This window comes from Dyadobacter sp. 22481 (assembly GCF_052044875.1).
In the GTDB taxonomy this organism is placed as follows: domain Bacteria; phylum Bacteroidota; class Bacteroidia; order Cytophagales; family Spirosomataceae; genus Dyadobacter; species Dyadobacter endophyticus.
Genome location: NZ_JBQENV010000003.1, coordinates 288,358 through 519,043 on the forward strand (window position 1 = coordinate 288,358; position 230,686 = coordinate 519,043).

Genomic DNA, 230,686 nt, shown 5'->3' on the forward strand with positions numbered 1-230,686 from the left:
GCCATTTGTTGTATTCCAATCCCGGATCATAGCCAGCAGGCCGTTTGGAACCATATTCGGCATAGTTGGGCAGGCCGAAATTCTCGATTTGTTCCGTAAACGACGCCCCATTGTGTCCCCAATAGTGCTGTGTACGGATTTCTGCATTGCCTAAAATCCGCAGATAAAATTCAAACTGCGGCTTCATCATCTCAAAATCACCGCTTTTGAGCATCGGCCAATAAACGAGCCGTTGGTTTTGCGCGGTAAAAATGCCACCTCCCCAATTTCGGTGATCGGCTGTAAAATGATATGATCTATCCACAAAAACAGGGTCATAAGTAAAGAGCCCACCGTTGAATTTGGTCGGATAGGTACCATATGCATTGCATCCGAGCATGTAGCGGAAAAGCTGATAGTTACGTCCCACCTGCCATACCGGTGAGGCGCTATCTTTCTTGCTGGCATTCAATGCAATATAACTTCGCTGCCAGTATTGCTTCCACCATTCAAGCGTTTTAACCCACGCCGTCGGTTCTGCTTTGGCAACAATTTCAAAAAGCCCCTTCTTCCAAACAGCAAAGTCCTTCTGCTGATCGGTATGCAGGTAAATATTCAGTTTAACGTTCCGGGATGGGGATTTGCTTTTCAATCCGAACCCGGTGAAAGGCGTATCGGCATACTTACCGCCCGATATTACCTTGTCGGCGACCATGCCGGGCCCCGCCATCCAGCCGCCGTAAGTCAGGTTTTTCAGCGGGTTCCAAAGCTTCGATTTGACGTCTTCCAGTTTTTGCTGACTTACAATGGCATCAAAAACCGTTGAATCGCGGTTCCGGTGGTAAAATAGCACGCCGTTGTTTTCATACCGGACGCTGTCGGGAAAAACGGCGATGCCAGGTTTTGCCCATTTATAAGAGCTGGCGCTTCGTGCATTGCCTTTCAACTCGCCGGGAACCGTCCGCCAGCTTTCATACCAGGCCTGTGCGGAAACGGGGCTGCTGCCATTGATATCAACGTGGATCACGGGTTTGAAAACATCTACCCAAACCTTGATAATGACGATCAGCTTGCCTTTTTTGCCGGTTACTTCAACATAACCCTCGTTCAATTTCAACTCCTGCTGAAAACTGCCGCCCGCTTCGAACGGACTCGGCGAAAGTCGCACACGCACGCGTCCGAGCTTTGGCACTACATTGTTTTCATCAAAAACGCCGCTGCGCGAAACATAGAACAGCAAATCGCCCTGCTCCACCCATACATTCAACCCCACATCGCCCCCGCCGCAAGGCATCGATTCGCCGGAATTTCCGCTCTGGCTCGTCCATTTCAAATTGTACTGTTCCGGCAAGAAACCCTGCGCATGCCCCCCCCAATGGCCTGCAACTATTAATAAAATCAGAAAGAACCGGCAATAGCAGCGATACATGGCGGATGGTTGAGAGGATCAAACTGGGAAGGCCAGCGTTAAAATCAGGATTGGAAAACCGTTTTCATAAAAGCGGTATTCGCGCTGAAATTACCTTTCACATCGCGCGGCCTGGCAGCGTCCCGCGAGCGCTCGATGACGAGCCAGCCTTTCCAGCCCATTTTGTCGAGCGTGGCTTTCACTTTCTTCATGTCCAGTCGTTTGTTGTTTTGCAGCCAGACGCCGTCCTCGTCGGTGCAGTGTATCTGGCAAATGCGGTTTTTACCTAAAATACGCAGCTCTTCGCAAAGATCGCGGCCTGCTTTAAGCGGATTTGAAAAATTGAAATAGATCTTAATGGACTTGGATCCGATCTCTTTCAGCAATTCCACCTCTCCTTTTGCGTCCAGTGCAGTTTCAATCCCAATCACCACACCAGCCTTTTCAGCCATTGTACCAACCGTTTTTAGCCTCTCTACGATCGCAGGCCGCAATTCCGGGTTTTTGACCAAATCTCCCTGAATACCAAGTGGTAAAAAAGCAATTTTAATACCCATCAGTTTCATGGTATTAATACAATCGCCCACCGGCGTCTCGGCGCCATCGCGTTTCGCGAACGACTGCGCATAAAAACCGGTCATGGCCAGCGAACAGATTTCGAGGTTCAACTCCTTCGCTTTGTCGAGATATTGCTGGCGCACGGCCGGGTCGGCGAGTTTGTTATCGAAAGTAGGCCGGTCACCCAGGCCGCCCATGTCCACTTCAAGGCCGTCGGCACCGATTTCGTCAGCAAGCGGTAATGCGCTTAGTTTCTGTCGTTTCAGGATCATCAGATCGATCACAGCAATTTTATAGCGTGATTTTTTCACCGGACCAGCCATGGCAGCCACCCACGGCGAGAACGGCAGCGCCGCCAGTCCGGCAGCGCATGTATTCAGGAAATTTCTTCTTTTCATTGTTTCTAAATCAAATAGGCCACTGTTCGTCTACGATCGCTTTGCCTTTCAGCTTCGACGGATCGATTTTCACGTGCTTGATGCGTTGCCTGCGCCAGGTGTACACAATGTGCACCATCCCATCGGCAGTCTGAATCACAGACGGATACGAATACTGGCTGATCGGCGAGTCTTCCAAAACCAGCACCGCCTCCCAGTTCTTACCATCTTTCGAAACAGCCACATTAAGCGGTGTCCGCGGCCCTTTTGGTTGACCGACCGGCGGTTTCACGTGATTATACACCAGCAATTGCCGGCCGTCGTTCAAAGTCACGGCATCGGTCCCGGAGTTATTGTTAGGTAAACTCGATGGCGCCACCTCCGACCACGTCTTACCACCATCTTTCGACCACGATTCGACGATCGAACGGCTCTGGCTGCGGCAAAGTATCTGCATGTCGCCGTTCGCATAGGTAAGCAGGCTCGGTTGAATGGCCTTGATCGTTTTGCCATCGTTCAGCGGCCCTACTTTCCGCCATGTTTGACCAAAATCGGGCGTTACTTCGAAATGCAGGCGCCAGCCATTCTCGCCCTCGGTGCTCGACGGGCACCACAGCTCGCCATTCGCCAGCAATACCGGCTTATTTTTCACGGGCCCCAAATAGCCTTCCCGCAATTCAACGGGTTTCGACCAGGTTTTGCCATGATCTTTGGAAGTGATCAAAAAACCTTTCCAGCCCGCCACATTTGGTCCTACCTTGTAAAAAAGCATCAGATCGCCCTTCGGAATCTGGTACAAGACCGGGTTCCAACAGGCATAGCGCAGCTTTTCGTTCACTATTCCATTGGCCACTTCGACCGGCGCCGACCATCTGTCGTTTTCCACCCTGCTTACCCAAATCCCTACGTCGGGATTTCGCTCTTTCGTACCGCCAAACCATGCTGCAACAAGCCCGTGTGGCGTTTCCGCAATGGTGGAAGCATGACTTTCCGGGAATGGAGCGGTGTCAAAAATGTTTTCATCTACCAGAATACCTTCCTTAAAATTCTGTGCGTTGGCCGACAGTACCAGAAGGGCCGCAGCACCGCCGAAGAGCCATTTTCGTAGTATTTTTCGCATGGTTTGGGTTATGTTATGGGTTAATTAAAAGCCTTGAAATCGTATCGGAAGAAGCCGCCTTTTTGCCATTTACAAAAACCTGCAAGCCGCGTCCCTTTTTATAATGGCTCCCGTCGCGGTCCCAAAGAATAGTGAGGCGCTTGCCGTGGTAATGCACGTCGTCGAGGCAAAACCACTCCCATTTATCCTGCGGTATGAGGGGATTAACTTCGATTACCTCGTCCGTACGAGGGCGCAAACCCACGAGCCCGGTGATAATCAAGTCATTAAATGTCGAGTGATTATAGTAGAGGCTGCGCTCCTGATCACCTTTGAGCCAGTAACCCGTCTTTTCGTCCAGGTATTCTCCGATATAAGGCCTGCCACGGTAATACTGCGACTCTACGTACTTTTCCAGCAAACCAAAATAGGTCGTATCGGCGACCACTTCCGGCTTGGGCGCATTGAGGCGGTTGGCAAGGCCGGTCAGCGTCTGTGCGGTGGCAAAAGGCCACACTGCGCCGTCCCACTCGCATTGGCAGCAGCCGTGCGTTCGGAACTCCGGGTGCCTCCGCTCGGCAGTTGTAAGGCCGAATGGCGCATTGAAACCCTTTTGGTCGGAAACCTGCTTCCACGCCGCATCCTGTTCATCATCAGGAATATTAAAATACCAGGGAATAAACCCGATCGCCTCGCGTACCCCGGCAAAAGGCCCCTTACCGCGCTTCTTTACCGTTTCAAAAAAGGAGCTGTCGGCATTCCACAATTTACTGCGTATCAACCGCTTCAAGGTATCCGCTTTACTTTCATAGAGCCCTGCTAATGCCTGGTCGCCCTTCAATGCGGCAATAGCCGAGAGTGCTTTGGCATTACCATACATATAGCTGTTGATCGTGGGACGCGCATTCTGCTCGCGGCGGCCTCCGCTGAGCGATTCTTCCATGCCATCTTTCACATCTGTTTGCCAGAAAAGCCCGCTTTCGGTCCGGCGATCTTTTTCCCAGGCTTTGTATTCCGAGTCGAGGTCCGGCAGCATATCGAGCAGATACGCCTTGTCTTGCGTCACTTTGTAGCGATTGTAGAGCGCATCGGCCGTCCAGCTACTGAAATTGAGCAGCTTTTTCATGCGGGAACCGTCATTGCCCCGGAACCACACATGCACATTGTCGTTCAGATAACGCTGATCGTGCAGCCAACGGCCTTCGTAAATGTGATGGCCGAGCGCGCAACTGATCATATTGTATTTATCTGCATAATTCCTGTCGACCAGAAACTCGGTAATCACAAAGCCCTGCGGCGTGTTGTGAATGTGCTTCCGGTAGGTCCACCAGCGGTAATAGTAGATCTCGCGAAAATTATCCTGCGGACAGTCGAATAGCGGGATATTGGCCTTCATCCACTCCCACGACTGCGCATTAGGGATTGCATTCACCTTATTTTCATCCTCCATCCGGTTGAAATACGCCACATGATGCCGGTAATCTTCCGCTTTCAAAACAGCCGGACCGGCTGTTTTACGCGCACAGCCCGTCAAGCCTGCCAAGATGATACTTAATATTCCAAAACCAATTTTTAGATACCTCATTACTTTTTCGAAAACCAATAGATAACCGGCCCCGCCTCTTTGGAAGACAGCGAAACCATTTTCCCTCCTTTCATTTTTTCAGGTTTACCCAAAAAAACGCCCGTTCGTGCATTGATACGATTCAATTGATAACTGCCTTTGAATTGGGTGAGGTCTGCCTCCCCTGCCCCCTCCTGATAAATGACCAGCCCTTCGCCTGGTTTGGCTAAAACATATTGCCTGTTGCCCTGCGGCTCCTCTTTCTTTTCCGGTTGCCCTTTTACATCTAGGGGCTCCATCACTGAAACCGCCTCCAAAAGCGCCTTAGGCAGGTCCGGTACCGCACTCACCGAGCCACCCGCCAGCAGCACTGCCCACGCGTTTTGCTCGGCACCGTTCGCATTATAGAGCACCGCTTTTTCCGGATATTTCTTTTTGTATTCCAAAACCGCATTATAAACCGAGCGGAATGAGACTTTACCCATTTTCTGGATGCGCGCATGCTGCCGCGGAGCGAGGCTCTTGCCGCCTTCGGGTGCATAATCGGTACCATTTTCGCGGCGGTGCCAATAGCGGATATCGATCATGTCAACCAAGGCTGCATATTTGGGATCGGCCAGGATCGCGTCCTGCACGTCTTTGGTGGTGCTTAATGCTACCAATGCGTTTTTGCCCTTTTCCCGCTCCCATTCACCGATCACATCCAGCCAGAACTGCACAAAATGCAGCGGCCCGGTATATTCGGCACTAATGAACTGGATCACACCGCTCTGATCCACGAAATTGTCCAGGCATTGCCGGATGTAGGCCCGGTGCAATGCTTTCCGCTCCGCATTGCTGACATCGTAAAACTGATCGGCGATGAAAATGCGCTTGTCGCCCGCATAAGGTGGTGGTTCGGGAAAGCCTGTCTGGTTGATGTTATTCGCAGTCCGCCACGGGAAATCCGCGTAATGCGCACCGGCTTCGAGGATATTGTGCTGGAAATAGTTTTGGTGGTACAACAAAAGTCCTTTCTGGTCGGCCAGCCTCACAAACTCGCGCAGGCGGTTCCAGTACCATTCATTATAATGCTGTAAATCGTATTTGCTCAGATCGTCCCAGGCGGCATCCTTCCCGCTTCGGGCAAATGGCTGTTCATAGAATGGGGGCCAGGTTTCGCCATCCATGCGGCGAATGCGCTCGTGATCGTCGCGGCGTCGGTCGTACCAGAGGCCATAATTATGATCCACGACGGTAATGTGCTGCTTTTGCAGCGAATCGGTCATTTCCGACAAATCATCGGTCCAACCTTTACCCACGCGGCCGGGCACATAGCGGGTAATGTGCGGTTTCGCGGCATTCACATCGTGTGGGCGTATGCTGCCCCGCCACCAGGGAACTTCGTAGCGCGCACCGGTGACGAGTTCGTTGCCTCGCACCAATCGTCCGTTGCGGATGGTCAATGCAGGGAGTGTGCTAGTGTTTTTGGGTGAGTTAAAATTGATTTCATCAATGGATTTGACCGCACCGCCAGCCACGGAGGAGACCTCCGGGGAAACGGCCACTGTCATAGGGTTGCGCTGCGCAGATTGATCGATCCAATCTGTCAATAAAACAGCGGACCGATGCGAACCTGCGACCAATGCAGCGGCCTGGTCGAGGCTGGGGCTACTGGATGCTTCCGTTTCCTTCGGCAGGAGAAAAGATCTGGCCAAAACCTGCTTTCCAAGGCGCTCTGCCAGTTGTGCATAATAGAGGCTGCGTGGCTGAATGTGCTCATTTACATTCTCCCAAAAACCATCTCCCGCAAAAGCCGCCCAAGCCCCGAATGCAAAGTTTTGCGTCCCCGGCGGTGCGAAATTCTCGATCCGAGAAGCCGAGCATTGCCAGAATACCGAATTAGCGGCCGTCCAACCGGCACCCTGACCGTCCTGGCCTCTGTTTTTAAAACTCAATGCATTCCCATCCACATTCACGATATCAAACAACACACCGGAAGCCCAGCTGTCAGTAGCCCCGCTGAAACCGTTCGATAACCGGGATTCGCATTGCACGAATGCATTCGGGCCGGGGGCAATGTAGCCGGTCGCGAAATCATGCAAACCATTTTCGGCGTAGCAACGCTGGAAAAGCGTCTGCCCGCCTTGTGTAAAAAAGGTATTCCGCCGCTGCCCGGCAATCTCCGAAACCGGCTCCAGCGACTTGCAATCCTCGACGGTAACTTTCGAAGCCGATTCATAAACCGCGACCGCCGATCCCGCCAAATGCCGGAAGGTAACCTGCCTTACCCACGCATTTTCCGAATTTTCGAAAGTAATTCCCATCCAGCGATGGTTCTCGTCTTTCAAGTTTTGGGGATCAAATGTAGATTCAATACGGATGTTTTCAATCCCAACATGACCAATACGTCCTGCCCATTGATAAGGCACTACAAAACCGCCGCCAATTTGGGCGTCCAGTGCAGTCGTAATGGGCGCATCGATGGTAACTTTCCTGCCCGAAACACCGGTTACCGTCCGGTCCCAGCTCATATCGCGCTGCCCCGGTTTCCAGCCGAGCCAGCCTGTTTCGCCACCGAATTCTTCCATTTTCAGACTTCTGATCCATTCGGCGGTAGAGGGCCGCAAAACACGAATGCGGTCACCAATTTTTAATGAGCTTGCGTTTTCAATCTCAAAACTTAGCGCACTCACCGGCACATAACGGTCAGAAACGCGCAGTTTAGGTTTAAATACCACATCATTATTCCCTAAAACCCGAATCACCGTCTCCCGCGTACGCCCATCCCCGAGCAGTACTGTTCCATGCTCTCCCATTCCGACCCCGCGAATGACCACACCTGACTTCTTCACGACAATACCAGATAAAATCCGATGCGTTCCGCGCCCGAGCAACACAGCGCCCCGCAACCCGTTCGCATCCAACGGCAAGCTGCCCACGTAGTCGATCGCCGCCTGAATGCGTGCTGTGGCGTCACCCTCTCGGGCAGGCACAGTCACGCGTATGGGGGCGTCCGGGATCGCCTGCGCTCCCGCCATGAAGCCCGCATACGAGAAATCGACAATGCGGTTGCCGAGCGAATCGGGGGCATAGGCAAGCCGGCCGTCTTCGGCCAATGTGACCGGCGAAGGCATTTTCGGCTTCTTTTGCCCAAATGCCATGGGTACCAAAAGAAAATACAATCCTGTCAGCGACAGGATCGTATCGAATTTCATCACCTTAACCAAGTATCTCAGTCTGTCCAAAGCAATACTTATTTTTGGCCCGGCGCACTTTTCAGCGAAGCCAGGGTATCATGGTTGTTTTTAGGGTTTTTCCAATCCATTTTCTTCTTCGGATCGATGCCGTTGATGAACTTCTCGATGTTGGAATACCCATCTCCGCTCATGTCCTTGCGGGCATCCGACGGGTCTTTCGGGTTCAGGCCGTATTTAACTTCCCAGTCGTTGGGCATGCCGTCGTCGTCCGAATCCGGGTAAGGCGTTCCTTTATACTCGGGGTAACCTCCTACCTGTGAAATGTCGGTGATAATGCCGTTTTTGTACGAATCGATCGGCAGGCGGCGGTGCTCAAACTGCTTCTCCGGCAATTTTACATTATCCAGCGGATTGATCTTCCCTGTACGTACCTGTGTCGTCACGCGCGCATCCACGGGATCGCGGCGCGGAAGCGTGGCGCCTGCATTCGCGATCACGTAATCGAACGACTCTTTCGCGCTCATGATCGGGAACTGCGGCATCGGAAGCGGCTCGTGCCATCTGATGTTGTCTGTGTATTTACCCGCATCGGCATGGTCTTCCACCTGTACGCCGCCATCCCAGTTGTTTTTCGTGACTTTGTCGTAGCCTTCCATGATGTTTCCATTCACATAAGCACGGCCGTAAACCTGGTATTTCAACTTGCTGCGGCCCGCTTCCGGTTTCAGGATCCGGTAACCAATCGGCGAGTCTTTCGGCGTTTCGGGACCAGGCTTGAAGTAGTTGTTCACAATATTATACATCGCGCGGTAGTCGCCGCCGTCAATGGAGCGGTGCACCCAGTTGAAGACGACATTGTTTACAAAATTGAATATACCGAACCAGCCGATCGACGGGTTACGGCCCGCATTATTGGCCCAAAGGTTACGCATGAACGTGCAGTTCTCGCCACCCAACGTACTCCCGAATGCGTGGTTCCAGGTATCGAGTGTTTCGGAAAAAATGGAGTTCTGAATGGTGATGTTAACAGTCGGCAACTTTTGTTCCTGCGCACCGGTGCTGTCGTTGTACATATGCCGGTACATCGACATATTCTCGTCCAATCCCCAGCTTGCCGACACGTGGTCGATCATGATGTTGCCGATCGGGTTACCGCCGATGGAATCGTCGCGGCGGCCAACGAATGTCTCCCCACGGCGGAAACGCATATGCCGGATCACGACATCGTGGGTATTGATCCACACGCTTTCACCCGCCACACAAACCCCATCGCCCGGCGCGGTTTGCCCCGCAATGGTAATGTACGGCGCGCGGATAATGAGCGGCGTTTTCAAACGGATAATACCCGCCACATTGAACACGATAATGCGCGCTCCGCCTTTTTCGCAGGCGTCACGCAGCGTCCCCGGACCACTGTCGGCAAGGCTTTTCACGACATAAACCTGCCCTCCACGACCACCAAAACTGAATGCACCACCGCCCTCAGCACCCGGAAACGCCGGAATGTCGGACTGCGGCAGATCCACCGGACGTGCTGCCCAGGGAATATAAGGCTTACCCTTTTTCGCCTCGGCTTCAATGGTCGGCAATGCCTTCTGCCACGCAATCTCCGACTTGCGCTCGGCCTCCGCCAGGAGCGAATCGCTCGTTTTTTTGGCGGCTGCGGAGATTTTGGGGTACTGCGCAAAGACGGCTGTGCCAAGAAGCATACCTGCTAATGCCAGTTGGAGTGAATGTTTGGGAATAGGATTCATTTGTACGTTTTAGGTCTATGGATTAGTAGATATTATCGGATGCACGTTGTCGCGGTACGGACTGTCTTCGACCGCCAGGCGGCCCCGTCCGGCGTCGAAGGGTATTGCGAAATGTCCACCTATTTCAAAGGATCAAACGTCCCCGATGGCCAGCCGATATTCTGTTCGAGCCGTGGGTTGTTGGTCAATGCCTGCTGCGGGATGGCGAAGAAATAGTACTCCGGTTTCCAGTTAACGAGGTATTTGGTATCCAGCTTTTTAGGCACGATTTCTAGGTAGTTTTTGTAAACAGAGTCGAGGTTCATACCGTCGCGGCGTGCTGCGAAATCTTCGGGAGCAGATGATTTCAGGTTAATGGTCACCCCGTTGCGGCTTTTGCCGTTCAGCAGGGTTTCAAATTTCTTCCAGCGGCGCAGGTCGTAAAAGCGCTTGCCCTCGAACGCGAGCTCCACTTGCCGCTCGTGCAAAATAGCTTCAAACATTTCCGCACGGGTCATTTTAGGGTTCAAACCATAATAACCATCCGCCCCTGGGTCGATACCGGCACGCTTGCGAAGCTCGGTCAGTTGGGTATACGCCTCGTCGAGTTTATTCACGCCGCAGGCAGCTTCCGCCAAATTGAGCATTACCTCGGCATAACGCATTTCGATCCAGTCGGTGCCGGCATTGGCCACTGCGCCTGGTGCGAGGTTCGGGTCGATGGCTTTGCGGACATAGAAACCGGTAGAAGTGGCTTTTTGCTCAACGGTTTTATTGTTTACAAAATAGGTCCACAACCGGTAGTTCGTGTTGCCGTTGATCGCCCAGGTAGCGCCATTGAATGCGATGGTCTGGTTGAAACGCGGATCGCGGTTTTTATAGAAAAGCTGTGGGTCGTAGCCGGAGCCTTTTTCATCGATATTCCTGCCATTCTTCATCGGAAATGTCTGCACGATTTCCCAGGTAGGCTGGTTGGAACCGCCCGCGGTACCGAGGTAAGATGGCCGTGTATTGTTGTCCCAGGTCATATTCTTGTTGATCTGATCACCCACCTTGTTATTGTAGCAGGTAACCCAAACCGCTTCGGGGTTATTCACCTCCTGGAACCACAGATCACTGAAACTGCTGTGGAGCTTAAAACCATTGGCAGAGAGCAGCTCGATCGCTTTTTTGTTGGCGTCATATGCCGCCTGCCAGCGCTCTGCCAGGTCGCCTGGGTTGTGTTGCGGACTGGCATAATGCAGGAGAATGCGGCCTTTGAAACCTGCTGCGGCACCGCTCGTAATGCGGCCCCAGTCGTTGGTGTTGCCCCAACGACCGGGCAGGGTGGAAATGCTGTAATCGAGGTCCTTCACGATGAGCGCAATGCTCTCGGAAGTACTGCTGCGCGGAATGGCCGCTTCTTCCTTGGCCTCCTCACCTACCCCTTCGAGCGGTTCGAGCACCATGGGCACACCACCGTAAAGCTGCACAAGGTCCCAGTAGCGGAAAGCGCGAAAGAACGTTACCTGCCCCATCAGGCGCTTCCGGGCATTCTCACTCAAACTGCCAGTCGGCAACTTGGCCAGAAACTGGTTGATTGAACGGAGCTTACCATAGTTGTTCGTCGCATTCACGCCTATCCCGAAATCCTGTACGGTATTGACCTGCACCGTGCCTTCGAAAAACCGGCTTTCACCTCCTATCTCGTCGGTACATTTCAGGAAATCGCCCGTGGGCCAAGTAGGCAGGTTCTGGTCATAAACATAATCCACGTAACCCTTTGCCAGCAGGGTGTCGTTAAAAACCTGCTCCTCGTTGAAGGCGGATAGGTCGGTTTTGTCGAGTATATTTTCACAGCTTGTCAATGCAAAGCCGAGAAATGCTGCTATTATCCAATGCTTTTTCATCGCTGTACCGATTTTTAGAGTGTAAGGTTTAATCCCAATGACCACGTGCGCATCTGCGGGTACACATTATAGGAGCCCGAAGCAGCCTTGTAGTCGTACGGGTTGAAGAAGGTGGCCGGGTTTAAGCCCACACCAATAATTTTTGCTGAACTGATTCCCAACTTTTTGGCGACATTCTGGCTTAGCTGGTACGACACATTCAGGCTGCGCATATTGAACGCAAATGCATTGCGGAACCAGAATGACGACACCATCGAGTAGGTTTCTTCCCAGTAAGGATCGGGATATTTCGCATTCGGATTTTCCGGTGTGTAATGGTCGGCCCAGAAAACGGGGCGGGATACGTCCTTCGCGGCTTTTTTGCGCGCGTCGCCATCTACGAGGCCTTGCCCGCCGAACGAACCGGCCGTTACCACATCCACCTTAAACCCTTTGAAACCGAAACCGAACGACAGACCGAACGTGTAGTGGTTATTCTCCTTTTTGGTCAGATATTCCTGGTCATCCTCGGTGATCTTGCCATCCGGTGCGGCGTAACTGCCGTCGGTCTGGCGCGGGCCGCGGATATCCTGGTAGTAAAGCATCCCCGGCTTCGGCGCGTAACCCATAATGGTATAATCCGGGTTCTTTTCAAGGAAACGGTCCACATCTTCCTGCGAACGGAACATGCCCAGGTAGCGATAGCCCTGCAAGCCGCGGTCGCTCGACCGGCCCGTGGGATCCTGCCAGCTGCCGCGGTTGGTAGTGGCCACGTCCACGAGAATATTCTTGTTGTCGCTCCACGCGAGGAATGCGCCGATGTTGTAATCGATGTTCTTGCCGATGCGGTCGCTCCAACCGGTTGCAAATTCGAGGCCGAACGAGTTCACCGTTTCAAAGTTCTCGGCCGGCATCACCGAGCCGATCGTAAGCGGTACTGACGAGGTGAGCGTCGTGAGCAAATTGTAACCATGGTCGTGGTAAGCATCGATGGTCGTCGACAGCCGGTTGTTCAGGAACGATGCGTCGATACCCACATTCTTCTTCGTCACATCGTCCCAGCGCCCGTAATAGTTGGGCAACTTTTCGAGTTTGATACCCACCGTACGGTCGCCGTTGCCGCCAAACAGCGCGCCATTTGAAGCCTGCGGCGTGTAGCGTTGCAGCCATTGCCAGGCCGCCGTGCGGTCGCCGCCCAGGAAGCCAATGGACCCGCGCAGTTTCAGGTTGTTGATGAAAGGTAATTTTTCGCGAAAAAACCGTTCTTCGGACATCACCCACCCTGCCGAAAGTTGCGGGAATGTACCCCAGCGATATTCCGGAGCAAACTTCGTGGAAGCGTCGCGGCGGAAGGACACTTCGAACAGGTAGCGGTCGGCGAAGGAGTAGTTCAGGCGGCCTACATAAGAAAGAATACCGCTTTCGTTGGCCGCATTCGGGCCAATATCTTTCGCACCAAATGCCGACATCAGGTAATCGTTGCCGCCTTCAAAGATGCCTTCCTTCATCGTGGCAATGCTTTCAGTGTAAATTTCCGATTGCTCGACCAGCGCCAGCGCACTCACCGAATGCCGTCCGAAATCACGGGCGTAACTCAGGTTGAAATTCAGCTGGTAACCGTCGGTGTAGCCAGGGTTGAAGCGCAAGCGGTCGCCGTTGTTGAGGCGGGTTGGCGCATTGGGCGTGCCGCCGTAAATGTGCTTGTTTTCTCCGAGCATCGAGAAGCCGTAAGTTTTATAATAGGTCCCAAACTGCTTGCCCCAGTCGTTGCCCAGATTCTTGTTGTACACCGTGCGGAGTTTCAGACCGCGGATGAACGGCACATTGTATTCCAGATAAGCATTGACATTCAGCACCACATTCCGGGCGCGGGTGTAGTTGTTCAGTTTTTGTGCCTCGAAGAAATGGAAGCCCGTTGCCCCCGATCCGCCCGGCAGCAATACCGGTAGGCCGTCGACGTAAGGTGGGATGAACTGCGGTGTATTAAGCAGGTTAGTCACATCCTTTTCGACATTCTCCCCGCCTTGTTTCAGGTAAAACAGCTTGTTGTCGGACAGGTTACCGCTTACGCCCAGTCCTACTTTAATATGCTTCGTCACGTTCACATCCGTGCTCGCGCGGAAATTCCATTTCTTGTAGCTGATATTATCGACATTACCATTCTGAGCGAAATAGGTTGCCCCAGCGAAGAAGGTCGCGCGCTCGGTACCGCCGCTGATATTCACCGCATGGCGGGTGTTGAACGACGGCTTCCAAGCCATATCGAACCAGTTATTGTTGTTGTTTTTGAAATATTCGAGTTCGTCGGCCGAATAATATTCCGGGTCGTTGGCTGCCAGGCCGCGGCTTCGGTTGAAGTCGTTCAGATAGGTCGCATGCTGAAAGCCGTTCATCATTTTGGATTTATAGGAAGCATCGGAAACGCCCACCGTCGTCGTGTAGCTTACGGTTGGCTTGCCTGCTTTTCCGCGTTTCGTACGCACGACCACTACCCCTAATGCCGCCCGTGCTCCGTACACCGCCGCCGCGCCATCTTTCAGGATCGAGAGATTTTCGATTTCGGAGGCATCCAGCAGCTGGAAATCCGCTTCCGAACGGATCACGTCATCGATAATATAAAGTGGGGAGTTGCTTCCGCCGTCTTTCGAGGCTTTTGTAGGGTTACGGATAACGATCGAGGCAGGCGTGCCCGGACGCGCCGTACCGCCCGAAACGTTGACTCCCGGCAGCTTGCCCACCAATGCGGAAGAGATATCGCCCACGGGCAGCTCCTCCACGTCCTTCATTCGTACCGTCGCGACCGCGCCGGTGAGGTGCGAGCGCTTCTGCTCGCCATAACCTACCACCACCACATCTTCGAGTGCTTTCACATCCGGTTCGAGCACCACCGTGAGCGAACCCCGGTTGGCCACGTCGATCGTCTGTTTCACAAACCCGACGTAGCTGATAATCACGTTAGCGCCGCTTTCCGGCACATTCAATGTAAATTTCCCCTCGACATCGGTAGCTGTTCCCGAATTGGTTCCCGAGATAAGGATCGAAACCCCTGGCATCGGTTCCTTCGAAACGCCATCGATCACAACCCCTTTCAGTACGCGGTTCTGCGCCTGCACAGCCAAAGCCGCCAGCAGCAGGGTAAAGATGAGTAGAAGTGGTTTTCTCATGTAATTGAGTCATTTAGAATATAACTATTTCAAGATATTCGCCGGTTTTCATTGATAAAGTCCAATTGAAACCACGATCAAGTCTATTTGACCCCTTCGATTCCCCCAAACATTTTACGGGATTTATTTCTGCACACGATACCGGGAACGATTGCATTGGGTAGTACAAGTTCTACTCTGCACCAAGTTAGTGTAAATTCGACACATTTTCGATTATTTGCTTTTAGTAAAAAATTGAAAAACAATCGAAGCATTTATTGCACTATTCAAATACAGTAAGCTGACACTTTTTCTCGCATTTGCATTGTTTTGAAACCGTCCGCGTGCGGCTTCTGGTACATCGATTGCTTATCAAGAATCGGTATAAATCCAAATTTCTATCCCTAATGCACAAAAAGCATCCAAGCCGTTGAATCCATCCCGGAAGCTGTGTATGTTTGAATGAGTGCTACTTAGAAGGGATATGGTGAAGCAAAAAGTTTATCGGAAACACATACAACTTACTGACTTTCAAATCAAAAGATTATACGAACTCAGTGAGTTCGACGGCATCGACCCGGCGGAGCATGCTATGCGTGCCATTGATGCCTATCTGAAAAGCAAAAAGACGGAAGTGCCTGCCAAGAGCCAGGTGCAAATCCGCACGAAGGTAAAAGACCAAAGCAACGACCCACAGATCGAAGGTGCGGTGTGGCTTTCGGGAACCGTGAACCAATACGAGTTTTCGGCGCTCATCCTTAAAACACCTGCCAAAACAGCCATGGAAAAGGGGCGTATTTCCAAACTGTCGATCTGGGACCCGGTAGTTCGAAAAACTACAAACAACTTCATTGGCGCATGTATCGTCAACTACGACCGTGGCTGGGACATCCGCCCGAGTCGTCGCGCCGAAATCTACTACCATCCCGTAAAGTCATTGCTCGACGAATTTATCGCCGCACATTAAAAAAGCACCTTACCACTAAATAAATAGCTGATTTACAAATCGCTATGACTGACCGGGTATGGCTAATTTCGCGGCATGAAAACAATCACACTCGCGAACTGGTGTCTTCTTGGCCTCTATACCGCCTTTCTCATTGGGCTGCTTTTGTTTAGCCGCTCCGGCTCGACAGACGACCGGCTGGCCACCGCGTATATCGTCTTGCTTTTTATTCCGCTGGGTATCCTGGCGGCTATCAACCTTCTTCCATTTCAATTTACCCGCATTGCAGTTCTCGTCCTATGCGTTACCCCGCCCGTAACAGCGTTGCTTATGCTGATCACGTCGCCCATCATCGGAAAATGGAAGACCGCCACCTGGGCACGCGAGAGCGCGGAATTAGCCGATGGTTCCTACTATTTCAAAGATGACCAGCGCAGGAAACTGGCGATGTCCATCGTGGCGCTCGACGCGGAACAGCTCGCCGAAGACATGAAACAACCGATACCCACCCTGAACCAGACAGCCCACGAGCAGGTCACGTTGCTAGACTTTGCGGCAATGCAGGGACTCGAAGCCGACACCGCGCGCCTGATCGCCTGTTTGGAAGTGCTTTTAAAGAATGGCGCGAAAATTGACAATGGCGACCCCGCGCATACGCCTACCCATTTCCTGGTACGCGGCTACTCCCCCGCCCTGCTGAAATGGTTCCTGGAAAACGGCGCCGACGCCAATGCGCGCACGGCCGGCAAAGGGATACCTCTTTTGTTCGATGTCGTATGCGGTGAAAACTCAGAACCAGCCAGGCTGCAAAAGGCCGAACGGGTACGGATGCTGCTGGAACATGGGGCCGATCCTAATGCGAAAATCCCTAAGGCCGACGAGCTGACGCTGGAATCGTCGATCCTGCTAACGGCGGCCGATCTGGAACTATGGATGATCTGCGATATGCTCATCGAAGCCGGGGCCGATATTCATTACCAAACCCCGGGTGGTTCAACCATCGCCAGTTCGGTGGGATACCAAATCAAAAATCACCATTCTTGGGGTAAAACACCACCCGATGATCTGATAAAGCTTGCCCAACGCCTCAATTTGCCCGTAGCGTCAGGTACGCCGCAATGAATGCGATAATTGCGGCAATAGGTCCCAAAACAAAGGCCGCCGTCATGGTCGCCTCCATCGACTTGTCGTGGGAGTTGGAAGATAATTTTGTAATCAAAAAATAACCACCCACAGCAGCGATCAGATAGGCAGCGATCGCGATAAGCAGTGACAAGAAGAAGATTTTCATGCAGAGGAAGTCTAGGTTATCCGGAACCCGGCACCTAAATTTACTAATCCACCTGCTTTCCGCACTTAAAAAATGGTACAACCGGACGACTTTTTATTTGCCGACGTTGAAAAGGTAAAACAAATACCTATCGTTCAAACCGTATTAGAGGTAATCTGTCGCTCAACAGGCATGGGTTTCGCAGCTGTGGCGCGCGTCACGGAAGACCGCTGGATCGCATGCAGCGTGCAAGACGAGATCGGGTTTGGGCTTAGCGTGGGTGAAGAACTGGAAATCGGCACCACCATCTGCAACGAAATCCGCGGCAGCGGCCAGGCCGTCGTGATCGACCATGTGGACGAAAACGAATTTTACAGCGGACACCCCACCCCCAGGATATATGGTTTTAAAAGCTATATTTCCCTACCTATCACCTTGAAAAGCGGGGCGTTTTTCGGAACACTATTTGCCATCGATCCGAAACCCAACCAGTTGCAGAACCCGCGCGTGATCGGGATGTTCCATCTTTTCGCGGAGCTGCTTGCATTTCACCTCGACAGCATCCAGCTCATGGAGCGCACCCGCGCAGCCATGCACGACCTGGCCACTCAATTGCTTGTTCCGAACGACGAAACCAGGCAGTATCGTCATATTTCGAGCCATAATTTGCAGGAACCGCTCCGGAAGCTGCGGACTTTCAGCGATATGCTGGTCAATGCTACCGACCGCTACGAGATTGAAAAGGCCAGGGAACTCGCCGTGAACATCCGCAGTAGCGCGCAACAGTTCTCGATGATGATCAAGGACTTGTCCGACTTCTCGGGACTGAAAGACAGCGACGCACTTACCAGTGTGTGCCTGGACCACGTCGTGGCAGACGTTACCACACAACTGCAGCCGCAGATCGAACGCCGGAATATCACCGTCGAAACCGACCGGCTGCCGTCGATAATGGCCGTACCCCACCAAATGGAACAGCTTTTTTTCCAACTGCTGGACAATGCCGTCAAGTTTTGCGGGCACGACGAGCCGCCACGTATCCGGATTTCCAGCCGCGAGCTGGCACTGCACGAAATAGACGATCTGCTGCCGGAGCCCCTTCAAATGGCTTACGCGGAGATCAGCGTGGAGGACAATGGTATCGGGATCGGTGATTCCCAACTCGAAAAAGTGTTCGACATATTTGCCCGTCTGCCGACCGGCTCTTTCAGACAAGGAGAAGGCGTAGGGCTGGCCTACTGCCGTAAAATCGTTCGCAACCACAAAGGCATCATCAAAGCGGAAGCTAACCCGGGAAAGGGCACGACATTTGTTATCACCCTTCCATTGTCACGTTAACTACCCGAAAAAAATGAAAATAGCGACTTATAATGTGAATGGTGTGAATGGCCGCCTGCCCGTCCTGCTCCGCTGGCTGGACGAAACCGCGCCGGATATCGTTTGTTTGCAGGAATTAAAGGCCCCGCAGGAGAAATTCCCCGAACAGGCAATCCTTGACGCCGGCTACAAGGCCATTTGGCACGGGCAAAAGAGCTGGAACGGCGTCGCCATACTTTCGCGCGGCGACCTTCCCCGCGAAATCCGCCGCGGGCTGCCCGGAGATCCGGACGACACCCACAGCCGCTACATTGAAGCCGAAATCGGCGGTTTGACCGTCGGCGGCTTGTACCTCCCGAACGGCAATCCGGCCCCGGGGCCTAAGTTTGACTACAAACTTAGCTGGTTCGACCGCCTCATCACGCACGCGGAAGGACTCCTGGCGGCAGAAAAGCCTGTGCTGCTCACCGGTGATTTCAATGTAATGCCGACTGAACTCGACGTGTACAAACCCGAAAGCTGGGTCGACGACGCGCTCTTCCGGCCCGAAACCCGTGCAGCCTTCGCGAAACTGACCGCACAGGGCTGGACCGACGCGCTCCGCACATTGCATCCCAATGAAAAGATCTACACTTTTTGGGATTACTTCCGCAATGCATTTGCACGCAATGCCGGCTTGCGCATCGACCATTTCCTGCTCAGCCCGCAACTGGCGCCAAGGCTCGTAGGCGCGGGGGTCGACAAACAGGTGCGCGGCTGGGAAAAGACCAGCGATCACGCGCCGGTCTGGATCGAACTGAAAGATTAAACCTATTCACGTATGAAGACGCTTATTTACGGGTGTATGCTTATCGACGCCGCCGCAGCGCTGTTTCTTTTCTTCTCACTTTTCAGCAGCGGACAGGATTCGGCGGGGAAGGGTATGGTATTTCTCCCGATCCTGGTACTTATAGCATGTGCCGCCGGTGCTTATTTCCTGCTCGGGGCGGGACATTCCGGCTGGGCGCTCACGATAAGCGGGTTTCCCGTGATCATCATTGCCTACCTGGCGTTCATCAGTTTTACCTAAAGAATATTAAAAGCTCCACGGGTGCGTAGATTACCACCAGTTTTGCTTTTTGAGATGATAATTCAAAGCTCTCCTATGGAAAACACAATAGCCCGGATCCTGTTCATAATGCTGGCAATCTGCCCGTATTTAGCGCATGCGCAGCAACCTAAGGTATTTAAGGTTAAAGCGGGCGAATATCCCGACAAGGTAATTCCCTATGCCGACCGGTACCAGTTCGGCCAATTCACGACAGGCAAGGCAGATTTTGTCGATGGACGCACGTCTCAGGCACGTTTCAATTACAACTATATCGGCGGGCATGTGCTTTTTGTGGATGCCAAGCTGGATACCCTGGAAATCATCGATAAGGCGATCCTGAAAAACATCACGATCGGCGATAAATCCTACCGGTTCGACAAGCGTTTCGGATACTGCGAGGTTGTCGGCACCTTCAACCGCGCCAGCCTGGGCAAACGTGAGGTACTGGCCAGGATCGGCACCGAAAAAGGCGGGCCCTACGGTATTTCCTATACAGCATCCTCCGTCACAACCTACCGCTCGTATTCCAGCGATCAGGCCGCCGCGTCCAAGAAACTCAATCCCGATGCGGCAGGCGTATTCTCCCACCGGACAGCCTATTACCTGATCGACAACAATAACCGCTTCTACATCCCCACCGCCGGAAGCCTCAAGAAGCTCTACCCTGCACACAAAAAGGCGATCGATCAATACCTGAGAACAAACCCGGCCGACTTCGGTAAGGAGCAGGATTTGATCCGGCTGCTTACTTATTGCGATACCCTGCCAAAGTAGTTTCATCGCAACGTTTCGGAGCCACTTTGTGTCACTGGGGATACAAACTTAAAACGCTTCGGATATGAGAAAGCTCCTGCCTGTAATTTCCCTCTTTCTGGTATTCAGCTGCTGGCCTCCTGGCATGGACCCAGACAAAAAAGATGGTAAGTTTCTTTCCGACGTCGTTAACCTGGAAGAGATCAATTCGGAGTATGACGATTACAATTCGGACCTCCCCAACAATCGTCACGGAGATTTGGAGCTTGTGTTTTCGTCGAGACGGGAGAAAAAAGATGTGCTGAATCTGGTGCATATGCATGCCTATATGGATTATGACAAGCACCTAGGTCTGAAAAAAGGCCGAAAGCAGACGGGAGGTTATTTTTCAGGTGACATCTATAACAGTGCACAACAACTGGTCGGCAAAGCAAACGGTAATTTCAATGTGTATGGCCCGAAGTTCCTCTCGCTCCGGGACGATTTGATTAATTATGGCACGGAGGATGACCTGTTCCTTTTCTATGCCGACGATTCCTCCGGTAAAATGGATATCAAATATACCAGGCGTGGCACTTCGGCCCCCGAGCCTGTCAGATACCTGAATTCTCCCGCGAACGACGCCTACCCTTCCTTTTCCTGGACAGGCGATCGTATCTATTTTTGTTCCGATCGCGATGGCAACTTCGATATCTACGAGGTAAAAATCCCACGCAAGGAAACAGAGAAAATTACCATTGAAAGCATTGTAGCACCGCCAAAATACGAGCTAAGAAAAGTCGAGGAACTTTCGGGCCCCTACAACGACAAATGTCCTTACATCCAGCAAGACATGATGGTATTCGTGTCCGACCGGCCCGGAGGGCAGGGAGGCGAAGATATCTACTATTCCGAATACAAAAACGGCAAATGGTCCACACCGATCAACGCAGGACCTCGGATCAATTCTTCGCATAATGAGTACCGTCCTATTCTCCCCAGCTTGCCGAATTTCAATTACCCGCTGATGCTCTTCTCCTCCAACCGCCCGGGGGGCAAAGGAGGGTACGATCTCTACATGACCGGTCTTAAACGGGACTGGTAGATCGGAGATTACCGAAGAGATTAAGCACCAAAGGCCGCCATCGCTGGATACATTCAGCGGGGCGGCCTTCAGTATTTACGGGCATGCAAGCCAGTATAGTCGAAATGTTGAAATTATTTCACAAATAAATACCACACATGTGGCAATTTCTTGTAGTAAGATTTCAATTTGCCAATAGAAGTAATTTCTCGAATTATAAAATATGTATCTTTCGCCATGAACCGGACGATATCAGTTAAGACCATCCGCTATTCTCCCGACCCTTCCATTCATCATCCTCAAAATGAGCCGATTAATACAGATTTACTAAAAAGAACTACGTTATGAAAAACCTGGAAATGATCGGCATTAGCCCGATGGAGCGACCGGATACAGGCCTGGCGCTGGCACTGTCAGAAGCAGGCGCCTTCCCGGTAATCCACCTCGGAAGGGATCAACAAATCGCTACGAAAGCGTTGAAAAAAATGGCTGCCAAAAGTAAAAAGCCCTTTGGCGTATGCTACTCCGACAACACCCTCCTGAACATCCATTTACCAGAACAAGTAACCTTAGCAATACTACCATATGGTCTGACTTTTCCTAACCCGTCATATTCTCTTCAAATCATCTATCAGGTCCTCAGCGTGGACGAAGCACGGCAGGCGAAAGCGTCAGGTGCAACAGGCCTCATCGCCAAAGGCAATGAGGGGGCTGGCCTGGTTAGCAACGACTCTTCCTTCATCCTCTTTCAACGTATAATGAAGGAGGTTAGCGGAATTCCGGTATGGGTGCAAGGCGGGATCGGCGTCCACAATGCCGCTGGGGTAACGGCTCTCGGCGGACGCGGTGTCGTACTCGACAGCCAACTGCTGCCATTTGCCGAATGCGCTGCTCCGGCTTCGCTGAAAGCCATCAGCGAAAAGCTGAACGGCAACGAAACCCGCGTAATCGACGGTTTCCGTGTGCTCGTACGGCCCAATTCGCCCCCATTGCCCGCACAACCCACACGCGAGGACCTGCAACCGCTATTACACACATCCGATCTTGACAAGGGGTACCTCCCTCTCGGGCAGGATATTGCCATCGGTACGGATCTTGTTAAACAATATAAAAAACTTTCGCGGCTCGTATTTGCCTTCAAGGAGGCCATGCACGGCCATTTGCGGCAAGCCAAACATCTTAACCCGCTCGCAGCGCACAATGCGCTCGCGCAGGCACTCGGCACACACTACCCTATTGCACAGGGCCCTATGACGCGCGTCAGCGATGTACCCGCATTTGCGGCAGCCGTCGCCGAGGCCGGCGCACTGCCTTTTGTAGCATTATCACTCCTGAAAGGCGAAAAGGCCCGCAACCTGATCCGTGAAACACGTGAGCTGGCAGGCGACAAGCCATGGGGCGTTGGTATTCTCGGCTTTGCAGACGCTGATCTGCGCGAGGAACAACTTGCCTACATCACCGAAGAGAAACCACCGGTGGTGCTCATCGCAGGCGGCCGTCCATCGCAGGCCAAACCATTGGAAAAGCTGGGTATCAAGACATTCCTTCATGTTCCGTCGGCGCCACTGCTCGATATGTTCCTGAAAGAAGGGGCCAAACGATTCATTTTCGAAGGCCGGGAATGCGGTGGCCACGTAGGGCCGCTTTCCAGCTTTGTACTTTGGGAAAAACAGATCAACCGGCTTTTGCAGGAAGAACAAACCGAGCAGCTCGAAGTGTTTTTCGCCGGGGGAATCCACGACGCGTTTTCAGCGGCGATGATTTCCGTAATAGCGGCACCATTGGCCGCCCGGGGCGTTAAAGTAGGTGTTTTGATGGGCACCGCTTATCTCTACACCCACGAGGCCGTGGCTACCGGCGCCATTCTGCCGGGTTTCCAGGCTCAGGCATTGGAACATACCGAAACGATACTGCTCGAAACCGCACCCGGGCACGAAACCCGTTGCCTGAAATCGCCTTTTGCAGCTGACTTTAATGCGGAGAAGGCGCGAATGGAAGAAGCGGGACTGGATAAAAAAGAGATCTGGGCGGAGCTCGAAAAACTGAATGTCGGCCGGCTCCGCATTGCTGCCAAGGGCATTGAGAGACAAAGTGAAAACCTGGTCGCGATTGAACCGGAAGCGCAAACGAGGCGTGGCATGTATATGATCGGCCAGGCGGCGGCGATGCTCGACAAAGTCATGACCATGCATGAGCTGCACGAAGACGTGGCGACCCAAAATTATACATACATCGAGCAGGCGTCTCTGCCAAAAGTCCCGAGAAGAAAGAAAAAAGCGTTGAATGTTGCCATCGTCGGAATGGCTTGCATTTATCCCGGTGCCCGCAATATCGAAGAATTTTGGGGCAATATCCTGGCCGGCAAAGACTGGGTGACCGAAGTCCCTGACAACCGCTGGAACAAGGAGCTATATTACGACCCTACCGTTTCCGACGGCAGCAAATCGCATTCGAAATGGGGAGGTTTTATTCCAAAAATAGATTTCGACCCCGTAGAATTCGGCATTCCGCCGCAGTCGCTGGCGGCTATTGACCCTACTCAACTGCTGAGCTTGCTCGTAGCGAAGCAGGCGCTTGAAAATGCGGGGTATGGAGCGGATACGAACCGCGACAACGTATCGGTGATCATCGGCGCGGAAGGAGGTAACGACCTTGCCAACAACTACGGCTTCCGCTCACTATACACACAGTTTTTCGGAGAAATCCCCAAGGAACTCGACGACGCATTACCCAAACTGACCGAGGATTCGTTCCCGGGCGTGCTCGCGAATGTGATCTCCGGCCGCATTACCAACCGCCTGAACCTGGGCGGTCGCAACTATACCGTCGACGCGGCCTGCGCTTCCTCGTTGGCGGCGATCGACCTGGCATGTCAGGAGCTGATTCTGGGCCGCTCCGAAATGGTCCTCGCCGGTGGCGCCGACCTGCATAACGGCATCAACGACTACCTGATGTTTTCCAGCACCCACGCACTCTCCCGCAAGGGGCGCTGCGCTACTTTCGACTCGGAGGCCGACGGTATCGCCCTGGGAGAAGGTGTGGCCATGGTGGTGCTGAAACGCGAGGAAGACGCATTGCGCGATGGTGACACCATTTACGCGGTCATCAAAGGGGTGGGTGGTTCGAGCGACGGTAAGAGCCTCGGTCTCACCGCCCCGCGAAAATCGGGACAGGTAAAGGCCCTGGAACGCGCTTACGATCAGGCGGGGATCTCCCCGGCGGAACTAGGCCTGGTGGAAGCGCACGGCACCGGCACCGTAGTAGGCGACAAAACCGAGCTCAGCGCATTGACCGAAATGATGCTGGCCTCCGGCGCATTGACCAGCCAGACGCATTTAGGCTCGGTCAAAACGCAAATAGGCCATACCAAATGCGCAGCCGGACTTGCGGGCCTCATTAAGGCTGCATTGGCCGTATACCACGGTATCAAGCCGCCGACCATTAACCTGAAAACACCAAACACTTACTATAACCCCGAAACCAGCCCTTTTGCGTTCCAGACCAAACCGGCCCTTTGGACAGACAATCGCAGGGTGGCGGGAATCAGCGCATTCGGTTTTGGGGGGACCAATTTCCACGCCGTAATCGAGAATGCGTCGGCCCAAAAGCCGCGTAAATCGGCAAAGGCGTGGCCTGCTGAAATGCTGGTATTCCGTGGGGACACGCTTGCCGAAGCGTTGCAACTTGTCGAAACTGCCCATGATATTCTGGGGAACGAATCGGTTTCGTTGCGGGATGTGGCGAATAGCTTGAATTTGTACGGCGAAAAGCCTGTGCAGCTTAGCATTGTAGCTGAAAGTAATAGCGATGCACGTGCCAAGCTGGCCCTGGCGCCAACCGGTACAGAAGCGAAAGGTATTTACTATACCAAAAACATTGCTGGCAAAGTAGCGTTTATGTTCCCCGGCCAGGGCAGCCAGCGTGCGGATATGGCGCGCGACTTGTTCGTGGCATTCCCTGCGATGCGGAAGTTGTTAAAAAAACATCCTGCCTATCAGCAGATCATCTTCCCGGATGCTGTTTTCAACGAACAATCTGCGCGCATTCAAAAGGAGAAAATCAAAGATACACGTCTTGCACAACCGCTGCTGGGTATTGTCGACCTGGCGATCGCCGAACTGTTGAAAGATTTTGGTATACAACCTGATATGGTAGCCGGCCACAGCTACGGCGAGCTGCCTGCATTGTGTTTTGCAGGTGTATTCGAAGACAGTCAGCTCGTTCCGCTCAGCGAAAAACGCGCCAAATCGATCCTGGACGCGATCGGCGACGACAAGGGTGCCATGGTAGCCGTGAATTGCCCGGAAGATGAGCTGACCCGCATTGTGTCGGAGATCAACCATATTTACCCGGTTAACCACAACTCGCCGCGTCAATGGGTGCTGGCAGGCACCACTCCCGCTATTGCAGAACTGACTGCAAAACTGACCGACCTGAAAATATCCTTCCGCCAGCTGGAAGTAGCCTGTGCGTTCCACAGCCCGCTTTTGGCAGGTTCGAAAGCACTTTATACCGAGGTGTTACGCGACGTACCGTTCAATGAACCTGCTGTTACAGTGTGGTCGAATACCAACGCGGCGCCCTATCCTGTTTCGCCGGAAGCCATTAAGGAACGCCTCGCCGACCACCTCGTGAGACCGGTGCGTTTCTCGGAAGAAGTGGGGCAAATGTATGAAAACGGCGCCCGTATTTTTATAGAAGTAGGCCCCGGGAAAGTGCTTACAGGCCTTACCAAGTCGATTATAGGTAAAGAAGAAATCTGCCTCCACACCGAAGACAAAGACCAGCCGGGCATCGTGCAACTACTGCACACCCTGGCTGGCTATGTCGCCACCGGCAGAAATATCGATTTTAACAAACTTTTCGAAGATCGCGACGCCCGGGTGCTCGATCTCGACAAGCCGGAACAATACCGCAAGAGCCTCACCACCTGGCTCGTCGACGGCCAGATGGCGCTTCCATTGCACGGAAAATTGCCCGCACACGGCGCATTGCCGGTAACCGAGCCGCTCAAACTCGCTGCATTTCAGCAGCCGACAGTTCCGATAGGTGCCACTGCGGCTGGCGCAGCAATGGCTGGCAGTACCGAGGCCGAGCGGGTTGTTCACGAATACCTGAATAGTGTGAAATACCTCATTCAGGCCCAGCGTGATGTGGTATTGGGCTACCTTGGACAATCTGTGCCGCCGTCGCGAAATATCGACGTGTACGAGCCTGCCCCGGGAGGACTTGCGGCCAATGCCCCGTCACCGTTGCCGATTGTGATTGAAAAAGCAACTCAGGCCGCGCCTGTACCAGTTACTGCCAGGCCGGTTATCGATGTGAAAGCATTGGTCATGCAGGTAATCAGTGATAAAACAGGCTACCCGCAGGAAATGCTTGGCATGGATATGGATCTTGAAGCCGACCTGAGCATCGATTCCATCAAACGCATGGAAATCATCGGCGAGTTACGCAAGCAGCTGGGCGGCTTCGAGGCTGGTCAGCAAAGTGAGGAGACGGTGATCGAACAGCTGGCGACTATCAAGACGTTGAATTTACTGGTTAACTGGATTACCGAACACCAGCAGCAAACCACGGTCGTCGTCCCCTCCACCGAAAACGTGCCGTTGAGCAAACTGTCGGTGACGCAGGACGGCATTATCGAAGAATGGTCGGAAAGCCGCATTAAATCGGTGCTTCTGGAAGCTGTGAGTGCAAAAACAGGCTATCCACAGGAAATGCTAGGCATGGATATGGACCTCGAAGCCGACCTGAGCATCGACTCCATCAAGCGGATGGAGATCATCGGTGAACTTAAAAACAATATCGACGGGCTAATTCAGATTTACCAGGAGCGCGGCGAAGAGTTGGTCGAAAAACTGGCGTCCATCAAAACGCTGAACGGATTGATCGACTGGTTGTCGGAAGCACTGACCGGCGCGCAGGATTCCATCCAGAAAGCGGAAAGCCTGAATGTCGTCCCCATTCCGAAAGCAGTATTGAACGAAAAACTATCGCGCCTCCGCTTCGGGTTAACACCCTCGGTTATTCCGGTACTCGATCCCGCGGCACTGAAAGGCAAACGGCTCGCAGTAACCGATGATGCCGGTGATGTTGCGACGTCCATTAAGTCCCTTTTCGAGCAGCATGGTGCGGAAGTGAGCATTATCTCAACCGATGAACCACTGCAAGGCTTTGATGGGCTGATCATCCTCAACATTTTCACTTCCCGCCTGAAACCGACGATCATTGAGTCGTTCTCACTGATCAAGAAGTTGGATTTCGGCAAAGTAAAATGGATTTACACGGTTTCGGACACCCAGAGCGCGCTCGATAAGGATACCGACGTGAAGCTGCTCCGGCATTTCCAGGGCTATGCCGGTCTTTTAAAAAGCCTGGATAAGGAATATGACCAAACCAAATGCCGGTTGGTGAGCTTCACCTCACAGCTTGCGGCGGATAAAATCGCGGGCATCACATTAGACGAAATCCTGCATACCGACGAGCCTTGCGAAGTGGTTTACGAAGGTAACCAGCGACAGACTGTGGAATTGATCCGCTCTGAAATCGCGACGGGCACCGATCCGGATATTCATTTGGACAAAAAATCGGTTATTCTCGCACTCGGTGGCGCACAAGGCATTACTGCCGAGCTGACCGTACGTTTCTCGAAAGATTACCCCTGCAATTATGTACTCGTAGGACGTTCTACCGACCCACGTACAAGCGCCGATCAGTCGTTTGCAGGCTTAAAAAACAAGGAAGAAATCCGTAAACGCATCATTTCCTCCGGAGCATTTAAAACCCCGGCGGAGATTGAGAAGAAAACGGAAGAAGTCCATAAAGCGAACCAGATCCTCGGTACCATTTCGGCACTCGAAGCTAATGGTTCGACGGTAACTTACCATTCCCTCGACCTGCGTGACGAAAAGGCGCTGATCGCGGTGGTGGAAGGTTTGTACAACCAATATGGCCGCATCGATGGCGTGATCCATGGCGCGGGATTGCTGGAAGACAAGCTGTTCCACCAGAAAACACCGGAATCGTTCGAGCGGGTAATGTCTACCAAAGTAACGCCATTACGCGTTTTGGCGGAGCATTTGAAGGATGATGTGCAGTTTGTGACCCTGTTTTCGAGCGTGGCCTCCGTTTACGGCAGCCGCGGGCAAACCGACTATGCCGCCGCCAACAGCGTGCTCGACAAATATGCCCGGGAGCTTCAAAAGAAAATAAAAGGCAAGGTAACGGCCATTAACTGGGGGCCCTGGAAGGGTACAGGCATGGTATCGCCTTCGCTCGAAAGGGAATACGAACGCCGTGGTATTCCGCTGATCCCGCTCTACGACGGCATGGAAACATTTGTCAATGAACTAAAATACGGCACCGAAAGTCAGGTGCTGATCATGGCCGAATAATGAGCGCGACGCATTGAACAACTTGTGACCATCATGAAAAGAAATGCAGATATTGCCATTATCGGTATGTCGGGTATTTTCCCCGGGGCTGGCGATTTAAACGCCTTCTGGGAAAATATCCGAACCGGCGTAGACGCCATTGAAACCGTTCCGGAAAATCGGATGGGCAGCCTTTTCTTCGAGAAGAACGGCGTCGCTGTGGACCGGTTTTACTGCCGTCGCGGTGGTTTTATAGACAATTATGCCGAATTCGATCCGATCCAGTTCGGCATATTACCCCTGGCCGTGGAAGGCACCGAGCCTGAACAGTTACTTGCATTAAGCCTCGCCCATCAAGCACTGGTGGATGCCCACGCATTCAGTAACGGCGCCAATTTTGCCAAAACGGGTATTATCATCGGCAAGGGAAACTACACCGGTCCGGGCGCTACCCGCGCGATCGAGATCGTGCGTACGGGGCAGCAGATCGTGGAAGTGCTGCAAAGCATTCTCCCCGATCTCAAAAGCGAAGATTTTGAAAAGATAAAAAGTGAATTTCAGCAGAAAAAAGGCCGGTTTTCGGCCGATACTGCGATGGGCCTCATTCCCAACCTCACGGCCTCGCTGGTAGCCAACCGCCTCGACCTCGGCGGTACCGCCTATACCCTCGACGCCGCCTGCGCGAGTTCGTTACTGGCGATCGACCACGCCGTGCAGGAACTCAACTCCGGCCGGGCCGATATGATGATCGCCGGCGGTGTGCACGCCTGCCAGAATGCGCCGTTTTGGAGCATATTCCACCAGCTGGGCGCATTGTCCAGGAATCAGCAGATCCGACCGTTCGACCAGCGTGCCGACGGGCTGCTTATCGGCGAAGGCTGCGGTTTTGTGGTATTAAAAAGACTTTCCGACGCGATTGCCAGCGGCGACCGCATTTATGCTGTGGTGCAGGGCGTGGGCGTATCGAGCGACGGCGCGGGCGCGAGCGTAATGAGCCCCACCGTGCACGGGCAGGTGAAAGCGATCCGCCAGGCATGGGAAATGGCCGGTATCGGCACCGACCAGATCGGCTACCTCGAAGCACACGGAACCGGCACGCCGCTGGGTGATAAAACGGAACTGGAAACGCTTGCTGCCGTATTTGGGCAAGATGGCGCCAAAGCCGGGATTGGCTCTGTGAAATCAATGATAGGACATGCGATGCCCGCTGCGGGTATTGCTGGGATTATTAAAACCGTACTCGCATTGTACCACGGCCAGCTACCTCCTACCCTGCATTGCGAAGAACCCATAGAAGCATTGGCCGATACGCGTTTTGCACCTGTGAAGCAACTTACCGACTGGCATCAGTCGGGTTTGCCGCGTTATGCGGGTGTGAATGCATTCGGATTTGGCGGGATTAATGCGCACGTTGTGCTGGAAGGTTGGGACAAATGTCCGGAAGATAGTGCAGACAATGTATTAAGTAATAGTTCAAACGTCCGAATTCGAGACGAAGTTTTACTGCTCGCTCGTCCCACGCACGAGGCACTTCTTACGGCATTAGAAACCGGCGAAAAAGAAACCGCCTCCGGCAACTACCGTGTCGCGATTTTCGAACCCACACCCGAGCGCATTGCCAAGGCCATTAAGATTGTTACTAAAAACAATATCTGGCGAAACAAACAGGACATCTGGTATACCAGCGAACCTTTGCTCACTAACGGCGGTAAAACTGCATTCCTTTTTCCCGGCCTCGACGGCCTGGCAGGAGGAGAAATCGACAGCGTGGCTGATTATTTCCAACTGCCGCGCTTTGAGGCGAGCGAAACCGGCGAGGAGCAATCGGTTTTCAATACTGCCATGAAACTGCTCGAAAAGAGCAGGATACTCGATTCCGCCATTAAAAAACTGGGCGTAAAACCCGACATGAATGCCGGCCACAGCCTTGGCGAATGGCTTGCCGGCCGCTCATCCGGACTAGCCTCCGAATCATCGGTATTACAACTTCTTACCCGGCTGAACCCGGAGCTTTTCGAAGTAAAAAATACGAAATTCCTCGCTGTTGGCTGCGGGTATGACCAGTTGAAACCGTGGCTGGAAGGCCGGGAGGATATTTATCTATCGATCGACAACTGTCCGCAGCAGGTCATTCTTTGCGGTACTATCGAGGCTGTCGAGGATTTTTCTACCATTTTACGCACCCATCAGATCTTCCATCAGCAGCTACCGTTCCAGTCCGGCTTCCACTCGCCCTTCGTGAAGGACAAGCTGGACCGGATCTTGGACGGTCTGGAAACGATGGAGTTCCAACCCACGGCCATTCCGCTCTGGTCGGCCACGACGCTAAATATTTATCCCGAATCGTTCGATGAAATCCGCTCGCTGAGCGTCGAACACCTCGTAAAACCGGTGCGCTTCCGCGAGCTGACCGACAAGCTGTACGCGGAGAATGTGCGGATGTTCATTCAGGTCGGTTCGGGCGGGCTGGTAGGCTTTGTAGATGATACTTTGAAAGGCAAGCCATACAGCGCCATTGCTTCGAATGTACCGATCCGCGGCGGTTTGCAGCAATTGCAGCGGGTAATGGCCGCATTGTTTGTGGAAGGCAAAAATATCGACCTCGCATTCATGGGCATCCAGGCACAGCAGCCCGCGCAGCGCAAGCCAATGAAGCTGCAATTGGGTTCTCCATTTGTAACAGAGCTGGATTCTTTGAAGAAAATTACATTTACCCCGCCGAAAAAGGAATTGGCGATGGACGATGTGGCCCATCCGGTGATGCAGGCACTGTCGGCGAACCTGGATGAGATCGCCTTCGTGCAGTCGGAACTTGCGGGGCTGTTCCGAAACAGACCGGCGGCCATACCCATTGCCCGGCCTGCTGACTCACAAACGGCCATTAAGCCACCCGTGCAGCGGCAGCCGCAGCTGCCGCTGCAACGGCTGCCGTTCAAAAAGCAACTCGACATTTCACTGCAAAACAGTCCATGGCTCATCGACCACTCGCTTCTCAAACAAAAGCCTGGCTGGCATTGCGTGGAGGATATGGACCCGGTGATCCCGATGACGATGATTTTCGAGCTTTTCGGCGACATCGCCCGCGAGCAGGCACCCGAAATGCGCGTACAGAAAATCTTGGGCATCAAGGTATTTCAGTGGATGAATGTGGTGGAACCGTTCCGCGAGACGGTTACCGGTGCGTGGAAAGCTCCTAACCGCGTTTACCTGGATCTGGATAAATATGCCAATGCGGAAGTACAACTTTCGGAAACGAAAGGGATACCCGAAACACAGGGGTACGACATCGGCGAATCGCTTGGCATACACATTACACCCAAGCAGATTTACCGCGAAAATATGTTCCACGGACCTGCCTACCAGGGAATCAGGGAGGTAAAAAATGTGGCTAAAAACGGCATTACCGGCCTCATTGCCGGTGGCTCGGGTAAGGGCTCGCTACTCGATAATGCAGGCCAGCTTTTCGGCCTCTGGCTTCAACTCACATTGACCAAGGACCGCATTGCATTCCCGGTGAAAATCAACGAAGTAGAGTTTTACGGCGATATGGAAGATCAGGCGGGCGTTTTCGAATGCACCTGCCGCCTCACCGAGCTTACCGACGAGTTTGCCAGCGCCGATTTTATCCTCAAACGCGATGGAAAAGTATGGTCGATCATTCGTGGCTGGCAAAACCGCCGTCTGGAAATCGACGACAAGCTCTGGAACGTCTCCATGGCTCCGTTGCAGAATGTACTGTCGGAAGAAGTGGCGCCCGGGGTGTTCCTTTTCCGCAATGCCTACCAGCGCGTTGTTTCATGGGATTTTATTCTAAAAAGATATTTCAACCAACCCGAAAAACGGCACCAGCGGGGATTAATGCCTACTAAAAAGAAGGAATGGATGATCAGCCGGGTGGCAGCCAAAGACGCCACGCGTATGCTCCTGCTGCGCGGGCGCAAGGAAGCTTACTTCCCGATCGAATTTGAAATACGGTCGGATGAGCTGGGCAAGCCGTTCCTGGATGGTGCGATGACAGGCGGAATCCACATTTCGCTGGCGCACAAGAACCTGGTAGCGGTTGCCATCGCCAGCGAAAAAGGCCCCGTTGGGATCGATATTGAAGAAATACAGCCGCGGAGCACAGGATTTACCGAGATCGTTTTTACCCCTTCCGAAATGAAACTACTCGAAGGCCGCGACGCCGATGAATGGATGACGCGCTACTGGGTAGCAAAGGAAGCATTTGGCAAAATGCTCGGCAAAGGGCTAATGGGAAACCCGAAAGGCTACCAGATCGAGGAGATTAAAGAGGATGCATTGCGCATCCGGGATACATGGATCAATACTATCAAACATTTTAATTACATCATCGGATGGACCAACTGATACAGGAAAACAAGCTGAGCAAAGAACAGATTTTCGAAACCCTCAACCAGTTCATTACCGAGGTAATCGGCGAGGAGTTTGTGGAAGAAATGGATATTACGCCTGCCAGCTCATTTACGAAAGACCTGGAGATGGACAGTATCGAGATCGTCGCATTCTCGGAAAAAGTCAAAAACCATTTCGGCCCGAACATCGATTTCACCGGCTGGCTGTCGAACATGGACCTCGACGAGATTATCCAGCTGAAACTCGAAAATATCATCAATTATATTCAGGAATGCCAATAATCGATCTACCGAATATCCGCCTCCACGTGCAGGAACTGAACCCCGCGGGCCGGGAAACGATCATCATGGTCCACGGGATGTTCAGCAACCTGGCTGTGTACTATTTCAATATCGCCCCCATGCTGGCGAAGCATTACCGCGTGGTGCTGTTCGACATGAAGGGGCACGGTATGAGCGAAAAAGTACAAACCGGCTACGACCTCACCTCGATGACCACCGACCTGCGCGACCTGATGGACGAGCTCGGCATCGAAAAGGCGCATTTGGCCGGTTACAGTTACGGTGGATTGGTAGCATTAAAAATGGCGACCCGTTTCCCGGAGCGCGTGGGTAAACTGGCGATCATCGAAGGCCCCGATCCGAGCGAACAGGAGACGCTCGCGATCATCGACACGTACAGCAAAGAGTTTCTGATCCATTACATCGAAAACTTCGCAGATACCACCCGTTTGCTGGCTGGAAAAAGGCAGTTGGAGAAGAACCACCGGATGTACGAGTTCTTGTTCAATGAAACTTCCATCCGGTCGGATATGGAGGGAGAAAAGGCATTTTTTAATGATCCTGCGGTGGCAGCAATCACGAATGACACTTTGCTGATTTATGGTGAAGAATCCAATTGCGTGCCCTCGGGCCGTACGCTGGCTTCGAGAATACCAAATTCGAGGCTGGTACTGGCCCCCGGCGATCACAACGTGCCCGTACAGCAACCGGAGGTGATTGGAAAGGAGCTGATAGAGTTCTTTGTGAGACATGACGAGATGATCGTGACTGGTGCTCCGGCGGACTGTGGCTGAAGCCACCAGTATGGCATGCACCAGTGTCCCCAGGCTGAAGCCTGGGGTTGCACTGTCGAGCGTGCTTAGATATAGTGGCGCAAGTGCGACGATAGCACAACCCTAGGCTGAAGCCTAGGGCAGAGCGCATCGCAGCCACCGAGATAGATAGATAGATAGATAGATAGATAGATAGATAGATGTCAAAATTCGCTTTTATCGTCCCGCCGCTAACAGGCCACATCAACCCGACGCTCAGCGTCGGCGCGGAGCTTCTCGCAATGGGCCATGAGGTGGCGTGGATCAGTCTGGACGAGCAGTTGCAGACAAAATTACCCGCGGGAGGCCAGCTGCTGGTGATCCGTTACGACCAGGCCGATTCCGAAAAGCAGGCCAATGCTGAATACCTCGACATTATCACCAAAAAGAATGTGTACGGCATCGAGAGCATCAAGTTCCTGTACGAAGAAGTACTCGTGCCATTGAACCGCTACATGTTCGACGGTATGATGCAGATCCTGCAAAGTTGGCAGCCCGACGTCGTCATCAACGACCACCAGGTTTTTGCTGGCGGTATGGCGGCGCATTTGCTCTATATTCCCTACGCTACATCGGTAACCGCTCCCGCAGCCGTGAAAATGATGGAAGATTTGCCCAAAATCCACGAATGGGAGGTGAAGCAGATTATCGGCCTGCAACGGGAACTGGGCATTGAAGGCGAAAAATCGCTCGCTACCTCGGAGTTGCTCACACTCGTTTTCACGTCACGCGAATTTTTCGGTGAAATGGAGCTTCCGGACCATTACCGTTTTCCCGGGCCCGTAATCGCCAATCGGGTTGCCGATATTTCTTTTGATTGGGCAAAATTAAAGAGTCAAAGCGTCCCTAAAATCCTGATTTCTATCGGTACTACATTCGATCATCAGTTCAAAAAAGACTTTTTCACGAAAGTGGTTGATGCATTTGGCGGGGAGGAAATTTTTGTGGTGGTGGTTTCAGATGACACTTTGTTCGAAACATGGCCTTCCAATTTTTTGATACAACAACGTGTGCCCCAGCTTGAATTACTGCCGCACCTCGACGGCGTCGTGTGCCATGCGGGTCACAACACCGTTTCGGAGGCATTGTCAAATGCCCTGCCGCTTGTAGTGGTGCCGATCGCTTACGACCAGTCGCACGTAGCCGGGCGCGTGGTAGCGAACGGGTGCGGCGTAAGGCTCAATTTCAACCGGTTTAAAGCTCCGCACCTTAAAAAGGCGGTCAACGATATATTAAATGATCCGGCTTACCGGATCGCGGCGCAGCGCATCCAAAGCTCTTTCGAGCGTGCGGGCGGCACCGGCACCGCGGCGAAGTGGCTAGACCAGATACCAGTCAAAGTCTTCCAGAATGTCTTCCAGAATGGCTAAATTTCTATTTGTAGTACCTCCGTTTTTCGGGCACATCAGCCCTACGCTCAGCGTGGGCGCAAGCCTGCTTGCCCATGGCCATGAAGTCGCCTGGACGGGGCTGGTCCCCCTCGCAGACAAACACATTCCCGAAGGCGGGCGCTACATGCTGCCCGAAGCGGAACTCGCGCCGCATCACGACGAGATCGAACGCATACTGAAACGCCAGGACGACGGCCCGTCACTTTCAGGGCCCGAGGTAATGAAGCTTGCATTGGAAGAGACTTACATTCCTTTTGCGAGGATTATGGTGCCTGGCGTAGCACGTGTTGTCGACGATTTCCAACCGGACGTCATCGTAAACGACTGCATTACCTTTGCCGGGGCATTAGTAGCCCATCTTAAAGGCATTCCGTGCGTGACCACCACGCCCGTACCGCCGGATGTCATGGGCGACACGGCCAACTCGGCCCCCAAAATATTCGAATGGCAGCAGAACCTCATCAAAGGCCTGCAACGCGAACTTGGCATTTACACGGACGAGTTTGTGATCCATTCGCATCAGATGAATATCGTGTTCACTTCCAAAGAGTTTGCCGGATTTCCCGAGCCGGAAGCGCATATGAAGTTTGTAGGCCCGGTTAAAGGTCGCCCGAATGAAACGCCTTTCGATTGGGAACGACTCGAAAGGGCTACTACGCCCAAGGTATTCGTATCGCTTGGCACCTTGCTGGTTGATATCAGAAAAGAGTTTTTCCTGAAACTCATCGAAGCATTCGGCAACGAGCCGATTACCATCGTGGCGGCTACCGACCCATCGGTGATCGACGAATGGCCCGAAAACTTCATTGTGCAAGGCTTTGTACCACAGGCCGATATTATTCCAAAAATGGATGCGGTGATCTGCCACGGCGGCTTCAACACGGTGAACGACTCGTTCATGAACGGCCTGCCGATGCTCATTACCCCCATTGCATACGACCATTTCCATACTGCCGCGTTGATCGAAAATGCCGGTTGCGGCATTAAGGTACGATACAAACGCCTGCGCGTTGCCGATGTAAAAAATGCGATGCGGGAACTGCTCGAAAACCCGAAATACCGAAATGCGGCCCGGCATATCCGCGACACTTTCAATGCGGCTGGCGGCAATGCGAAGGCCGTGGAACTGCTCGAAAATTTCGCGCTGGCAAACCATGTAACCGAAAATGCATAGCCGATGAAACGAAACCTACTTTTTCTGGAAAGGGTGCTTTTTGGCGATGGTAGCGAGCCTTTTCACGGGGTTTATGCACTAAAAATCAATGGGCAGCTCAACCGAGGACAACTCCGCGCGGCGCTTGCCCGTTTGCAGGAAAAGTATGCGATGCTGCGCACGGCCATTGGTATTGATGCTACGGGGCTACCTTTTTTTCACACGCCGCCTTCCCGGCCGGATATTCCACTCAGAATTGTGGAACGGGCGGATGACGACGACTGGAACCGTGAAACGGTCCGTGAGCTGGGAACATCGTTTGATATCAAAAATGGCCCGCTGCTGCGTATTACCTGGATCCGCTCGACCGAAGTTTCCGACCTCATTATGGCCTTCCACCACTGCATGTGCGACGGCGGCTCGGGCGTTGCATTGCTCAATGATCTTTTGACCTTACTCGACGCCCCTCAGGCGGAAATCGGCAAAGCACCGGCGTTTCGAAACATCCGCGACCTGATCCCGGCCGAATTATTGCACAACCGCCGCAACCGCTTCAAAGCAAAGTTTTCGGCTGCGTTGGTACATGCAGGGCTATCGCTGGGCTCATTGTTTATTTCCACCAAAAGGAAATCCGGCCCGCGTTCGGGCGGCCCGCGCACGGGTGATTACCTAGTCAACTGGAAGCTAGGTTCGGAACAGTCAAAAGCGCTTTTTAGACAGTGTAAACAGGAAGGCGTCACGGTCAATACGGCCATCGGGCTGGCATTAATGGAAGCTTTCAAAGCAATAAATGGCCCAGGCGCGCATGGCAAGGCTACCTGCCCGGTGGATATCCGCCGCTATATGCCCGAAGTGAAGCGTGATATGCTTTTTTCGTATGGGTTAGCTTTGAATATCGGCCTCAAACAAGCTTTCGGAAACAGTTTTTGGGAAAAAGCAAAAACACTGCAAATCCACGTTGCCAAGCAGATGGCCAGGCTGGACCCTTATGAGTTTACCATGATCATGGAGGCTTCGCATCGCTCCGTCCATAAGCTGCGCCGCTTTTTGACCTACGCCAAAGTGGGCAACGATTTTATGTTTTCCAATATGGGTAAACTCGATATTCCTGCCCAATTCCGGCATTTCACAGTCGAAACGATTTACAGCCCGACGGTAATAGGGCCGTTTGCGAACCCTAATACGATCATTACCACCACTTTCAAAGGCCAGATGGATTTTTCATTCGTATCAAACCAGGAATTTATGCAACGGGCAACCGCCATGCAAATCCGGGAAAAAGCAATGGAAATCCTCTTTGAAACCGTATTCATACCAGATTCCGTACGCCTATGAAAAGAAGGATGGTTTTTCTGGAAGCCTCCATGTACGCTGGCGCGGATACGCCGGTGAACGTCGTGTTTCCGGTGAAAGTCGAGGGTTTCTTTGAGGAAAGTGCCGTAAGGAATGCATTGCAGAAAATCCAACAAAAACACCCTTTCCTGCGTGTAACCGTAGAAACCGGAACCGACGGCATTCCGTCGTACGTCACGCAGGAATTGATAGAACCCATTCCATACCGCATGATTGAAAGGCAGTCGGACGACGATTGGCTGGCAGAAGCAGAAGCCGAATGGAGCACACCTTTCAATGCAAACAGTACCCCATTGGCGCGACTCGTATGGCTCCGCTCTGAGCAGGTCTCCGAACTGCTGATCGTTTGCCACCATTGCATCGGCGACGCCACCTCCATTATCACCCTCATGCGGGAACTACTCGAATGCCTCGCTGAGCCCGGCACCACGCTGCATCCCTATGCTCCTTTCTGCCCGGAAGCGCTTGTTCCTGCCGAAATGCGGCAAAGCCAACTCAACCGCCTGGCCGGAAGGTCGCTGGCCGTTGTTACCCGCCTCTTCCTTTGGGGGGTAGCCTGGATGAAGGCAGCCCAAAAAGACCGGTTTTACACGATCCGCTGGAAACTCAGCGAAACAGAAACGGCCACATTGCTCTCTGCATGCAGGAAAGAAGATATCAACCTCAATGCCGCATTAATTCTAGTCTTCATGCGTGCATTTGGGCGCGCTCGTAATGTGCGTACGAGTGGGCAAATGTTTTCGTCCGTCGATATGCGCAGGTTCTTACCCCAGATCGGCAAGGATCACCTGTTCGCGTTTCCATCCATGGCCGGATTGAAAACACCGAAAGACAGTACCGGCTTTCGTGCCCAGACAATCGCCGTGAAGGAGAGTTTGTACAAGCAATTAGCGAAAACAAACGCACCTAAGCTACTGTTTTTCAGCGAATACCTGCTGCCATTATATTCCCGGACCAGTAAATATGCCAAAGCTGGTAGAGGTGGCCACGATTTCGCATTCGCCAATATCGGCCGCATTCCGTTGAACGAAACTTACGGGCAAATCAGGGTCAGGGAAGTGTACAGCCCATTTTCACGATTTCCGATGGGGAACCCTTCGAAAGTTTCGGTATCGACATTCGGCGGCCGGATGGACTTCGCGTTTCACTCCGAAGAACAATATATAACCAGGCAGGATGGCGAATTCATTATCGGCACTGCCATGGCCCTGCTCAGAAAGCATTTATTGGAAGCTAAACCCGTTACTATCCAGGATTGAGATGAACAGACCAATGATTGTAGGAGAACGGATCATGTATGCCGATGGACTTGTACCCGTCAACTGCGTCTTTGCGGCTTCGGTTGAAGGACATTTTTCCGAACAGCAGATCACATCCGCGCTTGCAAAAATTCAAAACCGGCATCCGTTATTGCGCACAAATGTAGCGTGGAGCAGGACAAATATCCCTGTATTTGTTACCAACTCATCCATTTCGTCGATACCAATCGACATTATCGAGCGGACATCCGACGTTCATTGGGAAGAAGTAAGTCTGCTGGAATGGGAAAGGCCGTTCGACCTAACCACAGAACCGGCCGCGCGGCTGGTATGGCTCCGATCCGAAACCGTTTCCGATCTGTTGCTGGTATGCCCGCACTGCGTTTGCGATGGTTCCGGATTCGTAACGCTCATGCGCGAACTATTGCTGCTCCTCGACGATCCGGAAATGAACCTGGAACCTTATGAAGGTTTTCAATCGGTCGACGCGCTGGTTCCCGCTTCCGTCCGCGAGAGCCGGATGATACATTGGAAAGGCAAGCTGTTTTCATCGCTCGCAAGAGGCCTTTTCGCGATTTTGAATCCTAAGCCTGCGCCGCGTGAGGGAAGTTACTATCTCCTTACGCATACCCTCGACAAAGAAACGACCTCTGGGCTGATCAAAAAATGCAAGGCCGAAAAAACGACTGTCCAGGCAGCATTATGCACAGCCTTGTTGCTCGCATATCAGTCCGTTAATGGAAAAACGTCGCGCAACAAAGTCATCAGCCCCGTCGACATACGGCGTTACCTGCCGGGCGTCGGTCATGATCATCTGTTTGCATTCGCGCCCATTGTAGAGCTTTCGCTTAGCAGGAAAGGGGCGCAACACGACTTATGGCAGGAAGCACGGCACCTGAAACAGGCACTTGTTGAAAAAGCCGACAACGTCAACGCGGCGGAGATGCTATTCATTACCGAATATTTCCACAGTTCCACCAACGCATTGCTCAGGCACATGCGCTCCACAACAGGCAGCCACGACATCACCATCTCCAATATGGGTGTGCTGGACATACCTTCGCGCTACAACAATTTCATTGTCGGAGCCATTCACAGCCCCTCGGTGGGGTTTCCCTGGCGCAACCCCAATACACTGGTAGTAAGCACATTTGCAGGAAAAATGAACTTTTCCTTCTGCTCCCACGAAAGTTTCCTGCCCATGATCGACGCGGAAAAGATATGCCGGGAAGCGATGTGGATGCTTTTGGAAGACACTCGTACTGCGGCTCCGCAACAGGTGTAATAGATCTCTCTTTCATTATCCGGGTTAATTTGTAATTTTGCTAACTCACGTTCCAATGCGGCTCTGATTTAGATCATCCAAACAGATCACCGCTCGCTGAAATTCATTCATTTAAACATTACACAAAATGAAATATTCAGGCGATACCATTTCCAAACCGGTCGTGGGACGTGAAGCAGAAGCGCTGTCACAAGCTATCAAAACTGGCGGCTACCTGGCCAACGAAGAAGCCTGGGCCACTATTCACAGGATCACCGAACAGATCAAAAAGGAAAAATCAAACGCGCAGAAGTAATGCCCTATCCCAAATTCTCCGGGATAGATTTTTCACAACACGATGTCACCGAATTCAATCCAGATCGAACGGATGTTGGGATTGGTTTTCGTTGTGGTCGGGGTGAGTTTGTATCCTATATCAAAGGTCAGAAAATTCGAAATGAGCTAAAAAGCTTCACCAGCAAATGCTGGCTCGTGAGCTGTGAAGAAGGCCTTGCGGCATACATTACGTTACTGACGGATAAACTAACAATGGGGGCACCCATTCTCATCAATGAAGATGTTCGCTATACTACTTTTCCGGCCGTAAAGATTGGCTGGTTGGCAGCTGATCCTCGGGCCAAAGGTTCCGGCCGGAGGCTGATGGACTGGGCGATGAAATATGTCATATTAGAATTGGTTCCGCGGCTCGGAATCCGCTTTATGACCGTGGACGCATTATTCGACGCCGACTTGCCGGAAAAGCCGTACGATGCATCCGGATTTTATGCAAAACTGGGCTTCCGTTTTACAAACCCCGACGAGCTTCTACCTCCTGCCGATGGTTTTAGGACTATGTATTTTGACCTGATGCCACTTATTCAGCAAATCAATGCTATAAAACACTCCTAACTAGCCCTATTCCCTTTCAACAACATCCCCATTGCATCGCTCAATGACCCGGCGCGGTTTACTTCGCCGGAGTTGACGAAGAAGATTTCGTCGGCGTTTTCGATGGTGTTGAGGCGGTGGGCGATGATGACTTGCGTGGTAGATTCCGGGAGCTGTTTCAGAATATCGCCGAGCAGCTTTTCGGTAACGGTATCGATGTTGGCCGTGGCTTCGTCGAGTATCAGCAACTCGGGGCTGCGCAGGACGGCACGCATGAATGCGATGAGCTGTTTTTGACCCAAACTCGCAGTGTCACCGGTTGCGGAGACTTTTGTTTCCAGGCCGTCTTCAAACAATGCCAGTATTTCCCCCAGATTGGCGCTGCGGATCACCTCTTCCAGTTTTTCGTGGGAAAAATCCTTTAATTGATCGTTGCCGTAGAGGATATTCTCACGGATGGTGCCGGAGAAAAGGAACGGCTCCTGCAAAATAAAGCCGATCTTCCGGCTCCGTTCTTCGGGCGTATAGGTGCGGATGTCGCGCCCGTCCAGCAGCACAATGCCCTCGCGCGGGTCGTACAGGCGCGCGATGAGCGAGGCCGTGGTGGTTTTTCCGCCGCCGGTCGGGCCGATCAATGCATAGGTTTTGCCCCGTTCTAGTTTGAAATTGACCTGATGCAGGATTTCACGGCTGTCGTAACCAAACCGCACGTCGCGGAATTCCAGCAATGCGCCGTCGGTTTTACGGGTTGTTTCCGGCTCGGGCAGGAGATCGGTTTCCAATGCGAGTATCTGCGAAACGCGGTCCCAGCCCGCCATCGCAACCTGAAAACTGGCCCATAATGCCGCCAGTTGACGCAACGGATTATAAAAATTGGTCGCATACGCCAGGTAACTCACCAGCAGCCCTACACTGAACTCGCCCAGGCTGATCAGGTGAATACCGTAAGTCAGCACGACGAGCTGGGCAATATTGGAAAATAACGAATACGTAGGCAGGAAAACGTTGTTCGCCAGGCCCGCGCGAATGGCCGTGCGGTAATTTTCCAGGTTAGCCAACTGGAAACGCTGCCTGAAATAGTCGCGGCGGTTGAAAGCAATCACCACTTTGAAATTGTTCAGGCTTTCCTGTATTTCTGCACTCAGCGCACCGGTACTTTTGAGGTTTTTGGCATTGGTAGCCTTCACCCAGGGCGACAATACGATCGTAAAAAGCAGGATCACAACGGCAGGCGCCAATGCCGCCGACCCCAGTTTTACATTAATCACCATTAAGAAAATCCCCGCACCGAGCATCGTAAAAATACTCCCCACAAATTGCATCAGCGATTGCGAAAAGAACTGGTTCAGCTTATCGGTGTCGTTATTGACCCGCGAAATGAGGTCACCGGCCTTGTTCTGGTTAAAAAACGCGACCGGAAGCTGCTGCAATTTGTTAAAAATGGCATTTCTGAGGGTAAACAGCAGCCGCTGCCCCACCCCGCCCATCAGTTTGGTCTGGGTATAGGCGGTTGCAAGTCCGAGCAGATACATCACGAGCAGAATACCTCCGAAAACGAGCAGCCCATGAAACTGTTTCGTCACCACGTACCGGTCGATCGCGCGGCCTATCAGGTACGGGCCGACCAGGTTCACAGTAGTATTCAGCGCAATCGCGCCCAGTGCCAGCGCCAGGTTGCCGCGTTCGTGGGAAATCAGTTCCAGCAACTTTCTGAGCGCTTTCAGCGTCGAGGTTTTCTGCCGCTCTTCTGAAATTTTATTAAGATCGTAGTTCATAGTTGCTGGTGCTTTGTTGCGAATTGAAAATCTGCACGTATTCGGGGCTTGTCAGCATCAGCTCGTCGTGCGTGCCGCAGCCGATCAGCTCGCCTTCCATCAGTACCACAATCTGGTCATAATGCTCGACGGCCGCTATTTTCTGCGTCACGGAAATCAATGTAATGCCGGGGTAGTTCCGCTCCACATTCGCCAGGATCTTCTTTTCGGTCATACTGTCGACCCTCGCCGTAAAATCGTCGAGCAGGAGTATTTTCGGATTCATAGCCAGTGCCCGCGCAAGCATAATACGCTGCTTCTGCCCGCCAGAAAGGCTCGCACCGCGCTCCGAAACAACGGTATCCAGGCCTTCGGACAAGCTTTCGATGAATGCCGTCAGCTCTGCCGTGTCGATCGCTTTTTGCAAAGATTCGTCCGTTACCGTCGTGCTGAATGCAATGTTTTCGCGGATACTCATATTGAAAATGATACTATCCTGAAAAACAAAGCCGACCTGGCGGTGAAACGACTCGCTGTCGTAATAATCGATCGGGTGCTCGTCAAAAGTAACCCTGCCTTCCTGCGGCTGGATAAGCCCGGTGAGCAGGTACAGCAACTGCGTTTTGCCCGCGGCTGTCGGGCCGATCACGGCAATCCGCGAACCAGCATTTACCGACAGATTGATATCTTTCAATGCCGGTTTTTCACCGTAACGGACAGTTACCTCCTCCAATGCGATATTACCAAGTAACAACGCGGTAGAAGCACCTGCCTCCACCGGATCCGAAACATTCAAAACAGCCGAAATCCGCTGATAGGAAGCTGTGGCCTGGGCGATCACATTGCTCATAAAACCAATGACAAGAATTGGAAAAATAAGAATGCCGAGATAACTGTTGAATGCGGCGAAACTGCCCAGGGTCATATCGCCCTCGATCACGAAGTGTCCGCCTAACACGAGGATCGTCAGCATCGAAACGTTGGCCGTAAACGTCACCACCGGAATAAGCCCTGCAAAAAGGCTCAGGATGGCAAGCCCGAAGCCCTTCGCTTTGGTATTCGCTTCCAGGAATTTCACATATTCAAGCTGCTGGGAATTCACGACCCGTATCAATGCAGAGCCGAGGATGCTCTCGTTAATGATCTTATTAAGCCAGTCGATCACCTCCCGGCTTTGTACGAACAATGTGCGGACTTTCTTCAAAGTAAAGGCAAACATCCCCCCGATAATGGGAATGATCGCCAGGACCGTCAATGCCAGTTTCCAATTGATGCTCAGTAGCAACACACTCGCCCCGATGATGAGGAAAAGCGACGAGACGATCGCGACAATGGCCTGGGACACAAACATTTTAATCGAATCGATGTCGGCCGTAAGGTTGGTAAGCAGTTTCGCGGCAGTGGTTTGTTCGATAAATGCGTGACTTTGTTTTGAAATCTTGTCCGACAACCTTGTCCGCAAGTCGCGGGCTACTTTTTCGGAAGCGTAGGTCTGGATAATACTTTGCAGGTATGCAAATACGAATATGAAAATCACCGCGCCGGTGAACTCGACCAGCGTCACGTTCAGGTCGAAACGCCCCTGGGTGTAATCATCGATCCCGTCGGCCACCAGCTTGGGAAGCCAGAGGTTGATACCGTTGCTCAGCACTGCAAACAGCAAAAGCAGGAAGACCAACGCCTTGTATGGAGCCAGTAAGCTGAATATGCCCGGCTGTTTGGGCTTTCCGGGGTTGGCTTTTTCAGACATATGGGTTTAGATTAAATACGGCGGCAAATATAGCAAGGTATATTTTTGAATCACTGCCCGTTACCGTGGTTAAATTTTGGTTAAATTCCCGGCCGTCTAAATCCAAACCGCATCTGAATGAGACTCCTTAACCTCTTTTTACTGACATTAGCAATTACGCACTTCGCCATGGCCCAGCAGGCCAAACCGTCGCCCGGCAGGCTCCCGAACATCATCTACATCTATGCCGACGACCTCGGTTACGGCGAACTGGGCTGCTATGGGCAGCAAAAGATCCAAACGCCCAACCTCGACCGCCTTGCCAAAGAGGGTATCCGCTTCACGCAACATTACACAGGTACGCCCGTGTGTGCCCCCGCGCGTGCGATGCTCATGACGGGCAAACATGCGGGCCACTCGGCCATCCGTGGCAACTTCGAACTCGGCACGTTCCGCGACGACGAGGAACGCGGGCAAATGCCTCTTCCGGCAAACGAATTCACCGTGGCCGAACTACTCAAACAAAGAGGCTACGCCACTGCGCTTACCGGCAAATGGGGCATGGGTATGAACAACACCGAAGGCACGCCCTCCAAACAAGGTTTCGATTACTACTATGGCTACCTCGACCAGAAACAGGCCCATAACCTCTACCCTTCGCATTTATGGGAAAACGATCGCTGGGATACCCTCGCCCAACCCTGGCAGGATGTGCACCGGAAGCTGGACCCCGCCACAGCCACCGACGCCGACTTCGATTCGTTCAAAGGCAAAGAATACGCCCCGTCCAAAATGACCGAAAAGGCATTAGCATTTATCGAACGGAGCAAGAACGGCCCGTTTTTCCTGTATATGCCTTACACCATTCCCCACGTATCGCTGCAAGCGCCGGACGAGTACGTTAAAAAGTATATCGGACAGTTCGATGAGAAGCCCTATTACGGCGAAAAGGGTTACGCTTCCACCAAATATCCGCTCTCCACCTACGCCGCCATGGTCACCTTTCTGGACGACCAGGTTGGTATTATTTTGGACAAACTCAGGGACTCGGGTTTGGACGGAAATACAATCGTCATGTTCAGCAGCGATAATGGCGCCACTTTCAACGGGGGTGTGAACCCGCAATTCTTTAACAGCGTAGCCGGCTTGCGCGGCTTAAAAATGGACGTTTACGAGGGAGGTATCCGCGAACCGTTCATCGCCCGCTGGCCGGGGAAAATTAAGCCAGGCCGCGTAAGTGACCACATTTCCGCCCAGTTCGACCTTTTAGCCACGTTAGCCGAACTCACCGGCCAGGCAACGCCTCCTACGGATGGCATTTCCTTTTTACCCGAACTTTTAGGCCAAACCAACCGGCAGCAAAAGCATCCCTACCTCTATTTTGAATACCCCGAAAAAGGCGGCCAGATCGCCATCCGGATGGGAGATTGGAAAGGGGTCAAAACAGATTTAAGGAAAAATCCGGCCAACCCGTGGCAGCTCTTCAACCTCAAAACCGACCGCGGCGAAACCACCGATCTCGCAGCAAAATACCCGGATATCCTGAAAAAACTGGATGGAATCGTCAAAAAGGAACACCAGGAACCCGCTAATGCGGCCTGGCAGTTTGTACTGCCGGTGATTGCGGCGAGTGATAAATAATATGACCTACACAGAATATCGTCCGCATCTGGCACTGGCGCCCTACATCGATGCTTACTGGCAGGTAATCGGTGACAATATGCCTATGGCCGTCGAGACAATCCTGCCTGACGGTTGCTTCGATATTATCATGAATCTCGGCGACGACGAGTTGCCGAACCCGAATGGATTCTTCATGAAAAATGAACAAAGCTACCTGGTCGGGACGATGTCGCGCGCCATTGAAACGACTGTCTCTCCCCAATCGCACCTCATCGGCGTGCGTTTCAGGCCTGCCGGGTTTGCTGCATTTTACCGGTATGAGTCCATGCACGCGTTCACCGATCAAACAGCCGAGTTCGAGCATAGCATTGACGATCGGTAGTTTTGTAACATCATCAAACAAAAACTACCATGCAACAGAGACTGAGCGTAATAATGCTGGCCGCTGACGACCTTGCCACGCTTCGCAACTTCTACAACGATTACTGGATTGGAAAATCGAAGCGGCCAACAAGGATATTGTTTTTTTTAAGTTGAACGGAATTCTGCTTGGTCTTTATGGACGGAATGATCTCGCGAAATTCCATCATGCGAATCCGGAAGGAAGCGGTTTTCGGCCGTTCAACATGGCATTAATGGTCAATTCCCGTGCGGAAGTGGAGAACATTTACGATGAATTGTGCCGGAAAAGCGTGAAAATCGTGCACGAAATTGTTGAACCTCCGTTTGGCGGTTGCTACTTCCTGTTTGCCGATATTGAAGGAAATATTTGGGAAATTTCACATAACCCGTTCATCCGGGTCGACGGGTCCGGCAATGTGCTCGGCCATCAGCCAATCGATCATCTTTAAAACCCAAAAAAATGGCAAATTTCGCATATACAATCCTGTACGTCAAGGACGTAGCAGCATCGATCGAATTTTACGAAAAAGCATTCGGCTTTCAACGAAAATTCATTTCTCCCGACAATGACTATGGCGAGTTGAGCACAGGAACTACCACGCTTTCATTTGCACAAACAGCCCTTGCTAAAACCAACATCCCCGGCGGCTTCATCGAAAGCGACCCAGCCGCAAAACCGTTCGCATTCGAAATCGGGTTTACAGTCGACAACGTGGAAGAGGTGTTTCAAAAAGCACTAACCGTTGGAGCGACGCGCGTTTCAGAACCTAAAACCAAGCCTTGGGGCCAAACCGTCTCGTATGTACGCGATCCGAATGGGTTTCTCGTGGAGATTTGCACGGCGATGGAGTAAATGGCGCATGAATGGCGCGAAGCAGGAGCTTCGCACCATCACGGCTCAACGGGAAAGGGACCTTCTTCAAACGCTTCTTCGTGGTAACCTTTGCTTCCCACTTCCCGGGCCAGTTCGCTCCTGAAATCGGTACCGTCGCGCAGGCTTTGAAGCACGCGTGCAAAATCATATTCGGGCGACCAGCCCAGCTCGCTCCGCGCGCGCTCGTTCACATACACGCGATCGATTTCCGGAAACAACTTCCAGCCTTCCGCCTCAAACAACCCTTCACTTTCCGGATAGAGTGTGCGGATTACCGCCGCGGCGTCGGTATGCAGTTCCGCGAGGTGGGCCGGCGTAAATGGCGTGGTGGCCGAGATAATGTATTTGCCGAAACCGATCGCCGGAGCTTTCTCCACAGCCGCTAAATGCGCGGCAACAGCATCAGCAATGTCGACGCGGCGGTAAAGCAGCTCCAGTGCCTGCACATTGGGCGTTCCGTAAAGCTGGCGGGTTTCAGCATTGTCGTCGTCTTCGGGGAAAAAGCGGGAGGTCCGAAGGATCAGCACCGGCAAGCCGCTTTTCCGGTAGAACAGCTCGCAGAGACTTTCCGCGGCCAGTTTGGTAACACTATATATGTTTTTGGGCTGCGGGGACACGTCCTCGGTAATCCAGGCGGCCGGTTCGCCCTTCGCAGGGTTCATCGCCGCACCGAATGTGCTGGTGGTACTGGTGAAAAGAAAGGCCGAAACCCCTTGAAGCACCGCTTCTTCGAGCAGATTGAGGGTACCGGTAATGTTGGTATCCACAAAATCCTGCTTGCTGTGCGTCGCCACGTGCGGCTTGTGCAAAGTAGCGGTGTGGATGACGGTACGGATACCGCGCATCGCTGTTTTAACAAAACCCCTGTCAGCGATATCACCTACCAGGTCGGTGTAAGGTGAATGGTTGACGTCGATGCCGATGGCTTGCCGCCCCTCGGCCCGGAGGGTACGCATGAGCGCCTCGCCCAAATGCCCTGCGCTTCCTGTTACTAAAATACTCATGGCTGTTTCAATATTATTTCCGGCAAAGGTATGGCTGTCCGGTTTTGAAAAAAAGATTGATCCTGTTCAAATCATCCATTTTCGCTCGGTAGTGAATGAAATGTTAAGCCACATCTTGTAATCTCCCCGGATGCCGTCGTACAGTTCCTGCCTGATCGCGTCGAGTTGCTTCACTTGCGTATGCGCGAGTTCTTCGGGTAACAAAAAATCGATTTCGATGGTGTAGCTGCTGCCGGTTTTGATCACACGCACATATTCGTCGATGAAACCGTGCCGCTTCGAAATTGCTTCCGCTTCCTGATGTATTTTCTCCTCCACCTCGTCGTCGGGCGCGAATTGGAGGAGTTCGCGGATGTTTTTCCAAAACGTACTGACGGGAATGCGCAGGAAAAGCATGGAGATGATGATTACCATTCCTGGATCGAGGTACGGGATAAGGTAAGCCAGGGACGTTCCGCGGAGAAAATACCCCAGCGACAGCACTACCAGTACGCCCGTACTCAGCAGCGCGTCGAGCTGCCATTCGGTGGCTTCGATCCGCACATACTCCGAGCGGATTTGCAATGCCATTCTTCTGAAATACAACCAAAGTAAAAAACAGCCGATAATGGAGGCGATCAGGTAAGGCAACGCAATGTCGAGCTCGACGATCTTTCCGCCGCTGATAATATCCATGACCGAAGTCGCCAGCGAATACAAGCAGAGGAAAATGATCACCGCCGACTGCAGCGTCATCGAAAACGGCTCGAATTGCGCCCGGCCGAACGGAAGGTCGTCGTCATCGGGCTTGCGGACGAAGTTGTTCACCAGCAGCGACACACCCGACAGGCTGATCCCCACCATCGAAAAAAGGGCGTCGAAAATGATGGATTTGGAATCGCCGGCAATACCGACGACAATGGCCCAGATCGTAAATGCCGAGCCGGTAATGATCGAAAGTTTGATCAGCCGTCGCTCCCTGAGCCGTTTTTGTCTCTCATTCATAAAGCCGGGCAAACGCAGGATACCACGCGATCACCCTTAATAAGTTAGAAAGACCTTTGAAGGAAAGCAAGTTCCGGGGAGTGTGTTATCAATTTGTGAATACTTGCTAAGGCGTCCCCGCACGTCCGACACCAAACTGGTCCCCTGCGCGTACAGGTTTATCGCCTGCAAACTGAATCTCCACCATCTTCTCGCTGGCCACATTATTGTGAAATTCATCCGTCAATATGCCAATGACTTTGCGGGTTTTCACATCGATTACCTCCCCGCTCGACGGATACGCATGCCGGCCATCCAGGCTGAATGTAACCCAGCCGGGCATGTCCTGCACGGGGATCGTCGTGAGCTGCTGGTAAGGTGGTTTTGCGCTGAAAACGTGCATGCGCATATTATGGCCGTCGCAAAGCCATATTTCCTTTTCATCGGGCGTGAGGCCTATGCCGTGGCTCGGGTTGCCGTGCCGTCGCACGGGGCCGCGCTCCCATCCTTCTACTTCGATGTGCGCTATTTTCGTGCCTTTTTGAATGTCGCCCACTTCAAACCCCAATAGGCTATCGACCGTGATATAGGCCATCGATTCGTCTGCCGTAACGGTGAACGGCCGTACGTAGTTGGCAAACGGACCTACTTTCCGGGTCAGCTCATGCGCTTTGGGGTCGGCAATGTGCAGCCATGGACTGGCGATATCGCCCATGTACACGGCATCGCCCGAAGCACCGTAAATTGTATTGTGCGCCCTTTTGTGCACATTGATTTTCTTGATAATATCGCCCGTTTCACAACTCACCACATTCCAGAAACCTTTTTCCAGCGATGGCAGGTACATGGTACGGCCATCGGGCGAGATCGCCATCCGGTCGCATCCGCCTTCGAAAGCTTTTTCCCAAACTACCTTTTCCGTCGTGAGATCGATGCGTTGAAGCCCTTCGAGCGTGCTGACATAAATGCTGTTCAGCGGAAGGCTAACGGCTACTCCTTTAACGTTGGAAGGCTTTCCGTTGGGATGCAGCCCGCGAGTAGTGATTCTTTTCACGAACCGGTGACTGTTATCCATATCAAAAACCAACAACCCGTGCCCCCCGTAACCCAGGTAATCCCTGATACCGGGCGTGGCTACGTACAGGTACCGCTTAGCGCCTGCGGTTTTGCGCGCTTGCTGCGCAATACCCGCGTGGATGAAAGCTATTTGGAGAAAAATCAACCAGAGACAGATCCTTTTCATATTCAATTATAAAGTTTAGGAAGCAGAAGGCAGCTTGTAGCCATTATGATATTCTTTGGCGATCAGCTTATTGGCTTCGTCATCCGTAAACTTCCCTTTTTCCTTATCCCAATAAATCTTCTTGCCCGTACGGTAGGCAATGTTGCCCATTTGCGAGAACACGGCAATGTCCGAACCCACCTGAATAGGCGCATTTAGATCGGTCATTTGTCTCGATTTGATTACTTCAATGAAATTCTTCGCATGCAGGTCGAGGCCATTATCCACCGATTTCTGGAATGATACGGCTTCCATTCGCTTGGCTTCGGGGATTACCTCCCAGCCGTCGCGGTTCAGTACCAGGGTACCATTGTTGCCGATAAAAGCGATGCCGTGCCCGCGTGCGTACGGACCGCCGTCGATGCCCATGGCATGTTCCCACTGAATATTGAATTCGTCGAATTCGAAGACGGTCGTAAGCGTATCGGGGGTTTCCGCGCCGGAATCTTGGTTGGCAAATTTACCTCCGGCTGCCATAATGCTGTTAGGGGTAGCTGATTTCATGCCTAATAATGCATAATCGAGCAAATGCACGCCCCAATCGGTCATGAGCCCACCCGCATAATCCCAGAACCATCTGAAATTGAAATGGAAGCGATTGGGGTTGAACGGCCTGTTCTGTGCCGGTCCGAGCCACATTTTGTAATCCACACCGGCTGGCGGGTTACCGTCCGGCAGTTTGCTGATCGGGTTGACCCACGCAAAATACCCCCACACTTTCACCAGCCTGATTTTCCCAAGCTTGCCGGAATGCACAAAATCGATGGCATCGCGGAAGTGCTTCTGGCTCCGCTGCCATTGTCCCACCTGCACCACGCGGTTGTACCGTTGCTGAGCAGCCACCATCGCGCGGCATTCGGCAATGGAATTCCCGATCGGCTTCTCAACATAAATATCCTTCCCAGCCTGGCAAGCCTCCACCATCATCAGGCAATGCCAGTGATCCGGTGAGCCGATCACCACCGCATCGACATCCTTGTCGCCCAGCAACTGCCGGTAATCGCCATAAGTTTTGACCTTCGCGCCGCCTTTGGCCAATTCGGCAGCGCGCTTGTCCAGCACATTTTTATCGACGTCGCAAAGCGCCACACATTCCGTACCCGGATTTTTGAGGATAGCATTCAGATCGGCCCAGCCCATTCCGTTGACCCCGATGGCCCCGATGCGGATTTTATCGGCAGCAAAAACCGGTGCGAATGCGGAAACGGAAGAAGGTACAATGGCTGAGAGGCCGGCGCCGGCGGCTAGTGCCGAAGCGGTACCGAGAAAGTCGCGTCGTGAATGGGTCATGGGTCGGATCAGGTTGGTTGCTTTCTAAAAGTGACCAATGGTCCTATATTACCCATGATGCGGGTAAGGAACGCCGGCGACGTCAAGCGTTATGGTTTCACGCCGCCGGCAAGGGCATTAGAAGGGGTTACGGGGAGTTGTTATAATGCTGTGAATCAACCGGTCCAGCTCTTTCTCCATATCTTTCAGGCGAGCCAGGACATCGATATCACGCGTGGCAGCATAGGAATTTTGCAAATCCCTGACTTCCTTGATCCGAAGTGCAAAACTGAGGAGCGTCATGAGTTCGTTGAATTGGTGTATCAGAATATGACGGCAAAGTAAATGCGAATCCTGCGTTTGTGTAATGGGGTAATGGGATTATAATAAAAATCTAATCCTGATTGTACGAAATGTCCTTTCGGGATATTCCACTGCCTTTCCGGGCTAACCTGCTTCCAACCGGGGAAACTAATTTTGCATCATCAAAACAGTGGAGCGCAACTTCACATCACCTGTCACGAAACATCGAAAACATGAAAACGAACATCAAATGGGCAGTAGTTGCCATGTCGCTATGGGTTGCTTCATGCAGTACTGGCTATAAACATCTGAAAACTTCGAAAGAAACCGGTTTCTCAGTCCGCAACTACCAGACTTTCGACCTTCAATATACTTTCCCCGAAGGAGCGGACACGCTCGCACCGCGGTTTGCAGAGAGTAAGCAGTTGGCTACCAAAATGATCGCGGGAAATATGGCTGGGAAGGGTTTGGTTAAAAGCGATAATCCGGAACTGATGGTCAACCTGTCGGTACAATTGCAGGAAAAAACGCAGACCCGTGCCACCGACTTCCGGACCGACGGTTTGCCAAGATACATGGGCCAGCGCCGCTACTCCTGGAAGAGTGAGGAGATCGAGGTAGGAAAATACCAGGAGGGCACGCTGATCCTCGACGTCATCGACACTAAAAACGACAAGCTCGTGTGGCGCAGCGGTGTAAAGGGCATCTTACCCGACAATAACGCCAAAGCCGAAGCCGGTCTTACGGAGGCTATCAACGAGCTGATGGGGAAGCTGCAATAAGGCATTGACCAGGTAATTGAGGCCCGGACATCGGATAGGTGTTCCGGGCTATTTGCTTTTGTATATATTTATACGTCGGTTAGCCTTGTTTTCCCGGATATACATTTGCCATGCCTGCCTCAAAACCGCTTACGATCACCTATAAGAATGACGATCAATGGTTTGCCCAGGTCGGCCCGCAACTCGATGCTATTTTCGATGAAAACTCGCTCACGTTCGACAACGAGATTGGCAAAGGGGACTTTTACCGGGTGAATATCGACCAGGGCCTGCGGGTGAGGCGGGTAACTGCACGATTTCACAAGCCGGTGGTATTCAAGCGGAAAATCACGCACGACCCGGGTTATTATGTACTCGTTTCAAACCTTAGCGAGCAGTACCTCGAAACCCGCACCGGCGAACAGCAGTTCAACCTGGGTTATGGAACGGAAAACGGGCTGTATTTCAGCTCGCCCCAGCTCACGGCTTCCTACACTTTCAAACCCGGTGTGCAGTACCACCTCATTTTCATTATATTAACTTACGAAAGGATCCATAATTTCATTTCCCGCCAACCCGAGGCACAACAGCCGCTGCTCTTATCGTTTGTAGACCCCAACAGGCCGGTTTACCACGTCGAATGCCTCGATACCTATTCGCTGAACCTCCTGAAAGAGATGGACAAGCAAATGCACGACGGACGCGGCAATAACCTGCTCATTCATTCGCGGTGCCTGGAACTCTGCTATCATGTACTGCAAAAAGTGGAAGAACGGAGGTCGCGGAAATCCCAGGCGGCAGCTGTACACCCTTCGGACATACTGAAAATGAACGAAATCCGCCGGGCGCTCCTCGAAGATTATCAGCTCCCGTGCCCGCCCCTGCATGTGTCGGCGCAACGCGCGCTGATGTCGCCTACGAAGTTCAAAAACCTCTTCAAACAACTATTCGGCCACACCTACTATCAGTTTTACAAGAATGTGCGGATGCATAAGGCGAGAGAGTTGCTGTTGACTGAAAGGATGAACGTGTCGGAAGTGGGTTACCTGCTGGGCTACAACAACCTGAGCAAATTCAACAAGGCATTTAAAGATGCTTTTGCCGTGACTCCGGGAAGTGTGGCGTCGTTGACGCCCGCATTCAACCCGCATTAAGGTTTTTGATAATATAAAAAACCCGGAGCAAGCTCAGCAACTTAGCATCCGGGTCGAAATCAACAACAAAAAACCAAACCTCTGCTACGAAACTAAACGGCGTGGATAAGGCCACCAAATTTTATAATCCTGCGGTGCGAATGGGATTTCTATCGGCAAACGCGCTATATTGGTGCGATTCGCGACCTTGTACAAATATGAAGAAAATCGCATTGTTCATTGCCCTGGCGCTGGTTATTGCCGCCTGCCGCCAGACATCCGAAAAGAAAACAGAGATCGCCGTCCGCGATACCACCATCACGGTCGAAAACTCTTTTACAGAGCTTTTTATCGATACGACGGCCCTCAGCTCCTACATTACCGCACATTCGCTTGACGATAGCCTGAGTGCTAAACTCCGCAGCTTTTACAACCACCGGAATTACCAGTATGCCTGGTTTTTCCCCGATGGTGTGGCCGAGTTTGTCCCCACTTTCCAAAGTTTGCGGAACGACTACATCCATTACTCGGGCGACAGCACGCTGTACAACCCGTCGCTCGACAAGGCAATCGACTCCCTGTCACAGTTGAAAAAGATCAGCCCGGACAATGCACTGGTGGTCGATGCGGAGCTGGCGTTGACGGAACAGTTTTTCCGCTATACCGACCTCGCCTATTCCGGCGACCACAAGATCAACACGCAGGAACTCAACTGGTTCATTCCCCGCCGAAAACTCAACCCGGAGGTTTTTCTGGATTCGCTTCTGAAAAACAAGGGGCGGAACGTTACCGCTTACGAGCCGGTCAACCGGCATTATAATTTGCTGAAACAGAAAGTCCTGGAATATTATACATTAACTAAAAACGGCGAGCCGGACACCGTCGGCACCACCAGAAAATTCCGGGAGGGCGACCGCGACACCCTGCTCGTAGCTTTGAAATCCCGGCTGCATTTGCTGGGCGATATGCCCGAGCCGGACAGCACGCCTGTGTTCGACACCACGCTTACTAACGCCGTTAAGCATTTTCAGCAACGTGTCGGACAAAAACAAACAGGTGTTACAGGCCCCGCGTTTTTTAAAGAGCTGAATGTACCCGTTGCCAGCCGAATCCGCCAGATCCTTATCAATATGGAGCGTATTCGCTGGATGCCGGCCGCCCCTCCTACCGACTACATTCTCGTGAACATCCCCGAATTCACTTTACATGCTTACGAAGATGGCAAATTGTCATTCGATATGGTGGTTGTAGTGGGTTCGGAAGCCAATAGTACTGTCATTTTTTCAGGTACTTTAAATCAGATCGTATTTAGCCCCTACTGGAACGTGCCTGCCAGCATTCTTAAAAAGGAAGTTTTACCGGGAATTAAGAAGAACCCTAACTATCTGGCGCGGCACAATATGGAGTGGAATGGCGGATCGGTGCGGCAAAAACCGGGCAAGTCCAACTCGCTGGGTTTGGTCAAATTCCTCTTTCCAAACAGTTACAGCATTTATTTCCACGATACACCCAGCAAAAGCTTATTCAAGGAAAGCCAGCGGGCGTTCAGCCACGGGTGCATTCGTCTTTCAGAACCTAAAAAGCTGGCGGAATGGCTCCTGCGCCGGGATAGCACGTGGACCAGCGAGAAAATTACCGCCGCGATGCACGCAGGTAAAGAAAAATATGTGCGCCTGCGCGGCAAGAATGAAGTACCTGTTTTTATCGGCTATTTCACGTCATGGGTAGATCAGCACGGCAATTTGCAGTTCCGCAAGGATGTTTACGGGCACGACCACAGGATGGAGGAGCGGCTGTTTGGCAACACCGAAATGCCCTTGGCGCAGGCGGTCGTCCGCTGATATACCGGAGATGCATTCCGGGCGCCACATGCCGGGCACTCCATGCCGGGCACTCCATGCCGGGCACGATTTTAGTTCGGACAGTTTTGCAGAGGTTACCCGGATGTTACCGGTTGCGGATTGATATTGTGAAAAAGCCGCCTTACCTTTGCTAACATCGTTAGGTAAATCTTGTATTACCATGGGAATCCTCGAACGAAAAATTCGGCAAAAAGAAAATATGCGGACCAATATTCTGGCGGTAGCCTTGCAATTGGTCAAAGAAGAAGGCTGGCAATCCCTGTCAATCAGAAAGATAGCCGATGCCATCGAGTACAGCGTACCGGTGATCTACGATCACTTCGAAAATAAAGAAGCGATCCTCTTTGAACTTTCTATGGACGGTTTCCGGTTACTCGATAGATTGTTGGAAAAGGACAAGCGCAAATACGCGGATCCGGAAGAACGGCTAAGGGCCCACGCCGAGACTTATTGGAACTTTGCTTTTAAAAATCCCGAATACTATCAGCTCATGTACGGTTTGGGAATGCCCTGTTCAAGCCCGGGCAAGGCAAAACCAGAGTTCAACAGCTTCCGCGACCACATAGGCGAAGCGATCGAAGGAATCGTTACCGATAAAAAATCTTCGGATGAGGAAACTTGCTTTAAAATTCATGCGTTCTGGTCAGTACTCCACGGTCTGATTTCAATCGTAATGATGCGCTGCTCGGATATCGACGACTCTCAAATGAACAAAAAAGTTATGGACGACTCAGTGAACGCTTTCATTAAAAACCTGTAATTTTTTTTCTTTTGGGTTAACACCGTTAGTAATAATAACTTCACTACCTATTCACAAACAACTGATTATCACCGCAAAAATGTCCACATCCATGAAAACCGTTCAACTAAAAACAGCAAAAGGGCTAGCCGCATTTCTGCTACTAGCCGCGGGCTCCGCAGCCATATATAGCTGTGGTTCATCCACCGCCAACGCACCCGCCTCGGCACCGCCTGCGCAGGCATTGCCGGTTATCACTGTTAGCGATCACGAAGTGACCGCGCACCGTGAATTCACCGCGTCCATCCAGGGTAGCCGCGATATCGAGATCCGCCCGCAGGTGGATGGCTACCTCGATCGTATTTCCGTAGACGAAGGCGCATACGTACGCAAGGGCCAGGTGCTGTTCCATATCGACGCCCGCCCATATGCCGAACAGCTCAATACGGCAAAAGCGAGTCTCCAATCCGCGAAGGCGTCACTGGAAAGTGCCTCAATCAATGTCGAGAAGCTTACTCCGCTGGTAGCCAACAAGGTAGTATCCGACGTTCAGCTAAAAAGTGCGAAAGCGGCGTACGATGCAGCCAAAGCTAATGTAGCCCAGGCGCAGGCAGCCGTGGACGCAGCGAAGATCAACGTAGGTTACACTTCGGTAACGGCTCCGGCTGATGGTTATATCGGTATTATTCCGTTCAAAACCGGTAGCCTCGTAGGCAAGAACACCGTAGAAGCATTGACCGTTCTATCCGAAACGAAAGACATCCACGTGTACTTCTCGATGAGCGAGCTCGATTTCCTCGATTTCAAGCAGGAATTTGAAGGTAATACCATCGAACAGAAGATCAAAAACATCCCGCCGGTTGAACTCGTACTGGCCGACAACAGCATTTTCCCACAAAAAGGAAAGGTGCAAGTCGTTGAAGGACAGTTTGACAAAACCATGGGTGCGATCAACTTCCGCGCAACGTTCCCGAACGGAAACGGATTGCTGCGCTCCGGTAACACGGGCAGGATCCGCATCCCACGCCTGCTTGCGAAATCGGTACTGATCCCGCAGGAAGCCACATTCGAATTGCAGGACAAGGTGTTTGTCTACACCGTGCTCGATAGCAACAAAGTGGAAGGCCGTCCTGTGACAGTCGCCGATCGCAGCGGACGTTATTACTTGATTTCCAAAGGGTTGAAGCCAGGAGAAAAGATCGTATACGCCGGACTCGACAGGTTGCGTGACGGAATGGCCATTGCGCCGCAGAAAATGTCGATGGACAGTCTGCTGCACGCCAATCCGATCTGAGTAGCCGGGTGTAAAAGGTTTACGAATTCCACACCAATTAGCAGGGCACCATCGCATTAACCAATGCGATGGACCGCTCCCGCTTTGCCAAAACACTCGATCATGAGCCCCGTGAACGGGGACAAATTCAAACAATATGTTTCAGAAATTTATAGAAAGGCCCGTCCTTTCGACGGTAATATCCATCCTGATATTGCTCCTGGGGATCATATCGCTCACCACGCTGCCGATAACGAAATTCCCCGACATCGCGCCGCCGACGGTTCAGGTAACCGCCGTGTATCCCGGAGCGAACGCAGAAGTAGTTGCCCGCGCAGTGGCGACACCCATCGAAGAAGCCGTGAACGGGGTTGAGAACATGACCTACATGACGTCGTCGTCGAACAACGACGGTACCATGGCCCTGAACGTGTACTTCAAACAGGGTACCGACCCCGATATCGCTGCCGTAAACGTGCAGAACCGCGTTTCCAAAGCGGTAAGCCAGATTCCGCAAGAGGTTGTACAAGCCGGTATTTCCACGCAAAAGCAACAGAACTCGATCATCATGTTCGTGGCGCTTTCGAGCGAAGACAGTACTTACGACGAGACGTTCCTTTTGAACTACATTAAGATTAACCTCGTGCCTCAGTTGCAACGTATACCGGGGGTCGGTCAGGCCCAGCCATTCGGTACGCGTGACTATTCAATGCGTATCTGGCTCAAACCGGACCGCCTCGCAGCCTACGGACTTTCGCCTCAGGAAGTAACCGGCGCTATTCGCGAGCAAAGCCTTGAAGCCGCTCCGGGACGCCTCGGAGAAGCCAGTAAAGAGGTTTTTGAATATGTTTTGAAATACAAAGGGAAACTCACGCAAAACAAAGAATACGAGGATATTATCATCAAAGCCAATAGCGATGGCTCGGTGATCCGCCTCAAAGATGTGGCGCGGGTGGAGTTCGGTTCCTACACTTACTCTTCCAATGGTAAACTGAATGGCAATGCATCGTCGGGTGTGGCAGTGTTCCAAACCGCCGGTACCAACGCGAACGACATTCTGATCCAGTCGGAAAAACTGATAGAAGAATTTTCCAAAACATTGCCGAAAGGTCTGAAAACGACCATTATGTACAACTCGAAGGACTTTCTCGACGAGTCGATCAGCCAGGTACGTTCAACGCTCTTCGAGGCCTTCATCCTCGTGTTTATCGTTGTGTTCATATTCTTGCAGGATTTCCGTTCGACGCTCATTCCGGCTATCGCCGTGCCTGTGGCGATTATCGGTACATTCTTCTTCATGCAGCTTTTCGGCTTCACCATCAACTTCCTGACGCTCTTCGCATTGGTACTCGCGATCGGTATTGTGGTGGATGATGCCATTGTGGTCGTCGAGGCGGTGCACTCGAAGATGGAACGAACGAACCTGGCCGCCAAGAGCGCTACGATTGAATCCATGAACGAGATCTCCGGTGCGATCATTTCGATCACCCTCGTGATGGCGGCGGTATTCGTGCCCGTCGGGTTCATGGAAGGCCCGGCCGGTGTATTCTACCGACAGTTTGCATTTACATTAGCCATAGCCATTTTGATTTCCGCATTGAATGCATTGACGCTCAGTCCCGCACTTTGCGCATTGTTTTTGAAAAACCCACATGCAGAAGAAGGCCACGACGGGAAACGCAAAGGTTTCGGCGCACGCTTCTTTGCTGCATTCAATGCAGGGTTTGAGTCGATGACCGGCCGTTATGTGAAAAGTCTCCAATTCCTGATCCGCCGCAAATGGGTGACCATCGTCGGATTGCTGGTGATCTCAGGCACAACCCTTTGGCTGACTAAAACAACACCAACCGGCTTCATCCCGACGGAAGACCAGGGCTTCCTCCTGTACGCGCTCAACACACCTCCGGGCAGCTCGCTGGACCGTACTGCGAAGGCCATGGCACAGGTGGATAGCATTGTGAAAAAGTCCCCTATCGCCGACCAGCGCTACATTGTGGAGGGTATGAACATCATTTCCAACTCCAATGCATCGCCTTACGGTGTGGGCTTCATCCGCATGAAACCGAAGGAAGAACGCGGAGAAGTACAGGATTTCAACCAGATCGTGGGTATGATGTCGCAGCAGGTGCGGGCGGTGAACGACGCGAATGCGTTCTTCTTCACCTTCCCTACCGTGGATGGTTTCGGTAACGTCAGTGGTTTCGAGTTTATGTTGCAAGACCGTGGTAACGGTTCTTTGGAGAAACTCGGCACGACGACCAACGCATTCCTCGGAGCATTGATGCAACGTCCTGAAATCGCTTATGCATTCACAACGTTTGCTACGGGTAATCCCCAGTTTATGCTGGAAGTCGATAATGCGAAAGCGAAACAATTGAATGTGCCCGTGAATGACTTGCTGCAAACGCTGCAAATCTACTTTGGTTCAAGTTTCGTGTCGGATTTCAACCGGTTTGGAAAGTACTACCGCGTAATGGCGCAGGCCGATCCGCTGTACCGTAAAGACCCATCGTCGCTGGATGGTATTTATGTTAAAAACACCGAAGGCGAAATGGTGCCGGCCAACCAGCTGGTGAAGCTGAAACGCGTGTTCGGACCTGAAACCGTGACCCGTAACAACCTTTACAATGCTGTTATGATCAACGGAACGCCGAAACCGGGTTACAGTACCGGTGACGCGATCCGCGCCGTGCAGGAAACCGCTGAGAAGGTTTTGCCGAACAACTACAAAACCGAATGGACGGGTATGACGCGTGAAGAAATCAACTCCGGCTCGCAGATCATCCTGATCTTCGTACTCAGCCTCGTGTTTGTATACTTCCTGCTCGCGGCACAGTATGAAAGCTACATCCTGCCATTCGCGGTGATCCTGACGATTCCGCTTGGGGTATTCGGTTCCATGCTGTTCATCAACTGGATGGGCATCGAGAACAATATATATGTACAGGTTGGACTGATCATGCTCATCGGGTTGCTCGCGAAGAATGCGATCCTGATCATCGAGTACGCCGTACAGCGCCGCAATGCGGGTATGAGCATCGTAGAATCGGCATTAGAAGCTTCACGGCTCCGTCTGCGCCCGATCCTGATGACCTCCTTCGCATTCATCGTCGGTCTGTTACCGCTGATGCGCGCCACCGGCGGTTCGGCCCTTGGTAACCGCTCGATCGGTACCGGCGCGGTAGGCGGAATGCTCACGGGTGTGATCTTCGGGGTGTTCGTGATCCCGGTTCTGTACGTGATCTTCCAGTATTTGCAGGAAAAAGTCGTCAAAAAACCGGTTCAGCCGAAACTGGCCGAGGCAGAAGCGATCTAGTCCATTATTAGAATAACATCATGAAAAATATATTTAGATTAACGCAAATACCCGTTCTGATCCTGCTGGTAACCCTGCTCGCCTCTTGCAAGGTGAGCAAGGATTACCAGCGTCCGGAACTGGCACTGCCTACGGAATACCGCAATGTGCCTTATGGCGATACCGCTACCATCGCGGATATGGGTTGGAAGCAATTCTTTCCCGATACCACGCTGCAACGGCTCATCGAGCGCGGCATTGCTTACAATTATGACCTGCAAATCGCGCTGAAACGCATCGACATCGCGCAACAACAGGTGAAGCAAGCCCGATTGCTGCAACTCCCACGCCTCGACCTGCGCGTTGCGGGCACGTACAACAACCCTTCGAACAATAGTTTGAACGGGCTCAGCGCCAGCAGCTTCCTGAAATCGAGCCATATCGAGAACTACATTGCCTCGGTGGATTTGTCGTGGGAAGCCGATATCTGGGGCAAGATCCGCCGCCAGCAGCAAGCGACCATGGGCCAGTACCTGCAGACTTATGAAGCCACCAAAGCCGTACAAACGCGGCTCGTAGCCGATATTGCGAAAGGTTTTTTCAACCTGCTCATGCTGGATAAGCAGCTCGAAGTTGCCAAACACAACCTCGAACTGAGCAATAATACATTGAAACTCACTAACCTGCTGAAAGACGCCGGCGAAGTAACTTCGCTCTCCGTACAGCAATCGGAAGCGCAACGCGAGGCCATCGCATTGCTCATTCCGCAGCTCGAACAGGACATTACCATTCAGGAAAACGCATTGCAGGTACTGACCGGCCAAATGCCGAATGCGATTGACCGGAAAGTAAAACTGGCCGATTTCAAAGCGAATGACAGCCTCGCTACCGGCGTACCGGCAGCGCTCGTGAGCCGTCGGCCCGACGTGCGCGCCGCTGAAATGTCGGTGCTCATCGCGAATGCGCAGCTAGGCATAGCGCAGGCTAGCATGTACCCGTCGCTTGTCATTTCAGCCAGCGGAGGTATCGAATCGTTCAAATCGAGCAACTGGTTCAACATCCCGGGTTCGTTATTCGGTATTGCGGCCGGTACCATTGCCCGGCCGATTTTTGCCAGAAGACAATTGAAAACCAACCTGGAAGTCGCCAAAATCGAGCGTGAGCAATCGGTACTGGAATTCCGGCAATCCGTTTTGAACGCGGTGGGTGAAGTTTCCAACTCGCTGGTTCAAACAAAAAAATTGAAAGAGCAGGAAGCCATTGCGAGCAACCAGGTCAACATTTTGACGCAAGCCATTTCCAATGCACAGCTGCTTTACCAGAGCGATATGGCCAACTACCTGGAAGTGATCACTGCCCAGAGCAGTGCATTGCAGGCCGAGCTCAACCTTGCATTCATCCGCAGCCAGTCGCTCGTAGCACGCGTAGACCTCTACCGCAGCCTGGGCGGCGGCTGGAAATAGATTCCACTCAGACCTACATACACTATAGTTAGCGTCTTTGTTAAGTGTAGTAAGCACAAAAAGCCGTCAGACTCGATCCGACGGCTTTTGTATTGTATACCAAATGTTGTTCAGGGCTTTGTGAATGTCTCGGTAGTGTCGTCCACACCCATAATCACGGTCGTGGCAATATCAATGAACAATCCATGCTCCACCACACCGACAATGCGGGTTAGCTGATCGGCCAGCAGAGCGGGGTCCTGAATCAACCCAAAGTCCCCATCAATCAGCACATTCCCCTGCTCGGTAATCAATGGTTTGCCATCCACCAGCCGGATTTTGCCTGATCCATTGAGTTTCGTAATCTGGGCTAAAACATAGTTCTGCGCGTAAGGAATCACCTCTATCGGCACTGTAAACTTGCCCAGGAACTCAACTTTTTTTGTAGAATCCGTGATAATGATTTCCTGCTTCGAGAGTGATGCGACCACCTTCTCCTTTAACAGAAAGCTGCCGCCGCCTTTGATAAGCTGCAAATCGGCAGTAAACTCATCGGCGCCATCTATCGTAATATCGATCGAATCCACGTCTTCGATTTTCAGTAAAGGAATATTCAACGACTCGGCCAGTTCACGGGTCTTTTCGGAAGTGGGTACGCCTTTGATATCCAGCCCATTTTTCACCAGTTCACCGATTTCTGCAATGGCAATATAAGCGGAGCTCCCGGAGCCGAGGCCGACGATCTGGCCATTGCAGAGGTATTTGACCGCATCTTTCGCGGCTAGTGTTTTTTCGTATTTGAGATCTTTCATTTTGTGATTGTAAATACTGAGAACCAACTACTTCCTGGCCACTTAGTCCGAGAGTGTCTCCCAAATTAGCATCAGACCAAGCACTATACTAAGAATAGCCGAAAAAACGAGTTTGGGGGTGCTTATTGGGGTGTCTTTGTAATCGGCATCTTGTATTTTTTTTACCAGCCAATATACACCCATCGTCACCAAGATGATTCCTCCGACAATTTTAAGATAATGGGCCATTGTGTTTATTCCGTGACTGTTCTACTGCCCAACGCATTTGATCACCATCGCACACCCGACAACAATCAGGATTACCCCTGCCGATATCCATTGACCATTTCCAAACGTCATTTGAAAATCCTTTCGTGTCACCCTGTCAGCTATCATTAAAAAACCTCCGATAATAAGTAGAAAACCCATCGAGAAATTATACCAATCCATCGCTATTAGTGCCATACATTGCTGTTTAGGTTGCTTCCGTTCCCACACTATCTTCATTTGCAAATCTCCGGCTTTGCGCGACGGATCTTCCCAGTCTCGTCGGTGCTAACTGCTATTTCTGAATCAACCGCATCACCGTATGTGTGATTGGTAATTATGTATTGATGTTTCGGTAATAGTCGAAAGCTATCTACTGGCAGCGCAACATCTCCCCTCGTCAGTGTATAAGATGAGCTTGGTGAATCCAAATGAAAGACATTCACCCCCTCCGTTCCAGCCTTCCTGTGAAACTCCCATACTTCTCCCTTTTCAGATTCAATGAATAAATATGATATGTCTTTGCCATTACACGTTTTTATTGTTTGTGCTTCAAGGTCGTAATGGATTTGATTATCATAACAAGACATGGCTAATAGCATCATGGCTCCTACTACGCAATTTATAATCCCCTTTTGATTCATGACTCTTGTTCTTTCCTGTCTATTTTCACCTGTTTCTTGCGCATTCCTTCACACGAACGGAAAAATTCTTTCTCGCCATGATAATCATAACCGCATCGCCATTGCTAAGCATCAATTCTTCCATTCTTCAACGCCAGAAGTTTTGCATTGACTTTCTTTGCATAGTATTCCCGATCCATTTTAAAGAAAAGCTTCCACGCTTCCATTCCGCCAAGAGCGAATGCGTATACCGTATTGTCATCCAGAAAAAGGCCATATTCATACCTGGATATACCGATGGTCTCAACCTTTTTAAATCTTTCGATGCTGACGATCTGCTTTTTATACAGGTTCTTGAAATGGATATTCCCGTTTTCATACCATATGCTCCAAAAGTCACGACTGCGGTAATGAAGGAAACCAAAAACAGCTGCCTCAATCATAGCGATTGCAAGCAGGTTCGGGTTAAAATCCCAAATGAAGAATGGCACCAGGGACACAGCATTTAATCCAGTGAACACCCACAGCAAGGCCTGCATGGCACCCGCGTCATAGTTGCTAATTTTCATCTTGTCGTTCATCGCTGTTGACGGGTAAGTCGGCTTCTACTTCATAACGGTGATATCCGAATCGGCGGCGCCACCATATGTGTGGTTTGGAATTGCTAAGACGTTCAATTCCATTTTTCAGTCTTCCAGAAAACGTACGGGCGTTCGGATCCTCATTTTCTTACACGTCTCATTAAAGTCTGAAAGAACCATAGGCCCCATTACACCTTGCTCCGGCATTCGTAGCCTTTCAACGTCCGTATCAACGATATAATAGAGTGGCTTCCGCGTGCTTTTCGGCTCCAAGAAAAACTTTGGTCTCTGCTTCACCAAAATATATTTCCCGCTTAAGGCGTAACCAACAACGGTTGGCCCAACTACTCCCACATAATCCCGGTCATTGACACTGAACGAAAGCGAACGCTCCTCCGCGTCATAATCCATATCCACCAGGTAAAAATCCTGTGTTACATGCGTTGTGTCCATGCCCTCACACGCACAGGTAAGCAAACCGAGGAGAATGAACTGCAAAAACCATTTGCGCGGCAAGGTTTTTGCACAGAATCCGGCAAAGGGAGGCCCCTGGCCGGTTACGGAACATATTTTTAATAAATCACACATAACAACAGCCTTATGCCCAAATACATGCTTACTATGTCTGCGAAAAAAGATGGGGTAATTTTAACCAACTCGTACAGTTTCGAAGCAAAAACACTTTTCTCCGAAGATATGCTGATCAACGATTTTCGGGAATTTTATCCGGGTCACGAAGATATTCGTGTAATGTCCTACATCGAAATTGCGTCCGATCTTCGGATGAGGCCCATCATCGATAATTCGCCGGTCCTGAGCAAGCTAGCTTACGCATGAGGCAGTGGCCGGAAAGTGATGAATGCGGCAAAGGGACCTTTCACCATTTCCCGCGCTCGTACTGCACCGGCCAATGGACCCCTTCCTTCAGATCCCTTGCCGCTTCCAGCGGGAAGTAAGGGTTCCGCAAAATCTCCCGGGCCATGATCACCATATCAGCGTCGCCGTTTACGAGAATCGTCTCGGCCTGGGTCGAACTTGTGATCATACCGACGGTGCCAGTCAGAATACCGGTTTCCCGTTTGATACGCGAGGCAAACGGCAGCTGATAAGCCGGACCGACGGTGATCTGCTGGTGTGCCGCGAGGCCACCGGACGACACATCGATCAGGTCAATTCCTTTTTCTTTAAGTACATGCGCGAGTTGCACGGATTCATCCGGGTTCCAGCCGCCTTCGGCCCAGTCGGTGGCGGAAATGCGCGTGAATAACGGCAGATCGGCCGGCCATACCGCTTGAATCCCTTCGATAATGCGCAATAGTAACCGAATGCGGTTTTCGAAACTCCCGCCATACTCGTCGGTGCGGTGGTTGCTCAACGGCGACAAGAACTGGTGCACAAGATAACCATGCGCGGCGTGGATTTCAATCACTTTAAAACCGGCCTGCAATGCCCTTTTGGCGGCGGCGGTGAAGTCAGCAACAACTTTATCGATACCCGCAACGTCTAATGCGACCGGCTTAGGGTAAGTATCCGAGAATGGAACCGCCGACGCCGACACCGTCTGCCATCCCCCCTCGCCCTGAGGCACCTCGGCACGGCCCTTCCAGGGTACCGCAGTACTGGCCTTCCTGCCCGCGTGAGCGAGCTGCACGCCCGGCACGCATCCCTGCGCGCTGATGAACGCGGTGATCTGCGAGAGTTTTTCGATGTGCTCGTCCTTCCAGATGCCCAGGTCCTCGGAGGAAATGCGGCCTTCGGGTGATACGCCGGTGGCTTCGGTAATGATCAGTCCCGCTCCGCCTACGGCACGGCTGCCGAGGTGGACGAGATGCCAGTCGGTGGCGAAACCATCGACGGACGAGTATTGGCACATGGGGGAAACGACGATCCGGTTTTTGAACTGGACGCTTTTAATGGTAATCGGTGAAAACAGCTTTGACATGTTGGCAGAATTAGATTGGGCTAATATAGACTATCAACCCGCATTATCCTGCAAACGTGCGATATTCCTGAACAGGATTGCTTTATCCGACTCCGAATGCGCGAGTTTAATGGCCGTCTCATAATGCGTAGTAGCCTGCGTATCGTCTATACCGGCATAGAGATTGCCGAGCAACGAGTAGTAAAAATGATTATTGGTCAGGTTCAAATGCTCCGCCTCCCCGATCGCGGCTTCTTTTCCACTCACTTTAGCAAGCGCGTAAATCCGGTTCAATGCGGCGATGGGCGAATACTCGATGGCCAGCAAATGGTTGTAAAGATCCAGGATATGCGTCCACTTTTCGTGCGAATCTTCCTTATGGGTATGCCAATAGGCAATGCCGGCTTCGAGATGGTAACGGCTCAGTTTTTCACCCGTCGAAGCACGGCTCAGATAATACGTCCCGCGTTCGATGAGTTCCCGGTTCCAGAGCGATTCGTCCTGATCTTCGTAGAGCACCATTTCGCCATTCCGATTGGTACGCGCTTCGAAGCGCGACGAATGGAAGCACATCAGCGAAAGCAATGCACTCGCTTCGGGGCGGTCGGTCAATTCATTGTCTATTAAAAGGAAATTGAGGCGCATGGCTTCCGCACAAAGCTCCTTACGCAATGTAGTGTTCTGGGAAATAGAGTAATACCCTTCGGAATAGAGTAAATAAATGGTGGTCAGTACGGTTTCCAGCCGCTCGCCGATCTCGGGCACGCTGGGCTGTGTGATGCTGATCCTTCCTTCTTTCAATTTTTCCTTCGCGCGTTGGATGCGCTTGTACACGACCTCCTTGTTCAGCAAAAAAGCATCGGCGATTTCCTGCACACCAAAACCGCAAAGCAGGTTCAGCGCGAGCGCCACCTGCGACTCCGCCGGAATAAGCGGGTTACAAACCGCGAAAATCATCGCCAACTGGCTATCCGTGATATTTTTTGGCGACATATCGATATCTATTTCCGCTTCTTTGTCCGACGAATTGCGGATCTCCGACGCCACCTTTTGCTCGAATACCGTATTGCGCTTCAGATAATTCTTTGTCCGGTTTTTTGCAACGGTATACAGCCAGGCGGCAGGGTTTTCGGGCACTCCTTTGATGGCCCAGGTTTCAGCGGCAGCCAGAAATGTATCACTCGCAATGTCCTCGGCAACCTCGACGTGCTCGATCCCGAAAAGGTAGCATAGCACGGCCACCAGTTTGCGGTATTCAGTCCGGAAAAGGTGCGGCAACAGTTCTTTTTCCTCCATGATAGTAAGGTCCGGCGGGAAAGCCGGACCTCGCAAATATCAAAAAGGATCAGCAAACTGCAATCAGAGCGCCTTCCGGATTTCCACATTTCCGCCGAATTCCAGAATAGGCACAGCTTTGGCAAACTCGGCGGCCTCTTCATAATTCGCAGCCCGGATGATCACCGCCCCGCCTATCGCCTCCTTGATCTCCGCATAGGGACCATTGAGCACAGTCTTCTGGGCATTTACCACCAGGCCTTCCCCATCCCACCGCCTCTGGAGCACAATCCGGTCTTCGGAGGCCATCTTATCATACCAGGCATGCCATTTCTGGAAATGCTCCTGCAATTGCTCGGGGGACGGCTGATTTTCCCTGTTCTGAAAATCGCGTCGGAATACCAATAAGAACTCGTCCATGATTCGGTACTGTTTTTTTAAGTGGCTAAGTTGTTTGAATGCGAAATCTAATCAGTTTTGGGCAAATCAACCGAACTGGCCTACCTGGTAAGTCCCGATCGCGGCCGGGAATGCGATGTTAATGCGGTTCCAGCTGTTGATCGCCGTAACGACCATCGTCAGGTCTACGATCTCTTCTTCTGAAAACTGCGCGGCCACTTCCTTGTACACCTCGTCGGTCACATGCAGGGCATTAACGGCTTCGGCCCATGTAAATGCGGCACGTTCGCGGTCGGTATAGTAGGGTGTCTCGCGCCACGCGCTCAGGCCGTACAGGCGCTGCTCGGTTTCGCCCATGGCACGCAGCTCTTTGGAATGCATATCAAGGCAATAAGCGCATCCGTTGATCTGAGATATGCGAAAGTCGATCAGCTCTACCAACTGACGGCCAAGCGTCGATTTTTTGATATAGCCATTGATACCGAAAAGTGGCTTTACTGCATTTTGTCCTTTTTCGAAGAAATTAAGTCTGGTTTCCATTTTTGAGAAATTTTTGAGTTAAAAAACCTAATGACAACCGACTTTCCTGATCTGGACAGAACTTGGAAAAAAATTTCAAAAAAAATCTCCGATCCTCAAATGGAACCGGAGAAAGAATATTTAACGTAAATAAATAGGCTTAAAGAATAGCAATGCGCTGCTTTTGCACCATTCCGCCCTGCCTCCTGATATGAACCTGGTACATCCCCTTAGCCAGTCCTTTGATCGGGAGCTTGTCAGGAACGCTGCTGGTTTCATACACCTTTTTACCCTCGGTGCTGATAATCTGAAGCAGGACAATTCCTTTGTTATCTTCCACGTTCAGCACATCCGAAACGGGATTAGGATAAACAATCGCAGGTATCTTGCCTGCTGCGTCAAATTTAAGCGTCACAATCTGGCTGTAAGCATAGGAACCGTCGAGATCTTTCATTTTGAGACGATAATAGTTCGGTCCGTCGGCGGGTGTAAGATGAATCCATTGGTAGTCGACAAGCTTGTTGCTTTTACCCGCCGCATCCTGCTCACCAGCCTTGTACCACGTTGCAGCATCCATACTATGCTCAATTTCAAAGACAGCACTGTTGCTTTCCGCAGTCGTTGCCCATTGTAAAAGCGCGGTGCGGTCTTCGATAGTCGCTTTAAAATGAGACAGGGTTACCGGAAGCGTCGAACAACCAATTTGCACGGCAGCCTGAGTTTCACAACCAGGACCGTTTCCACTGATGGTCGCAGTGTTCGTGCTGATAAAACTACAAACCGCGGAAATCGAACACGAGGTCAATTTGATATTGTTGCTGATTGCCAGTCCACCGATTGTGAGCGCAGCAACCCTCTCGTTGGAGCCCGTCCGTCCCCCGCTGATACCTGCGCCCAGGCGGGAGATGCTGGTCAGCTCCGGGTTGCCACTGATCTGCAACCATCCTACATTCGTCAACCCCTCCAATCCCGATAAACCGGTCAGCAAGTCGTTATTCCGGATGATAAAGTTGGTTGCCGAAAGCAGATTATCCAATCCCGCCAGGCTGGTAAGGCCGCCGTTTTCTCCCACCACCAACCAGTATACGCCCCTTACATTCTCCAATCCCGATAAATCAGGCAGCAGGTCGTTGTCGGTGATATATGCCTCGCTCAAATAATTAAGGTTAGTCAGGCCATTTAAGCTGGTAAGGTTCTTATTTGAGCTTACGTGCATCTGATATGTGACGGAAGTTAACGTCTCTAATCCTGAAAAATCCGTCAACGCATCGTTTTCCCCTATGTTGATCCGGCTCACGGTGGTCAGGCTATTCAATCCGTTGAAACTGGCCAGGCTTTTGTTTGAACCTATCGCCAGAATGTCGGTGACGGTTGTTAAGGCTCCTAGTCCGGCCAGGCTGGTCAGTGAATCGTTGTTGGTAATGTAAAATGTCTTTGCATCCGTCAGACTATCCAGCCCTTCCAGATCAACAAGCCCCTTATTGTAGCGAATATGGGTAGTACCGCCAACAGATTTCAACCGCTCCAATCCTGTCAAATCAGTCAAAAGATCATTCGTGTAGATCAATAAATGCTGGGCCGCCGTCAGGTTATTCAATCCGTTCAGGCTCGAAAGGGCCGGATTATTCTGGACCGTAAGCTTTCCATTTATTATTTCGACATTTTGCAATGGGCTGAGGTCTGTAATATCCGCTCCTGTAACGGTAATATCTCCGTTAACTGTCTTACAGGTTGAGCTAAATGAATTAACCAATGCCTGTGAGTCGAGGCGCAGATTCGTAAAGTTGCAGGTTTGGGCTTTCAGCGCAGAGAAAAGCAGTGCATTAAGCAGGCAAATTTGGGCAAACTTGCATAGAGTTGTTTTCATGAGCAGTAAGATTAACGTTGAGTATGACGGCTTGAATATAATTGATTTATAGGCGAATAACTATTACCAAATAGTAAAATTTCCTGTTCTGTTTGCATCTATCGGAGTCTGTTTAGAACAAACGCAGGTACACGCACTCAAGGCCGATCTGCACGCCATTTCCGAGGCCGTGGCACATATTGTCGGACAACTGATCAGCAAAGGGAGGCGACTTGCCCACGTCTCCCCTACGCTACAAATACGGGTACTGAGTTATCGTACCACGATTATCTTCTGGAACTGCACAGCTCCTGCTTTTGTCTTGATTTGCCCCACGTAAATCCCCGGGGTGAGACGATCTACGGAAATACCTGCCCTGGTATTTTCAAAAGACCGTAACATGATCCGTCCGGCGCTGTTAACCATCGTGATCGATTCTATTTTTGCTGCTTCTGCCGGATCACAGTATAGTTTGTCGGATACGGGATTAGGGTAAAGGATACTTCGGAGCTTCTTCCCAAATAACAGGCTGATCGTCCTGCTGTATGCAAAAATACCATTCGTGTCGACCATTTTGAGGCGGTACAGGTTTGCCTGGCCATGGGGATCTTCATCCGATGGATTGTCGTCTGTGAAAGCGTACGACCTGAGCTGATCACTTTTAACGGCCGCCCATACACGTCCCAGCGTTTTCCAGTTATGGCCGTCACCACTTTTTTGAACATCAAAGTATGCCGAATTGCTTTCCATGGTTGTCGCCCAGCTCAGCAGCACCTGGTTTTCTTTCTTGACAGCTTCAAAAGTGATGATTGTAACCGGCAGCGGAGGCCCCAATTTGAAAATATAAGCAGACCCGAAGTTATCGTCTGAATAAGCCCCTACTAGGGTAAAATCTCCGCTCATCGATGTCGCAACACCAAAATTGCCACCGTGGGAGACATTTTGCATCGGCCCCCAATTATCGAGCCCTCCCAGATCTTTCTTAAAAAAATCAGCCGAACTTTGTCCGCCCACCACGGCATAATCACCGCTGATTGCCACCGAAGCGCCCCCGCCGGGCCGTTTTTGTACTTGCCCCCAATTATCAATTCCTCCCTGATCTTTCTTAAAAATATAACCTCCCTTTGTATAAGCCGCCACAATGGCATAATCGCCGTCGATCGATACAGACCAGCCAAAGGCGTCGCCGCTAGCACGGTCGGCGGCCGTGACTTTTTTCACTTGTCCCCAATTGTCAGCTCCCCCCTGATCTTTCTTAAAAATATAGGCGGATCCTGATCCATCCAAACTATTGGTTTCCAGGCTGTCTTCATCTTCAAAATTGGCTCCCACGATGGCATAGTCGCCACTTATGGAGACAGAAACGCCGAACCAATCTACGATGCCGCGTACAGAAGCCGTAATTTTTTTCACCTGCCCCCAGTTGTCCGTACCACCCTGGTCCTTTTTGAAAATATAAGCCGAGCCCGAATTGTCCAGCGTATTGGTTTCATTTACGTCGTCGTCTTCCAAATACGCACTTACAATGGCGTAATTGCCGCTCATCGATACCGAATAACCGAATCTGTCTTGTACATCACGTGTGGAAGCCGTTATTTTTTTCAGCAAACCCCAGTTATCCGGTCCTCCCTGGTCCTTTTTGAAAATATAAGCCGAGCCTGCATTGAACAAAGTATTGGTCTCCAGCGCATCGTCGTCCTCCTGGTGAGCGCCAACAATGGCATAGTCCCCACTGATTGAGACGGAAACTCCAAAGTTGTCACCGGACTCACGGACAGGTGCCGTGATCTTTTTCACCTGGACCCAGTTTCCGGCATCGTTGTAAAGGATATAAGCAGCTCCCGTAAGTGCGACCGTATCTAATCCATTTCCGTCTTCACTTTCACGATAGGATCCAACGATAGCATAATTTCCGGATATTGACACGGCAGATCCGTACTCATCGTTGGCGGTTCTTGCCGAAGAAGCGTCATTGTTTTGTGCTGTAACTTTGATCATCTGATTCCAGCTTTGACCAAAAGTATGAACTGTGCTGATCAGGAAAATGGTGTAAAAAAGGACCATTTTCAGTAAGGTTTGCAGAGGAGGTTTCATATCAGTTAAGTTTGATAGATTGAAAACTTTAACCAACAAAAACAGTATAATTATGTAACCGTTTAGCTATATGAAGTTACACAATTTCCCTCAATATTCCTATTTTAAGACAACCTTATTTCCCCCTGGCCGGACAGATTTTATGCCCCTTACCACCGCTCCTCGGCTATTTCCTTTTCGATGCGTGCATTGATATCGATTCGCGCGTCGCGGAAAATGAATACCGTCGTTCCCCATTCGCGGGCGTAGCGGTTTGTCACCGAATCTGCCGCAAAGCCCGTCGCAAATAACGGTCCGGTTTCCTTCATTTCGGCCTCCCGCTCATGCCAGCTTTTGACGCGGATGAGATGTTTGTACTTCTTTGAAAGGTCAAACCAATCCACATAATCCGCATTGAAAGTTACGGCACGGACGCCCGTTTTGGAATAGTAATTAATGGCTCCGGCCTGCCCGTAATTATCGCAAAGCACGAGCGTTGCCGCTTTGTCCGGCATCAATGTGTAGGCTGCATCCACTTTGCCCGCCAACTCGCGCCAGCCCAGCATGTCGGCAAAATCCTGGGGCAACTGGTGATCCTTGCCATCTTCCCAGCGCAGAAGTCCCAGTTTTCGATAGCGCTCCGGATTCGCGGCGATCTGTTCCGGCGTTTTGTTAGGAAATGCTACATTAAACAGCGGTATAAAAAGAGCAACGGGGATCAGAACGAACACGCCTCGCAACCAGGCCACATTCACTTTTGAACCAATATAAACCGCCCCGAAAGCAATGTAGACCGGGTAAATGCCGATCGCGTAATAACCCTTCGCGCGCAGGTATGTGAAGGCTGCCAGGGTAATGATGATGGAGAAAAAGAACAGGCGGTAGGGTGCAAATGGCTTGTAGGTTAGCAAACCATAGAGCCCTGCCGCAATGACGAATAAAGAGCCTATGAAAAACAGCAGTTGCTCTTTCAGAAAATCGGCGCGGTTGACGTTCACGAGCTGTGTTTCGGCCAGCAGTTTCATGTGGTGAAAAACCGGGAACTTGTGTTGGTATTGCCACACGAGGTTGGGTGCGATTAACAGCAATGCAAGTAATAAGGCTAGGCAAACGTGCTTGTTGAACAGCAAGTTGCGCTGCGGCGTGAGCAGTATGGCCGGAAGCAGGCCCACCGCAGCGAACGCAATATTGTATTTATTTAAAACACCTAACGCGAACACTGCCGCAAAACCGTAAAGCCAGCGATGGTCCCTCGACTGAATAAAACTGATCAGAATATAATACAGCGCCGTCCAGCACAGGACATCGATGGAATTTGGTTGAAATAACTGATTTAACCTTAACAAAACCGAGAACAATACGCAAGAGCCAGCCAGGACGCAGGCATATAGGCCTCCCCCCAACCGCTCGACTGTCCGCCAGACAACAAGCATCGTCAACGCGCCAAACAATGCCGGAAAGAACCGGACCGTCCATTCCCCATTCCCCAAAACGCCGATCAGCCAGGCAATCCAGGAGGTAACCGGCGGCACCGACATAAAACCCCACGCCAGGTGGTTGCCCTGGTCGAGGTGAAGATATTCGTCACGGTGCAGGTCGTAACCGGGGATAATGAGGAAATATTGTAACAGGAATTTCAGGGCGATAAATGCCAGAAGCAAAGCGCTTTTTGGGGTCATAGGGCTGTCAATCAATAAAGTATTGGCATGGATTTTGTCCTGAATGCAGGCAAAAATTCAAATATATATGAACACATCATCAAACTTCAACAATATACAAAAGGCAGGTGCAGCCACCAAGCGCGTGGAACGCGACGGTGCCAATAATAGCCTCTGGCAAGCCAACGTAGCGGCCGAAAGCCCAGAAGCAGCCCCGCCTCCTCAGGTATTTGATACCCTGGTCGTCGGGGCGGGGATTACCGGCCTCACCACGGCATTGTTGCTTCAAAAGGAAGGTCGCAAATGTATCGTCGCCGACGCCCACGCGCCTGGATACGGTACCACAGGAGGTACCACGGCACATATCAACACTTTTGCCGACACCACTTTCGGGGAAGTCGAAAGTGATTTCGGGCAGGAAGAGGCGCGCCAATTCGCAGGTGCCATTGCCGAATCGGTTGCGCTGATCCACAATATGGTAGAAACCTACCGGATCGATTGCGATTTTGAATGGAAGCAAGCTTATGTATATGCTGAAACCGACGAGGAAACCAAACAGCTCGACGACCTCTACGAAAGCGCTTTGCGCGCAGGCGTAGCAGCCAAACTGGCCCCGAATGCCCCTGCCCCGCTGCCATTTCAAAAAGCCGTCGTTTTCGGCAAGCAAGCACAGTTTCATCCTTTAAAATACATTCTCGGGCTCCAAAAGGCATTCACTGAGCTCGGGGGCGTGGTTGTTGAAAATATGCAGATCGACCAGATCGATTCCGATGGCGATTATCATACGGCACGTTCGGGTGAGCGGGAGATCAAAGCAAAATCCGTCGTGTATGCAACGCACATTCCGCCCGGCGGAATCAACGTGTTACATTTCCGTAACGCGCCCTACCGCAGCTACGTCATTGCGGCGACCTTGAAGGAAGATGCCTATCCCGACGCCCTGATCTACGATATGCAGGACCCGTACCATTACTTCCGCACGCACACCATCGACGGCCAGAAATACCTCATTGCCGGCGGTCACGACCATAAAACCGGCCACGGTGATCCGGTACAGGCATTTACCGACCTGATCGACTACACCAGGAAATGCTACCCGGTAGAAGAAATCGCCACGCAATGGTCGGCGCAATACTATGTTCCCGCCGACGGCCTGCCCTACATTGGCCGGTTACCGGGCGCTGAGGCGGGCATTTACGCCGCCACAGGCTTCAACGGTAACGGAATGATCCTCGGGACGGTGTCGGCCATCGTGCTCAGCGAACTAGTCTCGGAAGGTACAAGCCCCTACGAGAAACTGTTCGATCCGGGCAGGATCAAACCGGTAGCGGGCTTCACCGAATTTGTGAAGGAAAATGCGGACGTAGTCGGCCGTTTTGTAGGCGATCGTTTTGGCATCGAAGAAATCGAATCACTGGGCGATATCGCCGCGGATAGCGGCAAAATCGTCGAATATGAAGGACAAAAAGTGGGGATTTACAAAAAAGAAAGCGGCGAAGTTACCATAATCGACCCCGTGTGCACGCACGCAGGATGTATTGTGCAATGGAACGACTCAGAAAAAAGCTGGGACTGCCCATGCCATGGTGCACGGTTCAGTTGCCAGGGAGAAGTTCTTACCGGCCCGGCCCGGAAACCGCTGGAGAGAATCGAGGCAGCGCAGGTTGCACCCAAATAAAACAGTAATGGCGGCCCCGTCGAAACAGGGCCGCCATTCAGGAAAAATGCTTATCCGAAACGTGCACTACTGCGCCGTCGAAGCCAGCACTGCCTGTGCACTCATTACAACCATCAGACTACCGGATGACTTCGAAGGGTTTACAAAAATCATATACACATCATGGAGCTTGCCGTCGGCCGTCGGAAGTTTTACAGGGATATCGAGGGTCGATGGCTTGAAATCCAGCTTGTCCGTCGGTTCCAGAAATGCCGATTCACCAATTAGTTTACCTGTTGGGCTGTCGAGCCGCAGCTCCACCTTCCCACCCGAGGCATTCAGCTGCGGTTTGGGCGCCATAGCCATCACCCGGAAAGCCGATACGCCATTCAGGTCGACCTGTTTCAGGCCCATGTAAGCGCCCGACTTAGCTGGAATAGCAAGGTTATTGCCGCCATAGGACATTTTATTAACGTCGTCGTACACATCGAAACCATGTACGTCCAGGATCGAATTCCGAAGCACGAATGTCTGCTCTGAACGAAGCGCGGGCAAGCCCTTGGCGCCTTTATCCTGATATGCGGCGCGCAATACGAAAACGCCCTTACCCTTGTCGCCATTCGGTAATGTTGCTGTATAACTGCCTTTGACAGGCAACGAGGCTTTCTCCGCGGCATCGCCGGAAAGGTTCAGGATATACCTGACCATCTCCGCAGCGTCGGTGGCCGAAAGTTGCGGGTGCGCGGCCATAGCCGTTTCGCCCCAAACACCTCCTCCGCCGCTGATCACCTTCTTAGTGAGCATTTCCACCGCCGAACTGTTGCCTTTGTATTTGCGCGCAACCTCAGTATATGCCGGGCCTATCGATTTTTTGCTGATGCTATGGCAAGCTTTGCAATCGCTCGCTTCGATCAGCTTCTTACCGGCTGTCGTAGTCGCCGACGCGTCGGCGGAGCGGTGCCCCTGGGCAATGGCTACCTTATCGAAGCCTTCGGGCAGGTAATCGATATTGACCGCCACAGCATCGGCATCGATGCCGCTTCCCAGCGCACCGTCTTCTTTATCTTTCACCTTTACGTCATATTGAAATGGCTTACCCGGCACAAAAAACGACTTGTTGGCTCCCGGCATATCCAGGCTCAGCACCGGCGCTTCGTTACCGACCGTGACGTCGAGCGACTGCGTCGAAATACCGCCTTTACCGTCATTCACGGTTAAAGTAGCCTTGTAAAGGCCCGTTTTGGCGAGTGTCAGCTGCGCATCCTGGCCGTTAATGTTTTTTGTAAATCCGTTTTTAGAAGTAATTTTCCAGGAATAAGTCAATGCATCCCCGTCGGCATCGTCGGTACCGGCCGCTGTAAGTTTTAAGGCCAATGGCACGGAACCGCCTTGTTTATTGGCAGCCAATTCGATCTTCGGTTTACGGTTACCCCCATTGTATTCGATGCGGATCAGGCGGGCATCGTCGTTGGCGGAGAACCAGCCCGAGCCATATTCGAGCATATACAGGTCCCCGTTTGGTGCAAATTCCATATCCATCGGATTCGAGAATTTGTAGCTGGGCATGAAGCGCTCCATCGAAGCGTAATTACCTTCCTTATCCATAGTGACGGCCATAATCCAGCCCCGCATCCATTCATAAGCAAGCAGTTTACCATTGTAATAGGCAGGAAAAGTGCCCGGCTGAGGCGCCCCCTGCGCATTCTTGAAATCGTCCGAATAAAATACCGGCCCGGCCATTGCGTTGCGCCCACCCGCGCCCACGAGCGGGAACTCGGGCGAGGCGTCATAAGGATACCAAATGAATGCTTTTTGTGCCGGCGGCAGCACTTTCAGACCCGTATTGCTGGGAGAATTATTGGTCGGTGCTGCAACATCCCATTTCTCTCCCGATTGGCTTGCCGTGAAATCATATTTGTTGTACGCTTTGTTATCACCTACAAAATGGGGCCAGCCGAAATTGCCGGGTTTTCGGGCCTGCCCTACTTCATCATGACCGGCCGGGCCGCGGTTGGCATCGGGTTTTGCGGCATCGGGTCCCACCTCGCCCCAATATACGTAGCCGGTTCGCTGATCTACCGAAATGCGGAACGGGTTGCGGTGGCCCATTGTGTAAATTTCAGGACGTGTTTGGGGCGTTCCTTTCGGGAACAGGTTGCCTTCCGGAATGGTGTATGGAGCAGCCCCTGCCGTTCCATCGGACTGCGGTTTGATGCGAATGATCTTACCGCGCAAATCGTTGGTATTGGCCGATGATTTCTGCGCATCCCAAGCCTCGCGACCGGCGCGTTCGTCACTCGGGCTGTACCCGTTGGAGCCGTGCGGGTTGGTATTGTCGCCTGTGGAGAGGTACAAATTGCCATCCTTATCCCAGGCAATGGAACCGGCGGTGTGGCAGCATTCCTCGCGCTGCGTGGGCACATCGAGCAATATCCTGCGCGAAGCAAGGTCTAACTCGTCGCCTTTCAGCTCAAAGCGTGCGAGCACGTTCTTCGATTCGTTCGGGTCGGAATAGTAGAGGTAAATCCAGTGATTTTGTGCAAAATTCGGGTCTTTATTCAACCCCAGCAAACCATCCTCGCCCATCGACTCCTTACCCTCCTTGCTCACATATTTGGTGCTAACGGGAAGTTTGGCAATGGTTTTCAACTCTTTGGTTTTGGTATGGTAAAGCAGTACCTCACCTTTTCGCTGAATAAACAGGATGCGGCCGTCGCCCAGCACGCTCAGTTCCATTGGCTCATCCAGCTTTTCGGCCAGTATTACTTTTGAAAAACGGTTTTCTTCGGGGCGTGCTTTGGCGAAATCAACCGGCTTGGGCGTGTCGCCGCCGGTAGCGTAGCGAATGCCCGCCCAAAGGTGGTTGAGGAAAAGCGGCTCTTCAAACGTTTCGTCGGTATGCCCCATGGCGGTGTAGAACGACCGGCCACCATCGAACTCCTGGTACCAGCTCATCGGATGGAAATCCGGGTTTTTACCCCCCTTATAGCTTTTCTCATCGATTTTAAGGACGACGTTGATTTTCGGAGAAATGTTTTTGAAGCTGTAAAACTCATCGCTCCGCTCAAATTCATCGGGCATACCCTGTGTGGCCCAGTGGTTTTTCTGCGTTACGATAAACTTTCCTTTTTGCACATTATCGGGCATGGGGTGGTCGAGGAACCAGGCGCCGGCCAATGCGCCGTACCATGGCCATTCGTATTCCGTATCGCTGGCTGCGTGGATGCCCACGTAGCCGCCTCCCGCCTGAATGTAACGTTCGAAAGCGCTTTGCTGCTCCGCGTCGAGGATATCACCTGTCGTATTGAGAAATATTACCGCGTTGTATTTTTTCAGATTGCTTTCCCTGAACTGGGCGGCATCTTCCGTAAAACTGACGCCAAAGCCTTTCTCTGCCGCCATTTTGCCCAGCGCCTTTTTCCCCGCGCCGATCGACTGGTGCCTGAACGCCGCAGTCTTGCTGAAAACCAGCACCTGCATTTTGGGTGCCTGTGCCATAACATGACCTACCAGGAGCCATGCACAGCAGAGGAGCACACCCTGTATTTTTTTCTTCATCTGGTTAATCGTTTGAATTGTGACCTCCAAATGTACAGTAAAAAGCATTATTGTCTATCTTTGAGACAATAAAATTTATTCAATAAATTGTTTCAACAATGCAATAAATAGTCACATTGCCGTCATTACGCGTATGGACTTGAACAGGTCTGCAAAATGTTTCCGCCCTCCGTTTTGTGCAGGAGAACCGTTTCTGCGATATTGCCGGGTTAAAATTGAGCGACTATTTCATAGCGATTACTACATGAGGGATATACAATCACCGAGCGAACAGGATTACATTCAGCAGCTTTCCATCGACTGCGTCATTTTTGGCTACCAGGATTCGCAGCTTAGCGTTCTGGTACCCAAACTGAACTTCCGGGGTGATTTCTGGGCTTTACCGAGTGGTTTTATTTACCAGGACGAGGGGATCGACGAGGCCGCACGCCGGATACTGGAAGACCGAACGGGCATTAAGGACATTTATCTCGAACAATTCAGGGTCTTTGGTAATTCGCCGCGCTCCAACATCCGTTTCCTCGAAAGGCTTATCGAATTGAATGAGGATACCTTGGGCGACAAGCGGTTCGGCCGTAAGGAGTTCGACTGGATCACCCGGCGGTTTGTCTCGATAGGATATTATGCGCTAGTGGACCTCAACAAAGTGGTCCCACGCAAAACCGAGCTTGACGAATCCATTGACTGGTATCCGGTGCGTGCATTGCCTCCGATGATCATGGACCATCAGGAAATGGTAAACAGTGCGCTGGAAACCTTGCAGCTCAACCTCGACCAGAAGCTGATCGCATTCAACCTCCTACCCGAAACTTTCACGATGCGCGAGTTACAGGAGCTTTACGAATCGATCTTCGACCGCGCATTCGCGAGGAACAATTTTCAGAAAAAAATACTCGACCTGGACGTCCTAGAACGCCTGGAAAAGAAGTTTACCGGAGCTGCCAACAAAGCGCCGTTTCTGTACCGGTTCAGGAACGGGAATCCATAGGCGGGCATTTTATTTAGGTCTCAGGATAAAAAATTTTTATGTGCGTGTGGCTGCAAAGCCACATAGGGGTCGGCGGGGAGCCACTACAAATCATGCACCGCAGGTGAATATTTGTATCGGCAATAATAATCGACCACCCCGTGATGATGAAACCTGAGAGCACCCTGAAAGTATTAGTATTCGATCTGCACCCGATTTCCCGTAAAGGAATCCGGCTTTTGCTGGATACAATGGACCTGCGTTTGAAAGTGACCGAAGCCTCCCGCACGCGTCAGTTTTACAAATATGCGACCTCCCAACGCTACGACCTCGTACTCCTGAGTGTGAACGACGTAGAGCACTTCGACCACGAAACAATCTCCGCCATACTGCCCAAAACCGCCGTGCTCTACACCGAAGAAGGTGCTGAAAACGCGATGGACCTAATGGCCCTGGGAGCGGGAGCCTGCATATCGAAGAAATGTACCGACGTTGCGTTAAGGGAAGGTATCTTGGCCGTCCTTCAACGGCGGCGGCACGTATGCGCCACCACCCAGGCCCATGTGAATGCTGAATACTGGCGCTTCAGGGCCATCAGAAATGGCGCCGACAGCTATCGCCCGCGCGTACGCCAGCTCACTTCCCGCGAACGCGAGGTAGCGTCGCTACTGAAAACCGGTCTCAAAACCGGCGAAATCGCCGACCGCCTTCAGATCCAGCACAGCACGGTGAGCACCCTGAAAGCACGCGCGTTTCGCAAGCTTTCGGTGACCAACCTCGTGCAGGCGATCCATACACTAGACTAACCACACCAAACTCCGGCCCCGCCGGCAAGCCTCTTCGCCAATCAGCACCTTTACTATGCTTCACGTAATTTTATACGACTCTCACCCTATTATCCTGACGGGTCTCAAGGAGTTTTTCAAAAACATTGAAAACGAGTTTACGTTCTTTGAAACGAATACCATAAGCGGCCTTTCAAAACATCTTTTGCATCATAAAATCGACCTGGTGGTAGCCGGTATCAATGAAAAAACGGGCATCGACACCAGGATGATCCAGCGGCACAGCGCTATCCCGTGGGTGATCATGTACAACGATAATCTTTATAAAAAAGCATTGTCGCTTGTGCTTTCCGGTGCCGGCGCGTGCATTTCCAAAGGAAGCAGCGACCTGGAAACGGAGACCTGCCTCCGGGAGGTACTGGAATCGCGGCGGTACATTTGCGGGAGCACGCTGGAAAAGTTCGGCTACGAATTTCTGTTCGACCCGGGCAATCAGGCACAGATACGCAACTTCCTCAAATACAACCTGCAAAGAAAACCCAACAAGCTCTCTCCCCGTGAGCAGGAAGTGGCGAACCTGCTGATCAGCGGCATGAAGACTTCGGAAATTGCGACAGCATTGAGCGTCAGGCACAGCACGATCAGTACCATCAAGCGAACGGTTATGTTGAAGAAAAATGTCATAAACATTGTTGAACTGGCCTCGGTATTGTCAAATTAAATTGGCCCGCCGCCATTTTGTAATTCAGTGTGAAATGCGTTAATTTCAGTCATTACGATTGAACCGTAATCCCGAAAGGCCTCATTTCAACTATGCCGCTTTCTATACTCATTGCCGACGATCACCAACTTGTCCGAAAAGGACTTCAGATGGTCGTTAAAGAAGTCCTGGGATTCAGTACAATCGTAGAATTCGCCGAAACAGGGCGGGAAGTGATCGGGAAAATTACCGCACAGGAATTCGACCTGCTGATCACCGACCTGAACATGCCCGAAACCAACGAACTCGCACTGATCCCTGATATATTACGCATTCGACCGAAGCTGAAAATACTGGTCGTGACCATGAAGCCCGATAAGGTTTTTGCAGCCCGATTCTTACGCGAAGGCGCATTCGGGTACGTAAACAAGACAGAACCGGACGAAGTACTGGCCGAAGCGATCCATGTGGTGAGCCAGGGCCGCAGGTACATTTCCAGGTCCCAGAACGAAATTTTTTCCAACGCATTGATTGGCAACGTAACCAACACGCCTTTCGACAAGCTCTCCAAACGGGAATTCGAAGTGGCGCTTCTGCTGCTCAAAGGTTATGGTGCGCTCGAAGTAGCCAATACGCTGTCGATCAGCGCTTCCACAGCCAGCAGTTTCCGTTGTCGCGTTTTCGACAAGCTGGAAATCAAGAACCTGCTAGAATTGAACCACCTTGCGCAGACGTATCAAATTGATGCAGATTTTGAAGGAGAATAGTGAAAGTACTGCCCCGCCCCGGCTCGCTGGCGATCGAAATGCTTCCCTGAATGTAGTCGAGCATGGTATGGATCAGCAGGCTGCCGGTACCGCGGTTCCCGGCCTGTCTGTCGCGGCTCATAAACAGGGCGATCTGCTCGTCGCTCAATCCCAGGCCCGTGTCGCTGATCGAGATCAGGAGCTGGCCGTTTTCCTCCCGGCATGAAAGCCTGATCTCTCCGTCATAGGTGTTTTTGTTGGCGTTATCGATCAGGTTACGGATTACAACGGAAAGTATCTGGTAATCTGAAACACATTCGAGGCTGGTATGCACGATGGCAAGCCGGTTATGGTTTACTTTAAAAAGCTCCTTGTAAAGCGAAGCGATTTCCTCAAACAAAGCATTTACCGGAAAGAGGTTCTTATTGATTTTGAACCCCTGCTGCTGCGTGCTGATCCACATAAAAAACTGCTCGGTAAAGCCCAGGAGGTTTTGCGTGCCCATATGCAGATCGCCCAGATAGGCGTCGAGGTCGGAGGACGTGAGATGCGTATGGTTTTTCAAAAGTTTGCCGCTGATAAGGGAGATAAACCGCAGCGGCGACCGCATATCATGGAGTACCATCGTAATCACATGGTCCTTGAACCGGTTACTTTCCAGTAGTGCCATTTCCGATGTGGCAAGTTCGTCCACCGCGTTTTTCAGTTCGGAGGTTCGGGCGGAAATGATGTTTTCGAGTTCCTGGGCTTCCTTTTGCAGCTTCGTGAGCCGTCGTTTGAACAGCAGGTAACCGATCCCCACCGATAAGCAAACGCAAAACAAATAGAACCACCAGGTGGTATAGAACCATGGCTGCACGTCGATAGGCAACACAAACTGCGTCGAGCTGTCCGACATGTTTACATTGTTCCGCCGCACCAGAAGCTTGTAATCCCCGGGCGGAAGGCTGGTGATCGATATCTGGCCATTTTTCTCGACTTTATGCCAGTCGGGTTCCAGCCCGGCTACCTGGTATTCAAGATCGAGGTTTTCGGGGTTGCCAAAATACGGCGACGAAACCTGAACGGCCAGCCGTTTGAAGTCGGGTGAAAGCGTAATGCCTTTCGCATTGAGTGTAACCGGTCGGCCTTTCACCGTCAGGCTATCCGCAAAAATATCGCGGTTGGGATAATAAGGTTTAAGTTTATGGGGATAAAACCAAACCAGTCCTTTCATTGAAGGAAGTGATAAAAGACTGTCTTTCAACCACACATAAGATGGATCGCATCCTCCGTTGAACTCGTTCGTGGGAAGACCGTCGGTCCGGTCGAACCGAAAAAAATTGACCTTCTCCTGCCGCCGTTCGGCATAGGCCAGCAATTCGCTTTTCTTAACCTTAAAAAGACCGTTATTACTTGGCAACCAGAAGAAGCCGTGACCATCCTCAATAAATGAATGAATGGTTGTCAGGGCCTGGCGCGGACCCGCCGGCATACGGTAGAGTTTCTTGTTATGTAAGAGATAAAAGCCTTTTCCATAAGTGGAGATCCAGATCTTGTTGGGGGCTTCGGCATGCACCGTTCGTATCGACATGGATTCCAGCACCGACTTATCGACGCGGTTCCGCTCGTAATCGTACCATTTCAGCCCTTTCTCAGTACAAACCAGGAAATAGGCAGGGCGGATCTGCTTCGCAAAAAGGATATTCGCCTTTTGCGGAAACGCTTTGATGCCTTCGGCTTTGTCATTCACAAGTTTACCGAATCCCCTGACCGATGCAAAGAAGTACTGTCCTTCACCAGCCTCGCTCATGTGGACGATCCCATCTTCCGACGCCACAACCCGGCTGTGGCCGCTTATAATATCCAGCTTGCGAAGTTTAAAGTTCTGTTCGTAGTACAGCTGCCGGTTGTCCGGGGTGAAAAACCAGGAAGCAATGCCGGAGTCAATCGGCAATTGCCGGGGTGGCTGATCTATCGAAATCAGTGTGTTTTTCACGATCAAACGGTCATCGCCAACCTTGACCTGTGCATAAAGGCTCTGGTCGAGGACAGGGGATGGAAAAGGCGGAGCAGCAAATTGTTTTTTTTGTACCACAAACAGCCCGTCGGTGGTTGAACCGAGGTAATAGGTTTGCTGCTCCGGCGAGAAGCGGACACAACTTAAAAAAGGTACCTGAATACCTGCCAGCCCGATTTCAGAATCGAGGCGGCCATTGCGTAGAATCACTTTGTAAAGGGTCTCACCCGCGTACGCGTAAAACCCGTCGGGGCTGGGAAAGGTGACAAAATCGCCGGAAAGAAAAAGAGCATCCGAAGCCAGAGGCCCTCCAATGGACGCATAAGCAGGGATCAAACGGCCGTTTTTCCAGGCCTCGACCCGGTTTCCCGGTAAGATGCACGCCAGAAATTGCCCGGCAAACAGGGCATATTCCGGCTTCCGACCTGTATAGTCCCTGATTTCCAATGGTCCTTTCTGACTTCCTGAAAAGTAGATCAGGCTATTCTCATTTCTGAGATAAACTTCATTATTTGAAATACTCGACGAAAAGAGGAATGGCTTCTGGCCCAGGTGACGGTAAAAAGAGGCTAGTTTAAGCATCATTTCCTTCTCGTCGACCGCCACACCCTGTCGCCCTACGTGTACGGACCACGCCGGCAGCAGCACCGGCCCGGGTGCTGCATGCTGCCCCGAAACTGCTACTTTAATGTTTTGCCCCCCATACAGCCGCGCGTATAACGTGCCGCGCGCATCGGCAGTAAGGCCTTCCACCCGCGTCGACTTCATCCCCGGCAATTCGGAGGTTCCGTAAGTGACAAACCGTTGGCCGTCAAACCGCACCATCCCCATTTCCGTGGCTAGCCAGCAATAGCCCCATTCATCGAATGCAATATCTTTAACACTGTTCTGGGGAAGGCCATTGTCGGTATTGTACTGCGAAACAATGAAACGCTCCGGCTGCGCAGCTGTGGGAAAGCCATGCAGAATGAGAGAGATCAACGCGATCAGGAGGGTTCTCATAGATCAACTGTACACTATATAGGGACTATTTATCCTGAAATTACTAAAATATGCGACTTTCAAATAATTACTTCTTTCTGTGCTAGAAGTACTACGTCGTACTCCGGCTTCCATCTGCGAGGAAAAAAGTCCGCTCCCCTTGTGTAACCAAGAATTACCCTGTTTTTTGTAGAAATTTTTCTACAAAAACCGTCTACGCTCGGTACAACAAATTCATCTGCAAGTACTGACCTTTCGGACAAGAAATATTTCGACAGCCTTGTACCGCGGCATTCGCTGCGGCAGAGCGCCCCTTTATCAAATCTAACTTCAAAACAATCTCACCTTATGAAAATCAGACAATTACAGATCCATAAACTACGCGCTATCGTGGCGGTTTTCGGACTAAGCCTTTGTGCTTTCCCATTGTTTGCCCAGGTCAAGATCGGCGACAATCCGACGACCATTAACGCCAATTCCATCCTCGAAGTCGAAAGTACCAGCAAAGGATTGCTACTGCCCCGTCTTCCACTTACACAAACTACAAACCCCTCTCCACTCAATGCACACGTGGCCGGTATGACCGTTTACAACACGGCTACCGCCAACGACGTTACACCCGGTTTTTACTACAATGACGGAACAAAATGGGTTGCTACCGCCGGGGAATCGAACTATACATACACTTTTGGCGGAGGCCAGCCCGCCGGAAGCTGTAACGACGGCGAGCTGTATACGGACACGCTGGAAACCAGCCCGACCTTCGGGCAGCAGTTCATCTGTAAAGGCGGCAGTTGGGCAACCTACGTCTCTCCCAATCGTACCGCGTGGTACCTGAAAGGGACAACCAATGACGCAGGTGGCAATAAAGTCGCCTGGATTTACCGCAACGGTTATGTTGAGGCTCGTAACGCGGACGGCCTCAAACATACCCGCATTACTCCTGACGGCGGGCTCAAACTTTATCGCGACCCCAGTGCCAATGCCGGCGTGACCAACGGCTATATCGATTTCACCAATACAACCAGCGATAGCTATCCAATGCGTATCGCCATGCGCAGCGATGCTACACTGGGAGACCTGGCCTTTACGATACAGGATCATAGCGGCGTGCGTATGGCCGTTACCCAGGCGGGCCTCGTCGGGATCGGAACAGGCGTTACCGCTCCCAATTCCCGCTTGCAGGTAGCGGGCGTTACCCGTGTGATGCCCGCAGGAGCATTTACCGGAGCGATGATCCTAGGAACTTCCAGTGAGGACGGCGTTGAACTCAATCCCGCCGGTACACTCGCCGTGCAGCGCTCAGCGGTAGGCGCAAACCTCTATCTGACGAAAACAATCGGTGGCGGCGAGGCATTGAACTGGCAGATATTCAACCGTTCGGGCAATACCATCGGATCTATCAGCAGCCCGGCCAACAACGTGAACTCCGTGCAGTACAATACGACTTCCGACGTCCGCTTGAAAGAGAATATAGGTAAAACAAAATATGGCTTGTCAGATTTGATGAAGATCCGCGTAGCCGATTACAACTACAAGATCGACGAGAAGAAGAACCGCCTCACCGGCTTCCTGGCCCAGGATCTTTACAATATCTTCCCGAATGCAGTAACAGTAGGCGGTAAAAACCCTAAAACCGAACCGTGGCTGGTTGATTATGGGAAAGTAACCCCGCTGATCGTGAAGGCCGTGCAGGAGCAACAGGCGCTGATCGAACAGTTGCAGGCGCAAGTGACTGAATTGAAAGCCAGAAATGCGTCGCTTACGGCAGAACTTTCCGTAGAAACCCTTTCGCGCGAAGAAGTAGCATCACTGCGCAGCCTGCTGAAAAATGCGTCGAACATCAATACTTCCGGTACAGCCATTGGTAAATAACCCTTCCTGCAATATGAAAAAAGCAACTTATTCAGGATCATGGGTGCACCGCGTTGCATTCCTTGTGCTGATCGCCTTGTCGGGAGCAGTACAGGCCCAGCAGGGGAGTTCGGGCAACACCTATATTTTTGGAGGGGCCCAAATGACCTTCTTCGGGACGCACGATTTTATAAACGGAGGCAGCGGCGCATTGCCGGGCATTATCGGTACGGTGCGGTCCGACCCCAACGGCGTCCTTAATTTCGCGGAGGCCGCATCGCATACCGGCGCGTCCGACGCCGCCCATGTGGATGGTTATGTAAGGAAATACGGCACTTCCCAGTTTGTTTTCCCCGTAGGTGACAATGGCTTCTACGGCCCATTCGCTGCGGCTGCCGACGCTACCAACGGTGCTTACTATCATTCGGACCCTACTTCGGCCATCACCGATAACCTCGGAGGCGGTAATTATCCGGTACTTCCGGCTGGCGGCCCGTTTCCATCGGCCACATTCGAAGGTACATTGCAAGCCGTCAGTACGATCGAGTACTGGGATATCAACGGAACAAACGCCACGGCGATTACGCTCACCTGGGATGCGGGCAGTAATATTTCCAGTCTCACGAGTGCACAGCCAGACAAGCTGACCATTGCCGGCTGGAATGGCTCACAATGGGTACCGATAGCTTCCAAGGTGGATGTAAATTCGATTTTAGGCGGAACAAGCAGTCTTACGGCGGGTTCTATCACCACCACCAACACCCTTGTGCCCAACACCTATACGGCTTACACATTTGCCTCGCGTGTTACACCGCTGCCTGTTACGCTGGCCGCTTTCGATGCGAAACCGGAGGGGCAGACAGCGCTGCTGACGTGGGTTACCACGGAGGAAACCAACAGCGATCGCTTTGAGATAGAGCGCAGTATCGACGCCAGGGCCTGGACTGTGATTGGTACCGTGAAAGCAATGGGCGAAAGCATTGTACGTAAAGAATACAGCTTTACTGATGCACGACCATCAGGCGGACGGAACTTCTACCGCCTCAAGATGATCGACCGTGCGACGGGCGTGCTTGACGGTACATACGCATACAGCCGCATCAGACTAGTCGAATGGCACAATGCCGGGCAATGGGTATTTCCAAACCCTGCCAGCGGGCCTGTGTACGTCAGCAATCCGACAGGCATTACCCACGTCTTGCTGACCGACCTTTTGGGCCGCCTCCGCCAGGATATAAAAGTGGCTGCCGACGGCGAGCTGGATATCAAAAATGTACCCGGCGGCACCTATTTGCTGAAAGTGTCACGCAAAGACGGTACCGAAGCAACAAGCCGTTTCTTCCTGCGGAAATAGAGAAAACACCGGGAGGCTAACCATGTCCTCCCAGTAGTTTCTTCAAAACCAAAAAAGGTATCAAATGTGATTAAGCTGTCAATTAATTTTTATTGAATCTCGTGTTCTGCACCACGCCGTCGGCCGATTCCACTTCCACCACATACATCCCGGCGCGCAGCGGCCTGATACCTGGCACTGAAATCACTTCGGCCGGATTGGTATAGCTCCTGGAAAGCATGCATTTGCCGTTCATATCCACGAGCCGCACCATCACTTTCCCTTCCAGCGACTCGCCGAGCCTGATATTCAGCTCGTCGGCACCGGGATTTGGATAGATATTAATGCGGGATTTGGTATCGTCCGAGTCCCTGTAATTCACCGGCCTGACCGCCGACCGCTCCGACTTGCCGTCGAAATCGACCTGTTTCAAACGGTAGTAATTGATGGCCCCGGCAACCGGCGCGACGTCGTGGTACGCATAGCTTTGTTCTTTGGAAGAATCGCCCGACCCCGCCACTTTGCCGATCGCCCTGAAAGCCTTGCCGTCGGTGCTGCGCTCGATGACGAACTCCTTGTTGTTGGTCTCATCGGACGTTTTCCATTGCAGCAATGTGCCGGTATTTGATTTTTCGGCCGTGAAACCGATAAGCGTCACGGGCAGCGTCGTATTGCTGAACTCCACAATGGCGGCATCTGCGGCTGGTATGGTGATGGAAAATGTGCCTTGCACATGCGTTGCCGTTTGGCGGGCGTTCTGGGCGCCACTGAAAAGCTCCCGGGTCGAGTAATTGTCGGAACCGCTCATACCGGCTCTTTGCAGATTTATGTTAAAAGTCTTGGCCGTTCCGCCGTAGTTGAAAATAGCGAGGTAGGATTTGTTACCTGCATTTTTAACAAACAACTCATTGGCCTGATTGCCCGTATTTCCCTCGACAGGTGTAAACACAATGCCGCTTGCTGCCAGATTAAGCAGGTCTTCGTTTTGCAGGAGCGTCTGCGCTTTGGCGGTCCATGCGCCGGTAGCCGAGAAATCGTCGCCGGTTACGAGCGTGCCGGTAACAATGCCCGAGGCAAAACGGGCACGGTTTTCACCGTCGGTCTGCGTCCCGAAAACGAGGTGATCGGCGTCGAGGTGATTGTAAATGTGCTTCTGCCACCAGCCGTAGGTCGTGCTGTTCAGGGTGTAGGCGGTTTCGTTAATGTCCTTGTAAGCATCGCACGCGATCCTCCGCATATGCGCATAGCGCCCGGTGGCGAGGTTGGGCGAAATGGCCGCATAAACCAGCATTTTACCATCCAGCTGGTCGGTGAGATACTCCATTCCTTTGCGGTAAGCTTCCATCCCGGTGTGAACGGTGTTGTCGTAGTAGCTGTCGGCTTCCAACGCCGCGTGGCCCAGGAAGTCTATTTTAATCATTTCGAAACCACAGGCAATGAACTTGCCGATCACCATTTGCAGGCGGGCTTTGGTTCCCGGGTGTGTGGGGTCGAGTGCATATGCGCCGTCAAGTTCGACGGGATTCCCATTCACTTTGGTCCAGGCGTCCTGATAGTTATGGGTACTGCCTTCCATTTGTCTGGCAAATTTCCCCCAATCCACAAAAGGTGCCCAGTAAATGCCCGGTTTGAAACCCTTGCTTTTGCAGTAGTTTGCAAATTCTGCGAGTTCGGCGAAGTTGCCGTTCAGGCCGCCACCCGACATATTATCCCAATAAGAATCCAGGTCGATGTAAAGGGTATTATCGCTGTTCCGGAAATCGGGCACGCCGGTGGAGAAGAAATCCGCGACCGACTTTGCTTTGGGCAGATTAATCGAAGACTGAATGGCTCCCCAGCTATTCCAGCCAAAGGGCGTTGCACCCGTCCAGTTGAAAATGTACCGCGGCTCGGCCATTGCATTTGCCTGTCCGTACGTGTCGAAACCTGCACGCCAATCGTCACCATAGCTCACCAGAATGCGAGGGGAGCGGCAGGCTGTTTGCCCAACCGACACCCAGCCGTGGCCGCGTTTGTCGCGGGTAACGCTCTCCTGCGTCCAGCCAGCCACTACCGCCACATAGTTGGTAGCCCCCCTGCCCTCGCCCACGAGGTTAACCCCGGTTTTCCAAACAGCATGCTCCACTGAGCCGATCACAAGGCCCTTCCGGTTGGCATTGTCATAAATCGAGCCCGCTTCCGAGCTGAAAAAATTGGCATAACGGCTTTCCTTGGCATCGTAGCGGACCCAGGCATCGTTATCGAACGGCACAAACAATGCGCGACGGTCCGTATTGGAATGAATATCCACGTAGTTGGAAACGAGCGGGGCCATTTTGTAAGAATTGGAACCATTCCCTGTCAACACCAGCTCGGTAAAGAAATGCTCCTTGCCGGTGTAAGTATAAAACACCTGCTGCATGCCAATCGCCCCGCTTTTGGTCATGGTAATTACATGCTTCGTGCCGCTGCCGAACGCATCGGTAACCGGACTCGAAGAATAAGTGCGGCCCGTAAAATCGGTGCTCTGATGCACCTGATCCGAATAGGCCGTGGCGGTAGCTTCGCCGATGACCTTGTTGTTATCGAAATACACCGAGTAATATCCATTGGCAAGGTCATAATCGATCCGGCTGTTCGTCCCGAATGCAATGCTTTGGATATTAGGTACATTGATCGGCGAGAACGTGATTTTGTCAATATTCGGGCCGTAACTGTTGGGATTATCGAGCCGGATGCTGTTGCTGCCGGCACTCAGCACAATGCGCACGGTAATAGCCGCCGGTGTTGACCACCCACCCGAAGCCGGGCAGGAAATGCTGACCGGCGTTCCGCCATTGGCTGTCGCATTAATAGTTCTCGGGTCGCCGGTGCTGTAAGTGACCGTCAGATTGTAGGTTCCTGCCGCGGCTACGTTCACCGGGATCACCACGGCACCATTGCCGAGGTTACCCACCTGGCTCCCGCCCGAGCAACTTCCGCAGCCCTGGATGTCGGCGCCGTTGGAAAGCACCCCGCTTTCGGCCTCAAAACTCTGGCCGAAGGCATTGGCCTGCACGAGCGTAAGCGCTCCGAGACACAAGCCAACCAGTCTGCGGAATGCCGCGCGTCGGAACGCCGGGCGTCGAAACGCCCGGTACCGCATTGAAAATAATTTCTTCATACCTAATGATTTACAGGTTAATGTTTTTCAGAAACGGAAGTTAGTAGCCCGCATTCTGCTTCAAAGCCCCACCCGACGCCTGGATTTCGCTTTGCGGGATCGGCTGCCAGTAGTTTTTGTCATGGAACTTCCGCCCTTCCAATGCGATGATCTTTACATATTCGATCGAACCGTCGGTCTTCTTCTCAGGCCGTACGCCGTAGGCCGGCACGTTTTCGGTGATATTGGCGATTTTCCAACGGCGGACGTCGAAGAAACGGTGCTCTTCGAATGCCAGCTCCACGCGGCGCTCGTTGCGGATGCGCTCGCGCATGGCCGCCTGTGTGAGGCCGGCGGGCAAGTCGGGCATGCCCACGCGCTTACGGAGCAGGTTAATGGCGCTGTAAACCGAAGCATCCGGACCAGCAGCTTCGTTGCGGGCCTCTGCGTAGTTTAGCAGGATTTCGCCATAACGAATGTATTTCCAGGGCTGAGTGGCCGTCTGGTTAGCATTGCGGATCGGGCTTTGGTCATTAATGAATTTGTTAACATAATAGCCCGTCTTGGTGGTATTCCAGTTTTCGTTACCGTCCTTGCTATCCTGCCCGCCGGGCACAAATGTCTCCACTTTGCGCTCGCGGTAAGCAGCGCCATTATACAAAACGGTCATTGTTAAACGCGGGTCGCGGTTTTTGTAGGGGTCTTTCGGATTATAGCCCGATTTCGGGTCGGTGATTTTCGTACCGTCCATCATTTCATAATCGTCCACCAGATTCTGCAAAGGCGTATTGCCAGCCCAGCCTCCGTAGCCGTTCGGGCCGTTCACGAGTTCGAGGTTGGTATGCTCGTTGGTAGGTGAATAGAGGCGGATGAAAATGTCTTCCGAAGTATTATTGGTGATAAAAAGCTTACGGTAATCATTGTAGAGCGAGAACGCATTCTTGTCCATCACCACTTTCGCAGCGTCTGCTGCTTTCTGCCATTTCGCCGCGTCGTTCTGGTCGTTGTTATATAGCGGGCTGGCTGCGTAAAGCAGCAGCCTAGCTTTCAATGCCAACGCCGCATTCTCGGAACCACGCCCGGGGATAACCGTCGATCCGGCCAGCCCCGCAGCAGCCGCGTCCAGCTCGGCAACGGTATAGGTAAGGCTTTCTTCGATGCTTTTGCGCTGGTAGAGTTCGGTGTAATCCCGGTCTTCCAATGAATACACCTTGTCTCCGATGATCGGAATGCCTCCGAAGTTACGGATCAAGTCATGATAGCGATAGGCGCGGATAAAGCGCAGTTCGGCTTTCAAACGTTTTTTACCCGCTTCGCTCATAGGCACCTTGTCAAGGTTCGCCAGGCCGTAGTTGCATTCGCGGATACTGCGGTAGCCGCGTGTCCAGGTGTTGGAAATCCAACCGGTGCGGTCGGGAGCGGCATTGCCCTGCTGCACGAAATAGGTATCGTTATCAAAATTACAGATCGACTCGTCGGTGACGGAGCTCATCCAGGCATCCTCAAACCCACGCCCGAAACCCGGCTTGTCGCCTTCGGTCGAAAGCTGCACGCCTACGTAACGGCCTACTACATACGCATCCGCGAGCGCAGAGTCGGCGAAGATAGCCTGGTCGGAAATAATGTCGGTCGGTTTGGTATCCAGGAACGCGTCGTCGCAGGCGGTAAGGCACGCAGTGACGCCGGTCAGCAAGCTAAGTATCAGTTTATTCAATCTCATGTCTTTGTCAGTTTAGAATGTCACGTTCACGCCCACGTTGTAGATTTTCTGCTGCGGATAGAAGAATGCATTGCCATTGTCCCCTTCCGGATCGAAATCCTTCACCTTCGTGAATGTGAGCAGGTTAAATCCGTTGGTGTAGATCCGCAAACCACCCAGCCCGATCCTCGAAATGATTTTCTGCGGCACATTGTAAGCCAGTTCCACGTTTTTCAGGCGCAGGAAAGCGGTATTCTGAAACCAGAAAGTGTTTTTATAACTCCCATTCACACCCGTGCCCGTGCGCGAGTCTATGCGTGGCGAGTTGCCGTTCGTGTTGGTAGGGCTCCAAGCATCTTGGGCACGCGATTGCATCACGCTGCTGAATTCGCCCGCTTCCACCACCACATATTGCGCCACACGCGCCTGGCCTTGGAGGAGTACATTCAACGTAAGGTTTTTCCAGCCACCGCCCAAATTCACGCCATAGGTGATCTGCGGCACATTGCTGAACTGCGAACGGATGCGGTCGGCTGCGTCGATCTTGCCGTCTCCATTGTAATCTTCGTATTTGAGGTCGCCCATGCCCGCCCCCGAAACGTGCGGGTAGGCGTCGAGTTCCTGCTGAGTTTTGAACACGCCGATGGCACGATACATGAGGTCGGCATTGGGATTACCGAGGTCCGAGCCAAGCGGCATGCCGGTGGCGCGTTGGTAATCGAGCGTGTTGGGGGCTTCGTCGATGAAAATCACCTCGCTTTTGGCAAATGCAAAGTTACCGCCAATCGTGTAGTTGAAATTGTTTTTGCTACCCGTATACTGGATCTGCGTTTCCAGACCGCGGTTATGCACCTCGGCAATGTTCTCTTTCGGAATTTGCGCACTGCTGATACCCGTCAGCGCCGGAATGCTCACATTGCGGCTGGCGAGAATGTTCGTACGGTTTTCGTAAAACAGGTCAAGGTCGAAGGTAAGCTTTTTGAAAAGCGTCGAGTTGAGGCCCACATTATACTTTTTGGCCACCTCCCAGGTGATATTCGGATTGGCAAGCAGTGAATACTGAATGAGCGGCACGTTGTTGGCATTGTTGCCGGTCGAGAATGCGCCGTTGCGTACCTGGAAGTTGTCGCGGAACTGGTTGGGATTCACGCGGTCGTTGCCCAGCTCTCCATACGACGCCCTGATTTTAAGATCATTGACTGCTCCGCCGGTACGGAACCAGGGTTCTTGCGAAACCCGCCAGCCCAATGAAATGCCTGGAAAGAATCCGTAGCGGTTGCCCGGAGGAAACACGGAAGAGCCGTCGTACCGCAACTGAATTTCAGCCAGATACCGGCCCATGTAGTTGTAGTTCACCCGCCCGAACACATTCCGGCGCGATTTCCGGTAGCTGCTTCCGCTGTTGCCGAAATCCACCGGCTGCGCTCCGCCCTGGCTCAGATCAGGCAATTGCGTAGTGATAAAGTTGTTACGCGACGCGCTGAAAAACTCCTGAGTCTCGCGGCTCTGCTCATAGGCGATGAACGACGACAATCCGTGATCGCCGAAGTTTTTGGTATAATTCAACTTGATATTGCCTGTCAGCAACGCCCGGTTGGTCTGGCTTTCGTACATCTGTGCCTGCGCGGGGCCGCCCAGCACGGTGCTGTATTGCTGGGTGGTTTTGTTGTATTGATAAACGATCCAGTTGGTTTTCATCTCCTTGGTGAATGCAAAACTCTGGTCGGCGGAAAAGAAGCCATCCACCGACAAACCATCGATCGGCAACTGATAACTAGCTCTGAGAATGCCGTTCGAAACCGTGGTAGGGCTGTTGTTTGTACCGGCCAGCGTCGCCATCGCGATCGGGTTCTTACCTTGTTCCACGCCAGCGCCCAGCTTGCCATCGGGATACCTGGCAGGTAATGTGGGATAGGTTCTGTACAAAAACTCAAACACATTACTCGCACCGAAACCCGCAATGTAGCTGCGGTTCTCCCGTCGGGTCGCCAGCTGGATACCGAAGCTCAACTTGTCGTTTACATTGACATTCACATTCGAACGGACGCTGTACTGGCGGTATTTGTTCACGCCGTCGCGGTAAAGACCGTCCTGGTACAACGTCCCCGCCGACACGAAGTAGTTGATCTTCTCGGTGCCGCCCGAAACGGAGAGGTTATGCTGGTTCTGTCGTGCCACGGGCTTCATCAGCTCCTTTACCCAGTTGGTATTAGCGTAATTAATCGGATCGGAACCATTGCGAAACTTCTCGATTTCGTCGGTGCTATACCGCTGGTTCATCCCGCCCGACGGGTTGCGGTAATAGTCGATCGTATTCAGGATTCCCGCGTATGTAGGCGCATCCACGAACTTGGGCAGGCGCGTAGGTTGCACAAATCCCTGGTTGAAAGAATAATCGAACCGTGGCTTTCCCGAAACACCTTTTTTGGTAGTAATCAAAATAACCCCGTTCGCAGCCTGCGCACCGTAAATGGCCGCCGAGGCGTCTTTCAGTACAGAAATGCTTTCTATATCGTTCGGATTGAGGCGGTCGAGCCCTCCTATTGCATTGGCGATCCCGTCTATTACGATAAGCGGGTTGCTGTCGCCCGTAGTCGCCCGGCCGCGGATCAATATGCTCGAACCATCCGAACCCGGCTCGCCCGAGCGGTTGTTGGCGATCAGACCCGGCAAACGGCCGGCGAATGAGTTCGAAATGTTCGCTTGCGGGCTGCGGGTGATTTCAGAGCCCTGCACGGTCGCTACCGAACCGGTAATATTCTTTTTAGATTGTGTACCATAACCTACCACCACCACCTCTTCCAGCGACTTCGAATCTACTTTCAAAGTCACATCCACCACCGCCAGCGCGCCCAGGGTAACTTCCTGGGACAGGTAGCCGACGAACGAAAATATCAAAACAGAAGGCCCGGCACTGGATTTATCATCAGGAATGTCGAGTGCGTAGGCACCTTCCTCATTGGTAACCGTACCGCGCTGCGTGCCTTTCAGCACCACGCTCACGCCGGGGAGTTTATCGCCCTTGTCGTCGATGACGGTACCCGTAAGCCGGATGTCCGCAGCGCTCGTCGTGCCGATAGTTTGCGTTTCAACGGGAGCGAGCGGATCCTGCAAAAACGACACTTTGCGACTGCGTTTGAGGATAATCTGGCCGTCGCCGGGCTGGTATTCGATCTGCAAAGGAATGAGGAGCCGGTCGAGCACCGTCGAAAGTTTCTCATTGCTGGCGTTCAGGCTTACTTTGGTACGCACGGGGATAATGCTGCGGCTGTACGCGAAACGCACGCCGGCCAGGTTCTCCAACCGGTCCAGAGCCGTGCCCAGCGAGATATTTTCAGCCTGAATGCTCACGTTCTTAGCGAGCAGGTCCTGCGCATTGATATCCCTCGCATAACCGCCCGCTGCAATCATTCCGATCAGGAAAAGCTGTAAAATGGATAACCGCATAATATGGTATGCCGTCTTGCTTTTTAGGAAAAAATACATAAGTTTGAAATGGTTAATATGAACAATAGGAAGCCTTGCATCACCGGCCAGTGATGTTCCATCAAGGTCTTCGTTCAGGATCAGGGGTGCTTCCATCACTCCTGATTTTCTTTTTGAAGCGGGTATTATTTGGGCTGGTTGAATAGAATCATACGGCGGAAATTAGGTGTCTGTTATGTTGGCTATTGACTGGGTTCTCTGCTATTCCGAAGCGGCACATCCTTCGCCGCGGATCACGATTTCATCATTTTGCATCGCATAGCGCGCATCCACGATCTGCATCGTCATATCGAGTATTTCCGAAAGCCTGTTTTCATCGAACGTCGCTTTCACGCGGCAGTTTTCAAGGTTAGGGTTTTCGAGACGGATCTTGACGTCGAATTTATCTTCAAGCCTTTTCACTACTTCCCCCAGCTTCGCATCGGTGAAAGTAAGGGAAACGGGTTGCCACAACGGTGCTTTTCCGGCCACTTCGGGCACTTCCCCGCTGCGAAGCTCTCCCGAAGCGACTTTGAAGACCGCCTGCTGATGCGGGAGCAGCATTACCTCCCTGCCTTTGTCGGCCGTCACGGAAACTTTACCGGTCACGACGGAAACTTCATATTCTGCCTCTCCTTTGTTGGCGCGCACATTGAAACTCGTACCGAGCACTTTCACCTGCACCGATTCGCCGTGCACGAAGAACGGTCGCGACGGATCGTGGGTTACCTCAAAAAACGCCTCGCCTTCGAGCGAAACCTCTCGGGAATCTTCCTTGAAATCTTCTTTGGCGTAGGTAAGGCGCGTACCGGGGTTCAGCCACGCTTCGCTGCCGTCGGGGAAAATATGCTTGCGTACCTGACGCGTTTTGTTGACAATAGCAACCGTATTCGAGCCGAATTTGAATGCGGATTTATTTTGGGACAAAACATACCAGGTTGCAATGCCGCCGATCAACAGCACGATCGCCGCCGCATAATTCATGAACACCCGAAGGCGTCGAAGCCGCAATGGCAGCACCTGCGCTTCGCCGGGCGACGCCTCGCCGGGCGACTGCCTGCGGATTTCGTCCTGTACCTTACCCAGATGCCGGAGCTGGTCGAACGCGGCCTCGGCACCGGTTTCCTCCGATAGCGACGCGTACCATTCGTCGACCAAAAACACTTCTTCCGGCGTGCATTGCCCGTCGGTATAGCGCTTCAACAACTCGGACGAGATATCCCTTTTATTCATAAAATATGAGTAATGACCTTTTATTTCAGTTCCCTATAAACAGGACGCAAGGCAGGCAGGCATCCCTAGTGCGTTTTGAAGAAATTTTATAACAAATACTATTTGAATCCTTATTACTTTTGAACGAAGTTGAAGAATGCACCCAATGAGTAACGCTTACCGCGATAGTGACGACCTCGAATTATGGCAGCTTGCAAAGGTTTCGGACGATTCGCTGGCCTTTGCCGAGCTACACCGCAGGTATTCGTCCCGGCTTTACGCCCTCGCGGTGAGGAAAACCGGCAACATTGAAGTCTCCGAAGATCTTGTTCAGGATCTTTTTGTGCATTTATGGCTGCAACGTGCGGGCATCGCCATTGAAAAAGCATTCAATCTCTACCTTTTTTCCGCACTTAAAAACCGCATTATTTCCTATTTGCGCAAGCAGATCGCACAGCATACCGTGTCGCTGAACGACATCGACCTGGAAACGCTTTCGTCACAATCGGCCAATCTGGTGCAGGAATGGCTATCGCTGAAAGAAGTGCAGGAAATCTACTCCCGCGAGCTCGCGAACCTTCCCGAGAAGAGCAAGCACGTATTCGAAATGAGCCGTAGCGGCGTTCCCAACAAGGAAATCGCACAAATGCTTGACCTTTCCGAAAAGACCGTCGAGTTTCACATCAGCAAATGCCTGCGCGTGCTGCGGGCCAAATTCGGCTATGTGGTGAATGTGCTGGTGTGGGTGCTAATGTCATCCTGAGCGCAGTACCAACGCTTCGACCGCCCGGCACGCATTTTGCACGTATATAGGCAAACCATCCGCTTGCCATGCCTGAATTCGCCGATTGGAGAAAAATCCTCATGCACGACCATCCCTTTACTTTCCTGCTGGAAGTGGTGGTCAGGACCATCATTATGTTCGTAATCATCCTCGTTGCGCTTCGTGCTTCGGGAAAGCGGGGGATCAAACAACTGTCTGTTTTCGAGCTGGTGCTTATTATCGGCCTGGGCTCGGCGGCGGGCGATCCGATGTTTTATGAAGATGTGGGTATTTTGCCCGCGCTCGTAGTTTTCCTGGTGGTGATTACACTCTACATCATCGTCACAAGGCTTTCGGACCGCTTCGTAAAGGTTGAAAAAATTCTGGAAGGCGAGCCGCTCTACGTGATCCGCGACGGCAAATTGCTTCTGGACGCATTCCGCGACTCGGGGCTCTCGCAAGATGAATTCTTCGCCGCGCTCCGGCTGAGCCATGTGGAGCACCTCGGCCAGGTACGGACCGTGCTCATCGAAACATCCGGCGAATTCAGCATCCTCTTTTACGCCGATGACGAGGTCAGGTACGGCCTGCCCATCTTCCCCGACGAGCTTAAACGCAAGTTCGCCGGCAACAAAAACTGCGATTACATTGCCTGTGCTAAATGCGGCAGCGTGCGCAATGGCAGGGAAATCACCACGCTCCCAACCTGCCCCGAATGCGACACACACGAATGGATAGAGGCCTCGAATGCGAAACGGATTGGGTGAGGTTCGTGACGGCCGACGGTCGACCGTCACGAATCTCACCTGTATTTCGCCAGCACAGCGGCATGCAGCTTATGGCCTAGCCCGGGCGCGTCGGGTACACGGATGAAGCCATTTTCGAACCGCTCGGCGGGCGATAGCAGCTCCGCACGCCACGGGACTTCGCCATAGGCATATTCAAGAATAGAAAAGTTGGGAATTGAGGCGCAGACCTGCACGCTGGCGGCCGTGGAAACCGGGCCGCTGGGATTATGCGGCGCGATAGCGATATTCCCCGCCGTTTCCGCTAATGCCGCAATGAAACGCAGCTCCTGAATGCCTCCGCAATGCTTCACATCAGGCATGATCACATCGAGCGCACGCGTGGCGATCAGTTCCGCAAAGCCCTGGCGGCCAAAAATGGACTCGCCACCTGCCGATGGCTGTTGTGTGGCATCGGTAATGGCGCGCGTTTCGACCGGGAATTTCTGCGGATCGACGGGCTCCTCGAACCAGTATAAATGGGACTTTTCCAAACGTTTGGCCGTAGAAATGGCCAGTTCCTGGTTCAAATGGCTGTGTACGTCGATCAGCAGATCGGTATCCGGGCCAATGGTCTTCCTTACAGCCTCGATGCAGCTTATCGCATAGTCGATATCAGCTGCAATTTGGGTTTCAGTCGCGTTTTTCAAAGGCTTCATATCGTCGAAAGGTGCTAGCTTCACGGCTTTGAAACCGCTTTTCAATGCATTTTCAGCATTAGCCTCGAATGCACTGATCAGCCGGCGGCCATTGGCGTCCCGTTCATTGGTAGCCCGGTTGATATTGGCATACACCTTCAACGCATCGCGCAACTTACCGCCCAGCAACTCGTAAACAGGCACGCCGAGCGCCTTTCCTTTCAAATCCCACAAAGCATGTTCGATAGCACTGAATGCCGTGATGGCAATCTTGCCCCGCTCAAATGCCTTCTGAAAACCACGCTGCCGGTACTGCTCCACCGCGAAGGGCGATTCCCCTTTCACAAGTTGAAACAGACTGTTCAGCTCCGCCCGTAATTGCCCGCCACCATCCTTCACCGCAGCCGAAAACCCATGCGAAGCCTCGCCAAGCCCCGTAATGCCCTTGTTGGTCAGCAGCTCGATAAAATGCCAGTTCCCGCGCTGGTTCACTTTGACTTCATGAACGCGGATGTCCGTAATGAGGAGCTTCGCATCCCGCGCAGGAAAATCCGGCGCAAGCAAAGGCAGCGAAGCCATGTTTTGAAGAAACCGACGACGTAGCATCATGGTATCACCTCCTTTACAGGCCGCTTGTATCGCCCCTTCTCATCCACCGGACGGGCATCGGCGTAGTCGGGATTGACGTAGCCAGTCGCCTTTTCCTGCTTGCTCAGCTCGCCGAGCAGCTGTTTCTTTAACTTTTCGCCGCCTGCCGATTGGTACAGGTTGGTGGTCTCATTCGGATCTTTGGACAAATCGTACAGCTCCGACCAACCCTCTTCGCCCGGGTACTGGATCAGCTTGCCGGTTTCGGTGCGGATAGCCTTGATGGTGGGCGTATTGAAAGGTGTTTCGTAGAAATATTCATACAGAAATGAAGTCCGCCAGTCTTTGGCCTTCTCTTCAATGAGTGGTACCCAGCTCTTGCCCTGGAACGACGCCGGGGCCTGAATACCCGCCAGATCAAGCAAAGTCGGCGCGTTGTCGAGGTTCAGAACGATCTTATCGATCTTCTTGCCTTTGGGAAAACGGGCCGGGTAACGTACCAGCAACGGAATGCGGATCGACTCTTCATAGGCCGCGCGTTTATCGCCGAGGCCGTGCTCGCCGAAGAAAAACCCGTTGTCGCTGGAAAATATCACGACGGTGTTCTCGTCGAGTTTCAGCGAATCGAGCGTGCGCAATACACGGCCGACATTTTCATCCACGCCCTTGATCGCGCCGAAGTAGTTACGGATCTTCTGTTCGTTGTTTTCGGTCCATGACTTACCGGTGCTGGTATTCTGGGCTGCATTCTGTCCGCCGTTGCCGTTTTGACGGCGCGGGGTTTCGATCTGGCCTTTGTATGGCGAATCGAGATTTTCGGTGGCAGGTTTCGTGAGTTTTACATTCGCGAAAGTGTCCTTATGCCGTATCGGCGGCTGGAATGGGCCGTGTCCCGATTTAAATGCGAGCGTTACGAGGAATGTCTCGCCCTTATGCTGGCGGATGTAGTCAATGGCATTTGTCGTAGAAACATCGTCCACCCAGCCTGTGCTCGGCTCAGGTTTTCCGTTGATTTCGATCGGGCAATCAAAATACTGGCCCTGGCCTACGAAACTGGCCGAATATTCGAACCCAGGGCGCTTGCCGGTTTCCTTACCCATATGCCATTTCCCGAAAAAGGCGGTGCGGTAACCAGCCTTGTGCAGTTCCGTAGCATAAGTGACGGTCGTGTCGGTCAATCCTGTATGGTTATTGGCAATGCCATTCAAGTGATTATAGCGCCCGTTGAGCATCGTCGAACGGCTGGGCGAGCACAGGGAATTGATCACAAATGCACTCCTGAACCGCACACCCTCGCTGGCGAGGCGGTCGAGGTTGGGCGTCGTGAACCACGGGAACCGCGCCTTATCGCCCTGCTCTTTCTGGACCACGCTCAGTGCATCAAAACGCTGGTCGTCGGTATAGATGAGGATGATGTTGGGCCGGGCCTGACGTGGCCCGGCCACCGGTTTTTCCTGCTGCGCGACGGCGAAACTGCCTGTCAGGAGCAAGAGGTTGGTAAGAAATGTTTTCATCAGTTCTCAGGAGCAATAGGTAGTGGTAAATAATCTCTGTTTAAAATCATCCATTCCTGCAAGCGGGTTTTCAAATCCTGCTCGACCTTGGCTACTTCCGCTTTGCCCGACAGGTTGTTGGTTTCATCGGGATCGGCCTGTAAATCGTAAACTTCGAACATCTTGCGACGGTCGGCGAAGAGCAGTTTATCGTACTTCTCGTCCAGTTTGCCTTCTGCGTGCTGCTCTTTTAATTCCAGCCAGAAGGGCTGTCCCGCAAAATCGACCGGATGGTACGGAATCTGCCAGATCGCATTGTAGATCAGCTTGTATCTTTTGTTAAAAATCGTCCTGCCCAAATCGAAATTGGAAGAGTTCGTAGGCAATCCCTGTCCATGCGCACCGCGAACGGCAAAGATGTACTCGTGGCCTCCCTGCTGCGGATCGGCGAATGCGGGCGTGAGGCTTTTACCGGTGATTTCTTTCGGAATAGGTACACCTGCAACAGTGAGGAACGTAGGTGCAATATCAATGCCCGAAACAAGCGCATCGCTTACCTGCCCACCCTTGATCAACTTCGGATGGCGGATAATCAGCGGGACATGAATACCGAGGTCGTATAATGTGCCCTTGCCTCGCAGCAATGCACCGCCATTATCGCCGATGAACACAACGAGCGTATTTTCTTCCAGCCCCCGTTTTTTCAAATCCTCCAAAACACGGCCCACGTCGCTATCAAGCCGCTGAATTTCGCCGAGATACGACGCAAAGTCAGCCCGGACGCCTTTCGTATCCGGCCAATGGCCCGGTAATGTGAGGGATTGCGGATCGGGTTCAAAGTTTTTAGCATTGAAAATCCGGTGCGGGTCGCTGTAACCAACCTGCACGAAAAATGGCTTATTCTTCGGTGCCCTGTCGAGGAACTCGGTGTACTGCTGGAAAATGCTGTCACGGTTACCGGTCGCATTCAGGTAGTCGACGCGGTTTTTGAAGGTTTCCAAACCATATTTTTCCAGCACAGCCACCGTTTCGGGTACACGACGGTTGCCGTCGAGGTGGAAGTTCCGACCCAGGATACCGGTGTAATAACCGCCCTTGCGCAGCAGTTCCGGATAGGCCGTCACCGAGGCGTCCAGCGGGGCCGAGAAGCGGGTCATCTGCACATCGAGCGTGTTACGCCCGGTCATGATCGCCGCCCGCGAGAGCACGCATTGCGGCGCGGTCGTGTAAGCGCGCGTAAAGCGTATCCCCTCCTGCGCGAGCCGATCGATATTCGGCGTCTTGATCTGCGGATAGCCATAACTGCTCAGAAACGGCGCGCTATGGTCGTCGGAAACGATGAGGACAATATTGGGGGGCTGGGGCGCTTTCTTCTTCTGAGCGTGGGTAGGCCCGAATATCATGGTAAGTAGCAAAGAGGCAACGATTACTTTTTTGATCATATTTCTATTTATTTATCGAAACTTCTACATAATACGGCCCCGTCACCCCTCCCTGCCCTTCAAACCACGACTCCACGAGGTAATCCCCTTTTTTTAACCACACTTTATTGATCGGGACAACATTGCTATCTCCTTTCGCAACGGCGCTCCGCTGCACATGGCCTACCCGCACGAGGCTTCTTGTGCCTTTGGCGATGGGCGCGGTGTGAATGGAGCGAAGGTTGTAATAACCGTCCTGCGCAATGGTGATATTCCAGTAGCCCGTCGCTTTGTCGGAGAGCCAGGCGCCCATATTGGTCCCATTGGCATCCTGACGCGTGAGGATGGACACCGGTTCGTGAGGTGAGCCTACGATCACGTGTCTGGGTGTCAGATTGGAACTGTTTGAAATATCGGTAAAGACGCTGTCCAATCCTTTTTTCAATTGCCTGGCCAACGCGGGTTGCGACTGCACGAGGTTGTTTTGCTCAAAAGGATCTTTTTCCAGGTCAAACAATCCGAACGTGTCCAGGTCGTCGCCGTCCGCATTAGATGCTAAAAGTTTGTAATTGTTTTGGTAAAAAGCCGCATTGCGGTAGGGTTCCGGCCAACCGCGGTTCCAGGAGTTGTAAAAAGTGCGCGAAGCCGCCGGCTTGCCCTGAATGGTCTTTAACGCAGAGCGGCCGTCCGTTTTAATGCTGGCCGGCAAAGGTATTTTCGCGGCTTCCAGCAAAGTGGGTACCACGTCGATATGTGCCAGTAATGCATTTACATCCTTATTCTGCTCAAAAAGTCCTGCACCCGAAATCAGGAACGGCACCCGCGTACCGCCTTCCCAGGCGCTGCCTTTCAATCCGCGGAAGCCGGTATTGAAGCGCAATTGCTGATTTCCATTGTCAGTCAGGAAGATGACGATCGTGTTTTCTTCAAGACCTAGCTTTTTAAGTTCTGCGAGAATGCGGCCCACATTGTCGTCGATATTGGTCGCCATGCCGTACACTTTGCGGGCTGCTGCCTTGTCGTTGTCGGTCATTTTCGCCCACGCCTTGCCTTCCTGCCGGTCGGTTTCGGTGTCGAATGCCAGGTCCTTGTACATATCCTCATACTTTTTCGGCAATTGGAGCGGGGTATGTGGGGCATTGTAGGAGACGTAGAGAAAGAACGGCGCAGCCTTCTTTTCTTTCAGGAATTCCAAGGCCTGATCGGTGAAAACATCCGTGCAATAGCCCTGCCGCTGTACTTTCCGGTTGTTTTCCGAAAGGGTCGTATTAAAGTAGCTGCTGTCGGTGCGGATGAAGTTCTCGTAGAAATCGCCGGGCTGCCCCACGCCGCCACCGCCGTGAACGAGGCTGTACTGAAAGCCCTGGTCGGATGGGCGGAACGGATAGTTATCGCCCAAATGCCACTTACCGACAATGCCTGTTTGGTAACCGTTTCTGGAAAGAATTTCGGCCAAAGTGGTCTCCCCGGCAGCCATTATAGCCCCGCCATTGTAGGTATCGTGCACGCCCGTGCGCTGGTGATAGCGCCCCGTGAGCAGGCTCGCACGCGTGGGAGCGCATACGGGTGAGTTGTGGTAATTGGTCAATCGCGTAGAGCGCGCCGCCAGCTGATCGATATTCGGCGTTTTTACGTGCGGATTTCCCGTGAAGCCGAAATCGCCATAACCCTGGTCGTCAGTCATAATGAGGAGGATGTTGGGTGCCTGACGGCTAACGGCACGTTTCTGAGCATAGACGGCCGACCATCGACCGCCGATCGCCATTATAACCAAGATTAGGATCGTGAGCCGCTTCATTTCGCTTCCTGCTTTTTGGGATAAACCCTATCAATGGCAGCGCCTTCGTCACCCTGCTCTTTCATCCAGCCTTCGAGCTTCGTCCTGAGCCCGGCAATGCGTTGCGCATATTGCGGGTCGGCGGCCAGGTTTTTTAGCTCAAACGGATCTTTTTCAGTATCATAAAATTCCACGGCAGGCCGGTTTTGAAAGCGATCGGTAATCTTTTTGGCATTCGGGTCGGTGATATCGTCCACCCACGAAAACCACACGGTATTGCGGTCTTTGCGGTTGCGGTCCATCATGAAGCGGTTGTAATACTGCTTGTCTGGTGTGAGGTTTAGGATCAGCTTGTAACGATGGTCGCGGATGCTGCGGATCGGGTACGGATCGCCTTCCGGGATATTGTTATGGATGCCAAATGCATAATTACGCGCCTCTTTGCTTTTACCGGTAATCACCGGCAAAAAGCTCCGGCCGTCGAGACCCGCAACAGGCTTTCCGCCCGCAATGTCGATCAAAGTAGGGGTGATGTCTTCATATTGTACCAATGCCCGGGTTTCCGACGACGGTTTCACTTTTCCCGGCCATTTCACAACCATCGAGCTGCGCTGGCCGGTGTCGTACAGGTTCCATTTTGCCCCGGGGAATTGCGCACCCTGCTCGCCGAGGAAGATCAGGATCGTATTCTTGTCCTGCCCGGTTTGTTTCAGCAATGCATTGATCTCCCCTACCTGATCATCCAGCCGCCGCACTTCGGCGAGGTATTTTACAAATTGCCTGCGTGTAACGGGCGTGTCCACCCAGTTGGCTGGCAATTTCAGTTTCGCGGCATCGAATTCGGTCGTGTCGCCTACCGTCCATGGTGCGTGCGGATTAATGCTCATAACGAACAGGCAATAGGGCTTGTCGCTGGCGGTAATATACTTCTTCACGTCGTCGAGGCGGTAATCGTCGGTGGGCGCCACGCAGTTGGGTTCGAAACCTTCGACAATATCGAACGGAAAAATGCTTTTGGGCTTCGTCACATGATCCTTGCCCGTGAGCCCTACCCGGTAACCAAGGCCTGCCAGGTAATGCCCTACGCTTTTCAGGTTGTCGTACACCGGCTTATGGTTCTGAAACGAGCCGTGCCGCACCGGATACAGCCCCGTGAAAAGCGACGCGCGCGTGGGCACGCACATCGCTTCCGAGGCAATCAGGTTCTGAAATTTCAACCCGTCCTTCGCCAGAGCATCGATATGCGTTGTTTTAAGGTTTTGCCCACCATAGCAGCTCAGTTGCCGGCTATCGAGGTCGTCGGCCATGATGATGACGATGTTTGGTTTTGCGTCGGCCGGCTTTCGACGGCCGACCGCCGCTGTCGACAGCAATATGAAAACGTTGAGAATAATGCAGATTTTAAATGATTCAAGCATATGTTTTGGTGATTGTCCTTGTGATAATACCCTACCACCCCGGATTCTGCTTCCCTTGCAACTTCGGATTGTTATCGATCTCCTGCTGGGGGATCGGGAACAGGTAGTGCTTGGGTTGCGCGTTCGTTTTACCGGCGGCGTGCAAGGATTTAATAAGGTAAGAATCAGGCCCTTCTAATGGTTTATAGCGGATCAGGTCGAACCAGCGCGAGTATTCGAATACAAATTCCAGACGGCGGTCTACGCGCAGCGAATCGCGGAAACGTGCCTGCGACAACCCTGAGGTAAGATCGGCCAGGCCCGCCCGCCGGCGTACTTTGTTGTAGGAAGCATATGCCGCGGCAGTAGGTCCATTCTGCTCGTTTTCGGCCTCGGCGTGGATCAGGAGTACATCCGAGAAACGCAATATGGACACGTTCGCCGCCGATTGCGAAAGGTTACCGGCCTGTGCAGGGTCCCACCATTTGTTGAAATGCGGGTTGGGCTTCGTACCACCTGTTGCAGGATCTTTCACAGTCAGTTTATAGGTCTGCCCATTGGCCGGACTTACAATGGAAGTGATAAAACTTACGTCCCGGCGCTTGTCGTTCGCTGAATAAAGTTCGTAAATGCCGGGCAACGGCTGCTCGGCGAAGTTGCCGTTCAGACCCGGGATGCCCGTGGGCGCTTCCCGCATGGCCTGGTTGTTGCCGTGCGAATCTGCATTGGATTCGAACTGGGCCGAGAAAATATGCTCTATACCGTTTTTATGAGCGGGCAAAAAAGCATGCGCATAGTCAGCGAACAACCCGTAGCCGAACGGCCCGTCGATTACTTCTTTCGATTTCTGGATCGCATTGGGATAATCGTAGCGCGTCAGGTACACCTTCGCCAGTAACGACCGCGCCGCGCCGCCGGTAGCACGCCCGGCATCTCCCGCACTGTATTTCGCACCCGATTTGGCGAATGGCTCATTGGGCAGCCCTTCGGCATCCTTCAAATCCTGGATAATCTGCTGATAAACCTGCTCCACAGGTGTGCGCTCCACGTACAGGTCGGCCGGGCTGAGTGAAGTGGTTTCATGCAAAATCAGCGGCACATCGCCATACAGGCGCACAAGGTTGAAGTAAAACAATGCACGCAAGAACTTCGCTTCCAGCACAAGGCGGCTACGCAACGTTTCGTCCATCGCAATTTGGGGGATTTTGTCAATGGCGATGTTCGCACGGTTGACCGCGTCGTAATGCTGCTGCCAGATCTCGCGCACGCGTTGGCCCGTGGACGAATGCGAGAGCACCGATTGTGAGCGCACATCCGCATTGGTCGCGCCCGGGCCCGGCTGCACATCGTCGCTCATCATGTCCATACCTGTCGAAAAAAGGATGTGGTAGGGCGTTTGCCCACTAGAATTGAGGCGGAAATATATCGCGCTGACGCCGGCGAGGGCATCGGCCTGGGTTTTGAAAAACTGGTCGGAAGAAACGAACGATTTCGGTGATTCTTCCAGGTCCACGCAGCCGCCCAGCAATGCAGATAATGCTGCGGCCAGCAGGCTTTTTTGTATTTGATAACTGAATTTTCTCATGGTTGTTTTCCTAAAATCTTCTGATCAGAATGTGAGCGTCAAACCGCCCAGAAAGGTTTTGCTGGCAGGGTAAACCCCGTTGTCGACGCCTTGTGTGAGCGTGGCCTGCTCGTTGCGACTCACTTCGGGATCGTAGCCCGTGTATTTCGTCCAGGTTACCCAGTTTTGCGCGGTGACGTAAAAGCGCAATTGACTGATCCCTAACTTGCCCGTAATCGAAGCCGGCAGCGAATAACCCAGGCTCAGGTTTTTCAGCCGCAAGTACGACCCGTTTTCAATATAGCGGTCGGAGACGGTCACGGCCGGGTTTTCGATGGCCCGGTGGATCACATTGCTCGGGTTAGTGGGCGTCCAGCGGTCGAGCATGGTGGTGGAGCCATTAATGTAGCCTGTACCGAGTTCGAGGTTGGCCTGATTGGCATTGTATACCTTGTTGCCCGACTGCCCTTGCAGCAGCACATTCAGGTCGAAATTTTTGTAGGAGAAATTATTGGTTAATCCAAAAATAAACCTCGGCTGTGCATTGCCTACTATCACACGGTCGTAAGCCTGGGTGATGGTACCGTCGGGCGTCCCGTTCGCGCCGCTCACATCCACATACCGCTGGCTGCCGGCCTTGTCGTTCGCATTAAACTTAGGCAGGTTCGCGATATCGTCGCCGGACTGGAATATGCCGTTGGTTTTCAATACTAAAAAAGAACCTAGCGGATAGCCCACCTGCGCGATAGACACGCCAGAAATCACCGAGCTCACACCGGGGCCAAGGCTTAGCACTTTGTTACGGTTGGTAGAAAAAACAAAATCTGTCGTCCAGCCAAGTGCGCCTTCGGAATTCACGGTATTGATCGACAGCTCGATCCCCTTGTTCTCCACGCTTCCGTAATTCTGGAATGCATTGGGATAACCGCTTGTGTAAGGCAGCGGCACGTCGAGCAGCAGGTCGGTCGTTTTCTTGTAATAGGCATCCAGCGTTACATTCACGCGGTTTTTGAATAAACCCAAATCGATATCGGCATCATATTGTGCGGTTTGCTCCCAGCCGAGGTTGGGGTTGGCAATGCCGTTCGGCGCATAACCCGCCACGAGTTTCCGGCCGAACAAATAGCTGTAATACGCTTCCTGTGCGAGCGACGTGTAGGGTGCAATCTCCTGGTTGCCCGTCACACCTCCGCTCACACGAAATTTCAGGTTACTGATTTCCTGCACATTACGTATAAAATCCTCCCGACCCAGGTTCCACGAGAATGCAGCCGAAGGAAAGAAGCCCCATTTTTTGTCCTTACCAAGCCTCGAAGAGCCATCCGCCCGGGCGGTGAGCGTGAGGTTGTATTTGCTACGGAAAGTATAGTTCACCCGGCCCAGGTACGAAAGCAACGTCCATTTGAAATAATTGGACGAGGCATTCTGGAAAGTGGTACCGCCGCCGAGGTTGTGGTAGCTGAAATCGTCGCTCACGAAAGTAGCACCGCGGGCTATGGTGTTTTCGGTGGTGGATGCCTGCTGGGTGATGCCCACCACGGCATCGAGGGCGTGGTCTTCGCTGAAAGTTTTATTGTAGCTCAATGTGTTCTCGTTCAGCCAGCCGATGGTGTTCTTATTCCCGACAATGCCCTGGCCGTTAAGCCCGCTGCCTTCCTGCAAGGTAGATGGCAGGTAGCGGTTCTGTTTATTGAGCAGAATGTCGGTACCGAGCGAAACCTTGGCTTTGAGGCCGTCGGCGATCTGGTACTCGCCATAAGCGTTGCCGAAGCCGCGGAAAATGTGGGTTTCGTTCACTTGCAGGAATAGCGTTGCAATAGGGTTGGCCAGCGGGGTGTCGTAAATGCTTCTTAATGTAAAGCCGTTAGCACTGGTAGGGTCATAAACAGGCATGGTCGGCGGCATTTGCAGCAGGTTGGGCACCACGTTTTCCGGTGCTACCTGGGCCGACGACTTGCTGCCCGTAAAATTGAAACCGATCTTAAAACGCTTCGTCATATCGCGGTCGATATTGATCCGGAAAGAGTAGCGCTCGAAGTCTGTATTGTGCAATATCCCATTCTGTTTAAAATAGTTACCCGACAATGCGAAGCGGGTCTTCTCATCCCCTCCCGAAAACGAAAGGCTGTGGTTCTGGATGGACGCCTGGCGGAATGCCTCGTCCTGCCAGTCGGTACCGACGCCCGGCCTCCCCAGGCTATCGATTTCCGTCTGACTGAACGCGGGTGCCTTTTTGGAGTCGGCCATCGCGTCGTTTTTTAGTAGCGCCCATTGCTGCGCATTCAGCAACGAAAGCCTGTTCAATACTTTCTGAACGCCATAGTAGCCGTCGTAGGTGATCACATTCTTGCCCTGCTTCCCTTTTTTGGTGGTAATAATCACCACGCCGTTCGCACCGCGCGAGCCGTAAATGGCTGTGGCGGAAGCGTCTTTGAGAATGTCGATGGATTCGATATCGCTGGGGTTCAGGGTAGATAATGCGTTGATAGTGGGGCCGTTGGTAACGCCCGCATCGGCATAGCTGTTGTTGTTGTAAACCGGGAATCCGTCGATGACATACAGCGGTTCGTTCGCGCCGTTGATGGAGTTGCCGCCGCGGATCTTAATGCTCACTGAGCTTCCCGGCTGCCCCGACGATTGCGTGACCTGCACACCCGCCGCACGCCCCTGCAAGGCGCGGTCGAGCGAACTGATGGGTACACCTTTGAGATCGCCCGTAGAAATGGATGATACAGAGCCGGTTAAATCACCCTTTTTCTGCGTTCCATACCCGATCACAACCACCTGATCGAGCACATTGGCTGTTTTCAGCACCACATCAATGGGCGCGGTCGAGAGTTCATAGACTTCGACGTCCTGTTGCTGGTAGCCGGTAAGGTTAATTTGCAACGTAAAGGGAAACTCTTTGCCAGCCGGGATTTCAAATGTCCCGTCCGGGTCTGTTACGGCATATTTGGAAGTGCCTTTCTGGACGACCGTAGCTCCCGGCAGCGACTGGCCGGTATGGTCTTTCACAAGACCCTTCACGGTTTCTTGTGCGGAGGCCAGCGTGGCGGCCAGCATCAGCATTGTAAACAATAAAATTAGCTTCATGTATGACGATCAGGTGAGTAAGAAATGGGTAACGCTTATAGGTAAACGCAAGCTGCTATAACACTCCCCACAGACAGAAGCATTATAGCAGCAGGTCGAAATTGAAATACTATTGGGTGAGAATGCGGCAGTTAAAGCGGAGCGATTTCGGGCTCGTCGAGCAGCACTTCCTGGCGGGAGCGAATGCGTTCAACGAGTGAGTCATAATGCAGCAGGCCTGAAGCTTCCACTACGAGGACCCCCACAAACTCGCGCCCTCGCCCGATGATGTTCAATCGCTGGATTCTGACCCCTTTGACCGATTCTACCAATGAAGTGATATGGTGTACACTGAGCGTCTCCGGATATGTGAGTTTGAGTTGATAGGTTTTCATGCGCCTCGTATTTAGTCGTTTCTGAATTTTATCAATCTAGTAATTTTATAGATTTAATATACAAATATAATAAATCAAAAATCATAGCCTGCTTATTTCCCCAAAGATCTGATATGATACCACTAGAACCCCGGACTTAAGTCCGGGGCAATTGATCTCCCGGGCAATGGATGTCGGGAGCAATACAAGCGGCTAGTCTAGCAGCAGCTTGTTGGTCACGATCTCTGTGTTGGGTAATGGAAACACATAATTCGCCTGTGCAGGTACCACTTCGGGGGCCACTAGTCCGTTGCCGGATTTGGCGGGAAATGGTGCCAGGTTACGCAGGATATCGATCGAGCGGAGCCCTTCGCCCAGCAACTCGATTCGCCGTTCGTTGAGGATCGTCGCGACCAATGCCTGCTGCGTGCCGGTTGCCTCTTTGGGGAACTCGTAGCTCGCGTCGGAACGGTTACGGACGGCTTTGAGCAATGCAGTGGCCGTGGCGAAGTCGCCAGTGCGGGCTGCGGCTTCGGCGTAGTTCAGCAGTATTTCCGAATAGCGCAGAATGGGCAGGTAATCCAGGAATGGTGATGGCTTGGCATATTTCGTGAGAAACTGCACGCCCGAGGCCGTCCGCGCGAAGGTGCGCCGAAGGTCAGTCGTCCGCCACCCGGTATCGCCCCAGATGCCGGCCGGATTGAGGTTGTACTCCGAATTGGCATTGATCACGTAAGGGAAAGACGTCTGTCCGGTCACGTTGTCGAGCTCGGTCATCGGCACGGAAAGGATCGATTCGGTGCTGGTGTAATTGGTCGTAAAAATTTCGACGATACTGCCCAGTTGATGCTTCACGCCCGTTGCTGCCGCGAATGGCGGGGTAATGGAAACAATCTTTTTTGCTTCCTCCACCACTTTCGCATACTTTCCGCTGTTGAGATATACCCTGGTTTTGAGCGCAATGGCCGTATTGCGGTGTGCGCGGGTGGTATTGAGCAATGCGGTGCTGTAATTCAAAGGCAGGTCGGCCTCGGCATCGTCCAGGTCTTTGATGATCTGCGCGTAAACCTCGGCGACGGTACTTCTTTTGAGATCGTTGTTAGCCGTGGTGGTTTCCGCCTGCAACCGGAGCGGCAAGCCTTTCGAAGCGCCCTGATCTTCATTATAAGGTCGCGCATAGGCGGTCACGAGCGCGAAGTAGCTCAGTGCCCGCACGAATTTCGCCTCGGCTACATATTGCTTCGCCACCGCTTCGCTCACCACGCCCGGATGCTCGCCAATGCCCTTGATGAGGATATTGGCGTTGTTAATCGTCTCATAACCGCTCGCCCAGAAACCCGCAATGAAGTTGGAGCTCGCATTCAGCGTATGGTTCCAGGCCTCAAACGCAGTAAAAGTATTGCTGGTGCGGTTGATAAACTCTTCGCCCCTTACTTCGGAATAGGTATAATAGTTGCCCCCGTAAAAATTACCGCCTTTGGCCGATTTGTAAACCCCGTTGACCAGCCCCAGAACGCGTTCCGGCGTTTCAAACGCATTGGCCCCGGTGATAGAAGTTTCGGGAACCGGATTGAGCAACTTGTCGGAATCGCACGAGGGCAATAGCAATGCAAATGCGACAGAAAAGCCCCAACCTATTGATCTATGGCCTATTTGAGTGAATATTTTCATATTGATAATACCTGATAATTAGAAACTAAGATTAACCCCGAGTGTAAAAGTCCGCGCCTGCCCTACCGAGTTTTTCTCGATACCGGGCGTGGTGTTGGAATTGCCGTTCACCGACGATTCGGGATCGGTGCCGTTGTACTTCGTAAGCAGGAACAGGTTCGATCCCTGCGCGTAAATGCGCACCGGCCCTATGCCCGAATTGCCGAACGCCGAAGCAGGCAGCCGGTAACCCAGCGAGAGGTTCTGCAGACGGAGGAAATCGGCCTTTTCCGCATTGGTAGAAACCGGAAACGAAGATCCGCTCGACAGCTGGTCGTTGTAAACGAGCCTTGGAATGTCGGTCACGTCGCCGGGTTTTTGCCAGCGTTTCAGGATTTCGGTGGAGTTATTGTAAGCGCGCTGGTCGAGCAAAGTGGCACGGGTGCCGTTCATGACGTAGTTCCCCCCCGCGAATGTCAGGTTCACCGAAGCATCGAATGCACCATATTTGAATGTGTTGGAAAAACCGCCGTACCATTTCGGCAGCGCGTCGCCGATCAGGTAGTAGTCGGCACCGGTAATGGCGGCTGCTTTGGAACCGTCCAGGTACGTCCAGTTACTTTCGCCCGGGCCTACAATCTGGCTGTATTGCACCTTCTCGCCTTTGGCATTGATGAAAATCCGCCGGCCATTCTCCGGGTTCACACCCGCCGTTCGGGCACCGTACAGGCTGCCTACCGAATGCCCTACGCGGGTCACGTTTGTCGTTTCGTAAGCGACATGCGTGGTACCCACAATGTCGGTATTACCATCCGAGAGCGCCGTCACCTTGTTTTTCAACTTCGTGAAGTTGACCGACGCATTCCACGAAAATTCGCCCGAGCGAACGATATTGGCCGAAATACCGAGTTCCACGCCCCTATTGAACATCGTGCCTACGTTGCGAAGGATCGAATTGCCGGGAATGCCTTTCGATACGGCCTGTGGTGCGCTCAGGATCAGGCCGTCGACATTGTTGTCAAAATAGGTAAGGTCGATCTGGATGCGATCGTCGAACAGGCCCAGGTCGGTACCGATGTTGGTTTGCCGGCTGGTTTCCCACCCCAGGTCGGAGTTACCCGCCTGCGAGATCGCCCAGGTGGGCGAGCTTCCGTACAGACCGCCGTTGTACAATTCCAGCGAGCCGAACGCATTGCTGATATTGCCATTTCCGACCCGGCCCCAACTTGCCCGCAACTTCACCGAACTCAATACCGAGGCCAGGCTCAGGTTTTTGTAAAATGCCTCCTCCGACAACGCCCAGCCCCACGAAATGCCGCCGAAGTTTCCGTACTTTTTGTCCAAACCCAAGGCGGAATTACCATCGCGACGGAAGTTGACCGTTACAAAATACTTCTTGCCCAGGTCATAACTCACGCGTGAAAAATACGAAAGGTACGCCCGCTGGTCGAGCTCGTTGCCTGAACTGGTAATGGATCCCCAGTTGCCCTGGTAGTTTTCAAAAAACGGATCGGCCCCTTGCGAACGTGATGCGCCCCAGGCCGAATTATTGAATTTCTGCACATCATATCCCGCCAGTACCGACACCGAATGCTTGCCGAATGTGGGCGTGAACGTCAATGTATTCGTCCAGTTCCAGTTGTCGCGCAGGGCCGATACGTTCACGGCATTGCCTTTGGTGGAATAACCGTTGCCCTGCAAAGCGCTATCGAAGGTTTTGGTCTCCGTACGGAGGCGGTCGATTGCGTAGCTCGTGCGGAATTGCAGGTTTTTCAGGATTTGCGCCGTCGCGGCGAAGCTGCCGATGATGCGATCGTTGGACGACGTGTAATGGTTTTTGTCCAGCTGCGCCACCGGGTTACCCCAGTTGCTCACCACCAGGTTATTACCCATTCCGATCGTGTTCGGGCTGGCGGTGCTGATGTTGTAGGAACCATCCGGGTTGTAGGCCGGCACGTTTGGCGGCAATGCGGTAGCGAGCCGCGCCAGGCCGACCAGGAAAAAGTTCGAACCCGGCAAAGAACCGGCGTAGGGCGATGCATTGTTGGTAGTATTGTAGGAAACGCTTCCGTTCAGTTTCAGCCATCGGTTCACCTCCTGGTCAATATTGAAACGGGCCGATTTGCGGTCGAACTCATTGGCACGGAGGAAGCCGTTCTGCTTGCTGTAATTGGCTGAAAAGTAATAGCTGGTGCTTTGCGTACCGCCCGAAACGCTCAGGTTGTGGTTCTGGGAAACGCCGGTGCGGTAAATGTAATCATACCAGCGCGTGTCGACCGGCGTGCCATCGGGATTATTATTGGGAAAAAACAATGCGGAAGGTACTTTATCATTGTTTTCATTTCCTCCTAAAATCTTGGCATTCAGCACCGCCTCGTTCTTGATAGCAATGTATTGACTGGCATTCAGGAGCTCGGGAAGCCGCGTTACTTCCGATACGCCCGCCCAGGATTCGACGTTGATCCTCGGCTTACCCGTTTTGCCTCTTTTGGTAGTAATTAAAAGTACGCCCGCAGCCGCCCGTGAACCGTAAATGGATGTCGAAGCGGCGTCTTTCAGCACGTCAATCGACTCGATATCTGCCGGGTTAATATCCCCCAGCGGGTTGTTTGGCACCGCGGTGCTCGTCGAGACATTACCGGTGTTGATCGGAATACCATCCACTACCACCAGCGGGTAAGAGCTCAGTGAAATAGAGTTAACACCCCGGATACGGATCACCGGCGGGTTATTGAGCACACCGTTGGGCTGAGAAATGCTTACCCCCGCCGCGCGTCCCGCAAGTGCCTGATCGAAGCTCTGGATCGGCTGTTCCTTAATGGCTTCGCCCTTCAAGCGGACGGCCGAACCGGTGAATTCCGCCTTGCTTTGCGTGCCATACCCCACCACCACGAGCTCGCTGAGCTGGCGTGTATCGGGGCTCAGTTCCACGGCGATCTGCGTTTGTCCGCCAACAGGCTTTTCCACGGACGCATAACCGATAAAAGAGATGACCAGCGTCGCATTTTCCGGCGCAATAAGCTGGTATTTACCGTCCTGATCAGTTATCGTGCCATTGGAAGAACCCTTGACAATCACCGATACGCCCGGCAGCGGCTGGCCGGAGTCCTTGTCGCGTATCACACCGGTGACGGGCTTGTCTGCCCTCACAAAGGCTGGCGCCAATGGCCGCGAAGCATAAGTCTGCTGTGGCGTGGACAACCCGAGCAACAGTGCCGCCAGCGCGACCCTGCCTGTATTACCGTACTGCTCTATACGCAAATTTATAAAGTAAGGTTTTGTCATGTTAAAATGGGTTTTAATATGTTCTGGGAGTGAAAAAGCAATGGAACTGGCAATCAGCCTCTTGCGGGCGCTCAGCCAAATGCTGGGCGCCCGGTTAAGGTCAATGCGAGGAATGTGAATAGTAAATCGGAGAAATCCGGAATGCTAACGCGGATCAGTGATCTCCGTAACGTCTCTCGCCCGCCGAAACGGCCAGCGCCAGCTTGTTCTGCTTCGGTGGCAGCGGACAAGTCGCATAAGGAGAGAACGCACAGGGTGGGTTGATGGCTTTGTTGAAATCCAGCCAGGCCGTACCGTCTGCCTCGACGGACGAGTACAGGAACCGGCCCGAGCCGTAAGTCTCGTGTTTGTTGGTCTGGTCTGCGAAGATGATGAACAGGCTCTCGGGCTTGCCCACGGCGTCGAGGTTGTACTCCTTGCTGTCGACGGTGAAAACGAGTTTGCCAGGCGACACCTGGTCGTCGGTGCGGCCTGTGATGTCGGTAATCGACACCGTGCGGCCCTGGGTTGGTACAAAGCGCGCCTTCACCCTCCATTTTTCCTGTACGGGGTATCTTTCGATGCCCGTAAACCCTTTCAGGTACTCGCCTTCCAGGTCACGCAGGCGGATCGCGTACTTATCGCCGCGCTTAATCACAAACCACCGCAGCGGACCGTGTTTCAGCGTCACCGGCTTTCCGCCGGGGAAAATATCCAGCTCGGTCACAGGCTGATCGCCGTTAAGGATCTCCGCGTCGGGCTTTGCTTTGAGCGTGATTTTGTCATTTTGCAGCACAAACTCGCCCAGAAAGGGGCGGCTTTTGCCCTCCGGAAACAAAATATCGTTCTCTTCCGCACTGCCGAACGTGTTTTTGCCTTCCTTCAACCAAAACAGTCCGGCCAAATTCAGCCAGCCCGATTCCGCTTTCAGGCTCTCGACTCGCTTCTGGTGCCAGTCACGGATTTGCTCTTCGTAGGTATTGTCGGGTACAGCAAATGCGGACAGCACCCACGCCGCCAGCCCCAGTAGATGATAAACAGGCCTCTTCATATTCAGTTGTTAGTTAAGTGATACATAAGCTCTGCTCCGCAGACGGCTCGTCGACGGATAGGAAATCGTAAAATGGTGGTGGCTGGTGCACAAAATTAATTAAACTATTTAGTCTACCAATTTAATAGTTTAATATTTTAAGGAATTTTATTTTTAGTCAGCTGGCTGGTATTCCATACCTGCAAAAACCGCCCCTTGACCTTACAATAAGAACCGGGAACCCCCTTGCGGCATTTTTCGTAATTTCAGCTTATGAATACTAAAACGGCGTTTCCAACACTTGGCATCGATGCTTTCGACTCTTCTGCGGAGTCGGGTTACAAGCTTTTACGCCATGAGGTGGACGGTAAAAGCCGGATCGAGAAGCCGCATAAGCACGATTTCTTCATGCTTTTTGTGGTGCGAAAAGGCGGAGGCACGCATTCCATTGACTTCGTCGATTATGCCGTCGCGGAGGGCCAGGTGCATCTGCTGTTCCCCGGTCAGGTACACCGCTGGGAGCTTGACGAAGATACGTCGGGTTTCCAACTGATGGTTGGGCGACGGGCTTTTGAGACTTCTTCCAACTTCCTGCGGCTGTCGTTTATAGCTTACCGGAACCACCAGGTGATTGATTTGCCGCACGCTGTCTTCGGCGCATTGTGCTACGAGCTCGAAGCGCTTGAAGGAGAACTGGGTACGGCTGCGGTGGATTGGGAAATGGTACAACTTCGCAGCCGGGTGGCGTTACAGTTGGTGAGCCGTGAGGCCGAGCGCATTTACGAGGATATCGGCACTTACCGCGCCAACCCGATCCTTTTCAAATACCACGCATTGGTGGATACACATTTCAAAGCACACAAAACCGTGGCATTCTATGCCGATCAGCTAAATATCTCACCCAACTATCTTAACATACTCTGTAAAAGGCATTTGCATGTACCGGCCACTTTTCTGATCCACAACCGCGTGGGCCTAGAAGCGAAGCGTCTGCTGCTGGTTTCAGGGCAGTCAGCGAAAGAGATCGCATTTGATTTAGGTTTTAGCGACCTTCCTCATTTTTCCAACTTTTTCAAGGCCCAGACAGGTCTCTCGCCCCGGGCATTTCGGAATGCGTTATAAATTCTACAAGTTATAGCATAAATAGCGCATCGTTTCAAAGCGTTATCGGGGTTAATTTTGCAAAAACCTTAATCCCAGCCACATGGAATCCATTTCCCGCAAAACGTTCATTCAAAGTTCCGGTTTATTGCTGGCAAGCGAAATACTGGTCAAAAAGCCCGATGCGTTCGCTTCCGGCGCGGTGCTGCGAGCGAATAAACCCGCTAAGAAATGGACGCTGAAAAATGTGCGGCTGGAAACAGGTTTCATGTATGAAGATGGTGAGGTGATTGCCACTGAAACCGGCCTCTTCCGCGTCGAGATCGAGGACGGTAAAATCAAGGCGGTGTTACCCAATGACCCGAAAGCAGACGCTACTGATGCAAAAGGCCAGCTAATGCTGCCGGCGTTCAGGGATATGCATATCCATTTGGACAAAACTTTTTACGGAGGTCCATGGAAGGCGCGGTTGGCGAAAAACCGGTCGGTAAAGGACATGATCGTGTTCGAGCAGAAAACTTTGCCCGAACTCCTGAAAACTTCCACATACCGCGCGGAAAAAATCATCGAACTCCTGCAATCGAAAGGGACCAACTTTGCCAGAAGCCACGTAAACATCGAACCGACCTCAAAGCTGGATTCGCTAAAAAATCTGCAAAAAGCGATTGAAAATAAGAAAGATACATTCGGAACGGAGCTCGTCGCATTTCCGCAGCACGGGGTTTTCTATTCGCATTCCGAACAATTGATGAAAGAGGCTGCCGCAATGGATATCGATTTCATCGGTGGACTCGACCCTAATGCGATCGACGGAAGCGTGGAGAAACAAATCGATTTTATAGTCCAACTCGCGCTCGATCACAGCAAGGGTATAGACATTCACCTGCATGAAGGCGGGGAGCCGGGCTTGCGGACGGTCGAATACCTGACCCAAAAAGTATTGGAAAATCCGGCCCTGGCAGGCAAAACGTTCCTCAGCCACTGCTTCGTGCTGGCGCGCCTTGAAAAACCAAAACTGGAAGAAACCGCTGAAAAGCTCGCACATGCACGCGTAGGCGTAATTTCGACCGTGCCTTTTGGTAACACCATCATGCCAATCCCGACCCTTTACCGCTATGGCGTGAACGTGATGACTGGTAATGACAGCATTGTGGACCATTGGAATACATTCGGCACGGGCAGTGTGTTGCAGAAGGCCAACATGATGGCGCAGCTTTACGGGCAGTCGACCGAGCTGGACCTGTCGCGCTGCCTGAAACTCGCCACCTGCAACATCCTGCCGCTCGACGAGAAAGGAAAACAGCAATGGCCGAAGGCGGGTGACGAAGCAAGCCTGGTGCTGGTGGATGCGAGCTGCTCGGCCGAGGCTGTTGCGCGTGTTTCGCCCGTTAAGGCGCTCGTGCACCACGGGAACCTGGTTTACCGGAATTGAAAAACGGTCAGGGGCAAGTGATTATCAGCCCTTAACTTGGTGGATATTAACCACTTCATTACCTATTTTAGCACACCGGGTGCAAGATCGGGCAAGTGTATTTGAAACGATATACTTTGCAACTTCAATCCTGAATCCCAAGCTAACCGGTCATGAAACGCCACCACCTCCTGACATTTGTCCTTATTGGAATACTCCAATTCCTTACCCATGCGCGCAGCTTTGCGCAAACCAAAGAACTGTACATTCCTGCCAAAGCCATGCGGGTGCCCGACGGCAACGATTACAACAGCGAAGAAAGCGAGTTTAGTTACAAACGTATGGTGCAATCGGACAATATCGCGATCTTTTGGCATAAGGAGTTCGGGAAAGATCCGATGGCGAACCCGGACTCCACCCGGCGGTTCGATGTACAAAATGCATTACGCGAATGTGAGCGGTTTTATGATTATTACGTTAATGATCTAAAAATTGTTCAAAAAGGAAAGTCACTTACCGACCAGTACAAAATGATCCTGTACGTGATCGGCGGCACCGAACAAACGGCTTTCGGCGGTGGGGTGGAGAACAAGATCGGCATACTCTGGACACCGGCGGTGCGCATGTCGAAAGCCCCATATGGCGCCCTCGCGCACGAGCTCGGGCACGCGTTCCAGTACATGTCGCGCTCGGACGCGAAAACGGGCCCGCGCGGACCTGTGATGGAAATGTCGGCACAATACATGCTCTGGCAGGTCTATCCCGAATGGATGACTTTCGAAAACTACCACTATGTAAGCTATCTTAAAAAGACGCATTTCGCATTCCTGCATCCGCAGAACATGTACCACTCGCCTTACGTGCTGGAATACTGGTCGGAGAAGCACGGCAAGGAGTTTTTCGGCACATTATGTCGCTCCACGCAGGAGGGCGAAGACCCGGTAATGACCTACAAAAGGCTTAATAATCTCAGCCAGGAGGTATTTAATGACGAGATGTTCGAAGCAGCGAGCAAGTTCATAACGTGGGATTTGAAAAGGATTGAAAAAGTAGCGGCGCCTTATGCCAACAAACATGCTACCAAACTCACGGCAACCGAAAACGGCTGGTACCAGGTTGATTCCCTGAATGCTCCGCAAAATTATGGCTATAATGGCATCCCTCTCTCGATTCCCGCTGCCGGCAAATCGGTAACCGTCGACTTCGAGGGCATTGCAGGCGCAAAAGGTTACAGCGACGTGAAGACCGACAAGGCCGGCTGGCGCTATGGTTTTGTGGCACATACCAAAGACGGTAAGCGCGTTTACGGAAAAGTCGCACGGGAAGCGAAGGGCAAAGCTACATTCAAACTCCCCAAAGACACGCAGCATCTCTGGCTCGTCGTAAGCGGAGCGCCTGCCGAGCATTGGCCCGTTGCTTTTGGCAGGCAAGCTGCGCAGCAGAAAGAAGAGCAATGGCCGTACCGCATTAAACTGACCGGAGCGTCTCTGGCTGAAAAGTAGCTCCGTGCAACGTTGCAGGTTGTTCGATGCCGCCACTGCCGGTCATTGAGCCGGGTCGCGCTCGAATCCGCGGCGCGGATGTGCAGGACATGCAGAAGGCACCTGCCTGCTAGGCGATCAACCCCTTAATAACCTTACCATGCACGTCGGTAAGCCGGTAACGCCGGCCCTGATGCTTGAATATCAGCTTCTCATGATCGAGCCCGAAAAGGTGCAGCAATGTCGCCTGGAAATCGTGCACATGTACGCCGTCTTTCACAACATTATAGCTAAACTCGTCGGTTTCGCCATAAACCTGCCCCGTTTTAATGCCACCTCCCGTCATCCACATCGAAAAGCAGCCGGGGTGATGATCGCGGCCGTAATTGTCTGCCGTAAGCTTGCCCTGCGAAAAGCTCGTGCGACCAAATTCCCCACCCCAAACCACGAGCGTGTCTTCCAGCAGGCCCCGCTGTTTTAGATCCTTCACCAATGCAGCCGACGCCTGATCGACATCCCTGGCTTGTTTGGCAATGTTTTTGGGCAGATCACCGTGCTGGTCCCAACCCATATGATAAAGCTGGATAAACTTCACGTCGCGCTCAGCCATACGCCGGGCGAGGAGGCAATTTGCAGCGAAAGTTCCGGGCTTGCGCGCGTCCTCTCCATACATTTTGTAGATATAATCGGGTTCCCCGGAGGTATCCACCGCGTCGGGCACCGAAGTCTGCATTTTGTACGCCATTTCATACTGGCTGATCTTCGACTGAATTTCCGGATCACCCCAAAGCGTATATTGGTGCTCGTTCAGCTCTTTAATGCGGTCCAATGCGCGGCGGCGGTCTTCCTTATGCACGCCGTACGGATTTTGCAGGTAAAGCACCGGATCCTTGCCGGCCCTGAGCTGCACCCCCTGATGGTGCGATGCCAGGAAACCGTTCGCCCAGGCTGCCGTGCTCAACGGCTGATCACCGGTTACACCTTTGGAAATCAACACCATAAAGTGCGGCAGGTTCTGATTATCGGACCCAAGCCCGTAACTAAGCCAGGAACCCATCGATGGTCGGCCGCTTTGCTGTGAGCCGGTTTGTACAAACATCACCGCCGGCTCGTGATTGATCGCCTCCGTAAATACCGATTTCACAATGCATAACTCATCCACAATGCCGGCCGTGTAAGGTAAAAGCTCGCTCACCCACGCGCCCGACTGCCCGTACTGTTTGAAATCATAGATCGATTTGACCAGCGGAAAAGTCGACTGGCCGGCCACCATACCGGAATTCCGCTGCGTCGACTTGATAGACGCCGGAATTTCCTGGCCATGCCATTTGGCCAATGCAGGCTTATAATCAAATGTTTCCAGCTGCGACGGACCGCCGCTTTGGAACAAGTAAATGATCCGCTTGGCTTTCGGGGAAAAATGCGGGCCCATTACGAACGGCGACTCTGCCCCCTTGTCCTCCTGCCTGCGTGCACCGGGCGAGGTACCCGCCTGCAAAATGCTCGAAAGCGCGATGGAGCCGAAACCAAGGCCTGCCTTCGTGAGGAAATCCCGACGGTTGAGTTGCGTTAATACCTTTCTCAGATCTTCCATAACAATATCATTTGCGGGTATGCCCCTCGTCGGTGTTCATGATCGAATTGGAGACTGTCGCCAGGGCGGCGATTTCCTCCGGTCGCAACGTCGTATCCCACTGGCGCTCGCCCGTGCGCAGGTATTCGAGCGCCTGCACGGGCTGGGCGCGAAAGCGTTTGAGTTCGTCCGCGTAGAAATCGGCGAGTATCTTTTGCTCCGTACGGTCGGGTTTTCGCCCTGTTATCATTCTGAACGCAAGACCGGTTGCCTCCAATCCGCTGGTTTTGCATGCGTGTAGAACCTTCTCCGCCAATGCTCTCGCCGCTTCCACATATTGGGGGTCGTTGAGCAGCACCAACGCCTGCAAAGGCGTGCTCGTGGAGCGGCGCTTCGCGACACATTCACCACGTTCGGGCGCGTCGAAGATCAGCATCGACGGTGGTGGTGAAGTACGTTTCCAGATCGTGTACAGGCTTCTGCGGTAAAGGCCATCGCCGGGTTCCTGCTGGTATTTGTAACGCCACACCTTATCGCTCAGCTCGTCCCAGAGGCCCACCGGCTGATAAGGGTAAACGCTCTTTCCTCCAATTTTACCCACCAACAAACCACTGATAAACAATGAGTTGTCCCGTATCATCTCCGCAGTAAACCTGAACCGCGCACCTCTTGCCAGCAATGCATTACCCGGGTCTTTTTCAAGAAGCTGCGGCGTTGCTTTGGATGTTTGCCGGTAAGTTGCCGAGAGCATGATCAGCTTGTGCAGCCTTTTAATATTCCAGCCGGATTCCATAAAATCGACGGCCAGCCAGTCGAGGAGTGCGGGATGCGACGGCAGGTTGCCCTGATTGCCAAAGTCCGCCGAGGAGCGCACGAGGCCATTCCCGAAATGCATTTGCCAGATCCGGTTGACAAACACCCGCGCCGTAAGCGGATTGTTCCGGTCGAAAAGCCAGCGCGCGAGGCCCAGCCGGTTCTGCGGAAATTTTCCTTCGAAAGGCATTACCGCATCCAGCGCACCCGGCGTCACCCGCTTGCCGGGCGCATTATAGGCACCGCGTGTGAGCAGGTAGGTTGGGCGGGGTTTGGGGAGGTCGCCCATCACCATCAGTTCAGGAATACTGTTGATCAGCTTGTTCTGCTCGTCCATTCGGGCTTTCAGGCTGTCGCGCAGCATTTGTGCTTTTGCATTGAAACGGGCATTATAAAACTCCTTTACCATCAACTGTTGGTCTGCGGAAACCTGCGTTTTAAGCATTCCTGCCGCCTTTTTTGGGTTATGGTTAAATAAAACTTCAAGGGCTGTGAGCGCCGTGTCGTAAATCCTTAGCTCATCGATCCCGCCGTCCTTAAATGGAATGAGCAAGTTTCGCTGCCCAACCATAAATCCCTGAAAACCATAGGTATGAATATCTTTTTCGTATAAAATACCCTTGTAGAGGTTGTCAAAGTCGATCGCCGTTTTCGCCGCCTCCCCATTGACGTAAATTTTGGCTCCGGCCGCTTTGCTCGAACCATCGTAAGTGACGGTAACCTTCGTCCATTGCTTTACGGGCACAGGAGCGAGTGTACTTACTTGGATAGCGTTCTGCGGGTAGGAATGAGCGATAATAAACTGTAACTTATTGTCGGCCAGTCGCAATGAGTACCCTTTATAGCCGAGGCGCAGGTCTTCGCAATGGTAGAATATGCCCGCGTCGGGATAGACGGTGTTGGGGTTAATCCACAATTCAACCGAAAAAGGCTCTGTCCTTTCGTGCCAGCCGATATTGTTGCCAAGCTTGATGGAGTTGTAATCCGACACAAAATAAGCATTACCCCTTACCCCGGGTTTCAGAATGACTTCGTTGCATTGCGCCAACTGTTTTGGGTCAAGCGCATTGGGCATAACCGCCTTGCCATCGGCTGTTTTTGTAGCTTTTTCGAAAGGATACCACGCGACCAATCCCTCCCGGATCTTTTGATTGAGCAGCTTTTCGGATAATGCCCCTGTGTTAAGCCACTTTTTCAGATCGTCTTGCGAATTGTCGTTGCTAGCCGCGAGTTGGTTGGTCAGCCCCGTGATCTTTCGGTCGAAAAAGCGGAGCAATGCTTCGTTTTCCCTGCCGGTAAGCAGCAATGCAGGGCCGGGTGTCTGGTCGGGACCGTACACCGGACTGCCGGTTTCGTTCGTGCTGTTGAAAAGCCCGAACATTTTGTAATATGCTTCCTGGCTGATCGGGTCATATTTGTGGTCGTGGCAGCGGGCGCATTGTACCGAGAGGCCCATAATCCCTTGTCCCAGTGTCTGCACGCGGTCGGCATTGTATTCCACCCGGTATTCTTCAAAAACGATCCCTGCCTCGGAGCTCTTCTTGTGCAGGCGGTTGAATGCAGTAGCGAGAATGGTTTCTTTGGTTTTATCAGGTAAAAGGTCACCCGCAAGCTGCATGGTAACGAACCGGTTGTAAGGAAGGTTGCGGTTGAATGCGCTGATCACCCAGTCGCGCCAGGGCGAAAAGTCGCGGTGCTTGTCGTCGAGATAACCATCACTATCGGCGTAGCGCGAAACGTCCATCCATTCGCTGGCCATCCGCTCCCCGTAAGCAAGCGATTGCAGAAGGCGATCGATCACCCGGGAATAGGCTTCGGGCGATTTATCGGCCACGAATGCGTCTATTTCGGCCAATGTCGGCGGTAAGCCAGTAAGGTCGAAGCTCGCCCGGCGGATCAGGTCTTCGCGGTTTGCTTCCGGAGAAGGAGCCAGTTTCTCCTTTTCCAGCTTTTCGAGAATAAAATGATCGATCGGCGTCCGCGCCCACCCAGCCAGTTCCGGTTCCGGTAGCTCAGGCTTCTCGGGTTTGATGAACGACCAATGCGGTTTGTATTTCGCCCCCAGCTCGATCCACCGTGTGAGTACCGCTATTTCTCTGACAGACAATGCAAGATTAGATTCCGGCGGCGGCATTTTCATGTCCGGGTCCTGCGAAATGAGCCGCGTATAAACTTCGCTGGCTGCCAGGTCACCGGGGACGATCGCGTGGCGCTTTGGGGCTTTTTTCAGTGCTCTATAAGCGCCCTCCTCGGTATCGAGCCGGAGCCCGCCCTTCTGCTTTTTGGCATCCGGGCCATGGCAGGCGAAGCATTTGTCAGAAAGGATCGGCTTTACGTCGTAGTTGAAATCCGGTTCCGCGGGTATTTCTCTCAATGCCAGTTCCACTTCTTCCGGCTTTTCCACGCCGCAACCGGCCATGAACAGCATGCACATTCCTACCGCTGCCACAAGGTTCCCGCACTTCCAAAATGCAAATTTCTTTACCCTCGACTTCATGGATTTTCTGTCTTAAATCAATCCTCGGAAGTTAAAAGCGGGAACGCCTTATTTTTTAGTCACTTATTGCAATTAAAGTTTTTAATTTAATTTTTCCAATATCACCACAAGTCGACAATTACACATTCCAGACGCCTAATCCAGTCATTTACCGTCTTTGCAGCGCCCACACATCTCCTTTCCAAACCGGATTGGCGCCGGTGTGTTTGCCGCTGAAAATCCACATCTGATCGTGGAATACGACGCTGTTGCCGCCGCTGCGGACGCTCCAAGGAGCGTGTTCGGCGTAGCGGTACCAGTCGGTACCATTAGCGGAAAACCATACGTCGTTCAGGGCGCCTTTGTGATGGTCGGTATTGAGGTCGCGCCCCCCGAATAGCCACAGCCTGCTGTCGTACACGTGCACGCCCGCGTCGTAGCGCTTTTTCCAACCAGCTTCGGCGGTGAGTTGTGTCCAGTTTTTGCCGTCGGCGGAGCGCCAGACGTCCGCCATCCCCTGCGCACCGACCATATAAAGCGTATCGCGCATTACCACCATTTGCGGCGAGTCTCGGGGCGACCAGGGCGCCTTAGCTACTTCCCGGGTCCATTTCAGTCCGTCGGGTGACGACCATACGTCGTTTTTCATTTCGAGCGATTCGAAATCCCGCGCTATTCTGGTGGTACCTCCGAATAGCCACATTTTATTTTTGAATACGACCAGTGCCTGGCCTTTCCGGGGTTCCCATTCCGCATTCACAGCCTTTTTCCATTCTGAACCGTCCTTGGAGTTCCATATTTCGTTCGTCAGTTCCCTTTCCTGGTAGCGCATACCGCCGGTGAGCCAGAGTTTACCGGCGAAATAAACGCCGGTCAGGTAGATGCGCTCACCCCAGTCGTTCTTCGCGTGGCGCGTCCAGGAAATGCCGTCTGCCGACGACCACGATGCTTTTTGTCCTATCATCCAGAGGTTACCTCCGAATGCAACATGCGGCACGAGGCCCATGGGGAAAGTGCCTTGTTTCCACTCGTACTGGTGCGAACCGCTTCCAGCAGGGAGCATTTCCTTCCACGTGTAAACGGGTTTAAGCGGCGCGGGTCCCCGATCGCGGGTAAAGCAGGCCAGTATCGAAACCAGAAAGGTGATAATGAGCCAATTTCTAAGCGTTTTCATAGCGAGGCATTTGATGATATGTAAAGGAAATAAAATGCCTGCGCCGTGAAAAATAATGTAGACGAACCGCTGAAAATGTAGACCAGCGAAGCTGCTCCGGACCTGTGGACTACTTTTCCAGTATCCCCTTTTCGACGCTTTCGTTAATCAGCCCTTCGGCATATTCCCACAATGCCTCCGATCCTTCTTTGATGACTTTCTTTTTCTCGTACACCTTCTCATATTTCACCCCAAACTCTTTCCAGGTCCCGCCGCTATTGGAGCTGTTTTGAAGGAGCGGTTCCAGGCGGTCCATCGACCGGGCAAATTTGGCTTCGCCGGTCTGCCCTGCTTCGAATTCCTCCCAGATGGCGATCAGTTCGCTGGCCTGCTCAGTGGGTAGCATCCCGAAAATCCGGTTCGCTGCAAGCCGCTCATCATCGGTATTGGTGTGGTTCTTTTGGGTGTCGTAAATAAAGGTATCACCCGCGTCGATCTCGACAATATCGTGTATCAGCACCATTTTGACGACTTTGAGAACATCGACCGGCACATTGGAATGCCCGGCCAGGACAATGGCCATCACCGCCAGGTGCCAGCTGTGTTCGGCGTCGTTTTCATTCCTGTCGCTGTTGAAAAGCCTGGTTTTCCTTTGAATATATTTGAGTTTGTCAATCTCTTTGATAAACTCGATCTGCTGTAAAATGCTGCCTATGTCCATGACCTTGCTGATTGGTTATTTCAAAAAGTGAAATTACAAGGCATTTCCGGCTATGACAAAAAGCGCTCGGTAAGTTCGAGTGCCTCTGTGAAATGAAACAGTTGATTTTACCGGGTTATTTTTCCCGGACAAGAATGCTCAAACTACCTTCGCATGTTTCCATGACCAGGCTATCCGGGGCAGTTTGCGTCAGTTTCATTTCAGGACAGCCCCTGCACAATGCATACGAACAGATCGGGTCCAGCTCAACCGGCTTAGCAGGCTTCGGGACAAAAGCCGTTCCGTTCAGGGAATAGCTCGATGGAATGCAGCAGGGCACATATCCGTTCCCATTCAAAAGTACCCCATCATACCGGATTTCATACACATGCGAACTGGCTTGCGCTACCGGCTGCGTAACGGTCGAGTCGCCGTATATTTGCTTATATTCAACCACTCGCCATTTGCCAACGATCGAGATCACTTCAGGTGCCGGATCGCGGTTTTCCTTCTTGCATTGGACAAATACGAACAGGGCTAAGATAAAAAGTGAAAGTGTTTTCATAACGATGTGTTTTATCAGGTAGACTCTCCCGGCCCATTATCAGTTGTAACCTAAGTTTATTATTTTACAACGGAATATTACTATGCTTGAAACAGTGAACTATGTTTTATAGCCGACTTCGTCAATCTTTCTGTGCGTCGGCAGGCGGCGCCTGCGGCAGGCTATTGCACTGTTTTTGCGTGCTTTTGCTCTTTCTGGCCAGCCCATGCCGTTCGCAGGACCAGAACTGGCAGATAGCGGGCACCGTTTATGACGAGGCCGGGAAGGCGCTGCCATCGGTCACCATTTATCTTAACAATACTTCCTTAGGCACCTCGACCGACAAAGCCGGCAACTTCCGCATTAACGTTCCTGCGCGCTATAAAAAAGCGGAATTGGTCGCCTCTTTCGTTGGATATAAGCCGGAAGTAAAACTATTGCAGGCAACGCCCGACCGCACGGCGAATGTGGTCTTCAAGCTTGATCTGAACAATACCATACGCGAAGTCATCATTAAGGGAAAGCGCGACAAGCATTGGCGCCGCAAATGGAGAATCTTCAATAACGGCCTGCTGGGAGATTCCCCATTTGCCAGGCAATGCACCATTTTAAACCCCGAATCCATCACCCTCGGCCTCGATGAAGCGACCGGGCGTGTGACGGCAACGAGTACTGAGCCTGTACTCATCGAGAATTTGGCACTCGGCTATCGGATCCGTTTCCATATGAACAAATTTGAGTCAGATGGGAAGAAGACGTTCCTTTCCGGGTATAAATTCTTTGAGTCTTTACTTGCAGACAATCCTGAAAAACAGCAAAGACAACTCCGCAATCGGGATATGGCTTTTAAGGACTCCTTCCGCAATTTTTTGGTCGCACTTTCCAAAAAAAATCTGGAAGCCAACGGCATTGAAATGTTTACCATGAAAACAACAAGGGAATTCTATCTGACGAAAATCCCTTTGGAACGCGAGGTGATCAACGGCAATTTCACTCCCGTCACTGCCGACTCGGTCTGTGTGTTCGATAAAACCAGAGGCAACTTTATTTTGCATTCCAGATATCCGCTGCTTGTGTTCCAACGAAGGCTCTACAATAGCGCTTCGGTTTTCTCTGACTACCCGTTCAAATATTCCCAGATCGTCCTGCCGAATGCGTACTGCTTATTTACAGACAATGGATGGCTGGTAACGCCCAACGGCATCACTATTCACGACGCCTGGGCCCGGGAAGGCTTTGCCGAAATGCTCCCGATCGACCATCCACTCCCCGGAGACGATACGCCTCAGACACCGGTTGCCTCCATTCAAAATACAAGGCAGGTCAAAGAAACCGCAGATTTAAAACTACCCACCATTGAAAGCCAGCAAACCCTTTTGGATAAAGAGGGACTGCTACAACCTGCGGCGAAACAGGATGATGGCCTGGTCAAGCCGGATTACGTCCTGTCGGTCAGTGAAAGCGACAACTCAGGCTCCGTTTTTGACCTGCTGAAAAGGATACCAGGCCTGCGCGTAACCTTCGACGGAGCATCCAATACCTACAAGGTCCATTTTACAGAGAATAATACGAACATTAACGCGAGCGGCAGCTTTGACAATACGGTGGCGCTAATGCTCGACAAAGTCTTTTACAGCGGCGCAGAAACCGTTGTCCCCATACTCAATTCCCTGACCGTCCGCGACATCAAATCCATCTCCGCCGTCAGGTATGGAAATTCCGCAGCATTTGGAGCCAGGGGCAGCAATGGGATATTGGTTATCACCACGAATAAATAGCAAGGCATCTCCTCAATGCATACTCGCTTCAAAAATTCAAAAAGAATTCAGAATTCAAAGGTATGTTTAGCGGCAAAAGAAGTATTTAAGCCCGACTGACACCACCAAATACCGGAAGAAATGATTACTGCCACTCAGGGAGTTGGAGCAAAGAGCATACCCTATTCAAAATCAGATTTTTTAACGCGTGCTATAATTTTAGCCGCATTACTTACCGGGATCTCGACGCTGACCAGGATTACCCTGATGCTGAAAGCCGGCAACGGCGTAGATTACAGCGTCACCAATGTTCTCGGCATTTTCGGCATCGGCCTTTTCTACGATCTGATCAATTCCCTGTATTTCGTTCTCCCCGTGATGCTGCTCGGCTGGGTGACGCCCAGCAGGTTCGCGGGCAAAAGGGGATTCAAAATCATCGCCTTCATTTTGCAGTTTATCCTGGTGTTCCTGCTTTTGCTGAACGCCGTTTCCGAATGGGTCTTCTGGGACGAATTTAGCTCCCGATTCAATTTCATCGCCGTCGATTATCTGGTCTACACGCAGGAAGTGGTAGGCAACATCCGACAGTCATACCCGGTAGAGGCAATTATAAGCGTGCTGCTGGTGCTTACGGTGTTATTGACCGTGCTCGTATCCCGCATGGCCACGCGATGGACCTTTCGTCCAATGCGCTTCGGTAGGCGATCGCTGGTTCTGGGTGTGTATTTACTCGTTGTTGCAGCGGCTTTTGCGATGGTCGACAATAAGTTAAGGCAATTTAGCGGCAACGTCTACGTCAATGAGCTTGCCGGTAACGGAATGTACGAGCTATTTGCGGCCTACCGCAACAATGAATTGGATTATAACCAGTTCTACGCAAAGCTGGATGAGCAGCAAGCATCGTCGCTGATACGCTCGATGGTCCAGACACCGGAAAGCCATTTCACTGACGGCAAGCGCTTCTCAATCGAAAGGGACATTGTCAATACGGGCACCGAACTACACAAAAATATTGTATTGATCAGTGTAGAAAGCCTGAGTGCCGACTTCCTGGGAAGCTTCGGGAATACGCAGGGGATCACGCCTTTCCTCGATTCCCTCGCCGGCCAGAGCCTTCTTTTCACCAATCTTTACGCGACGGGCACCCGTACGGTCCGCGGCCTGGAAGCATTGTCGATATGCGCCCCGCCCACGCCCGGCCAATCCATCGTACGGCGGCCGCATAATGAAGATCTTTTCTCCATGGGTAGCGTGTTAGGCAGCAAAGGATATCAGGCCCGTTTCATTTATGGCGGTTACGGCTATTTCGATAATATGGGTTATTTCTTCGGCCACAACAGCTACGGGGTGATAGACCGGACGGCACTTTCGAAAAAAGAGATCGACTACGAAAACATCTGGGGGGTAGCCGATGAAAATCTTTTTGAGCTGGCCAGCCGGGAGATCAGCGCGGCGACGCAGACGGGCAAACCCGTCTTCGCGCACATCATGACGACTTCCAATCACCGTCCTTACACCTACCCGGAAGGGAGGATCGATATCCCTTCGCACACCGGGCGGGATGGCGCTGTCAAATACACCGATTACGCGATCGGTCAATTCATCCGCCTCGCGCGAAACAAGCCATGGTTCAACAACACATTATTTGTCATCGTTGCCGACCATTGTGCATCCAGTGCGGGTAAAACCGACCTTCCGGTCAACCGGTACAAGATTCCGCTGCTAATCTACTCGCCAGGGTTTGTCAAGGCAGGGACCATGCCAAGGCTTATGAGCCAGATTGACATCGGGCCTACTATTTTGGGACTTCTCAATTTTTCTTATCGCAGCAAGTTCTTTGGATATGATATTTTTAAGCTCGAACCGGGCCGGGAACGGGCATTTGTAAGCACATATCAAAGCCTTGGGTATGTCAAGAATGATTCGCTGGTTATATTGAAGCCCCAAAAAGTAACTGAAACATTCACCCCGGACTTTAAAGATGGCTCTGCGCGCCAGACTTCCCCGAACAGGCATTTAGTGGACGAGGCCGTGGCGTGGTACCAGGCTGCAAGCTTTCAGTTTAAACACGGGCTCATGAAAAGATAGTCGCCACTAATGTATGGTACATGAATGTAAATATTAATCTAAAAAATATAACTTTGGCAAAAATGTAAACTTGACACCTATTCACTGCAATGCCGGATAGCCAGCCAGTTTCGGACCAGCAATTGCTGGAAGCTTTGTGCTCCGGGCACGAATGGGCCTTTACGGCTATTTATGACCAGTATTGGTATCCGCTGTACCGGGCAGCATTTCACAAACTCGGGCAAAAGCACATTGCCGAAGAGATCGTACAGGACATTTTCACCCGCCTTTGGAACGAGCGCCGCAACCTGCGGACTACTGCATTGAATTACTATCTTTTTTCGGCCGTGCGGTTCGAGGTCATCGATTATATCCGGAAAGCCGGGCCAAGAAGCCGGTATCTTGCCTATTATCAGGCTTTTGCACGCCAGCACGAGCATTATACCGAAGATGAGGTTGCTTATAACGAGCTGCTCCACAACATTGACGAAGGTCTCAAACCCTTTCCTGAAAAGACCCGTGAGATATTCAAACTCAGCCGGATAGAGAGCTGGACGGTGGCGCAGATCGCCGAACTCATGAACTTGTCGGACAAAACGGTTGAATACCATCTGGGCAAAGCCTCCAAGGCTGTCCGTGAATATCTGAACGAAACCTTTCTCCTGTTACTCCTCAGCATCTTCTCCTGACCTTCATTTCAAATCAAGTAGCACCCAAGTTGCCCGCATTGCATTTTTAGAAGAAGTTTATCCCTAAACTTCGCATTTCTTATAAACTTTTCAAGTTATTTTAAAAACATTCAGGGACAATACCCGACTAATACGGTTTAGAGGTTGAATCAGACAAAAGGTAGTCTGAGCCAGCCAACCCCCTGAACCTGTGAATTACGACGAAATTGAAAACCTGCTTTTGAAATACCGGGCAGGAAAATGCACTCCCGCGGAAAAGGACCGCATCCATCAATGGTATGAACAGGTACAAAGCGATGTACCGCAAACCGAGCTTTCGGACACTGAAAAATCTGTGCTGAAAGCCCGGATGTGGACGGCCATTCAGCACGACAGGAACGCGCCAAAAAAGCCGATTAGATTTTTACCGCGCTTATCCGGCACAGCAGTACGCCTGTTTTCGTCGGTGGCTGCGGTACTCATTGTGTCGCTGTCGCTGTTTTATTTTTATTCGGGCAAGTCCTCTTCTGCCAGGTCCGCGAACGTTGCATTGCTACTGGAAGCCAGTCGTGAAAGCCTGGTTTCCAGGGCTAACAAAACCACCCAGCCTATGCGCATCAAACTGAGCGATAGCAGCGAAGTGACCCTTGCTCCCGGTGCCGGGCTTACCTATCCGCGCCAGTTTTCGGCCGGTAAACGGGAGGTCCAGCTTAAAGGCGACGCGTTTTTTAACATAACCAAAGACAGCCGCCGACCCTTTTTTGTGTATAGCGGAAAGCTCGTAACGCGTGTCCTCGGGACCAGTTTCTGGGTGAAAGAAGGCGGTGAAGAGCATCAGATGCAGGTTGAAGTCGTTTGCGGAAAAGTTTCTGTATTCGAAAATGAAAGCATCGGAGCAGAAGAACCAACGTCCCAAAACAAGCACCAGTTCAATAAGGGCGTGATCCTGACCCCAAACCAACGTGTGACCTATTTTGAAGAAAGCGGACACCTGATGACCAGCCTCGTCGACCAGCCTGTGTTACTCACCGCGCCCGCCGAACTAACGGCAGCGATTTACAAGAACATTGCATTGCCCGACATTTTTCAACGCATGGAAGATGCTTACGGGGTAGATATTGTGGTATCGGGGGAGGCGGTGAATGAATGTACGTTTACCGGCGATCTTACGAATATGTCGCTTTTCGACCAGCTCGACCTGATTTGCCAGTCCAACGACGGCTCTTACCAGGTTCAGGGAACGCGCATCCTGGTTTCGGCCACGGGCTGCAAGTAATTTTTGTTTAACCTAAATAGAACACTATGCGATAAACCCGTCCAAAAAGCCCAAAAAAGAAACCGGCAGAAAGCTATCCTGCCGGTCAGTACTTTCCTACTGCCGGAAATCCGCCAAGATGCGGCAGCGGGACATTCATTAGTTATAAAAAACCTTTCTAAACTATGAAAAAAAACCGATACCGAAAAAACCGGGCATCGCTTTGCTTGCTCATGAGAATTTCTTTGGCCCAGCTTATCTTTTCAATCGTCTTTTCCAGCCTCACCTACGCGGCGCACGTCAGCAAGGCGCAGGAGGTATTGGAACGGAACGTGACGCTCCACGCCGATAGGGTGGAACTGGCGAATGTGCTCGACCAGTTGGAGCAGAAAGCGAATGTAAAATTTGTGTACAGCAATAAGGCAATCCGCGCCGAGCGTCCGGTTGCGCTCCATGTCGTCAATCAGAAACTGTCGGCGGCATTACAAACACTGCTCGCACCGCTGCAAATTTCCTACCAGGTTACACCATCGGGACGCATCCTACTGAAAGCCAACAAGGAACTGCAAATCAAAAGCGCGGGGCAAGTTCCCATTCAGATGAGGGATATGCTCGCGCAGTTACTGAAAGGCAAGGTAAGCGACGAGAGCGGCGAAGGCCTCCCGGGCGTGAGCGTGCGTCTGAAAGGCACCCAGCTGGGTACATTGACGGACGCCTCCGGCAATTTCGAGCTCGAAGTGAGTAATGTGGAAGCCGTGCTGGTATTCAGCTTTGTAGGCTACAAAACGCAGGAAATCGCTGCGGGTGACCGGGCGGTAATTAATGTATCGATGGCTCCCGACTTCAAATCACTCAACGAAGTGGTGGTGATCGGGTACGGTAGTTCGCGGAAGCAGGACGTAGTCGGCTCGGTGGATATTGTATCCTCGAAAGACGCCGGCGCTACCACCGCCACTAATCCTTCGCAGTTGTTGATCGGGAAATCGGCCGGTGTGCAGGTATTGCAATCGAACGGCACGCCGGGTTCCGACGCCCAGATCCTCATCCGCGGTACCGGCTCTTTTACCGGCGTCGATCCGCTTTACGTAATCGACGGTATCCAGGGCAGCAAAACGATGTTCAACACGCTGGCGACCCAAGATATCGAAAACATCACGATCCTCAAAGACGCTTCATCCACGGCGATTTACGGTTCGGCAGCGGCCAACGGCGTCGTGATCATCACTACCAAAAAAGGAAAATCGGGCGCGCCGCGCATCAATTTCAATACCCAATGGGGCGTCGCCAAGGCATGGAAAACGCTGGATTTGCTCAATGCGTCGCAGTATATCGACCTGCTGAAAGATTTTGCGGCAACGACCAATTCCGCCTTGCCCGCGAAATTCAATACGCCGGATGTAACCACTGACCGTACCGATTGGCAGAAAGAAATATTCAGGTCCGGGCTCGTTTCGCAAAATGACCTGAACATCAGCGGCGGAGGCGAAAAAGTAGCTTACAATTTCTCGTTGGGTTATATCAAACAACAAGCTATTGTCAAGAATTTCACCAACAGCAGACTGAATGCGCGGTTTGCGCTGGACGAAACTTTGGGGCGCTTTCATTTGGGACAAAGCCTGAATATCCGCTATACCAAGGACGACGGACAGCTAGCGAGCATTTCCGACGCGGTGTATTATGCACCCTACAAGCCCATTTTTGACGCTACGGTTCCGGGCGGCTACTCCAATACCACCAATGTCGACGATTTCAGCAACGGTAACAACCCGCTTGCGGCTATTAACCTGAACCACCCTGTCAATACCGGCTTCGTGTTCTTCCCGCAGGTATTTGCCGAAGTGGATATCATCGGCGGATTGCGGTTCAGGACGCAGCTTTCGGCAGAGATCGGCGGCGGCAAGACCCGGAGCTACCAGTATGGCTACACGGGGGGTAACAACCTGACCAACCCACAACAGGCTACCCTGGGGTTCAACAACTACTCGTTTTACACGCTTGAAAACTACTTTTCCTATAATAAGGTATTTGGCAAACACAGTGTTTCTGCAACGCTCGGTAACAGCTATCTCGACCCGGGAAATTCGTCGGGCCTCAATGCGACCGGTACGAAAATCCCGAATGATGCCATTCAGAATATCAGCGTAGCGCAATCACAGGCGGTCACCGGTTCCAATTATGGCTATGCGCGCTCATCGGTTATCTCCTATTTCGCACGTTTGGGCTATACTTTCGACGACAAATACATCCTTACGGGAAGTTTCCGCCGCGACGGCGCTTCGAACTTCGGTGCCAACAACCGGTTTGGAAATTTCTACGGATTGGGCGTTGCATGGCGCTTTATCGACGAAGAGTTTATCAAGAACAACCTGAACTTCCTCAGCGATGGCAAGTTGCGGCTCGGACTTGGCAGAACGGGTAACAACACGATCCCGACCACAGGCGTGACGTCGGTACTTACTTACAGCGGTAGCCCTAATGGTAACCTGGTCTATTCACTGGGCACCAATGAAGGATTTAATCCAGGCACGACCATCAACACGTTATCCAACCCGAACATCCGCTGGGAGTCGACCGACCAGACCGACATTGGCCTCGACCTCGGGTTCCTCAGCAACCGCGTGAGCGTTACCGTTGACTGGTATAACCGCAAAAGCTCCGGCTTGCTGGTGAGTGTGCCGGTTTCCGGAAGCACGGGAGCATCGGGCAGCGGCGGGCAACCGAGCAAGTATGCCAATGCGGCCAGCGCGCAAAACAAAGGGGTGGAGTTCTCGGTAGGCTACCGCGACCAGGCACGGGGAGGTTTCCAATATAATGTAAGTGCCAATCTTGCCTACAACAAAAACATCGTCAATTCCCTTGGAAGCGAATTTGCCGCTCCTATTCAGGCAGGCGCATTCAGTAACCTTCCTACGTTCACCTACACGGCTGCCGGTTCGGCCATCGGGTCGTTCTTTGGTTATGAGGTAGCGCATGTGGCCAAAGACCAGGCGGAAATCGATGCATTGAATGCAAAAGCAGCAGAGCAGGCAGGCGATGCCACTACCAAATACCAGGCTGGCCTTTTACCCGGAGATTTTATTTTTAAAGACCTCGACGGCGATGGCAAGGTTACTTCCACCGACCAGAAAATCCTGGGTAATCCTATCCCTAAGATTGTGTACGGTTTCAACGCTGGTGCGAGCTACAAAGGCTTCGATCTGAATGTGGTCATCTCGGGTGTTTCCGGTTTGAAGATTCTGAATGCATTCAAGTTCGTGACCGATAATGAATCGACGGGGCACAATGCTTCTACCGAGATCCTGAAAAGATGGCGCCAACCCGGCGATGTGGCCGAGCTCCCGCGCGCAGGGCAGAGCGCAACGGGTGATGGTAACCTCCGCCCTTCCGACTGGTGGCTTGAAAACGGCTCCTATCTGCGCCTTCGTAACGTCACTTTGGGCTATACCCTGCCCCAGAGCCTGATCAGCGGCATCAACGGCGGCAAGGTCTTCAAAAGCATCCGGGTGTATGTGGCGGCACAAAACCTTCTGACCGTCACCAAATACAAAGGTTACGATCCTGAGGTAAGCACCCAGAACGGCGGCAGCTACATCTTCTCTCGCGGTATCGACGACCGCCAGCAGTTGCCGCAGCCGAGAACTTTGCTTTGCGGCTTGCAGCTTGGGTTTTAATGGTTAGAAGAAAACTTACTTGAAGTGAACATGAAAAAGATCATATATTTCTTCCTGGGATTGACGGCCGCCGTTCAGATCGCAGGCTGTGACGAATCCAAACTGGAACTAAAAAGCCAGAGTGCGTACGATTTCGACACTTATTTTACTTCCGCCGACGGGCTTAACCAGGCGGTGGTCGCTACTTATGCTACTTTGCTCCACAACGGGCTCTGGGCACGCGAGTACTATTTCATTTTCGACTTGCTCGGCTACGAAGCAAAGAAAACGACCAACCTGCAAGGCGACATGGCGCAGCTGGCCGACTATTCGTTCGGTACCAGTCAAACACAAATCGCCCAGCTTTGGAACAGCCTGTACCGGCTTATCCTGCGGTCCAATGTTGTTATCGACCGGGCGGGCGTCTGGAATCCCACAGCAGCGGCCGATCAGCAGGCCGCGAAGCAGTACATTGCCGAAGCACGTTTTTTGCGGTCGTATGCCTATTTCAACATTGTAAACCTATGGGGGAAAGCGCCGCTGATTACTGCTTACGACAGCACCGTGGCGAATAATTATCCTTCGCGTGCTTCGGCGGAAGCGATCTGGGCGACGATCGAAAGCGACCTAAAACTGGCGGCAGCCGACCTGCCTGTATCCTACGACGCCGCAACCGGACTCGGCAGGGCAACCAGAGGCGCAGCAGTGGCATTGCTCGGAAAATCCTATTTGTACCAGAAAAAGTGGGCCCAGGCAGAAACAACGCTCGCTCAACTGACGACAGCGCCTTTCACCTATGCGCTCGACCCGTCGTACGAGAACCTGTTCAGCTCGACAAACCAGAGCAGTCCTGAAAACATTTTCCAGATCATGAATGCCAAATGGACCGACTGGGGGATTGGTAACCAGTACTACGTTTTCGGCGGGCAGGAAACATGGGGCGGCAAAGCAACCCATTCCGACCGTGCGCAGGAATATGGTTTTAAAGACTGGTTTAATGTTTACGTGCCGACTACTACCGTCAAATCGTTTCAATATCCCAATCCTGCCACCAGCGCCAATTACGTAGACCCGCGCGCGAAGTTTACTTTTTATGGCAGCAAGGAAAGCGGCGGCGACACCCAGTATTGCCAGAAATGCGCAGGCGGCCCGATCGACTTCCCATTCAAAGCCGATGATCCTCAGGGATATTATGTCTGGAAAAAATATCAGTATTACACTGAAGTCGCCTCATACGGAGGACCGCAAAGCTCGATCAACGGGCAGGTAATCCGCTATGCCGACGTGCTGCTGATGCTTGCCGAAGCGCAAATCCAGCAGGGCAAAACCGGCGCCGACCCATTGGCATTGATCAACCAGGTACGGAAACGCTCAGGCGCGGTTGCCTACACCACGCTGGGCGCACAGGCCGACGCGCTTAAAATCCTCATGCGCGAGCGTCAGGTAGAACTTTGCGGCGAACAAAGCCGGTATTTCGACCTGATCCGTTGGGGGATTGCGAAACAGACGATCAACGCGCAGCGTGCAGCCGAGCCAGGAGACGGGAAGCAACCTTTCCAGGATAAAAACGTCTTGCTCCCGATCCCCGACGTGGAAAAGAATTACAATCCGAATGTTGCCAAAGACGTAGCGAACGCCTGGAATTAATCAGCGGACGCTTTGAATTGAATTGAAAACGGGCTGTTCCCAGGGTTTGAAACCTGGGCCAGCCCGTTTCGTCATTTTGCCCCTTTCCCCAATGCATTCCCCGCGCTAACCCGATGAAATTTTTTCGTCAAATTACTATCAATAAGTAATAGAAGTAGATTGACAAGCGAATCGCTTTATAAACATTGGGTCACAACTTCTAGGTAACAGATAACACATTTTTTTACAACAGTCCGGCAGAGCAACGCGCTTGCTTTGAAGCGACTACTATGTGCATTCTTATTTTTTTAATCATAAATCAATTTCGTAAATCTAAAACCTATCAGTTATGGCAACCTTCACAATCAATTTCACTAACAATTCGAATTCGTCGGGTGATTTTTGCGTATTCCAGCAAATTCACAACAGTCCAAACCCCGACGTTTTTCCTTTGGCATGGCGTGTAGAATTTGCGCAGCCGGGAACGCGGTTAGCCATATCATGGAATACCGATCTCTATTTTTTCTGGGCTAAAACCGGCGAATTATTGCCTGGGGTAGTTTTTAATCCCGGAGCAAATGCGCCCACCGATCTGACCCGGGGAAACCAAATAACACTCACGAAGAGGGACCGTGATTACCAATTCATCGATCAGCAGGATTCTTATCAGCAAGGGTCATTACGCATCATGTCCGATGCCAGCACGGCCATCCGTAACGCCAGCATAGGCTATGGTATGTCTGGTGTACCGCAGTTCGCCGTGCAGGCACAGCCCAATATGACTTTTCAATTTACGCCCCGTTTCGAATTCTGGGTGACGTTCGGAAATCTCACGCAAGGACAGGTATTGGATCCCGACCAGATCGATAATCCGGTAAAGATTGATTTTCCGCATGGTATTTTTTCGATGAATGCTACGCTTAATGCGAACAACGCCTGGACGATCACACAGGGCCTGGATTAAGAATGACCGATTCTTAAAAATGACCATACCTTTAAATTCCTCTATCTAAAGATCTATTCCTTTGAGAACACTTCACTTTAATCTCTCCCACCTGGAAGCCCAGGAAGGGTTGATGCTCCATGCCAATTTCCAGGATTATCCGTTGCAGGCGCATACCTCGCTTACCCGGCAGCATGCAGCACAAAACAATCCGCTTTTTCAGCACCTGCATGCCGGGCGGTTAACGCATTTTGTAACGGGTGTCGATACCCCCCCATCGCGGCCGTCGCTGATACAGATTTCGGTTCCCATGGTAATTAACGGGCAAACTATACAGCATATCATAGGCATGCAAATAGCTTTGCCGGCAGAGGGTGTGGCACGGGCCCTGAAAATGATCAGCCAAAATCCCGAACCGGAAGACCAGCTGCCTCATCCCAAACTGGCGATGATTGCCGCCAAATCGTCGGGCCTGTTGCAAGCATTGCCTTCGTTGACGAGCGCTACTGGATTGGGCCAATACGTTGACCATTTCGACACTGCCGTAGCATTGCTGTTCCAGCATCCCTCGCTCATTAACCTCAATGAATCGGAACACGGCAAGATCCCTTCGTATATTATCGAACGTGCCATTACAAGGGCCATCGGGCGGGACAACGGACTTCCCAACATCCTCGAAGAACTGGGCACAAACTGGTCGACGGAAGTACCCGTTTACGAAGAAAATGCCGACGGCTCCAAAACGCACATGCAGGACCCCGACAGCCCGGGCACTTTCCTCTATACCCCGCAAATGCACCCACGGGTGATAGCGGAGATTGAAGGTGCATTGAAGTATGCTTTAACACGCGTACAGCAGGATAACGAACTCCGGGGCCAGCAATGGAATGTCCAATACGGGATTGGCGCCGATGCCAAATCCGCGCTGGCTGTCGCACCCGGCCAGCAATTGAAGGCCAACCTGAGCAAATGGATACTTTCGAACAAAACGCCGGGCAACGGGCTTACCGTTTCTCCTAATGTGCGGATTGAACCCAGCAACCCGGAAAAAGGAAGTTATGAGGGCATGGGTTTGTGGTCCGACGATCCGAAACATGAAAAAAGGGACCCGCTCAATACAGAAATGGTGGCACTGTTGCTCGCCGAAAAGGTTTATCTTAAAATCAATACACCCGATATACCGGCACTGGCATTTGTCCCCATCAAGCTCAAACAGATGGGTAACGGTGGTCCCTATATCGGCTCGATAGACCAGGGTTTGGGGACGGGGAACGTCAAGGCAAATTTTACGCTCAACTCTTCCAAATCGGGATTAGATTATACCTTAAAGTGCACCAAACTCGACCCGAATGCCAGCGCCGAATTCGCTGTGCTGGACGGAGACACGAAAAGGGTAGTGAAGCAACTCGAATGGGTCAATACCGAGGGGTCGTCCTGGCGAAATTACATTACAGTAGATTGTACCAACCACTGGCTCCGGCATTTGGGCGCCTATGTACAGTTTATCGACATGGCCGGAAATCCGATCGCGGTAGATTCGTCGTGGCCCGAGCAGCTTCCCGGATTTTTACGCCCGGGTTTTCAAAAGGATTCGACCAAGAAATACCTCGAGATGCTCGGACCGATCAGCACGGCATTTGGCATTCCGGTATCCGACGAATCCGCTACGATGCGTTTTCCCGTTCACAAAGATGCCCATACGGTGAGGTTGCTTTTAGGAGGCCTCGGGACCGGCGAATTCGACTCGGGTGTTTGTATGCCGGGGCTGACCATGACCGTGGCGCTTGAATTGGCCCTGCCCATTTTTATGCTTACCGCCGGCGCGGCCATCACCAATTCCAAATGGGTAACCGATTTGATGAAAGACAAACGAGTACTTTTTGGTGTAATCGCATTAGGCCTCACGCTCACCGGCCTGGATACCCTCCGCACGGGCGATTCGAGCAAACCGTTGCTCCGGTTGGCTAATGCGGCCGGCCCGCTGCTGCTGAAAACGGGCCTCAAAACAGTCATCACTTCGGTTGTCGCTTCGGCCACCGCAACTAAAATGCTCCCTATCGTGGGTACTGCATTTCAGGTAATGAGCGCATGTGTGTCGCTTGCCCAGCTGGGCCAGACCATCGCGGCTGTCACGCAGGCCCCTTTTGTATATCAATGCGATATTGTGGCTTCCATGGACGTGGAGATAACACTCGTTCCCGACACTACTTTTAAATACTTCCCGCACCTGGCCGTAAGCTATAAAGTACAACTCGTGTACGATAAGAGTGCGACGACACTGGTTTACAATGGCGCCCTCAGCGGCACTGTATTGAGCGATCCAATCAATGTACGCTTCAACGACGCGCCATCAGGAGGGAATGTGAAGGTATATGTATTCTTCTACGCCCGGAACGGATGGCAGGCAGGACAGGGAGAATCGGCCTGGTATGCCGCCGAGGGCAACGATGGCACCACACTTCGCATCCGGAACGTCGAAGTAGTGAACAATATCGTGCCGTTAACTAAAAAATCCATTTACAGCCATAAGGTAAAAATTGCCATTGAAAATGATGTACACGTCTGGAAGGAAAGTCCTGCTCCAACTACCACCAGAAAAACGGCAGCGCCGGACCTGAATCACGAACTGCGTAGTTTAAGCAGCATTTCCCTGGCCCAGCGCCCGACCTCATTAGGTTACAGCTGGCAGGCAACCGGACTGAATATCGCCCGTGACACCAACCCCGACGGGCCGCCGGTTAACGATTCGCTGTACATTACCCAGAATATCTCGATCCTTCAACATCCCGAGGCCGGGTATGCGGCTACCAGGGTGGGGTTTGACTATGACCCGGGCGTTGCCTACGATATTGCCACCAAAGACGATGGTACGGGACATAATTTTATCATCACCCGTGGTAGGGATGACAATTACCATTTGCGAAAGGTGAAACTGGCCTTCGATACCGGGAAGCGCCAGCCTATCCCTCCTGAATTCAATCCCCGGGATAAGGAAAGCTGGGGCAGGTTCTCTGCCACATTGCTTCGCTATGTCGTTCACCCACAAGGCTATGTATTTGGAATCAGTGCGAACAATTCGAAGATCTACAAACTAAAACTACCGGCCAAATCTACGACCGATGATCAGGCTATTTTCGCGAGTATGGCTTCCGGATTAGGTAAACGCGACGGATTGATCGACGGGCCCGTGGCTATTGCCGTCGGAATAGACGGCGTGCTGCTGGTATTGGAAAAGAACAATAACCGCATCCAGGCATTCGACATCAACTGCAACCCTGTGGCAACCTATTTCACCAACAACGGGACCAAATCATGTTTCCTTAATCTTCCCGCCAAACCCGGTGTGGAATACCTCGATCTGTCGGTCGAGGGCAAGGGCTATTTGTATGTGCTTACCGAGGAAAACGGCGGCGGCCAGCCCAATGACTATGTTTTAACCATTTATACCCCCGATGGCCAGCAACTGGTTACCACAAGTGGCGTAGCCGCAGCAAAACTGGCACTGGGCCTCGACCGTAGCTTGTATACGCTCAATTATGAATGGATTTTCGGCAAAGGCCGGCGCACCGAACCCTCCATAAGTCTTTGGGTCCCGCCGGCACCGGAAGCCCAGTTTTAACACCAGTATTCCCTCACAAAAACCAACCATTCAAGATGAACAATCTGAACGAACCCAACGAAAGCAGTGAATCAAATGACATGGAGAATCCCGGCCAGTTCGTGGCGGCATTTTTCATGTGTGTGAAGGCCGGAGACCCGTCGAGCCGGCACCGCGACGATAAGTACATAAGGGAAACACGCATGTCTCCGGCAGGCAGGCATCTTGGATTCATCAACTGGCAGTACCTTGGCCCTGATGTTCCCTCGTTCATTACCGTACTTTACCAGAGTCCGGGATCGAGCGATTTTAATGTTCAGCTAATGGCCATGCCCATGTCGGGATACAATGACTATACCGGCGCATTGGCAGAGCAAATCTGGGAAGAGGTGGACGGTATGCGCAGAAAAACCACCCGGCATTTGTGGGGCATGTTTCCTGGCCGCAGCAGGTCAGGGCTGTCTTTTAATGTCGATATGAATGGCAACAGGGTCGATATTGGGTTACGGGGCCGCAACGGCGAACGCGCGGTAGCCAGCTCGAACGGACCGGGAGAGCACCAATCCGCTTTGTGGAAATTCAACGGCGATGAGCGTAAGCTGGACATCACGATGACCAAACTCGGTCCATTCGATTATACCCTGAACATCCCCAACAAAGAAGAAATCCTTTCCGGTGACGAGCATGCCGACGCGGATTTTTTGAATATCAAGTTCTACGACATGAACCTGAGGGGCAGTAACCTGCCACGGGCCAACTTTTCAAAAGCTTCACTGGTAAATACCAAATTCGACCTGGGCGTGCTAACGGGTTGTAATTTTTCCTGGGAACATGATTCGTACCCAATGGAGGCCCTCATGAAGAAGGTTTCATTTACGAGGGCCGATTTAACCGATGCACGGTTTGACAAGCGCCCATTGGAGGATTGTAACTTCGACAAAGCTATTCTGGTCAATACGAGTTTTAAAAGGACCTATTTTAGAAACGTCAGCATTAAAGGCGCAGATTTGGCCAAAACCGATTTTTCGGAGGTAGATTTTAATGGCATTGTCATGGATGGGACCGAGAAACTGGGCCGCACGGCAGCAACAGGTACGATCTTCCGAAAAGCGACCATTCCGTATTCAATGATTGGAAAAGACTGGCAGTACCTGGATTTAAGCGAAACCAGGTTCACCGGAACGATAGGCGCTGGAAAACTTCAGGCCACCGGCGTAAAACTGGTAGGCACGCAGCTGCCCGGGGTTAACTTCGCAGAGGCTGTTTTTATTAATGCCGACCTTTCCGGGGCAAATCTGACAGGGGCTGATCTGACAGGGGCCGATTTTACTGGAGCCAATCTCACAGGTACAATCCTAACCGATGCCAAACTCAATAATGCCATTTTTACAAGAACGACGCTGGCCTCGACGGTGTTGAACAATGCTGATTTAACAGGTGCCAGGTTTACCGAACCACCCTTGTTTGGCCGCACGGTAGATAACCGTACGCGTTTACAGCGGGCTACTGTCCCCCTATCGTTTCTGGGCGCAAATTGGAGCTTTCTTGACCTTACAAAGGCTAATTTGCTCAACAAAGAACAGCTTCCGAAAGATTTGAATGCAGCTTATGTGATCCTGGACGAAGTGAACCTGAACGGGGCCGATCTGACCGGCGCCAATCTGGATCACGCACAGCTGAAAGGGACGCAATTGCCCAACAGCATCCTGACCGGGGCCAAAATGAATAACGGCATATTGATCGGAACAATCTTTACCAACTCCTACATGTGGCAGGCCGAAATGCAGAATGCCGATATTACCAATGCCGAATTTTCGGGCGCCGAACTTTGGGGGTCGAAGGCAAACCTGACGGGCGCAACTGCGGTAAATGTATCCTTTAATCACGCCTATCTGGCCAATATGGATTTTTCCAATATCAAGGATAAGGCGTTCCAGGGTTGCAATTTTGCGGATGCCTGCCTGGTCAATGCCAAGTTTATGAATACGGTACTGGGTACTTTTAATGGTAAACAGACTTCCCTGGCCAATACGTGCCTGCAAGGTGCCCAGTTCGAAGGCGCTAATCTGACGGAAGTAAACCTCACCAACGCAGCCATTGCCGCGGCAGAAGGCACTTTCGAGGCAACCATCAAGAGCAAGACCGGCGTCCAGCGCCTAACTTTTGATCCGACTGGCATTCCTAGTGCTACCACCTCCCCAAGGACAGTTTGCCCGAGTGGGGAAAGCGGCCCCTGCAATGCACAAAAATGGACGCCCAAAAGTCCAAGCCCAAGGCCAAATTCCTGGAGTTACAAGGGATTTCAGAAAAAAATCGAAGAGTAGTTTTTTGGAGGGATAGCCAATGGGGGGATGCGTATCAGCGTCCCCCTTTTTCGTTACTACCCGATCATCCGTTGCTTGTTCCCTATTATTCCGGCTTCCGCACCGACATGGTGTCGTAGCGCGTGACCGTAAAGACATCGATGGCTTTGCGGTCCGGTTTGAAAGAAGACCGATAGTTCAGGATCGTACCGGGTTTCCAATCGGTTATTTTACTTTCCTGGACGTCGGGACCCACGAGTACCGATTTGGATTTCGAATCGGTTGCTATGTATTTCAGCTCGGTATGGATGTTCACGGTGTCGGGCGTATTCCAGCTCACCTGCAATACCTTCCGGGTCGAATCGTAGGAGGCGGTACTAATGGTACGGTTGAGCAAGCCGTTTTCATAATTTGCTCCGAATGTCCTGCCATTGAACCGCAGCGGCACCGACCGGTTACCCTTGGCATCCAGTGAATACATTTCAAAATTGTACGATCCTTCCTGCAACGGATTGATCATGATCCTGACCGTATCGCCGATAAGGTCCGAGGGAACGGCGGCTTCCAGGGAATCGGCTCTATTGTTCCAGTAAAGCTTATAACCGGTCACGCGCGGATCGGCGCTGAGGACCCACAGTAGCTGCGTTCTGTTTCTACCCGATGCCACCAGCACAGTATCGCCACGCCCGGGGTAAACAATCTCCCCGCCTGCCTGGTATTTTTTGAAATCGTCCCAATCCGTACAGGATACCGACGCAAAAAGAAGCACCAGCAATCCTGTAATTTTATGTTTGATAGCCATCATAGCTCAGTTTTAAATTATTTGGTATCTCCCCAGAAGGTGAGTTCGGTAAAATGGACAAACTTGGTATCGGACCAGTTCTGGTGGATCTGCATCCGGATATAGCGCACTTTGGGTGCCGAAAGCGGGAACACAAACTCTTCCCCGGCCGACATATAAGCAATATCGTCACCGGTATTCACGCCGTAAGGGCTCCCCGACGGCTTGATCGACTCACAATCCATGAGCTTAGTCCAGCCATTGAAACTTCCGTCTGGGTTGGGTGCTTTTTCACTGCCCCACATCGTCCATTTTCGGGGGTTACCGTGTTTATAAAACCAGTCGCCCTGCCGTTGCCACAACCGGAACCGGCTCAGCTTGGCCGCCGTCCCGAGGTCGAATGTGAAATGGATCGGCATGTCGCGGTCCGAAAGCGGGATGGTGTGGAAGCCAGGTTCCGTCATCTTCTCGTCCCACAGATAGGGTATCTGCCACCCGTAACCGCTCTCTTCGTCGGTTGGCAGCACATATTCCCGGAAGCGGGTTTTATCCAGTTTCTTTTCAAAGAATGGTTTCACCTCCTTGAAAACCGTATCGGAGTAATTGTTCCAGCGGTCGCGCACATAGACCCCGAACTTCCTGCTGAGAGTATCAAATCCCCGGGCAGCAAAGGAGCCGCCTTTCATTTGCGTGTACAGGGTTTCCACCGGAATATAATCGCCATTATTATCTGCTGTAATCACCACGATCGCCAGCTTGGCCTCGGAAGCATTACTAAAAGCGACATTCACCCCGCCGAAGTCTACACCCAGTTGCAGGGAGTTGAACACAGTTTGGACGGGCGGGGCCTCCGGGGCTATTTTCACCGTGACGGGCTCCGATTTATTGTCGCTTTTATCGACGGAATACAGGGTTACCTCGTAATCACCGCCAGCGGAAAACCCTTCTACCGTCACTTTGTTGGTGTAATGCGATGCCTTCGCCTCACTCACTACACCGGTGCTTTTATTGATAGCATATTCGGCCACTACATATTGCAGGTCTTCATCTTTCGGCAGCGAATAGGTGATGGTAGCCCCGCCGGCGAAGTTGACGACCGAGGTATTCGTCACCACGCCGGGCTTCACAGCATCCGCGCCGAGGGGTTTACGGATGTCATCGGTGTCCGCACAGGAGCATAGCAATGCGAGCACCCACACGATTGAAACTAATATCGATATCTTTTTCATAGAGCGCGGTGTTTACCAGCCAGGGTTTTGAACAAGGTTCGGGTTGACAATCAGTGAGTTTTCTGAAATAGGCCAGAAATAGTCTTTGAGGCTGAAACTACTCGTATAAATCGGCTTGACCCGGTAATAGTTAACCGCCTCACGTTGGGCGATATCCCAGCCATTCACGGACCTTTGCAGGTAATTTTCCGCTACTTTCCATCTGCGCAGGTCCCAGAACCTTTTCCCTTCGAAAACCAGCTCGATCAGCCGCTCCCGCTGGATAATTTCGCGCAAGCCTTCCTTACTACTGAATTTCGAGGATTTGTTAGAGAATTTCGTCCACGACTCCACTACCCCTTTCAATCCGGCCCGGGCCCGGACCTTGTCTATCCAGCCATATACTTCGGCGGATGGTCCCTGCGATTCGTTCAATGCTTCGGCATATAGCAGGTACAGGTCCGCAAGGCGCATAATCGGGAAGGGGTAGCCCTCCACGTTGTATTGCTGTGCCGGGTCATTAATCGTGTTGTTATAATTGGCCAGTTTTTTGGGCCAGTAGCCTGTCACCGAATACAGGGAAGCCCCCTGCCTGCCACCGGTTTGACCCAGTTTTCCTTCCAGTACCCAGGTGTTGTCGTCGTCGTTTTTCCCCTGCCCGAACCAGATTCCCCCGTCAAAACCGAGATCAGCGTAGAAACGGGGCTCCCGATCGAAGTTGAGCTGTACCGTAGTATAGCCCTCCCGGATGTAATAGCGTTCGCTTTTCAATGCCTTTCGCAATGCGGTGAAACGGGTACCATATTTGTAGCTCTTGTCCTCCTCTATCGGCACTCCGTTGTTGCTGTAAAACATTTCGGCGATATGGAGCGGGGGCGCGAGCATGGAACCGATGTTTTCATTGGGAATAGTGCCGGTAAACGGACTCAGCCGGGCTTGTGACAACGACTGAAAGCCCCGGCTGCCACCACCCGTTGAATTGGAAGCACCCCATATGAGCTCGACGTTCCACTTGTCGGTGACGGCCGCTCGGATCGACATCAACCGTTGGGTAGAATCCGAAACCTTGGTGGTTACCGAACGGGGAACAAATTCGTACAGCCTGTTACCATTTGCCTCGCAGGCGGTGATCGCCTCGCGGCAGGCTTGTGCGGCCCGCTGCCATTTTTCGGGGCTGGCGGTGTTGCTGAACAGCGGCTCATTATCCTTGTTCCTGAAATTGGCATAATTCTGGTTACCATTGTAAAGCGGGCTAGCGGCCGTGGTGAGTATCTCTGCCTTGATAGCCAGCGCAATAGGCTTGGTAATCCGGCCGAGTTCCGAAAACTCATTGGGTAAAATTACCGGAAGATCCACTGCGGCTTCGTCGATCAGGCTCACGGTGTAGTTGAAAACCGAATCGACATGCTGCCGCTTTACCTTCACCTCCTCCACCGACGCCGAAATAGGAAGATTCTTTTTGATGATCGGAATCGGGCCGTACATCCGTACCAGGTAATAATGGTAATAGGCTTTCAGGAATTTCACTTCTGCCACCCATCGTTTCTTCTCAAAATCGGTGAGGTCGCGGACTTTGTCGACGTTTTCCAGAAATATATTGCATTCGCGTAGCGCCTGGAAATATTTGCTGTCCCAATAGTTGGCAATAGGTGAAACGATATTCTGCTCACCTCTTGCAATCCGGTAAAGGTTACCATTGATATTCCCCAGCACCGGGTACACGGTCGCAAATTCGTCGCCCGTCATAAAACCGGGATCGGCCCCTTCGTTACCGAATTGCGGAAGATTATTATAGCAGGTGTAGAGGTACTTTTCCGCATCTGCACGCATTTTGAATGCATTATCGATCGTCGCGACGTTATCCGGGACAATATCAAGGTATTTCCGGCAGCCCGCGGTGGTCAGCACGAGCAAGGCGGCAAGGCAAAGACTGTTGTACAGTAATTTCATAGTAGGTTGCTTAGAAATTCATATTCAAACCGATATTGAAAACCTTCTGGACCGGGTAACCCAGGCCATTCCCTCCCATTTCGGGATCCCACAGCTTGAACTTGCTGAATGTCAGCAAATTCGTCCCGTTGAAATAGATCCGAAAATTGGTCAGTTTCAGCTTTTCCAGAAAACGCCCCTTGACGGTATATCCTGCTTCCAGCGTTTTCAGGCGGATGAATGACCCGTCGCGCATGAACCAGGTGCTCCGCTGCGAATTGTTTTGGTTTTCTACGGTCGACATTCTGGGCCAAATTGCATAAATGTTACGGTTCTCTTCCGACCAGTGGCTGTCCGCAAATGCTTTCAGCAAAGCATTTTCACCGATGAGGTTGGCCGGAAAAAGCGCGTTCCCATTGTTGTCGCTGCTGTAATTGATAAAGGGAGCGGAAGCGACGGGATTGATAAAAAACGATTCCCGTCCCAGGCCTTGAAAAAAGAGCGAAAGATCAAATTGTCCGCGCCCGGCCGAAAGGCCAAACCCATAGGTAATTTCAGGTGTTTCGGGGTGGCCTATTGCCACAAAATCCGCATTGGTAATCTGCCCGTCCCGGTTAATATCCCGGTATTTGATATCCCCGGCCCCATACACCCCGAAGTTCTGGCGGGGCGAGTTCTTTACATCGTTTTCATCGATAAAGAGCCGCTCGGCAATCAATCCTCTGGGCTGATTGATCGATTGCCCTATCCTTGACAGATAACGGTCTTTATAGTCCGGCTCTTCAAAAATAGAGAACACTGTCCGGGCCATTGTCAGGTTTCCCCTTGCAACAAGCCACGCCCCGTTTTTGAAATTCTGGTTAAAATCCACCGCAAGGTCAAATCCTTTTGATTTCGCCTCTCCCACATTGGCCGACGGAATAACCGATAGCCCCATTGTGCTGGGGATAGAAGCCCTTTCCATGAGGATATTGGAACGCCGCTGTTTGTAAATCTCGGCAATGACATTCAGTTTCTGAAGAATGGAGAATTCCAATCCGAGGTTGGTCTGATGGGAGGTTTCCCAGGTAATATCCTTGTTTTCATACCGGCTGATCGACACGCCATTACGGGTAATTCCTGAATTGTACCCGAAAGACGCCCCCCTGTTCTGATTGTTCAGGTCAACCTCCGAAAGGAAAAAGAAACGCTGATCGGGCCTTCCGATGGCATCGTTACCCACTAGGCCGTACGAACTGCGTATTTTCAATTTGTTGATGAAGTGTTCCATTGGTTTCCAGAAACCCTCGTTCGATATCACCCAGGCCCCGCCGATAGTCGGGAAAAAGCCGAACTGCTTGCTCCTGTGAAAGCGCTCCGAGCCGTTATAACCGAAGTTGAATTCCGCAAAATACCGGTTATCGAACGAATAGGACAAACGCCCTGAAACACCCGTGTTCCTGCTCGGTAGCGATTGTTGCAGGGATTGTACTTGCCCCGCGCTCGAATTGTCTTTCAGGCTCTGCTGCAAGGTCGTCACCACTGTGGCATTCAGTGCGTGTACCTCGCGGAAAACCCTTGAATAATCCAGTGTACCTTGCAGGTAAAGAAAGCTTTCCAGGTTTTTCGCACCGGGTTTGTAGTTCAGGTATTCCGTGGCGGGCTCATTGAAGAACTCATTGCTGGTCTGCTGGTTAAGCCAGTTGAGCGTGTAGGTGTCCGTTTGCTTGTCGTACGAGCCGGCGTTGTAAAAATAGGGGTTGTAGGCCCTGGTAACATCGAAATACGACGACCGATTGATATTTGCCAAACCTCTCACGCTAAACCCTTTGGTAATGAAATCGAGCTTTTGGGTCAGTTCCAGCTGCGTCAGCATTTTGGACCTTGAATATTGCTTATACCCTTTCACCATATCCGCGTAAGGATTCAGGTATTGTCCGAGGTCAAAGTTCCCGAAGAGAATATGGTCAGTGGCCTCGTTGGCTTTGTCGGGTGCATAGTAGGCCGGATAGGATGTGGGACTGGTTTTCAACGCTTTCTGGTAAATGCCCGAGCCTCCGTCGATCGGGCCGTTGTAATCATCGAAATTCCCGTACAATCGCACGATCAGCTGTGTTTGCGGGCTTAGGTTGATATTGACGTTGGAGCGGACGGAGTAGCTGTTGAGCTTGACGTTATTGTTGAAATTATTCATCTTGTCCACTTTCAGCATACCATTGTCGTTGCTGAATGAGGTCGCCACGTAATACTGGGCCACTTCTCCCCCACCCGATACGCTAAGGTTCGCGCGGCGGTTCTGGGTGTACTTTTTAAAAAGCACATCGCGCCAGTCGGTCGAAGGATATACGTATGGGTTCTTGCCCTTGCCGGTATTTTCGATCTGGTTTTGCGGATATTTGATCGCCGCGAGCGGGTCGCGCGTGAGCTGGGCCTCATTATACAATTTCATGTAAGTGATCGGATCGGCCAGTTCCACATTCTGGGTCGGCATGGAAACCGAATTTTCGATCCGGAAGTTGATCTTCGCCTTCCCCGCTTTCCCCTGCTTGGTGGTCACATACACGACCCCGTTCGCACCCCGTGCCCCGTACAAGGCTGTGGCACTGGCGTCTTTCAGGATCGAAAAGCTTTCAATATCGTCGGGTTGCAGCCTGGCCAGGTCCGTTACGGTTAGTTCTACGTTGTCGACCAGTATCAGCGGTGAATTGTTGTATCCGAATGTAGTAATCCCGCGGATAAAAAACGTCGCATTGTCGACACCCGGTTCGCCGCTCCGCTGGTAGCCGATCACTCCGGAGAGACGGCCCGCGATGGCTGTCGTGAGGTTACTCGCAGGGATTTTCAGTTCGCCCGGACGGATCGTCGTCACCGCGCCCACCACCGCTTCCTTGCGCTGTTTCTGTCCGTAAGCCGTCACCACCACTTCTTCCAGCGCCTTGTTATCGACTTTAAGTACCACATTCATAATCGATTGTGCCCCTACCTGCCGCTCGTCGGAAATGTAACCCACGAAAGAGAAGATCAGGACCGCATCGTTGTCCGGAATGGCGAGGCGGTAAGTGCCGTCGGCCTCCGAGGTCGTTCCTTTTTGCGTCCCTTTCAATACGACGCTTACCCCGGGCAGTCCTTCCCCTTTTTCATCGGTAATCTTTCCGGCTATTTGCTTTTCCATGAGCGGCTCGCCCACATTAACAGGCAGCATCCCGGTTGGCCCTTTTCCTTCATCCGGCGTCCTGGAAAGGATGATCTGATTGCTCTTCACGACCTGGTAAATGATGTTTCTCGGTGAAAGCACCCGTTTCAGAAGATCTTCCAGCAATTCGTTCTTCGCTTCCAGGCTGATCTTCTCCTCGGTGGCGATCACCTGCTTTTGATAGGAGAAGGAAAGATCGCCCTGTTGTTCGATATTTTTCAGGACGGTTTTCAGTGAAGCATTCTTAACGCTTATAGATATACGTTGTTTGAGCAGCTCCTGCGAATACGTTGGAGACGCATAGCTTAGCCCGGCTGCGAACATGGCAATGAAGAGTTGTTTCATCATCATGCAAAGGAATTGAAAAACTTTTTTTTCACTCGTAAAAACGCCCATACCTGTTTTGGTTTTCATTTTTGAATAAACATCCGGGTCCGCCGGGTACGGCAAACCGTCGTCAATGGCGCATTTCTCCTCAGGTAGACAATCTGTTTTCCATAGTTGGATTAGGTTAGGTGGCGTTCGCAATGAGGCCATTGCGAAAAAAAGACATAGCTATCCGGTGCCGGATGACCGGTATGGGCAACGAAAACATGTTTTGCAATGGGTAGCGCCGGAAACGTCCGGCCGCTCTATTTATACAGGTACAGGCTCTGGAAAAAACTAACCCTTGTAACGAAATTATTTTTTGTTTTTTTATCAATTATCGAAGAAATCCACTACCTGAGCGGAAACCGGGACCTTTCCGCCATCAGAAACAACCTTTTGCATCGATCACAATCTGCGCGTCGATTTCCTTGTAGGTACCGCCTATCGTGCGGCAGATCACATCCAGGTTATCGTACAGCGATTCGTTACGGATAGAGGTCGAGATAATGCATTTGGATAATAGCTCATGGTCGCAGAGGATCTGCACGCCATATACCTTCTCCATTTCAGCAAAAACTTCGGTTGCCGGCACCTCATCGAACCGGATCTTTTTCGTCTCAGCAATCGGAGCGATCGGCAATGGTTCTTCCACCAGGTTTTTGACCAGCATTTCACTGTCGCGGTTAAACGTCCCTTTCTGATTAGGCAACAATACCAACCCGGTTGTTTCCGGATCGCCCGTCTGAATCCGGCTCTGCTTGTACACCGAAACCCGCCCGGTCCTGACATGCACGGTCACATCCTTGCTGTTCTCAAATGCCCTGATCTCGAAGCTCGTTCCCAGCACCTTCGTCACCGTCTCGTTGGCGTAAACCAGGAATGGACGGAAAGGATCTTTGGTCACATTAAAAAATGCCTCTCCGCTAAGGAAAACCTCGCGCTTCTGTTTTTGGAAATGTGTGGGATAGCTCAGTTTACTATTTTTACCTAACGTAATGACGGTTCCGTCTTCCAGGCGTACTTCCATAGCCTCATTGCCCTGGTTTTGCTTTTCAACAAGCTGGTTTTCCACTTTTGCGTGGGTAAGCAGTTCTTTGTAGGTAACCCGTTTCCGGTCTGTCCGCATGGTTTGAAAAACACCAAATGCAGCGATGAGCAACACGCAAGCCGCGATCAGGAACATTTTGAAAAGTTTCTTCCCCGGAGTTGCCGGCACGAACGGCTCCTCCCGGCTCTCTGCCGTGGATTCAATCCTTGCCCAAAGTTTCTGCTCATCTATAGAAGGTACCGCTTCCCGCTCGGCCCGGTGCAGGTCCAGCACGATTTTCGAAGCCTTTTCCAGCAGTTCTTTTTTGTCGGGATTAGCGCGGACAAATTCTTCCCACAACAATGCATCATCATCTTGCAGCACCCAGGTTATGAAAGAATCATTACTTAACAGATCCTCAATATTTAAACTTTCATCATTCATGGTCAGGGATAAATGGTACGCGCACAATTAACAGGTGCAACAATGGTTGAAAACTAACCTATCTTCCAGCATTTTTCTCAAAATCATTTACACGATCCATGCTTGCATTTCGCCCATGGGCACCAGCAGCGAGAGGATGGTCAATTCGCCGAGCCTTGTGCGCAGCACAGCATAGGCTTTATAGAGCAGGTTGCTTACGCCTTGCTTGGACAAACCCATCAGCTCCGATATTTCGTCGAGGCTCATTCCGTGGTAAAAACGCAGGTTAATGACCTCTTTTTGCCGGTCGGAAAGGCTCCCGACCGCGTGGCGCACGCGTTGCGTACGAACATCCGCGCCCTCAGAATCGATGTGCTGTTGCTCACTGGAAAGCGCCACCAGATAATCCAGGAACCCGTCGATATCTTCGGCTTGCTCAAAAATATTGTTTCTCCCATTGCGTGAAAGCCGGTTACGCAATGCGCGGAAGAGGTAAAACCGGATGTTGTCCGCATCGTTGAGATGCTCTTTTCTACGCCAAAGGTCGATGAAAAGGTCGTGTATTGCATCTTCGAGCAACTGCCTGTCGGGCGTAAGCCGGTGGCCGTAGCTGGTCAGACTCTTAACATGGCGTTGGTACAGCGACTGAAAAGCCTGCATATCCCCTTGCCTGAAACGATGCCAGATATGCAGTTCAGCACTCAAATCTGATTCAGCTCTCGTAAAAGTAGACATCCCGGTCGATCTCCGTTGGATAAATGATGTGAAGTTTTTTGACAAAGAAAAGGATTTCAATCAAACACGCTTTATTTAATTGCAAAAAATATTGAAAATATACAAAGAAAATCCATCGGGTTGTGCGCAATGGCTTTCGCCTCCACGCAACCCGATGGACATGCAAGGGGGATAGCGTACACATTGGATCCGGGGACCCGCTATTTCGTGATGATCACCTTGCTCATTTTTGTTGAACCGTCCGCGAAAACCAGCTTGATAGTGTGGAGCCCGGGTTCTGCCGTACCGATGTCAATCCCTTGCGCAGTCATCTTTTTGCTTTCCAGCAATTTAAACCCCGCCACATTGTACAAAACAACAGATTCGACGGCCGCGTAATTGTCAAGAAATAGCCTGCCGCTGGCTGGGTTAGGATAGATGCGCACTTGAAAAGTATCGCCAAAATCGACGCGCTGGATACGGCTGTATGCAAACGAGCCGTCCCTGCCCTCTACCGCGCGGTCGACCATTTTCAACCGGTAATAGTTCAGGCCCCTCCCCGGTGCCCTATCTTCAAAAATATAAGTTCTAAGCACTGTGCTTTCTCCGCTTGAAGCCTGCACTCCGATCTGGCGCCAGCCCTGACCGTCGCCGCTACGCTGAATTTCAAAGCGGTCGCTGTTGGTTTCTTCGGTCGTTGCCCACGTGAGCACCGACGACGATTCCAGCCTGCTTGCATCGAAAGAAACCAGTGTGACAGGCAAACTGACGCAGGTTACGTCGAAATTGTCGCCGGAGATAGTCCAGTTCTTACTGGTAACGAGGGACTCCCTTGCCGCAGATGCATCTGACCCATAGGTTAAACCAGTTGCCGTTAACGTCAGGCCGGCAGGGGTTGCCGCATTGGTTCCCCAGCCGATAAGGGTACTGCTGTAATGCGCGCAATCGATACCGCTGCCGGTAAACATATGGTCGATGTTTACTGCGCTGTTCAATGCCCATTTACCTAAATTTTGGTTAAATGCGGCCGCGCCATTGAACATATAATGGGCTGCGGTCACCTTGCTCATATCCCAGGCATCAAGGGATTGATTAAAGGCCGGCGCGCCGTAGAACATATATTGGGTTGTGGTTACGTTACTTACATCCCAGCCGTTAAGGGGTTGGTTGAACGCCGATGCGAATGTAAACATGCTGTTCATATCAGTAGCCGTGCTCACACTCCAGCTGTCGAGCGGTTGATCAAACGAACTGGCATAATAAAACATCCCGCCGAAATTGGCCACATTACTTACATCCCAGCTATTGAGTGGCTGATTGAAAACTGTTGCGGCAAAAAAAAGGGAGAACATATCAGTTACATTACTGACGTCCCAATTACCGAGCGGCTCGTTAAACGCCCGGGCATTGTAGAACATTTCCCTCATGTTGGTTACATGGCTTACATCCCAGTTATTGATATTGGGTGCGCTGACAAGACCGGTACAGCCTGCAAACATGGCAGACATATTCGTAACGTTGGTCAACACGGGCGCGTCTGTCGCGGAAATGGCGGATAACGTCGTGTAGTTGATGAACGCTCTTTCAAAAGTTGACCATACTGCTGTGCCCCATTGTTCTATGGCTAACACGTCTTGAAAAGAACTATTAGAAAGAATCCTATGGAAGGGTGTAGCGCCAACGGGCCTGATAGCAAGACGATAAGTACCCGGAGCTGGCATCTGCAGTCCGGTATAGTCTGTATGAACGCCAGGAATTGATCCGGAAATGCCGGCAGGAATGCTCTCATAGTAAATAGTATAGTCACCTTGTGCATCGATTATTATCCCCTTTTCAAACCCGAGTAGATCACTCGTCTTGCAAACGAAAACGAAATCGGATGGGGCAATCTGGGCACGTAAGGGTGTGTTATCAAACAATGCGAGGAAAATCAAGACAAACCGAAAGAGGCGGCCGGGGAGGGCATATTTGGTTTTAGGAAAGATCTGTATCATATAACGTCTGGTTAGCTTTTCTGTTGGCTGTTTAACGCATCGAAGATATTCGATGCCCCATATTATGACGTACTCATTAAAACTATACGACTGTCGAATAATCGCGACGGACACATATACGGCGACCGGGAGGGGGTATTGAAGACAAACATTATTTTATTTCTTTGTATTAATTGGTTACATTTTGCACGTTATCCGACCGTCTCAGCCACTTGAAATCAATCCGCCAATACGCCAAATTCATTTGGGTTCTGTTGCTTACCACCGCATGTTTGCCCGGTGGGCACGAGCTCGTTGGCATATGGCACACCGAATTGGAGACAATCCCCGGATTTCGAAGCGCGCTGGACATCCAGCTGAGTCAGGAAATCACGGGCAAATGGAGCGGGCGGTTCGAGATACCGGAACTGATGGCGGCCAGCGAGCTGCAAGCTGTCATCGTGCGGGATTCGAAGGTCGAGCTGAACCTCGGCGGCGGGGCGGCATTTAAAGGTGCGCTTTCCGGTGACAAAAAGACGATCAAAGGTGTGCTGAGCCTCCCTGGACAAAAGCCTGAAAATTTGACATTTACCAAATTTTCGCATTGGTCGGCCCAGGTACCTGCCCGGACCGGCAAAGACGGCCAGCCCGTGAAAAGCTGGAAATACCAGCCTCCAATGGCAACCGGCGATGGCTGGCGGGTAGGGCCGTTGCCTAAAACAGTGGTGGGTTCGGAACCATTGAATGAGCTGTTCGACCAAATTCTGCAAGGAAAATTCCACGGCCTCGACGCCTTTCTGGTAGCCCAGCATGGTGAGCTGGTCCTCCAAGAATACTTCTACCTGGGCGGCCGGGAGCGGCTGCACAGCATCCAGTCGGCTACCAAAAGTGTAACATCACTCCTGTTCGGCATCGCGCACGACCAGGGCCTGATCAAAAATCTGGACAAGCCATTGAAAAGCTATTTCCCACAATACGCCGACTCTACCGAAAAAAGCACCTCATCGCCGACTTTGCGGCATGCGCTGACAATGTCCGCAGCCCTGGACTGGACGGAGGACATTCCGTATTCCGACCCCAAAAATGACGCCGTGCGGATGAACCAGAGCAGCGATCTGTACAAATATGTTTTATCCAAAAAACCCGACCCGGTGGACAAGCCGGGCAGCAGGTTCGAATACAATAGCGGCCTATCGATCCTTTTGGGCGGTGTTTTATTGAATGCCACGGGAAAGCCGGCCGATACCTACGCCAGGGAAACACTTTTCAAGTCCCTGGGCATAGATCATTTCGCCTGGACTATCCTGGGCGGTAAAGTGCACACCGGCGGCGGGCTGTTCCTCCGGCCAAGGGATCTGCTGAAAATCGGACAGATGGTGCTCGACAGCGGAAAATGGAATGGCCAACAGGTTGTTTCCAAAGACTGGATCAAAGAAAGCACGGCGTTTGTCCTGCCAATTACCAAAGAGAACAAGGACTTTGGCTACGGCTACCAATGGTGGCGCGGAACGGCCAGGACCGGTGTCAACGCGTTCCCGGTCATATATGCGGCCGGTTATGGAGGGCAAATGCTGTATATCGTTCCGGATCTCGACCTGGTGGTGCTCACATTCCACCACAACCCCACCGACAACAACGGCTCCCATAGCATTACCTGGAAGAACATGGAAAGTGTTGTTATTCCTTCATTCAGGTGATCATTTGTAAACAATTCAACTCGAATCATCATGTTTCGCAATTATTTCAAGATAGCCTGGCGTAACCTTGCCGGGAACAAGACTTACTCGGTAGTTAATATCGGAGGGCTTGCGGTGGGGATGACGGTTGCCATGCTGATCGGCCTGTGGATCTATGATGAATTTTCCTACAACAAATACCATCAAAACTACGAACGGATTGCGCGGGTAATGCAGCAGCAAACCCTCGACGGTGAAATTAACACGGGCGGTAATGTCCCCGCGCCGTTGTTCAAGGAGCTCAAAACCAACTTCGGAGCAGATTTCGAACGGGTAGTGTTTACTTCCTGGGTGCAAAGGCACGCCCTGGCCTATGACGGGACCAGTTTTACAAAGCCGGGCAATTTCATGTCGGCAGGCGCGGCAGAAATGCTATCTCTGAAAATAATCGAAGGAAGCGCGTCGGGGCTAAGCGATCCCGCAACAATACTGCTCTCCGAATCGACTGCCAAAGCAATTTTCAAACATTCCAACCCGGTGGACAAGATGTTGAAGATCGATCAGAACCTGGATGTGAAGGTGGTAGGGGTTTACGAGGATATTCCTTACAGTTCCGAATTTCATGACCTGGCTTTCATAGCGCCATTCGACTTGTTTGCTTCCTCTACCGAATGGGTGAAAGGGGCATTGGAAAACAATGAATGGGAAAACAGTTCTTTTCAGATCCTGGTGCAGCTATCAGAAAACAGTGATGTAAATGCAGTTTCCGAGAAAATCCGGGACATCAAGCTCCGAAAAGTCAGCGGAGACGAGTTGAAATTCAAGCCCCAAATCCTGCTGCATCCCATGCGTCGCTGGCACTTGTATTCGGAGTGGGAGAACGGAAAAAACGTTGGAGGTCGTATTGAATTTGTGTGGCTTTTTGGCACGATCGGCGTATTTGTGCTGCTGCTGGCTTGTATCAATTTCATGAACCTGAGTACGGCGCGTTCGGGAAAACGTGCCAGGGAAGTCGGAATCCGAAAGGCGATCGGTTCCTTGCAGCGGCAATTGGTGGGCCAGTTTTTCAGTGAATCTTTCCTGGTTGTATCGTTTGCCTTCGTCCTCTCGCTGGCATTGACCCGCCTCGCTTTGCCGGCTTTCAATGAAATTGCCGACAAGCAAATACTAATTCCCTGGAACGACCCGATCTTTCTCGCGGGTGCAGCCGCTTTCGCACTTCTGACTGGCTTCGTGGCAGGCTCCTACCCTGCTTTCTATCTATCTTCATTTCAACCTATTAAGGCACTAAAAGGCAAATGGAGCTCTTCGGGAATGCGGGCGACCCTGCCGCGAAAAATTCTGGTAGTTGTTCAATTTACGGTTTCAGTCATGCTGATGATCGGGACAGTGGTTGTTTACAGGCAAATTCTTCATGCGAAAAACCGCCCTATCGGCTATACTAGGCAAGGCCTCGTGACCATGCTGGTAAACAACAAGGACATCCATGGGCATTTCGATGCGGTGCTGGACGATCTCGTCAAAACAGGAAGCGTAACCTCGATAGCAGAGTCGGCTTCCCCGCCTACCGAGGTTTTTTCGGCAAATGTAGGCTTCGACTGGAAAGGCAAAGATCCCGGCCTGCATTCCGAGTTTGCGACAATTGGTATTTCACATGGTTTTGGAAAAACAGTCGGGTGGAGCTTTATCGCCGGGCGCGATTTTACCAGAACCTTATCCTCGGACTCCGCCGGGTTTGTCGTCAACGAAGCGGCAGTGAAATTTATGGGCCTCGGAAAACGCGATTTGAACGACGCGATCGGCGAAACCGTAACCTGGGATGGAAGGCGTTTCAGGATCATTGGCGTGATCAGGGACATGCTTATGGAATCACCTTACGACCCCGTCAAAAAGTCGATATTTTTCATTCATCCCAAAGGCGGCCGGTTTGTGACGGCGAGGCTCAACCCGGGAGCTAACGCGAGTTCGGCATTGAAAAACATTGAAGCTACTTTCAAAAAGTACAGTCCCGACTCACCGTTTAGCTTTCAGTTTGCGGACCAGGAATATGCTTTGAAATTTGCAGCCGAAGAACGGATCAGCAAGCTGGCAGCCATATTTACAGGCTTGGCCATTTTCATCAGCTGCCTCGGTCTTTTCGGAATGGCCTCTTTCATAGCGGAACAGCGGACGAAAGAAATAGGGATACGCAAAGTGCTCGGCGCGTCGGTTGCCAGCTTATGGCAGTTGCTTTCGGGCGATTTTATCATTCTGGTGGCGGTTTCTTGCCTGCTAGCTACACCCATTGCATGGTATCTGATGGATCGCTGGTTGGAGAAATATGCCTATCACACCCAGATTTCCTGGTGGATTTTCATGATTGCGAGCCTGGGAACGCTCGCAATCACGCTCATTACAGTGAGTTACCAGGCTGTTCGCACCGCCTTGCTAGACCCTGTAAAGAGCTTGCGCACGGAATAGGCATGCCTGCTCTTAATGCCGATTGGCAACTTTACCTGACAAGAAACGCATTGGCTGGGTCGGTGCCGGTGAGCAGGTCTTCCCGTGACGGCTTAATGGTAACGTCGGGCAATATCCCGCGCCCGGGCGTCGGCTCGGGCTTCACGGCCGAGTAGTATCCGCCGAGCGGGATGCCCAAATCAAGCCCGGTAGAGGGCAATTTATATATAGCGAACGTTCCGCTGTTGTCGCCCTGGTAGGTCCCTCCGGATTCCTCGCCCATGAACACGCCCCGGTTCTCGTCGCGTGCCACGGCCAGAAATTCCGATGTTACCGAATAGCTCAGGCCGTCCATCAGGAACACGACCTTTCCCGTGTAAGCGCCGCGGCGTGGGTGATGTGTGCCAAAGTTCTGGTGTTTTTTGAACACCAGCCTACCCTGGGAGTCTTTTTTGATAACCAGCCTGGCCAGACCAAGAAACCGCGGCAGGTACACATGCCCGCGATCCGGAACATCTTTTTTGCGTTTTACTTTCACTTCGATGCGGTCGTAATACCGGAAATCCTTCGTTGCGATGTGGGCATAAAGATGCTTCCCGAGGGCATCGTTACCGCCTTCATTGCCCCTCACATCAATAATCAGCTGACGTACCGGCCGACTGCCGATCTCGGTAAATACCGAATCCAGAAAGTGCCTGAAATGCTTGTCGCCTTCGCTTGAATAGAAGTTCGCGATCCGGAGACGGGCCACCGTATCCGATGGAAAGTCGAGCTGATTGAAGCCGGTTAAGTAGGAGTTCTTCCGATTAAGTGCCTGCCACGCACCGAGATTAATGCCCATCATTTCAATAACCGTACTGGTTTCGGTGCCGTCCGTCAGGCCCACTGAGAATGACCCGGTACTGCCCTGGATAAAATCGGCATACCAGGCGCTGAAATACTGCTGGATCTGTGCATCGGCAGATGATTGCACGAAGCCGTCGACCATCATATGAGGGCGTAACGCACGTAAAACCGATTCGATAGATTGCCCGTTGATGTGCATTACGTACTTGCCGAGGGCCTGCGGATAGCTGGAATGCGTCACCAGCAACCTGTCGGAATTATCGAAACGCACAATCATTGGTATCAGTTTGTCCGTAAAAAAATAGAACGGGAATTCTTTCATAGGCGCAAAGAATTTGGTGTGCCCGCAGCGAAGTCGGGCCAGCACGGGATTCACCATCCTAAAAAACGACACGAAAGTTGTAGAATCGGCACCGGCGACGACGGTTTTGACGGAATCGAGCGAATGCAGAAAACGTTCACGCAGCTCAAAGCGGCCGAGGCCCGGATGAAGGGCTACCACGGCCGAGCGGATCATGGCGAGGTCTGTGAGCAATGCGGCGGAAGAAATCTTTTTCCCGGGCAGGGATTGTGCCCCGGTTGCAAAGCAGGTAACAAGTTGCAGGAGGAATGTAAGTAGTATACGGCGTTTCATTTTTCAAAATTTTACGCAAATTTGGGTCGAAACAAAGCAGGGGTCGTCTTTCCCGACAAGTTCAGACCTCTTCAATGTACACTTTTAGCACATTCTCCCGGCAATCTTGATTACAGCACTCCTTCTTTCAGGGATCATCCAGGGCGGCTTCCTCGCTTTTCTATTACTTCGGAAAACGGCCAATCAGTTGCCCAACCGAATCCTGGCAATGCTGATCCTGGTGGTCATGTTCCATCTTTTCCTGATCTGCCTGGACGTCCGGGGCCTTTTTACAACTTACCCGCATTTCAGCAGGCTGTCCTGGCTGCTGCCGCTTTTGTATGGCCCGCTCATTTGGCTGCTTACTCAAAGTATTACCGATCCGGACTTCCGCCTGCACCGCCGCCAGCTGCTTTCGCTCGTTCCTTTTTTGATATACCTGGTCATTTTAACACCCTACTTCGCGCTGCCCACGGTCGAAAAGACAGCATATTTAGCCGACGCCCGGCTTGTAGCGCAGGCGGATTTTGGCTGGATGAACACCCTTACCAATTTCATGCACGTAGGTTTTACTGCCTATGCATTGGCGGCGTTTTACCGCAACATCAGGAAACGCTCGGAGTATTTTTCAAACAGCGAGCTCATCGATATCCTCTGGCTGAAAGAATTCCTGTGGATCGTATTTTCGATCATGCTTTTTTCGGTAGTCACCTTCTACGCCCATAAGTACCGGCTGGCTTACCTGAGCGGCATTTATCCGTCCCATTTTTTACTGGTCGTCATGCTCGTGTACTGGATTGCATTCAAGCTCCTCAATGAAAAAACCTCGCTCGCTCCCGTGATCGAAGCTGCTGCCGGACAACTGCCGGCGGATCAGGCCGAACCGGCTGCCAAATATGCCAAAAGCAGTCTTACCGGACAGGTTAGCGACGACATTGCGGAGCGTCTCAAAGCGTTGATGCATTCCCAAAAGCCCTACCTGAATAATAACCTGACCCTCAGCGACCTGGCCGCACAGCTCAACATCCCGCGACATCAATTGTCGCAGGTGATCAACACGGTATTTGGTGTCAACTTTTTCGAGTTCATCAACCAGTACCGGCTGCAAGAATTCAAGAAGCAGGTACTGGACCCTTCCAACGATCACTTGTCCATTCTGGGAGTCGCCCTCGAATGCGGCTTCAATTCGAAGGCCACCTTTAATCAGGTATTTAAAAAACTGGAAGGGATCACTCCTTCCGACTTTGTGAAGCGATATAGGGAAAGTGTGGAGAAATAGGCCCGCGCATAAACGCCTGGGACGTATATTGCGGTACTGAAATCATTCACGAATGTATAGGATTTTATTAACCATTGCCCTGGCGTTGGTTTCCAGTGCTGTTTTTGCCCAACTGAGGATCGAAATTACAGAGGCTCCGGCGCTTATCTCTCCTGGCTCCTCGCTTTTTCTGGCCTCGGACCTGAACAACTGGAGTCCCGGTGACCCCAATTACAAGTTCAAGACGGACCCGACGGGCAAATACTATCTCGATATCGCCAAAGTTCCTCCGAAGTTCGGGTACAAAATCACGCAGGGAAACTGGACGATGGTGGAGGGCGATTCGGCCGGAAAGCCTGTTTCGGACCGGATTTATGACGCGTCAAAGGAGGCAGACAGGCATCTCGTACGCATTCATATACGCGGGTGGGAGAAAAAAATAGTTTATACATTCATTATCAATAGTCTCCCCAAAAACACGCCTCACGACGCACAGATTTTCATTTCCGGTAATTTTAATAACTGGGAACCGGCCAACCCGCTTTACAAAGTCTATAAGAACGTCGATGGCACATACAGGACCACCATTTACACCGACAAAGACCCGGTTGAATACAAGTTCACGCGGGGTAGCTGGGAGTCGATAGAGGGCCGGCAAAGCGGCAAAGCACTCCCCAACCGGACAATCTACCGCGATTCAAAAGTCGATCATACGTCCATCAATGTGGAAATAGACGGTTGGGAGGACCTTTCTGCTTCTTTCCATTTCTATTCGCTTTACGATCTGTTACTGCTTTTTGCCGTCTTTCAGGGCATTCTGCTGATCATCGCGATCCCTTCGATGCAAAACTATAACCGTGCGGCGAACCGGTGGCTGGTAATTACCATCGCCGTAGCCTCGCTGATGATCCTGCTGCGGACAATAGGAGGCTATCGCGAAGCTTCGCAGGCTTTTGGTAAAATATTGCTCCTGCCGGATTTCATTCTCTTTCTGTACATGCCGGCCTTTTATATTTACTTGCAAAAGCTGCTTTTCAACCATTCTGAAAAGCCGGTGAGGCAATTCGCCCTCTTTTTGCCGGTATTGCTCCAATGCTTTGTTTATTTGCCGTTCTTTTTGATCAGCGATAGGGAGCTGCATCTGCAATTCCTTGTCCGCGACGCTAAACTTTTCGGGGTGTTTCTCGGCACAGGCTTGCTTGCTTTGGGCTGGAATACCTATTTCTGGTTCCTTTTCCGCAAAACTTTCCGGTTTTACAGGGAGCAGTACCAAAGTCATTTTTCTTACGAACAAAACCTGCATTACCTGAATACCGTCATGTTCATCCAGGGGCTTTGCCTGGGGTTATGGTACTTCCTTTTTGTGATGCTCGGGCTGGGTTACTGGTTTGGGTTTAATGTCACCCAGATCGTCGAGGGCAGCGTGGACGCCATCTGGCTGGCTTTTTCAACGATTACTTATTTTGTAGGCTATTTCGCGATTCACCAGCCGGAAATCTTCAAATTATCTTCTCAACCCCAGTCGCTTTTCGAGGCGGCAACGAATGCGGCGGACGAGGAGGTCCCGGAAGGCTCGGGGAGCAGGAAGGTCGAACAAATAGAGGACATTGCCGGGCTGAAACGGCAAGTGGAGGAATTCATGGCGAAAGACAAGCCCTACACCAACCCCAAACTTAGCCTCAGCGAATTGGCAGGCAAGCTGAAAATATCTCAGCATATCCTGTCAAGAGTGATCAACGACGGGTTCGAAAAGAACTTCTTCGACTTCATTAACTCCTACCGGATAGACGATTTCAAGAAGCGGGTCGACAACCCCAGGTTCAAGAACTACACCCTGTTGAGCATTGCTTACGAAGTAGGTTTTAATTCTAAAACCGCATTCAACCGGTCCTTCAAAAAAATCACCGGACAGACGCCCCGCGACTACTACAACGCTAGCCGTCCGGAGGAATAATTGACCTTTTTCATTTTAAATTATCAGGAAAATAAGTGCCATTTTATAAAGTGGCGCTATTTTACTATTCATAAACTGCTGTATTCTAAATAATTATGCAACACAGTACCCCTAATACTTAAAAAAACGCCGGATCAGTGAAGTGGGACGACAAGGGCTCTGAAAGCAGGTAGTTTTGCCAGAAATATTTTGATAAATAATTGGATTTAGCCGGTTAGACCTATCAGGTATTAAAAAGCAATCGCTCACATTTTATCCCTTTATGATGAAACAGCTTTACCAGAAAACAGTCTGTTTTGCCCTTTTGCTACTTCTCGGGAATTTTGCATTAAGGGCCCAAAGTACCGTCACCGGAGAAGTTACCGACGAGCACGACGGCTCAGTTCTACCCGGCGTGACCGTCATTGTCAAGAACAGCGCATTAGGTACCCAAACCGATGAAAAAGGAAGGTATTCGCTATCCGGCGTTCCGGCCGGGGCCAGGCTTGTTTTTAGCTTCGTGGGAAAGCTCACGCGGGAGGTGGATCTCGGAAACGAGTCGGTGATCGACGTCGCGCTGGCCGACAACTCCAAGGAATTATCCGAGGTGGTGGTCATCGGCTACGGTACCCAGAAAAAGCAAGAGCTGACAGGCTCCATCACGAGTATTTCTGCGAAGGATTTCCAAAAAGGGAATATTCAAAGTCCCGAACAACTGATCGTTGGCAAAGTAGCAGGGGTTTCTATCACTTCGAACAACGGACAGCCGGGTTCTGGCAGTACCATCCGCATCCGGGGCGGCGCGTCGTTGAATGCGAGCAACGATCCGCTGATCGTCGTCGACGGCGTACCCCTCAGCGGCAGCAGCCTAAGCGGTGCGCCTAACCCGCTGAGCCTGATCAATCCAAATGACATCGAAACTTTCACCGTACTGAAAGATGCATCCGCGACAGCCATTTACGGGTCGCGGGCATCCAATGGCGTTATCCTTATCACCACCAAAAAAGGACAGAGCGGCACCCCTGTGATCCATTTCAGTACGCAGGCGGCCGTTTCCAAAATCATCAAAAAGGTGGAGGCGCTCAATGCCGATGAATTCAGGGCTTACGTCGAAACGAATGGAACGGACGAACAAAAAGCATTGCTGGGTTCTTCAAAAACCGATTGGCAGGAGGAAATCTATCGTACCGGGGTGAGTACTGACAACAATCTGAGCGTTTCGGGGGCTTTAAAAAATACGCCTTACAGAATCTCGCTGGGCTACCTGCTACAAAACGGGATATTGATCACCGACAAGTTGCAGCGTCCTTCGGCTTCGATCAATGTAAGTCCGAGGCTCTTTAACAAGCATCTCAGAATCGACCTGAACCTGAAAGGCGCGCAAACCAGATCGCATTTCGCTAACCAGGGGGCCATTATCAACGCGGTCCAGTTTGACCCTACCCAGGCAATCATGGATGAGTCGAGTCCTTTTGGCGGCTACTTCGAATGGGTCACCAAAGACGATGCGGGAAAGATCACCCTCAATCCCAATGCGCCAAGGAACCCGGTGGCGCTGATCCGCCAGCAAGACAATAACGGCACCGTTACCCGCAGCTTCGGCAATGCGCAGTTTGACTACAAACTTCATTTCCTGCCCGATCTTCATGCGAACCTTAACCTGGGTTACGACATTTCGAAAGGACATGGGACAACATTTGTCCCCGAATATGCCGCACAAAACTTCACTACCAGGGGACAGAATAACCGCTATTTACAAAAGGTCGACAATAAGGTGGCCGAGTTTTACCTGGCCTATGCGAAAGATATCAGCAGCATTAAAAGCTCCGTGAGCGCGACAGCGGGCTATGGTTATTACAACAACGCGACCAAAAATTACTTCTACCCGAATTTCAGCGCCGACGGGCAGATCATCGAAGGCTCTCAACCAAAATTCGATTACGATATTCCTGAAAACACGCTGATTTCGTACTATGGCCGGCTTATCTACACCTACAACGATAAGTACATTCTGGCTGGCTCGATACGCACGGACGGTTCTTCGCGCTTTTCACCTGAAAACCGCTGGGGGGTATTCCCGTCCGTGGCGCTAACTTGGAGGCTCAACCAGGAGGAATTCACCAAATCTTTCAAGGCGCTCAGCGACCTGAAACTTCGTTTGAGCTACGGTGTCACGGGCAATCAGGATGGCATCGCCAACTATTCTTACCTGGGCATCTACTCCGTAAGTTCCAACGCGTCCCAGTACCAGTTCGGAAACACTTTTTACAACATGACCGCCCCGGCTGCCTACGATCAGAACATCAAATGGGAACAGACGGCTACGGCCAATGCCGGTTTGGATTTCGGCTTTTTCAACAACCGGCTTTCGGGGAGCGTGGATGTTTATTACAAGAAGACGAAGAATCTGCTCAATACCGTTCCGGTTCCGATTGGCTCGAATTTCAGCAACCAAATCCTGACCAACGTCGGTAATATTGAAAACAAGGGGGTGGAATTCTCCGTAAATGGCTCGCCCATTGTCAAAGACCAGCTAACCTGGAATATCGGGTTCAATGTTACCTACAATAATAACAAGATCACTAACCTCACCGCCGTCAACGACCCCGAATTCGCAGGAAATCTCGCGGGCGGAATCACGGGAGGCACCGGCCAGAGCATTCAGATCCAGTCGGTAAACTACAACACGTTCTCTTATTTTGTTTTCAAACAGGTATACGATCAGGAGGGCAAACCACTGGAAGGCGTTTACGCCGATCTGAACGGCGACGGGGCCATTGACCAGAAAGACCAGTACCGTTACAAATCGCCGTTCCCAAAGGTTATGTTTGGTTTCAATACGCAGCTGACCTATCAGAAATGGAGCCTGAGTACCATTTTGCGGGCCAACATCGGCAACTACAATTACAATAATGTGGCCTCCAACTTTGGCGTGCGGCGGAACATCCTGAATCCCAACAACATTCTGGGAAACAGCACGACCGACATTTACAATACCAACTTTTTCAACAACCGCTACCAGTCGGATTACTACGTCCAAAATGCTTCCTTCCTGAGAATGGACAATGTGGGTATCGGCTACAATGCAGGCAGGATTTTGGGCAACCGCATGAACCTGAAAATCAACGCCAGTTGCCAGAACGTGTTTGTCGTAACCCGCTACAAGGGCCTCGATCCGGAAATCAATGGCGGTATCGACTACAATTTATATCCAAGGCCGAGAACTTTCGTACTGGGCCTTAATCTGGAATTTTAATTCAAAACTCATTAGTTATGAATATCTTATACAAAACGCTGATAGCGTCCGTCATCATTGCAGGCGGAGCATCGTCCTGCACGAATGACCTGAATCTTTCACCAACCAATTCCATAACCGCCGAAATTGCCTACAAAACACCTGCCGACTACAAGCAGGTACTCGCCAAGGTATACGGCAGCTTCGCACTGGCGGGTAACAACGGTATCAACGCTTCCGACCTGGCGGGTATCGATCCGGGCCAGGCCGACTTTTTGCGGCTTTTCTGGAACGCCCAGGAGCTTACTACCGACGAAGCGGTTTGCGTGTGGAACGACCCCGGCATTCCTGATTTTCACAACCTTAACTGGACGGCCAGCAATGTGCTTTTGAGCGCACTTTATAACAGGAGCCTTTTTCACGTGACCGTCTGCAATGAATTCATCCGTGAGTCGTCGGACGAAAAATTAGCCAGCCGGAGAATCGCAGGCGGGGAGGCTGACGAGATCCGTCGGTACCGGGCCGAGGCCCGGTTTCTGAGGGCTTTCCAGTATTGGGTACTGATAGACCTTTTTGGAAACCCTCCGTTCGTAACCGAGGCGGATCCGATAGGCAAGTATATTCCGCCCCAAATCAAGCGCGCTGACTTATTTGCCTACATTGAGTCGGAATTGAAAGCTGCGGAACCTGTTTTGGCCGAACCGCGTAAAAATGAATATGGCCGTGTAGACAAGGCCGCTTCATGGGCGCTATTGGCGCGGCTTTACCTGAATGCGGAAGTTTATCTGGGCAAAGGCCAGGCGAAATACGGGGAGGCGATTACCTACTCGGATAAGGTAATTCAATCGGGTTACTCGCTGATGCCCGAATACAAACATCTGTTTCTTGGGGATAATGATCTGAACAATCCGGAAGTGCTGCTATCGATCAATTATGACGGGATCAAGACACAGAACAATGGCGGTACTACCTTCATTATCAATGCGGGGATCAATGCGGCCATGAACCCGTCGTCGTTTGGCATTCCCAATGGCGGGTGGGGAGGCAACCGCGCTACGAAAAACCTGCCATTGCGCTTTGGCGATTACAGCGGAAACAAAGATAAACGCGCGATGTTTTTTGGCCAGAAGATCGAAATGGATGATCCTGCCTTATTCACCGATGGCCTGGCGATCACCAAATTCAGGAACATCACGCGCGCCGGTGCCATCGTGCCTTCCACGGGCAACTCGTTTTCATCGGTCGATTTCCCGCTGTTCCGGCTCGCGGAAATGTACCTGACCTATGCCGAGGCCGTCAAACGCGGCGGAACGGGCGGTAGTGAGTCGACCGCACTCTCCTATTTCAACAAAGTGCGGGAGCGTGCATTCGGTAATGCGAGCGGTAATGCGACGGCTATCAGCCTCAACGATATCCTCGACGAACGAGGCCGCGAACTGTATTGGGAGGCACATCGCCGGACAGACCTTGTCCGGTATGGACTACTCACTTCCGGCAGCTATTTATGGCCATGGAAAGGCGGAGTAAAAGAAGGCAGAGGTGTTTCCGAAAGCTTCAATCTCTTCCCCATCCCGGCTACCGACCTGATCGCAAACCCTAACCTGAATCAAAACCCATGAAGAAAAATAGCATACTATCCGGTTTCCTCGCCCTGATCGCATTTACAGCGCTCTTCTCCTGCGAAAAAGACGAAATCAAGGCCATCGCCACCACCGGCTCTGTCCCTGTGTTGTCGGTAAACAACTCCGTTCTCGCATTGAGCAGCGAGCATTCTGCCAAAGAAGCCGTTGTCCTTTCGTGGACGCCTGTGGATTACGGCTTTGCCAGCGTGATCCGTTATACCATTCAGTTTGATAAAAAGGGAAGCAATTTCCAGAAACCGGTTGAAATCGATGCGGGAAATTCCCTGAAACGGGCCTTGACCACCTCGGAGATTAACGGCCTGATGATTAACAAGCTTAAACTCGTTGCCGGCCAAAAGGCAGATATAGAAGCGCGTGTGGTATCGTCCCTCGGCGCGGACGCCAAGCGGATGGATGCCATTTCAGAAACTAAGAATCTGTCCGTGACACCTTATTTTGTCGTAATAGTTTATCCGGCGATCTATGTCCCTGGCAGTCATCAGGGCTGGGCTCCCGAGAAAGCACCTAGGCTGGTTTCTGTGAAGGATGACAAAACCTTCGAGGGTTATGTGTATTTCCCGGAAGAGAGCACCGAATTCAAATTTACCAATGCGCCCAACTGGAATGAGGGCGATTATGGCAGTGGCGGCCCCGGCAAACTGGGAACTACCGGCAATCTTGTCCAGAAAGGTTCGGGTTATTACCTGCTCAAAGTAGATTTGAACAAAAGCACCTGGTCGTCGTTAAAGACCGCCTGGGGCGTTCTGGGCTCGGCTACGAAAGGAGGTTGGGATAAAGATCAGGACCTTGCTTTCGATCCAAAAGACGGGGTTTGGAAGACTGAACTGGCCCTGACGGCGGGAGAGATCAAGTTCCGGGCAAATGACGACTGGACCTTGGCGTTCGGTGACGGCAATGCCGACGGCATACCCGACACGCTCGACAATGGAAATATCCGCATCGAGGCCGCCGGGACCTACCAGATCACCCTCAATCTGAGCAATGCAGGCAACTATTCGTATTCTGTCACTAAAAAGTAGCTTCTCATTATTTCATGGATTTCACTAAAATAAAAGGGAGCTGCCTTTCCGTCTTGTCGCTTCTGACAGCGGCCGCCACCCAGGCACAAACCGGCAATCCGCCCGCTGTCTGCTATGAGATATTCGTCCGCTCGTTTGCCGATTCAAACGGGGACGGTATCGGCGATATCAATGGGATCACCTCAAAACTGGATTATCTGAAAGAACTGGGTGTGGACGCCCTCTGGCTGACGCCTCTCTGCAAATCGCCGACCTATCATAAATACGATGTGATGGATTACCGGCAGATCGATCCGGAGTTTGGTACGATGGATGATTTCAAAAGGCTGCTATCGGAGGCCCACAAGCGGAAGATCCGCATTATCAAGGACCTGGTGGTAAACCATACCAGCGATCGGCATCCGTGGTTCCAACAGGCCCGAAGCGGAAAACAGAATCCTTACCGCGATTACTATGTCTGGCTGGATCAAAAGACCATCGACTCCCTCGGCATTGCCACCCGCGAGAAATCGGGGGATTCCTGGGAGGTAAACCCCTGGCATGCATTAAAAGAAGGAGGCGCCGAAAAGTATTATGGGCTCTTTTGGAGCGGTATGCCGGATTTGAATTTCGACAACCCTAAAGTGCGTGAGGAAATCTATTCCGTAGCCGATTTCTGGCTCAAAGAAGTGGGTGTGGATGGGTTCAGGCTCGATGCGGCCAAGCACATTTACCCCGACTGGGAAGCAGAGAAAAGCCATGCATTCTGGATCGAGTTCAGAGAAAAGATCCTGCGCATGAAACCGGATGCCTATCTGGTCGGCGAAGTATGGTCGACACCGGATAAGGTGGCACCGTATTTCAAGGGGTTGCCAGCCAATTTCAATGTCGACGCCGCCCTGGCAACGCATCAGATGCTCAAAACGGGGTTAGCAAGCGACCTGATCGGGCAATTGCAGCAGACCTATCAGGCCTATGAAGCAGTGAACCCTAACTTTATAGATGCGATTTTCAACAACAACCACGACCATGTCCGCATTGGAACTACCGTTGATGGTGATATCGACCGGATGAAGCTCGCCGCCAGTCTGCTCCTGACGCTTCCGGGCGAACCGTATTTGTATTATGGAGAAGAGATAGGTATGCTCGGCAGCAAACCCGACGAACACATCCGCGAGCCTTTTTTATGGAGGAAACAGGCACAGGATCAGCAACGCACCCGCTGGATGAAACCATTCTACTCTACCGACGATAGCGTCCGCAACCTGGAAGCACAAATGCAGGACTCGACCTCCCTGTATCACCATTACAAGAGGCTTATCAGGCTCCGTCATGAACATCCGGCATTAGGGCAGGTGGCACCAGCCAACCTTCTTCACGCGGGCGTTGCCCAGGAGGGCGTTCTCGCCTTCACCCGGCCGCATGCCAGCGGCGACGTGCTCGTGATCCACAATGTAAGCGGCACGGAAAAGACCGTCGAACTGCCCGCCGGGGCACGCAACAAAGGACTATTGTTTGTTTCTTCCGGCAAAACCAGCATTACTGCTTCGAAGTTGAAAATCCCTGCCTATTCATCGGTCGTTTTGCAGTAAATTGGGCGCTTTCCTAACCCTTATCAAAATGAACAAACGCGTTCTGCTCTTTTTATTTTTTCTGGCCTGGCCCACTCCCACCCGCGCGCAGCTTCGATGGCAGCTATCTACCGGCGGCGGCATTCACGGGGCGCCGGCCGTGACCGGGTCGGCTGTGTATTTCGGAAGCGACGACAAAAACCTGTATGCCGTAGACAAAAAGACAGGCAAGCAGATCTGGAAGTTTGCAACGGCGGGGCCGATCAGGTCGACGCCTGCTGTTACAGGGAACAAAATCATTGTTAACAGCGCAGATGGGAGCGTTTACGCTCTTGACAAAGAAAAAGGCAAGCTGCAATGGGCCTTCAAAACCGGCGGTGAACTGACCTACGACCTTTGGGACTACTATTTATCTTCACCAGTCGTAAATGAAGGCATAGTATACCTGGGCAGCGGCGACAGCTCAGTGTATGCGATCGACAGCGAGTCGGGAAAAATGGTATGGCGTTTCCAGACTGGCGGTGTCGTACATGCCTCACCGGTGGTGCAAAACGGCAGGGTTTTCATCGGTAGTTATGACGGTCATTTTTATACACTGGATGCCAGGACCGGCAAGGTGGTTTGGAAATTCAAAACAATCGGCGACCCCTCATTTCCAAAAGGTGAAATCCAACGGGCTGCTTACGTGGATCAGGAAAGAGTGATCTTTGGCAGCCGCGATTTCTTCATTTATACACTAAATGCAGAAAACGGGGAGGTAGTCTGGAAAATGAAGGAAAAAGGCAGCTGGGTTATCGCCACTCCCTTGTCCGACCGGAAAAGTATTTTTGTCGGAACCTCGGACACACATCAATTCTATTCGCTGGATGTGAAAACAGGCCAGGCAAACTGGATATTGCCATTAAATATGCGTGTTTATGCCACTGCGCTATTTGTCGGCAACTCGCTGGTTTTCGGATGTTTCAACGGGAAAATCTATTTTGTAGACCCCGGGACGGGGAAGGTCAACAGTACATTTCAGACCGAGCAAAGCAAACGGAATTATTCGCAGGTTTATGATGCGACCGACCATATCCGCAAGGACTTTGATATGTATGGGGACAACTATATCAACGCCGAGAAGCAAATACTTGCGCTGGGTTCCATTCTCTCAGGGCCAACACTAGATAATGGCACCCTTTATTTCGGTGACGCCGCTGGACACTTGTATGCACTGAAAGCCGATCCTTCTGCGATAGACTAACAAACGCATTAATCTACTTAAATAATAGATCAAATGAGTTAATTTTGCGAAAAAACTGACTCATTTGTTGCGTTTGGCCTTTCGAAGCATGAAAAAACGCTACCTGACTGCTATTCTTATTCAAATTTGTGTGGGAAAGGGCCTTTTCGCGCAGTCGGACTCGCTACGCCGTGAGCTGACCGTCGATTTTGAGATCAGGCCCCGAGCCGAATACCGCGACAATTTCATGTGGACTCCCGCTGATACCCTTATGCCGGAGGTTTACACCACCCAAAGGAACAGGCTTAGCATTACTTACCAATCCAACCGGCTCAGGCTGCATGCATCGCCGCAAGAAATCCACGTCTGGGGCGAATCCGGGCAGTTTTCCCGCGTCGGTAATGTCAACTTCTTCGAACTCTATGCCGAACCGAAAGTTACCCCCAATTTTTCTGTAAGGATTGGCAGGCAAGCACTTTCACTGGACAATGGCAGGATATTTTCCGCAGCGCCCTGGGGCCAGCAAAGCCGGACGCATGAAGGGGTCAGGTTCCTGTACAAAAAGAAATTCGAGACCGATCTGACAATCGTATTCACCAGGCCCTATGCGCAGCATTTTGATCCCGCCTACTCCCCTGTCGCCTCACATACCTACAAATACCTTTTTGTACACCACCTGAAATACAAGTTCGCGAATCAGGTTTTACTGACGACGATTAATACGATCGACGTATTTCGCAGGGTGAGTGGTAACAAACAATACTATGAGCGGATCACGAATGGCGGGCGGCTGGACTACACAAGCGGGTGGTTCTACGCGACTGTCAGCGCCTACTACCAGTACGGGCAAAATGCGGCGTCGAAGGCAATACGCGCCTACTACATTCAACCTGAAATCAGCGTGAACACCGGCAGGACATTATTCAGACTGGGAGCGGAAATCCTGAGTGGCAGTAACAGTCCGACGAGTAAGGAAGTATCCGCATCATTCGTACCGCTTTACGGAGTAGCCTGGAAATTCATGGGCAACATGAATCTTTTTACCAAATTCCCAGCGGATGTGAATGAACGAGGACTTGTCAATCCGTACTTGTTTATCCTCTATCAGGCAGGCAAAAAACTTTCTCTCCGAGGCGACTCTCACCTGTTCTATTCGCAATACCCGCTGCTCAGAGATGGCAGCGAAATCGGCGGGACCTATCTGGGATTTGAGAGCGATTTGTCCTTAAACTACAAGCCTGTCAAGACGCTGGAAATCATTTATGGGTTTTCATTCGCAGTAGCCAATCAGCGCATGGAGTTGCTCAACAAGGTTCCCGATTCCGGCAAAATACCGGTATGGAGCTATCTGATGGTTTCTTTCACACCGCGTCTGCTTTCCCGTAAGTGGGTTGGGACGCGGTAATTGCGTGTTAATTCTGCCAGTAGGTTGCAAGCTTTATCCTGAAAGTTGTGCCTTCTCCCCGCCTGCTTTCAATACTAAGACCTGCCCGCAGCAGTTCGCATAAGCCTTTCACAATGGACAGGCCAATGCCTTCGCCTTTATGGGAAAACGCTGTTTGAGGGGAAGGAGTAAGGAGCATTTCCTGATGACAGCTGTCGTCCGCAGTCATGTTGACGTTTTCCATCGGGTGAAGCGATGAATCATCCGTCTGTGCAAAAAGATCGCTCTGAATGGCATTTGGCAGTCCAGGGCCGGAATCCTGTACACTAATGGTCCAACAATTGTCATTTTCCAAAGTCCATCCCACCGATACCCAGCCTGATTCGGTATGCTTCAAGGCATTCAGTACCAGATTTTGTACGATACGCTGAAGGTGAATGGGATCGGACTCGACCAGTAAGCTAGCCGGGCCTTCGCAATTTAATATAAGGCCGCGATCATTGGCCAGTGGCTGGTACCTCGACACCAGGTCCGTCAACATTTGGGCGGCATCGATGCATTTGATTTGCAGCACCTCCTGCCCTGCTTCGAGCCTGGCCAAATCCATCAGCTGCGTAACCAGTGTGCGGCAGTTCACCAGGTTGCGGCGCAATATCTCCAACAGTTCCTTGCGTTCCTGATCGGAGTTATTCACCATTTCTAAAAGCGAGGCTGCGCCCTGAAGTGCTGTGAAACTTCCCCTGAGATCATGGAAGGAGTTGCGCAACAAATCACTGCGCTGCTTCCCGATTTCATTTAATTCGGCTAGCGTTTTCTGCAATGCTTCCGCCCGGTTCAAAGCAGCCTGCCGTTGCAGATCGGCATACTGGGTGATACTGCCCGTGTTGATCTCGTTACTAAACTCTGCGAGGTGTTCATAGCTGAATGCCAGACTGGCATTCGTAGAGGGGTTGAGCTTCCAGAACGCCCTAAGCTCTCCAAGCAAAAGACGGTTCAGGTGGTGCATTTCGGCCGATAAATCGGAAAGGTCATATCCTTTCTGCCACCGATGAAGTCCATGTCCGGCTGTTAATAGCCTGAAATCCTCTCTATCTGCTTCGCCATTCAAGCGCTGCCCCAGCACGTTAAGCATTGCAGGAACCTGGTTGATAAATTGTTCCCTGCTCAGGCTCTCGGCCCCTTTCAGCGAAAAATCATTCCCACAGGCTGTACGCCAGTTGTCGAGCAGGTCATGCTGTCTTTCCGCGAGGAATAGTGTAAGGTGCCCGACGGAAGATCCGTCAGAATCATTATAAGATATCATTGTGGAACCTGGTAAATTGCCTACGTCCGGCAGGAGCGGTTTGTCCGGAAGTTGTTTCCTAATTAGGCAACCAGGCGTTTAGTGCAAGTAGGGAGGTTAAACTAAATGACGGATTTCACTCATCGCGTCAGGCTTGGAAATTGTTGCTACTTCCAAAGTCAGCAATTATTATGCCAACAAAAACCATTGCACTATGCAAAAGACCGTAGCAGGAATTTTCGTATGAAAGGTGGCATTCCATTTGTTACCTTTACAATACTCCAATTTTCCGGAGTTTGTGCATCTGAAAAGTCGTTAGATATCAGCCTTCATGGATCAAAAATCTACAATCCCCACACTATTCGAATGGGCCGGTGGAATGCCGGTTTTCGAAAGACTGACGGATTTGTTCTATCAAAAAGTACTGAAAGACCCGATCTTGGAACCGGTCTTCAAACATATGTCGCCCGAACATCAGCAGCATGTTGCGCATTTCATCGCGGAGGTTCTCGGCGGTCCCGAATGGTACAGTACTGCTGAGGGAAGCCATTTTAAAATGGTTCAAAAGCATTTGGCCAGGCACCTCACCGAGCAGCATCGTCAACGTTGGGTTTCGCTGCTTTTGGAAACAGCAGATGAAATCAATCTGCCCGACGATCCGGAGTTCCGTTCCGCTTTCGTAGCCTACATCGAATGGGGCACGCGGATTGCTGTCATCAACTCTCACAGCAACGAGCTGCAAATGAACCCCGAAGAGCCAATGCCCAAATGGGGCTGGGGCGTTCCGGGAGGTCCTTTTCTGAGATGAAAGCAGGTGCCCGTATCACTGCTTTCAAAGCATACGTAAAGGTTGCCCAGCTTACTTTTTACACTATTGGTATCGGTAAATCCTGCTTGTTATTGACTGATGGCGGGCCTCACGTTCTTAAATTTTTCAATCATACGTTGCAGCCTGGGACGGGTGTACCGTTCAACAAGATGTTGAATACCAATAGCCATATGGCGTTTCGCGCTGAATAGGCAAATAGAACGTAGCCATTGACTATCAAAACGATTACGGCCACAACGATATGCCCAACTTCGGCCACCCGGGTTCCTCGCTCGTATGCTTGAAAGTCGGAAAGGCTTTTTTTAATGGGCGTCTGCTGTTGTCTGATCTTTTCCCATCCACTTTTGATTAAAATGGCCCGATACCACTCGATGCCCAGCATCCGGTACAACGCCCCTTGTTTTTCAAAAGGATAGGAGTTAAAGTATCGTGAGTGCAAAGTCGGCCTGAGCTGAGATTCAAGTATCGTGAACCAGAACATCAGGGCGAAGTTAAATCCTAAACTAAAGGCTCCGGAGGTAATATCCATATAAAGCAGCATGAAGCTTAAAGTTGCCGTCGCCAAACAGACTAGAAGCACTATTTTGACCCATTTAAGAAGCATGAGAGAAATATCTTTTCCTGTTATTTTTTGATTAATTGGTTCTAACCGTTTCCTGGGGTTGAATCTAAGCACTAAATGGGAAATGTTCTAGCCGCGCGATTGAAATAGAACCACAAGCGTTTTATAACAATACATCAATAGCCGCCCTGAAAAACAAATTCGGTTTTTCAGGGCGGCTATTGATTGATAGGAATACTGTAAAAACTTACTGTTTAATTAATTTGATCGTAACGGTATTTTCCCTGTTTGCCATCCGAAGCAGATACAATCCGGTTGATTTGCCATTCATGCTAATCGTATGGTTCTCCTGATTTGACTTTATTCTCAAATCCTGCTGCATTAACCGGTTACCGTTGATATCGGTCAGCGTCATTTGAATCGATTGTCCACCGGCCCCGCGAATCTCGGCGACAGCCTGATCACCAATAAAGGGGTTACCCTGGATAATCACTTCAAAAGCCTTCGACTCCTTATCCGCGCTTTCCGCGGACAGTCTTCCGCCGGTAGCATATGGCTCCGTTCCATAAATAAGCGTTCCCTGGTAATACACCCCAATGTGGGCGTTTTCCGCGAAACTCCCCACTCGTTTGTAGGAATAATCATTGGTATGACTGAAAGCCGACCAGTCCGATTTAGCGATCCTATACTGGATATTGCCTGTACTGCTCGATGGATAAAAGCTACCAACGGCAGGATTCACACTTAATTCGAGATAGGTATCCGCACCGGTAACGGCCGGGGTCACCGTCACAAACTGCCCGCTGACATTCGCGGCACTAAGTTTCGCGTAATCTGTCCAATAGTTCAGGCTGGCGGCAGTTTCTCTCGTGAACCAGTAGCGGACTTTTACATCCCCGTAGTTGACAGGCATATTGCCTTCGTTATTGATTTTCAGATAGGTACTGATCGTGTTGGAATTCACACTTGAGCTCTTGTTTTCTGAATAAACTTTAAGCGCGACAACCGGCGCGACAAGGGTTGGCTCCGTGCCCCATACCAACAATCCATTCCGGTAAAGGGTCATGTGGTCATTCAAAACGTAAGCGGATGACGCCAGATAAGCATAATCGTCCGCTTCGTTCAGCGAACTGCCGTCGGTGTTCGCAAACCTCGATTTAATCTCTCCGGAATTCCCATTCGCTGCCAGCGTACCTGCCGATGCATCGAAACTGTATTCAATATAGGCATAGGCGCCGTTGCGCGGCTGGGCGAGCGCAACGTATTTCATTTTCACTTTGCCGCTGCCTAGTTGTGCATAATCGACCCACGTGTTGATACCGGCATAATTCTCGGCAGTGAACCAGTACCGGGCCGTAAGTTCGCCGTAAGCCACCGCAACGGAATCGTTATTGACAATTTTAAGATTAGGTTTGATCACATTGTTGGCAGGCTGACCGGAATCTGCATTCTGGTATTGTATTTTAAGTTGAAGAGGCGCGACCGTCAGCGTTTGATTTACAGAATCCGCCGCATAATAATGGCCATTGCCGGCTTGAACGGCTATAATGGTGGTGGTTCCTGCTCCTGTTATATGCAGCTTTCCTCCGACAACCGTGGCCACCGTCGTATCCGAACTGGTGTAGCTCACGGGCAATGTCGAAGAGGCCGTCGCCCCCGGGACGAAATCGGTATCTCCGATGACCTTTTTAGCCAAAGCATTGAAGGAAATTGTTTGATTTCGTTTGATCACCAGCACCAACGTGTCGGTAACTTCCCCCCAGGTGTTACCGGCTTCCAAAATGACGGGAAACGTGCCTGTAACGGTAGATGTACCCGAGATGATACCGGTGCAGGTGTTCAGGCTTAAACCTTCGGGCAGGCCCGTAGCGCTGAAATGATCTGGCCGGTTGGTCGCTTCGATGGTGTAACCGAATGCTGTGCCAAATACGAGGTCCCGGGTAGCCGTGGAGCTTGTAATGACCGGAGCGTTGGCTTTCAATCCCCAAAACTCGACTTCCGCGACATTGCCAAACCCATTGCCCGGCGACAGGTACCGGACGTAACGGTATGGTGTGGCATTTGAAATGATCTGTTCCGTCAATACCCCGACCGCCGGTTGAGCAGTGACCGTGAACAACGTTACCGCATTGCTGAAATCCGAAGTATTGGCCCCTTGAAAAACGCCGCCCACCATTCGTACAGGGAAATTGGCCCGTGGCGCGTAACGCACACGTGTAATCACGCTAACCCCGCCGGAACCAAGGTCGTATCCAACCCACCCGCTACCCTGCGGAGCATCGAAGTAGGTGTCCAGGTTGCCATCCACCGCGGCAGCTTTGGTGGTGGCAGCTACATTGCCAAACGAGCCTTCGGTACCTACGAGTGTACCGCCGGTTAACTTCCCTCCCAATGAAAGGCCGGAGGGAGACGTGTCGGGCCCTTCTCCTACATTATTAATGGCTGATACCTTATAGAAATAGGTATTACAATTGGTAGCGGCCGTGTCGACATAAGTCAACGTATTTACATTGGCAATCACTGTATAAGGTCCGCTAAGGGCAACGGCCCGCTTCACATTGTAACCGCTTGCGCCCACAGGAGCCGTCCAGTTTAACGTCACGCGGTTGTTTCCCGCCGTAACCGACAACGGTGCTGGTGCTGCCGGAGGTGTCGAAAGGATCATGATATTCGATATTTCCGAAGCGCTTAATGCACGGCTGTAAATCTGAAATTCATCTATTTTACCTGCTAAAAGCGGATCCGGAAATTGCGATTTGCCGATCCAGTTCTGGGTCGCATTCCCCAAACTGGAAGGTTTGAGGGTCAGATTGACGTTTCGTCCAACCTCAACACCATTTACATACAAAACCCCCACTGTACCCGACTGCGTCATAGCTATGTGCGTCCACGCGCCGGTGGCGATCACCGAGCTGGTGGTTATTTGCTGTTCGCCGGAACCCGTGGTGATTGCATAACGCAATGTCCCGTTAGCTCCGTTTTTGGCCGTCAGAAACATGTAATTTGTCGTCCCCGATCCAAAATCAAAAATACGTGCCCAGTTCGGGGAAGCGTCCAGCTTCACCCAGGTTGCAACACTGAAATCGTTCAATGAATTAACCAGGCCCGCCGGTAGCGTAACAAACCCATTGGCAGTACCATCCAGACTGACGGCATTGTTGACCACACCCGGCACCAACGTCGCGCCGGAAGCAAGCGTTCCGTTTCTCCCACTCCATGAATCGACCGCCGTAGTACCTCCGGTTTCATCGAATTTATAATAATTAGCCTTGCCAGGCACCGCACTCGACTGTGCTGAATTGGCCGACTCACCTATCGCATTTACTGCCGAAACAACATAATAATAGGTCGTGGAGCTTGTCAAGGGGGTATCCATGTAGCTGGTCGTGGAAGGACTGGCAATGGTCGTATATGGGCCTCCGCTCACTGTGGCTCTTTTTACATGGTAAGAAGCCGCACTTAAACTGGCTGTCCACGACAGGTTAATCTGGCTGGCAGACGCAGAACTAGCCGTCACGCCCACTGGAACGGGGGCCAGCGCAAGTACCGGTGTGGCATTTACCTCCGAAGAGTTGGGACTTTCACCTGCAAAGTTCGTGGCCAAAACGACATAATAGTAGCCGGTACCGTTTGAAAGCCCGGTATCGATATAATTCAGTGCGGCAAGACCTGTCGCAACCGTGGTGTAAGGCCCGCCGCTGACCGTTGCGCGTTTTAACGTATAGCTTGCGGCGCCGTTTACCGCATTCCAGTTTAACGTCACTTGCGTATTACCCGGCTGGGCAGTCAGGCCTGTCGGGCCCGGAAGTACCGTGCTGTCCCCGCCTGCCAGGGTCACGTTATCAAAAGTAGAATTGGCCAACGCGCCCGTCGCACTGCCTGAGCATGAAGCAAATCCCACGTAATAGGTATTGCCCATTGCCACCGTGCTGGTCGCGATGGTAACCCAGGTTTCACCATCTGAAGACTGATAGGCCGTGAAAGTATTGCCCGTCCGCTGTATCCTGAACCAGGCAGGGATCCACGTATAATCATTCGCACCTACCCAGCTCATATTTCCCCCCGCAGCGGCCCGTGTTCCCACACCCGCCTGCCGCCAGCCCGCATCGCCCAGCTTCATCACGACCGCTTTTGCGTCCGGAGCCAGTGATTCGCGGAACATAATGCCCGTTTTACTTAAAGTCCCGCCCACCGCCGATAGCCGGGCCGTCATGGTGAAATCGCCGGTAACTATTCCATAAGTGTAGCCAAACGAATCGGAAGTGCCGCCTATGCCCGTTCCCGAACCATTGACAATGAACGTGCTTCCGGAAACATTGGCATAACTGGCACTGCCCGCCGCACTTACCGTCCCGATATCTTGCCTCGCCCAACCGGCCGGCAAACCCGCTGCGGCCATGGGAGTGGCCGTAGTTTGAGCCGAAACACCACTCGTGCCTGACTGGTTATTGGCAGATATCACATAATAATAGGTTGTACCATTGGTCACCGTGCCGTCCGTATATTCCGGATAGGTGTTCTCTTTCCAGGAGGCAATGGAGGTGTAGGGCCCTCCGCTCGTGGTAGAACGCAGTATGTTGTATCCCTGGGTGGTGGCCTCATTTGCGGGTGTCCATTTCAGGAATACCCGGCCCACACCAGCCGTTGCACTCAGCCCTGCGGGCACAGGAGGAGCCGGCGAAGGCGGGTAAGGCGAAGCTGCTGCGGTCCGCGTGAATGCCAACGTGCCGTAACCAAAATGGTCGGCACTCCCGCGCTCAGGCCTTACCAATTGGGCCATTGACTTTACATTGGGAGCGCTTAACCCTTTGCGTACCACATAATGGTTGTAGATCATTTCCCAAACGGGACGATCATCCAGCCGGCCCATTCCATTAATCGAAACCCAAAGCTGGTTTGCATTCTGGCAATTATTGTAGGCGGTATAAGGGACCGGCAATGACAAATTGGTTCGCGCCACATATTCTGCCCCAGCCAACAAACGGCTGTTGTCATAGCCGTACAAGTCGAGCCCCTGGTTCCAGGCGATCTCACATACAGACGCCAGCATTCCTACCGCAAGCTGTGCATGTTCCTGGTCCCGTCCGCTTTCCTGCCACTGCCCGAGATTGCCCGCGTGTACATAGGGAATCGTATTCATGATGCTTCCCATCCCTGCGCCGTTTTTAAAATAATCCACGGCCTCGTCGTATTTGGCCTGATCATCGCAGAGCACCCCCATCGCCAGAATGGCGCCTATGTTACTGATGTCCCAGTTGGACCAGTAGTTGCTGATACAGGACCCATTGTGGTTTACAAGAAAATTATGGGCTACCGGATAAAAATAGGTGAGCATCATGTTTTTAAAGCGCGAAAAATCCGTCGGGGCCCATCCGGGATAAATGCGCAGCAATTCGGCCGCCATTCCAAAATCAAAAATAGGGATACCACTCAAACCGGGTATATCCGTACCGGTGGGAACCTGGTTCACCGCCGAAGACCATGCATTACAGATCCGTACCGCACATTCGGCATAGGTGGTGTCGCCGGAAATGTACCAGCGAAGCGCATTAAGGTAGGCGGCATGCGCGTCGGCATCGGCCCGCTGGCGGCTGGAACCCATATTTGCCCTTGCGGCGGGCGCGTAGGTGTTCTGTGCCTGCGGATCTGTAATGAGTTTATTCCAACTGTCGATCCAGGGATGTTCACCGGCAGCCACCTTCGTTTTCATCCGGTCCAGGTCTGCCTGCGTGTGTAAACCACCGGGGTGTGTAAACGTCTGGGCCTGCGCTGTCGATCGCGCCCCGCCCAACAACCAGATGCACATCCAAATGAAGGTAAGTAGTGTTCTTGCATGAGGTAATTTTACAGTGCTCATAGTCATACATTTAGATAGTAAAATTTAACATATTACGCTCATCTCAGTTATCGAAGGAGGTGTTGAAACGGTGATCGGTGTGACGGGATTGGCGATGAAATATCCGCCAACCCCGTCAGGAAGGTATCCTTGGTACTATAATTTTCGAAGCGAGGAAAGCAGTTATTACCAGCCGGGATTTTGAACCAGATTAGGGTTCAGCTGTAACTGGTTTGTAGGCAGCGGGATCAGGTAATTTTTCTCGGTGAATTTACGCTCATTAACCGGATCGGCGATCACGTCGCCTTCGGCCGTCAACGCCGGGGGGTTGGTCGTGTATTTGGTGGCGTATTCGGTACCAGCCCAACGAACGCCAAGGACAGGCTTGGCCAATTCGGTGTGCGCAATATACCAACGCTTCAGATCGTCCATCCGAAGGCCGTCCCCCTGCAATTCCACAGCTCGCTCGCGGCGTATTTCTTCCTGCATTTTCAATCCGTTGGCGGTAGCAAAGGCATTGCTGAGCTTCGGCATGGTGCTGTTTACGCGGCTGCGGACCAGGTTAAGGGACTTATCCAGATCCTCATCACTGATGGATCCGGTTCTTTCGTACACGGCTTCTGCATAATTGAGATACACCTCTGCCAAACGGATGACCGGGTAGTCGTATCCTTCCTGCGAGTTGGGGACTTGCCTTTCTGCCGCCCATTGCTGGTTGCTGTAACCCGTTATATCATTGCTCCATGGATCGTGGGGCAGGCGTGCATTCTTTAAATCGGTGGCACTCCAGTCCCAGTTGATATGCCAGTTCGTGGCATTTTGCCAGTACCGGTAACCGGGCACCATCATAAAGTAGCGCATCCGGTTGTCGCGGTTGGCAAATTCGGATTTCAGCGTGGCGCGACTGAACGGCAGCTTCGTTTTACCGATCGGCAAACCGTCAGCGGACAGGTACATATCTGCCATAACGCGGCTCATATCTGCCCCCAATGCTCCGAAAGAAATCTGGTTAGGGATCGTTTTGAGCAGGTTGTTCGACTCATAACGAACCGCCAGAATGTACTCCTGGTTGGCAGACTTGGTGATATTGGCAGGATTAGATTTCTGGTTTTCAAGAATAAACAAGTATTTCAGCGCTGAATCGCCCAAAGCTTGTGGCTTGAACAGCGAGTAAGCATTGCTGGTAATCACCGTATTACTATTGCTGATCGATTTATCCAGCAATGCATTGGCTCTTGTGGCATTTTGGTTCCTGAACTTCAACCACGTGCCTTCGTATAAGCACACCCTTCCCAAGAAGGCCTGTGCCGCACCTTTGCTCACACGCCCTTTATCGACGGCCGTAATATCGCTTTCCAAAGGCAGGTCCGCAATCGCTTCTTCCAGGTCCTGGATAATGAAATCGATGGTTTCGTCGCGGGTGCTGCGTGCGGCCTTCAACTCGGGAGATTCCGTGGTGAGCACATCTTTGATCAGGATTACGCCTCCGTAGGAAGTAAGCAGTTTGTCAAAGTAAACATATGCACGAAAGAATTTCGCCTCAGCCACGTAGGTCTTGATCTGATCCGGGCTTTTGAAGTCTTTTGCTTTTTCCAACATGTAATTGATGTTGTGTATCCATTTGTAGGCATCGTTATAGTTGCCGTCATTGGAAACGATCGTATTGGTGCCTCTTGCAAAAGAGCCCCGGTCGGCGCCCAGATCGGACCCGCTGTGCCCATCCCCGTTACCGTTGTTAAAGGAGCGCAAGTAGTCATAGAATTTGTTAGTCGCCAGTTTAAACTCCGTAGCCTCCTGCCAGAAGGAAACGTCCGACACACGGTCGAGCGGTTGCAGGTCCAGGGCATCCTTGCAGCCCGAGGGTACTGCAATGCATGCAGCCGTCACCAATGCAATGATCAGGTGGTTATATAGTTGCTTTTTCATATTTCAGTTTCTCGGATTAGAATGTAACGTTTACACCAAAAGTCAACAGCCGGTAGAATGGGTAGCGTTGCGCCCCGCCGTCGACTCTGTCGGTCTGTTCCGGGTCCCACTTATCCTTTACCTTGGTCAGCTCCCAGAGGTCGCTACCTGAAAAATACACCCGCAGTTTTTCAATTTTCGCCCGTCTGGTCAGTGGCTGGGGAAGCGTGTAGCCGAGCACGATATTCTTTAATCTCACATAAGCCCCGTTTTGCATGGACCAGTTTGAGATCTGATAATTGTAGCTGGCATAGTTCCCGAATCCCTTGTTGGTGGCCGTGGTCAGGATTGGTAATTCAGCGTTTGTGTTTTCGGGCGTCCAGGTTTTGCCCACCCACCAGTCGGCATGGCCTTGCCAGATCGTACCGAAGGGCGTACTCCAGTCGGAGCGACGGTAGATCTTTCGTTGTCCTACCCCTTGAAAGACCGCAGAGAAATCAAAGCCCTTCCATTCGGCACCCATATTGAAGGCAAAAACATAGCGGGGGTCGCTCCTGCCGAGATAAACTACGTCGCCATCCGCGACTGGTTTGCCGCTCGCGTCTTTTTTCCCGAGCAGGTACTGGTTGGCCCCGGCGTTGGTCAGCTTGCCGTCGCCGTTGATATCCTGGTACATATTGATTCCCCTGATCATCTGCGTAGCTCCCGGCATGTTCGTGATACTGCTTCCCGGCACGAGCCCTGCATAAGCCGCTGCTTCATCATCCGTTTGAATACGGCCAGCATATTTCAATCCGAAGTAAGAATCCAGCGCATATCCTTCGATTTTGTTTTTACCGGCAGCAACGATATTATTTCCGCCGTAATTCACGAGTTTGTTGCTATTGTCGGTAAGGGTACCGTTGATGTGGTAGGAAACGCTTCCGATCTTATCGCGCCAGCCCAGGGACATTTCCCATCCCCACACTTTCAGCTGGCCGATGTTGGCCGTCGGGGCTACGGCGCCCAGCACAGCGGCGTAGGTTTGGGGCAGCAGCATATTCTTGTTCTTTTTCCAGAAATAATCGAAACTGCCCGTCAGCCTGTGGTTGAGCAATGCAAAGTCGACACCGATATTGGAGTTGCGGATGGTTTCCCAGGTCCGGTTCAGGCTTACGAGGGTGTCCGAGGGCGCGGCGGTAACCGAGCGTGAGGTATAGCCTCCCAGGATAGCACCTGCGTTGCTGAGGTTCGTCAGCTGGATATAGTCATAAAGCCCGATCCCGGTTTGGTTTCCCACGGTACCAATGGACCCGCGCAGTTTCAGTTCATCCAAAAGCTTGACATCCTTCATGAAGTTTTCCTGGGTGATCCGCCATCCAGCCGAAACTCCCGAGTAGAATTTCCACCTGTTGGCTGCGTCGAATTTGGAAGAGCCATCATAGCGGGCATTCGCTTCGAACAGGTATTTATCCTTAAAAGAGTAATTGAAACGGCCGAATGCGGATGCGATCGCCCAGTGGTTAGCCACTTCGACGTTCGAGCGGGTGGTGTTGTCGCCCAGGCTCAGGCCAAGCGCAGGCACATCGTTGCTCGCCAGGTATCCTGTGCGGCTGGAAAAATAGTTGAATTCATCCCGTTCATAATTACCTCCTACCAACACGCTGATATTATGGCTGTTGTTCAACACCTTCTTGTATTCCAGAAAAGCATTGGTATTGAAATAGGCATCCTTTCTCAGCGAGCGCTCGTACCAGGATTGCGCCTGTGAAGGATTGGCCTGATACTGGTAGCTTTCCGTATAGTTATAGATCTCCGAAATGTATTTGTACTGGTTCTTGCCCTCCGTCGCTGCCCAGTTGTACCCGGCCTGCGCAACGAGGTTCAGATGTTTGGCGACATTGAATTCCAGTTTCGTATTCACAAACACCCGGTTGTTCAGGGTCTTATTCTCTCCGCCCAATTCGAGCAGCCAGTTCCGGGCGGGCTGCGTGCCCCATGCGTAAGGCTTGCCATTGACCGTCGCTACCGGGAATCCGGGCTGCGAACCGAAGTTGATTTCCCCCTGACGACTTGGTACGATCACGTCGTTTTTTTCGAGCGAGATATTGGTTTCCAGTTTAAAACGCGGAGAAAAAGTGTAATCGAAAGCCAGGCGGGTATTGTAGCGTTTGCTGGAATTTTCGCCCCATTTGAGCATACTGCCGTCATTGAGATAACCAAAAGACAACCGGTAGCCCAGGTTTTCATTGCGGGCAGCCAGGCTCAGGTCATGCTGGTTGGAGACAGCCCGGCCGTTTCCCCACAAAAGATCGATCGGATTGGTATCGAAGAACGTATAATCTTTAACATCCGTAAATCCGATCGTTTCACCGCCCGCAATATATTCGGGGGTATTTTTATCGATGTACCCGCTGGCAGGTCTGTTGATCCACGCCCTGGCGTACTTGGTCCAAATCCAGTTTTCGTCCGGCACTCCGCCTGTGGAGGCATTGGAGATAGCTTCCAGCAAATATTTACCATATTGGTCCCCATTCAGAAAGGAAGGCCGTAAACCCATCCTTTTTTGCGATACCGAGCCATTGTACTGGATGGTCGCTTTCCCTGACTTAGCCCTTTTGGTAGTGACCAACACCACGCCCCCTGCCGCGCGAGCGCCATAAATCGCCGCCGAGGCGTCTTTCAAAAAGGAGATATTGTCTATGTCCTGTGGGTTAATGGAGTTCAATGCGCTTGAATTGACGAGGGGAATGCCATCTACAATAATCAAAGGTTCGGAGCCATTGGAAGAAGCGGCGCCCCTGATCTGGAAATTCCAGCCCTCCTGCCCCGGCGCTGCCGAGCTGCGGGTCACGATCACACCCGGTACCTGTCCTTGCAAGGCAGCCAACGGATTCGAAACGACGCCGCGGTCCTGAAAAACTTTCGAATCGATTGAAGAAACGGCGCCGGTCAATGTTTCCTTCTTTTGCTCACCATACCCAACCACTACCACCTCTTCCAGCGCCTTATTGTCGACCAGCAGCGTTACATCGATTTTCGACCGGCCGTCTACCTGTATTTGCTGCGATGCGAACCCCACGAATGAGAATACCAAAACAGCATTATCCATGGGCACAACCAGTGAGTAATGGCCGTTGGCATCCGTAGAAGTACCGGTAGTCGTTCCCTTTATCGTGATATTGACACCCGGTAATTTCTCCCCGTTTTCGGCCTGGACCTGCCCCGAAACCGACCTTTCGGAAACCGTGGCCCGGTATTCGGACGATTGGGAAGCATCCATTTCATGCGACCCCGTTTTTAACGGTGCCGGATCAGGTTCTTTACTTAAAATGATAAAATCATCGGCAACGGAATACCCTATACGTAGCGGTACAAGCAGCCTTTCCAGCACTTCCTCCAATCTTCCGTTTTTGACCGAGATACTCACCTTTCGGTTACTCACCACACCGACCACATAGGAAAAACGGACCTTTGTGGATTTCGATATCTTGTTCAGGACGACTTTAAGCTCCATGTTTTCTGCCTCAATACTCACCTTTCGGTTAAGCATTTCCTGCGCAAGGCCAGTTCTTGCGTGGCTCATCCCTGCCAGCAACAGTATCAACACGAACGGGACGCTGATTTTCATAATTAAATAGGCACAGTGATGCCACCAAATTCTTTTTTTCATAATTTGACACGGGTTTTTGAAACTTTTAGATAAAACCTTCCCCTGACTCTTTCCTGAGAGCTTCGTTGAACGCGAGAAAATGGGGAGTTAAACATAGTCGGTGATGCTGGACACATCGCCGGCTTTTTTTAAGTAGTTTTTATTTGCATATCCAATTGATTTAGTTGAACAAGGTCTTAGTTGCAGCCTGCTCCTGAAATCACCACTTCGTTACCCGAGACGACATATTTGGCCTGTATAGTCCGGCAAATGATGTCGAGTTTGGTAAAAAAAGGCTCTTCCCTGAATGGAATAGTAATATTGCAGTTGCCGAAAGTCTCTACGTCGTAAATAATCCTGATCCCGTACGCTTTTTCCAGCGATTCGAATATTTTGGAGACGGGCAATTCTACGTAGTCGAAGCTAAGTGTTTCCTCCTGGCCCTGCAGAACGACCGGATTTTCCACCAGTTTTTTAGAAATCAAGTTCTTTTCACTGATATACTCCGCCTTCTGGTTTGGTACCAGCAAAAGGCCTTCTTTTTGATCATTTTCAGATTCCTGCATCCTGTACACGGCAACCCTGCCCGATTTCACAGCCACGGAAACATCGGCGCCGCGGGAGGAAATCTTAAAACTCGTACCCACCACACGCGTTACGAGTCCGCCGGTGTAAACCAGAAAGGGGTGTTTTTTATCCTTCGCTACTGAAAAGAAAGCGTCTCCCTTCAAATAGACATCCCGGGTGGAGTCACCCAGCAAGTGTTTCGAATAACTGATCCGGCTGCCTTTCGAGAGTGTTATCTTACTACCGTCGGGAAGCGCGACCTCATGGTCGGCATTGCGGTCGTTTGCGATTTCAACCAGCTCTGATCCGGATCCTGCCGTAAGTTTCTCGTAAGTGTAATCCTTTGTGCTGCTATTTTTCCTTGTCAGCAGCCATGCCAACCCAACGGTGAGCAACAAAACGGCAGCGATTTTATACCAAATACCAACTGCAGCATAAAAAGGTGTGCTGATTTCGTCCCGTCCATCGACGCTCGTCATGATCCGCTGGATGTTATCCGAAAGCTTTTGATCCGAAAGTTGTGACGGCAGGTGTTTCCATTCCAGGATCAGCAGCCTGGCTTGTTCCATTTCGGCCCCGGCGGCGGGATCCGAGTTCATCAGCATTTCCCAGCGCGTTCCCTGAATGGGTTCCCCCGAATGCACCCATTCCACAAACTGGTCATCCGCGAGAAAAAAATCAATATTGTAATGATTATATTTATCCATATCTAAGCACAATTAGGAATTGCTTGTACTCATATGGTAAACGTTGTGTTATTATCTCATCAAAAAATATGAATTATTTTACGGCAAAATCACAGAATCAAAGTAACTAGCTGATATTAAAAAACTTACAAATCAACAATAAAAACAGTAAAGCATTGAAACAGGCCTTCCAGTAGCTGCGAAAAAGTTTGAGCGAGAGGGACAGCAGATTATATACCGCAGGCTCCGAAATGTTTAGCACCTCGGCTATCTGGGAATTAGACAGGTTCTCAAAAAAACGCAGGTGCAGAATTTCCTGCTGGCGTTTCGTGAGCTTTAACATGACAAAGTCGATCCTGGAAAGTTGCTGCTCGGTCACTTCCACGCGGATAATCCGGGTTTCCGCATCGTCGGTTTCCTCAAAAGGGCTCTCATCCTCCTCGTCCGGAAGCTCTTGGGTCAACGACAGTCTTTTCTTCGCCCGCCATATCTGGTTCCGTAATGCGCTGAACAGATAGAGTTTCAAATTAGCGGTCGGCGTCAGGAACGCGCGGCGGTCCCACAGGCTTAAAAACAGGTCGTGAATGTCGTCACTCAGCTGGTCGTGATCCCTTTGAAACCTAAAACCATAATCGAACATAGGACGATAAAAAATACGCAAGATCTCTTCAAAGGCATCCTTGCTGCCGCCTTGAAAAGCTTTCCACAATTCTTTCTCCTGCTCAGACATCCTGTTGAAATATCCTTTAAAATTATCATCGCTGCAATCCGGGAAAGGCTCCTGGCCTGCTAAATTCAGGTGCATACCTGTCCCTAAGGCAAGAGCCTGGCCTGTGTCGTTGTGTCTCGGTTGGTTTTAGGAATAATTTTGTAAATATCAGAATTATTTTAATAATAATTGTAGCCTGTACAATTATTCTATCGGCCGGAAAGGCAGATTTGAGCTTTCATTTTCGTCAGCTCTCCCAGCAGCTTGGTTTCGCGCACCGCTTCGCTTTTGCCCAGCCCTTCGGCCATCCGCGCGATTTCCAGGTTCAAAGTATCAATCTCGGTATTCCGCTGGCGGCGAATGTCCTGCAAAGTCGAAATCAGCTGGCCGTCTGAGGCAATGCTGATTTCCAGCAAACTGTCTTCGATGTCTTTTTGAACTAGCCATATTTCTTTCTGATGTGCAATGAAAAGGCATTCCGAAATAATCCTGCGTGCGATTTGCATCGCGTGCGGGCTGCGGGAAAAGATGCCGTTGTCAACTTCCAATAAAGGGCATACAGAATTGAACACACAGTTGATGATGACCTTTTTCCAGATAATGTTCTTCAGATGCGCTTTGCTTTCGAAAATAAATTGTGGTGTGGTCAGCTGGCTTACGATCTTACCGAGGTTATCCATGCTCCCGCGTTCAATACCGACGGGACAGGCAGCGACAGGCTTGAACTGGACAGTCGCATCGTCTATCACCTGGCTGGTCACGAAAAGAACGGCTCGGTATATTTCCTGAAAATTCTGTGCGACGAAAGGCTGCTCGACACCCAGACCGTTTTGCAAAAGTACAATCGGAGAATTGCCGATCTTTTCTTTCAAATCAATGGCAAGCTGTTTGTTTGCGTAAGACTTGCTGGCCACCACAATGATCCCATCGATCGCTGAAAATGTGTTTAGAGCGGCCACGGTAACCTCGGCTTCCAACACCGTTCCATCCGGCATCCGCGCTGAAAAATGGGCTGATTTATGGCTTCCGTCGTTGAGGCTACCTCTGATAATCGTAACCCTTTTGCCGGACAGTCTAAGAAAAACTGCCAGCGCTCTGCTGATCGCACCCAAACCGACGATGTAAATGTGTTCCATATTCGAATCCATTGTTTGGTTACTATTTCTGTTCGTTACAAAATTGAAGAACGAAACGCCGCAATAACAGATGCAGTTTTGTTATTTTAAACAATAACAGTTTCTAGCAAAAAGCCTGTCAGCTCAAAAAAACTAAAAAAGCTGACTGGTCCCATTACTTGCCAGAATAATGCGAATAATATCCCGCCCGAAATCCGCGGCTTTCGCTTGTCCGAAATTTTTGATTTGGGATAATTGGGTTAATGTGCCCGGCATTTTCTGCGCCACCTGAGTTAAGACGGCATCCGACACGATCGTATATGGCTGTACGTTTCGCTGACCGGCAATACCGGCGCGCCATTCAAGCAATTTATCGAAGAGCGCCGCATCGACTTTTGGCTGCTTTTTGCCGCTCGCCACCGGCTTGGTCTCGCTTTTATCAGACCGATAATCGCTCAGCGCCTTTGCGGCCGTTGAAACCAATTCATCGAGGCTCCTGGTTTCGGACAACATCAAAAAGATTCCCGTTTTCAGCCCGATGCTATGCCTTAGCCGCGCCGCGGACAAATGGAAGTCAGGGTCCAATGCGCGCCGATCGCATTGAGCGAGCAATTCGCCTATTTCCTGCATGACTTCATTGAGTTTGAAAAAGAAATAGCCGATGGCCTTGGTCAGTCTTTCGGGCAAGGCTGGCGCGCTCCGCCCCTGAGAAGAATCCAGGAGCGCCAATAACTCTTGCCTGCGAAAGCTGGCTGAGACCTTTATCAAGTCAATATTAATCCATTTCGATACAGCGTCGGTCTTCTGCCGGACAAGCCCATCAAGCAGCTCATTTCCTCTGATAAACCCTGACACCTGTTCCCAGGACTCCGCCAGGATTGAAAAATCGAACAGATCTATCACCGCCTCCCTGAGGCTGTCATGCCGCTGCGCAGCCAGGCCCGAGCCATCGTACGCGTTAATCGAGGCATTTTGCATAAATGCTTTCACTGCGGGGGCCACCATAACACTGGCTGAACTGACCGGTTGAAGCAGCACAAGCCCATCCAGCGAGCGGCATCGGCTCAGGGCCACATACACCTGCCCGGGCGCAAATGCGGTGCGGACGTCGACCACCAGCTTGTCGAAGGTCAGGCCCTGGCTTTTATGAACGGTTACAGCCCAGGACAGTCTCAACGGCAACTGCGTGAATGTTCCCGCGCTGGATTCGCTGATTTTCCCCTCGGTCTCCGATAGCGTATATTTCACATTCTGCCAGATTTCCGCACTTACAACAAAGTCGGAGGCATCATCGATAAATGTGACATGAACACGCCCGTTGTCGATCCGCGAGACCCGCGCGGCCCGCCCGTTGTAGTATTGCTTTTTACCAGAGCTATCGTTTTTAATAAACATCACATGAGCTCCTTCTTTTAGAACCAGTTCCTTCTCGGCCGGATACGCCTCGGAAGGGAAATCGGCGGAGATAGTCGCGCTGAACAGATGCTCGGGAGCCTGCAACGCGTCGAGCCGCTGCTGGTTGATCTCCTTGACCTTATTGTTATGAGTGGAAAGTGTAACATATTCCGAGAGCTCAGAATCCGGCTGGGAAATGTACCGTGCATTAAGTGCAGAAAGCGTCGCTTCCGTTACCTCACCATTTCTGACATTGTTGAGGATGTCGATAAACACGGGATCGCTTTGACGGTAAACGCGCGACAGCTCAAAGGTCAGGAAGCCCGACGAGCCCCAAACCAGACTATCAAAGAAATACGGGCTTTTATAGAAGCGGCTTAGCAAATCCCAGTCGTTGTTGGCAACTGGCGGCAACTGGTAAGGATCGCCGATCATCAGCAACTGCACTCCTCCGAAGGGCCTTGCCGATGCCCTCGTAAGCCTGAGAAGGGCGTCTATGTAGTCCAGCGTGTCGGCGCGCACCATACTTATCTCATCGATGATCAACAGCTGCATTCGCCGGAGCATTTTCTCTTTCTCCGGGTTCACAGACCGTATGGCTGGCTGTGGCTGGCTCTTTCCGCGTACACCAGGCGTTAACGGGCCCAGCGGAACCTGGAAAAAAGAATGTATCGTAACGCCTCCCGCATTAATGGCCGCCACGGCCGTCGGGGCGACGACGACCATTTCTTTGGCCAGGTTCAGACGGATATGTTGCAAAAAAGTTGTCTTACCTGTTCCCGCTCTTCCTGTCAGAAAGATAGGTTTATCGGTCAGTGTCAGGTAATCGAGGATAGTTTGATGATGAATGTCGAGTTGCATGCCGGTTTTTTACTGCAAATTAACCTGAATCCGAAGTCCGCGGAAATACTTTTCTGATTTTTAGCAAGCCAGGAAACATACACCTTTGGGCAGACGAGTGCACTACCGGAAAGTACCGGGGCTACGTTCCAAGACTTCCAGCCGCCGTCCCCTTGTTTAATAATAACCGTCAGATAACTAATAAGTTACAAGCAGTTATATTATTGAAATTTTATTATAAATTAGAAGAAATAAACAATCTATACATACATGAAAACAGCTCTTCTTATTCTCATCGTATTCATTGTCCCTCTCACATCCCACGCGTTTGGAACCATTACTTATGCGAGAGCTCTTGAACCCACATCCGGCGTTGCGTTTCCTAATCCGAATGCTCCAACGGTATATGCCGGTCAGAGCATAAGACTGAGTGGATTCGCGGGAGGCCCAGGCGGAATTAGTCCTTTTTTTTGGTTTGGCGAAGGGTTACCTACCGCCGGGGGCGACAGAGAATCGTTGGTTACATTGCAGAATTCAGGAATTGAGCCAAGAACTGTTATTTACATTTTTGCGGAAGACGCGTCCAGCGAATATAAAGCTGTGGTGACAGTGACAGTGCTTCCTGCGCAAACAGTGTCCCCCGAGCCTGTCCTCACAGGACTTCCCATCTGCGCTGGTAAATATGTGCCCATAACAATTACTTCCTCCAGCTGTCCCGGAACAATCAAATGGTATTACATTAAACAGCAGGGTAACTATCAAATAAAAAGCTACATGCCTGAATATAACGGTTTGACAGCCCTGGTACTATCGCCGATGACCACTCCACGGTCTATTTGCGCCACCTGCACCGTGGGAGGCATTGAAAGCCTGGGCGGCAAAAGATTTACCATTTACCCCAACGGCGTTTCTGGATCACTGGAAATCCTTGCCGAAACTGATCCATCCGAGCCTCTTTGTCCGTGGACAAAAGTCAATCTCACGGCAACCGGGGTAGGAATCGATGCCGCATTGGTAAAATGGCATAAAAGCGCATCGGGATCCCCCCAAAACATTGGGACAGGTGCCAGTATTTCATCCACGGTAAACGACAAAGATACATTTTTCGGCGCCAGATATGAGGATGGGTGCAGTACTCAGAATGTTGATATCGATTACAAAGTAAATCCACCGGCAGCTGTCGCTGCCACCAGCTCGTCGCAAACCTTCGTATTTCCGAACTCACTTTATGCTTCGGTGTCAAAGGACTGTCAACAAATTGCTTACTTCTTAACCTTACATGACTATATAGATTCCTTTTCAGGGAAGGAAATAACTGTAAAGGTGAATGTCGAGCCCCAAGTTGGTGTGTATAAGGGCCAGCCATATTTGCAGCGACATTATGATTTTGAACCTGTCCAGGCCATTGCCCCAACTGCCAAATACCAAGTCGGCCTCTACTTCACCCAAGCCGAGTTTGATGCCTTTAACGAACACAGTAGTGTCAAATTGCCGTCGAACAACTCGACCGAGGAACTGGAAAAGTTTTCGAACCTGAGGGTTTGGCAGGCACACGGGCTGCCGTTGTCGCAACCCGCAACTCCCGGTAATTATTCCGGGGGAGCGGTCACCGACTATTTGGCTGATACCGAAACGAAAGTAATCTGGGACAATGAGCTGGACTGTTGGCGGATTAGTTTTTGGACTACCGGCTTTTCCGGTTTTTTCATCACGATGGATAACGCGATAGCATTCCCGGTAACACTCGTCGATTTTTCCGCAAGGTTGAATGAAAAAGTAGTAGACTTAAACTGGCAAACTTCGGACGAAGTCAACAGCGATCACTTCGACGTTCAGCACGGAACAGATGGAAAAAACTGGGCAACATTGCATAAAATAGGCTCAGCTGGCACCAGTAATACAGCCAAAAAATATTCTTACCGGCACGAAAACCCGGTTCATGGCGAAAATCTTTACCGGCTCAAAATGGTCGATTCGGATGAAACCTACACGTATTCAAAGATAGTATCGGTGAATTTCGCTGGCCCGGGCGGTCTGCGAATTTTCCCTAATCCGGCATTCGACCAAATTGTTTTCCAAAACGAAGTACCCCTCAGGAATTACCAGATATTAAGCGTAACTGGAAAGGTCGTACAGGAAAATAGGTTTGAAAACGCGAGCAAAAGCGAAGCAGATATTTCTTCCCTCGCCGCCGGAGTGTATATTGTCAAGGTGACGGATATCCATGGCGAAAGCACTAACCGGAAATTTGTGATAAAAAGGTAGCGCGGGAGTATCAGCGCCGTGGTCTCTACAAATTTGAAATAAATCCGGGGATTGGGGCGGCATACCAAATAAATTCCCTTTTTGGACAAGCCCGGTCATCGAAAAAGATCACCGGAGCATAGCTTTAATTGAAATCACCAGGGAATGGAATCAAATCTGCGGCAACATATCGAGAAGCTGGTGCTTTTGACTGACGAAGAATTCGCGTTTGTTGAAAAGCATTTTATTTTTAAGAAATTCAAGAAACACCAGTTTATGGTGCAGCAAGGCGAGCCCGTGCCTTATAACTATTTCCTGCTTTCAGGTTTGACCAAGCTGGTATATACCGACGAGACCACCGAAAAGCAACATATTTTGGCCTTCGCGATGCAAGACTGGTGGGACAACGACTTTCAGGCATACTACACCCGCACCAGGGCTACACTCTCCATGGAATGCCTCGAAGACACCGAAGCGCTTTGCCTGTCATTGGACGACTTCAATGCCCTACGTACCGGTCTGCCAAAAATCGAGCGCTTCTTTCTGGAAAAGGTGATTGCCGGCTTCCTGGCATCCCAACGCCGCATTCTTTCGTTGATGACTTCCAGCGCGCAACAACGCTATGAACAACTCGCGGCGCAGCATCCTTCATTACTGCAACGTCTTCCCAAAACGCAACTGGCGGCTTATCTGGGCGTTTCCAGAGAAACACTCAGCAGGATGAGCTTTTAGTGTGAGGTACCTCACAGCAAAGTCGTGAGGTACCTCACGGGATGATTTCCCGCGCCCTCAGTAGGTTTGCATAGAAATCAACTGAAGCAAAAATGGAAAAGATAGTCATCAATCCCTGGCAATGGCAGAACGAGCGCCACTATGCGCAGGGTATAGAAGTGAAGCACGTTGAAAGCACGCTGTACTGTGCCGGACAAGCAGCCGTACATGCTGATGGTACATCGAGCTCGGCAGATATGCAAACGCAACTGCTGATCGCGATAAGTAATCTAGAAAAGGTCATCAGCGAAGCTGGCTACGAATGCAAAAACATCGTCCGGCTAAATGTTTACACGACCAATCAGGAGGAATTCTTCAAATGCTTCGGTACGTTCGGTGATTGGGTTGCGAAAAACGAAATCAAACAAGCAACAACCTTCTTTGAAGTGAAATCGCTTTTTGAAACGTTGTCAGTGGAGTTGGAGGCTACTGTTGTAAAGTAAGTCCCGGGGGGCTGCCCTGGCTTCACATAAAATTGAACGTTGAATTTACCGTTGTTCGGATTCGGCCAGGCTATTAAGCCGCTTCGACTGGTAAATTCAACGGTTATCAAAAAACATGCTGCACGAGAAAACCATCGACCATCTGCTGACAACCCATGAGATTTGTCATGAGCCGTCACAACCGCTCTTAGTTGATCTTTATCACGCAGTTACAATCTCCTCTCGGCTTCGCTGATTGGTAGGTCGTTGATACTTGCATACCGGCGTTGCATGAGCCCATGCCCGTTGAACTCCCAGTTTTCGTTTCCATAGGCACGGTACCATTGCCCCGCTGCATCGTGGTATTCGTACTCGAATCTTACCGCGATCCGGTTATCGGTAAATGCCCAGAGTTCCTTTTTGAGCTTGTAATCCAGCTCTTTGCGCCATTTGGCGGTAAGGAACCGAACCACATCCTCACGGCCATTGATAAACTCCGAACGGTTTCGCCATTCGGTGTCCTTCGTATACGCGAGCGATACACGCACAGGGTCCTGGCTATTCCAGGCGTCTTCGGCCAGTTGCACTTTTTGAAGTGCAGTTTCCAATGTAAATGGCGGGAATGGGGGTTTTTGCTCCATGCTATATACTGTTGTGTTAAATTTGTGATAATTCGAAAACCGTCGGGTGCCGTCTAGCCAAGTTCCGCTATTTGCCGGATCATTTGATTCGTAAAGCCCCATTCATTGTCGTACCAGGCCATCACTTTCACCAGATCGCCATCGACCACACGGGTCATTTCCAGATCGACTACCGCGGCATAGGGGCTCTGCTTAATATCGGTCGAAACGAGCGGCTCGTCTGTTACAGCCACCACCTTTTCATATCTTGCAGAAGCAGCCTCTTCCGTCAGGATTGCATTGATCTCCTCCGCGCTCGTCGGCCGTTCGGCTATAAATGTAATGTCGGAAATGGAACCTACCGGAACAGGGACGCGCACGGCCACGCCATCGAATTTGCCGGCATATTGCGGCAATGCTTTGGTTGTGGCAATGGCCGCGCCGGTTGCAGCCGGTGCCAGGTTAATGCCTGCTGCCCTGCCCATGCGCGGTTCTTTCTTCGAGGGAGCATCTACCAGCGCTTGCGAGGCTGTGTATGCGTGCGTGGTGTTCAGAATGGCCTTTTTAATGCCGATCCTGCGGCCCAGGATTTCGATAATCGGGCTGATATTATTGGTAGTACAGCTCGCGCAGGAGAAGATCGACGTTTTTCCTTCTTCGGTATTGACGCCATGAACGATCGTAGGCGTATCCTTGGTAGGACCCGAAATGACCACAAAGCGTGCACCCGCTTTGATATGCTTTTCCGCATCGGCGTAGTTGGTAAATACGCCCGTACTCTCGATCACCACATCCACTCCGAGCTCCTTCCAAGGCAAATCATCGATAGACCTGGTCGTTGAATACCTGATTGCCTTGCCGTCTACCAGAATGTCGTTCCCTTCGACCGTTACATTGTGGTCGTACTTGCCATAAACGCTATCATACTTCAAAAGGTAAACCGCATTCTCGATGCTCATCATATCGTTGATACCCACTACTTCGAGCCCTTCCGTTGCAGTGATTACTTTCAAGGCTGCCCGGCCTATCCTTCCGAAACCATTAATCGCTATTCTTTTCATTGTTTTATATTTAAATTATTATACAGAACAGTCTGTCTATTTTTAGATAAAAAAATTTTAAATTCTTTTCAATAACACCTCTGCCATCTTCCTGGCCTTTTTTACCGGCCAGGTATCCCGGTAAATTTTCGATTCTACGATCGCCCCTTCATACAAAAGGTAGATCGAGTCGCCCACAAAATCGACGTCAAGGCCACCATCGCCTTCCAATGCCTTCTCCACAAAACCCTTCACATACTGCCTCAGCTTTGCCTTATGCTCGATAATCTCCTTAAACATCAGCGGACTATTGCCACCTACCTCCGACAGGATATTAATGAACTTGCAACCCAGATAATTGTCTTTTTGCAGTGTATATTCCAAAAAATCAAAGCAAGCAGTGAGCTTCTGCCCGGGCGCCTTTTTGGCACTCGTCCATTGCTCAATGCCTGAAAACCACTCTTCCCTGCCCTCTTTCAGGTAAACAACACCCAGTTCATCCTTCGACCCAAAATGCTGATACAGACTCGCCTTGGCCACATTCGCCTCTGCAAGGATCTGATTGATTCCCGTGTTGTTATATCCCTGGCTGTGAAACAGCCTCGTTGCCGTTTCCAGAATCCGCTCCCTCGGTCCAAGTTTCTTTGTCATGTCACAAAGATACAACAGTTATTATTACAGACAAGTTTGTCTATATATTTTTCTCAAAAGTTATTTTAGAGCAGCACATTCAGCTCCATGCTGTGGAAATCTATTGATTCATTAAACGCCTCATTGCGCGGACGGAGGGGATACGGATGTCCCCCAGCTCCTATTGGGTTCGTTACCCATTGTAAAAACGAGCTTGCCTCCTTTCATCAATTCGTCACGGTACAGCCAGCAGTTCTGAATCTTTCGCCCATTGAATGTCAGGCTTTGAACATACACATTCTCCTTTGAATTGTTCTTTGTTTCGATCACCAACAGTTTTTTATCGCCAAGACTTATTCTTGCCTTTTCAAATGCCGGACTTCCAAATTCGACAATTGGTCGCAGGTCGGTAAACCCCTTGACGTCAAATAATCCCAGACTCGCCAGCACATACCACGATCCCAATTGGCCCTGATCTTCGTCCTGGCCATATCCGTAACCGTGAATGGGTTCAGTTCCATAAAATTGATCGCAGATCATGCGTGTCCATTTTTGCGTCAGCCAGGGTTGCCGCGAAAAATTAAACAGCCAGCTAATGTGCAAACTGGGCTGGTTACCGTGGTTGTAAACCGCGTTGATCCCTGCAAATGCATCGATGGACTTTCCACCGCCAAAACCATTTTTCTGAGCGTCGTTAAAAATCCCGTCGAGCGTTTCATTAAACTGCCCGTTCCCCAAGGCACCGATCAGCGCGGCGGGATTGTGCGGAACATAGTAGGTATACTGCTTGGCATTGCCTTCCTGAAAGCCGCGCCATGCCTGGTACGGATCAAAATCCTTGATAAATTCGCCGATTTCCGTCTTTGGCTGGATAAGTTTATTGGCCGGATTAAGCAATTTTCGCCACCCGTTCGAATAATTCATGAACATCTTATAATCGGCGGTATTGCCCAGGCCCCTGGCCATTTGAGCGGCAGCAAAAGCACTAAAACTGTATTCCAGCGTATGGGAGGCCGAAAAACTGGATCCCGTTGTATCCGATACATAATTGCTCCCGTTCTCGACCTGCGGAACGTAGCCTAATTTGAGAAATACTTTGGTATCCATTTTCCCGGACCCCTTCAAGCGGTTTTCCCAGCCAAGCTCGTTCTTCCGGACAGCCTGATAGGCCAGGTTTACATCGTAGTCCCGCAGGCCCAGCTGGTAAGCCGCAGCAACGGCCAGGCCCACAAAATTGGTACCCACTCCGGAAACGAATTCACTGTGGGCGATGCCGTCCCCGAACCATCCCCGGTCCTTGTAAATGCGCAGGTGTGTATTTACAAACCTCTGGTACCATTCCGGATAAGAAAGCGCCCATAGCTGGGTAATATTCCAGAAAGCGCCCCATATAGCGTCGGTATTCATGAAACCGTACTTCTTTTCCTGTTCAGACAGCGTCCCGGACATCCCGCCATGTTGGGGGTAAGCCCCATTGAAGTCACTTGCAATACCGCGGCCCAACAAGGCATGAAACAGCCCCGTATAGAATTTGATCTTGTCATTTTCATTCGGCCCTTCCACGTAGAGCTTACCGAGCTCTTGCCGCCAGGTTTCGCTCGCCAACGATTTGGCCCCGTCGAATGTAAGATCTTGTGCCTCCGCCAGGAGGTTGGCTTTGGCGTTCGCGGTGGAGGTATAGCTTAACCCAACCTTAATTTCCAAAGTCTCTCCGGCCGAAGTATGGTAATTCAAAGCAAGTCCGGCGCCCTTACCACTTATACCCGTCTTACCTTCCTGAATACCTTCCGAGCTAAATGCGGTTACGGTTTCCGGCTTTCTGCTGAGCTGTCCATATATGAACATCGCAACTTTGCCCTCCGGATCGTAGCTGGCCACATATTTAGGATAGGTACTGACGTGACCTTCAAAATGGGTATCATCGATCATATGGATTGCACTGCCGGTTACCGCCCCGCTTTCACCTTGCGTTTGCCCTATATCAAGGATGATGCGGGCCTGATCCGATTTTGGAAAAGTGTAGCGATGAAATCCGACCCTTTGGGTTGCAGTAAGTTCCGCGGTGATCTGATAATCATCCAGCAGCACCTTATAATAGCCCGGCTGAGCGACTTCGCTGTTGCGGGAGAATGCTGAACGGTAACCGCTTCCCGGCTTGTCCAGCTCCCCGGGATTTAATTTCAACGGACCTGTGGTAGGCATAAAACTTACACCACCTACTTGCCATTCATGAAAATGTACAAACCCTTCGATCGTATTTTGCCTGACATCGTAACCTACCGCCTCCCAGCCACTCGCGTTACCATAGTGACCGTTGGTAGATGGGGCAAGTTTAGCCATTCCTCCGGGCACCGCCGCCGGTGTGAAAAAGAACCATCTGCTATGCGCGGTACCGATATTCGGATTTACATATTTTAAAACATCCTGCGCATCCGCGCCAAAGGTGACAAAAGAGGCGAAGAAAAAGGCAGTTGCTTTCTTAAATGATATTTTCATTTTGGTCAGGTTAAGTCTAATTTTCACCCTGTTCAGACAATGCGCGGAAAAATGGAATCATATAATCGATCTATGCATTGCCCTGGTGATTGGGTGGCGGAATTCAGGACCAGGTCAGAGCTGGTGGGTGATTCAAAATCCGCATTGATGCCGGTGAAATTGCCTATTTCGTTATTCCTTGCTTTTTGATATAAACCCTTAACATCCCTGGATTCACAGATCGCAACCGGGCAGTCGACAAAAACCTCAAAATATTTCTCTCCCAGTTCGATGCGGTTTCGATTGCGTTGGCTTTGCAGAGGTGTAATAAAGGAGCAGATAACCACGATTTTTTTCTGAACGAGCATCTTGCTTATTTCCAGGACCCTGCGGATATTTTCGGATCTATCAGCTTCCGTAAAGGTCAGGTCTTTGTTAATGTTCGATCTGATCAAATCCCCGTCCATTACAAAAGTAAAGAACCCGTTTGCATTCAGTTTCTCTTCCAGACCGGTTGCTATGGTGCTTTTGCCGGCACCCGACAAGCCCTCTAACCAAATCACAAGCCCGTTCTGGTCCAGGTTACTTTGTCTCATTTAGAAATGCGGATTGATTGACCAAACAAAGGAAACTTCCGTTCAAAAGTGATTCTTTATTATATAAAAACGGTTCACCCGTCGGCGTGGTAACACTACCCCCACTATACGTTAAAATAGCTTGCCCGGCTGCGGTATCCCATTCCATTGTCGGCCCGAGCCGGTAGTAAATCTGTGCTATTCCTTCTGCCACCAGGCAAAATTTCAAGGAACTTCCAACTGAAACGCTTTTCACGACCGGGTATCTGGCCAGCATTTCCGCTTCTTCGGGAGCGCTGTGCGTACGGCTGCCCACTGCTGTCCAGCCGGAAACCCTTCTATCCACTTCCAATGCAGTTTTAACGCCGTTTGCATCAATTTTCCATGCGCCATCAGCTTCACTTGCGTAATACATGAGATCGGTAACGGGCACAAAAATCACCCCCAAAATGGGCCTGTTTTTGTGGATCAATGCAATGTTGACCGTGAACTCTCCATTCCTTTTCACAAATTCCTTCGTCCCGTCCAGCGGATCTACACACCAGAAATAATCCCAATGCTTCCGTTCTTCAAATGGAATATTCCGTCCTTCCTCCGATAAAACGGGAATGTCCGGTGTGAAACCCTTTAGTCGTTTCGTGATCACCTCATTGGATGCTTCATCCGCCAGTGTCAGCGGCGATTGGTCCGATTTATACGTTACCGCATCTGATTTTGCAGGATCGTTGTAAATTCTCAGAATAGCCTCTCCGGCCTCCCTCGCAATAGTCAGCAATTCGTTTATATCAATATCCATTATTAACCCTGTCAAAAACCTAACTTTTAACCATTACAAAACGGGCATCCGGCTGCTTACCGAGCGCAGTAATTCTTCTTGCGCCTTCCTTTTTAGCAGGTCTTCCGGTTTTAACTGCCGCCTGACTTCCTGCTTCATTTTCAGGTTGCTCTCTGAAAATAAAGCAATTTCCTCCTCGCTAAAATCGCGTTCCTTTTCTGTCGGAAAATGCTTTTTGTATCCTAGTTTTTCAAGGGTATCTCCCGCAACTTGCTCAAAGATCAGAATGTCCTCTTCGCTCAGTTCTTTCAGGAATTTGTTATGATTATCCGACAAAACCGGCTTCACGACATTCTGCCACATCAAACCGGAGTTTGCCGTTTCTTTCGACTCATCAGATTGATAATATTCCATTGCTGCATCCGAATACTCGGCACCGATGAAACTACATAATTCGCTCAAAACCCTTTGCGGCTGGCTAAGTAAATCCTCATACCGCACCTGTATCACTCTCCCGGCACCCAATGATTCTCTCAACTTAATGGATGCCTCCTGTTCCTGCTTCCATTGGCGGGCAATATGGTAGATATGCTTTTCCCCGACTATCGCCTTTTTAAAAGACAACGCTACATCTCTCCCATCTCTGAACAAATGTAAATACAGCGGCTTTTCGGTATATTTTTCAAGTTCTTCGGCGTACCGGATGTTTGCCATGCTTTTGCACATCCAGATCGCCGCACCTTCATGCTCAGCCTTCATTTCATAAATGATCCGCGTTATTTCGGGAAGTGTGGGACGTTCGACTCTTTCAATAATCGCTTTCCGGTCCAGGAGAATGCCTGGCCAGGGCACGGGATTATATTCTACCAGGAGACAAACATCTTCAACCAGCCGGGCGAAATTCTCCGGGTTTTCCAAATCGCCATATGCCGGGAGCAAAGGCATAAACCTTTCCAGGATATGGGGCGGATGCGGTGCGGAAACTCCTTTCAGCTGATTTAACATCAATCGTAACAGGTTGGAACCCGACCGCTGGGTCCCTATCATTTGAATACAAACCATAGCTATAAAATCAATAATCCTGCAATTCCAGCTGCGGGTATGAGGTACACCGGATCTACCTTAAAGCGCATAACCAGAAGCTGGGCCACGACAAAAACAACCACCGTAAAAACTGTAAATCCGCTATTAGCCATCATCGTATAAGCCGCGGAGACGATCATCCCGATGATAGCCGGGCGCAAACCTTTGAAAACCGCAATTAATGCAGCCGATTTGCTGATCTGATTAAAAAAACGGGTACAAATAATCGTCAGGATCGCCGTTGGAAGGAAAATCGACAAGGTTGCGTTCAATGCGCCCCAAAATCCCGAGAGCTTGTATCCGATAAAAGTTGCGCTGATAAAGATCGGGCCGGGCGTAATTTGTCCCATGGCAATGGCATCCACAAACTCTTTGTTGGTAAGCCATTTCATGCCATCGACTATCACTTTCTGCATCGTTGGTATGATCACGTAGCCGCCGCCGAACTGGGTCAGGCTCATCGTCGAGAACGTCAGTAATATTTGCCGGTGCAGATTGACGATCACGTTTTGTCCTTCGTAAAAGTAAACGAGTGCCGCAATCACTGTAACGAGAATAATGGAATAGACGATAGCTCTTCTCGGGGTTTCAGTAGTCTGAATTTCAAGCTGTTTTTTCTTTTTTGCCTGAATGGTCTTCACTGGTGGTGCTTGTCCGTAATAAAAATAACCAATCACACCGCTCACTACCAACACCGCCAAAGTGGTAAGGTAGGACTTCGAAAATGCTGCAATCGATGCGGAGGCAATGGCAATCAATATCTGGGGCCAGTCTTTAATACTTTTCTCACCCATGCTAACGGCAACGCTGATAATCACGGCCGCAACAGCCGGAAGGATTCCCGCGAAGAAATGATTCATGGCCGGGATATCTCCAAACGCTAAGTACAAATGGGAAAGCACCAACATGAGCACGAAAGAGGGAAGCAGCACTCCAAAGATGCTTATCAATGCGCCTTTAACACCGCCAAGTTTGTAGCCTACAAATGATACCACATTCACGGCCATTGGACCAGGAAGTACCGACGCCAGCGATATGCCTTCCAGGATAGTCTCATTTTCAATCTGCCCGTCTTTCTCTACCACTCTTTTCTGGATCATGGAAATGAGCGCCATAAATCCACCCCACGACGTCGCACCTATCCTCAGGAATGTCAGGAAAAGGTAAATCAGGCTGGGTTTCATAGGCTATTTGTTCACAAGATAGGGAGCAACCAGATTGCCCGGGATAAACTCGGCGCGATAAGGCATGATCCTGCTTTTGAGCATCCACAAAAACCGTCCTTCCCTGTTTGTAAGTACTACCGTGTTGGTTTTGGAGCTGCATTGCAGGATGGTTTCGCCTGTTACCAAATAAGCGCTGCCCATTCTGGCGGTATAAATTTCTTTGGGTAAAATGATTTGTCGGGTAACGGCTGCTGTTTTGCTTTTTTCGTCGAGTCTAAATGTCAGCGTACGCGTTTGTTCGCGGCTGGTACCGTTATCAAAAAGCATCAGATCGCCTTCCGCATTTTTATGTACCGCGTGGCCCTGGTCGAAAATACCTTCCTCGGGGATCACAAAATCGCCTTTCTTGCCAAATTTCCAGATTACCTTCCCGGTTTTGGCATCGATTTTCCAGACCTGCCCATTGTTGTAAAATGAAACCAGATAATTGCCGTCGGTATCGAAGTTGACGCTGTTGGCATGCATCCAGTCTTTCTTCTCCTGCATGATCTTCGGATCTTTCAATGGATCGAGTACGTCAAAAACCGACCAGCTCCATACTTTTTTCCCTTTTCTGTCGAGTACAATGATTCCGTCACTTTTGACAGTGTCTTTTGCAGTTCCGCCCACGCTGGTAAGGTCCATGATCCTCGTCTGCACGCTCAACGTTACTATTTCACTTTTCGGGTTCAGGATGATTTCGTGGTGTACCGTTTCTCTGAAATCGCCTTCACCTTTTTTGAGATGCAGCAGCGTATCGCCGGTCATGGATAGTTCGAGAATTTCATTTCCATAGCTCGTCGGATATTCCTCGGTTCCGAGAATGGATAAAATGGTTTTGTTGTGTGTAAAATGTGTGGTTTTAAATCCGGTACCATTCACCTGATGATACCAGCGGATCTCACCCTTTGAATCCAGCATAAAAATAATCCCCGGGGTTTCCCGGCGGGCGATGAGCACAAAACCTTCTTTGAATGTCTGTGGTAACACCGCCGGATCGGGCGCGATCACCCGGAAGAAATCCTGAATCCAGACAGGATAACCGGGCGTTTTGAAATCGTATACTTTACTGCTGGTTTCCGCTCCCCCGTTTGTCGAGATGATCTGATAAAGGTATTGTGAGCTGGGACGGAGATTGGTAAGTACAAGGGCGTGCTCAGTACCTTCGGGAGAACTTGGTGTGGTGTATTTGGTAAGCGAGTCGCTTTTTGTCCAATAGTTGATGCGAAGACTGTTTTTATGAGTTGTTTTTACATCAATTTTCACTTTCAATGTATTTCTGCCGGGCGCGCTCAGGCTGATCGTTTCAATACCCGAGCCACCACAACCTGTCAGGAACATTCCAGCCAGGAAAATCAGAAAGTTGAGTAAAATGCATTTCATAAATAAGAGAGACGTGGGTCTGCGTAAATATAGTAAAGTGCTTCGACCGCCGGGCGCCCCCCTGCGCTCAGCATGACAATCTTTTGTCACCCTGAGCGCAGCGGCGGCCGCTGCGGTTGAAGGGTTATTGCCTGTCGCTATTGCTTAGGCTTGGGTTGAGGTCTACCTGTGTTTGTGGATAGGGAAAATACTTATGCTTGTTGATATCAATACGTGGAGCCTTTCCGATGGAGGAGAGATAGGTGTTCACCACTGATTGATATTTCCCCATACGGATCAAATCCTCGCGCCGTTTGCATTCGAAGAAGAACTCCCAGCCACGCTCTTTCAGGATCTGGTCACGCAATCCGTCTTTCGTGAATGTACCGGCAGCGCCCAGCAATGTAGCTTTCGAGCGTGCTTTTACCTGATTGATCAACTGAATACTTTCCGCATTGGGTCCATTCAACTCATTCAAAGCTTCGGCGCGGGACATCAGGATATCCGCATAACGGATGATCGGGAATACGTGCCCGTCCAGGTAAGTGGTTGACCCTTTGGGGTCCGCATATTTTTTCGACGCCACGTTCGGCAGATAATAATAGCCGGCGGGTGGGTTGGTTTGCCCGGCGGGAGGTTGTACATAATGCAGGCCGTCACTGCCGATATAGTCATAAAAGAACATTTCGCGACGATCGTCATTCTTTTCAAATGTATTCCAGAAATACCACGTGATCGCGAAATACTGCCACCTGTCGGTTACCTGCTTATTGTTGATAGGCCCAAAATGGTTCATCATTTCGGTGCCATCCACGAGATTGTTGGACAGCGCGCTAAAAATATTTTCGGAACACCATTTGTTGTTTTCTTCAAAAAGTCCCGAATAGGTAGGGTAAAGAGCGTACTGTTTCAGGTCCATGATCTGCTGGGAAACCTCAACCACTTTTTGCCACTGTTTTTCACGCATATACAATTTGCAGAGTAATGCCAGCGCCGAACCCTTTGTGGCTCTGCCAACATCATTGGTTGGATAAATCGCGTTACTGCTGTAATTCGCCGGTAAATTTTTTGCGGCATATTCCAGGTCGGCTATGACCTGTTCGTTGATTTTTGATAATTCCGTTGGGGGGGTATGAGCTCCATAGTCGGGACTTTGTACGCTTTTGGCTACGGAATCTTCCGTCATCAAAGGCACGGGACCGAATGCATTTGTCAAGTCAAAATATCCTAGCGACCGCAAGAATTTTAGCTCGCTTAGAAATTGCGTCTTTTCGGCATCCTTCAATGAAGCGATTTTCGGGATATAATAAAGCGCATTATTTACGTCGGAAACGAGCTTAAATTGGTGTTGCCAGGCATAAGCCAGGTAGGTATTGCCCGGCCCCCAGTTGGACTCGGACATGAGGCCAACGTCTCCGCCAGACGCTGCATGCCCGACATCGGTTGTGAGGTCAGTAATCGTTACCTGAAAACCAGCATAATACATCCACGAATCGTTCGTTCCGCTGGGCTGTTTCAGCCTCGAATACGCTGCATTGACTGCCGCAATGGCATCGTCTTTCGATTGGAAAGCGTTGGCGTCGGTGAGGATGCTGTACACTTTGGGTTCAATCAGCCCTTCGCAGGATACTGCAAGGCACAATAGGAGCAGCGATATGATTGATATATATTTCATTGTCAGAATATTAAAAGTTAATTTTTAAACCAAGGGTATAGGAACGGTAAGAAGGGAACGCCGTATAATCCAGCCCCGAAGCAAGGTTGATAGCAGCGGTTGAGACCGCAGAGGGAGGAGTCCCTCCAATGGCTGCCGTACCTGAATTGGAAGCCCTGGTGTTTGATTCTGGGTCGGTTCCGGTATAATTGGTTATGGTGAAGAGATTTTGAATAGTTCCGTACACTCTTACATTGAGTTTTTTAGCTGTGCCAATCGGGAGATTATAACCCAAAGTGATCATTTTGCAACGCAGGAACGAAGCATCCTCTACAAAGCGGTCATTGATATAGCTTCCATATGAAGTGGTTGCATAGCCATCGCGTGGAATGTCCGTGTTCTGGTTGTCCGGCGTCCATCTGTTTAAAGCGGCCGTTCCATAACCGGATTCAAGAACTAATCCGTTACCGTTGAAAAGACTGTAACCCAGGGCACCTTGCATGAATATATTCAGATCGAAATTTTTATATCTGAACTCATTTCCAATACCATAAATATAATGTGGGTTAGCATTCCCGAGGTAAGCGCGATCATTTGCATCGAGTTTGCCATCATTGTTGACGTCCACATATTTCGGGCTGCCGGCTGGTGCGCCGGGTTGCGGCGTATAGGTTTCGCCTGTTTTGATCACCCCCGCGTACTTATATCCAAAAAAGCTGCTGAGTTCCTGGCCCTTTTCCAGTTTGGTGAAGTCAATAGCCCTACCACCGTAAGGATTGGCTGTTTGGGTGATAATATACGGACGACCACCCAGATTCAGTACTTTTTGCTTGTTGTAGCCGATGTTGAACGAAGATTTCCATCTGAAACTCCCTTTTGCAATATTTTGGGTATTGAGAGAAAGTTCAAGACCACTGTTTTGAATAGAACCTGCGTTCACGATCTGGGTAGTGAAACCCCACCAGTCGCCAACCGGAATATTCAACAGCAGGTCCTTCGTTTTTTTGCGATAGTAGTCGAAAGTTGCAGAAATACGCCCATTGCCGAAGGCAACATCCGCACCAATATCAAGCTGGGCGGTACTTTCCCATTTAAGGTCAGGGTTGGGCAGACGACTGGCGGCTGTTCCGCCGTAAGAATTATTACCGTCCAATGTTACGTTAACGGGGGAAAACGTAGTCATGTACGCGTAATCCCCGATGCGGTCGTTACCTGTGACCCCGTAGCTCGCTCTTAGTTTTAAGTCAGAGAACACATTCAGATTCTTTACGAAATCTTCATCACCGAGACGCCAGGCGACTGAACCGGATGGGAAGTAACCGTAGCGGTTGTTTGGTCCGAAGCGGGACGATCCGTCTCTCCGGATGGTAAAAGTGGCCAGGTATTTATCTTTAAAAGCGTAGTTAATACGTCCGTAGGCGGAAGCAATTTTAGTATTTGTTTTGGAGCTTGTTGAGAGCACGCGTTGCGTACCGGCTCCAAGATTATTGTAAAGAAACGCATCTGTACTAAAATTTTGAACAGCCGAAAAATGGTTTTCGACGATATCGTCTTGCATCGATACTCCTGCAACAGCATTAATAGAATGCGCCCCGAAGGTTTTGACATAGGTAAAATAACCTTCTACAAGATTTCGGGCAGCCGTATTTTCCTGGACCGTCGCACGGCCCCTTACTTTTTCTCCGTCTACAAGGGTACGTGGCAAGTAAGTGCCTTCCTTCGATGCGTTGTATTCCGTACCGGCATTCACCTTGAAGGATAATGCATCGGTAAACTGGTATTCTATAAATGTGTTGATATTGATCTTGTTGCCATAAAGGTGGTTGACGGGTTCCAGCAACCAAGCAATGGAGTTATCGCGGCCCTGAAATCTAGCGTATGTCCCGTCAGCATTGTAGGCAGCTATTGCGGGCGAAGCAGACAGGATTCCATACATCACATTGGATGGCTGAATGTTACCGTCATAATTTTTGTACATAGAGAAAGTATGCGCCCCGTACATATTCGCGCCCATTTTAAAGCGTTTACCAAATTGTTTATCCAAGTTTAAGCGGATAGAATACCGGTCATAATCGGTATTTTTAAGCGCTCCGTCCTGAGAGAAATAGTTAAGTGAAAGCGCCACGCGAGTATCCTCATTTCCACCACTGGCAGTTAAACTGTAGCTCTGTACTTTTGCATCACGGGTGGCCAGCTTGAACCAGTCGGTGTTGGTCCCGCTCGCCAGATCTGTCGGTGTGTAGGTAGGGGGCAAACCTCTCTCCTGATTTTTAGCATTGGTGATTTGCATGGCCTGTAAACCAGTCATTTTATCATATGAGCTGGCTACTTTTTGAATCCCATAGTAGCTATCCAAAGTCACCGTAGGCTTGCCCGTCTTACCTCGTTTTGTGGTGATAATCACAACACCGTTTGCACCCCTTGCCCCGTATATGGCGGTAGCCGAGGCGTCTTTCAATATCTGAATATCATCGATATCGTTCGGGTTTATCTCTTTTCCGGTTTCGGACGGAAATCCGTCTACCACATATAGCGGTTCGTTGGTCGAGGAAATGGAATTTCCACCTCGCACACGGACGACCGTCGAACCACCGGGAGCGGAGTTGGACTGGCTCACCTGCACACCTGCCGCTCTTCCCTGAAACGCCTGCGCTACGTTGGAAGTAGCACCCCCGAGGTTCAGGCTTTCATTACCGATGGAGCTTACCGCGCCTGTCAGGTCCTTTTTCTTCTGCGTACCATAACCCACTACTACCAATTGGTCCAGTGTCCTGGAATCCTCTTCCATGGTGATGCTAAACTGATTCTTATTACCAACGGTAACCTCAGTGCTCTTGTAGCCAATAAATGAAAAGCGAAGTACCGCCTGACTGTTGGGTACATCCACAGAAAACATTCCCTTCGCGTCGGTAATTACGCCGGTGGTAGTTCCTACAACAGAAACATTTGCACCGGGAATTCCACCTCCCTTTATATCTGAAACCGTTCCCGACACACGGCGTGCGTCACCCGACGCAACCGTCGCCTGCTGAGAATAGCCCGGTCCAGATAAAAATAGTGAAACAAAAATGAGTGTAAATAAAAGTCTAGGTGTCATTTAAACTATGTTTAGGGTTATTACTGATTGTTTTATAAAGCATTGCCAACACGAGAGGAACACAGCCACTAAGTAACTGATAGCAAGTACTTTAAAGGATGCAAACAAATATATCAAATATATGTGCTCGTACACACGCCAAATTAAATATTCCTGATCTTTGAACCTTTAGAAGAAAATTTTACTGCAAAAGGGGAAAGAAAAATATTTTTTAACTTTTCAGGCCATTTCGTAAGCCAACTTGCCGCTTACCGACAACGTTGCGTTTGATGTGTGGTCCTTACAAGATGTTACCCGGACTTGCGACAAAAGAGCCCAGGTGAATGAGAGATTACCATCCACTTACCTTACCATCGCCTTTAAGTAGTGAACCTGATTGTTGACCTTATTCCGGATTTTGATGGTATAAAGTCCCGGCAGGATTTCCGATTTTCCCTTTATTACCCAGCCTGCCGGCGCCTCGGAAAGTTCCTTGCTGACAAGCAATTGCGTTCCGTTTAATGCTATGAAAGAAAGATCGTAGTCCGCAGGGCTTTGCATTGCTACACGGAATTCCTGCCCGACAATCGGGTTTGGGAACACGTAGAACGGAGCAAGGTCCTTGCTACTGACCACATTTATGATCCTCGAAAAAGTGAATTTTCCATCAAAATCGAGCTGCCTGAGCCGGTAATAATAACGCAAGTGCTGTTGTACATCCGAATCAAGGAATGTGTACTTCGATTTGACCAACGTTGTATTGCCGCCTGTCACAAGTCCCTTGGTCTCGAAACGCAGCCCATCCAGGCTCCGCTCGATCTCAAATCCCTTGTTCTGCTCTTCCTGGGCCGTCTCCCATGTTAATTTAATGCCTTCCGCATCGGGCTTGCCGTCAAAGCTGATCAGGGTTACGGGCAAAGGATCCTGTATTGTAATAGAAAAGTCTTCAATCTGGCCTGAGCCGTAATTGACCAGCGTACGGCCGGTATTGTACCCTATGATCGTACAGGCGTCCGAGGTCGAAGCAGGGTCGGCCAGCACTCTGACACGCAATGGAATATTGCGTAATGCGGTTAACGGCATTGCGATACTGCCCGATATGAAGTTGTCATTCCCGCCGGGTGTCGTTCCCTGGAACACCAGCTCATTGTTGGCTACGCCAGTGGTAAAAATCCCGTCGTTGTTGTAATCGATATAAACCTTTACACGGTGTGAATTAGTGTAGTTTCCCCGGATCGAGACCGGATATGAATGGCCCGAGTTCATAACCGAAACGTCGGTACAGGTGCGGTCCACATAATTGGCACCATCTTCCTGCGAATTGCCCGAATTTTTGTTGATGGTCCCGAAGGTGAAGTTTGTAAGGCCAAAATAGACACTTAGCCCGTTCGATGCCGTTGGTGAACATTGCGCTGCGGGGGTTACCTTCTGCGCGCAGCAAGGAATAGCCAATGTAACCGAATTGCCGCAGCCGTCTCCATCCTCAATGTTGATTATCGCCTCTGCTGTATTCGGAATACCCGTAATGGTGTTTCCCGCAACTGTACCCGCAGAAGAGGTTACCAGATAATTCCGCGGATTCTCGAACTGCACCTGCCAGCTATCTTCGGAAGAGCAGGAGGTCACGACATTCCTGATACCGGGATTATAAAAAGTAATGGATTTTGAAGCCGTCAAACCGTTTGCACAGGTCAGCGTATAGTTCCAAACGGTGGAGCTACCTGCGCCGGGCAGTGGTTTAGTCCCCAATCCCGACTCATTGATAGCGGAGCCGTTACGGGTGATCGAGGATACTTCGCTGCAAATACAGCTAACCCTGGTGGTCGGGAAACCATCCAATGTACAGTACTCGTCTGGCCCAGAAATGACTGCTGCCGCTGTTGGGGCCGAGGGCGCTAACATAGGCGAGGCAAGCAAAGTCGCGTGATAGGTTTCCAGGGTCGCGCGCATCGCATTCACCTGGTCATTGGTAAACAATTTGTCGCAGCCGCCACCAAGGTAGTTCATGATGTTCTTCTGAATATTCCCGTACGGAGTATTCGTGCATGGATTTATCAATGCCATGGCGGCATCCGAACACCCCCAGTTATGGTCGCAATTACTTCCTATGCCATATGAAATTAACGGAGGAGTATCGACAAGGCCATCGCCGTCGCCACATCCGCAGTCACTCCGGGAAGGGAACGGGTGTCCGAGGCCCAGATAGTGGCCCACCTCATGCGGCGTTACGTAATCGTGCCCGCCGCTCATTTCCCCGGCCACCCCGATGAACCCCTCGGCTGGCCCTCCAACACCCGATGCTCCATTGTCAAGGCGGTTGACGATCCAGACGTTAAGGTAAAGGTCCTTGTCCCAGGTAACCCAGCTTTGCACCTGTCCCCAGGTCACCCCCTGGTTGAAAACCCCTTTGGATACATAGGTCGCGTTTCCAGACGCATCAAACCGGGTAATTGCGCCCGCCGGATATGCAGAGCAGTCGGGCCCATATTTTGCCAGCTCAAACGCTATGTCCACATCCGGGCTTCCGAGGTAATACCCCTGCCCGCGGTAAGCGTCGTTGAGATTGGTGATAATGCCATTAATCTGTGCGTCAGTAATCAACGACGATGCTGTGCTGGGTTCGATCACGTGGACAACTACCGGAATCCGGTACAGGTCGTTGGTACGGAGGTTGGCGCCGTCAGACTTTTGCTTCAAGCGTTGCCGTATCAGAAACCTGATTTGATTTTCAAGGACCGAGTCGGGCTTGTACCCGCAAAAGCCGTTTGCAGTTTGCAAAGCAGGTTCGTTGGAAACCTGACAAAAAGCACCTATGCTCACCAAAAAGGCGCAAATCAATAAAATTAGCTTCATTTAATAACCAGTTAGTTGAAATAAACAATTTCTAACGCAACGGGAGGGTTATTTCACGGAATTCTGAAATTGCACCGGAATTCTGCTGAGCAAGTCTTTCAATTCAGGGTCACTGTCATCAAACAATACAGGAAAAAACCGGCCATCAAGTACCTGGTCCTGCTCCATCGCGGGAAAAGCCGCCAACGCATCCAGACGCTCATAACCGGCTGTATTCCCTAATGTTTCGTGCCCCATTGCATTAATGACCACAGCCCTGCGGGACCGCTCGGAATAGTTGGCGTAGGAACCGTGCATGGTGAGCGGATGGTGAAAACTTGCGTAGCCCTTTTTCAATTCGTTAGCTACTTTTTTCTCAAAAACAGCTTTCTGATCCTCATCCAGCACCTGCCTCACTGCATCCATATCGCCCGCAAGGCCGGTAATGGGCAGTAAACCCCACTTATGGCTTCCGGGAACGTAGTAGAGGCAACCATTCTCGACACTGGCGTCATCCAGACCAATCCAGCACGTCAGGTGATTCATGGGTTTAGTGAAAGTCCAGTACGAAAAATCCTGATGCCAGGCTACGACGCCCCCATGCCTGGCCGGTTTGCAAAACAACTGGTCGTGAAAAAGCCGGAACGGCTGACCTAAAAGCTGATAGGCTGCCATACGATACGCCGGAGCCCAGATCAGGTCGTGAAAACCGGGTGTGACCCGCCAGGCGCCAATCGCATGAAAAAGTACTTTGTCGGGATCTTCGGATTCGTTACGCTCATAATGATAAAACAACTTCCTTTCCTCGCTGGTTGCCGACTGCAACCTTACCAGCTCTGTATTCAACAGATCCACCTGCTCCTCGCTCATGATCCGGATACCCGCGACATACCCATTCTCCCGGAATGAATGGAGCTGATCTTCTGTCAGTACATATTGCTCCCATTCGGCTGCGGTTGTGGGCTGCGCGAATATGCTGGCTATCGGGTTGCTGAAATTCGCCAGGTCAGCAGGCGATGTTACCTTGTCGTTTTCCATTTTTTAACACTTTAATGTTTCATCCGAAAATCTAAAATTGGCGTTCCATGTGTATTGGCTATTACGATTTTGTAATCGTTTCCTCCATGTTGTATAAAGTGTTGATCACCCGCATCAACGCCGCGGCCCGGCTTTCATTCACCTTAGCCTGGTGAGGATATTCTCCCACATTTAATACCTTAAATGCCTGTTTCTTATCCTTCGAAAAAATCGAAACTTCGTTTTTGTAATATTCCGTAAGCAATTTTAATTCTTTGTCTGTCGGAGATCGGCAGACAATCCGTTGGAATGACTCCTTAATGTTGGCCTCTGCGTCCGTAGATTTTAAAGTCAGCCGCTCAGCCAGCACCCTTGACGCTTCCAGGACGGTCGGGTCGTTGAGCATCACCAATGCCTGCAATGGCGTGTTCGTTTTGGACCGTTTAATCTCGCAATGGTCGCGGTTACTCGCATCGAAGATAATCATCGAAGGTGGCGGCACTGTGAGTTTAATAAAAGTGTACATTCCCCTTCGGTACAATGCCTCTCCCTTATCCTGCAGATACATCCGCAAACTGCCCCTACCCGAGGACGCTGCCTCCCATAATCCCTTAGGCTGGTAGGGTTTGACACTTGGCCCGCCGACCTTTTGGTTCAATAATCCACTCGTCGAGAGCACCATGTCACGGACCAATTCAGCTGGAATGCGATACCTGGGTCCACGTGATAAATAAATATTGTCCGGGTCAGCTTTGAGTTTTTCGTCGGTAACCTTGGCCGACTGCCGGTAGGTTGCCGATGTCACGATTTGCTTCACGAGCCTTTTGATATCCCAGCCATGGTTCATAAAATCAACGGCCAGCCAGTCGAGCAGCGCCGGGTTGGTCGGCAGGTCTCCCTGCATCCCAAAGTCACCGCTGCTTTTCACAATACCGCGCCCGAAGAACTCCTGCCAGACCTGGTTTACAAAAACCCTGGCCGTGAGTGGATTACTTTTACTGGTCGTCCATTTGGCAAGTCCCAGCCGGTCCTGTGAAAATTTGACAGTGTCAAATTTCATAACTGCCGGCAATGCCGAGGCTGTCACCCGCCGTCCGGGCGCATCGTACACCCCACGGTTTAATATATACGTAGGCCTGAGTGTATCCCGGTCGCCCAGCACGGAAACCATCAACGCGCTTGTGTCCGGCCTGTTGATAAACGATAACAATGTTCGGGCTTCCTGGTCCGAAATTTTCATGACCGGCTGTTTGGCGGGTTTCGTCTGCTGGCTATACCCTTCATAACCGACTTCCCTCGAATTGTTGAAAAACGCATACAAACGGTAATAATCTTCCTGCGAAACAGGGTCGTACTTATGATCGTGGCATTGCGCACATTCGACGGTAAGCCCTAAAACACCGGTGCTGAAAGTTTTGGTCTTATCGATATTATATTCCACCCGGTATTCTTCCAGGATTACGCCTGCCTCTTCCGTGTATTTATGGTTCCGAAAAAATGCTGTTGCCAAAATCTGCTCTTTGCTTGCATTCGTCAGTAAATCCCCCGCTATCTGCCAGGTAAGGAACTGGTCATAGCGCATGTTCCGGTTGAATGCGCTGATCAACCAGTCGCGCCAGGGCCACTGCGTGCGGTATTCGTCGTCCTGATAGCCGTAGGAATCGGCATAGCGCGCTACGTCCAGCCAGTGCACCGCCATTTTCTCGCCATAGGCTTTCTGGCCCAGCAGGTCGTCCACTATTTTTTCGTAGGCCTTCCCGCTTCCGTCGGCCTCGAACTTCTTTTGCATTTCCAATGTCGGCGGCAGGCCCGTAATGTCCAGCGAGACCCTTTTCAGCAGGTGGCTCTTGTCAGCTTCTTCGTTAGGGGTAAGTCCTGCACCTTCCATTTTTTGTAATACAAAATGGTCTATCTCGTTTTTGGGCCAATCTTCTTTAGAAACTTCCGGTACAGCTGGTAGTGCGGGCGCGGTAAACGCCCAATGCTTTTCATATTTAGCGCCTTGCTCGATCCACTTTTTCACCAGACCGATCTCATTTTCGTTCAAAAGCCCCAAATGCGATTCCGGCGTGGGCATTTGGTAGGACGAATCTACCGAAGTAATCCTTTTATAAACTTCCGACTGGTCAGGCTTGCCCGGGAAAATCGCGACGCCTTTACCATCTTTGAATTTCGCATAGGCGCTTTCGGCTACGTCCAGCCGTAGCCCTGCTTCGCGTTTCTTAGCATCCGGTCCATGGCATGCAAAGCATTTGTCCGACAGGATCGGGCGGATATCAAAGTTATAACTGACTGATCCGCTAACAGATCCGTTTTTCAAGGTCCCGTTCTTTTGAAAACAAGAAACTGCGAAGAAGGCTACTATGGCCGACAATACGATCAGCCGCGAAACGTAATTTTTCATATTGAGAATCGCAGGACTCTATAAGTCAATTTTAAAAAACAGTCAGTTATGAAGCTGGCTGGCTGTGTCTTGATATCCTTCATTTTAGATTGATTCATCCGTTTACTACATGTACAATAAGACCGCCTGTCTCTGAAAATCTCCAAAGCCTGTCCCTGAAAACTCTTGCAAAGTTTGGGCTTCTCCTCTTCTTATGTTTGTTCTAGCTTTTCAAATACTTGACTTATATTGCCTTTTTTTATAACAAATCTTATCAATTGCGATAAATGAAGGCGGTTTTCGAACATGTCAGAGCTGGGAGCGGTGAATCTTTGATTTACAAAAGGATAACTCTCCCTGTATTTGATGCTCCATTTCACTTCCACCCGGAATACGAAGTAACTTATATCAAAAGCGGTAGCGGGATGAGATATGTAGGAATGGGGGTTGAGCCATTCGGCCCCGGTGATTGCGTGCTCCTCGGCCCCGACCTGGCACACTGCTGGATCAATCACCCCGAAAAAGACGGCAGGGATGTAGAAGCTTATGTCATACAGTTCAATGGCGAATTGTGGAATCAGAATTTAACTAAATGGCCAGAATTTGAGGGAGTGATGCGGTTATTGGATTTTTCGAAAGGAGGAATTGTCTTCCATGCCTCACAGGTAGAAGACCTGTTCGGTAAATTTGATGAAGTTGCCCCCGCATACCGGATACCCCAATTACTGAATCTCTTACTGCGGCTGTCCGAATCACCCCATCGGACCTTGACTGCCACCTACGCTGTTTATGAGGACCACCAACGGTTTAATTTGGTATTCGGCTATATCATTAATCACTTCCGGGAACAGATCGAACTGGAAACTGTGGCAGAATTGGTTGGATTGACGCCTACGTCGTTCTGTCGATATTTCAAAAAAATGACGGGTAAGACCCTTTTTGATATCGTCTTACATTACAGAATGGAAGCGGCTGCACAGCTGCTGGCCGCCACGGAACACCCCATCAACCTGGTGGCATTTGAATCCGGATTTGAAAGCCTCAGCTATTTCAACCGTGCGTTTAAGAAATGTAAAGGCAGCGCGCCCAGAATATTCCGTGAAAAATACCGCGGGAAATTGAAGCAGGCCAAAATAAGATAGCATCATTAAATTCTCATCAGGGCGCTTCCATAGCGGCTAAGCCCTTTTGATTGAAAATATTGCCGTGCCGGCAATATTGGTAGACATACCCGTAATCTATGTAAGTCCCATCTGCGGGATAAGCCTGAAATTTGTGTTATCAATTTGGAATTTGAAAGGCATTAACAGAATGACAAGCATCAATATGAAAACTTGAAAATTAGCTAGCAACGGATTAGAGGTATCTGCGATAGGTTTGGGGTGTATGGGTTTGAGTTTTTCATACGGTCACAGTATCAGTAAAGAAGACTCCATCTCCCTACTACGGGCAGCTGTCGAGAAAGGAATCACTTTTTTCTACACGGCGATCGAAGGAAGCCTCAAACGGTTGGGGACAGATTACATTGATCTGTTATATCAGCATCGTGTCGACCCGAATGTACCTATCGAAGATGTAGCAGGTACTGTCAAAGACCTGATCACAGAAGGAAAAGTGAAATATTTCGGACTGTCGGAAGCAGGCGCTAACACGATCCGCAAGGCCCATGCCGTGCAACCCGTTTCTGAGCTGCAAAACGAATATTCACTCTGGTTCCGCAAGCCGGAAGATGAAATTATCCCGCTACGGGAAGAGTTAGGTATCAGGCTGGGTACAGCCATTTCAAGAAAAAGCATGGCGGCATTCGTGGCGAAAGTCATCAAAAACCCCAGTTACATCAAAATGAGAATCCGGGGATCAGCAAGCCATCATTAGCGAGCTCATAGTACGCAACAAGTCCAAGCAGGGAGGAATCAAAAATCTTCCCCGCTTGGACTTTATGTATCCGATTAAAATTTACTGGATCGCTCCTAACATGGGATCTGATACAGCATCACGGTCGCCGGATACCGTGCCGTGCGTTGGCAAGTTGGCGCCTCGTATCAGCAAAAAACCCGCAACGTGCGGGGCAGCCATAGAAGTACCGCTCAAAGTGGCATAACGCCCACCCGAATACGTCGATCTGATGCGCACACCATATGCACAGATATCAACACTGCTTCCGTAATTTGAAAAAGATGCAAAACGGTTGTTCTGATCCATTGCCGAAACCGTAAAAACATTGGCATGGTTAACCCGCGCTGGAGAATAATTTGCGACATCCTTACCATCATTTCCGGCCGCGATCGCAAACAATATACCGCCATTGGCCGCCTGAATAATCGTCCGTTCAAGCGTCGTGGATGTACCTTCCCCGCCCAGGCTCAGATTAACGACATCGCCCGCATGACCATTCTGTATCACATAGTTCACTGCCTGAATAATCCCCGAAAGTCTGCCCTCTCCCTCATCGTCTAAAACCCGCAGTGCAACCAGCGTGGCTCCGGAAGCTATTCCTGTAATGCCAATGGTATTATTGACAGCACCGATTATTCCCGCTACGTGCGTGCCGTGGCCATTTTCATCGTCCGCAGAGGTTTGTCCGCTGATAAACGATCTGCTACGCCCGGCGTCTACATTCAAATCCGGGTGGTCAAGATCAATACCGGTATCGATGATCCAGGCGGTTTTGGTTGTCTGCAAATCCCCGCGGCCGTATCCTGTTTGAGAGACATTCCAGGTCAGAGTGGATGTATTGGCGAGGTCGACACAGCTACAAACAGACATGATCCTGTCCGGTTCCACAATCGTTACAGCCGGATCCTGTTTCAGCGTCTTTGACTCCGCCTCTGTCAAATGCGCCAGGAATGTGGTTTGGTCGCCTGCTACGAGCACCTCTGCCTGTGCATTGGCTATTTCTTTGCCATTTAAAAACTGCTCGGCGATTGATTCCGCTGCGGCTAACCGGGCAGTGGCCGATTTCGGTAATGTTTGTGCGGGTTGGTAAGTGACAATATAAGCCCCGGCAACGACCTGACCGCTATTCGCAGAGGCTGCCACCAGGCAATCGGCAGAATACTCAGGCTCCAAGTCATCGTCGGTCTGACACCCTAAAAGCGCAAAACCGAACAGAACAACATTAGTGGCTGATAAAGACAGGTATCGCAACATGTAAATGTACGGATCAGGTTAAAAATCAAATTCCAGTAGAAACGTACATTTATACCATGCGTGTCGCAGTTGGTTTATTTCAGATAGTAATACGCAAAAAAGATCCTGAACGTGTAATGATTTCTAAAAATTTCCGAATCCAACTTTCTTAGTTTGCATGTTATGCTTGCAGATTAAAGTCCAAATTCAGACACCACAAGAACAACCTTGCCGTTGACGCCACCAGCCGACACGTAATCCTGGGCTTGCGCGGCTTCCTCTAAGCTGAATGTTTTTGAAACGATCGGGCGGAGTTTACCCTCCTTAACCAATTCCAAACCCGCGGTCAAGCTGTTCGCTGTGATATTCGAACGGATAAAACGTGCGTCAACCTGGTATTTTTCAGCCAATTCAGCGGACGGTGGGGTTACTATACTGAATAGTTTACCTCCTGGCCTTAACACTTCGAAGAGTTTATGTTGAGACTCACCACCGGCACAATCCGCCACCAGGTCGACATCCTTGACCAAGGCCGTAATGTCTTGTGATTTGTAATCTATTACCTGATCTGCGCCCAGGCTCCCCACTAACGCAATACCTTCTCCAGATGCCGTCGCGGATTTCCAGGAAATTATCCCTCACCGGAACGTTAATTAGTTCTGAAAACCGTTTGATAAAGTCAAAACCCGGGGCCGCTGTGAATTCTAATCATTGCACGAAGTAACTGGTTGACAAGTCTAAGGTTCCGTAAATTTACTGAGATAAGTCACTTTCTTCCGGTAGGTTCTCAGAAACTCTCAACAGTCATAGCTAAACGCTGTGGGAGATTTAGGCAATCACGACTTCACAGTCCCGTTGAGTAGATCAGGGTTTCGTTCCACTTGTCATAAGAACCTTTCCTCTCGATGCTTTAAAGTGGGCAAATGATTAAAAGTTTTGCACTGTTTCTAATACTACTGTGCCCCACGTATATAGTGCTGGGACAGACCAGTAATCGATTTCCGGCACCATTTTACAAACTCCGCACAGACGGAGAAAAAGCATTTTACCTAAAAAAAATAATAAGCGATTCAATCAATGCACAGGCCCACAACCGGGTCCCTGAATGGTGCCACATTGCGCTCGGATTTGCTAAAAAATCAAAAAAGGACACATTAAGCCCTATTTTATATCAATATCTGGGTAATGCGTATGATGAGAGCCGCCCGGATAGCGCAGCCATTTATTTCCGGAAATCGCTGTCTGCATACCGGAATATCCCGTTGAAAAAGAAATTATACCTGTTACAATCGCTGTCCTACAACTATCAGGCACTCAACAAGAAAGACTCCCTTATCAAGTATATTCATGAACTTAAAAAAGCGGTTGAACCATTGTCTGACAAGGATAGCCGGAAGATCAAAGCTACAACTACCATTGCGAGCAGCTATGCAGCCCTAAACGAGTATGAAAACGCCATCAAAAACTACCGGCTTGCGGTAAGACAAAGTATGCTGATCAAAGATTCGGCCAGCATTGTCGGCGCGCTGGTAAATATCGGACTAACGTATAACCAGCTGGATGATAACAGATTGGCAATCTACTACACCTTGCAGGCCCTACCCTATCTGGGAAAAAACGATTACTACAAGTTAGTGACATACTTCAATCTGACGGACTACTATTCAAACACGGAGAATCTGGATTCCGTCCGGTACTTTTTAAAAAAGGCTAAGGCTATCGCAGTAAAACTGAATGACGATGCGGTGATCAATGCGATCGGGATCAAGCAAGCCCGGGTGCTGATGGCCGAAAAAAACTACGCGGCTGCGAAAGTTGCGTTGCAGGAAGGTCTCGATTATCTGTTAAAAAAGGAACCGGGCACTGAACTTGTCAATTGCCTGCTGACATACGCTTCACTGGATACGGCCCAAAATAACTACGCCGACGCCGACAGGCATTTGAATTTGTTGCAAGGCTTTACCAAAAAAATAGACGTGAAGGTCTATGAATTGGAGGCGCTCCGATTACATATTGCCGTAAAACAACGGTTGGGACAATATAAGCAGGCTTTCGAACTTCAAAAGAACTTTATTGCGCTCAATGATTCGATCAAAACGAATAATACGCAAACCGAACTGGCCAAACTCCAGACAGAGTATCAGACTTCCAGAAAAGAGGAAAAGATCCGATTGCTGCAAAAGGAAAATCAGATCAAAGATCTTGAAATAGAGGCCTCATTCCGCAATAAAATGTTGCTCATCACACTCATACTCGGCCTTATCTTTGTGTTTGGGGTTGTGTATTACATTCGGCAGCTTCGTAGTAAAACTGTACTTCAAAATCTAAAAACTACATTGGAAATGAAGGCCTTGCGCAGCCAGATGAACCCGCATTTCATTTTCAATTCATTAAATTCCATTCAAAAGTATATTTGGGAAAACCGGCAGGAAGACGCATCCGAGTATCTGACGAAATTTGCTCGACTGATCCGGCTGGTACTGGAAAATTCGCTTTACGAATCCGTAAAACTGACCGACGAACTTGCGTCCCTCAGGCTTTACGTAGAAATGGAACAGCGGCGCAATAATCAAAAATTTGACTATACCATTTCCGTGGCCGAAAACATTGATACCGAATCGACACTGATACCGCCGCTACTGCTGCAACCATACATTGAAAACGCGATCTGGCATGGTTTAAGCCAGAAAGACGGGCACGGCCAGCTCGACATCGTCATAGAAAAAACAGCAGAAAACCTAATTTGCCGCATCGAGGACGATGGCATCGGGAGAGCAAAATCGGCGGAGATAAAGGTGGATGGTATTCAGAAAAAATCGCTGGCGATGAATATTTCAAGTCAAAGGATCGAATGGCTGAAAAAGGATTCCAATGGGCGATCTTCTGTGGAAATTATCGATAAATTCGACGGTAACGAGGCTACCGGCACGACCGTCCTGCTCACTTTACCACTTCTGCAAAAACATGATTAACTGCCTGATTATCGACGACGAGCAGCATTGCATTGACACACTAGCCGCCATGCTGAAAGCCCGGTTTTCCGCAAAAGTATCTGTTGCCGGCTCCACGACCGATAGTCGCAAAGCAGCTGAAATGATTGAGCAGCATCAGCCAGACGTGCTTTTTATAGATGTCGAAATGCCCTATTTCAATGGTATACAGGTAGTTGATGCTATTCCAAACAGGAGTTGCGCGGTCATTTTTACAACCGCCTACGATCAGTATGCATTACAGGCGCTCAAAACCGAAGCTGTCGACTATTTATTGAAACCGATCAGTCTGCGGGAATTGGGTGAAGCCATCGAAAAGGCGGCTCAGCGATTACAGCTTTTGCGTGCGGAAGTTGTAAAGAAAGACCTGCCGCTGCCTCAGAAGTTGCTTTTACCTACCAGCAAAGGTCTGCTGGCTGCCAGCATCCCCAGCATTATCCGGGTGGAAGCCGATAGTAATTACTGCCGTTTTCACATTGACGGAAAGCCCGAAATAGTGGTCGCAAAGACATTGAAGGAGTATGAGGAAATACTGGTACCTTCCAATTTTTTCAGGGTACACCAGTCTCATCTGATCAACTTGCATTATGTCGAATACTTCCACCCTGGCCTGGAAGAATATGTGATCCTGACCAATGGGGAACAAATAGAGGTTTCCAGACGCCGCAAAGCCGAATTTCTTCAAAAACTGGCTGCATTATAGCACCATATTAGTTTTCTGACCGACCAGTTTCCGGACAAACCGCACCGGATTCTAGGAATAGTATGCCATCTGCTCAAAGCCCGGAAAACTGATTTCGGGCCGGTTTACCTTGCATTGAATCTAAATCACAAGGTCTAAACTAAATCATCGTCATGAAACGGAACATTACCTGGACGGCCTGCATACTCGCATCGCTTTTGATTGCTTCCGGTATCCGCCGCACATTTTTGCCGGCTGGTAAAATCACCACTGTTCAACCCGGTAGTCAAATCGCCCCATATGCTGTATTTAAACCTAAACTTCCTGCATTTCCCGGCCAGACTAAATTGTCGAATGTCAGTAAAGGGGAATCAGGTGAGGATATTGAAACACTGAAAGGCGGCGACTGGTACAAAAAGGTAATCGGCGAGATGGAGCGTAAAAGTTACTTTGTGGCACCCTCGGGTGACAGCGTCAATAGCATTAATCCAAAACAGAAAATGCAGGCCGTGTATAGATCCGGCGGTTTTGCATTGTCGAATATGCCGGATCGCCAGGAGCTTGAAAAACGAGGAAACGGCGTTTCAAAAGACTCTTCACGGCAAAATTGGAAACTGAATATGACCGTGGAGGGCTTGTATGCGGACGGTGTACTGGCCATTTCAAATGACCCCAATTCAAAGGTTGCTACCGACACGAATGAAGTTACATTTACTCACCATAACCAGCTGGTCGTGCAGTACCAGAACCGGGAAGATGGTGTGCGGCAAAATTTTATTGTAAAAAATAAACCTTCCGCAAATGCCAAAGAACTTCGGGTTGAAATGGGTTTTTCGGAAGAGTGGACCGTTAACCAGACGGATCAAAACGAGCTTCAATTTGCATTGAAAAATGCCGAAGGAGACCTAGCTACCAAAGTGATTTACAAGGACATCAAGGCCTGGGACGCTAATGGAAATATCCTCGCTGCAAAAATGGAAACGGGTAATCATCAAGATTTTAGTCTGGTCGTGGCGGTTGCCGATGCAGCTTATCCTGTGACCATCGATCCGCTTTCTACCACCGCCAATACTACATTAACCGGCCCGTCGGCCAATGCCAGTTTCGGGTGCAGCGTGGCCAGCGCGGGCGATGTGAATGCGGACGGCTATGGAGATATAATCGTAGGCGCTTACGGGCTGGCCGCCAATGCGGGTGCAGCGTACATCTATATGGGCAGCGCGACGGGATTATCCACCAGCGCGGCCAGGGTGTTGAACGGACCGGCAAACAGTTATTTCGGCTACGCTGTGGCAAGTGCAGGTGACGTGAATGGGGATGGGCGAGGCGATGTGATTGTGGGTGCCTATCAATATGCAAACAACGCCGGTGCAGCCTACATCTATTACGGAACTGCCACCGGAATCAATGCCACGCCAGCTACCATATTAACCGGGGCAGCTGGCAGTTCGCTGGGTATCAGCGTATCCGCGATCGATCTAAATGCGGATGCATATAGTGACATTATAGTCGGTGCACCCAATTTCAATGCCGGTACCGGCCGTGCGACGGTGCATCTGGGCAAGTCCACAGGGATTTCTCAGACACCGGATTATATTCTGGCCGGTACGGTTGCCAATGGTCGCTTCGGGCGCAGCGTCGCTGGTGCAGGTGATGTAAACGGGGACGTTTTCGGAGACATGATCGTCGGGGCAAGCGAAGCGAACAAAGCCTATGTTTACCACGGAAATGTGGATGGCATGAATGCGTCAGTCGCATCCACATTGACCAGCCCTGCAT

At 51.2% G+C, this 230,686-nt stretch carries 151 protein-coding genes and 1 pseudogene (2 of these 152 running past the window's edge); 71 read left to right on the forward strand and 81 right to left on the reverse strand.

From position 1 onward, the window contains the following. The 8 genes from ACTJJJ_RS20170 to ACTJJJ_RS20205 all read right to left on the reverse strand — a co-directional run. Window positions 1-1,408, reverse strand: partial view of a DUF5703 domain-containing protein gene (locus ACTJJJ_RS20170; protein WP_440702807.1) — the 5' portion only. 929 nt of this gene lie to the left of the window's left edge; the window shows 1,408 of its 2,337 coding nt (coding positions 1-1,408); it begins with the start codon at window positions 1,406-1,408; its stop codon lies off the left edge, out of view. Between the two features lie 44 nt (window positions 1,409-1,452). Then, window positions 1,453-2,343 (reverse strand): sugar phosphate isomerase/epimerase family protein, encoded by an 891-nt coding sequence (locus ACTJJJ_RS20175; RefSeq protein WP_440702808.1) that lies wholly within the window; start codon window positions 2,341-2,343, stop codon window positions 1,453-1,455. 10 nt (window positions 2,344-2,353) lie between these two features. Continuing rightward, entirely contained in the window at window positions 2,354-3,442 is a 1,089-nt protein-coding gene (locus ACTJJJ_RS20180) for a sialidase family protein (RefSeq protein WP_440702809.1), read from the reverse strand. A gap of 13 nt (window positions 3,443-3,455) precedes the next feature. Continuing rightward, the gene (locus ACTJJJ_RS20185) at window positions 3,456-5,006 is read right to left on the reverse strand and encodes an MGH1-like glycoside hydrolase domain-containing protein (protein WP_440702810.1); all 1,551 of its coding nucleotides are present in this window, start codon (window positions 5,004-5,006) and stop codon (window positions 3,456-3,458) included. Continuing rightward, window positions 5,006-8,212, reverse strand: a complete 3,207-nt coding sequence (locus ACTJJJ_RS20190) for a DUF6298 domain-containing protein (RefSeq protein ID WP_440702811.1) — start codon at window positions 8,210-8,212, stop codon at window positions 5,006-5,008. Before ACTJJJ_RS20190 ends, ACTJJJ_RS20185 begins: the two co-directional genes overlap by 1 nt. 8 nt (window positions 8,213-8,220) lie before the next feature. After that, entirely contained in the window at window positions 8,221-9,918 is a 1,698-nt protein-coding gene (locus tag ACTJJJ_RS20195) for a pectate lyase family protein (protein ID WP_440702812.1), read from the reverse strand. Between the two features lie 119 nt (window positions 9,919-10,037). Continuing rightward, window positions 10,038-11,786 carry a RagB/SusD family nutrient uptake outer membrane protein gene (locus ACTJJJ_RS20200; RefSeq protein WP_440702813.1) on the reverse strand — a complete coding sequence of 583 codons (1,749 nt, stop codon included), beginning with the start codon at window positions 11,784-11,786 and terminating at the stop codon, window positions 10,038-10,040. 14 nt (window positions 11,787-11,800) lie between these two features. Further along, window positions 11,801-14,929, reverse strand: a complete 3,129-nt coding sequence (locus ACTJJJ_RS20205) for a SusC/RagA family TonB-linked outer membrane protein (protein WP_440702814.1) — start codon at window positions 14,927-14,929, stop codon at window positions 11,801-11,803. A gap of 463 nt (window positions 14,930-15,392) precedes the next feature. Here ACTJJJ_RS20205 and ACTJJJ_RS20210 point away from each other — a divergent pair, with 463 nt between their 5' ends. Next, window positions 15,393-15,875 carry a DUF7678 domain-containing protein gene (locus ACTJJJ_RS20210; protein WP_188937774.1) on the forward strand — a complete coding sequence of 161 codons (483 nt, stop codon included), beginning with the start codon at window positions 15,393-15,395 and terminating at the stop codon, window positions 15,873-15,875. Window positions 15,876-15,950: 75 nt separating this feature from the next. Next, a complete protein-coding gene (locus tag ACTJJJ_RS20215) occupies window positions 15,951-16,976 on the forward strand; it encodes an ankyrin repeat domain-containing protein (protein ID WP_440702815.1) in 1,026 nt (341 codons plus the stop codon). On the opposite strand, the gene ACTJJJ_RS20220 is transcribed toward ACTJJJ_RS20215, so the two are convergent. Further along, a complete protein-coding gene (locus tag ACTJJJ_RS20220; protein ID WP_188937771.1) occupies window positions 16,942-17,145 on the reverse strand; it encodes a hypothetical protein in 204 nt (67 codons plus the stop codon). The genes ACTJJJ_RS20215 and ACTJJJ_RS20220 overlap by 35 nt on opposite strands. A 72-nt stretch (window positions 17,146-17,217) precedes the next feature. On the opposite strand from ACTJJJ_RS20220, the gene ACTJJJ_RS20225 reads away from it, so the two are divergent. The 16 genes from ACTJJJ_RS20225 (at window position 17,218) to ACTJJJ_RS20300 (ending at window position 41,519) form a co-directional block, all read left to right on the forward strand. Beyond that, window positions 17,218-18,462, forward strand: coding sequence for an ATP-binding protein (locus ACTJJJ_RS20225; protein ID WP_188937768.1), 1,245 nt, complete (start codon window positions 17,218-17,220; stop codon window positions 18,460-18,462). A gap of 13 nt (window positions 18,463-18,475) precedes the next feature. Then, window positions 18,476-19,249, forward strand: a complete 774-nt coding sequence (gene xth / locus ACTJJJ_RS20230) for an exodeoxyribonuclease III (protein ID WP_440702816.1) — start codon at window positions 18,476-18,478, stop codon at window positions 19,247-19,249. 12 nt (window positions 19,250-19,261) lie between these two features. Further along, on the forward strand, window positions 19,262-19,510 hold the full coding sequence (locus ACTJJJ_RS20235) for a hypothetical protein (RefSeq protein ID WP_440702817.1): 249 nt from the start codon (window positions 19,262-19,264) through the stop codon (window positions 19,508-19,510). 75 nt (window positions 19,511-19,585) lie between these two features. Further along, on the forward strand, window positions 19,586-20,305 hold the full coding sequence (locus tag ACTJJJ_RS20240; protein ID WP_426295542.1) for a hypothetical protein: 720 nt from the start codon (window positions 19,586-19,588) through the stop codon (window positions 20,303-20,305). Window positions 20,306-20,369: 64 nt separating this feature from the next. Further along, on the forward strand, window positions 20,370-21,368 hold the full coding sequence (locus ACTJJJ_RS20245; protein WP_440702818.1) for a TolB family protein: 999 nt from the start codon (window positions 20,370-20,372) through the stop codon (window positions 21,366-21,368). Between the two features lie 323 nt (window positions 21,369-21,691). After that, complete coding sequence (locus ACTJJJ_RS20250; protein WP_440702819.1) at window positions 21,692-28,744, forward strand: SDR family NAD(P)-dependent oxidoreductase; 7,053 nt, start codon at window positions 21,692-21,694, stop codon at window positions 28,742-28,744. Between the two features lie 33 nt (window positions 28,745-28,777). Beyond that, on the forward strand, window positions 28,778-33,091 hold the full coding sequence (locus ACTJJJ_RS20255; protein ID WP_440702820.1) for a type I polyketide synthase: 4,314 nt from the start codon (window positions 28,778-28,780) through the stop codon (window positions 33,089-33,091). Further along, entirely contained in the window at window positions 33,079-33,378 is a 300-nt protein-coding gene (locus tag ACTJJJ_RS20260; RefSeq protein ID WP_188937756.1) for a phosphopantetheine-binding protein, read from the forward strand. The genes ACTJJJ_RS20255 and ACTJJJ_RS20260 overlap by 13 nt, the downstream gene beginning before the upstream one ends. Further along, entirely contained in the window at window positions 33,369-34,172 is an 804-nt protein-coding gene (locus ACTJJJ_RS20265; RefSeq protein WP_188937753.1) for an alpha/beta fold hydrolase, read from the forward strand. Before ACTJJJ_RS20260 ends, ACTJJJ_RS20265 begins: the two co-directional genes overlap by 10 nt. Window positions 34,173-34,351: 179 nt before the next feature. Further along, the gene (locus tag ACTJJJ_RS20270; protein ID WP_440702821.1) at window positions 34,352-35,560 is read left to right on the forward strand and encodes a glycosyltransferase; all 1,209 of its coding nucleotides are present in this window, start codon (window positions 34,352-34,354) and stop codon (window positions 35,558-35,560) included. Continuing rightward, a complete protein-coding gene (locus tag ACTJJJ_RS20275) occupies window positions 35,553-36,755 on the forward strand; it encodes a glycosyltransferase (RefSeq protein WP_440702822.1) in 1,203 nt (400 codons plus the stop codon). Before ACTJJJ_RS20270 ends, ACTJJJ_RS20275 begins: the two co-directional genes overlap by 8 nt. A gap of 3 nt (window positions 36,756-36,758) precedes the next feature. Continuing rightward, the gene (locus ACTJJJ_RS20280; protein WP_440702823.1) at window positions 36,759-38,069 is read left to right on the forward strand and encodes a condensation domain-containing protein; all 1,311 of its coding nucleotides are present in this window, start codon (window positions 36,759-36,761) and stop codon (window positions 38,067-38,069) included. Next, window positions 38,066-39,346 (forward strand): condensation domain-containing protein, encoded by a 1,281-nt coding sequence (locus ACTJJJ_RS20285; protein ID WP_440702824.1) that lies wholly within the window; start codon window positions 38,066-38,068, stop codon window positions 39,344-39,346. The genes ACTJJJ_RS20280 and ACTJJJ_RS20285 overlap by 4 nt, the downstream gene beginning before the upstream one ends. A gap of 1 nt (window position 39,347) precedes the next feature. Next, window positions 39,348-40,631, forward strand: a complete 1,284-nt coding sequence (locus ACTJJJ_RS20290) for a condensation domain-containing protein (RefSeq protein WP_440702825.1) — start codon at window positions 39,348-39,350, stop codon at window positions 40,629-40,631. A 127-nt stretch (window positions 40,632-40,758) separates the two neighbouring features. Beyond that, window positions 40,759-40,926 carry a hypothetical protein gene (locus ACTJJJ_RS20295; RefSeq protein ID WP_188937745.1) on the forward strand — a complete coding sequence of 56 codons (168 nt, stop codon included), beginning with the start codon at window positions 40,759-40,761 and terminating at the stop codon, window positions 40,924-40,926. Further along, the gene (locus tag ACTJJJ_RS20300) at window positions 40,926-41,519 is read left to right on the forward strand and encodes a GNAT family N-acetyltransferase (protein ID WP_440702826.1); all 594 of its coding nucleotides are present in this window, start codon (window positions 40,926-40,928) and stop codon (window positions 41,517-41,519) included. The genes ACTJJJ_RS20295 and ACTJJJ_RS20300 overlap by 1 nt, the downstream gene beginning before the upstream one ends. Here ACTJJJ_RS20300 and ACTJJJ_RS20305 read toward each other — a convergent pair. Together ACTJJJ_RS20305 and ACTJJJ_RS20310 are read right to left on the reverse strand one after the other, a co-directional pair. Further along, a complete protein-coding gene (locus ACTJJJ_RS20305) occupies window positions 41,516-43,273 on the reverse strand; it encodes an ABC transporter ATP-binding protein (protein ID WP_188937743.1) in 1,758 nt (585 codons plus the stop codon). The two genes, ACTJJJ_RS20300 and ACTJJJ_RS20305, sit on opposite strands and share 4 nt — an antisense overlap. After that, a complete protein-coding gene (locus ACTJJJ_RS20310) occupies window positions 43,257-45,002 on the reverse strand; it encodes an ABC transporter ATP-binding protein (protein ID WP_440702827.1) in 1,746 nt (581 codons plus the stop codon). Before ACTJJJ_RS20310 ends, ACTJJJ_RS20305 begins: the two co-directional genes overlap by 17 nt. A 117-nt stretch (window positions 45,003-45,119) precedes the next feature. On the opposite strand from ACTJJJ_RS20310, the gene ACTJJJ_RS20315 reads away from it, so the two are divergent. Genes ACTJJJ_RS20315 through ACTJJJ_RS20335 form a run of 5 tightly spaced genes read left to right on the forward strand, consistent with a single transcriptional unit; the run spans window position 45,120 to window position 47,859 of the window. Then, the gene (locus ACTJJJ_RS20315) at window positions 45,120-46,622 is read left to right on the forward strand and encodes an arylsulfatase (protein ID WP_440702828.1); all 1,503 of its coding nucleotides are present in this window, start codon (window positions 45,120-45,122) and stop codon (window positions 46,620-46,622) included. Between the two features lies 1 nt (window position 46,623). Further along, complete coding sequence (locus ACTJJJ_RS20320) at window positions 46,624-46,986, forward strand: DUF6597 domain-containing transcriptional factor (protein ID WP_440702829.1); 363 nt, start codon at window positions 46,624-46,626, stop codon at window positions 46,984-46,986. Between the two features lie 29 nt (window positions 46,987-47,015). Next, complete coding sequence (locus tag ACTJJJ_RS20325; RefSeq protein WP_440702830.1) at window positions 47,016-47,141, forward strand: hypothetical protein; 126 nt, start codon at window positions 47,016-47,018, stop codon at window positions 47,139-47,141. Next, the gene (locus ACTJJJ_RS20330; protein ID WP_440702831.1) at window positions 47,138-47,455 is read left to right on the forward strand and encodes a VOC family protein; all 318 of its coding nucleotides are present in this window, start codon (window positions 47,138-47,140) and stop codon (window positions 47,453-47,455) included. Before ACTJJJ_RS20325 ends, ACTJJJ_RS20330 begins: the two co-directional genes overlap by 4 nt. A gap of 11 nt (window positions 47,456-47,466) precedes the next feature. Then, window positions 47,467-47,859, forward strand: coding sequence for a VOC family protein (locus tag ACTJJJ_RS20335; protein ID WP_188937734.1), 393 nt, complete (start codon window positions 47,467-47,469; stop codon window positions 47,857-47,859). Window positions 47,860-47,897: 38 nt separating this feature from the next. On the opposite strand, the gene ACTJJJ_RS20340 is transcribed toward ACTJJJ_RS20335, so the two are convergent. The 5 genes from ACTJJJ_RS20340 to ACTJJJ_RS20360 form a co-directional block, all read right to left on the reverse strand. Then, complete coding sequence (locus ACTJJJ_RS20340) at window positions 47,898-48,884, reverse strand: NAD-dependent epimerase/dehydratase family protein (RefSeq protein ID WP_440702832.1); 987 nt, start codon at window positions 48,882-48,884, stop codon at window positions 47,898-47,900. Between the two features lie 66 nt (window positions 48,885-48,950). After that, window positions 48,951-49,868, reverse strand: a complete 918-nt coding sequence (locus ACTJJJ_RS20345) for a cation diffusion facilitator family transporter (protein ID WP_440702833.1) — start codon at window positions 49,866-49,868, stop codon at window positions 48,951-48,953. Window positions 49,869-49,974: 106 nt separating this feature from the next. Next, window positions 49,975-51,090: a YncE family protein gene (locus ACTJJJ_RS20350; RefSeq protein WP_440702834.1), complete on the reverse strand. Its 1,116-nt coding sequence runs from the start codon at window positions 51,088-51,090 to the stop codon at window positions 49,975-49,977. Between the two features lie 15 nt (window positions 51,091-51,105). Beyond that, entirely contained in the window at window positions 51,106-52,419 is a 1,314-nt protein-coding gene (locus ACTJJJ_RS20355) for a Gfo/Idh/MocA family protein (RefSeq protein WP_440702835.1), read from the reverse strand. A 117-nt stretch (window positions 52,420-52,536) separates the two neighbouring features. Next, window positions 52,537-52,701, reverse strand: a complete 165-nt coding sequence (locus ACTJJJ_RS20360) for a hypothetical protein (RefSeq protein WP_170118790.1) — start codon at window positions 52,699-52,701, stop codon at window positions 52,537-52,539. Window positions 52,702-52,934: 233 nt separating this feature from the next. Between ACTJJJ_RS20360 and ACTJJJ_RS20365 the strand changes: the two genes are divergently transcribed. The 7 genes from ACTJJJ_RS20365 to ACTJJJ_RS20395 all read left to right on the forward strand — a co-directional run bounded on the left by ACTJJJ_RS20365 (window position 52,935) and on the right by ACTJJJ_RS20395 (window position 63,227). After that, on the forward strand, window positions 52,935-53,483 hold the full coding sequence (locus ACTJJJ_RS20365) for a DUF4136 domain-containing protein (RefSeq protein ID WP_440702836.1): 549 nt from the start codon (window positions 52,935-52,937) through the stop codon (window positions 53,481-53,483). A gap of 110 nt (window positions 53,484-53,593) precedes the next feature. Next, window positions 53,594-54,616 (forward strand): helix-turn-helix transcriptional regulator, encoded by a 1,023-nt coding sequence (locus ACTJJJ_RS20370; protein ID WP_440702837.1) that lies wholly within the window; start codon window positions 53,594-53,596, stop codon window positions 54,614-54,616. Window positions 54,617-54,813: 197 nt separating this feature from the next. Next, window positions 54,814-56,436 (forward strand): L,D-transpeptidase family protein, encoded by a 1,623-nt coding sequence (locus tag ACTJJJ_RS20375; RefSeq protein ID WP_440702838.1) that lies wholly within the window; start codon window positions 54,814-54,816, stop codon window positions 56,434-56,436. Window positions 56,437-56,617: 181 nt separating this feature from the next. Continuing rightward, window positions 56,618-57,217, forward strand: coding sequence for a TetR/AcrR family transcriptional regulator (locus ACTJJJ_RS20380; protein WP_188937712.1), 600 nt, complete (start codon window positions 56,618-56,620; stop codon window positions 57,215-57,217). Window positions 57,218-57,308: 91 nt separating this feature from the next. After that, window positions 57,309-58,490 carry an efflux RND transporter periplasmic adaptor subunit gene (locus ACTJJJ_RS20385; RefSeq protein ID WP_188937710.1) on the forward strand — a complete coding sequence of 394 codons (1,182 nt, stop codon included), beginning with the start codon at window positions 57,309-57,311 and terminating at the stop codon, window positions 58,488-58,490. Between the two features lie 136 nt (window positions 58,491-58,626). Beyond that, complete coding sequence (locus tag ACTJJJ_RS20390; RefSeq protein ID WP_426295564.1) at window positions 58,627-61,785, forward strand: efflux RND transporter permease subunit; 3,159 nt, start codon at window positions 58,627-58,629, stop codon at window positions 61,783-61,785. A 20-nt stretch (window positions 61,786-61,805) separates the two neighbouring features. Then, entirely contained in the window at window positions 61,806-63,227 is a 1,422-nt protein-coding gene (locus tag ACTJJJ_RS20395; RefSeq protein ID WP_188937705.1) for an efflux transporter outer membrane subunit, read from the forward strand. A gap of 110 nt (window positions 63,228-63,337) precedes the next feature. Here ACTJJJ_RS20395 and rpiA read toward each other — a convergent pair whose 3' ends face one another. From rpiA to ACTJJJ_RS20410, 3 genes are all read right to left on the reverse strand, one after another. Beyond that, the gene (rpiA, locus tag ACTJJJ_RS20400; protein WP_188937702.1) at window positions 63,338-64,018 is read right to left on the reverse strand and encodes a ribose-5-phosphate isomerase RpiA; all 681 of its coding nucleotides are present in this window, start codon (window positions 64,016-64,018) and stop codon (window positions 63,338-63,340) included. A gap of 994 nt (window positions 64,019-65,012) precedes the next feature. Then, a complete protein-coding gene (locus ACTJJJ_RS20405; protein WP_188937700.1) occupies window positions 65,013-65,468 on the reverse strand; it encodes a hypothetical protein in 456 nt (151 codons plus the stop codon). Window positions 65,469-65,573: 105 nt separating this feature from the next. Next, on the reverse strand, window positions 65,574-65,921 hold the full coding sequence (locus ACTJJJ_RS20410) for a hypothetical protein (protein ID WP_188937698.1): 348 nt from the start codon (window positions 65,919-65,921) through the stop codon (window positions 65,574-65,576). A 168-nt stretch (window positions 65,922-66,089) separates the two neighbouring features. Between ACTJJJ_RS20410 and ACTJJJ_RS20415 the strand changes: the two genes are divergently transcribed. Further along, complete coding sequence (locus tag ACTJJJ_RS20415; protein WP_188937695.1) at window positions 66,090-66,305, forward strand: hypothetical protein; 216 nt, start codon at window positions 66,090-66,092, stop codon at window positions 66,303-66,305. Window positions 66,306-66,345: 40 nt separating this feature from the next. Here the strand turns inward: ACTJJJ_RS20415 and ACTJJJ_RS20420 are convergent, their stop codons facing one another. From ACTJJJ_RS20420 to ACTJJJ_RS20450, 7 genes are all read right to left on the reverse strand, one after another. Beyond that, window positions 66,346-67,410, reverse strand: a complete 1,065-nt coding sequence (locus tag ACTJJJ_RS20420; protein WP_440702839.1) for an NADH:flavin oxidoreductase/NADH oxidase — start codon at window positions 67,408-67,410, stop codon at window positions 66,346-66,348. Between the two features lie 33 nt (window positions 67,411-67,443). Further along, window positions 67,444-68,685 (reverse strand): RNA polymerase sigma factor, encoded by a 1,242-nt coding sequence (locus ACTJJJ_RS20425; RefSeq protein ID WP_440702840.1) that lies wholly within the window; start codon window positions 68,683-68,685, stop codon window positions 67,444-67,446. Between the two features lie 63 nt (window positions 68,686-68,748). After that, window positions 68,749-69,084 carry a YciI family protein gene (locus tag ACTJJJ_RS20430; protein WP_188937689.1) on the reverse strand — a complete coding sequence of 112 codons (336 nt, stop codon included), beginning with the start codon at window positions 69,082-69,084 and terminating at the stop codon, window positions 68,749-68,751. 66 nt (window positions 69,085-69,150) lie between these two features. Next, window positions 69,151-69,603, reverse strand: coding sequence for a carboxymuconolactone decarboxylase family protein (locus ACTJJJ_RS20435; RefSeq protein WP_188937686.1), 453 nt, complete (start codon window positions 69,601-69,603; stop codon window positions 69,151-69,153). 139 nt (window positions 69,604-69,742) lie between these two features. Further along, the gene (locus tag ACTJJJ_RS20440) at window positions 69,743-71,449 is read right to left on the reverse strand and encodes a T9SS type A sorting domain-containing protein (RefSeq protein WP_440702841.1); all 1,707 of its coding nucleotides are present in this window, start codon (window positions 71,447-71,449) and stop codon (window positions 69,743-69,745) included. A 252-nt stretch (window positions 71,450-71,701) separates the two neighbouring features. Continuing rightward, window positions 71,702-73,522, reverse strand: coding sequence for a T9SS type A sorting domain-containing protein (locus tag ACTJJJ_RS20445; RefSeq protein WP_440702842.1), 1,821 nt, complete (start codon window positions 73,520-73,522; stop codon window positions 71,702-71,704). A gap of 149 nt (window positions 73,523-73,671) precedes the next feature. Next, entirely contained in the window at window positions 73,672-75,180 is a 1,509-nt protein-coding gene (locus ACTJJJ_RS20450) for a glycosyltransferase family 39 protein (RefSeq protein ID WP_440702843.1), read from the reverse strand. Between the two features lie 67 nt (window positions 75,181-75,247). On the opposite strand from ACTJJJ_RS20450, the gene ACTJJJ_RS20455 reads away from it, so the two are divergent. After that, window positions 75,248-76,837: an FAD-dependent oxidoreductase gene (locus ACTJJJ_RS20455; protein WP_440702844.1), complete on the forward strand. Its 1,590-nt coding sequence runs from the start codon at window positions 75,248-75,250 to the stop codon at window positions 76,835-76,837. 66 nt (window positions 76,838-76,903) lie between these two features. Here the strand turns inward: ACTJJJ_RS20455 and ACTJJJ_RS20460 are convergent, their stop codons facing one another. Then, on the reverse strand, window positions 76,904-80,374 hold the full coding sequence (locus tag ACTJJJ_RS20460; protein WP_440702845.1) for a ThuA domain-containing protein: 3,471 nt from the start codon (window positions 80,372-80,374) through the stop codon (window positions 76,904-76,906). 253 nt (window positions 80,375-80,627) lie between these two features. Between ACTJJJ_RS20460 and ACTJJJ_RS20465 the strand changes: the two genes are divergently transcribed. From ACTJJJ_RS20465 to ACTJJJ_RS20480, 4 genes are all read left to right on the forward strand, one after another. Then, window positions 80,628-81,362 carry an NUDIX hydrolase gene (locus ACTJJJ_RS20465; protein ID WP_188938370.1) on the forward strand — a complete coding sequence of 245 codons (735 nt, stop codon included), beginning with the start codon at window positions 80,628-80,630 and terminating at the stop codon, window positions 81,360-81,362. Window positions 81,363-81,505: 143 nt separating this feature from the next. Then, window positions 81,506-82,147 carry a helix-turn-helix transcriptional regulator gene (locus tag ACTJJJ_RS20470; RefSeq protein WP_440702846.1) on the forward strand — a complete coding sequence of 214 codons (642 nt, stop codon included), beginning with the start codon at window positions 81,506-81,508 and terminating at the stop codon, window positions 82,145-82,147. A 55-nt stretch (window positions 82,148-82,202) separates the two neighbouring features. After that, window positions 82,203-82,847 carry a LuxR C-terminal-related transcriptional regulator gene (locus ACTJJJ_RS20475; RefSeq protein WP_440702847.1) on the forward strand — a complete coding sequence of 215 codons (645 nt, stop codon included), beginning with the start codon at window positions 82,203-82,205 and terminating at the stop codon, window positions 82,845-82,847. A 92-nt stretch (window positions 82,848-82,939) separates the two neighbouring features. After that, window positions 82,940-83,593 (forward strand): response regulator, encoded by a 654-nt coding sequence (locus ACTJJJ_RS20480; RefSeq protein WP_188937672.1) that lies wholly within the window; start codon window positions 82,940-82,942, stop codon window positions 83,591-83,593. Here the strand turns inward: ACTJJJ_RS20480 and ACTJJJ_RS20485 are convergent. Beyond that, complete coding sequence (locus tag ACTJJJ_RS20485; RefSeq protein ID WP_440702848.1) at window positions 83,523-86,573, reverse strand: ATP-binding protein; 3,051 nt, start codon at window positions 86,571-86,573, stop codon at window positions 83,523-83,525. The two genes, ACTJJJ_RS20480 and ACTJJJ_RS20485, sit on opposite strands and share 71 nt — an antisense overlap. Window positions 86,574-86,900: 327 nt before the next feature. On the opposite strand from ACTJJJ_RS20485, the gene ACTJJJ_RS20490 reads away from it, so the two are divergent. Beyond that, window positions 86,901-88,427, forward strand: a complete 1,527-nt coding sequence (locus tag ACTJJJ_RS20490) for a tail fiber domain-containing protein (RefSeq protein WP_440702849.1) — start codon at window positions 86,901-86,903, stop codon at window positions 88,425-88,427. A gap of 13 nt (window positions 88,428-88,440) precedes the next feature. Then, window positions 88,441-89,760: a T9SS type A sorting domain-containing protein gene (locus ACTJJJ_RS20495; RefSeq protein WP_440702850.1), complete on the forward strand. Its 1,320-nt coding sequence runs from the start codon at window positions 88,441-88,443 to the stop codon at window positions 89,758-89,760. 82 nt (window positions 89,761-89,842) lie between these two features. Here the strand turns inward: ACTJJJ_RS20495 and ACTJJJ_RS20500 are convergent, their stop codons facing one another. The 4 genes from ACTJJJ_RS20500 to ACTJJJ_RS20515 form a co-directional block, all read right to left on the reverse strand. Beyond that, window positions 89,843-92,881, reverse strand: coding sequence for a T9SS type A sorting domain-containing protein (locus ACTJJJ_RS20500; RefSeq protein WP_440702851.1), 3,039 nt, complete (start codon window positions 92,879-92,881; stop codon window positions 89,843-89,845). 40 nt (window positions 92,882-92,921) lie between these two features. Beyond that, a complete protein-coding gene (locus tag ACTJJJ_RS20505; RefSeq protein WP_440702852.1) occupies window positions 92,922-94,580 on the reverse strand; it encodes a RagB/SusD family nutrient uptake outer membrane protein in 1,659 nt (552 codons plus the stop codon). Between the two features lie 12 nt (window positions 94,581-94,592). After that, complete coding sequence (locus ACTJJJ_RS20510) at window positions 94,593-98,141, reverse strand: TonB-dependent receptor (protein ID WP_440702853.1); 3,549 nt, start codon at window positions 98,139-98,141, stop codon at window positions 94,593-94,595. A gap of 105 nt (window positions 98,142-98,246) precedes the next feature. Beyond that, window positions 98,247-99,257: a FecR family protein gene (locus ACTJJJ_RS20515; protein WP_440702854.1), complete on the reverse strand. Its 1,011-nt coding sequence runs from the start codon at window positions 99,255-99,257 to the stop codon at window positions 98,247-98,249. 145 nt (window positions 99,258-99,402) lie between these two features. On the opposite strand from ACTJJJ_RS20515, the gene ACTJJJ_RS20520 reads away from it, so the two are divergent. Continuing rightward, window positions 99,403-99,999, forward strand: coding sequence for an RNA polymerase sigma-70 factor (locus ACTJJJ_RS20520; protein ID WP_188937660.1), 597 nt, complete (start codon window positions 99,403-99,405; stop codon window positions 99,997-99,999). A gap of 68 nt (window positions 100,000-100,067) precedes the next feature. Further along, window positions 100,068-100,766: a DUF421 domain-containing protein gene (locus ACTJJJ_RS20525; RefSeq protein ID WP_188937658.1), complete on the forward strand. Its 699-nt coding sequence runs from the start codon at window positions 100,068-100,070 to the stop codon at window positions 100,764-100,766. Between the two features lie 35 nt (window positions 100,767-100,801). Here ACTJJJ_RS20525 and ACTJJJ_RS20530 read toward each other — a convergent pair whose 3' ends face one another. The 11 genes from ACTJJJ_RS20530 to ACTJJJ_RS20580 form a co-directional block, all read right to left on the reverse strand. Next, entirely contained in the window at window positions 100,802-102,001 is a 1,200-nt protein-coding gene (locus tag ACTJJJ_RS20530) for a mandelate racemase/muconate lactonizing enzyme family protein (protein WP_440702855.1), read from the reverse strand. A gap of 26 nt (window positions 102,002-102,027) precedes the next feature. After that, entirely contained in the window at window positions 102,028-103,524 is a 1,497-nt protein-coding gene (locus ACTJJJ_RS20535) for a sulfatase family protein (protein WP_440702856.1), read from the reverse strand. Further along, complete coding sequence (locus tag ACTJJJ_RS20540) at window positions 103,524-104,945, reverse strand: sulfatase family protein (protein WP_440702857.1); 1,422 nt, start codon at window positions 104,943-104,945, stop codon at window positions 103,524-103,526. Before ACTJJJ_RS20540 ends, ACTJJJ_RS20535 begins: the two co-directional genes overlap by 1 nt. A gap of 4 nt (window positions 104,946-104,949) precedes the next feature. Next, window positions 104,950-106,689, reverse strand: coding sequence for an arylsulfatase (locus ACTJJJ_RS20545; protein WP_440702858.1), 1,740 nt, complete (start codon window positions 106,687-106,689; stop codon window positions 104,950-104,952). 29 nt (window positions 106,690-106,718) lie between these two features. Next, window positions 106,719-108,119, reverse strand: a complete 1,401-nt coding sequence (locus ACTJJJ_RS20550) for a sulfatase family protein (protein ID WP_229223127.1) — start codon at window positions 108,117-108,119, stop codon at window positions 106,719-106,721. A 31-nt stretch (window positions 108,120-108,150) separates the two neighbouring features. Next, a complete protein-coding gene (locus ACTJJJ_RS20555; RefSeq protein ID WP_440702859.1) occupies window positions 108,151-109,683 on the reverse strand; it encodes a RagB/SusD family nutrient uptake outer membrane protein in 1,533 nt (510 codons plus the stop codon). A gap of 24 nt (window positions 109,684-109,707) precedes the next feature. After that, window positions 109,708-112,755: a SusC/RagA family TonB-linked outer membrane protein gene (locus ACTJJJ_RS20560; RefSeq protein WP_440702860.1), complete on the reverse strand. Its 3,048-nt coding sequence runs from the start codon at window positions 112,753-112,755 to the stop codon at window positions 109,708-109,710. 131 nt (window positions 112,756-112,886) lie between these two features. Beyond that, on the reverse strand, window positions 112,887-113,129 hold the full coding sequence (locus ACTJJJ_RS20565) for a hypothetical protein (RefSeq protein WP_019940967.1): 243 nt from the start codon (window positions 113,127-113,129) through the stop codon (window positions 112,887-112,889). Window positions 113,130-113,321: 192 nt separating this feature from the next. Then, window positions 113,322-114,779 carry a RagB/SusD family nutrient uptake outer membrane protein gene (locus ACTJJJ_RS20570; protein WP_440702861.1) on the reverse strand — a complete coding sequence of 486 codons (1,458 nt, stop codon included), beginning with the start codon at window positions 114,777-114,779 and terminating at the stop codon, window positions 113,322-113,324. Window positions 114,780-114,797: 18 nt separating this feature from the next. Further along, window positions 114,798-118,043 carry a SusC/RagA family TonB-linked outer membrane protein gene (locus tag ACTJJJ_RS20575; protein WP_440702862.1) on the reverse strand — a complete coding sequence of 1,082 codons (3,246 nt, stop codon included), beginning with the start codon at window positions 118,041-118,043 and terminating at the stop codon, window positions 114,798-114,800. 154 nt (window positions 118,044-118,197) lie between these two features. After that, window positions 118,198-119,073, reverse strand: coding sequence for a DUF1684 domain-containing protein (locus tag ACTJJJ_RS20580; protein WP_440702863.1), 876 nt, complete (start codon window positions 119,071-119,073; stop codon window positions 118,198-118,200). A gap of 252 nt (window positions 119,074-119,325) precedes the next feature. Here ACTJJJ_RS20580 and ACTJJJ_RS20585 point away from each other — a divergent pair, with 252 nt between their 5' ends. From ACTJJJ_RS20585 to ACTJJJ_RS20595, 3 genes are all read left to right on the forward strand, one after another. Next, on the forward strand, window positions 119,326-120,174 hold the full coding sequence (locus tag ACTJJJ_RS20585; protein ID WP_426295590.1) for a helix-turn-helix domain-containing protein: 849 nt from the start codon (window positions 119,326-119,328) through the stop codon (window positions 120,172-120,174). Window positions 120,175-120,256: 82 nt separating this feature from the next. Then, on the forward strand, window positions 120,257-121,585 hold the full coding sequence (locus tag ACTJJJ_RS20590) for an amidohydrolase family protein (protein WP_440702864.1): 1,329 nt from the start codon (window positions 120,257-120,259) through the stop codon (window positions 121,583-121,585). A 152-nt stretch (window positions 121,586-121,737) separates the two neighbouring features. After that, a complete protein-coding gene (locus tag ACTJJJ_RS20595; protein WP_440702865.1) occupies window positions 121,738-123,066 on the forward strand; it encodes a DUF6055 domain-containing protein in 1,329 nt (442 codons plus the stop codon). A gap of 109 nt (window positions 123,067-123,175) precedes the next feature. On the opposite strand, the gene ACTJJJ_RS20600 is transcribed toward ACTJJJ_RS20595, so the two are convergent. The 5 genes from ACTJJJ_RS20600 to ACTJJJ_RS20620 form a co-directional block, all read right to left on the reverse strand. Next, window positions 123,176-124,639 carry a DUF1501 domain-containing protein gene (locus ACTJJJ_RS20600; protein ID WP_188937630.1) on the reverse strand — a complete coding sequence of 488 codons (1,464 nt, stop codon included), beginning with the start codon at window positions 124,637-124,639 and terminating at the stop codon, window positions 123,176-123,178. A gap of 7 nt (window positions 124,640-124,646) precedes the next feature. Further along, on the reverse strand, window positions 124,647-127,928 hold the full coding sequence (locus tag ACTJJJ_RS20605; protein WP_440702866.1) for a DUF1553 domain-containing protein: 3,282 nt from the start codon (window positions 127,926-127,928) through the stop codon (window positions 124,647-124,649). A gap of 148 nt (window positions 127,929-128,076) precedes the next feature. Further along, window positions 128,077-129,081, reverse strand: a complete 1,005-nt coding sequence (locus ACTJJJ_RS20610; RefSeq protein ID WP_440702867.1) for a hypothetical protein — start codon at window positions 129,079-129,081, stop codon at window positions 128,077-128,079. 109 nt (window positions 129,082-129,190) lie between these two features. Then, the gene (locus ACTJJJ_RS20615; RefSeq protein WP_440702868.1) at window positions 129,191-129,781 is read right to left on the reverse strand and encodes an HD domain-containing protein; all 591 of its coding nucleotides are present in this window, start codon (window positions 129,779-129,781) and stop codon (window positions 129,191-129,193) included. Window positions 129,782-129,896: 115 nt separating this feature from the next. Beyond that, entirely contained in the window at window positions 129,897-130,325 is a 429-nt protein-coding gene (locus ACTJJJ_RS20620; RefSeq protein WP_440702869.1) for a hypothetical protein, read from the reverse strand. Window positions 130,326-130,426: 101 nt separating this feature from the next. On the opposite strand from ACTJJJ_RS20620, the gene ACTJJJ_RS20625 reads away from it, so the two are divergent. The 9 genes from ACTJJJ_RS20625 (at window position 130,427) to ACTJJJ_RS20665 (ending at window position 148,192) form a co-directional block, all read left to right on the forward strand. Further along, complete coding sequence (locus ACTJJJ_RS20625) at window positions 130,427-132,082, forward strand: carboxypeptidase-like regulatory domain-containing protein (RefSeq protein WP_440702870.1); 1,656 nt, start codon at window positions 130,427-130,429, stop codon at window positions 132,080-132,082. A 120-nt stretch (window positions 132,083-132,202) separates the two neighbouring features. Beyond that, window positions 132,203-134,149 (forward strand): LTA synthase family protein, encoded by a 1,947-nt coding sequence (locus ACTJJJ_RS20630; protein WP_440702871.1) that lies wholly within the window; start codon window positions 132,203-132,205, stop codon window positions 134,147-134,149. An 89-nt stretch (window positions 134,150-134,238) separates the two neighbouring features. Further along, on the forward strand, window positions 134,239-134,817 hold the full coding sequence (locus ACTJJJ_RS20635) for an RNA polymerase sigma factor (RefSeq protein ID WP_188937620.1): 579 nt from the start codon (window positions 134,239-134,241) through the stop codon (window positions 134,815-134,817). A gap of 190 nt (window positions 134,818-135,007) precedes the next feature. Continuing rightward, window positions 135,008-136,072: a FecR family protein gene (locus ACTJJJ_RS20640; RefSeq protein ID WP_440702872.1), complete on the forward strand. Its 1,065-nt coding sequence runs from the start codon at window positions 135,008-135,010 to the stop codon at window positions 136,070-136,072. A 164-nt stretch (window positions 136,073-136,236) separates the two neighbouring features. Further along, window positions 136,237-139,722: a SusC/RagA family TonB-linked outer membrane protein gene (locus ACTJJJ_RS20645; RefSeq protein ID WP_440702873.1), complete on the forward strand. Its 3,486-nt coding sequence runs from the start codon at window positions 136,237-136,239 to the stop codon at window positions 139,720-139,722. Window positions 139,723-139,752: 30 nt separating this feature from the next. Further along, complete coding sequence (locus ACTJJJ_RS20650) at window positions 139,753-141,348, forward strand: RagB/SusD family nutrient uptake outer membrane protein (protein ID WP_440702874.1); 1,596 nt, start codon at window positions 139,753-139,755, stop codon at window positions 141,346-141,348. Window positions 141,349-141,676: 328 nt separating this feature from the next. Next, entirely contained in the window at window positions 141,677-142,291 is a 615-nt protein-coding gene (locus tag ACTJJJ_RS20655) for a hypothetical protein (protein ID WP_440702875.1), read from the forward strand. 61 nt (window positions 142,292-142,352) lie between these two features. Continuing rightward, window positions 142,353-145,889 (forward strand): hypothetical protein, encoded by a 3,537-nt coding sequence (locus tag ACTJJJ_RS20660; protein ID WP_440702876.1) that lies wholly within the window; start codon window positions 142,353-142,355, stop codon window positions 145,887-145,889. Window positions 145,890-145,924: 35 nt separating this feature from the next. Beyond that, the gene (locus tag ACTJJJ_RS20665) at window positions 145,925-148,192 is read left to right on the forward strand and encodes a pentapeptide repeat-containing protein (RefSeq protein WP_440702877.1); all 2,268 of its coding nucleotides are present in this window, start codon (window positions 145,925-145,927) and stop codon (window positions 148,190-148,192) included. Window positions 148,193-148,277: 85 nt separating this feature from the next. Here the strand turns inward: ACTJJJ_RS20665 and ACTJJJ_RS20670 are convergent, their stop codons facing one another. The 7 genes from ACTJJJ_RS20670 to ACTJJJ_RS20700 form a co-directional block, all read right to left on the reverse strand. Then, window positions 148,278-148,976: a DUF4998 domain-containing protein gene (locus tag ACTJJJ_RS20670; protein ID WP_440702878.1), complete on the reverse strand. Its 699-nt coding sequence runs from the start codon at window positions 148,974-148,976 to the stop codon at window positions 148,278-148,280. Window positions 148,977-148,990: 14 nt separating this feature from the next. After that, window positions 148,991-150,181 (reverse strand): DUF5000 domain-containing lipoprotein, encoded by a 1,191-nt coding sequence (locus ACTJJJ_RS20675; RefSeq protein ID WP_440702879.1) that lies wholly within the window; start codon window positions 150,179-150,181, stop codon window positions 148,991-148,993. A gap of 12 nt (window positions 150,182-150,193) precedes the next feature. After that, window positions 150,194-152,110 (reverse strand): RagB/SusD family nutrient uptake outer membrane protein, encoded by a 1,917-nt coding sequence (locus tag ACTJJJ_RS20680; RefSeq protein WP_188937607.1) that lies wholly within the window; start codon window positions 152,108-152,110, stop codon window positions 150,194-150,196. 10 nt (window positions 152,111-152,120) lie between these two features. Beyond that, on the reverse strand, window positions 152,121-155,675 hold the full coding sequence (locus ACTJJJ_RS20685; protein ID WP_440702880.1) for a SusC/RagA family TonB-linked outer membrane protein: 3,555 nt from the start codon (window positions 155,673-155,675) through the stop codon (window positions 152,121-152,123). A gap of 337 nt (window positions 155,676-156,012) precedes the next feature. Beyond that, window positions 156,013-157,101: a FecR family protein gene (locus tag ACTJJJ_RS20690; protein ID WP_440702881.1), complete on the reverse strand. Its 1,089-nt coding sequence runs from the start codon at window positions 157,099-157,101 to the stop codon at window positions 156,013-156,015. A gap of 87 nt (window positions 157,102-157,188) precedes the next feature. Then, window positions 157,189-157,815: a sigma-70 family RNA polymerase sigma factor gene (locus ACTJJJ_RS20695; protein WP_188937602.1), complete on the reverse strand. Its 627-nt coding sequence runs from the start codon at window positions 157,813-157,815 to the stop codon at window positions 157,189-157,191. A gap of 200 nt (window positions 157,816-158,015) precedes the next feature. Next, window positions 158,016-159,788, reverse strand: coding sequence for a BspA family leucine-rich repeat surface protein (locus ACTJJJ_RS20700; protein ID WP_440702882.1), 1,773 nt, complete (start codon window positions 159,786-159,788; stop codon window positions 158,016-158,018). 212 nt (window positions 159,789-160,000) lie between these two features. On the opposite strand from ACTJJJ_RS20700, the gene ACTJJJ_RS20705 reads away from it, so the two are divergent. Together ACTJJJ_RS20705 and ACTJJJ_RS20710 are read left to right on the forward strand one after the other, a co-directional pair. Next, window positions 160,001-161,464: a serine hydrolase domain-containing protein gene (locus ACTJJJ_RS20705; RefSeq protein ID WP_440702883.1), complete on the forward strand. Its 1,464-nt coding sequence runs from the start codon at window positions 160,001-160,003 to the stop codon at window positions 161,462-161,464. A 30-nt stretch (window positions 161,465-161,494) separates the two neighbouring features. Next, entirely contained in the window at window positions 161,495-163,903 is a 2,409-nt protein-coding gene (locus ACTJJJ_RS20710; RefSeq protein WP_440702884.1) for an ABC transporter permease, read from the forward strand. 31 nt (window positions 163,904-163,934) lie between these two features. On the opposite strand, the gene ACTJJJ_RS20715 is transcribed toward ACTJJJ_RS20710, so the two are convergent. Then, window positions 163,935-165,362, reverse strand: coding sequence for a S41 family peptidase (locus ACTJJJ_RS20715; RefSeq protein ID WP_440702885.1), 1,428 nt, complete (start codon window positions 165,360-165,362; stop codon window positions 163,935-163,937). Window positions 165,363-165,468: 106 nt separating this feature from the next. Here ACTJJJ_RS20715 and ACTJJJ_RS20720 point away from each other — a divergent pair, with 106 nt between their 5' ends. The 8 genes from ACTJJJ_RS20720 to ACTJJJ_RS20755 all read left to right on the forward strand — a co-directional run bounded on the left by ACTJJJ_RS20720 (window position 165,469) and on the right by ACTJJJ_RS20755 (window position 178,606). Continuing rightward, entirely contained in the window at window positions 165,469-166,620 is a 1,152-nt protein-coding gene (locus ACTJJJ_RS20720; protein ID WP_440702886.1) for a helix-turn-helix domain-containing protein, read from the forward strand. A 52-nt stretch (window positions 166,621-166,672) separates the two neighbouring features. Continuing rightward, window positions 166,673-168,553: a helix-turn-helix domain-containing protein gene (locus tag ACTJJJ_RS20725; protein ID WP_440702887.1), complete on the forward strand. Its 1,881-nt coding sequence runs from the start codon at window positions 166,673-166,675 to the stop codon at window positions 168,551-168,553. Between the two features lie 262 nt (window positions 168,554-168,815). Next, the gene (locus ACTJJJ_RS20730; protein ID WP_440702888.1) at window positions 168,816-171,788 is read left to right on the forward strand and encodes a SusC/RagA family TonB-linked outer membrane protein; all 2,973 of its coding nucleotides are present in this window, start codon (window positions 168,816-168,818) and stop codon (window positions 171,786-171,788) included. 17 nt (window positions 171,789-171,805) lie between these two features. Next, complete coding sequence (locus ACTJJJ_RS20735) at window positions 171,806-173,386, forward strand: RagB/SusD family nutrient uptake outer membrane protein (RefSeq protein ID WP_440702889.1); 1,581 nt, start codon at window positions 171,806-171,808, stop codon at window positions 173,384-173,386. Then, entirely contained in the window at window positions 173,383-174,429 is a 1,047-nt protein-coding gene (locus tag ACTJJJ_RS20740) for a SusE domain-containing protein (RefSeq protein WP_440702890.1), read from the forward strand. Before ACTJJJ_RS20735 ends, ACTJJJ_RS20740 begins: the two co-directional genes overlap by 4 nt. Before the next feature lie 14 nt (window positions 174,430-174,443). Beyond that, complete coding sequence (locus ACTJJJ_RS20745) at window positions 174,444-176,000, forward strand: alpha-amylase family glycosyl hydrolase (RefSeq protein ID WP_440702891.1); 1,557 nt, start codon at window positions 174,444-174,446, stop codon at window positions 175,998-176,000. A 28-nt stretch (window positions 176,001-176,028) separates the two neighbouring features. Next, a complete protein-coding gene (locus ACTJJJ_RS20750; RefSeq protein ID WP_440702892.1) occupies window positions 176,029-177,222 on the forward strand; it encodes an outer membrane protein assembly factor BamB family protein in 1,194 nt (397 codons plus the stop codon). Window positions 177,223-177,310: 88 nt separating this feature from the next. Then, a complete protein-coding gene (locus ACTJJJ_RS20755) occupies window positions 177,311-178,606 on the forward strand; it encodes a hypothetical protein (protein ID WP_440702893.1) in 1,296 nt (431 codons plus the stop codon). Window positions 178,607-178,613: 7 nt separating this feature from the next. Here the strand turns inward: ACTJJJ_RS20755 and ACTJJJ_RS20760 are convergent, their stop codons facing one another. Then, window positions 178,614-179,888, reverse strand: coding sequence for a sensor histidine kinase (locus ACTJJJ_RS20760; RefSeq protein ID WP_440702894.1), 1,275 nt, complete (start codon window positions 179,886-179,888; stop codon window positions 178,614-178,616). A gap of 310 nt (window positions 179,889-180,198) precedes the next feature. Between ACTJJJ_RS20760 and ACTJJJ_RS20765 the strand changes: the two genes are divergently transcribed. Next, on the forward strand, window positions 180,199-180,675 hold the full coding sequence (locus ACTJJJ_RS20765) for a group II truncated hemoglobin (protein ID WP_440702895.1): 477 nt from the start codon (window positions 180,199-180,201) through the stop codon (window positions 180,673-180,675). Between the two features lie 130 nt (window positions 180,676-180,805). Here ACTJJJ_RS20765 and ACTJJJ_RS20770 read toward each other — a convergent pair whose 3' ends face one another. The 8 genes from ACTJJJ_RS20770 to ACTJJJ_RS20805 form a co-directional block, all read right to left on the reverse strand. After that, window positions 180,806-181,237, reverse strand: coding sequence for a hypothetical protein (locus ACTJJJ_RS20770; protein ID WP_440702896.1), 432 nt, complete (start codon window positions 181,235-181,237; stop codon window positions 180,806-180,808). A 268-nt stretch (window positions 181,238-181,505) separates the two neighbouring features. Further along, window positions 181,506-187,115, reverse strand: coding sequence for a cellulose binding domain-containing protein (locus ACTJJJ_RS20775; protein WP_440702897.1), 5,610 nt, complete (start codon window positions 187,113-187,115; stop codon window positions 181,506-181,508). 165 nt (window positions 187,116-187,280) lie between these two features. Then, the gene (locus ACTJJJ_RS20780; protein ID WP_440702898.1) at window positions 187,281-189,020 is read right to left on the reverse strand and encodes a RagB/SusD family nutrient uptake outer membrane protein; all 1,740 of its coding nucleotides are present in this window, start codon (window positions 189,018-189,020) and stop codon (window positions 187,281-187,283) included. 16 nt (window positions 189,021-189,036) lie between these two features. Next, entirely contained in the window at window positions 189,037-192,609 is a 3,573-nt protein-coding gene (locus ACTJJJ_RS20785; RefSeq protein WP_440702899.1) for a TonB-dependent receptor, read from the reverse strand. Between the two features lie 218 nt (window positions 192,610-192,827). Further along, entirely contained in the window at window positions 192,828-193,904 is a 1,077-nt protein-coding gene (locus ACTJJJ_RS20790; protein WP_440702900.1) for a FecR family protein, read from the reverse strand. Between the two features lie 106 nt (window positions 193,905-194,010). Next, the gene (locus ACTJJJ_RS20795) at window positions 194,011-194,688 is read right to left on the reverse strand and encodes an RNA polymerase sigma factor (protein WP_440702901.1); all 678 of its coding nucleotides are present in this window, start codon (window positions 194,686-194,688) and stop codon (window positions 194,011-194,013) included. 113 nt (window positions 194,689-194,801) lie between these two features. After that, window positions 194,802-195,728 carry a ketopantoate reductase family protein gene (locus ACTJJJ_RS20800; RefSeq protein WP_440702902.1) on the reverse strand — a complete coding sequence of 309 codons (927 nt, stop codon included), beginning with the start codon at window positions 195,726-195,728 and terminating at the stop codon, window positions 194,802-194,804. A 132-nt stretch (window positions 195,729-195,860) separates the two neighbouring features. After that, window positions 195,861-197,963 (reverse strand): HRDC domain-containing protein, encoded by a 2,103-nt coding sequence (locus ACTJJJ_RS20805; RefSeq protein ID WP_440702903.1) that lies wholly within the window; start codon window positions 197,961-197,963, stop codon window positions 195,861-195,863. 249 nt (window positions 197,964-198,212) lie between these two features. On the opposite strand from ACTJJJ_RS20805, the gene ACTJJJ_RS20810 reads away from it, so the two are divergent. The 3 genes from ACTJJJ_RS20810 (at window position 198,213) to ACTJJJ_RS20820 (ending at window position 201,400) form a co-directional block, all read left to right on the forward strand. Continuing rightward, window positions 198,213-200,207: a T9SS type A sorting domain-containing protein gene (locus ACTJJJ_RS20810; protein ID WP_440702904.1), complete on the forward strand. Its 1,995-nt coding sequence runs from the start codon at window positions 198,213-198,215 to the stop codon at window positions 200,205-200,207. Window positions 200,208-200,351: 144 nt separating this feature from the next. Beyond that, the gene (locus ACTJJJ_RS20815; RefSeq protein ID WP_440702905.1) at window positions 200,352-200,918 is read left to right on the forward strand and encodes a Crp/Fnr family transcriptional regulator; all 567 of its coding nucleotides are present in this window, start codon (window positions 200,352-200,354) and stop codon (window positions 200,916-200,918) included. A gap of 92 nt (window positions 200,919-201,010) precedes the next feature. Continuing rightward, a complete protein-coding gene (locus ACTJJJ_RS20820) occupies window positions 201,011-201,400 on the forward strand; it encodes a RidA family protein (RefSeq protein WP_188937545.1) in 390 nt (129 codons plus the stop codon). Window positions 201,401-201,609: 209 nt separating this feature from the next. On the opposite strand, the gene ACTJJJ_RS20825 is transcribed toward ACTJJJ_RS20820, so the two are convergent. The 14 genes from ACTJJJ_RS20825 to ACTJJJ_RS20890 all read right to left on the reverse strand — a co-directional run bounded on the left by ACTJJJ_RS20825 (window position 201,610) and on the right by ACTJJJ_RS20890 (window position 222,127). Further along, a complete protein-coding gene (locus ACTJJJ_RS20825) occupies window positions 201,610-202,020 on the reverse strand; it encodes a nuclear transport factor 2 family protein (protein ID WP_188937542.1) in 411 nt (136 codons plus the stop codon). Window positions 202,021-202,073: 53 nt separating this feature from the next. Further along, window positions 202,074-203,060 carry a type I glyceraldehyde-3-phosphate dehydrogenase gene (locus tag ACTJJJ_RS20830; RefSeq protein WP_426295631.1) on the reverse strand — a complete coding sequence of 329 codons (987 nt, stop codon included), beginning with the start codon at window positions 203,058-203,060 and terminating at the stop codon, window positions 202,074-202,076. A gap of 57 nt (window positions 203,061-203,117) precedes the next feature. Then, window positions 203,118-203,690 carry a TetR/AcrR family transcriptional regulator gene (locus tag ACTJJJ_RS20835; RefSeq protein ID WP_440702906.1) on the reverse strand — a complete coding sequence of 191 codons (573 nt, stop codon included), beginning with the start codon at window positions 203,688-203,690 and terminating at the stop codon, window positions 203,118-203,120. 120 nt (window positions 203,691-203,810) lie between these two features. Further along, window positions 203,811-206,165 carry a GH92 family glycosyl hydrolase gene (locus ACTJJJ_RS20840; RefSeq protein WP_440702907.1) on the reverse strand — a complete coding sequence of 785 codons (2,355 nt, stop codon included), beginning with the start codon at window positions 206,163-206,165 and terminating at the stop codon, window positions 203,811-203,813. A gap of 32 nt (window positions 206,166-206,197) precedes the next feature. Then, window positions 206,198-206,740, reverse strand: a complete 543-nt coding sequence (gene cysC / locus ACTJJJ_RS20845) for an adenylyl-sulfate kinase (RefSeq protein WP_440702908.1) — start codon at window positions 206,738-206,740, stop codon at window positions 206,198-206,200. After that, window positions 206,727-207,515 carry a 3'(2'),5'-bisphosphate nucleotidase CysQ gene (gene cysQ, locus ACTJJJ_RS20850; RefSeq protein WP_440702909.1) on the reverse strand — a complete coding sequence of 263 codons (789 nt, stop codon included), beginning with the start codon at window positions 207,513-207,515 and terminating at the stop codon, window positions 206,727-206,729. The genes cysC and cysQ overlap by 14 nt, the downstream gene beginning before the upstream one ends. Before the next feature lie 33 nt (window positions 207,516-207,548). Next, window positions 207,549-208,556, reverse strand: coding sequence for a sulfotransferase family protein (locus tag ACTJJJ_RS20855; protein WP_440702910.1), 1,008 nt, complete (start codon window positions 208,554-208,556; stop codon window positions 207,549-207,551). A gap of 2 nt (window positions 208,557-208,558) precedes the next feature. Then, entirely contained in the window at window positions 208,559-209,761 is a 1,203-nt protein-coding gene (chrA, locus tag ACTJJJ_RS20860; RefSeq protein WP_440702911.1) for a chromate efflux transporter, read from the reverse strand. Between the two features lie 3 nt (window positions 209,762-209,764). Further along, window positions 209,765-211,165, reverse strand: a complete 1,401-nt coding sequence (locus ACTJJJ_RS20865) for an aryl-sulfate sulfotransferase (protein WP_440702912.1) — start codon at window positions 211,163-211,165, stop codon at window positions 209,765-209,767. Between the two features lie 124 nt (window positions 211,166-211,289). Then, complete coding sequence (locus tag ACTJJJ_RS20870) at window positions 211,290-212,819, reverse strand: RagB/SusD family nutrient uptake outer membrane protein (protein ID WP_440702913.1); 1,530 nt, start codon at window positions 212,817-212,819, stop codon at window positions 211,290-211,292. 10 nt (window positions 212,820-212,829) lie between these two features. After that, entirely contained in the window at window positions 212,830-215,895 is a 3,066-nt protein-coding gene (locus tag ACTJJJ_RS20875; protein WP_440702914.1) for a SusC/RagA family TonB-linked outer membrane protein, read from the reverse strand. 342 nt (window positions 215,896-216,237) lie between these two features. Continuing rightward, window positions 216,238-218,727, reverse strand: a complete 2,490-nt coding sequence (locus ACTJJJ_RS20880) for a M43 family zinc metalloprotease (protein ID WP_440702915.1) — start codon at window positions 218,725-218,727, stop codon at window positions 216,238-216,240. A 48-nt stretch (window positions 218,728-218,775) separates the two neighbouring features. Beyond that, on the reverse strand, window positions 218,776-219,744 hold the full coding sequence (locus ACTJJJ_RS20885) for a phytanoyl-CoA dioxygenase family protein (protein WP_440702916.1): 969 nt from the start codon (window positions 219,742-219,744) through the stop codon (window positions 218,776-218,778). Window positions 219,745-219,805: 61 nt separating this feature from the next. Then, the gene (locus tag ACTJJJ_RS20890) at window positions 219,806-222,127 is read right to left on the reverse strand and encodes a PSD1 and planctomycete cytochrome C domain-containing protein (RefSeq protein ID WP_440702917.1); all 2,322 of its coding nucleotides are present in this window, start codon (window positions 222,125-222,127) and stop codon (window positions 219,806-219,808) included. Between the two features lie 266 nt (window positions 222,128-222,393). On the opposite strand from ACTJJJ_RS20890, the gene ACTJJJ_RS20895 reads away from it, so the two are divergent. Both ACTJJJ_RS20895 and ACTJJJ_RS20900 read left to right on the forward strand, forming a co-directional pair. Next, window positions 222,394-223,248 (forward strand): AraC family transcriptional regulator, encoded by an 855-nt coding sequence (locus ACTJJJ_RS20895; protein WP_440702918.1) that lies wholly within the window; start codon window positions 222,394-222,396, stop codon window positions 223,246-223,248. A gap of 244 nt (window positions 223,249-223,492) precedes the next feature. Beyond that, a pseudogene (locus ACTJJJ_RS20900) lies at window positions 223,493-223,870 on the forward strand (aldo/keto reductase); the annotation flags it as partial. 192 nt (window positions 223,871-224,062) lie between these two features. Here the strand turns inward: ACTJJJ_RS20900 and ACTJJJ_RS20905 are convergent. Continuing rightward, window positions 224,063-225,256 (reverse strand): S8 family peptidase, encoded by a 1,194-nt coding sequence (locus ACTJJJ_RS20905; RefSeq protein ID WP_440702919.1) that lies wholly within the window; start codon window positions 225,254-225,256, stop codon window positions 224,063-224,065. A 173-nt stretch (window positions 225,257-225,429) separates the two neighbouring features. Next, window positions 225,430-225,870, reverse strand: coding sequence for a zinc-binding dehydrogenase (locus ACTJJJ_RS20910; RefSeq protein WP_188938357.1), 441 nt, complete (start codon window positions 225,868-225,870; stop codon window positions 225,430-225,432). A 627-nt stretch (window positions 225,871-226,497) separates the two neighbouring features. Here ACTJJJ_RS20910 and ACTJJJ_RS20915 point away from each other — a divergent pair. The 3 genes from ACTJJJ_RS20915 to ACTJJJ_RS20925 form a co-directional block, all read left to right on the forward strand. Beyond that, window positions 226,498-228,207: a histidine kinase gene (locus ACTJJJ_RS20915; RefSeq protein WP_426295647.1), complete on the forward strand. Its 1,710-nt coding sequence runs from the start codon at window positions 226,498-226,500 to the stop codon at window positions 228,205-228,207. Then, window positions 228,200-228,928 carry a LytR/AlgR family response regulator transcription factor gene (locus ACTJJJ_RS20920; protein ID WP_440702920.1) on the forward strand — a complete coding sequence of 243 codons (729 nt, stop codon included), beginning with the start codon at window positions 228,200-228,202 and terminating at the stop codon, window positions 228,926-228,928. The genes ACTJJJ_RS20915 and ACTJJJ_RS20920 overlap by 8 nt, the downstream gene beginning before the upstream one ends. Before the next feature lie 152 nt (window positions 228,929-229,080). Continuing rightward, window positions 229,081-230,686 carry the 5' end (the start) of an FG-GAP-like repeat-containing protein gene (locus tag ACTJJJ_RS20925; RefSeq protein ID WP_440702921.1) on the forward strand. Its footprint extends 2,327 nt past the window's final position, so only the first 1,606 of its 3,933 coding nucleotides appear in the window; its start codon is at window positions 229,081-229,083; its stop codon lies off the right edge, out of view.

Coding starts and splice junctions, on each gene's coding strand:
- ACTJJJ_RS20670 (WP_440702878.1), bottom strand. CDS start 148,976: ATGATGGCTATCAAACATAAAATTACAGGATTGCTGGTGCTTCTTTTT.
- ACTJJJ_RS20905 (WP_440702919.1), bottom strand. CDS start 225,256: ATGTTGCGATACCTGTCTTTATCAGCCACTAATGTTGTTCTGTTCGGT.
- ACTJJJ_RS20350 (WP_440702834.1), bottom strand. CDS start 51,090: ATGAAAAGGATCTGTCTCTGGTTGATTTTTCTCCAAATAGCTTTCATC.
- ACTJJJ_RS20295 (WP_188937745.1), top strand. CDS start 40,759: ATGAAATATTCAGGCGATACCATTTCCAAACCGGTCGTGGGACGTGAA.
- ACTJJJ_RS20180 (WP_440702809.1), bottom strand. CDS start 3,442: ATGCGAAAAATACTACGAAAATGGCTCTTCGGCGGTGCTGCGGCCCTT.
- ACTJJJ_RS20645 (WP_440702873.1), top strand. CDS start 136,237: ATGAAAAAAAACCGATACCGAAAAAACCGGGCATCGCTTTGCTTGCTC.
- ACTJJJ_RS20250 (WP_440702819.1), top strand. CDS start 21,692: ATGAAAAACCTGGAAATGATCGGCATTAGCCCGATGGAGCGACCGGAT.
- cysC (WP_440702908.1), bottom strand. CDS start 206,740: ATGAGACAAAGTAACCTGGACCAGAACGGGCTTGTGATTTGGTTAGAG.
- ACTJJJ_RS20600 (WP_188937630.1), bottom strand. CDS start 124,639: ATGGAAGATCTGAGAAAGGTATTAACGCAACTCAACCGTCGGGATTTC.
- ACTJJJ_RS20820 (WP_188937545.1), top strand. CDS start 201,011: ATGGAAAAGATAGTCATCAATCCCTGGCAATGGCAGAACGAGCGCCAC.
- ACTJJJ_RS20500 (WP_440702851.1), bottom strand. CDS start 92,881: ATGAAGAAATTATTTTCAATGCGGTACCGGGCGTTTCGACGCCCGGCG.
- ACTJJJ_RS20420 (WP_440702839.1), bottom strand. CDS start 67,410: ATGTCAAAGCTGTTTTCACCGATTACCATTAAAAGCGTCCAGTTCAAA.
- ACTJJJ_RS20570 (WP_440702861.1), bottom strand. CDS start 114,779: ATGAAAATATTCACTCAAATAGGCCATAGATCAATAGGTTGGGGCTTT.
- ACTJJJ_RS20890 (WP_440702917.1), bottom strand. CDS start 222,127: ATGAAAAATTACGTTTCGCGGCTGATCGTATTGTCGGCCATAGTAGCC.
- ACTJJJ_RS20625 (WP_440702870.1), top strand. CDS start 130,427: ATGTTTTATAGCCGACTTCGTCAATCTTTCTGTGCGTCGGCAGGCGGC.
- ACTJJJ_RS20650 (WP_440702874.1), top strand. CDS start 139,753: ATGAAAAAGATCATATATTTCTTCCTGGGATTGACGGCCGCCGTTCAG.
- ACTJJJ_RS20880 (WP_440702915.1), bottom strand. CDS start 218,727: ATGAAGCTAATTTTATTGATTTGCGCCTTTTTGGTGAGCATAGGTGCT.
- ACTJJJ_RS20545 (WP_440702858.1), bottom strand. CDS start 106,689: ATGGCGATCGGCGGTCGATGGTCGGCCGTCTATGCTCAGAAACGTGCC.
- ACTJJJ_RS20535 (WP_440702856.1), bottom strand. CDS start 103,524: ATGAAAACATTTCTTACCAACCTCTTGCTCCTGACAGGCAGTTTCGCC.
- ACTJJJ_RS20605 (WP_440702866.1), bottom strand. CDS start 127,928: ATGAAGTCGAGGGTAAAGAAATTTGCATTTTGGAAGTGCGGGAACCTT.
- ACTJJJ_RS20610 (WP_440702867.1), bottom strand. CDS start 129,081: ATGAAAACGCTTAGAAATTGGCTCATTATCACCTTTCTGGTTTCGATA.
- ACTJJJ_RS20565 (WP_019940967.1), bottom strand. CDS start 113,129: ATGAAAACCTATCAACTCAAACTCACATATCCGGAGACGCTCAGTGTA.
- ACTJJJ_RS20265 (WP_188937753.1), top strand. CDS start 33,369: ATGCCAATAATCGATCTACCGAATATCCGCCTCCACGTGCAGGAACTG.
- ACTJJJ_RS20240 (WP_426295542.1), top strand. CDS start 19,586: ATGGAAAACACAATAGCCCGGATCCTGTTCATAATGCTGGCAATCTGC.
- ACTJJJ_RS20195 (WP_440702812.1), bottom strand. CDS start 9,918: ATGAATCCTATTCCCAAACATTCACTCCAACTGGCATTAGCAGGTATG.
- ACTJJJ_RS20830 (WP_426295631.1), bottom strand. CDS start 203,060: ATGAAAAGAATAGCGATTAATGGTTTCGGAAGGATAGGCCGGGCAGCC.
- ACTJJJ_RS20425 (WP_440702840.1), bottom strand. CDS start 68,685: ATGGAGGAAAAAGAACTGTTGCCGCACCTTTTCCGGACTGAATACCGC.
- ACTJJJ_RS20525 (WP_188937658.1), top strand. CDS start 100,068: ATGCCTGAATTCGCCGATTGGAGAAAAATCCTCATGCACGACCATCCC.
- ACTJJJ_RS20270 (WP_440702821.1), top strand. CDS start 34,352: ATGTCAAAATTCGCTTTTATCGTCCCGCCGCTAACAGGCCACATCAAC.
- rpiA (WP_188937702.1), bottom strand. CDS start 64,018: ATGAAAGATCTCAAATACGAAAAAACACTAGCCGCGAAAGATGCGGTC.
- ACTJJJ_RS20590 (WP_440702864.1), top strand. CDS start 120,257: ATGGAATCCATTTCCCGCAAAACGTTCATTCAAAGTTCCGGTTTATTG.
- ACTJJJ_RS20275 (WP_440702822.1), top strand. CDS start 35,553: ATGGCTAAATTTCTATTTGTAGTACCTCCGTTTTTCGGGCACATCAGC.
- ACTJJJ_RS20495 (WP_440702850.1), top strand. CDS start 88,441: ATGAAAAAAGCAACTTATTCAGGATCATGGGTGCACCGCGTTGCATTC.
- ACTJJJ_RS20515 (WP_440702854.1), bottom strand. CDS start 99,257: ATGAATAAAAGGGATATCTCGTCCGAGTTGTTGAAGCGCTATACCGAC.
- ACTJJJ_RS20325 (WP_440702830.1), top strand. CDS start 47,016: ATGCAACAGAGACTGAGCGTAATAATGCTGGCCGCTGACGACCTTGCC.
- ACTJJJ_RS20480 (WP_188937672.1), top strand. CDS start 82,940: ATGCCGCTTTCTATACTCATTGCCGACGATCACCAACTTGTCCGAAAA.
- ACTJJJ_RS20620 (WP_440702869.1), bottom strand. CDS start 130,325: ATGAAAACACTTTCACTTTTTATCTTAGCCCTGTTCGTATTTGTCCAA.
- ACTJJJ_RS20580 (WP_440702863.1), bottom strand. CDS start 119,073: ATGAAGAGGCCTGTTTATCATCTACTGGGGCTGGCGGCGTGGGTGCTG.
- ACTJJJ_RS20220 (WP_188937771.1), bottom strand. CDS start 17,145: ATGAAAATCTTCTTCTTGTCACTGCTTATCGCGATCGCTGCCTATCTG.
- ACTJJJ_RS20290 (WP_440702825.1), top strand. CDS start 39,348: ATGAACAGACCAATGATTGTAGGAGAACGGATCATGTATGCCGATGGA.
- ACTJJJ_RS20510 (WP_440702853.1), bottom strand. CDS start 98,141: ATGGAAGCACCCCTGATCCTGAACGAAGACCTTGATGGAACATCACTG.
- ACTJJJ_RS20920 (WP_440702920.1), top strand. CDS start 228,200: ATGATTAACTGCCTGATTATCGACGACGAGCAGCATTGCATTGACACA.
- ACTJJJ_RS20530 (WP_440702855.1), bottom strand. CDS start 102,001: ATGGCTTCGCTGCCTTTGCTTGCGCCGGATTTTCCTGCGCGGGATGCG.
- ACTJJJ_RS20690 (WP_440702881.1), bottom strand. CDS start 157,101: ATGAATGATGAAAGTTTAAATATTGAGGATCTGTTAAGTAATGATTCT.
- ACTJJJ_RS20475 (WP_440702847.1), top strand. CDS start 82,203: ATGCTTCACGTAATTTTATACGACTCTCACCCTATTATCCTGACGGGT.
- ACTJJJ_RS20285 (WP_440702824.1), top strand. CDS start 38,066: ATGAAAAGAAGGATGGTTTTTCTGGAAGCCTCCATGTACGCTGGCGCG.
- ACTJJJ_RS20320 (WP_440702829.1), top strand. CDS start 46,624: ATGACCTACACAGAATATCGTCCGCATCTGGCACTGGCGCCCTACATC.
- ACTJJJ_RS20750 (WP_440702892.1), top strand. CDS start 176,029: ATGAACAAACGCGTTCTGCTCTTTTTATTTTTTCTGGCCTGGCCCACT.
- ACTJJJ_RS20810 (WP_440702904.1), top strand. CDS start 198,213: ATGAAAACAGCTCTTCTTATTCTCATCGTATTCATTGTCCCTCTCACA.
- ACTJJJ_RS20675 (WP_440702879.1), bottom strand. CDS start 150,181: ATGAAAAAGATATCGATATTAGTTTCAATCGTGTGGGTGCTCGCATTG.
- ACTJJJ_RS20695 (WP_188937602.1), bottom strand. CDS start 157,815: ATGTCTACTTTTACGAGAGCTGAATCAGATTTGAGTGCTGAACTGCAT.
- ACTJJJ_RS20615 (WP_440702868.1), bottom strand. CDS start 129,781: ATGGACATAGGCAGCATTTTACAGCAGATCGAGTTTATCAAAGAGATT.
- ACTJJJ_RS20365 (WP_440702836.1), top strand. CDS start 52,935: ATGAAAACGAACATCAAATGGGCAGTAGTTGCCATGTCGCTATGGGTT.
- ACTJJJ_RS20485 (WP_440702848.1), bottom strand. CDS start 86,573: ATGAGAACCCTCCTGATCGCGTTGATCTCTCTCATTCTGCATGGCTTT.
- ACTJJJ_RS20825 (WP_188937542.1), bottom strand. CDS start 202,020: ATGGAGCAAAAACCCCCATTCCCGCCATTTACATTGGAAACTGCACTT.
- ACTJJJ_RS20520 (WP_188937660.1), top strand. CDS start 99,403: ATGAGTAACGCTTACCGCGATAGTGACGACCTCGAATTATGGCAGCTT.
- ACTJJJ_RS20375 (WP_440702838.1), top strand. CDS start 54,814: ATGAAGAAAATCGCATTGTTCATTGCCCTGGCGCTGGTTATTGCCGCC.
- ACTJJJ_RS20765 (WP_440702895.1), top strand. CDS start 180,199: ATGGATCAAAAATCTACAATCCCCACACTATTCGAATGGGCCGGTGGA.
- ACTJJJ_RS20725 (WP_440702887.1), top strand. CDS start 166,673: ATGTATAGGATTTTATTAACCATTGCCCTGGCGTTGGTTTCCAGTGCT.
- ACTJJJ_RS20680 (WP_188937607.1), bottom strand. CDS start 152,110: ATGAAATTACTGTACAACAGTCTTTGCCTTGCCGCCTTGCTCGTGCTG.
- ACTJJJ_RS20185 (WP_440702810.1), bottom strand. CDS start 5,006: ATGAGGTATCTAAAAATTGGTTTTGGAATATTAAGTATCATCTTGGCA.
- ACTJJJ_RS20665 (WP_440702877.1), top strand. CDS start 145,925: ATGAACAATCTGAACGAACCCAACGAAAGCAGTGAATCAAATGACATG.
- ACTJJJ_RS20310 (WP_440702827.1), bottom strand. CDS start 45,002: ATGTCTGAAAAAGCCAACCCCGGAAAGCCCAAACAGCCGGGCATATTC.
- ACTJJJ_RS20175 (WP_440702808.1), bottom strand. CDS start 2,343: ATGAAAAGAAGAAATTTCCTGAATACATGCGCTGCCGGACTGGCGGCG.
- ACTJJJ_RS20630 (WP_440702871.1), top strand. CDS start 132,203: ATGATTACTGCCACTCAGGGAGTTGGAGCAAAGAGCATACCCTATTCA.
- ACTJJJ_RS20390 (WP_426295564.1), top strand. CDS start 58,627: ATGTTTCAGAAATTTATAGAAAGGCCCGTCCTTTCGACGGTAATATCC.
- ACTJJJ_RS20385 (WP_188937710.1), top strand. CDS start 57,309: ATGAAAACCGTTCAACTAAAAACAGCAAAAGGGCTAGCCGCATTTCTG.
- ACTJJJ_RS20555 (WP_440702859.1), bottom strand. CDS start 109,683: ATGAGAAAATTCAGTTATCAAATACAAAAAAGCCTGCTGGCCGCAGCA.
- ACTJJJ_RS20685 (WP_440702880.1), bottom strand. CDS start 155,675: ATGAAAACCAAAACAGGTATGGGCGTTTTTACGAGTGAAAAAAAAGTT.
- ACTJJJ_RS20815 (WP_440702905.1), top strand. CDS start 200,352: ATGGAATCAAATCTGCGGCAACATATCGAGAAGCTGGTGCTTTTGACT.
- ACTJJJ_RS20415 (WP_188937695.1), top strand. CDS start 66,090: ATGTCTGCGAAAAAAGATGGGGTAATTTTAACCAACTCGTACAGTTTC.
- ACTJJJ_RS20800 (WP_440702902.1), bottom strand. CDS start 195,728: ATGGAACACATTTACATCGTCGGTTTGGGTGCGATCAGCAGAGCGCTG.
- ACTJJJ_RS20785 (WP_440702899.1), bottom strand. CDS start 192,609: ATGAAAATCAGCGTCCCGTTCGTGTTGATACTGTTGCTGGCAGGGATG.
- ACTJJJ_RS20395 (WP_188937705.1), top strand. CDS start 61,806: ATGAAAAATATATTTAGATTAACGCAAATACCCGTTCTGATCCTGCTG.
- ACTJJJ_RS20380 (WP_188937712.1), top strand. CDS start 56,618: ATGGGAATCCTCGAACGAAAAATTCGGCAAAAAGAAAATATGCGGACC.
- ACTJJJ_RS20760 (WP_440702894.1), bottom strand. CDS start 179,888: ATGATATCTTATAATGATTCTGACGGATCTTCCGTCGGGCACCTTACA.
- ACTJJJ_RS20865 (WP_440702912.1), bottom strand. CDS start 211,165: ATGAAATGCATTTTACTCAACTTTCTGATTTTCCTGGCTGGAATGTTC.
- ACTJJJ_RS20710 (WP_440702884.1), top strand. CDS start 161,495: ATGTTTCGCAATTATTTCAAGATAGCCTGGCGTAACCTTGCCGGGAAC.
- ACTJJJ_RS20745 (WP_440702891.1), top strand. CDS start 174,444: ATGGATTTCACTAAAATAAAAGGGAGCTGCCTTTCCGTCTTGTCGCTT.
- ACTJJJ_RS20490 (WP_440702849.1), top strand. CDS start 86,901: ATGAAAATCAGACAATTACAGATCCATAAACTACGCGCTATCGTGGCG.
- ACTJJJ_RS20235 (WP_440702817.1), top strand. CDS start 19,262: ATGAAGACGCTTATTTACGGGTGTATGCTTATCGACGCCGCCGCAGCG.
- ACTJJJ_RS20470 (WP_440702846.1), top strand. CDS start 81,506: ATGATGAAACCTGAGAGCACCCTGAAAGTATTAGTATTCGATCTGCAC.
- cysQ (WP_440702909.1), bottom strand. CDS start 207,515: ATGGATATTGATATAAACGAATTGCTGACTATTGCGAGGGAGGCCGGA.
- ACTJJJ_RS20200 (WP_440702813.1), bottom strand. CDS start 11,786: ATGAAAAAGCATTGGATAATAGCAGCATTTCTCGGCTTTGCATTGACA.
- xth (WP_440702816.1), top strand. CDS start 18,476: ATGAAAATAGCGACTTATAATGTGAATGGTGTGAATGGCCGCCTGCCC.
- ACTJJJ_RS20585 (WP_426295590.1), top strand. CDS start 119,326: ATGAATACTAAAACGGCGTTTCCAACACTTGGCATCGATGCTTTCGAC.
- ACTJJJ_RS20550 (WP_229223127.1), bottom strand. CDS start 108,119: ATGCTTGAATCATTTAAAATCTGCATTATTCTCAACGTTTTCATATTG.
- ACTJJJ_RS20730 (WP_440702888.1), top strand. CDS start 168,816: ATGATGAAACAGCTTTACCAGAAAACAGTCTGTTTTGCCCTTTTGCTA.
- ACTJJJ_RS20635 (WP_188937620.1), top strand. CDS start 134,239: ATGCCGGATAGCCAGCCAGTTTCGGACCAGCAATTGCTGGAAGCTTTG.
- ACTJJJ_RS20855 (WP_440702910.1), bottom strand. CDS start 208,556: ATGGTTTGTATTCAAATGATAGGGACCCAGCGGTCGGGTTCCAACCTG.
- ACTJJJ_RS20410 (WP_188937698.1), bottom strand. CDS start 65,921: ATGGACACAACGCATGTAACACAGGATTTTTACCTGGTGGATATGGAT.
- ACTJJJ_RS20315 (WP_440702828.1), top strand. CDS start 45,120: ATGAGACTCCTTAACCTCTTTTTACTGACATTAGCAATTACGCACTTC.
- ACTJJJ_RS20440 (WP_440702841.1), bottom strand. CDS start 71,449: ATGAAAACAACTCTATGCAAGTTTGCCCAAATTTGCCTGCTTAATGCA.
- ACTJJJ_RS20595 (WP_440702865.1), top strand. CDS start 121,738: ATGAAACGCCACCACCTCCTGACATTTGTCCTTATTGGAATACTCCAA.
- ACTJJJ_RS20770 (WP_440702896.1), bottom strand. CDS start 181,237: ATGCTGCTTTATATGGATATTACCTCCGGAGCCTTTAGTTTAGGATTT.
- ACTJJJ_RS20575 (WP_440702862.1), bottom strand. CDS start 118,043: ATGACAAAACCTTACTTTATAAATTTGCGTATAGAGCAGTACGGTAAT.
- ACTJJJ_RS20215 (WP_440702815.1), top strand. CDS start 15,951: ATGAAAACAATCACACTCGCGAACTGGTGTCTTCTTGGCCTCTATACC.
- ACTJJJ_RS20505 (WP_440702852.1), bottom strand. CDS start 94,580: ATGAGATTGAATAAACTGATACTTAGCTTGCTGACCGGCGTCACTGCG.
- ACTJJJ_RS20340 (WP_440702832.1), bottom strand. CDS start 48,884: ATGAGTATTTTAGTAACAGGAAGCGCAGGGCATTTGGGCGAGGCGCTC.
- ACTJJJ_RS20405 (WP_188937700.1), bottom strand. CDS start 65,468: ATGAACGACAAGATGAAAATTAGCAACTATGACGCGGGTGCCATGCAG.
- ACTJJJ_RS20460 (WP_440702845.1), bottom strand. CDS start 80,374: ATGAAGAAAAAAATACAGGGTGTGCTCCTCTGCTGTGCATGGCTCCTG.
- ACTJJJ_RS20795 (WP_440702901.1), bottom strand. CDS start 194,688: ATGCACCTGAATTTAGCAGGCCAGGAGCCTTTCCCGGATTGCAGCGAT.
- ACTJJJ_RS20300 (WP_440702826.1), top strand. CDS start 40,926: ATGCCCTATCCCAAATTCTCCGGGATAGATTTTTCACAACACGATGTC.
- ACTJJJ_RS20715 (WP_440702885.1), bottom strand. CDS start 165,362: ATGAAACGCCGTATACTACTTACATTCCTCCTGCAACTTGTTACCTGC.
- ACTJJJ_RS20245 (WP_440702818.1), top strand. CDS start 20,370: ATGAGAAAGCTCCTGCCTGTAATTTCCCTCTTTCTGGTATTCAGCTGC.
- ACTJJJ_RS20355 (WP_440702835.1), bottom strand. CDS start 52,419: ATGACCCATTCACGACGCGACTTTCTCGGTACCGCTTCGGCACTAGCC.
- ACTJJJ_RS20280 (WP_440702823.1), top strand. CDS start 36,759: ATGAAACGAAACCTACTTTTTCTGGAAAGGGTGCTTTTTGGCGATGGT.
- ACTJJJ_RS20740 (WP_440702890.1), top strand. CDS start 173,383: ATGAAGAAAAATAGCATACTATCCGGTTTCCTCGCCCTGATCGCATTT.
- ACTJJJ_RS20655 (WP_440702875.1), top strand. CDS start 141,677: ATGGCAACCTTCACAATCAATTTCACTAACAATTCGAATTCGTCGGGT.
- ACTJJJ_RS20345 (WP_440702833.1), bottom strand. CDS start 49,868: ATGAATGAGAGACAAAAACGGCTCAGGGAGCGACGGCTGATCAAACTT.
- ACTJJJ_RS20885 (WP_440702916.1), bottom strand. CDS start 219,744: ATGGAAAACGACAAGGTAACATCGCCTGCTGACCTGGCGAATTTCAGC.
- ACTJJJ_RS20260 (WP_188937756.1), top strand. CDS start 33,079: ATGGACCAACTGATACAGGAAAACAAGCTGAGCAAAGAACAGATTTTC.
- ACTJJJ_RS20835 (WP_440702906.1), bottom strand. CDS start 203,690: ATGACAAAGAAACTTGGACCGAGGGAGCGGATTCTGGAAACGGCAACG.
- ACTJJJ_RS20360 (WP_170118790.1), bottom strand. CDS start 52,701: ATGACGCTCCTCAGTTTTGCACTTCGGATCAAGGAAGTCAGGGATTTG.
- ACTJJJ_RS20430 (WP_188937689.1), bottom strand. CDS start 69,084: ATGGACGAGTTCTTATTGGTATTCCGACGCGATTTTCAGAACAGGGAA.
- ACTJJJ_RS20455 (WP_440702844.1), top strand. CDS start 75,248: ATGAACACATCATCAAACTTCAACAATATACAAAAGGCAGGTGCAGCC.
- ACTJJJ_RS20445 (WP_440702842.1), bottom strand. CDS start 73,522: ATGAAACCTCCTCTGCAAACCTTACTGAAAATGGTCCTTTTTTACACC.
- ACTJJJ_RS20775 (WP_440702897.1), bottom strand. CDS start 187,115: ATGAGCACTGTAAAATTACCTCATGCAAGAACACTACTTACCTTCATT.
- ACTJJJ_RS20560 (WP_440702860.1), bottom strand. CDS start 112,755: ATGAAGCTAATTTTATTGTTTACAATGCTGATGCTGGCCGCCACGCTG.
- chrA (WP_440702911.1), bottom strand. CDS start 209,761: ATGAAACCCAGCCTGATTTACCTTTTCCTGACATTCCTGAGGATAGGT.
- ACTJJJ_RS20780 (WP_440702898.1), bottom strand. CDS start 189,020: ATGAAAAAGCAACTATATAACCACCTGATCATTGCATTGGTGACGGCT.
- ACTJJJ_RS20735 (WP_440702889.1), top strand. CDS start 171,806: ATGAATATCTTATACAAAACGCTGATAGCGTCCGTCATCATTGCAGGC.
- ACTJJJ_RS20255 (WP_440702820.1), top strand. CDS start 28,778: ATGAAAAGAAATGCAGATATTGCCATTATCGGTATGTCGGGTATTTTC.
- ACTJJJ_RS20875 (WP_440702914.1), bottom strand. CDS start 215,895: ATGACACCTAGACTTTTATTTACACTCATTTTTGTTTCACTATTTTTA.
- ACTJJJ_RS20435 (WP_188937686.1), bottom strand. CDS start 69,603: ATGGAAACCAGACTTAATTTCTTCGAAAAAGGACAAAATGCAGTAAAG.
- ACTJJJ_RS20450 (WP_440702843.1), bottom strand. CDS start 75,180: ATGACCCCAAAAAGCGCTTTGCTTCTGGCATTTATCGCCCTGAAATTC.
- ACTJJJ_RS20790 (WP_440702900.1), bottom strand. CDS start 193,904: ATGGATAAATATAATCATTACAATATTGATTTTTTTCTCGCGGATGAC.
- ACTJJJ_RS20840 (WP_440702907.1), bottom strand. CDS start 206,165: ATGAAAATATCATTTAAGAAAGCAACTGCCTTTTTCTTCGCCTCTTTT.
- ACTJJJ_RS20335 (WP_188937734.1), top strand. CDS start 47,467: ATGGCAAATTTCGCATATACAATCCTGTACGTCAAGGACGTAGCAGCA.
- ACTJJJ_RS20210 (WP_188937774.1), top strand. CDS start 15,393: ATGGTGAAGCAAAAAGTTTATCGGAAACACATACAACTTACTGACTTT.
- ACTJJJ_RS20700 (WP_440702882.1), bottom strand. CDS start 159,788: ATGATACAGATCTTTCCTAAAACCAAATATGCCCTCCCCGGCCGCCTC.
- ACTJJJ_RS20870 (WP_440702913.1), bottom strand. CDS start 212,819: ATGAAATATATATCAATCATATCGCTGCTCCTATTGTGCCTTGCAGTA.
- ACTJJJ_RS20305 (WP_188937743.1), bottom strand. CDS start 43,273: ATGAACTACGATCTTAATAAAATTTCAGAAGAGCGGCAGAAAACCTCG.
- ACTJJJ_RS20805 (WP_440702903.1), bottom strand. CDS start 197,963: ATGCAACTCGACATTCATCATCAAACTATCCTCGATTACCTGACACTG.
- ACTJJJ_RS20370 (WP_440702837.1), top strand. CDS start 53,594: ATGCCTGCCTCAAAACCGCTTACGATCACCTATAAGAATGACGATCAA.
- ACTJJJ_RS20225 (WP_188937768.1), top strand. CDS start 17,218: ATGGTACAACCGGACGACTTTTTATTTGCCGACGTTGAAAAGGTAAAA.
- ACTJJJ_RS20895 (WP_440702918.1), top strand. CDS start 222,394: ATGAAGGCGGTTTTCGAACATGTCAGAGCTGGGAGCGGTGAATCTTTG.
- ACTJJJ_RS20540 (WP_440702857.1), bottom strand. CDS start 104,945: ATGATCAAAAAAGTAATCGTTGCCTCTTTGCTACTTACCATGATATTC.
- ACTJJJ_RS20755 (WP_440702893.1), top strand. CDS start 177,311: ATGAAAAAACGCTACCTGACTGCTATTCTTATTCAAATTTGTGTGGGA.
- ACTJJJ_RS20205 (WP_440702814.1), bottom strand. CDS start 14,929: ATGAGAAAACCACTTCTACTCATCTTTACCCTGCTGCTGGCGGCTTTG.